208 protein-coding genes, 2 tRNA genes and 1 pseudogene (1 of these 211 cut by a window edge) are annotated in these 226,616 nt (G+C 66.3%); 93 read left to right on the forward strand and 118 right to left on the reverse strand.

The genetic code is table 11. The features are described from left to right. The 4 genes from D6T63_RS06885 to D6T63_RS20000 all read right to left on the reverse strand — a co-directional run. Positions 1–429, reverse strand: the 5' portion of a protein-coding gene (locus D6T63_RS06885; RefSeq protein WP_120148266.1) for a ribose-phosphate diphosphokinase. The gene continues 552 nt to the left of window position 1, outside the view; only the first 429 of its 981 coding nucleotides appear in the window; it begins with the start codon at positions 427–429; its stop codon lies beyond the left edge, outside the window. Beyond that, complete coding sequence (gene glmU / locus D6T63_RS06890; RefSeq protein ID WP_268878008.1) at positions 426–1,949, reverse strand: bifunctional UDP-N-acetylglucosamine diphosphorylase/glucosamine-1-phosphate N-acetyltransferase GlmU; 1,524 nt, start codon at positions 1,947–1,949, stop codon at positions 426–428. Before glmU ends, D6T63_RS06885 begins: the two co-directional genes overlap by 4 nt. A gap of 70 nt (positions 1,950–2,019) precedes the next feature. Further along, positions 2,020–2,091 (reverse strand) — tRNA-Gln (locus tag D6T63_RS06895). A gap of 105 nt (positions 2,092–2,196) precedes the next feature. Next, complete coding sequence (locus tag D6T63_RS20000; RefSeq protein ID WP_268878009.1) at positions 2,197–2,328, reverse strand: hypothetical protein; 132 nt, start codon at positions 2,326–2,328, stop codon at positions 2,197–2,199. A gap of 156 nt (positions 2,329–2,484) precedes the next feature. Here D6T63_RS20000 and D6T63_RS06900 point away from each other — a divergent pair, with 156 nt between their 5' ends. Then, the gene (locus D6T63_RS06900; protein ID WP_147394311.1) at positions 2,485–3,030 is read left to right on the forward strand and encodes a hypothetical protein; all 546 of its coding nucleotides are present in this window, start codon (positions 2,485–2,487) and stop codon (positions 3,028–3,030) included. A 9-nt stretch (positions 3,031–3,039) separates the two neighbouring features. Here D6T63_RS06900 and D6T63_RS06905 read toward each other — a convergent pair whose 3' ends face one another. From D6T63_RS06905 to D6T63_RS06925, 5 genes are all read right to left on the reverse strand, one after another. Next, positions 3,040–4,533: a dynamin family protein gene (locus D6T63_RS06905; RefSeq protein WP_120148268.1), complete on the reverse strand. Its 1,494-nt coding sequence runs from the start codon at positions 4,531–4,533 to the stop codon at positions 3,040–3,042. Then, a complete protein-coding gene (locus tag D6T63_RS06910; RefSeq protein ID WP_120148269.1) occupies positions 4,530–6,395 on the reverse strand; it encodes a dynamin family protein in 1,866 nt (621 codons plus the stop codon). The genes D6T63_RS06905 and D6T63_RS06910 overlap by 4 nt, the downstream gene beginning before the upstream one ends. An 89-nt stretch (positions 6,396–6,484) precedes the next feature. Beyond that, positions 6,485–7,777: an IniB N-terminal domain-containing protein gene (locus D6T63_RS19165; protein ID WP_182976911.1), complete on the reverse strand. Its 1,293-nt coding sequence runs from the start codon at positions 7,775–7,777 to the stop codon at positions 6,485–6,487. Between the two features lie 113 nt (positions 7,778–7,890). Then, on the reverse strand, positions 7,891–9,981 hold the full coding sequence (locus tag D6T63_RS06920) for a helix-turn-helix transcriptional regulator (protein ID WP_147394312.1): 2,091 nt from the start codon (positions 9,979–9,981) through the stop codon (positions 7,891–7,893). Positions 9,982–10,016: 35 nt separating this feature from the next. Further along, on the reverse strand, positions 10,017–12,143 hold the full coding sequence (locus D6T63_RS06925) for an Hsp70 family protein (protein WP_120148272.1): 2,127 nt from the start codon (positions 12,141–12,143) through the stop codon (positions 10,017–10,019). Between the two features lie 276 nt (positions 12,144–12,419). Between D6T63_RS06925 and D6T63_RS06930 the strand changes: the two genes are divergently transcribed. Then, on the forward strand, positions 12,420–13,724 hold the full coding sequence (locus tag D6T63_RS06930) for a right-handed parallel beta-helix repeat-containing protein (protein ID WP_120148273.1): 1,305 nt from the start codon (positions 12,420–12,422) through the stop codon (positions 13,722–13,724). 67 nt (positions 13,725–13,791) lie between these two features. Here D6T63_RS06930 and D6T63_RS06935 read toward each other — a convergent pair whose 3' ends face one another. The 8 genes from D6T63_RS06935 to D6T63_RS06970 all read right to left on the reverse strand — a co-directional run bounded on the left by D6T63_RS06935 (position 13,792) and on the right by D6T63_RS06970 (position 25,267). Beyond that, the gene (locus tag D6T63_RS06935) at positions 13,792–15,201 is read right to left on the reverse strand and encodes a UDP-glucose dehydrogenase family protein (protein WP_120148274.1); all 1,410 of its coding nucleotides are present in this window, start codon (positions 15,199–15,201) and stop codon (positions 13,792–13,794) included. A 76-nt stretch (positions 15,202–15,277) separates the two neighbouring features. After that, positions 15,278–16,351 (reverse strand): right-handed parallel beta-helix repeat-containing protein, encoded by a 1,074-nt coding sequence (locus D6T63_RS06940; protein ID WP_120148275.1) that lies wholly within the window; start codon positions 16,349–16,351, stop codon positions 15,278–15,280. After that, positions 16,348–18,192, reverse strand: coding sequence for a right-handed parallel beta-helix repeat-containing protein (locus D6T63_RS06945; RefSeq protein WP_120148276.1), 1,845 nt, complete (start codon positions 18,190–18,192; stop codon positions 16,348–16,350). Before D6T63_RS06945 ends, D6T63_RS06940 begins: the two co-directional genes overlap by 4 nt. Next, positions 18,189–19,559, reverse strand: a complete 1,371-nt coding sequence (locus tag D6T63_RS06950; RefSeq protein WP_120148277.1) for a glycosyltransferase — start codon at positions 19,557–19,559, stop codon at positions 18,189–18,191. The genes D6T63_RS06945 and D6T63_RS06950 overlap by 4 nt, the downstream gene beginning before the upstream one ends. A 522-nt stretch (positions 19,560–20,081) precedes the next feature. Beyond that, complete coding sequence (locus D6T63_RS06955) at positions 20,082–21,902, reverse strand: ABC-F family ATP-binding cassette domain-containing protein (RefSeq protein WP_120148278.1); 1,821 nt, start codon at positions 21,900–21,902, stop codon at positions 20,082–20,084. Between the two features lie 36 nt (positions 21,903–21,938). Beyond that, positions 21,939–22,910 carry a 4-(cytidine 5'-diphospho)-2-C-methyl-D-erythritol kinase gene (locus D6T63_RS06960; protein WP_120148279.1) on the reverse strand — a complete coding sequence of 324 codons (972 nt, stop codon included), beginning with the start codon at positions 22,908–22,910 and terminating at the stop codon, positions 21,939–21,941. Positions 22,911–22,933: 23 nt separating this feature from the next. Beyond that, a complete protein-coding gene (rsmA, locus tag D6T63_RS06965; protein WP_235830594.1) occupies positions 22,934–23,863 on the reverse strand; it encodes a 16S rRNA (adenine(1518)-N(6)/adenine(1519)-N(6))-dimethyltransferase RsmA in 930 nt (309 codons plus the stop codon). A 420-nt stretch (positions 23,864–24,283) separates the two neighbouring features. Further along, positions 24,284–25,267 carry a TatD family hydrolase gene (locus tag D6T63_RS06970; RefSeq protein WP_120148280.1) on the reverse strand — a complete coding sequence of 328 codons (984 nt, stop codon included), beginning with the start codon at positions 25,265–25,267 and terminating at the stop codon, positions 24,284–24,286. A 184-nt stretch (positions 25,268–25,451) separates the two neighbouring features. On the opposite strand from D6T63_RS06970, the gene D6T63_RS06975 reads away from it, so the two are divergent. From D6T63_RS06975 to D6T63_RS06985, 3 genes are read left to right on the forward strand one after another with little or no spacing between them, the layout of a single operon-like run. Further along, positions 25,452–26,477: an AAA family ATPase gene (locus tag D6T63_RS06975; protein ID WP_120148281.1), complete on the forward strand. Its 1,026-nt coding sequence runs from the start codon at positions 25,452–25,454 to the stop codon at positions 26,475–26,477. 42 nt (positions 26,478–26,519) lie between these two features. Next, entirely contained in the window at positions 26,520–28,049 is a 1,530-nt protein-coding gene (locus tag D6T63_RS06980) for a DUF58 domain-containing protein (protein ID WP_120148282.1), read from the forward strand. Then, the gene (locus D6T63_RS06985) at positions 28,046–30,526 is read left to right on the forward strand and encodes a transglutaminase TgpA family protein (RefSeq protein ID WP_120148283.1); all 2,481 of its coding nucleotides are present in this window, start codon (positions 28,046–28,048) and stop codon (positions 30,524–30,526) included. Before D6T63_RS06980 ends, D6T63_RS06985 begins: the two co-directional genes overlap by 4 nt. Positions 30,527–30,627: 101 nt before the next feature. Here the strand turns inward: D6T63_RS06985 and D6T63_RS06990 are convergent, their stop codons facing one another. Together D6T63_RS06990 and rsmI are read right to left on the reverse strand one after the other, a co-directional pair. Beyond that, entirely contained in the window at positions 30,628–32,109 is a 1,482-nt protein-coding gene (locus tag D6T63_RS06990; protein WP_120148284.1) for an NAD-dependent succinate-semialdehyde dehydrogenase, read from the reverse strand. A 135-nt stretch (positions 32,110–32,244) separates the two neighbouring features. Continuing rightward, entirely contained in the window at positions 32,245–33,114 is an 870-nt protein-coding gene (gene rsmI / locus D6T63_RS06995; RefSeq protein WP_268878014.1) for a 16S rRNA (cytidine(1402)-2'-O)-methyltransferase, read from the reverse strand. Between the two features lie 162 nt (positions 33,115–33,276). On the opposite strand from rsmI, the gene D6T63_RS07000 reads away from it, so the two are divergent. Beyond that, complete coding sequence (locus D6T63_RS07000) at positions 33,277–34,908, forward strand: dolichyl-phosphate-mannose--protein mannosyltransferase (protein ID WP_120148286.1); 1,632 nt, start codon at positions 33,277–33,279, stop codon at positions 34,906–34,908. Positions 34,909–34,941: 33 nt separating this feature from the next. On the opposite strand, the gene D6T63_RS07005 is transcribed toward D6T63_RS07000, so the two are convergent. After that, positions 34,942–36,309: a TIGR01906 family membrane protein gene (locus D6T63_RS07005; protein WP_235830595.1), complete on the reverse strand. Its 1,368-nt coding sequence runs from the start codon at positions 36,307–36,309 to the stop codon at positions 34,942–34,944. 111 nt (positions 36,310–36,420) lie between these two features. Further along, positions 36,421–37,413 carry a stage II sporulation protein M gene (locus tag D6T63_RS07010; protein ID WP_120148287.1) on the reverse strand — a complete coding sequence of 331 codons (993 nt, stop codon included), beginning with the start codon at positions 37,411–37,413 and terminating at the stop codon, positions 36,421–36,423. A 173-nt stretch (positions 37,414–37,586) separates the two neighbouring features. Between D6T63_RS07010 and D6T63_RS07015 the strand changes: the two genes are divergently transcribed. After that, positions 37,587–38,387: an RDD family protein gene (locus tag D6T63_RS07015; RefSeq protein ID WP_120148288.1), complete on the forward strand. Its 801-nt coding sequence runs from the start codon at positions 37,587–37,589 to the stop codon at positions 38,385–38,387. Between the two features lie 36 nt (positions 38,388–38,423). Here the strand turns inward: D6T63_RS07015 and D6T63_RS07020 are convergent, their stop codons facing one another. The 4 genes from D6T63_RS07020 to D6T63_RS07035 form a co-directional block, all read right to left on the reverse strand. Next, positions 38,424–39,704, reverse strand: coding sequence for a L,D-transpeptidase (locus D6T63_RS07020; RefSeq protein WP_120148289.1), 1,281 nt, complete (start codon positions 39,702–39,704; stop codon positions 38,424–38,426). Positions 39,705–39,883: 179 nt separating this feature from the next. After that, the gene (gene ahcY, locus D6T63_RS07025; RefSeq protein ID WP_120148290.1) at positions 39,884–41,383 is read right to left on the reverse strand and encodes an adenosylhomocysteinase; all 1,500 of its coding nucleotides are present in this window, start codon (positions 41,381–41,383) and stop codon (positions 39,884–39,886) included. Between the two features lie 86 nt (positions 41,384–41,469). Then, positions 41,470–41,661, reverse strand: a complete 192-nt coding sequence (locus tag D6T63_RS07030; protein ID WP_120148291.1) for a hypothetical protein — start codon at positions 41,659–41,661, stop codon at positions 41,470–41,472. A 107-nt stretch (positions 41,662–41,768) separates the two neighbouring features. Next, complete coding sequence (locus D6T63_RS07035) at positions 41,769–42,155, reverse strand: DUF3499 domain-containing protein (protein WP_120148468.1); 387 nt, start codon at positions 42,153–42,155, stop codon at positions 41,769–41,771. Between the two features lie 183 nt (positions 42,156–42,338). Between D6T63_RS07035 and D6T63_RS07040 the strand changes: the two genes are divergently transcribed. Then, the gene (locus D6T63_RS07040; RefSeq protein WP_120148292.1) at positions 42,339–42,833 is read left to right on the forward strand and encodes a metallopeptidase family protein; all 495 of its coding nucleotides are present in this window, start codon (positions 42,339–42,341) and stop codon (positions 42,831–42,833) included. Positions 42,834–42,933: 100 nt separating this feature from the next. Here D6T63_RS07040 and D6T63_RS07045 read toward each other — a convergent pair whose 3' ends face one another. From D6T63_RS07045 to D6T63_RS07055, 3 genes are read right to left on the reverse strand one after another with little or no spacing between them, the layout of a single operon-like run. Continuing rightward, entirely contained in the window at positions 42,934–44,730 is a 1,797-nt protein-coding gene (locus tag D6T63_RS07045; RefSeq protein WP_120148293.1) for a DUF5719 family protein, read from the reverse strand. Further along, positions 44,727–48,227, reverse strand: a complete 3,501-nt coding sequence (locus tag D6T63_RS07050) for a glycosyltransferase (RefSeq protein WP_328588663.1) — start codon at positions 48,225–48,227, stop codon at positions 44,727–44,729. Before D6T63_RS07050 ends, D6T63_RS07045 begins: the two co-directional genes overlap by 4 nt. Then, positions 48,173–48,766, reverse strand: a complete 594-nt coding sequence (locus tag D6T63_RS07055; protein WP_120148295.1) for a WhiB family transcriptional regulator — start codon at positions 48,764–48,766, stop codon at positions 48,173–48,175. The genes D6T63_RS07050 and D6T63_RS07055 overlap by 55 nt, the downstream gene beginning before the upstream one ends. Positions 48,767–48,993: 227 nt before the next feature. On the opposite strand from D6T63_RS07055, the gene D6T63_RS07060 reads away from it, so the two are divergent. Beyond that, positions 48,994–49,785, forward strand: coding sequence for a TIGR03089 family protein (locus D6T63_RS07060; protein WP_147394313.1), 792 nt, complete (start codon positions 48,994–48,996; stop codon positions 49,783–49,785). Here the strand turns inward: D6T63_RS07060 and D6T63_RS07065 are convergent. Beyond that, on the reverse strand, positions 49,760–50,314 hold the full coding sequence (locus D6T63_RS07065) for a GtrA family protein (protein WP_120148297.1): 555 nt from the start codon (positions 50,312–50,314) through the stop codon (positions 49,760–49,762). The two genes, D6T63_RS07060 and D6T63_RS07065, sit on opposite strands and share 26 nt — an antisense overlap. A gap of 386 nt (positions 50,315–50,700) precedes the next feature. Here D6T63_RS07065 and D6T63_RS07070 point away from each other — a divergent pair, with 386 nt between their 5' ends. The 4 genes from D6T63_RS07070 to manA are packed head-to-tail and all read left to right on the forward strand — an operon-like array spanning position 50,701 to position 55,350. Then, positions 50,701–51,828, forward strand: a complete 1,128-nt coding sequence (locus tag D6T63_RS07070) for a 5-(carboxyamino)imidazole ribonucleotide synthase (protein WP_235830596.1) — start codon at positions 50,701–50,703, stop codon at positions 51,826–51,828. Then, on the forward strand, positions 51,825–52,373 hold the full coding sequence (gene purE / locus D6T63_RS07075; protein ID WP_120148299.1) for a 5-(carboxyamino)imidazole ribonucleotide mutase: 549 nt from the start codon (positions 51,825–51,827) through the stop codon (positions 52,371–52,373). Before D6T63_RS07070 ends, purE begins: the two co-directional genes overlap by 4 nt. Beyond that, positions 52,370–53,944, forward strand: coding sequence for an LCP family protein (locus tag D6T63_RS07080; protein ID WP_235830597.1), 1,575 nt, complete (start codon positions 52,370–52,372; stop codon positions 53,942–53,944). The genes purE and D6T63_RS07080 overlap by 4 nt, the downstream gene beginning before the upstream one ends. Before the next feature lie 41 nt (positions 53,945–53,985). Then, positions 53,986–55,350, forward strand: coding sequence for a mannose-6-phosphate isomerase, class I (manA, locus tag D6T63_RS07085; protein ID WP_120148301.1), 1,365 nt, complete (start codon positions 53,986–53,988; stop codon positions 55,348–55,350). On the opposite strand, the gene D6T63_RS07090 is transcribed toward manA, so the two are convergent. Further along, positions 55,347–56,390, reverse strand: a complete 1,044-nt coding sequence (locus tag D6T63_RS07090; RefSeq protein WP_120148302.1) for a lipid II:glycine glycyltransferase FemX — start codon at positions 56,388–56,390, stop codon at positions 55,347–55,349. The genes manA and D6T63_RS07090 overlap by 4 nt on opposite strands. A gap of 63 nt (positions 56,391–56,453) precedes the next feature. Further along, positions 56,454–57,503, reverse strand: coding sequence for a class II fructose-bisphosphatase (gene glpX, locus D6T63_RS07095; RefSeq protein WP_120148303.1), 1,050 nt, complete (start codon positions 57,501–57,503; stop codon positions 56,454–56,456). A gap of 154 nt (positions 57,504–57,657) precedes the next feature. Here glpX and D6T63_RS07100 point away from each other — a divergent pair, with 154 nt between their 5' ends. The 5 genes from D6T63_RS07100 to D6T63_RS07120 all read left to right on the forward strand — a co-directional run bounded on the left by D6T63_RS07100 (position 57,658) and on the right by D6T63_RS07120 (position 63,048). Next, positions 57,658–58,422 (forward strand): DUF4245 domain-containing protein, encoded by a 765-nt coding sequence (locus tag D6T63_RS07100; protein WP_235830598.1) that lies wholly within the window; start codon positions 57,658–57,660, stop codon positions 58,420–58,422. 38 nt (positions 58,423–58,460) lie between these two features. Then, positions 58,461–59,075 (forward strand): carbonic anhydrase, encoded by a 615-nt coding sequence (locus tag D6T63_RS07105; RefSeq protein ID WP_120148470.1) that lies wholly within the window; start codon positions 58,461–58,463, stop codon positions 59,073–59,075. A gap of 22 nt (positions 59,076–59,097) precedes the next feature. Then, positions 59,098–60,570 carry a class II fumarate hydratase gene (locus tag D6T63_RS07110; protein WP_120148304.1) on the forward strand — a complete coding sequence of 491 codons (1,473 nt, stop codon included), beginning with the start codon at positions 59,098–59,100 and terminating at the stop codon, positions 60,568–60,570. A gap of 100 nt (positions 60,571–60,670) precedes the next feature. Next, positions 60,671–61,354 (forward strand): TetR/AcrR family transcriptional regulator, encoded by a 684-nt coding sequence (locus tag D6T63_RS07115; RefSeq protein ID WP_182976912.1) that lies wholly within the window; start codon positions 60,671–60,673, stop codon positions 61,352–61,354. Next, a complete protein-coding gene (locus D6T63_RS07120; RefSeq protein ID WP_120148306.1) occupies positions 61,351–63,048 on the forward strand; it encodes an MDR family MFS transporter in 1,698 nt (565 codons plus the stop codon). The genes D6T63_RS07115 and D6T63_RS07120 overlap by 4 nt, the downstream gene beginning before the upstream one ends. A 117-nt stretch (positions 63,049–63,165) precedes the next feature. On the opposite strand, the gene D6T63_RS07125 is transcribed toward D6T63_RS07120, so the two are convergent. The 4 genes from D6T63_RS07125 to D6T63_RS07140 form a co-directional block, all read right to left on the reverse strand. Next, positions 63,166–63,636 carry an NUDIX hydrolase gene (locus D6T63_RS07125; RefSeq protein ID WP_120148307.1) on the reverse strand — a complete coding sequence of 157 codons (471 nt, stop codon included), beginning with the start codon at positions 63,634–63,636 and terminating at the stop codon, positions 63,166–63,168. Between the two features lie 5 nt (positions 63,637–63,641). Beyond that, on the reverse strand, positions 63,642–64,148 hold the full coding sequence (locus tag D6T63_RS07130; protein WP_120148308.1) for a prepilin peptidase: 507 nt from the start codon (positions 64,146–64,148) through the stop codon (positions 63,642–63,644). Between the two features lie 105 nt (positions 64,149–64,253). After that, positions 64,254–65,591: a PhoH family protein gene (locus D6T63_RS07135; protein ID WP_235830628.1), complete on the reverse strand. Its 1,338-nt coding sequence runs from the start codon at positions 65,589–65,591 to the stop codon at positions 64,254–64,256. A 295-nt stretch (positions 65,592–65,886) separates the two neighbouring features. Further along, positions 65,887–66,654: an isoprenyl transferase gene (locus D6T63_RS07140; protein ID WP_120148310.1), complete on the reverse strand. Its 768-nt coding sequence runs from the start codon at positions 66,652–66,654 to the stop codon at positions 65,887–65,889. Between the two features lie 279 nt (positions 66,655–66,933). Between D6T63_RS07140 and trhA the strand changes: the two genes are divergently transcribed. Further along, complete coding sequence (trhA, locus tag D6T63_RS07145; protein WP_120148311.1) at positions 66,934–67,599, forward strand: PAQR family membrane homeostasis protein TrhA; 666 nt, start codon at positions 66,934–66,936, stop codon at positions 67,597–67,599. A 44-nt stretch (positions 67,600–67,643) separates the two neighbouring features. Here the strand turns inward: trhA and D6T63_RS07150 are convergent, their stop codons facing one another. Next, complete coding sequence (locus D6T63_RS07150) at positions 67,644–68,072, reverse strand: hypothetical protein (RefSeq protein WP_120148312.1); 429 nt, start codon at positions 68,070–68,072, stop codon at positions 67,644–67,646. An 83-nt stretch (positions 68,073–68,155) separates the two neighbouring features. Beyond that, on the reverse strand, positions 68,156–69,079 hold the full coding sequence (mca, locus tag D6T63_RS07155; protein ID WP_235830599.1) for a mycothiol conjugate amidase Mca: 924 nt from the start codon (positions 69,077–69,079) through the stop codon (positions 68,156–68,158). A 71-nt stretch (positions 69,080–69,150) separates the two neighbouring features. Between mca and D6T63_RS07160 the strand changes: the two genes are divergently transcribed. Together D6T63_RS07160 and greA are read left to right on the forward strand one after the other, a co-directional pair. Next, the gene (locus D6T63_RS07160; RefSeq protein ID WP_235830600.1) at positions 69,151–69,585 is read left to right on the forward strand and encodes a DUF4307 domain-containing protein; all 435 of its coding nucleotides are present in this window, start codon (positions 69,151–69,153) and stop codon (positions 69,583–69,585) included. A gap of 205 nt (positions 69,586–69,790) precedes the next feature. Then, complete coding sequence (gene greA / locus D6T63_RS07165) at positions 69,791–70,282, forward strand: transcription elongation factor GreA (protein ID WP_235830601.1); 492 nt, start codon at positions 69,791–69,793, stop codon at positions 70,280–70,282. Positions 70,283–70,345: 63 nt separating this feature from the next. Here the strand turns inward: greA and D6T63_RS07170 are convergent, their stop codons facing one another. The 4 genes from D6T63_RS07170 to D6T63_RS07185 all read right to left on the reverse strand — a co-directional run bounded on the left by D6T63_RS07170 (position 70,346) and on the right by D6T63_RS07185 (position 74,532). After that, complete coding sequence (locus D6T63_RS07170; protein WP_235830602.1) at positions 70,346–70,945, reverse strand: rhomboid family intramembrane serine protease; 600 nt, start codon at positions 70,943–70,945, stop codon at positions 70,346–70,348. Positions 70,946–70,948: 3 nt separating this feature from the next. Next, entirely contained in the window at positions 70,949–72,226 is a 1,278-nt protein-coding gene (ilvA, locus tag D6T63_RS07175; RefSeq protein ID WP_120148472.1) for a threonine ammonia-lyase, read from the reverse strand. A 32-nt stretch (positions 72,227–72,258) separates the two neighbouring features. Continuing rightward, on the reverse strand, positions 72,259–73,512 hold the full coding sequence (locus D6T63_RS07180; protein ID WP_120148473.1) for an AI-2E family transporter: 1,254 nt from the start codon (positions 73,510–73,512) through the stop codon (positions 72,259–72,261). 102 nt (positions 73,513–73,614) lie between these two features. Then, positions 73,615–74,532, reverse strand: a complete 918-nt coding sequence (locus D6T63_RS07185) for an aldose 1-epimerase family protein (protein WP_120148316.1) — start codon at positions 74,530–74,532, stop codon at positions 73,615–73,617. Positions 74,533–74,666: 134 nt separating this feature from the next. Between D6T63_RS07185 and D6T63_RS07190 the strand changes: the two genes are divergently transcribed. From D6T63_RS07190 to galK, 3 genes are read left to right on the forward strand one after another with little or no spacing between them, the layout of a single operon-like run. Further along, positions 74,667–75,467 (forward strand): DeoR/GlpR family DNA-binding transcription regulator, encoded by an 801-nt coding sequence (locus D6T63_RS07190; RefSeq protein ID WP_120148317.1) that lies wholly within the window; start codon positions 74,667–74,669, stop codon positions 75,465–75,467. Then, positions 75,464–76,603: a galactose-1-phosphate uridylyltransferase gene (galT, locus tag D6T63_RS07195; protein WP_120148318.1), complete on the forward strand. Its 1,140-nt coding sequence runs from the start codon at positions 75,464–75,466 to the stop codon at positions 76,601–76,603. Before D6T63_RS07190 ends, galT begins: the two co-directional genes overlap by 4 nt. Further along, positions 76,600–77,757: a galactokinase gene (gene galK, locus D6T63_RS07200; RefSeq protein ID WP_120148319.1), complete on the forward strand. Its 1,158-nt coding sequence runs from the start codon at positions 76,600–76,602 to the stop codon at positions 77,755–77,757. The genes galT and galK overlap by 4 nt, the downstream gene beginning before the upstream one ends. A 106-nt stretch (positions 77,758–77,863) precedes the next feature. Here galK and D6T63_RS07205 read toward each other — a convergent pair whose 3' ends face one another. After that, positions 77,864–78,742, reverse strand: a complete 879-nt coding sequence (locus tag D6T63_RS07205) for a Bax inhibitor-1/YccA family protein (RefSeq protein WP_120148320.1) — start codon at positions 78,740–78,742, stop codon at positions 77,864–77,866. Positions 78,743–79,040: 298 nt separating this feature from the next. Here D6T63_RS07205 and D6T63_RS07210 point away from each other — a divergent pair, with 298 nt between their 5' ends. The 5 genes from D6T63_RS07210 (at position 79,041) to D6T63_RS07230 (ending at position 84,158) form a co-directional block, all read left to right on the forward strand. Further along, positions 79,041–80,381, forward strand: a complete 1,341-nt coding sequence (locus D6T63_RS07210) for a branched-chain amino acid ABC transporter permease (RefSeq protein ID WP_120148321.1) — start codon at positions 79,041–79,043, stop codon at positions 80,379–80,381. Positions 80,382–80,390: 9 nt separating this feature from the next. Then, a complete protein-coding gene (locus tag D6T63_RS07215) occupies positions 80,391–81,371 on the forward strand; it encodes a branched-chain amino acid ABC transporter permease (RefSeq protein WP_120148322.1) in 981 nt (326 codons plus the stop codon). 200 nt (positions 81,372–81,571) lie between these two features. Next, the gene (locus D6T63_RS07220; protein ID WP_120148474.1) at positions 81,572–82,555 is read left to right on the forward strand and encodes an ABC transporter ATP-binding protein; all 984 of its coding nucleotides are present in this window, start codon (positions 81,572–81,574) and stop codon (positions 82,553–82,555) included. Then, positions 82,555–83,295, forward strand: a complete 741-nt coding sequence (locus tag D6T63_RS07225) for an ABC transporter ATP-binding protein (protein WP_120148323.1) — start codon at positions 82,555–82,557, stop codon at positions 83,293–83,295. Before D6T63_RS07220 ends, D6T63_RS07225 begins: the two co-directional genes overlap by 1 nt. Positions 83,296–83,447: 152 nt before the next feature. Beyond that, positions 83,448–84,158, forward strand: a complete 711-nt coding sequence (locus D6T63_RS07230; protein WP_120148324.1) for a hypothetical protein — start codon at positions 83,448–83,450, stop codon at positions 84,156–84,158. A 177-nt stretch (positions 84,159–84,335) separates the two neighbouring features. On the opposite strand, the gene D6T63_RS07235 is transcribed toward D6T63_RS07230, so the two are convergent. The 19 genes from D6T63_RS07235 to D6T63_RS07325 all read right to left on the reverse strand — a co-directional run bounded on the left by D6T63_RS07235 (position 84,336) and on the right by D6T63_RS07325 (position 106,413). Beyond that, positions 84,336–85,733: an ABC transporter substrate-binding protein gene (locus D6T63_RS07235; RefSeq protein WP_120148325.1), complete on the reverse strand. Its 1,398-nt coding sequence runs from the start codon at positions 85,731–85,733 to the stop codon at positions 84,336–84,338. A gap of 227 nt (positions 85,734–85,960) precedes the next feature. Beyond that, a tRNA-Leu gene (locus tag D6T63_RS07240) sits at positions 85,961–86,033 on the reverse strand. 170 nt (positions 86,034–86,203) lie between these two features. Continuing rightward, the gene (locus D6T63_RS07245) at positions 86,204–87,643 is read right to left on the reverse strand and encodes an NAD(P)/FAD-dependent oxidoreductase (protein WP_120148326.1); all 1,440 of its coding nucleotides are present in this window, start codon (positions 87,641–87,643) and stop codon (positions 86,204–86,206) included. A gap of 34 nt (positions 87,644–87,677) precedes the next feature. After that, entirely contained in the window at positions 87,678–89,156 is a 1,479-nt protein-coding gene (locus tag D6T63_RS07250) for a S8 family serine peptidase (protein ID WP_120148327.1), read from the reverse strand. 4 nt (positions 89,157–89,160) lie between these two features. Continuing rightward, on the reverse strand, positions 89,161–90,108 hold the full coding sequence (locus tag D6T63_RS07255; protein WP_120148328.1) for a Ppx/GppA phosphatase family protein: 948 nt from the start codon (positions 90,106–90,108) through the stop codon (positions 89,161–89,163). Further along, positions 90,105–90,866, reverse strand: a complete 762-nt coding sequence (locus D6T63_RS07260; protein WP_182976914.1) for a DUF501 domain-containing protein — start codon at positions 90,864–90,866, stop codon at positions 90,105–90,107. Before D6T63_RS07260 ends, D6T63_RS07255 begins: the two co-directional genes overlap by 4 nt. Positions 90,867–90,951: 85 nt before the next feature. After that, complete coding sequence (locus tag D6T63_RS07265; RefSeq protein ID WP_120148330.1) at positions 90,952–91,818, reverse strand: FtsB family cell division protein; 867 nt, start codon at positions 91,816–91,818, stop codon at positions 90,952–90,954. Between the two features lie 97 nt (positions 91,819–91,915). Next, on the reverse strand, positions 91,916–93,196 hold the full coding sequence (eno, locus tag D6T63_RS07270) for a phosphopyruvate hydratase (protein WP_120148331.1): 1,281 nt from the start codon (positions 93,194–93,196) through the stop codon (positions 91,916–91,918). A gap of 172 nt (positions 93,197–93,368) precedes the next feature. After that, complete coding sequence (locus D6T63_RS07275; protein ID WP_235830604.1) at positions 93,369–94,190, reverse strand: MazG nucleotide pyrophosphohydrolase domain-containing protein; 822 nt, start codon at positions 94,188–94,190, stop codon at positions 93,369–93,371. Positions 94,191–94,210: 20 nt separating this feature from the next. Then, a complete protein-coding gene (locus D6T63_RS07280) occupies positions 94,211–95,368 on the reverse strand; it encodes an adenosine deaminase (RefSeq protein WP_120148332.1) in 1,158 nt (385 codons plus the stop codon). Between the two features lie 24 nt (positions 95,369–95,392). Beyond that, positions 95,393–96,091 (reverse strand): DedA family protein, encoded by a 699-nt coding sequence (locus D6T63_RS07285; protein ID WP_120148333.1) that lies wholly within the window; start codon positions 96,089–96,091, stop codon positions 95,393–95,395. A 271-nt stretch (positions 96,092–96,362) separates the two neighbouring features. After that, entirely contained in the window at positions 96,363–97,649 is a 1,287-nt protein-coding gene (locus D6T63_RS07290) for a thymidine phosphorylase (protein WP_120148334.1), read from the reverse strand. Between the two features lie 154 nt (positions 97,650–97,803). Continuing rightward, positions 97,804–98,199: a cytidine deaminase gene (locus tag D6T63_RS07295; protein ID WP_120148335.1), complete on the reverse strand. Its 396-nt coding sequence runs from the start codon at positions 98,197–98,199 to the stop codon at positions 97,804–97,806. 11 nt (positions 98,200–98,210) lie between these two features. After that, positions 98,211–99,503, reverse strand: coding sequence for an ABC transporter permease (locus tag D6T63_RS07300; protein WP_120148336.1), 1,293 nt, complete (start codon positions 99,501–99,503; stop codon positions 98,211–98,213). Then, positions 99,500–100,897 (reverse strand): ABC transporter permease, encoded by a 1,398-nt coding sequence (locus tag D6T63_RS07305; protein ID WP_120148337.1) that lies wholly within the window; start codon positions 100,895–100,897, stop codon positions 99,500–99,502. The genes D6T63_RS07300 and D6T63_RS07305 overlap by 4 nt, the downstream gene beginning before the upstream one ends. Beyond that, positions 100,894–102,438, reverse strand: a complete 1,545-nt coding sequence (locus D6T63_RS07310) for an ABC transporter ATP-binding protein (RefSeq protein WP_120148338.1) — start codon at positions 102,436–102,438, stop codon at positions 100,894–100,896. Before D6T63_RS07310 ends, D6T63_RS07305 begins: the two co-directional genes overlap by 4 nt. Before the next feature lie 176 nt (positions 102,439–102,614). Then, positions 102,615–103,727 carry a BMP family lipoprotein gene (locus tag D6T63_RS07315; protein WP_120148339.1) on the reverse strand — a complete coding sequence of 371 codons (1,113 nt, stop codon included), beginning with the start codon at positions 103,725–103,727 and terminating at the stop codon, positions 102,615–102,617. Between the two features lie 228 nt (positions 103,728–103,955). After that, complete coding sequence (locus D6T63_RS07320; protein WP_120148340.1) at positions 103,956–105,161, reverse strand: amidohydrolase; 1,206 nt, start codon at positions 105,159–105,161, stop codon at positions 103,956–103,958. A 112-nt stretch (positions 105,162–105,273) separates the two neighbouring features. Continuing rightward, complete coding sequence (locus D6T63_RS07325) at positions 105,274–106,413, reverse strand: mannose-1-phosphate guanylyltransferase (RefSeq protein WP_120148341.1); 1,140 nt, start codon at positions 106,411–106,413, stop codon at positions 105,274–105,276. 236 nt (positions 106,414–106,649) lie between these two features. Between D6T63_RS07325 and sdhC the strand changes: the two genes are divergently transcribed. From sdhC to D6T63_RS07345, 4 genes are all read left to right on the forward strand, one after another. After that, positions 106,650–107,045, forward strand: coding sequence for a succinate dehydrogenase, cytochrome b556 subunit (sdhC, locus tag D6T63_RS07330; protein ID WP_120148342.1), 396 nt, complete (start codon positions 106,650–106,652; stop codon positions 107,043–107,045). A gap of 5 nt (positions 107,046–107,050) precedes the next feature. Beyond that, the gene (locus D6T63_RS07335) at positions 107,051–107,518 is read left to right on the forward strand and encodes a succinate dehydrogenase hydrophobic membrane anchor subunit (protein WP_120148343.1); all 468 of its coding nucleotides are present in this window, start codon (positions 107,051–107,053) and stop codon (positions 107,516–107,518) included. An 88-nt stretch (positions 107,519–107,606) separates the two neighbouring features. Next, positions 107,607–109,385, forward strand: coding sequence for a succinate dehydrogenase flavoprotein subunit (gene sdhA, locus D6T63_RS07340; RefSeq protein WP_120148344.1), 1,779 nt, complete (start codon positions 107,607–107,609; stop codon positions 109,383–109,385). After that, positions 109,385–110,170, forward strand: coding sequence for a succinate dehydrogenase iron-sulfur subunit (locus tag D6T63_RS07345; protein WP_120148345.1), 786 nt, complete (start codon positions 109,385–109,387; stop codon positions 110,168–110,170). The genes sdhA and D6T63_RS07345 overlap by 1 nt, the downstream gene beginning before the upstream one ends. 100 nt (positions 110,171–110,270) lie before the next feature. On the opposite strand, the gene D6T63_RS07350 is transcribed toward D6T63_RS07345, so the two are convergent. From D6T63_RS07350 to D6T63_RS07370, 5 genes are read right to left on the reverse strand one after another with little or no spacing between them, the layout of a single operon-like run. Then, entirely contained in the window at positions 110,271–111,359 is a 1,089-nt protein-coding gene (locus tag D6T63_RS07350; protein WP_182976915.1) for a YihY/virulence factor BrkB family protein, read from the reverse strand. Further along, on the reverse strand, positions 111,319–111,918 hold the full coding sequence (locus D6T63_RS07355) for a 2'-5' RNA ligase family protein (RefSeq protein WP_120148347.1): 600 nt from the start codon (positions 111,916–111,918) through the stop codon (positions 111,319–111,321). The genes D6T63_RS07350 and D6T63_RS07355 overlap by 41 nt, the downstream gene beginning before the upstream one ends. A gap of 3 nt (positions 111,919–111,921) precedes the next feature. After that, a complete protein-coding gene (trpS, locus tag D6T63_RS07360; RefSeq protein WP_120148348.1) occupies positions 111,922–112,965 on the reverse strand; it encodes a tryptophan--tRNA ligase in 1,044 nt (347 codons plus the stop codon). A 19-nt stretch (positions 112,966–112,984) separates the two neighbouring features. Further along, positions 112,985–113,818: an exodeoxyribonuclease III gene (locus D6T63_RS07365; RefSeq protein ID WP_407923716.1), complete on the reverse strand. Its 834-nt coding sequence runs from the start codon at positions 113,816–113,818 to the stop codon at positions 112,985–112,987. A 41-nt stretch (positions 113,819–113,859) separates the two neighbouring features. Continuing rightward, entirely contained in the window at positions 113,860–114,348 is a 489-nt protein-coding gene (locus D6T63_RS07370; protein ID WP_120148476.1) for a hypothetical protein, read from the reverse strand. A gap of 172 nt (positions 114,349–114,520) precedes the next feature. On the opposite strand from D6T63_RS07370, the gene D6T63_RS07375 reads away from it, so the two are divergent. Both D6T63_RS07375 and D6T63_RS07380 read left to right on the forward strand, forming a co-directional pair. Beyond that, positions 114,521–115,303, forward strand: a complete 783-nt coding sequence (locus D6T63_RS07375; RefSeq protein ID WP_120148350.1) for a CHRD domain-containing protein — start codon at positions 114,521–114,523, stop codon at positions 115,301–115,303. Positions 115,304–115,318: 15 nt separating this feature from the next. Further along, a complete protein-coding gene (locus D6T63_RS07380) occupies positions 115,319–116,008 on the forward strand; it encodes a sortase domain-containing protein (protein WP_235830605.1) in 690 nt (229 codons plus the stop codon). A 106-nt stretch (positions 116,009–116,114) separates the two neighbouring features. Here D6T63_RS07380 and D6T63_RS07385 read toward each other — a convergent pair whose 3' ends face one another. Genes D6T63_RS07385 through glyA form a run of 6 tightly spaced genes read right to left on the reverse strand, consistent with a single transcriptional unit; the run spans position 116,115 to position 121,167 of the window. Further along, positions 116,115–116,948, reverse strand: a complete 834-nt coding sequence (locus D6T63_RS07385; RefSeq protein ID WP_120148352.1) for an ABC transporter permease — start codon at positions 116,946–116,948, stop codon at positions 116,115–116,117. Further along, on the reverse strand, positions 116,945–117,823 hold the full coding sequence (locus tag D6T63_RS07390; protein ID WP_235830606.1) for an ABC transporter permease: 879 nt from the start codon (positions 117,821–117,823) through the stop codon (positions 116,945–116,947). The genes D6T63_RS07385 and D6T63_RS07390 overlap by 4 nt, the downstream gene beginning before the upstream one ends. Continuing rightward, positions 117,816–118,757: an ABC transporter ATP-binding protein gene (locus D6T63_RS07395; protein WP_120148353.1), complete on the reverse strand. Its 942-nt coding sequence runs from the start codon at positions 118,755–118,757 to the stop codon at positions 117,816–117,818. Before D6T63_RS07395 ends, D6T63_RS07390 begins: the two co-directional genes overlap by 8 nt. Before the next feature lie 55 nt (positions 118,758–118,812). Then, the gene (locus tag D6T63_RS07400; RefSeq protein WP_120148354.1) at positions 118,813–119,706 is read right to left on the reverse strand and encodes a bifunctional methylenetetrahydrofolate dehydrogenase/methenyltetrahydrofolate cyclohydrolase; all 894 of its coding nucleotides are present in this window, start codon (positions 119,704–119,706) and stop codon (positions 118,813–118,815) included. A 1-nt stretch (position 119,707) separates the two neighbouring features. Further along, the gene (locus D6T63_RS19170) at positions 119,708–119,866 is read right to left on the reverse strand and encodes a hypothetical protein (RefSeq protein ID WP_182976916.1); all 159 of its coding nucleotides are present in this window, start codon (positions 119,864–119,866) and stop codon (positions 119,708–119,710) included. Beyond that, entirely contained in the window at positions 119,860–121,167 is a 1,308-nt protein-coding gene (glyA, locus tag D6T63_RS07405) for a serine hydroxymethyltransferase (RefSeq protein WP_328588660.1), read from the reverse strand. Before glyA ends, D6T63_RS19170 begins: the two co-directional genes overlap by 7 nt. Before the next feature lie 349 nt (positions 121,168–121,516). Here glyA and D6T63_RS07410 point away from each other — a divergent pair, with 349 nt between their 5' ends. From D6T63_RS07410 to D6T63_RS07445, 8 genes are all read left to right on the forward strand, one after another. Continuing rightward, positions 121,517–122,701, forward strand: a complete 1,185-nt coding sequence (locus tag D6T63_RS07410; protein ID WP_120148355.1) for an FAD-dependent oxidoreductase — start codon at positions 121,517–121,519, stop codon at positions 122,699–122,701. Continuing rightward, entirely contained in the window at positions 122,702–123,562 is an 861-nt protein-coding gene (gene purU / locus D6T63_RS07415) for a formyltetrahydrofolate deformylase (protein ID WP_120148356.1), read from the forward strand. 60 nt (positions 123,563–123,622) lie between these two features. Next, positions 123,623–124,141 carry a gamma carbonic anhydrase family protein gene (locus tag D6T63_RS07420; protein WP_120148357.1) on the forward strand — a complete coding sequence of 173 codons (519 nt, stop codon included), beginning with the start codon at positions 123,623–123,625 and terminating at the stop codon, positions 124,139–124,141. A 32-nt stretch (positions 124,142–124,173) separates the two neighbouring features. After that, positions 124,174–125,397, forward strand: a complete 1,224-nt coding sequence (locus D6T63_RS07425) for an ROK family transcriptional regulator (protein WP_120148358.1) — start codon at positions 124,174–124,176, stop codon at positions 125,395–125,397. Between the two features lie 126 nt (positions 125,398–125,523). Further along, entirely contained in the window at positions 125,524–127,062 is a 1,539-nt protein-coding gene (mmsA, locus tag D6T63_RS07430; protein ID WP_120148359.1) for a multiple monosaccharide ABC transporter ATP-binding protein, read from the forward strand. Positions 127,063–127,085: 23 nt separating this feature from the next. After that, a complete protein-coding gene (gene mmsB / locus D6T63_RS07435) occupies positions 127,086–128,387 on the forward strand; it encodes a multiple monosaccharide ABC transporter permease (protein WP_120148360.1) in 1,302 nt (433 codons plus the stop codon). Positions 128,388–128,464: 77 nt separating this feature from the next. Next, positions 128,465–129,562, forward strand: a complete 1,098-nt coding sequence (locus D6T63_RS07440; RefSeq protein WP_120148361.1) for a substrate-binding domain-containing protein — start codon at positions 128,465–128,467, stop codon at positions 129,560–129,562. A 268-nt stretch (positions 129,563–129,830) separates the two neighbouring features. Then, positions 129,831–130,910, forward strand: coding sequence for a Gfo/Idh/MocA family protein (locus D6T63_RS07445; RefSeq protein WP_120148362.1), 1,080 nt, complete (start codon positions 129,831–129,833; stop codon positions 130,908–130,910). 85 nt (positions 130,911–130,995) lie between these two features. Here the strand turns inward: D6T63_RS07445 and D6T63_RS19500 are convergent, their stop codons facing one another. The 4 genes from D6T63_RS19500 to purH all read right to left on the reverse strand — a co-directional run bounded on the left by D6T63_RS19500 (position 130,996) and on the right by purH (position 139,362). After that, the gene (locus tag D6T63_RS19500; protein ID WP_220725890.1) at positions 130,996–134,073 is read right to left on the reverse strand and encodes a chaplin family protein; all 3,078 of its coding nucleotides are present in this window, start codon (positions 134,071–134,073) and stop codon (positions 130,996–130,998) included. Positions 134,074–134,160: 87 nt separating this feature from the next. Next, the gene (locus D6T63_RS07465) at positions 134,161–135,141 is read right to left on the reverse strand and encodes a hypothetical protein (protein ID WP_120148363.1); all 981 of its coding nucleotides are present in this window, start codon (positions 135,139–135,141) and stop codon (positions 134,161–134,163) included. A 215-nt stretch (positions 135,142–135,356) separates the two neighbouring features. Then, positions 135,357–137,579 (reverse strand): NADP-dependent isocitrate dehydrogenase, encoded by a 2,223-nt coding sequence (locus D6T63_RS07470; protein WP_120148364.1) that lies wholly within the window; start codon positions 137,577–137,579, stop codon positions 135,357–135,359. A 178-nt stretch (positions 137,580–137,757) separates the two neighbouring features. Continuing rightward, positions 137,758–139,362: a bifunctional phosphoribosylaminoimidazolecarboxamide formyltransferase/IMP cyclohydrolase gene (purH, locus tag D6T63_RS07475; protein WP_120148365.1), complete on the reverse strand. Its 1,605-nt coding sequence runs from the start codon at positions 139,360–139,362 to the stop codon at positions 137,758–137,760. A gap of 154 nt (positions 139,363–139,516) precedes the next feature. Here purH and D6T63_RS07480 point away from each other — a divergent pair, with 154 nt between their 5' ends. Then, on the forward strand, positions 139,517–140,869 hold the full coding sequence (locus D6T63_RS07480) for an MFS transporter (protein WP_120148366.1): 1,353 nt from the start codon (positions 139,517–139,519) through the stop codon (positions 140,867–140,869). Between the two features lie 81 nt (positions 140,870–140,950). Here D6T63_RS07480 and D6T63_RS07485 read toward each other — a convergent pair whose 3' ends face one another. Further along, the gene (locus tag D6T63_RS07485) at positions 140,951–141,550 is read right to left on the reverse strand and encodes a DUF6318 family protein (protein WP_120148367.1); all 600 of its coding nucleotides are present in this window, start codon (positions 141,548–141,550) and stop codon (positions 140,951–140,953) included. Between the two features lie 138 nt (positions 141,551–141,688). Here D6T63_RS07485 and D6T63_RS20005 point away from each other — a divergent pair, with 138 nt between their 5' ends. Further along, positions 141,689–141,823, forward strand: a complete 135-nt coding sequence (locus D6T63_RS20005) for a hypothetical protein (RefSeq protein ID WP_268878010.1) — start codon at positions 141,689–141,691, stop codon at positions 141,821–141,823. A gap of 3 nt (positions 141,824–141,826) precedes the next feature. Here D6T63_RS20005 and corA read toward each other — a convergent pair whose 3' ends face one another. Together corA and purN are read right to left on the reverse strand one after the other, a co-directional pair. Further along, complete coding sequence (gene corA, locus D6T63_RS07490; protein ID WP_120148368.1) at positions 141,827–142,843, reverse strand: magnesium/cobalt transporter CorA; 1,017 nt, start codon at positions 142,841–142,843, stop codon at positions 141,827–141,829. Between the two features lies 1 nt (position 142,844). Beyond that, positions 142,845–143,456: a phosphoribosylglycinamide formyltransferase gene (gene purN / locus D6T63_RS07495; protein WP_120148369.1), complete on the reverse strand. Its 612-nt coding sequence runs from the start codon at positions 143,454–143,456 to the stop codon at positions 142,845–142,847. A gap of 56 nt (positions 143,457–143,512) precedes the next feature. On the opposite strand from purN, the gene D6T63_RS07500 reads away from it, so the two are divergent. Then, complete coding sequence (locus tag D6T63_RS07500; RefSeq protein WP_120148370.1) at positions 143,513–143,953, forward strand: hypothetical protein; 441 nt, start codon at positions 143,513–143,515, stop codon at positions 143,951–143,953. Positions 143,954–144,061: 108 nt separating this feature from the next. Here D6T63_RS07500 and D6T63_RS07505 read toward each other — a convergent pair whose 3' ends face one another. Then, positions 144,062–145,342 (reverse strand): cell division protein PerM, encoded by a 1,281-nt coding sequence (locus D6T63_RS07505; protein WP_407923718.1) that lies wholly within the window; start codon positions 145,340–145,342, stop codon positions 144,062–144,064. A 110-nt stretch (positions 145,343–145,452) separates the two neighbouring features. Then, positions 145,453–146,205 carry a sulfite exporter TauE/SafE family protein gene (locus D6T63_RS07510; protein ID WP_235830607.1) on the reverse strand — a complete coding sequence of 251 codons (753 nt, stop codon included), beginning with the start codon at positions 146,203–146,205 and terminating at the stop codon, positions 145,453–145,455. 73 nt (positions 146,206–146,278) lie between these two features. Here D6T63_RS07510 and D6T63_RS07515 point away from each other — a divergent pair, with 73 nt between their 5' ends. The 4 genes from D6T63_RS07515 (at position 146,279) to D6T63_RS19505 (ending at position 150,438) form a co-directional block, all read left to right on the forward strand. After that, positions 146,279–146,914 carry a DUF1684 domain-containing protein gene (locus tag D6T63_RS07515; protein WP_120148373.1) on the forward strand — a complete coding sequence of 212 codons (636 nt, stop codon included), beginning with the start codon at positions 146,279–146,281 and terminating at the stop codon, positions 146,912–146,914. A gap of 102 nt (positions 146,915–147,016) precedes the next feature. After that, complete coding sequence (locus tag D6T63_RS07520) at positions 147,017–147,823, forward strand: potassium channel family protein (RefSeq protein ID WP_235830608.1); 807 nt, start codon at positions 147,017–147,019, stop codon at positions 147,821–147,823. 99 nt (positions 147,824–147,922) lie between these two features. Further along, positions 147,923–149,596 carry a stealth family protein gene (locus D6T63_RS07525; RefSeq protein ID WP_182976917.1) on the forward strand — a complete coding sequence of 558 codons (1,674 nt, stop codon included), beginning with the start codon at positions 147,923–147,925 and terminating at the stop codon, positions 149,594–149,596. Between the two features lie 41 nt (positions 149,597–149,637). After that, the gene (locus tag D6T63_RS19505) at positions 149,638–150,438 is read left to right on the forward strand and encodes an MSMEG_6728 family protein (protein WP_220725891.1); all 801 of its coding nucleotides are present in this window, start codon (positions 149,638–149,640) and stop codon (positions 150,436–150,438) included. Between the two features lie 49 nt (positions 150,439–150,487). Here the strand turns inward: D6T63_RS19505 and D6T63_RS07535 are convergent, their stop codons facing one another. Further along, positions 150,488–151,360, reverse strand: coding sequence for a phosphodiesterase (locus D6T63_RS07535; protein ID WP_407923719.1), 873 nt, complete (start codon positions 151,358–151,360; stop codon positions 150,488–150,490). A gap of 257 nt (positions 151,361–151,617) precedes the next feature. Between D6T63_RS07535 and D6T63_RS07540 the strand changes: the two genes are divergently transcribed. Then, the gene (locus tag D6T63_RS07540) at positions 151,618–152,028 is read left to right on the forward strand and encodes a hypothetical protein (protein ID WP_120148375.1); all 411 of its coding nucleotides are present in this window, start codon (positions 151,618–151,620) and stop codon (positions 152,026–152,028) included. A 108-nt stretch (positions 152,029–152,136) separates the two neighbouring features. After that, a complete protein-coding gene (locus D6T63_RS07545; RefSeq protein WP_120148376.1) occupies positions 152,137–152,892 on the forward strand; it encodes an SOS response-associated peptidase in 756 nt (251 codons plus the stop codon). Here the strand turns inward: D6T63_RS07545 and D6T63_RS07550 are convergent. Then, on the reverse strand, positions 152,889–153,161 hold the full coding sequence (locus tag D6T63_RS07550) for a hypothetical protein (RefSeq protein WP_147394316.1): 273 nt from the start codon (positions 153,159–153,161) through the stop codon (positions 152,889–152,891). The two genes, D6T63_RS07545 and D6T63_RS07550, sit on opposite strands and share 4 nt — an antisense overlap. A 202-nt stretch (positions 153,162–153,363) precedes the next feature. Here D6T63_RS07550 and D6T63_RS07555 point away from each other — a divergent pair, with 202 nt between their 5' ends. Continuing rightward, a complete protein-coding gene (locus tag D6T63_RS07555; RefSeq protein ID WP_120148378.1) occupies positions 153,364–154,107 on the forward strand; it encodes an MBL fold metallo-hydrolase in 744 nt (247 codons plus the stop codon). Positions 154,108–154,154: 47 nt separating this feature from the next. Next, positions 154,155–155,411 carry a phospholipase D-like domain-containing protein gene (locus D6T63_RS07560; protein WP_120148379.1) on the forward strand — a complete coding sequence of 419 codons (1,257 nt, stop codon included), beginning with the start codon at positions 154,155–154,157 and terminating at the stop codon, positions 155,409–155,411. Here D6T63_RS07560 and D6T63_RS07565 read toward each other — a convergent pair. Next, positions 155,383–156,114 carry a GntR family transcriptional regulator gene (locus D6T63_RS07565; protein WP_120148380.1) on the reverse strand — a complete coding sequence of 244 codons (732 nt, stop codon included), beginning with the start codon at positions 156,112–156,114 and terminating at the stop codon, positions 155,383–155,385. The genes D6T63_RS07560 and D6T63_RS07565 overlap by 29 nt on opposite strands. A gap of 59 nt (positions 156,115–156,173) precedes the next feature. Continuing rightward, positions 156,174–157,982 (reverse strand): gamma-glutamyltransferase family protein, encoded by a 1,809-nt coding sequence (locus D6T63_RS07570; protein ID WP_120148381.1) that lies wholly within the window; start codon positions 157,980–157,982, stop codon positions 156,174–156,176. Between the two features lie 195 nt (positions 157,983–158,177). Here D6T63_RS07570 and D6T63_RS07580 point away from each other — a divergent pair, with 195 nt between their 5' ends. Further along, positions 158,178–158,900, forward strand: coding sequence for a YoaK family protein (locus D6T63_RS07580; RefSeq protein ID WP_120148383.1), 723 nt, complete (start codon positions 158,178–158,180; stop codon positions 158,898–158,900). 4 nt (positions 158,901–158,904) lie between these two features. Beyond that, a complete protein-coding gene (locus D6T63_RS07585) occupies positions 158,905–160,398 on the forward strand; it encodes a CPBP family glutamic-type intramembrane protease (RefSeq protein WP_120148384.1) in 1,494 nt (497 codons plus the stop codon). 39 nt (positions 160,399–160,437) lie between these two features. Here the strand turns inward: D6T63_RS07585 and D6T63_RS07590 are convergent, their stop codons facing one another. Next, positions 160,438–161,109: a pentapeptide repeat-containing protein gene (locus D6T63_RS07590; RefSeq protein ID WP_120148385.1), complete on the reverse strand. Its 672-nt coding sequence runs from the start codon at positions 161,107–161,109 to the stop codon at positions 160,438–160,440. Between the two features lie 117 nt (positions 161,110–161,226). Between D6T63_RS07590 and D6T63_RS07595 the strand changes: the two genes are divergently transcribed. The 3 genes from D6T63_RS07595 to D6T63_RS07605 all read left to right on the forward strand — a co-directional run bounded on the left by D6T63_RS07595 (position 161,227) and on the right by D6T63_RS07605 (position 163,960). Next, positions 161,227–161,697, forward strand: coding sequence for a hypothetical protein (locus tag D6T63_RS07595; RefSeq protein WP_120148386.1), 471 nt, complete (start codon positions 161,227–161,229; stop codon positions 161,695–161,697). A 118-nt stretch (positions 161,698–161,815) separates the two neighbouring features. Next, entirely contained in the window at positions 161,816–163,630 is a 1,815-nt protein-coding gene (gene glsA, locus D6T63_RS07600) for a glutaminase A (RefSeq protein ID WP_120148387.1), read from the forward strand. A gap of 114 nt (positions 163,631–163,744) precedes the next feature. Next, on the forward strand, positions 163,745–163,960 hold the full coding sequence (locus D6T63_RS07605) for an AsnC family protein (RefSeq protein ID WP_120148388.1): 216 nt from the start codon (positions 163,745–163,747) through the stop codon (positions 163,958–163,960). 77 nt (positions 163,961–164,037) lie between these two features. Here the strand turns inward: D6T63_RS07605 and D6T63_RS07610 are convergent, their stop codons facing one another. Both D6T63_RS07610 and D6T63_RS07615 read right to left on the reverse strand, forming a co-directional pair. Beyond that, the gene (locus tag D6T63_RS07610; protein ID WP_235830609.1) at positions 164,038–165,732 is read right to left on the reverse strand and encodes an ABC transporter permease; all 1,695 of its coding nucleotides are present in this window, start codon (positions 165,730–165,732) and stop codon (positions 164,038–164,040) included. Next, a complete protein-coding gene (locus tag D6T63_RS07615; RefSeq protein WP_182976918.1) occupies positions 165,662–166,654 on the reverse strand; it encodes an ABC transporter ATP-binding protein in 993 nt (330 codons plus the stop codon). The genes D6T63_RS07610 and D6T63_RS07615 overlap by 71 nt, the downstream gene beginning before the upstream one ends. A gap of 40 nt (positions 166,655–166,694) precedes the next feature. Here D6T63_RS07615 and D6T63_RS07620 point away from each other — a divergent pair, with 40 nt between their 5' ends. After that, positions 166,695–166,934, forward strand: a complete 240-nt coding sequence (locus D6T63_RS07620) for a hypothetical protein (protein WP_120148390.1) — start codon at positions 166,695–166,697, stop codon at positions 166,932–166,934. A gap of 342 nt (positions 166,935–167,276) precedes the next feature. Further along, complete coding sequence (locus D6T63_RS07625) at positions 167,277–169,535, forward strand: DNRLRE domain-containing protein (protein ID WP_120148391.1); 2,259 nt, start codon at positions 167,277–167,279, stop codon at positions 169,533–169,535. Positions 169,536–169,789: 254 nt separating this feature from the next. Here the strand turns inward: D6T63_RS07625 and D6T63_RS07630 are convergent, their stop codons facing one another. The 4 genes from D6T63_RS07630 to D6T63_RS07635 form a co-directional block, all read right to left on the reverse strand. Beyond that, positions 169,790–170,053 (reverse strand): hypothetical protein, encoded by a 264-nt coding sequence (locus tag D6T63_RS07630; RefSeq protein ID WP_120148392.1) that lies wholly within the window; start codon positions 170,051–170,053, stop codon positions 169,790–169,792. 173 nt (positions 170,054–170,226) lie between these two features. Next, positions 170,227–170,376 carry a hypothetical protein gene (locus D6T63_RS19180; protein WP_182976919.1) on the reverse strand — a complete coding sequence of 50 codons (150 nt, stop codon included), beginning with the start codon at positions 170,374–170,376 and terminating at the stop codon, positions 170,227–170,229. A 10-nt stretch (positions 170,377–170,386) separates the two neighbouring features. Continuing rightward, entirely contained in the window at positions 170,387–170,599 is a 213-nt protein-coding gene (locus D6T63_RS20205) for a hypothetical protein (protein WP_220725892.1), read from the reverse strand. Next, positions 170,600–171,052, reverse strand: a complete 453-nt coding sequence (locus D6T63_RS07635) for a recombinase family protein (protein ID WP_220725902.1) — start codon at positions 171,050–171,052, stop codon at positions 170,600–170,602. Positions 171,053–172,427: 1,375 nt separating this feature from the next. Here D6T63_RS07635 and D6T63_RS07645 point away from each other — a divergent pair. Further along, on the forward strand, positions 172,428–173,684 hold the full coding sequence (locus D6T63_RS07645) for a hypothetical protein (protein WP_120148393.1): 1,257 nt from the start codon (positions 172,428–172,430) through the stop codon (positions 173,682–173,684). 255 nt (positions 173,685–173,939) lie between these two features. Next, complete coding sequence (locus D6T63_RS20210) at positions 173,940–174,152, forward strand: ArsB/NhaD family transporter (RefSeq protein ID WP_220725903.1); 213 nt, start codon at positions 173,940–173,942, stop codon at positions 174,150–174,152. A gap of 318 nt (positions 174,153–174,470) precedes the next feature. Here the strand turns inward: D6T63_RS20210 and D6T63_RS07655 are convergent, their stop codons facing one another. The 4 genes from D6T63_RS07655 to D6T63_RS07670 are packed head-to-tail and all read right to left on the reverse strand — an operon-like array spanning position 174,471 to position 178,688. Further along, positions 174,471–175,574: a zinc-dependent alcohol dehydrogenase gene (locus D6T63_RS07655; RefSeq protein WP_120148394.1), complete on the reverse strand. Its 1,104-nt coding sequence runs from the start codon at positions 175,572–175,574 to the stop codon at positions 174,471–174,473. Further along, positions 175,571–176,590 (reverse strand): Gfo/Idh/MocA family protein, encoded by a 1,020-nt coding sequence (locus D6T63_RS07660; RefSeq protein WP_220725893.1) that lies wholly within the window; start codon positions 176,588–176,590, stop codon positions 175,571–175,573. Before D6T63_RS07660 ends, D6T63_RS07655 begins: the two co-directional genes overlap by 4 nt. Beyond that, positions 176,587–177,702: a glycosyltransferase gene (locus D6T63_RS07665; protein ID WP_235830611.1), complete on the reverse strand. Its 1,116-nt coding sequence runs from the start codon at positions 177,700–177,702 to the stop codon at positions 176,587–176,589. The genes D6T63_RS07660 and D6T63_RS07665 overlap by 4 nt, the downstream gene beginning before the upstream one ends. Before the next feature lie 14 nt (positions 177,703–177,716). Continuing rightward, positions 177,717–178,688, reverse strand: coding sequence for a glucosyl-3-phosphoglycerate synthase (locus D6T63_RS07670; protein ID WP_120148395.1), 972 nt, complete (start codon positions 178,686–178,688; stop codon positions 177,717–177,719). Between the two features lie 227 nt (positions 178,689–178,915). Between D6T63_RS07670 and D6T63_RS07675 the strand changes: the two genes are divergently transcribed. The 4 genes and pseudogenes from D6T63_RS07675 to D6T63_RS07690 all read left to right on the forward strand — a co-directional run bounded on the left by D6T63_RS07675 (position 178,916) and on the right by D6T63_RS07690 (position 181,658). Beyond that, a complete protein-coding gene (locus D6T63_RS07675; protein ID WP_120148396.1) occupies positions 178,916–179,599 on the forward strand; it encodes a histidine phosphatase family protein in 684 nt (227 codons plus the stop codon). A 248-nt stretch (positions 179,600–179,847) separates the two neighbouring features. Continuing rightward, on the forward strand, positions 179,848–180,363 hold the full coding sequence (locus tag D6T63_RS07680) for a MarR family winged helix-turn-helix transcriptional regulator (protein ID WP_120148397.1): 516 nt from the start codon (positions 179,848–179,850) through the stop codon (positions 180,361–180,363). A 214-nt stretch (positions 180,364–180,577) separates the two neighbouring features. Further along, a pseudogene (locus D6T63_RS07685) lies at positions 180,578–181,251 on the forward strand (IS256 family transposase); the annotation flags it as partial. A gap of 185 nt (positions 181,252–181,436) precedes the next feature. Next, positions 181,437–181,658 (forward strand): hypothetical protein, encoded by a 222-nt coding sequence (locus tag D6T63_RS07690; RefSeq protein WP_120148398.1) that lies wholly within the window; start codon positions 181,437–181,439, stop codon positions 181,656–181,658. A gap of 123 nt (positions 181,659–181,781) precedes the next feature. Here D6T63_RS07690 and D6T63_RS20085 read toward each other — a convergent pair whose 3' ends face one another. Together D6T63_RS20085 and D6T63_RS20010 are read right to left on the reverse strand one after the other, a co-directional pair. Next, positions 181,782–181,853 carry a hypothetical protein gene (locus D6T63_RS20085; RefSeq protein ID WP_328588664.1) on the reverse strand — a complete coding sequence of 24 codons (72 nt, stop codon included), beginning with the start codon at positions 181,851–181,853 and terminating at the stop codon, positions 181,782–181,784. A 413-nt stretch (positions 181,854–182,266) separates the two neighbouring features. Beyond that, positions 182,267–182,395 (reverse strand): hypothetical protein, encoded by a 129-nt coding sequence (locus D6T63_RS20010; protein WP_268878011.1) that lies wholly within the window; start codon positions 182,393–182,395, stop codon positions 182,267–182,269. A gap of 1,347 nt (positions 182,396–183,742) precedes the next feature. Between D6T63_RS20010 and D6T63_RS07695 the strand changes: the two genes are divergently transcribed. The 3 genes from D6T63_RS07695 to D6T63_RS18890 all read left to right on the forward strand — a co-directional run bounded on the left by D6T63_RS07695 (position 183,743) and on the right by D6T63_RS18890 (position 186,396). After that, on the forward strand, positions 183,743–184,372 hold the full coding sequence (locus D6T63_RS07695) for a polysaccharide deacetylase family protein (protein ID WP_220725894.1): 630 nt from the start codon (positions 183,743–183,745) through the stop codon (positions 184,370–184,372). 384 nt (positions 184,373–184,756) lie between these two features. Beyond that, on the forward strand, positions 184,757–185,218 hold the full coding sequence (locus D6T63_RS07700) for a DUF4383 domain-containing protein (protein ID WP_120148484.1): 462 nt from the start codon (positions 184,757–184,759) through the stop codon (positions 185,216–185,218). Positions 185,219–185,643: 425 nt separating this feature from the next. After that, positions 185,644–186,396 (forward strand): hypothetical protein, encoded by a 753-nt coding sequence (locus D6T63_RS18890; RefSeq protein WP_147394317.1) that lies wholly within the window; start codon positions 185,644–185,646, stop codon positions 186,394–186,396. Between the two features lie 87 nt (positions 186,397–186,483). Here D6T63_RS18890 and D6T63_RS07710 read toward each other — a convergent pair whose 3' ends face one another. The 3 genes from D6T63_RS07710 to D6T63_RS19515 form a co-directional block, all read right to left on the reverse strand. Then, on the reverse strand, positions 186,484–186,897 hold the full coding sequence (locus tag D6T63_RS07710; protein ID WP_120148401.1) for a hypothetical protein: 414 nt from the start codon (positions 186,895–186,897) through the stop codon (positions 186,484–186,486). A 149-nt stretch (positions 186,898–187,046) separates the two neighbouring features. Next, a complete protein-coding gene (locus D6T63_RS20090; protein WP_120148402.1) occupies positions 187,047–187,622 on the reverse strand; it encodes a cupredoxin domain-containing protein in 576 nt (191 codons plus the stop codon). An 83-nt stretch (positions 187,623–187,705) separates the two neighbouring features. After that, entirely contained in the window at positions 187,706–188,356 is a 651-nt protein-coding gene (locus D6T63_RS19515; protein ID WP_220725896.1) for a cupredoxin domain-containing protein, read from the reverse strand. Between the two features lie 760 nt (positions 188,357–189,116). On the opposite strand from D6T63_RS19515, the gene D6T63_RS07725 reads away from it, so the two are divergent. Both D6T63_RS07725 and D6T63_RS19750 read left to right on the forward strand, forming a co-directional pair. Then, positions 189,117–189,893, forward strand: coding sequence for a CHRD domain-containing protein (locus D6T63_RS07725; protein WP_120148403.1), 777 nt, complete (start codon positions 189,117–189,119; stop codon positions 189,891–189,893). A 328-nt stretch (positions 189,894–190,221) separates the two neighbouring features. Beyond that, a complete protein-coding gene (locus D6T63_RS19750; RefSeq protein ID WP_268878015.1) occupies positions 190,222–190,677 on the forward strand; it encodes a class F sortase in 456 nt (151 codons plus the stop codon). Between the two features lie 272 nt (positions 190,678–190,949). On the opposite strand, the gene D6T63_RS19190 is transcribed toward D6T63_RS19750, so the two are convergent. From D6T63_RS19190 to D6T63_RS07775, 10 genes are all read right to left on the reverse strand, one after another. Further along, on the reverse strand, positions 190,950–191,096 hold the full coding sequence (locus tag D6T63_RS19190) for a hypothetical protein (protein ID WP_182976922.1): 147 nt from the start codon (positions 191,094–191,096) through the stop codon (positions 190,950–190,952). Between the two features lie 779 nt (positions 191,097–191,875). Continuing rightward, positions 191,876–192,271: a hypothetical protein gene (locus D6T63_RS07735; protein ID WP_120148405.1), complete on the reverse strand. Its 396-nt coding sequence runs from the start codon at positions 192,269–192,271 to the stop codon at positions 191,876–191,878. Positions 192,272–192,642: 371 nt separating this feature from the next. Beyond that, positions 192,643–192,969, reverse strand: coding sequence for a hypothetical protein (locus D6T63_RS07740; protein ID WP_120148406.1), 327 nt, complete (start codon positions 192,967–192,969; stop codon positions 192,643–192,645). After that, the gene (locus D6T63_RS07745) at positions 192,969–193,448 is read right to left on the reverse strand and encodes a GAF and ANTAR domain-containing protein (RefSeq protein ID WP_235830631.1); all 480 of its coding nucleotides are present in this window, start codon (positions 193,446–193,448) and stop codon (positions 192,969–192,971) included. Before D6T63_RS07745 ends, D6T63_RS07740 begins: the two co-directional genes overlap by 1 nt. Further along, entirely contained in the window at positions 193,337–193,720 is a 384-nt protein-coding gene (locus D6T63_RS07750; RefSeq protein ID WP_120148408.1) for a hypothetical protein, read from the reverse strand. The genes D6T63_RS07745 and D6T63_RS07750 overlap by 112 nt, the downstream gene beginning before the upstream one ends. A gap of 552 nt (positions 193,721–194,272) precedes the next feature. Continuing rightward, entirely contained in the window at positions 194,273–194,881 is a 609-nt protein-coding gene (locus D6T63_RS07755) for a flavodoxin family protein (protein WP_120148409.1), read from the reverse strand. A gap of 256 nt (positions 194,882–195,137) precedes the next feature. Next, positions 195,138–195,974 (reverse strand): alpha/beta fold hydrolase, encoded by an 837-nt coding sequence (locus D6T63_RS07760; RefSeq protein WP_120148410.1) that lies wholly within the window; start codon positions 195,972–195,974, stop codon positions 195,138–195,140. A 719-nt stretch (positions 195,975–196,693) separates the two neighbouring features. Continuing rightward, entirely contained in the window at positions 196,694–197,017 is a 324-nt protein-coding gene (locus tag D6T63_RS07765) for a recombinase family protein (RefSeq protein ID WP_235830632.1), read from the reverse strand. A 97-nt stretch (positions 197,018–197,114) separates the two neighbouring features. Then, on the reverse strand, positions 197,115–197,882 hold the full coding sequence (locus D6T63_RS07770) for an IclR family transcriptional regulator (RefSeq protein WP_120148411.1): 768 nt from the start codon (positions 197,880–197,882) through the stop codon (positions 197,115–197,117). 95 nt (positions 197,883–197,977) lie between these two features. Further along, complete coding sequence (locus D6T63_RS07775) at positions 197,978–198,916, reverse strand: carbon-nitrogen hydrolase family protein (RefSeq protein WP_120148412.1); 939 nt, start codon at positions 198,914–198,916, stop codon at positions 197,978–197,980. A 237-nt stretch (positions 198,917–199,153) separates the two neighbouring features. On the opposite strand from D6T63_RS07775, the gene D6T63_RS07780 reads away from it, so the two are divergent. The 6 genes from D6T63_RS07780 to D6T63_RS07805 are packed head-to-tail and all read left to right on the forward strand — an operon-like array spanning position 199,154 to position 204,624. Continuing rightward, a complete protein-coding gene (locus D6T63_RS07780; protein ID WP_120148485.1) occupies positions 199,154–199,987 on the forward strand; it encodes a DUF6282 family protein in 834 nt (277 codons plus the stop codon). A gap of 48 nt (positions 199,988–200,035) precedes the next feature. After that, a complete protein-coding gene (locus D6T63_RS07785; RefSeq protein WP_120148413.1) occupies positions 200,036–200,680 on the forward strand; it encodes an ABC transporter permease in 645 nt (214 codons plus the stop codon). Beyond that, positions 200,677–201,900, forward strand: a complete 1,224-nt coding sequence (locus D6T63_RS07790; RefSeq protein ID WP_120148414.1) for an ABC transporter ATP-binding protein — start codon at positions 200,677–200,679, stop codon at positions 201,898–201,900. The genes D6T63_RS07785 and D6T63_RS07790 overlap by 4 nt, the downstream gene beginning before the upstream one ends. Then, positions 201,897–202,679, forward strand: coding sequence for an ABC transporter permease (locus D6T63_RS07795; RefSeq protein WP_120148415.1), 783 nt, complete (start codon positions 201,897–201,899; stop codon positions 202,677–202,679). The genes D6T63_RS07790 and D6T63_RS07795 overlap by 4 nt, the downstream gene beginning before the upstream one ends. Continuing rightward, entirely contained in the window at positions 202,627–203,649 is a 1,023-nt protein-coding gene (locus tag D6T63_RS07800; RefSeq protein WP_235830613.1) for a glycine betaine ABC transporter substrate-binding protein, read from the forward strand. The genes D6T63_RS07795 and D6T63_RS07800 overlap by 53 nt, the downstream gene beginning before the upstream one ends. 54 nt (positions 203,650–203,703) lie before the next feature. After that, on the forward strand, positions 203,704–204,624 hold the full coding sequence (locus D6T63_RS07805) for an alpha/beta hydrolase (protein WP_120148417.1): 921 nt from the start codon (positions 203,704–203,706) through the stop codon (positions 204,622–204,624). 95 nt (positions 204,625–204,719) lie between these two features. Here D6T63_RS07805 and D6T63_RS07810 read toward each other — a convergent pair whose 3' ends face one another. After that, positions 204,720–207,578 carry an FAD-binding and (Fe-S)-binding domain-containing protein gene (locus tag D6T63_RS07810; protein WP_120148418.1) on the reverse strand — a complete coding sequence of 953 codons (2,859 nt, stop codon included), beginning with the start codon at positions 207,576–207,578 and terminating at the stop codon, positions 204,720–204,722. A gap of 53 nt (positions 207,579–207,631) precedes the next feature. On the opposite strand from D6T63_RS07810, the gene D6T63_RS07815 reads away from it, so the two are divergent. Both D6T63_RS07815 and D6T63_RS20215 read left to right on the forward strand, forming a co-directional pair. Continuing rightward, a complete protein-coding gene (locus tag D6T63_RS07815; RefSeq protein ID WP_120148419.1) occupies positions 207,632–208,378 on the forward strand; it encodes a GntR family transcriptional regulator in 747 nt (248 codons plus the stop codon). A gap of 280 nt (positions 208,379–208,658) precedes the next feature. Next, positions 208,659–209,012 carry an antibiotic biosynthesis monooxygenase family protein gene (locus tag D6T63_RS20215; protein ID WP_120148420.1) on the forward strand — a complete coding sequence of 118 codons (354 nt, stop codon included), beginning with the start codon at positions 208,659–208,661 and terminating at the stop codon, positions 209,010–209,012. On the opposite strand, the gene D6T63_RS07825 is transcribed toward D6T63_RS20215, so the two are convergent. Continuing rightward, positions 209,004–209,726, reverse strand: a complete 723-nt coding sequence (locus D6T63_RS07825) for a class I SAM-dependent methyltransferase (protein WP_220725897.1) — start codon at positions 209,724–209,726, stop codon at positions 209,004–209,006. The two genes, D6T63_RS20215 and D6T63_RS07825, sit on opposite strands and share 9 nt — an antisense overlap. 51 nt (positions 209,727–209,777) lie before the next feature. On the opposite strand from D6T63_RS07825, the gene D6T63_RS07830 reads away from it, so the two are divergent. Next, the gene (locus tag D6T63_RS07830; RefSeq protein ID WP_120148421.1) at positions 209,778–211,313 is read left to right on the forward strand and encodes a dihydrolipoyl dehydrogenase family protein; all 1,536 of its coding nucleotides are present in this window, start codon (positions 209,778–209,780) and stop codon (positions 211,311–211,313) included. Positions 211,314–211,392: 79 nt separating this feature from the next. Here the strand turns inward: D6T63_RS07830 and D6T63_RS07835 are convergent, their stop codons facing one another. Further along, a complete protein-coding gene (locus D6T63_RS07835) occupies positions 211,393–212,070 on the reverse strand; it encodes a CDP-alcohol phosphatidyltransferase family protein (protein WP_120148422.1) in 678 nt (225 codons plus the stop codon). After that, positions 212,063–212,740: a TVP38/TMEM64 family protein gene (locus D6T63_RS07840; protein ID WP_120148423.1), complete on the reverse strand. Its 678-nt coding sequence runs from the start codon at positions 212,738–212,740 to the stop codon at positions 212,063–212,065. Before D6T63_RS07840 ends, D6T63_RS07835 begins: the two co-directional genes overlap by 8 nt. Before the next feature lie 95 nt (positions 212,741–212,835). Here D6T63_RS07840 and D6T63_RS07845 point away from each other — a divergent pair, with 95 nt between their 5' ends. The 8 genes from D6T63_RS07845 (at position 212,836) to D6T63_RS19520 (ending at position 219,151) form a co-directional block, all read left to right on the forward strand. Beyond that, positions 212,836–214,101, forward strand: a complete 1,266-nt coding sequence (locus D6T63_RS07845; protein ID WP_220725898.1) for an ABC transporter substrate-binding protein — start codon at positions 212,836–212,838, stop codon at positions 214,099–214,101. A 215-nt stretch (positions 214,102–214,316) separates the two neighbouring features. Continuing rightward, entirely contained in the window at positions 214,317–215,045 is a 729-nt protein-coding gene (locus D6T63_RS07850) for an ABC transporter (RefSeq protein ID WP_235830614.1), read from the forward strand. A 53-nt stretch (positions 215,046–215,098) separates the two neighbouring features. Continuing rightward, a complete protein-coding gene (locus tag D6T63_RS07855) occupies positions 215,099–215,884 on the forward strand; it encodes an ABC transporter permease (RefSeq protein ID WP_220725899.1) in 786 nt (261 codons plus the stop codon). Then, positions 215,881–217,026 (forward strand): ABC transporter ATP-binding protein, encoded by a 1,146-nt coding sequence (locus D6T63_RS07860; RefSeq protein WP_120148426.1) that lies wholly within the window; start codon positions 215,881–215,883, stop codon positions 217,024–217,026. Before D6T63_RS07855 ends, D6T63_RS07860 begins: the two co-directional genes overlap by 4 nt. Positions 217,027–217,186: 160 nt before the next feature. Continuing rightward, positions 217,187–217,666, forward strand: a complete 480-nt coding sequence (locus D6T63_RS07865) for a hypothetical protein (protein ID WP_235830615.1) — start codon at positions 217,187–217,189, stop codon at positions 217,664–217,666. Positions 217,667–217,800: 134 nt separating this feature from the next. After that, a complete protein-coding gene (locus tag D6T63_RS07870) occupies positions 217,801–218,499 on the forward strand; it encodes a Crp/Fnr family transcriptional regulator (RefSeq protein WP_235830616.1) in 699 nt (232 codons plus the stop codon). 110 nt (positions 218,500–218,609) lie between these two features. Next, the gene (locus tag D6T63_RS07875) at positions 218,610–218,999 is read left to right on the forward strand and encodes a carboxymuconolactone decarboxylase family protein (RefSeq protein WP_220725900.1); all 390 of its coding nucleotides are present in this window, start codon (positions 218,610–218,612) and stop codon (positions 218,997–218,999) included. After that, on the forward strand, positions 218,996–219,151 hold the full coding sequence (locus tag D6T63_RS19520; RefSeq protein ID WP_220725901.1) for a carboxymuconolactone decarboxylase family protein: 156 nt from the start codon (positions 218,996–218,998) through the stop codon (positions 219,149–219,151). Before D6T63_RS07875 ends, D6T63_RS19520 begins: the two co-directional genes overlap by 4 nt. 252 nt (positions 219,152–219,403) lie before the next feature. Here the strand turns inward: D6T63_RS19520 and D6T63_RS20220 are convergent, their stop codons facing one another. Together D6T63_RS20220 and D6T63_RS07885 are read right to left on the reverse strand one after the other, a co-directional pair. Then, on the reverse strand, positions 219,404–219,655 hold the full coding sequence (locus tag D6T63_RS20220; RefSeq protein WP_120148428.1) for a MerR family DNA-binding protein: 252 nt from the start codon (positions 219,653–219,655) through the stop codon (positions 219,404–219,406). 146 nt (positions 219,656–219,801) lie between these two features. Then, positions 219,802–219,981, reverse strand: coding sequence for a transposase (locus tag D6T63_RS07885; RefSeq protein WP_120148429.1), 180 nt, complete (start codon positions 219,979–219,981; stop codon positions 219,802–219,804). Positions 219,982–220,106: 125 nt separating this feature from the next. Here D6T63_RS07885 and D6T63_RS18895 point away from each other — a divergent pair, with 125 nt between their 5' ends. Next, positions 220,107–220,652: a hypothetical protein gene (locus D6T63_RS18895; RefSeq protein ID WP_147394319.1), complete on the forward strand. Its 546-nt coding sequence runs from the start codon at positions 220,107–220,109 to the stop codon at positions 220,650–220,652. Positions 220,653–220,723: 71 nt separating this feature from the next. On the opposite strand, the gene D6T63_RS07890 is transcribed toward D6T63_RS18895, so the two are convergent. Then, the gene (locus D6T63_RS07890) at positions 220,724–221,299 is read right to left on the reverse strand and encodes a recombinase family protein (RefSeq protein WP_328588661.1); all 576 of its coding nucleotides are present in this window, start codon (positions 221,297–221,299) and stop codon (positions 220,724–220,726) included. Positions 221,300–222,107: 808 nt separating this feature from the next. Between D6T63_RS07890 and D6T63_RS07895 the strand changes: the two genes are divergently transcribed. The 3 genes from D6T63_RS07895 to D6T63_RS07900 all read left to right on the forward strand — a co-directional run bounded on the left by D6T63_RS07895 (position 222,108) and on the right by D6T63_RS07900 (position 225,952). After that, the gene (locus D6T63_RS07895) at positions 222,108–222,548 is read left to right on the forward strand and encodes a hypothetical protein (RefSeq protein ID WP_147394320.1); all 441 of its coding nucleotides are present in this window, start codon (positions 222,108–222,110) and stop codon (positions 222,546–222,548) included. A gap of 549 nt (positions 222,549–223,097) precedes the next feature. After that, positions 223,098–224,876: a hypothetical protein gene (locus tag D6T63_RS18900; RefSeq protein WP_147394321.1), complete on the forward strand. Its 1,779-nt coding sequence runs from the start codon at positions 223,098–223,100 to the stop codon at positions 224,874–224,876. Between the two features lie 386 nt (positions 224,877–225,262). Continuing rightward, positions 225,263–225,952: an 8-oxoguanine DNA glycosylase OGG fold protein gene (locus D6T63_RS07900; RefSeq protein WP_328588662.1), complete on the forward strand. Its 690-nt coding sequence runs from the start codon at positions 225,263–225,265 to the stop codon at positions 225,950–225,952. Positions 225,953–226,616 lie beyond the last annotated feature (664 nt).

The following is a 226,616-nucleotide window of genomic DNA, read 5'->3' on the forward strand; positions in this document are numbered from 1 at the left end:
CTGGATCTGGGAGGTGTGGAGATCCACCGACATGAGCCGGTTCGCGCCGGCGGTCTTGTAGAGGTCGGCGATGAGGCGCGCCGAGATGGGCTCGCGGCCGCGCCCCTTCTTGTCCTGACGGGCGTAGGGGTAGAACGGCGACACCACCGTGATGCGCTTGGCCGATGCCCTCTTGAGCGAATCCACCATGATGAGCTGTTCCATCAGCCAGTTGTTCAGGGGGGCGGGATGCGCCTGGATCACGAAGACGTCCGTGCCGCGGACGCTCTCACCCGACCGCACATAGATCTCGCCGTTGGCGAAGTCGTAGGCCGAGACCGGCAGCAGTTCCGTCCCCAGCCACGAGGCGATCTCCTCCGCCAGTTCGGGGTGGGCACGTCCTGATGCCAGGACCAACTTCTTCTCGCCGCGTGCCGTGATCTCGCTCATGCCTGGGTGCTCTCTTCCGTGGGGTTGCCCGAGGGCGTGTCGTTCGTGGAGGCTGCGCCTGCCGCCGTGGCGGACGCGGTGCCTGGTCGCTTTCCTGCCACCCAGTCGGCGATGTTCCGCTGGGGTGCCACATTCACCGCAAGCGCCCCGGCCGGGACATCCTGGCGCACCACGGCGCCCGCGCCGGTGTAGGCGCCGTCGCCGACCGTCACCGGCGCCACGAAGACCGTGTTCGAGCTGGTGCGGACGTGGGATCCGATGACGGTGCGGTGCTTGTTGACGCCGTCGTAGTTCGCGGTGATGTTGCCACACCCGATGTTGGTGAATTCACCGATCTCGGCGTCACCGGCGTAGCCGAGGTGGGACAGCTTCGAGCCGCGCCCGATGGTGACGTTCTTGGTCTCGTAGAACGCGCCGATCTTGCCGTCCTCGCCCAGGACCGTTCCGGGACGGAGGTAGGTGAAGGGTCCCACGCTGGCACCGGCGCCGATGCGCGAGCCGCTTCCGTGCGTGCGGACCACGTGGGCGCCTTCGCCGATGACGACGTCCGTGAGGGTGGTATCCGGACCGACCACCGCTCCCCGGGCCACGAACGTCTCCCCATGGAGTTGCGTGCCCGGCAGCAGTGTCGTGTCCTCCTCGAGGACCACCGTCGCGTCGATCCAGGTGGTGGCCGGATCGATGATGCTGACTCCCGCCAGCATCCACTTCTCGATCAGGCGTCGGTTGAGTTCGACGCCGAGCGACGCGAGCTGGACGCGGTCGTTGGCGCCCTCGACCTGCCAGCGGTCCTCCTGCACGACGGCGGCCACACGGCCCCCTGCGGCCCGCGCGATGGCGACGACGTCGGTGAGGTACATCTCGCCCTGGGCGTTGGCCGAGCCGACCTGTGTCAGGGCGCTTCTCAGGACCGCGGCGTCGAAGGCGTAGATGCCCGAATTGATCTCGCGGATCGCGCGCTGTTCCGCTGACGCGTCCTTGTGCTCCACGATCGCGACCACCGTCCCGTCCTCATGGCGCTGGATACGTCCGTACCCCGTGGGGTCCTCGAGCACTGCGGTGAGGACGGAGACGGCATTCCCTTCGCCCTGGTGCACCGCCACCAGTTCCTGCAGGGTCTCCGGCGTGAGGAGGGGTACATCACCGTACGTGACGACGACCGTTCCGCTGACCGCGCTCCCGAGACGCTCGTCGAGGCCTGCGAGTGCCACCTGGACGGCCCTCCCCGTACCCGGGACGTCGTCCTGGTCGAAGAGGACCGCAGCCGGATCGACGCTGGTCACGTGCTCGGCAACGCGATCGCGCTCGTGGCGGACGACGACGGCGAGTTCCCGCGGCTGCACCGCCCGTGCTGCCTGCAGGGAGTGGCCGATCATGGAGATACCACCGATGCGGTGCAGGATCTTCGGCGTACGCGACTTCATGCGCGTGCCCGCCCCGGCGGCGAGGACGATGACCGCGGCCGGCGCTTCGGTGTCGCTCAGGTGTGTGGTGGCAGTGGTTCCGACCTGGTTGCTCACGAAGAAGCGCTCCTACCTATAGGTGACCGGCGTGTGCGGCGGACGGGCCTGTCCGGCCGGCAATTCGCCGTTCCGCCCATAGGATTCGAACCTATACTCCACAGCTCCAAAGGCTGGGGTGCTGCCATTACACCAGGGCGGACCGCGACGACGCTCCGCTGGGTGGTGGAGCATGTGCGCACGGTTCTCTAGTTTGCCATGCTCGCGGAGGGTGGGCGACATCAGGCGCCCGCGATCCGGGTAGGGGCTAGATCAGAACCAGCACGACGGCTATGGCCATGACCAGCAGAACCGCAGACATGACCATCGCCCGACCACTGGTCCTCGTGAGGGGTGCGGCTCGACGGCGGCCGTGCGGGGAGGACGATGTGTTGGTCATGCAGCCACGGTACGAGCGACCGTGAATGGGCAACACCGTGTCCGGTACCCGAGTGCGGACCCGCATCACTCGCTTCCGGCTCCGGCGTCGGTGCCACGGCCGAGGCAGATCCGGCTGGTCATTGAAGCACACAGGCAGCCGGGCTAGATTACGAGCATGCGTCCTCCCCGGCCAGCGATGTCCAACGCCGTTCCGCCTCCCGTGCTCAAGGAGGAGTCCCCTCCCCCTTCGGTCCGGAGGTCCGGCGGCCTCTGGCTCCTGGCAGTGGGCGTCGGGGTCGTGGCGCTCGTCCTCGCCTTCCTCGACCGTGAAGCGCTTCTCGACACTCTGGCGGAGACCGCCGCGACCATCGACAGCGGGGCGGATGCCGCCAGGCTGGATCAGGTAGCCCTGATCGCCCTGTGGGGAACCACGGGAGTCTTTGCCCTCGTGCTGCTGATCGAGGCGCTCCTGGTGCGGCCGCTCCTCCGTGGCCGGGGCTGGGCACGCTGGGCGCTCCTCGCGATGGTGGTCGCCGATGCAGGTGCCGTGCTGCTGGTCCTGGCGTTCCTCGGGGACGGTTCTGCTGGGTTCCAGCCCGCGCCCCACCTGGCAGTCGTCCACCTGGTTCTCGCCGTCGTGGCCCTTGTCCTCAGCCTGTTCCCGTCCGCTTCACGGTGGTTCAAGGAGCATGGGCGTCAGGCGCGAGCAGTCACGAAATAGCGGGAAGCGTCAACCCCGTGCCAACTCCCTGTCCTGTGTGCCCGAGCCGGCACGGACCACCAGTTCCTCGCAGGTGCGCACGACGACCTGGCACGCTTCCAGGGCTCCCCTGTCCGTCAGCGGATTCTCCGACAGCACCCTCCACCGGTGAAGTTTCCCGAGCGACGCGGCGCGAATGTCCTCGGGACCGGCAGCCGGCTCGAGGCCCAGGCGCTCCGGGGCACCTGTACCCGAGCCTCCGACGAGCCGCTCCGCCTCGCCCACGGCCGGCACCGGCAGCGGCACCTGGCCCGAGCGCAGCGCCGACAGTAGCCTCAACTCGCTGATCTCGTGCGCATTGGCCTTGATTTTTTCGATGCCTGCCAGAACCGCACCACCGGAGTCCCTCGGATTGCTGTGGACCAACGCCTCGAGGCCCGTCAGCGCCGTCCGGACCCGCAGCGTGGAGGCGCGGGCGTCGAACTGCCGCGTCACGAGTGACATCAGGTTGTCGAGCCCACTGCGCCGGGCGAGCTCGTGTGCCAGCACCGTGGAATCCCTGATACCGCCGCGGACCAGCGCGGCTCCGAGGCGGAGTCCGAACATGCCGAAACGGTCGAGGAGGCGTGCCGCTTCATCCATGGGAATGCCGACGGCGCTGCTTCCCGCCACGAAGCGGTCGGCGGAGAGCAGCAGGCGTTCACGCTCCGTGTTGCCGAGCGCCGCCAGGGCCACGAAGGCTTCATACTCCGCCTGCCGCAGCGTCCGCGAGCTCTGGGCGACCAGGCCTGCGATGGGCAGCACGTCCAGGACCAGTGACTTCAGCGAGGGATCAGTGCGGTAGCGGTCAGCGATCCGGGAGGCAGAGATGAGGGAGTCGATGCGCCCTGCACCGACCTCGTCCGCCCGTGACAGGACCGCGAGCGCGTTCACGGTCCCGGCGTGGGCGGCGCTGGTATCCCGGAAGGCCTCGAGGAACTTCAGGTCGGAACTGTGGAGATGCCGCATCAGGTAGATGACCGCGTCCGCTTCGGACGGGGAGTCCTCCGGGGTGAGGAACCGGGTGCTGCGCGCGGACACATCAGCGGAGAGGGAGGCGATGCCCGGGGTGTCGATCAGGGTCATGGTGCGCAGGTTCTCGGCCGGCCACTCCACGACGAGCCGGGCTACGTCCTCGGCCCGCAGCCCACCGAGGTCGAAGACGAGCCGCCCGTCCACCCTCGTCAGGGGAAGCAGCCGCTCCTCACCCTCCAGGGGATACAGCGTGATCCGGGGCGTCGCGGCGTGACGGTACCAGGTGATGATGCGGGTGCACTCCCCCGTATCGGTGGGAGCGATCTCCTCGCCGATGATCGCGTTGAGGAGCGTGGACTTGCCGGCCTTGACCATGCCCGCGACGGCGACGCGCAGCGGTTCCCGGAGGCGCTGGGCGTAGTCCTCGAGCTGCGCCCGCAGCGCCGGTTCGTCGTCGTACACCTGGATCGCGTCCTGGAGCAGGGCTTCGACGGCGCCGCTGTCCCTCATGTCCGTGCTGCAATCTCGTCCGGAGAACGCTGTGCGACCAGCACGGCCCCGGGGACGGGAAGGAGCGCCTTCGCCTGCGCGTGCACCTGGTCGATCCGGGCAAGTTCGGCTTTCAGCTGGACAACGCGCTCGTCGCGCTGCTGGCGGTAGGTGGAGGCCGTCCGCTGGGCGGCAGCGACAGAATCGGCCAGCGACCGATGATGCTCCTCGGCGATATCACCGAAGTGGTCGCGGATCTCGCGCTGCACCAGGCGCAGCCGGTCCTTCAGTTGCTTCCCGACCTGGAAGACGACGTCGTCCATCTGTCGCCGGACAAGCGCCTTCGCCTCCGACTGACGGCGCTTCAGCCGGGCATCCTTGTCCTCCCGGTACGCCTTACGGCCCAGTAACAGTCCGGCGCCCACCGACAGTGGATTGATGAGGGACATGCCGATGATGCCGGTCAGCAACCCGAACATCAGCACACCTCCGTAGGAACCTCGCATGCCGATCAACACCTTTCCTGCTGCGCTGACGTGTCCGGGGTCGAGGAAAGGTACCTCCTCGACCGGGGCGAGGACACCGTCCGTGCCGGACACCTCCAGGAGCGGCAGGGGCACGTTGTCCACCGCGAACAGTTCAGCCACCTGCTCGGCGAGCCAGTGCGAGCGTTCATTCGTCCACACGAACGTGTCCGACACCGCGGAAGCGACCCGCTGCTCGAGCCACTCCGCGAACTGGTCCCAAACGGGCCCGGGGTCCCCTTCGTCGATAGCGGCCTCCGCCTCCCGCTGGATGGTCCGGAGCCGGTCACGGAGATCGTGCTCCATGTCCGAGATCAGGTCGGAAGCACCATCGTTCAGCGTGGTCTGCCAGCGTGAGGAACGCTTTCGCTGCTGGTCCGCCTTCTCCTTGGCCTCCTCCAACTCGGCCAGGAGCACAGGCACTCCCTCGGGGTGCTGCAGCGCCTGGAGTTCGGACTGCACCGACAGGCGCAGGTGCTCTGTCGTGGACAGCAGGTCCTGGGCCACGGAATTCCTGCGCAGCGCCTGGGCCTTGCCGACGACGTCGTTCCTGAGGTACGCGATGAGTTCCGGGAAACCGGACTCGCGGTTCAGCTCCGCATCACCGGTCTGGGCAGCGAACAGGCGGAGGTCCGAAGAAACCGGGATCAGCGGCGTGCTGTCCATGCCCGCAGTCGAGAGGTGGCCCTTGTCGAGGTCGGCGACGGCCCTCCACTGTGGGTAGAGATCGGTCTTGGAGAGCAGGCACGCCACATTCGGGACGATGCGCTGGGCCTGATTCAGGAACCGCAGCTCCGGTTCGGTGTACTCCTGTGAGGCGTCCGACACCAGGAGCATGGCATCGGCCGTGGGCAGGGCGGTGAGGGTGGTCAGCGCGTGGGCCGATTCGAGGCCGCCGACGCCCGGGGAGTCGATGATCGAGAGGCCGTCGGCCAGGACCCGTCGGGGAAGGCGCACCTCCGCAGAGGCCAGGCCCTGCCGGTTCGAGGGGTTGCCCCGTTCCGACACGAAGCCGGCGATGTCCTCGAGCGCGATGGGCCGGCGCTCGACCGAGGAGGCGTCCTGATCCGGACCCCCGTCCTTGTGGGGTATGAGCACCGAGGCGCTTGCCGGATCACCGAAGCTGACCAGGGTAGGCACGGAGGTCGCGATGTCATCATCCACAGGGCAGACCGGGGCATTGACAAGGGCATTGATCAGCTTGCTCTTGCCCTGCTTGAACTCCCCCACCACGATCACGCGCACATCCGGATTCGCCAGGCGTGCGAGCGTCTGCTCCAGCCTCTGGCGCAGGTCTGCCCGATCGCCGTTGGCAACCAGGCTGAGACCGCGGTTCACGAGCGTGATGAGATCGTTCATGTAGGACTCCCCGGTGAGTTGTTCTATGAGACCACAGGCAAGCCCAACGGGGAATCATCCCCGTTGGGCTTGCCTTCGTTGTGCTGCGATCAGAGCGACGAGTCGTCCACCGAGACATCGGTATCGACGACGACATCCAACTCGTTGTCGACGAAGATCGCCGATTCGTCGATGGAGGTGTATTCCACCGTCGTGTTGTCGGTCAAGACCTCGTTGAACGAGTTCTCCAGCTCGACCTCGGCAACGATGGAGTTGTCGACCTCGTTGAACGAGTTGTCCAGCGCGACGTCGGTGTCGATGACGGTCGAGGTCTCGTTGAACGCGTCCTCGATCACTACGTCGGTGTTGAGCGAGTTGTCGGAGTTGAACGAGTCCTCGAGCTCCACGTCGATCTCGGTCGAGTTGTCGGTGTTGAACGAGTCCTCGAGCTCCACGTCGATCTCGGTCGAGTTGTCGGTGTTGTCGGTGTTGAGCGAGTTCTCCAGTTCGACATCGATCTCAGTTTCGACCGAGTTGTCCGTGTTGTCCGTGTTGAAGGAATCGTCGACGTCCACGTCCACGTCCGTGTTGTCGGAGTTGTCGTTGAACGAGTCCTCGAGCTCCACGTCGATCTCAGTTTCGACCGAGTTGTCGGAATTGTCGTTGTTCGAGTCTGTGGTGTTGCCGATCTCGACCTCCGCAGAGCCGCTCGCGTTGACCTTGGTGGAGCTGTCCTGCGAGTGGTCATCGGAGTTGTCGACGGAGTTGTCGACCTCGGCGTCGCCGTTCGCGGCAACCGCGTTGTTACCCGAAGCGACGTAGGCCTCGTTGTCGAACATCTGGCTGACGTCACCGTCGGCCCAGATGTTCTGGTTCACCGACTGGTCGGTGATCGTGTCCCGGTCATCCACGGACGAGGTGTAGGAGTAGTTGTTGACGACGTGCAGGAGCTGCTGGACAGCATTGCCGTGGTCGTTGTCGTCCCCACCGGTGGCTGGATTGCCCGGATTCGTCGTTCCGCCCCCGCCGCCCGGATTCGTCGTGTTGCCGCCGCCGCCCCCGCCGCCCGGATTCGTCGTGCTGCCGCCGCCGCCCCCGCCGCCCGGATTCGTCGTGCTGCCGCCGCCGGTTCCTGGCGTGTAGGCGCCGGGGGTGACATCACCCGAGGAGTTTCCGCCGGTGTCGTACCTGCGGTCGAACGAGCTGTCGTTGTCGCCGCCGAAGCTCACCGGGGCGTAATCCAGGACCACGGGCATGACGGCGTCGACGTCGTCCATGCAGACGTTGCTGAGGCCTGCCTGTGCGAGGGCCGCCTCCGGGTCGCTGATGAACTCGTTGGCCGCATCCGCGTCATGGAAGAGGTTCATGAGGAAGTCGAGGAGATCTGAGGCAAGAGTAGTCATGACATATTCCTTCGGTATCTGTTACGCCGGCTGCTCTGCCTGGCTTGTTCCAAACCTAGGAGCCCGGGGGCACCCGGTGCATCGGTAGGTCCACCCCTACCCCGGGCCACTGATTAGGGGTTTCGCGCGCTCCGATTAGGGGCACTCACGGGTGAACCGCCGCCGGCGGTAGTACCCGGGGTGGTTGTCTGCTCGAGTGAAAGACGAAGCCGTGCCAGCAGTTCCGAGCGCGACGACGCACCGTAGCGGCGCCTGATACGCGCCACATGGTGCTCCACCGTCCGGGGCGAGATGAAGATCTCCTCGCTGATCTCGCGGTACGTCTTGCCCTGCAGGACCAGGTGGGCGATCTCGCGTTCGCGGCCACTGAGCATGGGGGTGTCACCCCTCGGCGCACTGTCGCGGGGAACGCCGCGCTCGCCGGCTCCCGCGCTCGGAGGTCGCGCGATGCCCACCTGCGTGCCGGGCCGCTCCTGGGGTGGCCTCGTCACCTCCGGCCGTATCAGCCGCTCCCGGACCGGTCGCAGGTCGCGTGCACACGAAAGCAACCTGGTCATGTCTTTTCGCTCTGCGGCACGCGCCGAAGCATGACCGGCCAGGCGCGCACCCTCCCAGGGAAAACCTGCTGCCGCAAGGTTCCTCGCCGCAAGCTCGACGAAGTCGGTGTCGAAACGTTCGGCAAGTACCGTCACCCATGCCTTGCCTGCACCGGCGAACGTGGCTGCCAGGGGGTAGCTCATGGCCTGGTTCACCAACGCCGCCGCATGCGGTCCGAGGTCATCCGGGCGCTCCTGCAGAAGGGCGGCCTGGACGGCGGACCAGTGCAGGGGCACGGACCACAGGGGAGGATTGCCCAGCCGTGAGAGAAGCAGCCATGCTTCTTCCAGATGCGGCTTGAGCCTCTCGACGTCGCGCAGCCGGGCCGCGGCGATGACGAGTTCGTTGAGCGGAAGGACTGCCATCAGGTCCACGGAGACGTGAAGAAGTGCCTCCCGTGCGCGTTGCCAGGCCTGAACGAGCGCGGAGGTGTCCCCCGCGCGCCGTGCCAGCCCCACCTCGAGTGCCTGCAGCAGCAGTTCATCGCGTGGAACGAGTTGCTGCTCGAGCCTCCCCGCGTCGACGATGAACGTCCGTGCAAGGGCCGGCTGGTCGAGGAGCATGGCCGCCCATCCGCCGAGGAGGCACAGGCGCGGACGCAGGACCGGACCCCCCTGGCCGCTTGCGAGAGCTGCCTGGATGACGGAGAGCGCGGTCTGCGGGCTGCCGGCCAGGAGCCCGACGATCGCGGCGAAACACGCGGGCAACTCCGGCGCGGGCGAGCCCTGCCCCGTCGCGTTCAGGGTGTCGGAGGCACGGATCAGCATCGGTAGCGCGCCGTACGGTTCCGACTCGAGGGACAGCAGGGCTCCCTCGGCCAACAGCATGTACGCGACGTCCTTCAGGGATGGGGAAGGAGCCGCGGCTCCACCGCCGACCATGGAACGGGCGCCCGTTGCATCACCGGCAGCGAGCAGTGCCAGGGCGCCGAGAGGCTCGACCCCTGGTGATTGGAGCGCTGCTGCCCACTGTTGTACGTCCGCCGCACGGGACATCATGCCCCGGTGCGACCAGACTGCGCAGGACACCTGGACCGCCCGCGCGAAATCGGGGAGCACCAGCTGGGAATCGGGTGGCTGCTGCCCGAAATAGATATCTAGGATGCGGGAGGCGGTGTCGAGGTCACCGACGCCAAGGGCTGCCTCAGCCCGGCGCGGTGCAGTGGACAGGGAATCCGCGCCGGCGGCGACCGCGAGGTCCAGCAGTTCCAGCGCACCGGCGGGATCAGTGCCGAGGAGGGCTGTGCCCTGGTGCCCGAGCACGTCCGCAAGACGCTCGTCCACGTACCCTTCGGCAGCGAGCCCACGGGCGAGTGCACCAAGGGGCAAGGATTCGGAACAGTAGAGGTCGACGAGGGCGCGCTGCAGCCGACGTACCTGGTACACGTCGGCGTCCCTCAGCATGACGGTGCGAAGCTCGAGCGATGGCCGCCCGTCGGCCTGGAGGAAGCCGGCACTCGTCGCGCGGGCCGCCAGTTGCTCGGCAGGAACACCTCCGCTGTACAGCAGTGGCGGAACGAGACCGGGGACACTGAATCCGATGCACAGGGCGAGGACGACCTCGTAGGTTGCTGTGTCCAGGTCCTGCGGATCGATGCCTGTTGTCATGCGCACGTGTGTTTCAAGGTAGTTGGCCCCCATGATCAAGCCACCGTTACAGAGGACGAGGCGACGGACGATTCACCAGGAGACGGCGGATCGGCGGGTGTCGGATCGGCTGATGAGAAGGTGGGCTCAGGTTCAGGGCCCACGGTCGGCGGTTCGGCGGCCGGCGGGGGCGTGGTCGGGTCCGTGACCGGGTCGGGCGAAACGGGGGTTGTGGGGTCCACGACAGGAGGTTCCAGAGTGGGATCGACCGGCGTCGGGGGCGGCTCCACCGGAGTCGTAGGGGGATCCACCGGAGTCGTCGGGGTCGGATCCGAGGGTGCTGGACCCGGTTCGACAGGCGTCGTCGGGGCTGGGGTCGTCGGGGCTGGGGTCGACGGGAAAGGGACGGGCGGCGTGGGGTCTCCCGGGCTTGTGCCGGGCTTCGAACCGGACGCGGACGAGCCGGCGGCAGAAGGTGAAGGAGCGGGCGCTGCTCCTACCCCTGAGGGCGTCCCGTCGGCTGCTTTGTCGGATGTCGCTTTCCCTCCCTCCGTCTGTTCCGTAGTCTTGGCGGCGTTTCGGCCCGGAAGGTCCGACGAACCGGAGGGTTCGGCCTCCGCACCCTTGTCCCCGTCCTTCGGCGCTGGCGCCGCTCCCTCGATCCCGGCTCGTTCCAGGAAGTTCTGACCGAGATCGGGGCCGGCCAGGGGACCGACGTTCTCCCCATCCCGAGCCTCGTCGAGCGGGGTGGGTGACAGCTCCGTCGGCGTGATGGGCTGGGGCTCCTCGGCGGCCTCCGCCCGTTCGTTGGCCACGAACCCCGACAGGGCAGCAAGGCCACCGGGAGCATTGACGGCTGTCGCGGTCGCAACTCCCAGCAAGGCAACTGCCGCCGCAATGGCGCCGACGCGCACTCCGATGAGCCTGTTCGGCGTCATGGCTGCCGGACCGTGGCGCGGAACCGCTTCCGGCTTCCTGGCATGCAGTGAGAAGCCTGCTCGATTGACGCGATGTGGCAGCGCATCGCCGTCCTGCATTTCGCCTGCGATGGAAGCCGGCGTCCCTGCGGCGGGAACCAGCCCCTCGTCCTGGTCCGGAATCTCTTCCAGCACCGCTGTTGCGAAGGCCGCGCCAAGGGCAACCGATGCCTTCGGGTCCAGGTCTACTGCCAGCGGGCGGTTGAATTCGGCGGACAGGAGCTGCGCGACCAACGGTATGCGTGATGATCCACCGATGAGCAGGATCGCGGTCAGGTCCTCGGCATCGACCTGCGCACTCGTCAGCGCACAGCGCAGGGTGTCCACCGTCTCGCCCAAGGCGGGTTCGATCATGGCCTCGAGTTCCGACCGAACCAGGCGTACCTGTGAGTGCGCCCCGGGAAGCATGACCGAGATGGTCGCCTCCGAGTCCGACGAGAGTGCCTCCTTGGCTTCGGCGCACTCCCTGCGAAGCCTGCTCAGTGCGGCAAGAACCTCGGGCGCGGAGGTGTCCAGGTCCGTGAGATGGACTCCGGGCTCGTTGATGACGTGACTGAAAACCTCCTGGTCGAAGTCGGCTCCGCCCAGCCGCTCGAGGCCCTGGGGTACTCCGAGGACCGTGAACGCGTTGGAGCCGGTCTTGCGGACCACGGTCGCGTCGAAGGTTCCCCCGCCGAGGTCATACACAGCCAGGGTGGTTCCGCCTTCGATGTGCTCCCGAGAGGCGTACAACAGCGCTGCGGCTTCGGGTTCGGTCATCAGGACGACGTCCTGCAGGCCTGCCTCGGCCAGCGCCGATCTCAGGAGTGACTGCCTGTGCTCACCCCACCCGACCGGATGCGTCAGCGTGACGGACTCCGGGGAACAGCCCTGCCTCTCGGCGGCTACGTCCACCACCCACAGAACGACGGTGGCGAAAAGCTCCTGCGGCAGGACGGCGATGTCACCCACCATCAGGGGCACTTCGTCGCCTATCCGGCGCTTGAACTCCCGTGCCAGGCGCTCCGGCTGGGAACTTCCCCTGCGTTCGGCGACCTCGCCGACCAGTCGGGTGCCGTCCTGGCCGATGAAGACGACCGTCGGTATTACCGAGGCCCTGCTGCCCAGCGCCAGGACCTGTGGCTCGCGAAGCCCCTGCGGTCCTGTCTCGATGACAGCTGCTGCCGTGAAACTTGTTCCTACATCAATGCTGAGACCGTAGCTCATAGCTTCCCCGTGTCATGCTCGTCCTTGACCACTCGGCCCCAGCTAACAGGACGGTAACGAGCGAAACGAGAGTAATGCCCCGCTTCGTGTACTCGTCTTCGATGCAGCACTACTTGTCCCCTTCCGGCACCGTTGGCGCAAGGAATAACAAGCATTCGCGGACTTTCCCCTGTTTCTTGTGAGGTTGGGACGAAGGGCGTAGGGGTCCTCGGTGAGCTTCGCTAGCCTCTGACGAACTGGCCCGCATCTGCGGGATGGTCTCTCAGAAAGAAGCCCATGATTCCTTCCCTCAGCCTGCGCTCGGCACAACGAGCAGCGGTGGGCGTCGTCGTTACCGCCATCGCCCTGTCCTGTCTGGCATCTCCCGCATCCGCCGCAGTCATCACCATCCTCGGAGATGGGAAGAGCCTTGCCGACACGGTGCAGCAGAACGGCAGTTTCACGGCATCCGTCCAGGCGCCGACGGGATCGACGGTGAAGTTCAAGCTGGACGGCACCTATCTGGGCCAGGACACCGAGGCTCCCTACACCTGGCCCGTGACGGCGGGCACCGGACTGCATAAGCTCAATGTCCGGTGGGACACGTCTACCGGACGACAGGAGGCGACCGTGAACTTCTCCATAGGAACCACGACGCCGGCACCGGTTCAACCGGCACCGCCGGCTCCCGCTCCCGCACCCACGCCACCTACGACGTCGCCCGCCCCCTCGCCCGCTGGTGTTGTCCAGGTGTCCACTGCGGCCGGACTGAAGTCCGCCCTTGCCTCCGCGCAGCCCGGACAGGTGATCGAACTGCGGGACGGCCGTTACATCGGCGCGTTCACGGCGTCGGCCTCCGGTACGGCATCCGCGCCGATCACCCTCCGCGGCTCCCGCAACGCCGTCCTCTCCACAGGATCCACGTCGTCGGGCTACGGCCTCCACGTCACGGGGTCGAACTGGCGCATCACCGGCATCTCCGTCGCCTCGTCGGCCAAGGGCATTGTGCTCGACGGCTCGAAGAACACGGTCATCAACGGTGTCGACGTCGGCACCATCGGCGCGGAAGCGGTGCATTTCCGCTCCGGCAGCTCCGACGGCGCAGTCCTCGACTCCTTCATCCACGACACCGGACTGACCCATCCCGAGTACGGCGAGGGCATCTATATCGGTAGCGCCAAGAGCAACTGGGTCAGCGGGGCACCGGACCGGTCGGACCGGATCACGGTGCGTGGCAATCGGGTCACCAATACTTCCGCCGAGGGCATCGACATCAAGGAGGGGACCACGGGCGGCGTGATAACGGGGAACGTGTTCACCAACTCGGGTTTCTCCGGCGCGAACTACGCGGACTCCTGGGTCGACGTGAAGGGCAACGGCTACCGCATCGAAGGCAATTCCGGCCTCGGGACGAAGCTCGATGCCTTCCAGGTCCACTCCGTCCTGGCAGGGTGGGGCATGGGCAACAGCTTCACGAGCAACACCGTGCAGGGCGGCGTGCCGGGCTATGAGGTCTGGGTCCAGTCGGCATCGCTCGCGACCACCATCGCCTGCAAGGCCAGCGGGGCGGCCCGCGGGCTCAGCAACATCGCCTGCCGCTGATCCACCGTCGACGCCGATAGCGCCGGGTGGAAATTCCCACCCGGCGCTATCGGCGATCAAACTACAGCTACACCACGAGGCTTGGCGTCTCGTCGCGCACGTCGAACGCCAGTTCCACGGTGGCGGCCTGGGCCGGCCGACCGAGGGCCCGGTACTGCCAGCCCTTCGAGGTGTAGTCATTGGCGTTCAGCGCGTGGCGTCCGTCGAGGATCCGACGATGACTGACCAGGGCACCGAGGGCGTCCGGATCCGCGTTACGGAACTCGGACCACTCCGTGAGCAGGGCGACGACGTCGGCCTTGTCCACCGCCTCGGCCATGGAATCCACGTAGTTGAGGTCCGGGTAGGCGCGGTGGGCGTTCTCGTTGGCCTGGGGGTCGTACACCGAGACGATGGCCCCCTCGAGGTACAGCAGGCGGGCGACGTCGAGCGCCGGCGCATCCCGGACGTCGTCGGAGTTCGGCTTGAACGCGGCCCCCAGGGCCGCCACCCGTACCCCGGCGAGGCTGCCGCCCGCCAGTTCACGGATGAGGTCGACTGTACGGACGCGGCGTCGGTTGTTGATGGAGTCCACCTCGCCGAGGAAACTGACGGCCTGTCCGACCCCGAGCTCCTCCGCGCGGTGCTTGAACGCCCTGATGTCCTTCGGGAGGCAGCCGCCGCCGAAGCCGAGGCCGGGCTTCAGGAAGCGACCGCCGATGCGGTCGTCCAGGCTGAGTGCCTTGGCGAGCTGGTTGACGTCGGCGCCGGTCGCCTCGCAGATTTCCGCCATCGCATTGATGAACGAGATCTTCGTGGCGAGGAAGGAGTTCGCTGCGACCTTCACCAGCTCGGACGTCGCAAGGTCGGCGACGATCACCGGTGTCTCGAGGTCGAGGATGGGCTTGAAGACCCTGCGGAGCTGCTGCTCGGCCCAGCTGGAGCTCACACCGAAGACGAGGCGATCGGGGAAGAGCGTGTCCTGGACGGCGAAGCCCTCGCGGAGGAATTCGGGATTCCAGGCGAGTTCGAGTTCCGTGCCGAGCGGGGACAGCGACTGCACCATGGAGGTGATGCGAGCTGCTGTTCCGATCGGGACGGTCGATTTCCCGACGAGCAGGACCTTCCGGTCGATCCGCGTCGCCAGCGCCGTGAAGGCGGCGTCGACGTACTTCAGATCCGCCGCCGACGAATTCGGAGCCTGTGGCGTCCCGACACAGACGAAGTGCACGTCGCCGAAAGCTGCGGCCTCGTCGAAATCGGTACTGAAGCGCAGGCGGCCTGTCGCGAGGGCCTCCTGGAGCTTCTCGGGGAGGCCTGGCTCGAAGAAGGGCACACCACCGGCTGACAGCAGGTCGATCTTGCGCTGGTCCACGTCCACGCCGAGGACCTCGAAGCCCATGATCGCCATGCAGACGGCGTGGGTCGCTCCGAGATAACCGGTGCCGATCACCGTCACGCGGGGTGCGGGCTGGTCGTTGTGCTGGGAAGTGCTCATCGTTCGTCCTCTTTTGGGTAGGGGGTATCGCGGATTGTTGAAAGGTGGTCTGGTGAGGGGTAGTGGGAGAAAGTGGTCAGCCGGAGGTACAGGGTTCGTTCGACAGGCCTTCTCCGGCAGCGGAGGCCGTGTTGCTGCATTCGACGACGTTGTCGCGCACGGGCTTCAGTGAGTACCCGAGACCTGGTCCGTTGACCTGGGCGACGTTGTCACGGAAGACGTTCTCGGTGCCCCAGCCGTCCACGATCTCGTGCGTCTGGAATCCGTCCTGCGGGGAATCGGCCCCGGCATTGTCTGCAATGACCCAGCCCCTGCCTTTCACGTCGACCCAGGAGTCGGCCTCGACGATGCCCGACCCGTCGAAGCTGTTGTCGCGCAGGATTCCGTCCGAGGTGCCCTCCTTGATGTCGACATTCTCGGAGGTGGTTCCCGAGATGGTGTTGCCGGCAATCTCGTTACGGTCACTTCGGTCGGGCTCGCAGTTGCTGATGTCGCACCAGTTGCTCTCGGCCGTGCCGATGTAGATGCCCTCACCGAACTTGGGCTTCCGCAGGCCCGTGTTGCTGATCGTGTTGCCGATGACCCGGTTGTCGGTACTGAACTTCCGGAGGTGTATCGCCTCGTCGCCGGTGGTGGTGACCGTCAGCCCCTGGATCAGCAGGTTGGTGCCCTGGTCCACCATGACGCCCTTCTGGCCGTTGCGGACCGTGAAGCCCTGGAGTACCCAGTACGCGGAGTCCTCGAGGTGCAGCACATAGCCGTCGTCGGTCGTACCGCCGTCGAGGATGCTCTCCGCGTCGCCGCAGACCGTGATGGGCTGCTCCGCAGTTCCAGATGCGGACGCTGCGAAATTACCCGTATATACGCCCGGTCCGAGGCCGATGACGTCTCCCGGCCGGGCGGCGTCCAGGGCGTTCGACAGATCGGCCGAATTCCCCACCTGCACGGTCGACGCAGGGCATTCGACCGGAGATGCCACAGGTCCGGGTTCAGGGCTTGCGTCCTGCGTGGAAGATTGCCCGGGGTCCGGCTGGTCACCGGCCGTGTCCTGGTTGTCGGCCCTGTTCAGGCCCACCACGACGACGACGGCTGCAACGACCAGGGCCAGCGCTGCGAGGAGCAGGGCCAGGATCCCTCCGCGGCGGGTCACTGGGCCCGCCGGATGTCATCGATGCGCACAATGCCGCGGCTGAGGGTCGTCAAGGGGACACGCTCCTTGTAGGGATCGCGGATGGTCCGCACGCGGAGGTGCCGCTTGCGGGTGAAAGCCGTCGCCACGAGTAGCGCCCCGAGCAACAGCCAGATGAAGGTCAGGGGCTGGAAGACGGAATTCATGACGCTATGGACGGTGGGAGCGGGATGCCAGCTCAGCAGGTCGTTCTCCTCCACCACGGCTCCGGTGGAGGTCTCGTCCCAGATCGCCACGGTTCCATAACCGCCCACGTCGTTGCCGGCGACCCTGGTATCGGGCACGTTGCCGAGGAGGGAGACGCCGTGCCCGGAGAGCGAGCTCATGGTGTTGCCGGTGATGGACGCAGTAGCGTCCCGGACGTACACGCCGGTGTCGCCGCCGGAGATCGTGTTCCTGCGGATATCGGCCTGCGCCCCGGCCTCCCGCACCGCGATGCCCTGCTTGTGCTGGTCCCGGATCTCGTTGTCGATGATGCTCACGCCCTCTGCACCGTAGTTGACGACGACTCCGACCTCGTTGCCCTGGATGGTGTTGCCCGTGAGGCGCAGCTTGTTGCCGCCGCTGAGCTCGACCCCGTAACGCCCGTTGTCGGCGACGGTGCTTCCCAGGATGCGGTTCCCGCCATAGGTGACGACCGCCGTGCCGACGGCGTTGGGGCCGTCCGCGAGGGGCTGGCCGTCGAGAGAGATTCCGTTCCTGCCGTTGCCGCTCGCCGTCACGTCCTGCAGCTCGACCCGCGTGCTGGACCGGCCGACGGTGATGCCGTCGACCGCATTGTCCATCGACGTGGTCCCGGTGATGGTCGCGTCGGTCACGGAACGGTGCAGCACCAGTCCGTCGACCAGGCTCCCGCTGATGGCGGAGTCACGGATGGCGATGTCCCGGGCGTTGGTGATGAACAGGCCGAACGCGTTGTCCTTGACCGTGAGGTTGTCGATGCCGGCGGTGACCACGCTGTAGTCGAGGTCCGTCTGGTCGGCCAGGGACTTGAGGTCCGCCTCCGGCAGCAGCCGCGCCCCCGCCGGAGCTGCTGGTTCGGCCGCCGTCGCGCCCGATTCCAGGAAGGTACCGGCGGTGTCGGTACCGGTCAGTGCGAGGCCACCGGTGTTGCCGCTCCAGAACCCGAGTGATGACACCGTGGCGTGGGAGAACGATGCGTGACCGCCGATCACCCGGACGTACGCTCGCCCGTCCGAGGTGTCGGTATCCGCGCCGGAACCGTCCCAGCTGGTGATCTCGACGTCGGACTCCTCGGTGCCCGCAACCGTCAGCGAGCCGCCCAGGGCGACGATCGACACGAAGGCATCCTCGTTGCTCTGCAGGCGGACGGTGATGCCCTCTCCGCCGGTGAACGCGAGCGTTGCTCCGGGAAGGACCACGATGCTCTCGGTCAGCATGAACGTCGACGACGCGAGTTGCTTGAAGGTGTCCGGGGCGAGCAGGAGCAGGTCCGCGGCGGTGTACGGTTCCGTGCGGGCAGGCAGCACGAGGGTGTTCGTCACCCCGGTGTGGAGGCGGTAGGGACCCTCGAGCCCGTCGACGCGCCAGCGGGCCGCGGAGGCGATGGTGCGCACGTACACCAGCCGCTCCTCCTCGCTCTGGACGACTCGGGCTTCACTGCGGGGGTCCCCGGTGTACAACTCGCCCTGCACGTTGCCGTTCGCGGCGATCTCGTTGCGTCCGAGGGCGTCGACCTCGGACTTCTTCCAGAGGTTGCCGGCCGCGAGGAAGCCGGCTGCGACAAGCGCGATGAAGGCGACCGCGAGCGCGCCCAGGAGGATGGGTTTCCGGCTGGTCATGCGACGGCCTCCCGGGTGTCCTGTGCGGGAGTAGCTGCCTCGGTCTTGGTCTCCAGGCTCACGGCATCCTGGCCGTCACCACCGATCTGGTCGGCGTGCCGGGTCAGCCAGCCCTGCTTGTTCATGGTGAAGAAGGCATAGAGCTTGATCGGCAGTGCCACGAGGATCACGGCGAAGGCGAGGACGGGCAGGATCAGGATGTCCTGCGGGTGGCGGCGGAGATGCGAGATACCGCGGATCCCGCGGCCGAGCAGCAGCCAGCAGAGCGCGGCGCTGACACCGAGCACCGTGAGGTCGAGGCGGTTGAAGATGAGATAGAACATGGTCAGCCCCATGGTCAGCGGCGTCAGCAGGATCTGCAGGACGGTGACCTTGGTGATGAACGGGGTCCGCCACAGCCACCCGGTGCCGATGGCGGTGAGGTAGCAGCGGTAGGAGTTGCGGCTCCAGCGGATGCGCTGCTTCACGAAGGCCCGGAAGCTGGCGGGGAACATCGAGAGGGCACGTGCCGTCGACTGGTGGACGGTCTTGTACCCGGAAGCCAGGACGAGCCAGGTGAGGCGCCCGTCGTCGCCCGAGATGCACCGCTTGCCCAGGAAGTACTCGTTCTCCAGGTGCTCGAGGACGGGCAGGACGGCGGATCGACGGTAGACAGCCGTCCGGCCCGAGATGCACGGGACGGCCCCCGCGGCACCCATGGCCGGGACGTAGTCCAGGTACCTGAGGTTCACGAGCCAGTCGGCAACCCGCCGCCAGACGCTGGTTTCCCGCTTGTAGACGGTCTGATGGGTTCCCACGGCCCCCACGAGCGGGTCGATGAACGGCATCTGCACGTTCTGCAGGAGATCGGGCTGCCACCAGGTATCCGAGTCCGTGAGCACCAGGATCTCGTGCTGCGCAAGGCGGATGCCGGCACCGAGGGCGGATCGCTTGCCCACGTGGTGGAACAGGATCGGCTTGATCACGGGATCCTGGAGTGCCTCGATCCGTGCGTAGGCGTCGAGGTCCTCGACGTCGAGGACGATGATGATCTCGTCCGGGTGCTGGGCGCGCCACGACTCGAGGGCGCTCATCAGGATGTCCGGATCCTCGTGGAAGGACGGCACCACCACGGAGGTCGTCGTCCGATAGTTGGTCACGATCGGTTGCGCCCGGTGGGACAGGATGAAGCGGTAGAGCCACAGTCCCCAGACGATCGCGCCGGCAACGGCGATCGGGAAGTAGGGCGAGACCTCGACCCAGAAGGCGCTGACGTCCGTCCAGTCGAAACCGGAGGTCCAGGCGGACCACCGGGCACCCAGTGCCGCGACGACGAAGTCGACGGCGGGGGTCGGTGTGGATGGTGCTGCAGGCGCAAAGGGGTGCATCGGATTCCTCGGGCAGGACGGAATGGCGGGAGGTGCACGACGGTGGGCGTCAGACCGCTCCCCTGCCTGCAGCAGCTCAGCTGCTTCCAGGCGGGGCGCATGGTCCGGAAAGATCATCAGGGACCTTATGGTCTGAGGCTATGGGAAGGATCCGATCCCGAGCACTACCTGAAAAACCGGCGCTCCTACGTGGTTCCATCCGCATACCTACACGTGCTCCGGCTCTCCCCCATGCCCCGACCGCATCTCCATCCGCGAGGTCCCGGAAGGCCTGGTCGGAAGGCTGCTCCAAGCCCGTCCTACCCCTCTGACCTGCGCATTCATCGTCCGCGCGGAAAGGCAGGACCACCCGGTGCCCGCCCATCGCAGCCGTTTCCACATACTGGTTCCGGGGTCCTGCCGCGTGCCGCGATGGCCACCTGCCCGGTCGAATCCCCCGACTCGGGTGCACCAAGTGTTAACACAACGCCTACTCGCAGGAAACCTTGCGGACAGGCGGACGAAACCGCCCGGCTTCTGGGCCTACTCCCCCAGGACCTCCGCGGCCTCCATCCACTGCACCTCGAGGTCCTCGATCTCCACCTGCAGCTCCTGCAAGCGTGTGTTCAGTCCTGCGATCTGCTCGAAATCCGCGTCGGACCTGGCGCCGGCGTCGTTCATCTGCTGCTGGAGCTTGCCCTTCTGGGCATCGACCTTCGTGATCTGGCGCTCGATCCGCGCAAGGTCCTTGCGAGCCTGTCGCAACTCCGCCTTGGAGGAGCTACCCGCGGAGCCACCGCTGATCGCGGGAGAAGCGGCGCTTCCGGTCGCCGTCATGGGCCCGGCGGCCTTGCGGAGCTCGAGGTACTGGTCGACACCGCCCGGCAGGTCGCGCAGGCGTCCGTCCCCGAGCAGGGCCATCTGTGAGTCGGTGACGCGCTCGAGCAGGTAGCGGTCGTGGGAGACCACCACGAGGGTTCCGGGCCAGCCGTCGAGGACGTCCTCGATGGCCGAGAGCGTGTCGGTGTCGAGATCGTTCGTCGGCTCATCGAGCATCAGGACGTTCGGTTCCCCGACGAGGAGCCGCAGCAGCTGCAGCCGGCGCCGCTCACCACCGGAGAGTTCACTGACCCTGGTCCACTGCTTCTCGTTCGTGAAGCCGAGCTGCTCCACGAGTTGGCTGGCCGAGACCTCCTTGCCGCCGACGGCGAAGACACGCTTCTCCGACTCGATGACCTCGATGACCCTGCTGTTGCTGACGTCGTCGAGTTCGCGTACCTCCTGCGACAGCACCGCCGTCTGCACCGTCTTGCCCTTCTTGACCTTGCCCGTCGTCGGCTGGAGTTCGCCGTTGAGCAGCCGCAGCAGGGTGGTCTTCCCTGAGCCGTTGACCCCGACGAGCCCGAGTCGCTGGCCCGGCGCAAGGCGAAGGGTGATCTTGTCGAACAGCTGGCGGTCCTGGCCCTCGCCGTCGGTGATGGCCAGGCTGATGTCCTCGAGATCGAGCACATCCTTGCCGAGCCGGGACATGGCCATCTTGCTCAGGGCCAGCGAGTCACGCGGCTCGGGGACGTCGGCGATCAGCTCGTTCGCGGCCTCGATGCGGAACTTGGGCTTGGCGGTCCGCGCCGGCGCCCCGCGACGCAGCCAGGCCAGTTCCTTCTTCACGAGCTGCACGCGCTTGGACTCGATCACGGAGTTCATGCGGTCGCGCTCGGCCCGCGCGAGGACATAGGCCGCGTACCCGCCGTCGAAGTCGTCGACGACGGCGTCGTGCACCTCCCACGTGTGGTTGCAGATCTCGTCGAGGAACCACCGATCGTGGGTCACGACGAGCAGGCCACCCTCGGTGGGACGCCAGCGCTGCTGCAGGTGGCGCGCCAGCCAGGCGACGCCCTCGACGTCGAGGTGGTTGGTGGGCTCGTCGAGCATGATGACGTCGTCGTCGCCGATGAGGAGCTTGGCGAGGGCCACGCGGCGTTTCTGGCCGCCCGAGAGCGACGACACCCGGGCGTGCCAGTCGACCTCGGACACGAGGCCGCCCATGACATCGCGGATCTTCGGGTTGGACGCCCACTCGTGGTCCGCCTGGTCCCCGACGATCGCGGTCCCGACCTCGAGGTCGCCGTCGAGCACGTCCGACTGGTCGAGGTAGCCGACCGAGACATCGCGCCGCTTCGTGACGCGGCCGGAATCGGGGGTGCTGCGCTGGGCGAGGAGGCGCATGAGGGTGGATTTACCGTCACCGTTGCGCCCCACCATGCCGATGCGGTCGCCGTCCTCGAGTCCCAGGGACACGTTGTCGAGGATGGAGCGGGTGACATAGGCGACGCTGACGCTTTCCGCGCCGAGGAGGTGTGCCAAGGAGATACTGCTTTCGTTTGAAACGGTGGTGCGCGGTCAGCCCGCGAAGTCTGTGGCGATGCGTGCCCCGTGCGCCGGACCATGGACGGACGCTGCCTGGAGCCCCTCGGTGTCGAGGAGCGCCTCCAGTTCGGCCGCATGGCCGGAGCTTCGGGCGAGGAAGGCGATGGTGGGCCCCGAACCGGACACGATGCCGGCCAGTGCCCCGAAGGCCTTCCCGGTATCAAGGATATCGCCCAGCGCGGGTGCGAGTTCGAGCGAGGCCTGCTGGAGGTCGTTGTGCAGCAGCGGCGCCAGCCCCAGCGCGTCCCCCGCGCGCATGGCCCCGAGGATCGCCGGGTCGATCTCCGGCTGGGCGTCCGGCTCCACGCCGTCCCGCAACCGGATGGCGTCGAGCGTCCGGTAGACCTCCGGCGTGGACAAGCCGTAGGCGGAGGTCACGAGCACCCAGTGCAGGGGTGTCTTGGAGATGGCCGGGGTGAGCTGGTCCCCCACCCCGAGCCCGACGGCGGTCCCGCCGACGAGCGCGAACGGGACGTCCGCGCCGAGGTCGATGGCGATCTTCGCCAGCTCGTCCCGGGAGAAGCCGCTGCCCCACAGGGCATCGCACGCGAGCAGGGCTGCGGCCGCGTCGGCCGAGCCACCGCCCATCCCACCGGAGATCGGCACGCGCTTGGTGATGTCGAGGTGCACGCCGGTGCGGCCCGGGCTGACCTCGGCGAGGAGTTCCGCGGCGCGCACGGCGAGATTGGTCCGGTCCAGCGGGATGGTGTCGGCGGGGAGGTTGAGCATGCCCTTGCCGTTGACCGTCACGCTGATCCCGTCACCCGGGGTCTCCGTGGCCGTGACCTCCTCATAGAGGGACACGGCAAGGAAGACGCTGGCGATCCCGTGGTAGCCGTCCTCGCGCGGCGGGCCCACCTGCAGCGAGACGTTGATCTTGCCGGGCGCCCTGACGCGCACGGACCGTGCTCCGGAGCGCATGACGACCGTTCTGCCCGAGACCATACCCACCAACCTAGCCCACCGCGTCAGGCCGCGCCGGGTGCGTCCGGTGCCGTGGGGGACGCAGGTGCGGACGCGTTGGAGGGCGTCTCCACGCGCGCTTCGGCGATACGCGCGAACGCAGTGATGTCGAGCACCTCACCGCGCGCGGTCGGGTCCACGCCGGCGGCGCGCAGGGCCTGCTCCGCGAGGACGGGCGAGCCCGCCCAGCCCGCCAGCGCGGCACGGAGCGTCTTCCTGCGCTGCGCGAACGCGGCGTCGATGACGGCGAAGACCTGCTCGCGCGTGGCCGTGGTGACGGGAGGATCCCGGCGCGTGAACCGGACCAGGCCCGAGGCGATCTTCGGTGCCGGCCAGAAGACGTTCATCCCGATCACGCCGGCCTTGGCCATGTTCGAGTACCAGGCGGCCTTGACCGACGGCACGCCGTACACCTTGGAACCGGGAGGAGCCGCAAGGCGGTCCGCCACCTCGTCCTGCACCATCACCAGGCCGTGGCGGAGCGACGGGAAGCGTGCAAGGAGGTTGAGCACCACGGGCACGGCGACGTTGTACGGGAGGTTGGCCACGAGCGCCGTCGGCTCGTGGGGCAGCGAGGTGACGCGCAGCGCGTCCTCGAGGACGACGTCGAGCGCCGCTGCGCGCTCCGGCCGCCACTGGGCGATGGTGCCGGGCAGCTTGCCGGCCAGGACCGGATCGATCTCGACGGCGATGACGCGCTCGGCGGCGTCGAGCAGTCCGAGGGTCAGGGAACCGAGCCCCGGCCCTACTTCGAGGACCGTCTCGTCGGGGGCCAGGTTGGCCGACGCGACGATCCGGCGGATGGTGTTGCCGTCGATCACGAAGTTCTGCCCGAGCGACTTGGTCGGACGGATATCCACCTCGGCTGCCAGGCGTCGTACGTCTGCGGCACCGAAGAGGGGTGCGGGCTGGCCGGCGGCCTGGTGCGTGGTCACCGTGTCATCGTATCGGCACCATCGAGCGGTTCCCGGCGCGAGGGGCAGCATCTCGTGGTCTTGCCACATACAGGGAGCCGGCAGCGCCGCTGGGGGGGCGCCCTGGTCTTGAGAGGGCGCTCGACGCTGCCGACCCCTGATATGCCTTCTGGGAAGGCAGACAGCCCACTCCCCGCCTCCGGTCTCAGAGAAGCGGATGGGCCGTCCCGGAAGTGAACCCCCTACGCGAACCTCGAGCCGAGGCAACGAGCGGTCCTTCCTCTGAAGACATTACGGATCCGGGACCTGACCTACCCGAGTGGATCGCACCCGATCCCTGAGGCAAGGTACGTGAACCGGTACGGGGCACTACTTGCTCCATACGGTGCCGGCCACGCCTCACCGCCGGGAAGGCTGCAGCCGGCGCACGCTTCAGCCGCCTCAGGCGTTGTTCCAGCTGCCGTAGACGGCCTCGGTATTGCTCGTCAGGCGGGCGCACAGGGTATCGACGTCCGTCCCCAGGATGCCGGCCATGGCCCGGACCGTGTTCGGCAGGACATAGCTGGCGTTGGGCCGGCCGCGGTGGGGGTGCGGGGTGAGGAACGGCGCATCGGTCTCGGTCAGGACGAGCCCGGGATCGGCGGCGAGCAGTGCCTCACGGAGGTTCGTGGCGTTCTTGAAGGTGACCGTCCCGGCGAAGGACATGAACCAGCCGTGCTCGTTGCAGATGCGGGCGAGGGCTGCGTCACCCGAGAAGCAGTGCAGCACCACGCGCTCGGGAGGTCCGTCGGCGAGCAGGGTGTCCACGACGTCGTCGTGCGCCTCGCGGTCGTGGATCTGCAGCGCCTTCCCCAGTCGCTTGGCGATGTCGATGTGGCTGCGGAAGGACGCCAACTGGCCTCCCCGTCCGGCCTCGCCGGTCCGGAAGTAGTCCAGGCCGGTCTCTCCGAGGGCGCGGATGCGCGGCCCGGCGGCGAGCTGCTCGATCTCCGACAGGGCGTCGTCGAGCGTGCCGGCGTCGGCGAGCAGGGGTGCATCGTTCGGGTGCAGGGCGACCGCACCGAGGAGGCGGGCGTCCTGCTCGACGACGGCGGCCGTGAAGCGTGAGGATGCCAGGTCGGTGCCGACCTGCACCGCTCCCCTGACGCCGGCCGCCTCCGCCGCGTCGAGGGCCTCATGGATCGAGACTTCGACCGGACCGTCCCGGAAGTCGAAGTGGGTGTGGTTGTCGATCACGGTCACCGCGAGCGGTTCCGGCAGCGGCGGATACCCGCCCTTCCTGCGTCGTCGTGCCACCGTCGCGTCGTCATCCCCTGCCGTCGTCGGCGGCTGTTCTCCCGTCTCCGTGTCCTCCGGCTCCCGATAGGCGGGCGGAGTCTCGCCCGGCGTATAGGGGTGGCGGGGGGCGGCAGCGCTGGTACACATGCCGCAAGCCTAGCCAGCGCACGGAACTTATCTCCCGGAGAGCAAGTTGACCTAGTAACCTGTTGAATCATTCAGCCCGGTCTTTCCTGCCCAGCGCCGGACCGGTCGCGGCCGTTCACTGTGTCGATGATCCCGGCCGCCCGGCCGATGCTCGCCGCCCCAGCCGCTTGCATGGAAGGTGCCCATGAACGTCCAGCACAACATCGCCGAGATCGCAGCCGATCCGCGCCTGGTGGCACCGGCGGACCCGGATCTTCCCGGAGCGCCGTTCCACGACATCAGCACCCGCATCCTCGATTCGATCGAGACGGTCATCGACGGCAAGCCCGAGGCCGCACGCCTCGCACTCACCGTCCTGCTGGCGCAGGGACACCTGCTGCTGGAGGACGTGCCCGGTGTCGGCAAGACCATGCTCGCGAAGACCCTCGCCCGGACGATCGACTGCACCGTCAACCGCATCCAGTTCACCCCCGATCTGCTGCCGTCCGACGTCACGGGCGTCTCGATCTTCAACCAGGACTCCCGGCGCTTCGAGTTCAGGCGGGGCCCGGTGTTCGCGAACATCGTCATCGGCGACGAGATCAACCGCGCCTCCGCCAAGACGCAGTCCTCCCTGCTCGAATGCATGGAGGAACACCAGGTGACGGTGGACGGGCACACCCACGTGCTCGGTCAGCCGTTCATGGTGGTCGCCACACAGAACCCGATCGAGATGGAGGGCACCTATCCCCTTCCCGAGGCCCAGCGGGACCGCTTCATGGCCCGCATCTCCATGGGCTACCCGGACGCCCGTGCCGAGGCGGACATGCTCGAGACCCACCAGTCCGTGTCACCGCTCGAGGCGATCCGTCCTGTGGCGAGCGTCGCCGACATCGCCGGCATGATGCGGCAGGTGCGCAGCGTGTACGTCTCGCCCGCCGTCAAGGACTACACCGTCGCGATCGGCCGGGCCACGCGTGAGCACCCGCGGCTGAGGCTCGGCGCGAGCCCCCGCTCGCTGCTGCAGCTCCTCCGGGCCGCGAAGGCCGGGGCCGCCCTCGAGGGCCGCGACTTCGTGTTGCCCGACGACATCGCGGCCATCGCTGACGCCGTCCTCGCCCATCGCCTCCTGCTGGACCGCAAGGCGACCAGCGCCGGGGACACGGCGTCGACGATCGTCGCGGACGTCCTCGCCCGCGTGCCGGTGGCCCGCGATTCGCAGCGTCGCTGACCTGCCCCGGCATGTTCCCCTCCTAGCTCCGGCGGATACCTGATGGCCCTTCTCGACAAACTCCCCTCGCGGATCCTGACCGTGCGCGGCTGGGCGTTCGTCCTCACCGCCGTCGTCGCCCTGCTGGCTGCCCAGGTCCTCGGGCGGCGCGACCTCCTCTACGTGGGCGTGCTGCTGCTCGCCCTGCCGTTGGCCTCGATCATCGTCCTTCGGATCGTCAAGCCCCGCTTCACGGTGAGCCGCCGCTTCCAGCCGCAGTCCATGGAGATCGGCTCTACGACGACGGTCACCCTCTCGCTCACGGCCGCCGTGGCGGGAGGGGCGACCATCTCCATGGAGGAGCAGCTCCCCGCCCGATTCGGCCAGGCACCGCAGTTCACCTACCCGTCACGCAACCCGACCCGCGAAGGCGTCTCCGTCTATGAGTACCGGCTCCGCTCGGTCTCGCGGGGGGTCTACGACATCGGTCCCGTGACGGCCGAGTTCACCGACCCCTTCGGCCTGGGGAAGTCGCGGCACGTCCTCGGCGCGACCGACGCCCTCGTCGTCACGCCCGCTCCCGTCGAGCTGCTGGCGTCGGGTTTGTCCGGCTCGCGCGGTAATGACGGTCTCGCGGCCACACGTCGCCAGGCCAACCCCAGCGACGACGACGTCATGACGCGCGAGTACCGGCACGGCGACTCGATGCGGCGGGTCCACTGGGCCGCGACTGCCCGTCACAGCGAACTGATGGTGCGGCAGGAGGAGTCGGTGACGACACCCCAGGCGACGCTGCTCATGGACCAGCGGCACCACAGTTTCAGCACGGGTTTCAGCGCGGCCTTCGGCGTCGACGGCACGGGAGGGAATGGCCTGTCCACGTCGCCGACCTTCGAATGGGCGGTCACCGCCGTGATGTCGATCAGCGCGCACCTCCTCGAGCGCAACTACGCCCTGCGGTTGCTCGACCACGTGGGCGCGCCGGCGCTGCTGCGCTCCCCCTCAGCCCCCTTCCCCGAGGACGAGGAGCACCAGGGCTCGGGGGCGGTCGCAGGTATCGCGGAGGGGCTCGCGGCCCTCGAGCTCGCACCCGAGACCGGGAGGCGCACCCAGGGGGAGGACCACGCGGGCAGCACGGTGGTGCGGGCGGGAGAGGCCGCGCGCACCGCGGCCCGGCGCATCCGACGCTCGACGGCGGACGCGGCCCTGCACGCACCGCACGCCGCCTTCGGTGACGACCTGCTGGACAAGCTTGCCGCGACACGGCACAGGGGTTCGCTCATCGCCGTACTCGGCGTGATCACCATCGAGGAGGCCAGGGCCCTCGCCTCGGCCTCGGACTACGGCTCGGCGTCCTACGCCATCCTCACGTCCGAACGGCCCGCCGACTCCCAGCGACAGCTCGATATCCTCCGTGATGCCGGCTGGCACGCCACGGCTGCCTCACCCTCGGCCTCCTTGCCCATCGTCTGGGCAGGACTCGAACACGCGGTCGGCCGGGCTTCCGCCCCGAACGCCGCCCCCGCAGCGGCCGTCCGCCCGTCGGACCAGAACCGAGCATCCCGCGCCACCACCTACAGGGGACCAGCATGACCTCGACTCTCTCCCGACCGGCGCCGGCCCCCGCGTCCGCCCCCCAGGCCCCACGGCGAGCGCCCTCCGCCGATCCCTGGCACTGGGCCGTCACGGGCGCGTCCCTCCTCGCGGTCCTCGCTGCTGCCTCGAGCCTGAACGGGGTCGTGGAACCCTGGACGTGGCTGATGCCGGTCCTCCGCACCCTCGTTCCCGTCCTCCTGGCGGCGGCGCTCACGCGGGCCCTCGGCCTGGGCAGCATGATCACGGCACTGGCCGGCGTCCTGGCCCTCGTCGGGGCGCTGACGGCGCAGTTCTTCCCGCGGCAGGCCCTCATCGGCGTCATCCCGGGGCCGGGGACCTCCCTCGAACTCCAGCGCCTCCTGGCACAGGCCGAGGAGACCGTCGTCTCGCAGGTGGCACCTGTCCTGCCGGGCGCCGGAATCTTCCTACTCGTCTGCGCCGCGCTGGGACTCATCGCGATCGTCGTCGACCTCCTCGCCACGACCATGCGCATGCCCGCGCCCTGCGGACTGGCGCTCATCCTGGTGATGGTCTCCCCCGCCATCGTCAAGCCCACCGGTGTCGGCATGTTCGCCTTCATCGTCACGGTCCTGGCATTCCTGTTCCTCCTCGCCACCGCCCAGTGGCGTGAGAACCGGCTCGCTTCGGGAGGCGCGCGTGCGTCGTCGGGCTTCGCGGGCCGCAGCGCGATCATCGGCGCGGCGGCACTCGCCGTGACCGTGATCCTGCCGATGTTCGTCCCCGGCTTCAATTCGGGGGCCTTCCCGCAGGGCGCCCGGCTCAACGTGTGGGGCAACGCCACCGGACTGAACCCGGCCGTGACGCTCGGGAACGACCTCCGGAACCCGACCGGCTTCGGGCGCATCCTCTACTCCACCAACTCGGACAACCCGGTGTACCTTCGCGCCGTCACCCTCGAGGACTTCAGCGGCCGGCGCTGGGAGCCGGATGAGAGGAACGGCGACCGCGAGTCCGACGTCGCCGAGATCGGCGCGGAGGACGGCGTGCCGGGCGCCCCCGCCGACAGCAGCCCCGTCTTCACGCGCGTCTCCACGCAGAGCTACGCGAGCCCCTGGCTCCTCACCCCCTACGCGCCCGTGGGCATCAGCAACCTGACCGGCAACTGGGCCTGGGATCCGGCGAACCTGTCCATCCTCGCCACCGACGGAGGGTCGACGGCGAGGCAGCAGTACCTCGTGCAGAGCCGTTCGTCAGCACTCACCAGGGAGGGGCTCGGCAACATCGGGCCATCCGACACCGAAGCCGTCCCGGACGTCTTCGCCGCGCTGCCGGATGACACCCCGGAGATCGTGCGCACCCGGACCGAGGAGATCACCGGCGAGTTCGTGAACCCCTATGACAAGGCCATGGCGATCCAGAGCTACCTTCGCGGGCCCGAGTTCGAGTACTCGGTGGAAGCCCCGGTGGAAGGTGGCTACGACGGCAGCGGGATGGACGTCATGGCACGTTTCCTCGAGTCGAAGTCCGGCTACTGCGTCCACTACGCCGGCACCATGGCCGTCATGGCCCGTGCCGCCGGCATCCCCAGCAGGGTGGCCATCGGCTACACACCCGGCAGTCCCACGGGGGACACCGAGGAGGGTCCGGACGGGGTCGAGCTGAGCGAATTCGTCGTCGACTCCCGCAACGCGCACGCCTGGCCCGAGCTCTATTTCGAGGGCGTCGGCTGGGTCCAGTTCGAACCGACTCCGTCACGTGGCGTCGTTCCCACGTACGCCCAGCAGGCCTTCTCGCCGGTGGGTCCCCGAGCGGACGACGGCAACGCGCTGAACCCCAGCGGACTCCCCGGCGCAACGGGTCGAACGGATCCCGCGACGGACCCGACGAACGCCGCCACCGGGTCCCAGGGCGCCGGCTCCGAGGGCGAGGCGACCCCCGCAACGGGTCTGCTCGCCATCGGGGGCGTTGCACTCCTGGCCCTCCTGCCGCTCCTGCTGCGGACGGTGCGGACGCGGTCCCGCCGCAAGTCGGTGGCCATCACGGATGTCTCGGCGGGTTCCGCCGGAGCGGCGACCGCCGCCTGGGCGGAGACGACGGAGATCGCCGGAGATTACGGCTACCCCCTCGAGCCGACCGACACTCCCCGCACCTTCGCCGGCCGGCTCGCCCACGAGGCCGATCTGGCGGGCGAACCCGCCTCGTCGCTGGCGAGGCTCAGGAACGCCTACGAGCGCGAAGAATACGCCGAGCGTGGAGCGGCGATCGGATCCCCAGGAGCGGTGACTCCCCCGGTTCCGTTCCACGGGTCCGGCCGTCCGGGCCCATCGGGCACCCCCGCTGTCGGGACCCCCGCTGTCGGGACCCTGGCACGGGCCGTCTCCCCGCCGCGGTGGGACGACGTCGACACCGTCACGCGCGCGCTGCGACGCGGCAGCTCCTGGTCCACGAGGATCAGGGCCCGCCTGTTCCCGCAGTCGCTCCTCAACCGTTTCAGGAGCGACCCGCGCGACTGACCCTCGTAGGGACGGCGCCTCGTAGGGACGGCGCCTCGCGCGGGCGGACCCTCGTGCGGGCGGACCCTCGCGCGGGCGGACCCTCGCGCGGACGGAGCCCGCTAGGACGCGTAGGGGTCCGCGATACCCACGTACTGCGTGTACAGGTATTCCTCGATGCCCTCGGCGCCGCCCTCACGGCCCAGGCCTGACTGCTTCACCCCGCCGAAGGGAGCGGCGGCGTTCGACACGACTCCGGCATTGAGGCCCATCATGCCGGTGTCGAGCCGCTCGCCGAGGCGGAGACCGCGGTTGAGGTCCCGCGTGAAGACGTAGGCGACAAGACCGTATTCGGTGTCGTTGGCCAGTTCCACCGCCTCGTCCTCCGTGCTGAAGGTGATGATGGGCGCCACCGGGCCGAAGATCTCCTCCTGCATGATCCGCGCTGACCGCGGGACGTTCGTCAGCACCGTGGCCTCGTAGAAGTAGCCGTCACCGGTGACGGGGGCGCCGCCGGTGACGGTCGTCGCACCATCGCCCACGGCTGCGGTGACGAGCTCGTGCACCTTGTCGCGGCTCTTCCGGTCGATGAGCGGGCCGAGCTTGGACTCGTCCTCCGTGCCACGGGCCGTGGTCATGCCCTGCATCCGCTCGGCGAGCGCCGACGCGAAGCGGTCCGCCACGGACTCGTGCACGATGAAGCGGTTGGCTGCGGTGCAGGCCTCGCCCATGTTGCGGAGCTTCGCCAGCATGGCGCCCTGCACCGCGGCGTCGAGGTCCGCGTCCTCGAAGACGAGGAACGGCGCGTTCCCGCCGAGCTCCATGGACGTCCGCAGCACGTTCTTCGAGGCAGCCGCAAGAAGGGTGCGACCGACAGGGGTCGAGCCCGTGAAGGAGAGCTTGCGCAGCCGGGGATCGTCGATGAGGGGGCCGGTGACGTCGCCTGCGGTGGTCGTGTTGACGATGTTCAGCACCCCTGCAGGCAGCCCCGCTTCCTGCAGCACGGTCGCGAACAGGGAGGACGTGAGCGGTGTGAGGTTGGCGGGCTTGAGCACCATGGTGCAGCCGGCGGCGATGGCCGGGGCCACCTTCCGGGTGGCCATTGCCAGGGGGAAGTTCCAGGGCGTGATGAGCAGGCACGGTCCAACCGGCTTCTTGCTCACGAGCAGCCGTGACTTGCCATCCGGCGCCATCGAGTAGCGGCCCGTCGCGCGGACGGCCTCCTCCGAGAACCAGCGGAGGAACTCGGCACCGTAGGTGACCTCGCCCCGCGCCTCGGCCAGCGGCTTGCCCATCTCGAGCGTCATCAGGAGGGCGAACTCGTCAGCCCGGGCGGTTACCAGATCGAAGGCCCGGCGCAGGATCTCCCCGCGCTCACGGGGAGCTGTGCGAGCCCAGCTTGCCTGTGCGGCAACCGCGGCATCGAGTGCGGCCATGCCGTCCTCGGGCGAGCCGTCCGCGAGGGTCAGCAGGGTGCGGCCGGTGGCCGGGTCCTCGACGTCGAAGGTGGCCCCGGAGGAGGAAGCTCGCCACTCCCCGCCGATCAGGAGCCCCGTGGGCACCTTGTCGAGTACTGCCTTTTCCTGGTCGGCGGTGACGGCCATGCTGAGCTCCTTCGCGAGAATTCTGGGGCGCGCCCCGAAGGGCATTCCCGCTCACGCTAAGCCCGGCGGCGAAGGAGTGTCCAGTGAACCCTGCACGGGGTTGCACCACTTCCTTTGGGCGACTGCACAGGAAGGTCAGCGCGCAGCGATCACCGCTGCATACAGCTCCCGCTTGCTCACCCGGCTGTCCGAGGCCACGGCGGCCACGGCGTCCTTGAGCCTCATCCCGCCGGAGATCAGGGCATTGACGTCGGCGACATGGTCCTCGGGCCGGGAGGGCGGCGCCTCGGGTGCACCGGCGACGACGACGGCGATCTCCCCCCGTACCTCGCCGGCCTGGGCCCACTGCAGCAGTTCCAGGAGCGAGCCCCGGACCACCTGCTCGTGCACCTTGGTCAGCTCACGGGCGACGGCGGCCTGACGATCCGATCCGAAGGCCTGCTGCAGCGATCGCAGCATCGGCTCGAGGCGATGGGGTGCCTCGAAGAAGATCATCGTGCGGCGCTCGGCGGCGAGGTCGGCCAGCCGGCCTGCCCGCACGCCGGGCTTGCGCGGCAGGAAGCCCTCGAAGCAGAACCTGTCCGTGGGAAGTCCGGAGAGGGCGAGGGCGGCGAGCACTGCCGACGCCCCGGGTACGGCCGTGAGGTCCAGGCCCTCGGCCACGGCCGCCTCGACCAGGCGGTAGCCGGGATCGGAGACGGAGGGCATGCCGGCGTCGGTCACCATCAGGAGGGTGGCGCCGTCGCGGACGAGGTCGAGCAGTTCCGCCGTGCGCTCGCCCTCGTTGTGCTCGTGGTAGCTGATGACCCTGCCCGTCACGGTCACCCCGAGCGACTGCACCAGCCGGTGGAGACGGCGGGTGTCCTCGGCAGCGACGACGTCGGCGGTCTGCAGCAGGCCGACCAGCCGCTCGGTGGCGTCGCCCATGTTGCCGATCGGCGTCGCGGCGAGCACGATGCGACCCCGGCCACTGCCATCGCCGGCGGTGCCGCGGTAGGCGGTGATGGGCGCACGGGTCTCCTCCTGCTCCGGGGACTGCGGATCCTCGGAGGGGCCTTCGCCGGGCTGGTCGGGGGAAGCATCGTCATATGGCTGATTCACCGCACCAGCCTAGCCGCCCCAACCCGCCTGCCGGGGCTGCACGGGCACCGCCGGTAGCATGACGGGGTGAGCCATACCGCCGTCCGACCCCGAGGGGAATCTCCGCGTCAGGGCGCAGCATGGATCATCCCTCCGGCACTCGCCTACACGCGTGACGCCCTGGCCCTTCGCCTCCTCGGCCCTGCAGCTCCAGGCGGTGCACTCCGCTGGTTCCTCCCCCTCGCCATGGCGTTGCTCGGCGGCATCCTGCGCTTCGTACGCCTGGACGAGCCCGGATCGCTGGTGTTCGACGAGACGTACTACGTCAAGGACGCCTACTCGATGCTGCAGTCCGGGTACGAGCGCGCGTGGCCGGAGAACGCGAACGATTCCTTCAATGCCGGTGACCCCGACGTACTGCTCGACTCCCCCAACTACGTGGTGCACCCTCCCGTCGGCAAGTGGATGATCGCCTTCGGGATGCTGCTGTTCGGCTCGGACAACGCCTTCGGCTGGCGCTTCTCCGCGGCCCTCATCGGAACCGTCTCGGTCCTCCTGCTCGCGTTCGTCGCACAGCGGATGTTCGGCTCGGCACTTCTGGGCGCCGCAGCGGGGCTCCTCCTCGCCGTCGACGGCCACCACATCGTCGAGTCGCGCACCTCGCTGCTGGACATCTTCCTCAGCTTCTGGCTCCTCGCCGCTTTCTCGGCACTGCTGCTGGATCGCGACGACGGCCGACGGCGGCTCGGCCGGCGCCTCTCCGCGCCGGCAGGACGGGACGGTGGGAGCGTACCCTCCCGCGCCCAGCTGGCGTACGGACCGTTCCTCGGCCTCCGGCCCTGGCGTCTGGCCGCCGGAGTCTGCCTGGGGCTCGCCCTCGGCACCAAGTGGTCCGCCATCCCGTTCATCGCCGCCTTCGGTCTCCTGACGGTCGCGTGGGACATGAGCGCCCGGCGGATCGCAGGCGTCCATCACTGGTTCCTAGCCGGCGCCGTCAAGGACGGCCTGCTCGCCTTCGTCTCCCTCGTCCCCCTGGCGCTCCTGACCTACCTCGCAACCTGGACCGGCTGGTTCCGCTCGACGGATGCTTATGATCGCACCTGGGCGGCGAGGAACCCCTCGGACCAGTGGGGCTGGGTGCCGGCAGGGCTACGGTCCCTGGCGGAGTACCACCGCAGCGCCTACACCTTCCACCAGGGCCTCGGCTCGGACCACCCCTACGAGGCGAGCGCCTGGTCCTGGCTCGTGGTGGGACGTCCGACGTCGTTCTTCTACGAGACGCCGGCCGGTTGTGGCACCGACGCCTGCTCCCAGGCGGTCACGGTGCTCGGGAATCCGCTCATCTGGTGGAGCGCGTCGCTGTCCCTCGTCGTGCTGCTGTTCCTCTGGCTGGGTCGCCGGGACTGGCGTGCCGCGGCCATCCTGACCGGTGTCGCCGCGGGGTACCTGCCATGGTTCCTGTACCCGGAGCGCACCACCTTCTACTTCTACGCCGTGGCCTTCGAGCCCTTCCTCGTGCTGTCGCTGGTCTATTGCCTGGGCCTCGTCCTGGGCGGACCGGGCGCCGACAGGGCCCGGCGCCGGCGGGGCCTCGTGCTGGTGGGAGTCTTCCTGGCCGCCGCCGTGGCACTGTCGGCGTTCTTCATGCCCATCTGGACAGCCGAGATCATCACCTACGGGCAGTGGCGCATGCGCATGTGGCTGCCGAGCTGGGTCTAGGGCCGGCGGAGGGCTGAGGACCGACTGAGTGCCCTACGAGGCTTCGAGTGCCTCGCGGTACCGGGCCTGCGCAGCGTCCTGCGCCAGCATCGAGCGTTCCCGACGCGCCCTGGTGGGCCACGTGGCGAGGATCGTGACGATGGTCGCCCCGAGGACCAGCAGCGCGATGATCACGGCCGAATCGGTCCAGAACTGCTCGGGGAACAGCCGGATGAGTGTGTCGTCGACCCGGAAGGTCCACGTGCCGTCCGCGAAGAACAGTGCGTGTACCTGCGTGAAGAACGTCTCCCACCCGATGACGGCGAGCACCGTCAGCACCACGATACCGACCAGCGTCAGGACTGCTCCCGAGAACAGCGCACGCCTGATGCCGCCCTTGTAGCGCCTCGCGAGGTAGGCACACGCGATCACGGCCAGCACGAACATAACGAGGGCGATGAAGAAGGACAGCCCGAGGACGCTTTTCACGTCCGCCATGTGCCCGACCTCCGACTCGAGGAACAGCGGCGCGCCCTCCGGCGTCACCAACCCGCCGAGGTACCGGGGCGGGGCGAAGTTCAGCACGTAGTCCAGGGCGTAGGACCCATAGGTCATGCGGTCGTCCAACGAGAAACCGTACTGGTCCGCCGGGAAGCCCGGCCGGTTGTACTCGAGCCACAGGAACGACGACGTCGCCACGGCACGGACTGCGGCCGCAACGACGATGACGGGGAAGAACAGGGCGACGACCACCTGCAGGAAGCGTGCAAGGGCGGGCTTCGCCGACACGGCCTGGTCGCGGACCGCGGCCCGGCGAGCCACGTCCTTGTCGGGCGGACGCACCGAGAGTGCTCCGGTGTCGGTGGTCGGCTCGTCATAAGTGTCAGCGGAAGCAGGATGCGCTCCCCCGCCGGCCCTGGAGTCGTCGTCGGCCCGTTCCGGCGAGGTTCCGCCGTCGTCGGCTGCAGGGGTCCTGGGCAGCGCCTGGGTCGAGGGGGCTGCATCCGCCGCTCGTCCGCCCGCCACGGCAGGGACGTCGCCATCGTCGGCACGGTCTTCGGACTCGTCGTCGTCCACGCGGGAGACGTCGGGCAGGGTCGAGGCCTTCCGCCTGGGAAGGTTGTGGCGCTGCGCGATGCCCGACGATGAGCCGGCCCGCTGCACTGCTCCACGGGAAGGGGCAGGGAGAGCGTCGGGCTCGTCGCCGACGGCGTCGGGCTCCTGGAATGGTGCGTGGGGTTTGTCGGCAGCAGAGTGCTCCTGGAGAGGTGCGTCGGGCTCGTCGACGGCGGCGCCAGAGTGCTCCGGGAGAGGTGCGTCGCTCCTGTCCGCCGAGGCGTCGGGCTCGTGGCCCTGACGCGCGTCGTCGGCCAGGCGCGGTCCGCCGGAATCCGTTGGACGGGTGCTGTCGATCTCTGCCACTGCGCTGTCTCCTCGTTCGGTGCCCGCCGGCGCTCGGTCCGGCGTCTTTCGACCATACCGGCCTCGCCCGCACCCGGCCGGAAGACTCCCCGCAGCCCTGCGCCGGCAGGATCAGGCGGTGATGATGGCGTCCCCCCGGTCAACGACGCCCAGGTCCCCCCGGTGCCCGGCTTCGGCTGCACGCCGTCCGAGGATCAGCGTGTACGCCCAGTACGCCGCGAAGACCAGGAAGCCGATCGCCAGCCGGAGCCACGCTGGAAGGCCACTCGGCGTCACGAAACCCTCCACGAGTCCCGAGACGAGCAGGACGAGCACCAGCCCCAGTGCCACCGTGATCAGTGCGCGCCCTTCCTCGGCGAGCGCCACGGAGCGGGGCCTGCGTCCGGGCGCCACCCACGCCCAGAAGATGCGGAGACCTGCGGCAGTGGCGATGAAGATCGCGGTCAGTTCCATGAAGCCGTGCGGCAGGATGTAGACGAAGAAGACGTCGAGCCGGTCGTAGGACGCCATCATGCCCGCGGCCATCCCGATACCCTGCGCATTCTGGTAGAGGATGAACGCTGGCCAGATGCCTGTGACGCCGAAGGCGACCGCCTGCAGCGCGATCCACGCGTTGTTGGTCCACACCAGCCCGGCGAACGATGCAGCGGGATTCTCCGAGTAGTAGTTGACGAAGTCCTCGTCCACGAAGCGTCGGAGTTGCTCGTCGGTTCCGAGTGCCGGGATGACGCCCGGGGTGTCGACCACCCAGGCGGCGTAGAGCCACGTCACGGCGATGAACAGCACCCCGACCACCGCGGTGAGCCGACGGATGCGGTAGAAGGCCGCCGGCAGGGACAGGACGAAGAACTGGGCCACATCCTCCGCGACGTTCGACCGCGCACCGGTGAAACGCGTCCGGGCACGGGACAGACGGGTGGACAAGGCACCCGAGAGGGCGCTCTCGGGATCGACCGATCGGATGATGGAAAGGTGCGTCGACACGCGCTGGTAGAGCACCAGCAGTTCATCGGACTCCGCTCCGTCGAGTCTCCGTCGGCGCACGAGGTCATCCAGCCGTTGCCAGTCGCTGCGGTGCACCGCGATGAAAGCGTCGACGTCCATGAGCCAACCCTATAGTCAGCTGCACCGGCAAAGTCAGCTGCACCGACGCCGCCCTGCTCGCGGGCAGGAGTGTGCCGGCCACTCGGCACACGAGCAGGGCCCCGACGGCGTGCCGGCCCACGGCGCTAGGCTGAGGGAGCGCCGCACGCGCATCACCTGATCAGGGGGAAACCATGAGCTCGGTCGTCACCGGCGAGGCAGTCGTCCTCGAACTCAAACCCGCGGGTTTCGCGGCGCGTGGACTGAGCATCATCATCGACATCATCGCCCAGCTCGTCCTCGCGATCCTCCTGGTGCTGCTGGTCGGGAACGTATTCGGCGGTGTCCTCGACGAAGCACTGACCAACGCCCTCCTGCTCGTCCTCGTCGTCCTCGTCCTGGTCGTCGTACCGGTGACAGTGGAGACCCTCACCCGCGGGAAGTCGCTCGGTCGCCTCGTGATGGGACTGCGGATCGTGCGCGACGACGGCGGCGCCATCCGCTTCCGCCACGCCTTCATCCGCGGCATGCTCGCGATCCTCGAGATCTACATGCTCGGTGGGTCGCTCGCGTTCCTGGTGTCGCTGTTCAATGAACGCTCGAAGCGGCTGGGCGACCTCCTCGCCGGCACCTACGCGATGCGCGAACGCGTCGTCGCGAGGCCGCGTGCACTCGCCGCCATGCCGTCCGGGCTGCTGGATTGGTCGGCGACCGCCGACATCGGGCGTCTCCCCGACCCGCTGGCACGCCGGATGTCCCAGTTCCTCTCCCAGGCTCCCCGGCTGACGCCCCAGGCACGCCACACACTCGCCCTCGACCTCGCCGCAGAGGCAAGCCACCATGTGTCTCCCGCGCCTCCGTCGGGTACCCACCCGGAGGAATTCGTGCACGCCGTTCTCGCGGCGCGCAGGGACCGCGACTACGCCGCGATGATGCGCCAGCGCGAGCGCACGGAGTCGACAGCGAAGAGGCTCCACACGCTGCCTTTCAGCTGATGCGAAAATGCCTTCGCAGCCGTCCCGACAGGTGCCCTAGGGCTGGTTGACCCACTCGTTCCAGGGCACGTTCCAGTCGCCGAACCCGTCCCACACGTACATGGGCCCGTAGTCCGTGTTCAGGATCTGCACCACGTCGCCCGGGCCGAAGGTGTTGTAGAAGTACTCGGCTCCCTCCGGGGACATCCCGACACAGCCGTGCGAGACATTGAAGTTACCAAGCGCCACCTGTGCGGCCGGGAGGGCTTCGTGGACGAATGCTCCACCGTTGCTCAGCCTGCTGGCATGGTTCACGACCGTCGGTGGGTAGTAGGCGGTATCGCCGGGCTCGAGCCCGATGGACTCGGCCTTGAACTCCGTGGACTCGTAGTGCTCCATGACCACCATGTACCCCTCGGTGGAGGGCCATTCCTCGGTGCCGAGGGTGATGGGGAAGGTCCGGTCCAGCTTCCCGTCGAGGTACACCTTCATGGTCTTGGTGGCGTTGTCGACGACGGCGAGGCGCGTGTTGTGCGTCTTCACCGTCATGGTCCGGTCGGCGTTGCCGATCATGCCGTTGCCGAGGTCGACGCCGAAGAGATCGGCGTTCACGGTGATGGTGCTGTTCGGAGCCCAGAAGGTCTCGGGACGGTACCGCACCTTCGTGTCGGACAGCCAGTAGAAGGCGCCCGGCTGGCCGCTGGTACTGGTGACGGTGATGGACTTCTCCACCTCGGTCCGATTGACGACCGGTTCGCTGAAGCTGAACTCCAGCGGCTGCCCGGTGCCGACCGTACTGCCGTCGAGCGGGAACATCGCCGCGTCGGCCTCGTTGGCCGGTTCGACCGTCAGGAACGTCGATGTTCCGCGCAACCGCTCTCCGGCCGCGTCGAGCACGGTGTAGGAGAACAGGTATTCGGTGTCGAAGGCGAGCCGCCCGGTCGATGTCCAGGTGGTGCCGTCGGGGGAGATCTTTCCTGCGACGGGCGTGCCGCCCGCGCGCGGCGCCAGTTCGACGGCGTCGAGCCTTGTGCCTTCGACCGCGATGGTAGCGACCGTGGCTGGATTGACGGCATAGGCTCCGTCGGTGGGCGTGATGCCCACCGTGTATTCCCCAGCGGGGTCAAGCGGGCCGGCCGGCTCGGTCGCAGTCCCCGAGGCTTCCGGTTGCGGTGCCGCGGCTGGCGGGGTTGAGGACGACGAGGGCGCGCCGTCATTCCAGGGCGCTGCGGTGGCAATGCCTACGCCACCACCGACGACAACGACCGCCGCCGCACCGATGGCCGCGATCTTCCAGCCCCTCCGGTGTGCCGCGGCCTTGCTCGACTCCTGCTTCATGCGCATACCTTTGCCCCTTGACGTAGCTAGCCCAGTGCGATTTTACGCGAACGGGTGGACCGCATCGCGGAGGCGGCGTGCGGTTTCGACAACGATTCGGCCGCTGCCGGCACCCGATGGGCACCGGCAGCGGCCGGACGGGAGTGATTGCGCGGGCCTGCTGCAGCCCGGGCGGAGGCCTAGTAGCGGTAGTGCTCGGGCTTGTAGGGCCCGGCAACATCGATGTCCAGGTACTCGGCCTGTCCCTTGGTCAGCTCCGTGAGCTCGACGCCGAGCGCGTCGAGGTGCAGGCGCGCCACCTTCTCGTCGAGGATCTTCGGGAGGACATAGACCTCGTTCTCGTACTCGCGGTTCCCCTCGGCGTCGTCCTGCTCGAACTTCGTGTACAGCTCGATCTGGGCGATGGTCTGGTTGGCGAAGGAGTTGCTCATCACGAACGAGGGATGGCCCGTCGCGTTGCCGAGGTTCAGCAGGCGGCCCTCGGACAGCATGATGATCGAGTGCTGTTCGACACCCTCCGCCTCGTTGGCAGGAATGACCCATTCGTGGACCTGCGGCTTGATCTCGATCTTCTCGACGCCCGGGATGCGTGCAAGGCCTGCGATGTCGATCTCGTTGTCGAAGTGGCCGATGTTGCCGACGATGGCCTGGTGCTTCATGCCCGCCATGTGGCGCGCCATGATGATGTCCTTGTTGCCGGTGGTGGTGATGAAAATGTCGCCCTGGGCCAGCACCGTCTCCAGCGTGGCGACCTGGTAGCCGTCCATGGCCGCCTGCAGTGCGCAGATCGGATCGATCTCGGTGACGATGACGCGCGCGCCCTGGCCGCGCAGCGCCTCGGCAGCGCCCTTGCCGACGTCGCCATAGCCGCACACGACCGCCACCTTGCCGCCGATCAGCACGTCGGTGGCCCGGTTCAGGCCGTCGGGCAGCGAGTGGCGGATACCGTACTTGTTGTCGAACTTCGACTTGGTGACCGAGTCATTGACGTTGATCGCGGGAAACAGGAGCTTGCCCTGCGCTGCGAGCTGGTAGAGACGGTGCACGCCCGTGGTGGTCTCCTCGGTGACACCCTTGATGCCCGCGGCGATGGCGGTCCACTTCTGCGGTTCCGTCTCGATCGTGGAGCGGACGGTGTCGAGGAAGACCGTGTACTCGTGGGAGTAGTCGGCGTCGCCCTCCTGCGGGTTCGCCGGCACGGCGCCCAGAGCCTCGAACTCCGCACCCTTGTGCACCAGCATCGTGGCGTCTCCACCGTCATCGAGGATCATATTCGGGCCGAGCCCCTCGGCCTGGCCCGGCCAGGTGAGGATCTGCGTGGCGGTCCACCAGTAGTCCTCGAGGGTCTCGTTCTTCCATGCGAACACGGGGACGCCCGCGGGCTCCTCGACGGTGCCCCTGCCGACGACGACGGCCGCCGCGGCCTCGTCCTGCGTGGAGAAGATGTTGCAGGAGGCCCAGCGGACCTCGGCGCCGAGAGCGGTCAGCGTCTCGATCAGGACGGCCGTCTGCACGGTCATGTGAAGGGATCCCGCGATCCGCGCGCCCGCGAGCGGCTGCGCCTCCCCGTATTCACGGCGAAGGGCCATCAGCCCCGGCATCTCGTGCTCCGCGAGGCGGATCTGGTGGCGCCCCGCCTCGGCGAGGGAGAGGTCTGCAACTTTGTAGTCGAGCGTCATGATCTGCTGTTCCTAGCTGTGGTTCGGCGATTGCGGAGCGGTGCTGCACGGGCGCTGGGGGTCCTGCCCGGCCCTGGGGGCCGACGTCAGGTGCGGGCGGCACCGTCGAGCAGTTCGGCACGGAGGAGCACGGGGATGCCTTCGTTGAGCCCGTAGGTGAGCGTCTCGCCGTCGGGCCCGGGCGACGACGACGTCAGCACGGCGCCGTCCTGGGTGAGCTCGGCTCCGGTCACGGGGCAGCGGAGGACATCGAGCAGCCGTGCTGGGAGATTCGCCATGGGAAAACTTTCGGTCGGGAAGATGAAAATTCTCCTGCCCATTCTACCGCGAACGCGTCCGGAGGCCCCAACCAACCCTTCGTCGACAGACCGCTCGATCCCGCCCCTCAGGGCTCCCGGAGGATCCTGAGGTGTCCGCGGCGAGCCCCAGGCACCCCGGCAGGAGGCTCCATCGGCGCCCTGCTTCCGCGCTGAGCAGGGGGTAGGTTCTCCGTCACCGGTTCGGCTGCAGCCTCACGGACGGCATCGGCGAGGGCCAGGAGATCATCCGTGTTGTGCTCGGGTACGGCGTCGGGAAGCGTGAGGCGAACCACCTCCCACCCACGCGGAACGGTCAGCCGTTCGGCGTGCACGGCGCAGAGATCATAGGTGTGCGGCTCGGCGTACGTCGCGAGGGGCCCGAGTACCGCCGTCGAGTCTCCATAGACGAAGGTGAGTGTCGCTATCGCCCGCCGTTGGCAGGCAGATCTGGAGCATTGACGGAGTGATCCCACGATCGGCAAGCCTACCGGGCATCAGCCCGGATCACCGCCATCGGCGCTCCGGGTCCGCAAGGATCCACTGAATCCGGGGACGGAGAATCCCGCACTTCGTCGCGGTCGCGGGCAGCCACGCACTGATGGCGCGCAGGGCAAGGCGGGAGTGCGTGCAGGAGATAGAAGGCTTACAGTCTTTACATGCAGGATGCATCCACTTTTTCGGTCAACCTGACCGATCCGTCGTCCCCTGCGGGACGTCCGGCGAGGTCGTTCTACGAACGCCGACGCAACCGTCGGGGACGCGGCATGCGCGGAGAACTGCTTCCCCCGCACCTGCCCGGCTCCCGCTCACGGTCGGAGCAGTTCGACGACTGGGTGATGGAATCGGCGCAACGGCTCGAACGCCTGTGGGGCGAGCGCATCCAGGACCTGCAGATCGTGGTGCAGGAGATCCCCGACGGACTCGAGGAGATGACGCCGGACGAGCTCAAGGACCTGCTCGGCTCCTGCTCCCCAGCCACGCCGGGCCGGCCGGCGGTCATCACCATCTACCGCCACCCCGTCCTGATGGCCGCCAAGGCACTCCTGCCGGTCAACGAGTTGGTGCACGACGTCGTCGTCGAGCAGACCGCCGAACTGATGGGCCTCTCGCCCGAAGCCGTCGATCCCGCCTACGGGCGTTCCCAGGCCTGACGCCGGCCCCCCCCGAGTCCGCCACAGGGTTGTCCGCGCCGGACACGAGATCGTCCCCTCCGGGTACGGGATCCTCCGCTCCGGGCGGGGTGTCGCTGCGCTAGTAGCCGAGTTCCACCGGAATGCTCTGCGGACCTGTTGCTCCGGCTGCAACGCTCGCGACGGAGATTCCCGCTCCTGCTCCGGGCAGGGTCATGGTCTGGGCGCCGTAGACCGGGTCGCCGGTCGCGTTGATCACGACGGCCGCCGCCGATCGACCGAGCGACGTCGACGGCACCGTGACGGACGTGCCCCCGGCGATGCCGATGACAACGGGCTCTCCAAGGACGCCGTCAGCTGCCACCGGAGTAAGCGTGACCTCGCCCCTACCGGTCGGCGCGCCCAGGACGAGGGCCGAGTCGACACCCTCCGCCAGGGCCATCGCGTGGTCGCTACCCAGCCGCACGGCCGAGGGGGCGCCTGCGAGATCCACGGGCTCGCCGTCGTCGACGCCCCGGGTCACCCGTGCTGCTGCCACGACCGACACGTCCGAGGTCACGGCGACGGTGTAGTTCCCCTCCGGAAGGAAGGCGAGCGGAACGGCCGTCACGGACCCTGCTGGGGCAGTTGCGACTCCCCCGTCGGGCAGGTCCACTTCCCCGTCCGGTCCATACACTTTGATATCGAGCACGGCGTCGCTGGAACCCGGGACGAGCACCTGGAGCTCGGGAGCGGCGGTGCCGTAGCCCTCCTGCTCCCGGACACGGCGCGCCGTCGCCGGATCCTGGATGACGACGCCGGGCACCACCTGCGTCACACCCGCAGGGGCACTGGGCGACAGCAGCTCCACGCCGCCGGGCGTCAGTCCGCGCAGGACGCTCTGCTGGACGACGCCCGTGATCCGGCCTCCGTCGCTGCGGACCCGGACGGCAACGTGGTCCTGGTTGCCCGCCAGCCCGGCGAGGACGATCCGCCGGGTCTCTCCGGCAGCGACCAGCTGGCCGCGCAGCCCGGCTGCCTCGATGGGGCCGTCCTGTCCCTGCAGCTCGAGGGTCACCGTCGCGGGGGTCCCGGTGGGATTGGTCAGGATCAGGATCGACGACTGCCCCACCGTGGTGGACGCGCCGAGGAGCCAGAAGTCGTTCGACGGTACCTGGCAACCCGTGGCCGCTAGCCCACGGAGATCGCCGTCAGTGGCGGTGTAGGTGGTCATCGCAGCTGCTACGGGTGTAACTCCGCCCTGGGGCTGCGCACGGAACATCGAGGGAGCATCGACGCGCACTCCCCGGGAGACTCCGGCGATCCGGTTGGTCAGGCCGTCCTCCCCGCTGCTTGCCGGGGCGTCGGCTGCGAGGGAGGACTCGGGCGCGAAGGGCTGGGTGACCGACAGCGGCTCGCCCCCGCCGACGGGCAGCAGGCCGCTCCCGGTCAGCGTGGCGCTGAGGTCGCTGAGCACCACGCTGGACACCGTGGTCCTCGCCGTGGACGAGGCAGGGCTGAACTGGGGATCTGCACCCTCGACAGCGGCCTCGATTAGGCGCGGCGTCGACGGGCAGACGGCCGAATAGTCCCCTGCAGGCACGGCCGCCGCCGGTACCGTGAGGGCTGCGGCAGGCGGTCCCGCCAGGGCGTCGGTGACGGCGCCGGATGCTATCGCGGCAGTGGCGGCGAGGAGGACGATACCGGTCGCCGCACCGGCGGCAGCGCCGAGTCCCGTCCGAGGACGGGCGCCTGCACCTGTTCCGGCGGCCTTGTCACGGGCGACCGCGCGGGCTGCGATGGCGGCGTCCGCGGGGGAATCCAGCGCAGGAGCATCCTGAACATCGGGAGCCGGAGCACCCGGCGCAGGAGCATCCGGAGCAACGGCGACGTCCTGTTCTTTTCGATCCCGCCGGTTGTTCTTACGTCCCCACGTCACATCGGACTTCTTCCACTGGCTACGGTCTGCTTGCGATCCTCGGAGGACCCGGCGCCGTCGTCGGACGCCGGATCCCGGAGCGCAGGCTCGGACGGACGAGGGCCTCCGGTCCGTCCGGGACGCCGACCACCCCCCGGGCGCACGACCTGGGGCTTGGACGGAATGGGAATCGCCAGGAGAACGGTCAGGGCGATGATGACGGCCTGCACGGCCTCGGACCACGGCTGGTAGGGGCTCACGAAGGTGAGCTTCACGGTTCCACCCTCGGCCGGCAGGGCGAACGCCTGCCGCCACCCGTCCGACGACGGCTCGAGGCGTCGGCCGTCGAGGCTCGCCTGCCAGCCCGCGTCGGCTTCCTCGGCGAGCACGAGGGTCCGGCCGTCGGTACCGGCCGGGATCGTGCCCTCGGCATCGATCCGCTCGGAGGGGACGGTGGCCTGGGTGCGACCGTCGGCGTCGAGCACCCGCACACGGCCTGTGCTGCCGCCGGCGTCCTCGGTACCGTCATCGAGCGTGACCGGGGCAACGCGCCAGAGGCGCCCGGCCTCCGTGTCTCCCACCGCGGTGAGGCCCGGTACGGAGTCGATGCGCCCGCTGAGGAAGTCACCGGCCGTCTCCGACTGCTGCAGGACGACGAATCCGACGCCGAGGTCCCGAAGATCGCCACGGGGATCGGCGCCGGTCGCGCCGACGATGACCGCGGCGCTGGTGCGGAGGATCCTGGTGGACTCGTTGTCGGCCTGCACGGTCACCTGGTCGCCGCCCTGCAGCACGCGGGCGGCGAACAACGGGTTCAGCGCATCCAGCGTGGTTCCGGCCCCGCGCATCAGCGCTGCCGCGACGTTGTCGTCGTCATCGACCGTGATCACCAGGGTCCGGGTCTGGTCGGGCCCGTTCCCCCGATCAGCAGCCGTGGCGGGCAGGGACCGCTCAGCCACAGGCAGCAGGTCGACACCCGTCGCGAAGGTGGTGGTGCCGGATCCGGGCGCCGGCTCGGCCTCCGTGGGGCTTCCCGGGATGACCACGGGCTCAGCCACCGCCGCGGGCGGGGACGCCATTTCGGGCGCCAGCCACAAACCGAGACTCAGGAGTGGGCCGACGGCGAGGGCGAGCCCTCCGGCGACCGTCAGCAGACGACGTCGGGGGGTAGGTGCAGGGGTAGGGGCACCCTGGTCCCGGCGTCCGGGAAGTCCCGAGAGGGCCGCGGCCAGCAGGCACAGGGACAGGGCGGAGACCAGCGGACCGGGGAACACGCCGATCAGCGACGTCGTCCCGACCGCCACCGGCAGGAGGGGAGAAGCAGCGGCCAGCACGAGGGCCAGCACGGCGAGGAGCCAGAAGGACCGGACAGCAGTACCGCGCACGCGCCGGACGAAGAGCGCCACCGCGGCCAGGACCACCACGGGAGCCCCGATGACGACGGCGGCCACCAACGACCACGGACCCTGCCCGAGGAGGTCTGCGGCAGCTGGAGGAAGCATCGGATCGAAGGACACCGGAAAGCCGAGGAGCTGCTGCCAGGGGGCCGCCGGGTCGAAGGACGTCGGGATGCCCGGATCCCCGAGGATGCCGCGCGGATTCCCCATGGCCGAGAGCGCATAGGGAAGGTGGATCGCGACGACGGGCAACAGCGCCCACCAGAGTGTCCTGGCCCGTCGGCGCCCTCCGATGAGCATGATGACCAGTCCCCCGACCACGAAGGGGAGCAGCGAGGGTGCAGAGGCCGTCGCCAGAGCGAGGACCAGGCCCGTCGCAGCCCCCGCGGTCCAACTGCGGGAACCGTTGATCCCCGGCTTGGTGATCCCGTCCGGCAGAGCGGCGGACGGAAGCGCTCCGCCGACCGCGCGAACAGCGCCTAGGAGGGCCAGCGGAAGCAGGATGTGCGCGATCAGCGCTCCGAGGCGCCCGGTGCCGAGCGCCACCTGCAGGGCCGGTGCGGCACCCCACAGGAGAGCAGCCCACAGCCGGAGCCCCCGGGACCTCGTCAGGGCGCCGGACGCGAACCATGCGGCCAGCCCCGCAAGGGGCAGGGCGCAGATGATCGTGACCACGACGGCCGTGTTGCCGGACCCGAATCCGAGCAGGGACAGCAGCCATAGGACGTAGGAGAACGGCGACCCGTGCGCTGCGGAACCGAGGCCGAGGGAGGTCCACCATGCCGTCGCATCAGCCCAGATCGCGCCGGGTGTCGCTGCGACGGGCAGCAAGGCACCACCCGCCAGCGCGGGCGCGCCGACGAGACGGTGGAGGCCCACGAGGGCCGCGGCCAGCAGGAGGGCGACGGCCAGCAGGGCTCCGGATCCCACCCACAGCCGGGTCGGCGTCGTCAGGGCGACGAAATCGTCGGTGCTGTCACCGGAGGGTATGTACTCCTCCGTCTGCGGGCTGTGCCGGCCGCTGTAGGACCCGCGGGAGGTGAAGGCGTCGACGACGGATTTCCGATGCGACCAGACCTCCCGCCTGGAGGTGATGAGCGGCCGGACGATCGAGCGCGGGCGCTGACGGGTCAGCGCCGCCGAACGCCTGGACCGGAGAAGCTGGAAAGGCCGCGCGACGGTGGCGAGGCTCCCGAGGAACTGGCCCATGCCGTGTCCGGGGTCCTTCGCCAGGAGGCTGAGCAGGAGCCTGCCGATACCGCCGAGCACTGCGCCGACGGCGAGGAAGGGGACATTCCACAGCGGCGCATGTTTGAGCCTGAGGTACACCTCGGCGGCACGCGCGCTTCGCGGAGTGGAGACGGGGTGAGCCCTCGACACGGCGTGGCGCACAACGGCGCCCGGTACGACGACGACACGGTTTCCTGCGAGGCGGTTGCGCCAGCACAGGTCGACGTCGTCGCCGACTCCGTGCAGCGCCGGGTCGAAACCCCCTAGGGCGTCCCACACGTCCCTGCGGACCAGCATGCCCGCGGAGTTGACTGCAAAGACATCGCTCCGGGCGTCGTACTGCCCCTGGTCGTGCTCATCCACGTCGATGAGTGTCAGGCGTTCGGCCCACCTGCTGATGGAGAGGCCTACATCGATCAGTTCGCGGCGATCGTTCCAGGCCACCTGTTTCGCGCCTGCCACCGTGACCGATGGTGCGCGCTCGACGGCGAGGAGCATCTCCGCGAGAGCGCCGGGCTCGGGCGCCGAATCGTCGTGGAGCAACCACAGCCAGTCTCCGTCGCCTGTCCCGTCCGCCGTCCCACGGACGGGGATCTCTCCGACTCCGGTACGTACGGCAGTGCCGAAACCGGCGCGCGCGGGCGCTCCGACAACAGGGCTCCCGACAGGGAGGTGGAGCTGGAGGATGGAGGCCGATGTGTCGGTCGACCCGGCGTCGACGCCGACGCAGAAGTCGGCCGGGCGCGTCTGGCGTTCGAGGGATTCCAGGGTTTCAGGAAGGTACTCGGCACCGTTGTGGGCTACGACAACGGCGGTGACGCGGAGTTGGTGCTGGATCAGACCGCTCGCTTCCGCAATCTGCGCCGCTCGCGCTCGGAAAGGCCGCCCCAGATCCCGAAGCGCTCGTCATTCTCCAGCGCATACTCGAGGCACTCGGACCTCACCATGCATGCCCCGCACACTTTCTTGGCGTCCCGTGTGGAGCCGCCCTTCTCGGGGAAGAACGCCTCGGGGTCCGTCTGTGCGCACAGGGAGTCCGCCTGCCAGGACAGCTCACCGTCGTCGTCGATATTGCCTGGAGCAATCGGCAGACCGATCCATACGGGTTGTCCCGACGGCATGGACCGGGGCCTTGCGTCCTCCTGCACGTCGGGCAGGATCGTGAACGACCCGGGGTCCATGGTCGGCAGTGCCAGAAGGCTGCTCGGCCCCTCTTCGACGTCGGGAAGCCCCACGAGCGCTTCGTGTGCGCCGAGGAAGGCCGTGGCCTGGTCCTCGAGAGCGGAGCGGCTGCCCTCGCGGTAACGCTCTGCTGCCAGGGGATCTGCCGGGTCCAGGAACCAGTCCGCGGGAACGCCCCTCGAGCCATAGCGGGCAGATGCCTGCCCTGCGATGTCTGGTCGTTCCTGAATGCGTTCTGCCTGCCCCATGGTCAGCCCTCCCGGTGTTGCCGTTCCAACATCAGCATGGGTCGACCCTCGCGCCCCGCTGCTGGAACAAATCCGATACCTAATTACACGGGTGTAAGTCGATTTTCGCAAGCCGGGGAGGAAGCTTATAGAGTCGGCTCGAGACAATCACGGGCGCCACGCCGGTGTGACTACCTGTCTTCATCGGCGCGTCGGCAAGTACCCATCATCGAACGGAAGAGGCCGCCATGCCACGAACGCCCGCAGGAATCCTCGCCCACATGAGGTCGGTCAGTGCGTCCTCACCCCGGCTCGTCTGGCACGGCGCGGACGGGCGCATCGAGCTGTCAGGGCGGGTGTTCGACAACTGGGTCGCTAAGGGCGCCAACCTCCTCGTCGACGAGCTCGACGCTTCCGATGAAACCGCGGTGGCCTTCGACCTGCCGGTGCACTGGAAGACCCTCGCACTCGCCTTCGCCTGCTGGCAGGTGGGTGCCGTCGTCGTCCTCGACAGCGACAGCGATCGCGACACCGACGACCGCGACCCAGACGACCGCGGCGGTCGGGGCGGAGCAGCGGACGTGATCGGCGGTGGCGACATCATCCTGTCCTCCCGCGCCGTACCCGGGATCGAGCCTCCACGCCAGCTCGTATGCGTGGCTCTCGGCTCCCTGGCGATGCGCTGGGACGGCCCCTTGCCGCCGGGCGCCATCGACTTCGCTGCCGAGGTGCGCTCCCACGGTGATGTCTTCTTCGGCTCTGCTGCCGATTCCGGCGACGCACCCCTCGTGTCCGTCGGGGGCCGCCTGGTGACGGGGGCCGAACTTCTGGACTCGGTGACGTTGCCTGCAGCCGGCGGTGTCTCGGCGCACCCTGCGACGGTCCTCCTCGAACCGGGCTCCGGTCCGCTGCGGGCCCTCGCCGTCGCGATTGCTGTCTGGCAGGACGAGGGCACGCTCGTGATCGTGGACGAGGGAGTTCCGGTCACGGAGAGCATGATGGCCGGAGAGCGCATCACTTGCCGCCTGGGGCCTGCCTGACGGGCTCGTGGCCGGCTGCCTGCGCTGATTGCGCCGACCCGGGCCGGCGCACGCCGTGCGGATGGATGATCTCCTGGTCGTGGCTGAACTCGGGTTCGGCATCCAGTTCTACGTTGAAGACCCAGAATCGATACGCCACGAAGCGGACCAGGGTGGCGAGGAGAGTGCCGAAGATGCCGACGAGGAACAGGGAGCTCGGCTCGGTCACATCGAACGGGTACTTCGCGATCCAGACACACCCGGCCGCGATTCCCATGCCGATGATGTTGATGAAGACGAACATGACGAGCTCGCGCGCTGCATTGGGCTGACGGCGGTGCCGGAAGGTCCAGTAGCGGTTGGCCACCCAGGCGAAGATGGTCGCGATTCCGGCGGAGACGAAGCGAGCCTTGACCTCGCTCCCGCTCATGGGACCGTGGATGAGGTACCAGTACAGGCCGTTGTCTATGACGAAGGCCATGCCGCCGACAGCACCGAACTTCGCCACCTCGCGCCAAAAGAGGGACGCGAGGCCCCTGATCCTGTCCATGAGTCCTGCCACTGCTTACCTCCGCGGTCTGGGTACGAACACCATGTACCGCGGGGCGTCGACCCGGCGATCACTGGACGAGCCACGATGGAGGTCACCCGAGCGGACCACCCGGCTGACCTTTGCATGGCGTGATTTCCTCCATTTTACGGGCAGGCACAGCCTGTTGTGTCGTCGAATCCCTGGGGACGGGCTGAGAGCTCACCGTGAATCTGTCCGCGTCCCCGTGCGCAGCCGGCCCTTCCGGCACCCGGAAACAGCCCCCGGACACGGCCCCTGGATAGCCCGGTCCGGCACCCGATGACACTCCCGGCGAGCTCCGTGGGTACCCTGTGATGGTGACTTTTCCCGTGATAGGCGTAGTGGGCGGCGGCCAACTCGCGCGCATGATGTCTGGCCCCGCCGTCGAACTCGGCCTCGAACTCCACGTGCTTGCAGAAGGCCCGGACGTCTCGGCCGTAGCCGCCGTGGCCCACGCGCAGGTCGGCGACTACCGGGACCGTGAGACGCTGCGCGCGTTCGCCGCCGGCGTCGACGTCGTGACCTTCGATCATGAGCATGTCCCGGGTGGGCTCCTCGAGGAGCTCGAGCGCGAGGGTGTCGTCATCCACCCTTCGCCGGCGGCCCTGATCCATGCACAGGACAAACTGGTGATGCGCCGAGCCGTGGATGACCTCGGCCTGCCGAACCCCCAGTGGCGGGCGGTGACGGAAACGGCCGGCGTCGAGGCCTTCGCCGACGAGACGGGCTGGCCCGTCGTCCTGAAGACCCCGCGCGGCGGATACGACGGCAAGGGCGTATTGGTGCTCCGGGACGCCGCCGCCCTGCCTGCGGCAGAGTCCTGGTTCACGGGCGGCGAACTGCTCGTCGAGCAGTTCGTGCCGTTCAGCCGCGAGCTCTCCGTGCTCGTGGCCCGGCGTCCGTCGGGTGAGGCCATCACGTGGCCGGTCGTCGAGTCGATCCAGGTCGACAGTGTCTGCGACGAGGTGCTCGCGCCGGCGCCCGGCCTGCCCGACGATCTCGCCGCGTCCCTCACCGCCGCCGCACTGCGACTCGCCGAGAGCCTGGGTGTGACGGGGGTCATGGCCGTCGAACTCTTCGAGACTCCCGGGGTCGGCGTGGGGTACCTGGTCAACGAGCTCGCCATGCGCCCCCACAACTCCGGCCACTGGACCATGGACGGCTCCGTGACGGGGCAGTTCGAGCAGCACCTGCGTGCCGTCCTCGATCTCCCGCTCGGATCGACGGAGCCCGTGGCACAGCACGCCGTGATGAAGAACGTCCTCGGAGGTTCGAACACAGACCTCTATGGGGCTTACCGATCGGCGTTCTCCTCAGGGCCGTCGGCTAAAGTGCACATCTACGGCAAGGACGTGCGTCCGGGTCGCAAGATCGGCCATGTGAACGCGTTGGCGGGCCCGGGGGAACCACTCGCCGCCGTTCGCGCAAGGGCCGCGAGGGTTGCCGCGATACTCCGCGACGGCATGGAAGCGCCCTCCACCAATCAGGAATGACCGAAGGGAATGCAGTGACGAACGCCCAGGTAGGACTCGTGATGGGCTCGGACTCGGACTGGCCGGTCATGGAGGCCGCAGCGGCTGCGCTGGCAGAGTTCTGCATCCCTTTCGAGGCCGACGTCGTGTCCGCGCACCGTATGCCGACGGCGATGATCGAGTACGGCCGCACCGCCCATGAGCGGGGCCTGCGCGTCATCATCGCCGGAGCCGGAGGGGCAGCCCACCTTCCCGGGATGCTCGCCTCGGTGACACCGCTGCCCGTGATCGGGGTGCCGGTCCCCCTGCGCTACCTCGACGGCATGGACTCGCTGCTGTCGATCGTGCAGATGCCGGCCGGAGTGCCCGTCGCCACCGTGTCGATCGGGGGCGCACGCAACGCGGGGCTCCTCGCGGTCCGCATGCTCGCCGCGGGTACCGATGACCAGGCGCAGGTGCTGCGCGGGCAGCTTGTGGAGTTCGCCGGTGCCCTCCGGCGGACGGCCGAGGAGAAGGGTGCAGCCCTGCGGTCACGGATCTCGACGCCGACGGCGGACGGCTCATGATCTCCGGAATGCGTGTCCAGGGCGCCGACGCCGGGAACAGCTCGGGCCTGATCGACCCGGTCAGGTACCCCGAGTCCGCGCCACCCCCCGTCCGCACCAAGCGGGCCTTCGTCCTCCTGGCCATGACCCTCGTCCTGCCGGGATCCGCGCAGATCGTCGCAGGTGATCGACGCCTGGGCCGGCGGGCGCTGCGGATCACCTTCGCGTGCTGGGCGCTGGTCCTGCTCGGGATCGTGCTCGCACTGACCGAGCGATCCCTCGTGGTGGGTATCGTGACGAACCGCTGGTGGTCGCTGGTCCTGATCGTGGTGATGCTCGGTATCGCCCTGGGCTGGGCTCTTCTCTTCATCAACACCCTGCGGTTGATCCGCATGCCCCTGCTGGACCGCGGGGTGCGCCCGCTCGTGGCAGGAGCGCTTGCGCTCCTGATGCTGCTGACCAGCGGCTCCGTCCTCTACGGCGCGTACGTCCTCAATGTCGGACGGGCAACCGTGGGGTCCATCTTCCAGTCCGGACCCGCCTTCGATCCCGTGGACGGTCGCTACAACTTCCTGCTGATGGGTGGCGACGCCGGCGAGGACCGCACCGGCCGCAGGCCCGACAGCATCTCGGTCGTCAGTGTCGACGCCGAGACCGGCTCCACCGTGACCTTCAGCATCCCCCGGAACTTCCAGAATGCGCAGTTCTCCGAGGACTCCCCCCTGTGGGGCATCTATCCCGACGGCTACAACTGCGGGGATCCCTGCATCATCAACAGCCTCTATACCGACGTGACGCAGAACTACGCAGACCTCTATCCCGACGCGACGGACCCGGGCGCCGAGGCCATGATGGACGCCGCGAGCGGAGTCCTCGGTATCGAGGTGCAGGCCTATCTGATGGTCGACATGGGTGGCTTCGAGCAGCTCGTGGACGCCATGGGAGGTATCCGGATCGACGCCGGGGGGTGGGTCCCCATCACGGCCGCCGAGATCCCGGGCACCGATCCGATCCGCCACTACCCGCCGGACGGCTGGATCAGACCCGGCGTCCAGACCCTCGACGGCTACCACGCCCTCTGGTACGCGAGGTCGCGCGAGTTCGTCACGGACTACGATCGGATCTCCCGGCAGCAGTGCGTGCAGCAGGCGATGATCGCGCAGCTCGATCCTGCTACTCTGCTCACGAGGTTCCAGTCCATCGCCGCTGCCGGTACGCAGATCGTCGAGACCGACCTACCGCAGGACCAGCTCGCGAGCTTCGTGGACCTCGCCATCAAGGCCAAGGGACAGGAGACCCGGCGCCTGACGATCGGGCCTCCAGATTTCGGCACCCCCGCGGAGAACTTCGTGACCTACCCCGAGTTCGACCTCATCCACAGCCGCGTGCAGGAGATGTTCGTCCAGGCAGATGCCGACCCGGGCGCTGCAGGCGTCCTGCAGCTCGATCGCGCCGGCGTCGTCGCGCAGGTGCCATCGCAGACCACCGACGACGGCATCACCGAGGAGTACCTGCAGGAGCTCGCCACGATCGGCGACGACGCCACGCTCGGCGACCTGCTGGCCGACAACGGTCAGTGCTCCCCCGCTTGACGAGCTACGAGCAGGACTACCACCAGCGAAGGATTCCGACGATGCACCTCCTCGACAACCCCCTCCGCCCGTACGCCTGGGGGTCGAGGCATGCGATCGCCGACCTGCTGGGCAGGGAGCCCTCAGGCGGACCGGAGGCGGAACTGTGGGTCGGAGCCCACCCCGACTCGCCCTCGCAGGTCGTGCGGCCGGACGGCACCCGGCACAGCCTGCACGACCTCATCGAGCAGGATCCTCGATCACTCCTCGGTGACGACGTCGCGGATCGTTACGAGGGCCGGCTCCCCTTCCTCCTGAAGGTGCTCGCGGCGGGCTCGGCCCTGTCGCTCCAGGTGCACCCGAGCCTCGAGCAGGCCGTGGCCGGCTTCGACGCCGAGGAGGCCGCCGGCATCCCGCAGAATGCGCCGAACCGCAACTACCGGGACCGGAACCACAAGCCCGAGCTGCTCTACGCGTTGGCGCCGTTCGAAACCCTGTGCGGATTCCGGCCCCTCCCCGAGTCCGTGGGGATCTTCAGCGTCCTCGCCTCCGCCGTCGAGCCCGGCTCGGCGTCGCACGAGCTGCTCGACGCCGTGTCTGCGCTCCTGGCATCCGGAGGGGAGGACGCCCTGCGCCCGGCCTTCACGATGCTGCTCGGGGCACCGCAGGAGATCGTGCAGGACGTCGAGCACGCAGCGGCGCGCCGGGCGGTCGACACCGTTTCTCCTGCCGAAGCTGCCGGCCCCGTCGGCCGTGACCTCGGGACCATCGCAGAGCTGTCCGGCCAATACCCCGGGGATCCCGGTGTCCTCGTGGCACTTCTGCTGAACCGCGTCTCCCTGCGCCCCGGTGAAGCCCTCTACCTTCCGGCAGGAAAGATCCACGCCTACCTGAGCGGGTTGGGCATCGAAGTCATGGCGTCCTCGGACAACGTGCTGCGGGGCGGCCTGACCCCCAAGCACGTGGATACCGAGGAGCTGCTCTCCACCGTCGCCTTCGAGCCCCACGCCCCACGGTCGCTGGCTGCCGAGTACACCCTCCTCGACCAGGAGCTCTACCGCCCCCCGTTCGACGAGTTCCAGCTGCAGCGGATCGTTCTGGGGGATCCTGCTGCGGGCCCCTCCGGGACATCGGCCGACGGCTCCGACGACGGCCGGCCGGACAGCGCCCTGCCTGCCGCCGAGAGCATGACTCCTGCCCATGTCCCCGTGGTGCAGAACGGTCCGGTGGTGGTCCTCGCGGTCAGCGGGCCGATCCTGCTGGACACCCCGAACTCGACCCTCTTGGTGCCACGCGGCGGCAGCGCCTTCGTCGCGGCGTCGGAGGCGCCCCTCGTCGTCCGCCCGGCAGCGGACGCCCACGGCGGGACCGACGGTCCGGTCCTGGCCTTCGCCGTCACCGTCGGCGGGAAGACGCCCGCCCTCTAGGCGCGGCTTCCGCGGACCTTCCGCACCAGCCCGAGCGCTCGTCCAGCCTGCCGGCGGGCCAGCTGCATGCCCCGTTTGGCGAGGGGCAGCGCGCGGCTGAACAGGGGATAGAACGGCGAGAGCGGCAGGTCCCAGGTACCGGCGAGCTGGTCCTCGTGCTGCGCCCAGCCCATCTTGAAGCGGGAGACGCCGTCGTTGAGCAGTCCGTTGAAGTCGTAGCGCGTGACTCCGCGGGCCTTCATCTCCTGGATCGCGAACCACTTCAGCGCGTAGTTGGCACGCAGCCGCTCGCCCTCGTCGGTCATGCCGCCGTAGAGCTCGAAGCTCGTGGTGTCCGTCGTGGAGATCCAGAGGAAGGCGACGACGTCGTCCCCCCGGAACGCCGCATATACGGGTGAGGCCTCACCCAGGTTGTCGAAGATGTCCAGGTAGTAGGAGTCCTCGTGGATCCCGAAGCCGGCCCGCTCCGCCGTCAGCCGGTAGACGTCGAGGCACGCGCTAATCTCGCTACGCACAACACGACGGATGTCCAGCCCCTCACGACCGGACTTGCGGATGTACTGCCGGTGCTTCTTCGACATCCCCGCCAGGAGGTCGTCCTCGGAGCGGGCCAGGTCTAGGATGAGCGTCCGGCCGATCAGGATGGTGTTCCGGCTCTGGGTCCAGCCGGCGGCGGGAAGGGCGCGCACGGCGTCGCTGTCCGCGTTCCAGTCCGGTTCGATGGACAGCGCGACCGAACGGTGGGCTGCGCGGACGTAGCCCGCGATGGCTTCGAGGACCTCGACACCGCGGCCCTCGGCCGTCTGGGGTCCGCGCGGGATATAGGCGAGATTCCGCAGCGGGACCGGCAGGGCCTTCAGGACCAACTGCGCCGCTCCGATGACCACGCCGTCCTCGGCGACGAGGACGCGGTCGGCGCTCCAGCCGTGTGCGGCCTTCGTCTGACCCCAGCCCCACAGCTGCTGGGGGTGGCCTCCCAGCTGGTTGACGGTGGTGTCCCAGAGGGCGCGATCGAGGCAGGGCGACACGGAAAGACTCATCCGACCAGCCTATAGGGGCGCGCCGGTACCGCCTTCCGGCGGAGGGTGCGCGCCCCGGCGCGGCTACCTGATGCGTGCGTAGGTCTCCCACTTGTGGGCCTGGTGCTCGCCGTCGACGACACGGATGGTGCCGGACTTCGAACGCATGACCATGGACTGGGTGAGGACCTTGTCCTTGCTGTAGCGGACGCCACGCAGCAGGTCACCGTCGGTGATGCCCGTCGCCGCGAAGTAGCAGTTGTCGCTCGTGACGAGGTCGTTGGTGGACAGCACGCGGTCGAGGTCGTGGCCGGCGTCGATCGCCTTCTGCTTCTCCTCGTCGCTCGTGGGCCAGAGCCGTCCCTGGATGACACCGCCGAGGGACTTGATGGCGCACGCCGCGACGATGCCCTCGGGTGTTCCGCCGATGCCCATGAGGGCGTCGACGTCGGTGCCCTCGCGGGCTGCGGCGATGGCGCCTGCGACGTCGCCGTCCATGAGGAACTTCGTGCGGGCACCCGCGGCGCGGATCTCCTCCACGAGCGGCTTGTGCCGGTCGCGGTCGAGGATCATGACGTTGAGCTGGCTGACCTTCTTGTTGGTCGCCTTGGCGATGAGGTGGAGGTTCTGCTTCACGGGCAGGCGCAGGTCCACCATGTCGGCGGCCTCGGGGCCCGTGACGAGCTTCTCCATGTAGAACACGGCGGACGGGTCGAACATCGAACCGCGCTCCGCTACAGCGAGCACCGCAAGGGCATTGTTGATGCCGAGGGCGGCCAGGCGGGTCCCGTCGATCGGGTCGACGGCGACGTCGCACTCGGGTCCGCTTCCGTCACCGACGTGCTCTCCGTTGAAGAGCATGGGCGCCTCGTCCTTCTCGCCCTCGCCGATGACCACGATGCCGTTGAAATGGACCGTCTGGAGCAGCGAGCGCATCGCGTCCACGGCAGCGCCGTCGGCGAGGTTCTTGTCACCGAAGCCCACCCAGTGGCCGCCGGCGATCGCCGCGGCCTCCGTGACGCGGACGAGTTCCAGGGCGAGGTTCCGGTCCGGCTCGTCATCCCCGACGGCCAGGGCCGGTGACAGTGTCGAATACTGGGCATTGGTGGCTTTTTGGGACACGTCTATCCTCATCGTCGAAGGTTGCTCGGCAGGACGCGGGCGTCCCTGTTCCGTGCTGTCATCATAGGCGAGCCGAGTACACCGCACCCCGTGACGCTCGGCACGCACACACCCGACGGCGCCCCTCCGGTTAGGCAGGGCGCCGAGCGTCAGCGAAAATGGAGGGGTGAGCAACCAAGGCGAAGAGCGGGACACCCGAGCGACCGAAGCGGGCTCCGGACACGACGGCGCCGGCCACGACGGCGCCGGTCATGACGACGCCGGCCGGCGGACGCAGCAGGCGGCAGCGGACGCGCGGCTCGAGGCGGAACTGAACGACGACGCGCCGCCCATCACCCTCACACCGAACCAGGCGAAGCGCGCCAGTTCCACCGCCCGCGGCATGCTGATCGCCACCGGCGCGACCATCGCCGTCGTCCTGCCCGTCTACTTCCTCAACCCGACCTATACGGCCGAGACCTACCGGCGCGACATCGACGTCGCAACCGTCGCGCGACAGGCAGCGGGCGATGCCGGCTACCTCCCGGCCGCACCCGGGCTGCCGGAGGACTGGTCCTCGAACTACGCCCGCTGGGTGACCGGCCGCAGTGATGGTGTCGACTACTGGGAGGTCGGGTTCCTCACCGCGGACACCGGCTTCATCCAGCTCACGCAGACCGACGACTCCAATCCCACGTGGGTGGCCCAGCGCGTCGGCGACGCGCAGGTTTCGGGTACACGGACCATCGGCGGGATCGAATGGCAACTGCTGGACGCACCGGATGGCGACACGGTCCTGACGTCCGAGGTCGACGGCTCGACCGTCATCCTGAATGGTGAGGCCTCGCTGACCGAATTCGACACGATGGGTGGGGCCGTCATCGAGGACGTCCGGCAGAACGCCGTCGAGGAGGCCGAGCGCCTGTCATCTTCGGACACGGACGGCTCCTGAGGACAGGTCCAAAGACACCGGACAGTACAGTGGGCGGCGTGACCCAGCAACTGACGCCCGCCGCCGCATGGCTCCGCCTCCAGGAAGGCAATGACCGCTTCGTCGCCTCGGACGTTTCCCATCCGAACCAGGACGCCTCGCGCCGCACGGCCCTCGTCAACGACCAGAACCCCTTCGCCGTCATCTTCGGCTGCTCCGATTCGCGCCTGGCCGCGGAGATCATCTTCGATCTCGGGCTGGGGGACGTCTTCGTGGTGCGGACGGCCGGCCAGGTGATCGACGATGCCGTCCTCGGCTCGCTGGAGTACAGCGTCAGCGTGCTGGGCGTGCCCCTGATCGTGGTCCTCGGGCATGACAACTGCGGAGCCGTGACCGCGACCATGAACGCGATCGACACCGGCGTGATGCCGATCGGGTTCCTCCGGGACCTCGTCGAGCGGATCACGCCGTCGGTGCTGACCGCCCGCCGCTCCGGCGTCACAGAGGTCAACGCCACGGTCATCGAACACACAAGGCAGACCTCCCGCCGCCTCGTCGACAGCTCACGGGTCATCGCGGACGCCGTCGAGCGCGGGAACGTGGCCGTCATCGGTGTCTCCTACCGCCTGGATGAAGGCAAGGCCGTGCTCGTGACGGGATTTGGCGCAGTGTAGAGCGAACGGCGAGAATTGCCGCATGACTCCAACGCCTGCAGCCAGCCCCGATTCCAGCTCCCCTACCGGCGGTACCAGCCTGGAGGGTGCGGAGTACCGCATCGAACACGACACCATGGGTGAGGTCCGCGTCCCGGTCAACGCCCTGTACCGCGCGCAGACGCAGCGCGCCGTGGAGAACTTCCCGATTTCCGGGACCACCCTCGAGCGGGCCCATATCGAGGCCCTTGCCCGGATCAAGAAGGCCGCGGCCACCGCGAACGCCGAACTCGGCGTGCTCGACGACGAGCGCGCGCGGGCCATCGAGGCCGCAGCGGAGGATGTGGCCTCCGGCCGGTACGACGGCGACTTCCCGGTCGATATCTACCAGACCGGCTCCGGCACGTCGTCGAACATGAACGCCAACGAGGTCATCGCGACCCTCGCCAGCCGCGCGCTCGAAGCCGCCGGAAGTACGGCGTCCGTCCACCCGAACGACCACGTCAACGCGTCGCAGTCCTCCAACGACGTCTTTCCGACGTCCGTCCACGTCGCGGCGACCTCCGCCCTCGTGAAGGACCTCATCCCCGCCCTGGCGCATCTCGCCGAGGCGCTGGAGCGCAAGGCCGACGAATTCAAGACCGTCGTGAAGTCCGGCCGGACGCACCTCATGGATGCCACGCCGGTCACCCTGGGCCAGGAGTTCGGCGGTTACGCCGCGCAGGTCCGTTACGGGATCGAGCGCATCGAGGCGTCCCTCCCCCGCGTCGCCGAGGTGCCGCTGGGCGGGACCGCCGTCGGAACCGGCATCAACACCCCGGCAGGTTTCTCGGCGCGCGTGATCGAACTCCTCGCCGCGGACACGGGCCTCCCCCTCACCGAGGCCCGGGACCACTTCGAGGCGCAGGCGAACCGCGACTCGCTCGTGGAGATCTCGGGCATGCTGCGCACCATCGCCGTCTCCCTCACCAAGATCCACAACGACCTGCGCTGGCTCGGCTCCGGACCCAACACGGGACTGGGTGAGATCTCGTTGCCCGACCTCCAGCCCGGCTCCTCGATCATGCCCGGAAAGGTGAACCCGGTCATCGCCGAGGCGGTCATCATGGTGTGCGCGCAGGTCGTAGGCAATGACGCCACGGTCGCGTGGTCCGGCACCAACGGTGCGTTCGAGCTCAACGTCGGCATCCCCGTGATCGCGCGCAACGTCCTCGAGTCGATCCGCCTGCTCAGCAACTCGACCCGGGTCTCGGCCGACCGCATGATCGACGGCATCACCGCGAACGTCGAGCGGGCTCGTTTCCTCGCCGAGGCATCGCCTTCGATCGTGACCCCGCTGAACAAGTACATCGGCTACGAGAATGCCGCCAAGATCGCGAAGAAGGCCGTCGCGGAAGGGCTCACGGTCCGCGAGTCCGTTCTCGCCCTCGGATTCGTGGAGCGGGGCGAGCTCACGGTGGAGCAGCTGGACTCGGCCCTCGACGTGCTGTCGATGACGCGGCCGCCCCAGGGCTGACCTCCCCAGGATCCACCGAAGGGGTGTGCCGTTGCTTGCGGTGCACCCCTTCTGCATGTGCCGTGACGGCAATTTGCACTCTCTGAGAGAGAGTGCAAATATGTACTTCGTGACTTTCAGTGCAACGAACCAGAATCTCGGGCTGCGGGAACGGAAACGCCTCCAGACAAGGTCCTCCCTCGTCGCGGCGGCGCGACGACTGACGCTGGAGCACGGCCTGACGGGCTTCACCGTCGAGCAGCTCTGCGACGAGGTGGGTATCTCCCGCCGCACGTTCTTCAACTACTTCCCCTCCAAGGAGGACGCCGTCCTGGGCCACTCGGACGAGGCCCGCCCGGAGGAGCTGCTCGACGCCTTCGTGGAATCGGGAAGGGCCGACCCACCCGTACCCCTCCTCGAGGCCCTCACCGTGCTGTTCGCCGAGTTCGGCAGCAGGATGGCTATGTCCCGCGAGGAGTACCGGACCATGTCCGCGGTCCTGCAGCGGGAGCCGCAGCTCATGGCGCGCATCTTCGCCCGGGCCGAATCGAAGTCCCAGCTCCTGACGGAACTCATCCTGGCGAGGGAGGGCCTGCCGTCGGATGACCCGGCTGCCCGTGTCGCCACCTTCGTCCTCGGCGGACTCGCCCGCCGGTCGCTCGACGAGTTCTTCGCCGAGGGCAACGCCCTGACCTACGCCGAGGTGTTCCGCCGGAACGTCGAGGCGCTGCGCTACCTCTTCCCATCCGCAGCACCCGGGCTGTCCTCCGACGTCCCCGCCTCCCAGAACCAGGACCCAGCATGAGTACCACGACGGCGCCCGACGGCCCGCTCCTCCTGACGCAGAAACGCATCTGGATCATCTTCTCGGCACTCATCGCCGGGATGCTGCTCTCCAGCCTCGACCAGACCATCGTCTCGACCGCCATGCCCACCATCGTGGGCCAGCTCGGCGGCGTCGAGCACCAGGTCTGGATCACGACGGCGTACCTCCTCGCGACCACGATCGTGATGCCGATCTACGGGAAGTTCGGCGATGTCCTCGGACGCCGCAACCTGTTCCTCTTCGCCATCGCCCTGTTCACCATCGCCTCCATCGGCTGCGCGTGCGCCACCGACTTCTGGGCCTTCGTCATCTTCCGGGCCATCCAGGGCCTCGGCGGTGGCGGGCTCATGATCCTGTCGCAGGCGATCATCGCCGACATCGTCCCCGCGAACGAGCGCGGCAAGTACATGGGCCCCCTGGGCGGCATCTTCGGCCTCAGCGCCGTTGCCGGACCACTCCTCGGCGGCTACTTCGTGGACCACCTGACGTGGAACTGGGCCTTCTACATCAACATCCCCGTGGGTATCGCCGCGTTCGCCATCGCCTGGTTCACCCTTCGCCTCCCGTCCAAGAAGGCCACCAAGCGCATCGACATCCCGGGCGTGGTCCTGCTGTCCCTCGCGACGACCTGCCTCATCTTCTTCACCGACTTCGGCGGTGACGCCGAGGAGGGCTGGACCTCGCCCCTGACCTGGGCCTTCGGTGGCGCCATGGTCCTGGCGGTACTGGCCTTCGTCATGGTGGAGCGTCGCGCCGAGGATCCCATCATCCCGCTTGAGCTCTTCCGCAACCGCACCTTCGTGACCAGCACGGGGATCGGCCTGACGCTCGGCCTCGGGATGTTCGCGGCGCTCGCCTTCATGCCGACCTTCCTGCAGATGGCCTCCGGCACGTCAGCGGCCGTATCCGGCCTGCTGCTCGTCCCGATGATCGTGGGCCTCATGGGTACGTCGATCTACTCGGGCATCGCCATCTCACGCTCGGGCCATTACCGGAAGTACCCGATCACCGGCGTCTCGCTGACCCTCGCCACACTGCTCTGGATGTCCACCCTCACGGCGACTACGCCCATCTGGGTCATCTGCAGCATGCTGTTCTTCTTCGGCGCCGGTCTGGGACTCATCATGCAGGTCATCGTCCTCGTGGTGCAGAACTCGGTGGCCCCGACCATGATCGGTGTCGCGACGAGCACGAACAACTATTTCCGCGAGGTCGGCGCCTCACTCGGTGTCGCCGTCTTCGGTGCGATCTTCACGAGCCGCCTGTCCGAGCGGCTGAACGGGACCTTCTCCGCCTTCGGGGCCACCCCGGAGGCCGCCGGACAGGCGACCTCCACCCTCGATCCGGCCGCGCTGAATGCCCTCCCCGATCAGGTGCGCGACGCCGTCGTGAGCGACTACGCCGAGTCCCTGGCGCCCGTGTTCCTCTACCTCGTCCCGTTCCTGGTGATCGCCCTGGTGCTCGCCCTCCTGCTGCGCGAGATCCCGCTGTCCGACACCTCGGGCATGGTGGCGCGCGGCGAGGCCATCGGCGGAGAGGAAGCGGTCCGCCTCGAGCGTGAACGCGCGACGGCGGCGGCCACCACCGGACCCCGCATGTCAGCCGACGTCGGTGCGTCCGGCTCCCGGCCGACAGTCCCACCAGCAGGGGCCGCAGCCCGCTCCGACTCCTGACACCGAGGTAGGGCGTAGCCCTGCCGCCGCATCACTCGCCGGCCCGGCAGTTTCCCGACTGCCGGGCCGGCGGCGTTCCACGGGGCCCGGCGAGCGCAGTGAGGGACAACCGCCGCGTCAGGAGATGAAACGGGTCCTGCCGTCGAAGCTACCCGCCTCCTGCACGAGCGCGAGATGCCGCGCGTTGAGGGCGGGCAGGGCGTCCAGGGGGAACCAGCGCACATCCAGTGACTCGTCGTCGTTCACGCGCGCGGTCCCGCCGACCCATCGGCACCGGAAGTCGAGGGTCAGGAACGTGCACACGTCCCCGTTGGGGAACGTGACCGGCCCGACGACGCCGACATCGAGCAGGGATTCGACCTCGACGACGACGCCGGTCTCCTCCTCGATCTCCCGCCGCAGCGCGACGGCGGGTTCCTCGCCCGGGTCGACCATCCCCGTGATGATGGTCCAGGCGCCGGTGTCCGCCCGTTGCCCGAGAAGTACCCGTCCCTCGTCGTCGAACACCACGCCCCCGACGCCGGGCAGCCACAGGGGATCGTGCCCGATCTTGCGGCGGAGGGCTAGGACGAAATCCGGGGTAGGCACGGTTGTCAGGGTAGTACAGCGAGCGCGAGCGCAGCACCGGCGATCAGGAACGGCCCGAAGGCCACCGATGAGCGCAGTGTCGCCCTGCGCGCGGTGACGAGGACCGAACTCCAGAGGCCACCGAGCACGATGCCGAAGACGGGCCCCCACCACAGCTCCGCCCAGCCGGCGAATCCCAGGTAGAGGCCGAGCAGCCCGGCGAGCTTGACGTCGCCGAATCCGAGCCCGCTCGGACGAAGCAGGTGCAGCGCCGCGAAGGCGGCCCAGAGGATCACCCCGCCGCCGAGCATGCCCAGCACGCGGTGCCACTCGCCGGCGGCCACCGCCGCTGCACCGAGGACGAGGATGGACGCGGGGTAGGACGGCAGGACGATCCGATCGGGCAGCCGGTGCGTGCGCCAGTCGGTCAGACCCAGACGCAGGCCGAACACCACGAAGGCCGCGAGCGCCACCACGAGGAGCACGAAGGCGGCGGGCTCCTGTTCCAGGTATCCAGCGAGCACTGCGGTCACGCCCCCACGCTACGCGACTGCCCGGCCCCTGACCGGGGCGCCGGCCGAACGGTGGATACACAGGACGTCGGCGCCCCGGTCATCACACCCTGCCGGGCCGGTGGCCTAGTTATCCGCTCCTTCCAGGAGTTCCGTCACCAGTGCGGCGATCGGTGAGCGCTCGGACCGGGTGAGCGTGACGTGGCCGAACAGCGGATGGCCCTTCAGCGTCTCGACGACGGCCGCGATGCCGTCGTACCGTCCGACGCGCAGGTTGTCACGCTGCGCGACATCGTGCGTCAGGACGATCTTCGAGTTCTGTCCGATGCGGCTCATGACGGTGAGGAGCACGTTCTTCTCGAGGGACTGCGCCTCGTCGACGATCACGAAGGAGTCGTGCAGGCTCCGCCCACGGATATGGGTGAGGGGCAGTACCTCGAGCATCCCGCGGTCCATGACTTCCTCCACGACCTCCTGCGACACCAGTGCACCGAGCGTGTCGAAGACGGCCTGCGCCCACGGGTTCATCTTCTCGTTCTCGCTCCCGGGCAGGTACCCGAGCTCCTGGCCACCGACGGCGTAGAGGGGACGGAAGACCACCACCTTCCGGTGGTCCCTGCGCTCGAGCACCGCCTCGAGACCGGCGCACAGCGCCAGGGCCGACTTTCCCGTTCCGGCACGCCCGCCCAGGGATACGATCCCGACCTGCGGATCCATCAGCAGGTCGAGCGCGAGGCGCTGCTCCGCTGAGCGCCCGTGCAGCCCGAAGACGTCGCGATCGCCGCGCACGAGACGGATCTGCTTGTCCGCACCGACCCGCCCCAGCGCCGATCCTCGCTGCGAAAGCATGATGACGCCCGTATTGACGGGTTGTTCCGCCCCCGCCGGGATGAAGACGGCCTCGTGGTCGTAGAGCGCGTTGACCTCCTCCACCGTGGCGTCGAGCTCGGCCACACCGGTCCAGCCGGAGTCCTTCACGAATTCGTTGCGGTACTCGTCCGCCTGCAGACCCATGGCTGAGGCTTTGACACGCATCGGAACATCCTTGGAGACGACGGTGACGTCGTGCCCCGCGACCGAGAGGTTCTTCGCCACCGCCAGGATCCGTGAGTCGTTATCACCACTCCTGAAGCCGACGGGCAGCACCTCGGGCGAGACGTGATTGAGTTCGACGCGCAGCGTTCCGCCCTCTTCCCCGAGGGGGACGTCCCTGTCGAGTCCACCGTTCGTCACCCTCAGGTCATCGAGCAACCTGAGGGCCTTCCGCGCAAAGTACCCCAGCTCCGGATCGTGGCGCTTGCCTTCCAGCTCGGTGATGACGATGATCGGCAGGATCACCTCGTGCTCAGCGAATCTGAGGATCGCGCGGGGATCGGACAGCAGCACGGAGGTGTCGATGACGTAGCTGCGCCGGGCGGGCGCTTCCACGCCGGTGCGGTCAGCCGACCCGGCCGCAGCTCGAATGTCCGCTCGGGTTCCCACAGTGGTTCCGGCGTCCTGCTGGGAGGTATTGGTTGTAGCCACGTGAACTCCGCTCCGGGGGTGAGCACACCCCGAATTCGTAGGGTTGGGTGAGGCTGTCCGGCCTGGAGGCCGGGCGCGGCCTCCCCGACTCGTACGAGATGCCTGTCAGCACCGTCGGCGTCATCAGCGGCCTTCCGTCGACGGGTATGGAGCCCATCGATGGCTCGACAGTACGCTGTTCGGCGAAATGGCGCAGTCTGTTCGCGCGTGTCGATGGTTAAGGGCCGGTGAAGTCTCAGGAGCCGAAGCGGCGCTGCCTGCGGCCGAAGTCGCGTAGGGCCCGCAGGAAGTCGACGCGGCGGAAATCGGGCCACAGGGCCTCGCAGAAATAGAACTCGCTGTAGGCGCTCTGCCACATGAGGAACCCGGAGAGCCGCTGCTCCCCCGAGGTCCGGATCACCAGGTCCGGATCCTGTTGCCCCCGCGTGTAGAGGAAGGAGGAGATGTGCTGGTCCGTCAGCTCCTCGGCCAGGGTCTCGAGCGTTTCACCCTTGCCGGCGGCGTCACGCATGAGCTCCTTGACAGCGTCGACGATCTCGCGCCGTCCCCCGTATCCGACGGCGACGTTGACGTGGAGACCGTCGATCTTCTCGGTCGATGCTGCCAGGCTGACAAGCTTGTTGCTGAGGTCGTCGGGAAGGAGGTCGAGTGCCCCCACCGGCTGGACCCGGACGCGGTTGCTCTCGCCCAGCCGGTCGAGCGTGTTGGCGATGATGTCGAGGAGCTGGTCGATCTCCTCCTGGGGCCGTCCCATGTTGTCGGTGGAGAGCATGTAGAGGGTCACGACGTCGACGCCGAGTTCTTCGCACCACCCGAGGAACTCGTGGATCTTGTCGGCCCCGGCCTGGTGCCCATGGCTCGTCGGAGCTCCCGCGAGCTTCGCCCACCGCCGGTTGCCGTCCACCATGACGCCGATGTGGTGCGGGATGCGCTCGGGAGCCAGGTTCCGCTGGAGCCTGCGCTCGTAGAAGCTGTAGCCGACTTCGGGAAAGGCCCACGTCACGCCCGGCTACCCTCCCCTGGTCCTGCTCCGGCGCGTCCGGAGGCTTATTCCTCGGCGGGACGCCTGCTCCCCGCTCACCATTCCTACCGTACCGGCAGTTGCCGTGCAAAGGGCTGCATTCATGCTGCCGGCAGCCCGCGAAGACCCCGCTCCCGACGGGAGACGTCGAGCGCCGTGGGCTAGAATCCCGGCATGACCCCGCGCCCTTCGGCCCCCGTTCCAGGCCCTTCGGATTCAGCCCGCGCACCCGGGACGAGGTTCGAGGAAGCGGTAGGGGCGATGGCCGGGCCGCTCGCCGACGCGATGGTGACCAAGCCGCTCTGGCGTGGGTGGATCCATGCCGTCGCTACTCCGCTGGCCGTCGCCGCGGGCATCGTGCTGATCATCCTGGCGCCGACCGCGGGCCTGAGAACAGCATCTGCCATCTACGCCTTCACGGGCGTGCTGCTCTTCGGCGTGAGTGCGGTGTACCACCGCGGGAACTGGAGTCCGAGGGTCAAGGTCGTCCTGAAGCGTCTTGACCACACGAACATCATGCTCGTCATCGCCGGGTCCTACACGCCGCTCGCCTGGGCCCTGCTGGAACGAGGGAAGGCGGAGACGCTGCTCTGGGTCATCTGGGGCGGGGCCATCGCCGGGGTCCTCTTCCGCAATCTGTGGGTCGACGCACCGCGCTGGCTGTACGTTCCGATCTATGTGGCACTGGGCCTCGGCTCGGTGTTCTACATGCCGGACTTCTTCGCCGCCAACCTGGCCGCCGGGGTGCTGATCTGCGTGGGAGGTGCCCTCTACATCGCAGGGGCCGTGTTCTACGGGATCAAGCGCCCCAACTTCTCCGTGCGCGTGTTCGGGTTCCACGAACTCTTCCACGCCTTCACCGTGGCTGCCTTCGCAGCGCACTTCATCGCGATCATGCTTGCCGTGCTACAGCCGGTCCAGTCCTAGCACGCCGTCCTCGGTCCACCCCATCTGGACGCCGAACCAGCCGTTCAGCGGTTATCGGGGCCGCGCTTGCCGCCGGGCGCGGGACGGCCGGAGCTGCCGGGTCCGTCTGGTCCATCGCTTGCGCCGGTGCTGCCGGGTCCGTTTCCAGTGCCGTGAGATCCGTCAGATCCGGCAGTGCCGTGCGATCCGTCAGATCCGGCGGGCTCGTCGCCAGTGCCGCCTGCGGCCGGAGGCACCCCGCGCGTCCGGGAATCGCCCCGCTGCGCCCGGGACTGCGCTACCTCCGCGGCGTACCGCACACGCCGGATGCGCTTGACCATGTCGCGGATCAGGAAGATGACCACCACCACCATGAACAGGGTCGCCAGGAAACCCAGTGTTCCCGGGGTCACGGAGGCCGGATCGAGGTCCGGACGCAGGGTCGGATCCCCTGACGGCGTCGTCGTTGCTGCCAGGCTGAGGTCAAGGAACACGCATGCACCACTTTCGAAGCTCGCAGCGGATCACGGTGGCCCGCCGCGTGCAATTCTACGCGGCATAGAACTGACGGACAGACCTACGATCCGGCCGAGATGCCGGCGAAGAAATCGTTCTCAGGAATCTGGTGGTCGACCCTCGATGTGATGAGTGAGTAGTCCTCCCACGGCCAGACCTTCTGCTGCAGGTCTGTCGATACGGCGAAGAAGAACCCCTCTGGGTCGACCTGCGTCCGGTGGGCCAGCAGCGCCCGCTCGCGGTGCCCGAAGAAGTCGCCGCAGTCGATCTGCGTCGTGGTCGGATGGGTGGGCGCGGGAGGCTGGTGACCTTCTGCGTCTGCTTCCAGCCACTGGGCCAGACGCTCCGCGTAGGGCGACTGGAGCCCTGCTTCCTCGAGGGCGAAGTGCAGTGCACGGAACCGCTCCGGATTGAAGGCGCGGTCGTAGTAGAGCTTAGAAACGCTCCACGCCTCGCCCGTCCCCGGATAGCGGGCCGGGACCGCCGCAGCCTCGAACGCCTCGACGGCGACGCGGTGGGCCATGATGTGGTCGGGGTGCGGGTAACCCCCGTTCTCGTCGTAGCTGACGATCACGTGCGGTCGGAACTCGCGGACCAGCTTCACGAGCGGTGCGGCCGCACGCTCGAGGGGCTGCAGGGCGAAGCAGCCGGCGGGGAGGTCCGGGAGCGGGTCTCCTTCGGGTAGGCCCGAATCGGTGAAGCCGAGCCACCGCTGCTGCACACCGAGCTCCGCGATGGCGTTGGCCATCTCGACGCGACGCAGACCCGTGAGGTCACGCTTGCCGTGCGGATCGCCCTCCATGGCAGCATTCAGAATGTCGCCCCGCTCGCCGCCGGTGCAGGTCGCGACCATGACCTCCGCCCCTGCCGCAGCGTAGCCGGCCATGGTGGCCGCGCCCTTGCTCGACTCGTCGTCCGGGTGGGCATGGACCGCGAGAAGGCGGAAGCCCTCGCGGGACACACGGGATTGATCATGGCTTGGCACACGTGCTCCTGGCTCTGCGGGTGGGACGGCGGCCGGAGTCGAACACCATCGGTGAGCGGTAAAATGGGAGAGTGAGCTCCTCCTACACGCCAACATCAAGAGTAGCCAATCGCTACGGCACCCCCAAGCCGAAAAAGCCGTTGAGCCGCGCGCGGATGCTGGTCATCGCGGTGATCCTCGCAGCCGTGGCGGCCGTTGCCGCCGTCGCCCTCACGACCGGGAGCCCCGATGTGTCCGCCAAGGACGTCGGATTCTCGCTGGCCTCCGACGGACGGGCGAGCGTCGACTTCGAGGTGTCGAAGGATCGCGCAGCCACCGCGCAGTGCGCCGTACAGGTCCTCAGCGAGAACTATGCCTTCGTGGGCTGGAAGGTCGTCACGATCGGGCCGAACAGCGCCGAGGACGGTGCCAACAGCGGTGGAACGACGGCTCACAGGACCGACGTCCGCACGGACGCACCCGGCGTCACCGGCGGCGTCAATGCCTGCTGGATCGTCGAGGAGTGAGCAGACTTCCCGGGGCTTGTTGGGATATGACCCGCACGCCTCTAGAATGATCGGATACGTATCGCCCCGCTTCACCGGCGTACCGGGCAACCGGTCCCACGAGGCGGGGTGTTTGCTTGCCGTGCTGAGAAGTATCGTCATTGCCCGGACGAGCGACCATGAGCCACGCCTGAGCAGGCGGAGGCCGTACCTAAGGAGTTATCCCGTGTCCACGAACAGCGCCCCCGCCGCCTGGCTCACGCAGGAGTCCTATGACCGACTCAAGGCCGAGCTGGAACACCTCTCCGGTCCCGGCCGCACCGAGATCGTGGCTCGCATCGAGCAGGCACGCTCCGAGGGTGACCTGAAAGAGAACGGCGGCTACCACGCCGCCAAGGAGGAGCAGGGCAAGGCCGAGGCCCGGATCCGCCAGCTCACCCAGCTCCTCAACGACGCCCACGTGGGTGAGGCTCCGGCGGACAACGGGATCGTCGAGCCCGGCATGATGGTCTCCGCGAGGATCGCCGGGAATGTCGAGAACTTCCTCCTCGGCAGCCGCGAGGTCGCCGGTGACACCAAGGTCGATGTCTACAGCGAGAGGTCCCCGCTGGGCGCAGCCATCCAGGGCACGAAGGCCGGCGACACCGTCACCTACACCGCTCCGAACGGCAGGAAGATCACGGTCGACATCATCTCGGCGACACCGTACGTCGGTTGACACCCAGGCTGCCGATCGGCGACCCCGGCCACTGATCACTATCGGGTGGTCAGGCAGCGTCGGTCAGGCAGCTGTTCCGAAGCGGTCCGTTCCCAAGGGAACGGACCGCTTCCGTTTGAGGAGGAACGCCGCCAGGACACCGCCGAGGGCCCCGAAAAGGTGCGCCTGCCAGGAGATGTTCGAGCCGACCGTCGGCAGTACGCCCCAGAGGATGGACCCGTAGGCGGCGAAGAGGATCACGGCGAGGAGGATCTGCTTCCAGTCGCGGTTGTAGAAGCCGCGCGTGACCAGGTAGGTGAAGAGGCCGAAGACGACCCCCGACGCGCCGATGGTCAGTCCCCCTCCGAAGACCCAGGTGCCGACGCCGGACGCGAGCCAGCTGGACCCGAGCGCCACCGCGAAGCGCCGCGCTCCCTCGAGGAACGCGAGGAAGCCCAGGACCAGGAGGGGGAAGGAGTTGCTCGCGAGGTGCTCCACTCCCCCGTGCAGGAGCGGGGCGAAGACCACGCCGTCGAGCCCGTCCACGCGGCGGGGTGCGATGCCCAGCGTCGTGACCAGCTGGTTGTCGAGCAGCGCGTTGAGCAGGAAGGCGGCCCACATCACGGCGACGAGGGCGACGACGGTGATCAGGCCGGTCTGGGCCCTTCGCACGAGCGGAATCACGGCTCAGCCCCGGATGACCACCGGCTGGAAGCCCTCTGCGCGCAGGTTGCTGAGGACCTGCTCGCAGTGCTCATCGCCCTTGGTCTCCATGTTGATGGTGATCGCGACGTCACCCATGCTGATCGATCCGCCCACCCGGGTATGGTCCACACCGGTCACGTTCGCGTCCGATTCGGCGATGATCCTCGAAATGGTGGCGAGGGAGCCCGGCCGGTCGTCGAGCAGCATGCGCACCACGAGGAAGCGCCCTGCTGCCGCGAGGCCGCGCTGGATGACCTTCAGCATCAGCATCGGGTCGATATTGCCGCCGGAGAGAACCACGACGGTGTTCCCGGGCTTGGCTCCGTCCTCCGTCAGTTTGCCGTCGAGCAGTGCGGCGACGCCCACGGCGCCGGCCGGCTCGACGACCATCTTCGCTCGCTCCAGGAGGAAGATGAGGGCACGAGCGAGGGAGTCCTCGCTGACCGTGACGACGTCGTCCACCAACTCCCGGATGATCGAGAAGGGCAGCTGCCCCGGACGTCCGACGGCGATACCGTCGGCGATGGTCGACACCTTGGTGAGGGGCACGAGCGCATCGGCGGCGAGCGACGGCGGGTAAGCTGCGGCGTTCTCGGCCTGCACCCCGATGATGCGGATCTCCCTTCCGAGCTCCTTCGCCCTCGCCTTGACGGCCACGGCGACGCCGGCCAGAAGGCCTCCCCCGCCCACGCCCATGAGGATCGTGTCGACGTCGGGCACCTGCTCGAGGATCTCCAGGCCGATAGTCCCCTGGCCGGCCACCACGTCGACGTTGTCGAAGGGGTGCACGAAGACGGCGCCTGTTTCATCGGCGTATCTCTTCGCCTCGGCCAGCGCCTCGTCCACGTTGTGCCCGTGCAGCACCACTTCGGCACCGTGGCCCCGCGTCGCGGCGAGCTTCGGGAGTGCGACGCCGAGCGGCATGTAGATCCGCGCGGAGATGCCGAGACGGGCGGCTGCCACCGCAACCCCCTGCGCATGATTGCCGGCGGAAGCTGCGACCACGCCGCGCTCGCGCTCGGCCTCGGTCAGCTTCGCCATGCGGTTGTACGCACCACGGACCTTGAAGGACCCGGCGCGCTGCAGGTTCTCGCATTTGAAGGACACCGTGGAGCCGGTCAGGCGGCCGAGGGCGCGTGACTGCTCAATGGGCGTGCGTGCGATGACGCCGTCGAGCGTCCGTTGTGCGGCCTGGACATCGGCCAGGGTCACCGGGAGGGCCGCATCCGAGGCGAGGTCGAGGACTGTTGTGCCGTACATGGAGCCGGACGGGGTTGCTACGGTCTGATCGGTCATGGGGAAAGCTCTTCCTGAAGGGCTGGCGCCGCGGGTGCGTGAAGTTCCGGGGTGTTGGCCGGCGAGGGAGACTCCTGCTCCGCCGTCGCCGGCCCGCTAATGCCGTGCCCTCCCCCGATCGGCCAGCCTTCCTGCGCCACCACCGGATCGTATTCCCAGGCGCGGTGCGCGATGTAGCGGACGGACGTGTTGAGCACCGCCAGGATCGGGACGGAGAACAGGGCCCCCGGGATCCCCGCCAGGAGCGTTCCACCTGCCACAGCAAGGACGACGGCCAGCGGGTGCAGGGCGACGGCCGGCCCCATGATGAGGGGCTGGAGGATATGGCCCTCGACCTGCTGCACGAGCAGCACGATCGCGAGCATGACGAGCGCATTGACCCATCCGTTGGTGACCAAGGCCAGCATGACGGCGACGGAGCCGGTGGCCAGCGCACCGACGATGGGGATGAAGGATCCGAGGAAGACGAGCACCCCGAGTGGGAGCGCCAGCGGAACGCCGATGATCGCCGCGCCGACACCGATGCCTATCGCGTCGACCGCCGCCACGAGCATCTGCACGCGCACGTAGCTGGCCATCGACGTCCAGCCCCGCCGGCCGGCTCCGTCCACGGCAGCTCGTGCCGGGACCGGCGCGAGTCCGACGACGAATCGCCAGATCCGTCCGCCGTCGAGCAGGAAGAAGATCAGGGTGAACACCGTCAGGAGTGTTCCCGCTCCGACGTGTCCCGCAGTCGTGCCGAAGGAGAGGGCACCGCTGAGGATCGAGGCGCTGTTGTTCTGGGCTGCGTCGCCGATGTCCTGGAGGAACTGGTCGATCTCCGACGTCGTGAGCCGCAACGGGCCCTGTGACAACCAGTCCAGCGTTTGCTGGATCCCGGCGCGGGCTTCACTCCACAGACTGGTGAATCCGAGTGCGAGTTGCTGCCCCACCAGCAGGAGCGCCGCTGCGATCACGCTGAAGAAACCGACCAGTGTCACGGCGACCGCCAGCCCGTTGGGCATGCGGCGGCGCAGCGCGTTCTTGACGGGCATGAGCAGGGCAGCGACGAGGCCCGCGATCATGAGCGGTATGACGAGGAGCGAGACCATGCCGAGCAGGTAGACGAGGACGCCCCCGACGACGACGACGAGCCCGATGCGCCAGGACCAGGAGGCTGCAACGCGAAGCGCGAAGGGAACGTCCGTGCGGTCATCGGTCCGGGGGGCCTGCCGGTCTGTCGCTGGTGGCACCGGCAGCGGCCCGGGCATTGCGGCGGCTCCGCGGCTCACCGCACGCTGGAGGACGCGCTGAGGTTTCGCTCCGGGGAGACGCTGCATGGGCCAATCTTTCCATAGAAGGCCCGGGCGTCCCTATCCGAGACCTGGCAGTATGCCCCATTCTGCGGAGAATGACGCGCCGGCGTCGAGCCAGCGCAGTCCCTCGCCCGAGTTGAGGGCATTCGCCGGCGCGGTCATCGGCTCGATCGCGACCGCTTTGTCCACGCCGGGATAGATAGTGCTCACGTAGACGTGCGCATAGGCGAACGACGCATCCGCCCAGAGGGTGACCTTGCGGCCGTCCGGGGCGGACAGCACGTGCTCATGGCGGTCCCCGACCATCGCCAGGCCGGTGAAGGCGGTGTCGAACTGGACGTCGCCGATCCGCTGCCCCTTCCGCAGGTCGCGTTGTCCGGTGACGGGTACTTTCCCTGTCGGGATGGACCGGTCATCGGACTCGAACATCTCGGCCGCCAGCAGCGTCAGGGTGAGGTCCTCCGTGGGAACGTCGGAGATCTTGAGATAGGGGTGCGCGCCGAGGGCGAAGGGGGCGGCGTCGTCGGACAGGTTGCTGAGCTCCTGCGTGACCGTCAGCTGCTGTTCCGTCAGTTGGTAGGTGGCCCGGTGCACCAGGTGGAACGGGTAGCCGTGCTGCGGGAAGATCTCGGCTTCGAGGACTATCCGGGCCGGCGCGACGTCGATGGCCTGGTAGCCGGTGTTGCGGAGGAGTCCGTGGCTGGCATTGCCCTTGGAGGGCTCCGTGATATCGAGCCTCTGCTCCTTGCCGTGCAGGGACCAGCGGCCGTCGGCCACGCGGTTCGGCCACGGAGCCAGGAGGATGCCGCCACCACCCGCGGGGATATCGGCGTCGCCCCATGTCTCCGTCAGGGCCGTGCCACCGACCTCGTAGGAGCGCAGTGCTGCTGCGAGGCTCGCTACGACCACGGTCGAGGCGCCTGCCTGCAGCGTGTAGTTGATGCCGCTTGCCAGGCGTGGAGTAGCTGAGGTCATGCAGCGATGCTACCGCCGGGTGCGCCGCACCCTGGCTGCTGCACGTGGGTGGCGCGAACGCCTATGATACGTTTTGTTCGTTTCAGTGCGGACTAGTTCGATTGCCCGCCTGTCCACGAGATGCAAGGAAGATCATGCTCGCAGCAGAGCGCCACGGAGCGATCCTCGAACGCCTGGCCCACCAGCCCGCGGTGCGTGTCAGCGGACTCGCACTGGCCCTCGGCGTCTCCGAGATGACGGTCCGACGTGACATCGACATCCTCGAAGCCCGGGGCGCCCTGGTCCGGGTCCACGGAGGAGCAGTCCGTCCCGGCAGCCTCAGTTCGGTGGAGGCCGCCTTTGACGTCAACCGGACGCGTGGCGGTGAGGCGAAGCGGCGGATCGCAGCCGCAGCCGTATCGCTCCTGGCTCCCGGCATGACCGTATCCATCACGGGTGGCACCACGACCTATGCGCTGGCCCCCCTCCTCTCGCGTGTGCCGGGACTGACCGTCATCACCAACTCCCTACCCCTGGCCGACGAGCTCCATCGGCTGCACACCGCCAACCAGGGCGACGGCGCTGCCCAGGTCCTGCTCTCGGGCGGGCAACTCACGCCATCGAAGGCCCTGGTCGGCCCGCTCGCCACCCGTGCCATCGAATCCCTCCATGCGGATCTCTGCTTCATGGGTGCCCACGGCGTCGATGCGTCCGCCGGCATCACCACCCCCAACCTCGCCGAGGCGGACACCAACCAGGCCTTCGTCCGCAGCTGCGGACAGCTCGTCGTCCTCGCGGACTCGAGCAAGATCGGCGTCGTCAGCCTCGCCCGCGTATCCACCCTCGACGCCGCCGCGGCCCTCGTCACCGACCGCCGGCCCGGCAGCGACTACGCCGCACTCACCCGGATCCTTTGTGACCCCGTTCCCGACCCCCACCTGGAAGAGCGCCCATGACCCACGTCACCCCTACCCGCCTGTCCGACGGGCGCGAACTGATCTACTTCGATGCGCGCGAGGAGAGCGCTGCCCGGCACCGGAATGCCGATGCCACCCGCGACGAGCGGGGACTGCCGGCACGCGGCCCGGCCGGTACGGCTCGGTACGACGCCCTGTCCGGGGAGTGGATCGCCGTCGCAGCCCACCGTCAGTCGCGGACGCACCTCCCACCCACCGACCAGTGCCCCCTTTGCCCGACGACGGCGGCGAACCTCTCGGAGATCCCCGCCTCCGACTACGAGGTCGTGGTGTTCGAGAACCGCTTCTCGTCCTTCGGCCCGGATCTCGGCGACCTCCCGGCCGTCCCGGGATGGGGTACGACGACGACGGCCTACGGTCGGTGCGAGGTCGTCGCGTTCGATTCCGCGCACGAGGGCTCCTTCGGCTCGCTCGGCCCGGAGCGCGCACGGACCGTCATCGACGCGTGGGCCCAGCGCACCGAGGCCCTGTCGGCGATGCCGGGCATCAAGCAGGTCTTCTGCTTCGAGAACCGCGGTGCGGACATCGGCGTGACCCTGCTGCACCCGCACGGGCAGATCTACGCCTACCCATTCATCCCACCGCGCGCCGCCACGCTCGCCGCCCGGGCACACGAGTTCTTCGAGGCGTCCGGCGGCACCCGGACGCTGATGGGTCACGCGCTCGCTGCGGAACGAGAGTCCGGAGAACGCATGGTCATCGAGGGAGAGCACTTCAGCGCCTTCGTCCCCTTCGCCGCCCGCTGGCCGCTCGAGGTCCATCTGGTCCCCCACCGTCACGTCGCCGACATCGCGGGCCTGACGGGCGAGGAGCGCGACGAGCTCACCACCGTCTACCTCGACCTCCTCGGCAGGCTCGACGCGCTCTATCCGACCCCCACCCCGTACATCGCGGCGTGGCAGCAGGCCCCGATCGACGACGTGCTCCGCCCGGCGAGTTACCTGCACCTGCAACTCACGTCGCCCCGCCGAGCCGCCGATAAGCTGAAGTTCCTCGCCGGTTCGGAAGCCGCGATGGGTGCCTTCATCAACGACACCACCCCGGAGAAGGTCGCGGACGCACTCCGCGCCGCCACTCCGGCCCCCGCAGCTCCAGCACGGAAGGACCAGGCATGACCTCCAGCCCCCTCGACCTCGCGGCGGCGTTCACCGACCGCTTCGGCACCGAACCGGACGGACTCTGGTCGGCACCGGGACGCGTCAACGTGATCGGTGAGCACACCGACTACAACGACGGCTTCGTGCTTCCCTTCGCCATCAAGCATTCGACGACGGTGGCGGCCGCCATCAGGCCCGATCGGATCGTCCGGGTCGCCTCCACCTTCGCGCCCGACGAGGCACCCGTGACCGCGGATCTCGACGCCCTCGAGGAAGGGAGCGTGAAGGGCTGGGCCGCCTATCCCCTGGGCGTCCTCTGGGCCATGGAGCAGTCGGGGTACCGATGCCCCGGCATGGATCTGCTCGTGGACTCGTCCGTGCCGGTAGGCGCGGGCCTCTCCTCTTCCGCGGCCCTCGAGTGCTCGGTCGCCGTCGCGGTCAACGACCTGTCCCAGGCCGACGTCTCCCGACGGGAGCTCGCAGTCATCGGACAGCTCGCCGAGAACAGCATGGTCGGGGCGCCGACGGGCATCATGGACCAGTCCGCGTCCCTCCTCGGCGAGGTGGGGCACGCGGTCTTCCTCGACTGCAGATCCGGCGACTCCCGCCTGGTTCCGCTCGACCTGGAGGGAGCCGGGCTCGAGCTCATGGTGATCGACACCCGCGTCAGCCACTCGCATTCCACCGGCGGCTATGCCGCACGCCGTCGCTCCTGCGAACTCGGCGCGGAACTCATGGGAGTGCCCGCCCTTCGCGACCTCTCGGTCAAGGATCTGGCGGAGGCGGCCGGCGTCCTCGACGAGGAGACATTCCGGCGCGTGCGGCACATAGTGACCGAGAATGCCCGGGTCGAGGACGCCGTCCAGGTCCTCACGAGCAAGGGACCGGCCCAGCTCGGGCCACTGCTCGTGGCCAGCCACGCCTCCATGCGAGACGACTTCGAAATCTCCTGCGCAGAGCTGGACACCGCCGTGGATGCGGCGCTCGACGCCGGCGCCCTGGGCGCCCGCATGACGGGCGGCGGCTTCGGCGGTGCCGCGATCGCGCTGGCGCGGGCCGACGACGTCGCCGCCATCGGTTCGGCGGTCGAGAAAGCCTTCTCCGCCGCTGGATTCCGCGCGCCCATGATCTTCAGCGTCCTTCCCGGCGCCGGCGCCGCCCGGATCGCCTAGGGACTGCCGAGACAGCAGAGGACCCGCAACCGAAAGGTCGCGGGTCCTCTTCTTCGATCGAAGCCGTCGGTCGCTGCCGGCAGCTGCTGTGCTAATCGCTTCTGTACTAGTCGCTGCCGCGGATGATAGCGATAAGGCGGAGGATCTCGACGTACAGCCACACGAGCGTGACGGTGAGGCCGAAGGCAGCCGTCCACGAGTACTTCTGGGGAGCGCCATGCCGCACACCCTCGCTGATCGAGGTGAAGTCGATGATCAGGGAGAACGCCGCCAGTCCGATGGCGAAGATGCCGATGACGAGACCGAACGGAATGCCGTTCTCGAAACCGAACATCCCCTGCGTGCCCGGGATGCCACTACTGCGCAGACCGAACATGCCCTCCGTCGCGCCGAAGAGCATCAGGCCCAGGTTCAGCAGCGAGAACGCTGCGTAGCTGATGAGCGCGATCATGAAGAACTTCATCGCCTTTGGGGTCGCGCGCACCCTGCCGCTCTTGAAGAGCGCGAGTGTCACGCCGAAGACCACGAGCGTGCCGAGCACGGCCTGCATGGCGATGCCGGGGAACTGGGCCTCGAGGAACATCGTGAGTCCACCGAGGAACAGACCCTCGAGACCCGCGTAGGCGAGGATCAGCGCGGGCGACGGCTCGCGCTTGAATGCGTTGACGAGTCCGAGCACGAAGCCGCCGAGCGCCCCGATCACCATCAGGGGAAGGGCGAGACCCGGAAGGACGAACGCCGGGATGGCAGCGCCGACGAGCACGACGCCGATGCACAGCAGTGTCTTGACGATGACGTCGTCGAACGTCATGCGCCCCGTCTGGGCGGGACCCGCCGATGGCTGGTTGTACATGTGCTCCAGCTGCTGCTGGTTCGCGATGGTCTGGCCTGCATACGTCGCAGTACCGACGCCCGCCGCCTGGTTGCCTCGGGTCGCGGATCGGAAGTTCTTTCCGTTGAATACCGGATTGCCGCCAAGTGCCATTTCTGTTAGTCCTCCATTAGGGGGCTGAGTGTTCCTGCAAACCCTATCAATGCCAACGGTTCAGCGGCGTTTTCGTTCCCTCCAAGGGTCCTACTGTCCGGCGGCGTTCCGTGGAAAATTACAACACCGAGAAGCTTCGGTTAAACATTCGTTACCGAATCGCTACCTTGCCGGGATGCTTTTGCGGAATGCCGAAACATGCCGCTAGTAACATGATCCCCACGCCCGTGACACTCGTCACAACAGTTGATCCCGACGCCTGGCCGCCGGGCCTGCCCCCACCGTGGAGGTTCCCATTTTGATCACCCTATCGACGCCTGCACGGATCAGGAGGTCGCTGCTCCTTGTGCTCGGCTTCCTGGCCATCGTGCTGCTCGGCGCCCCCGCGGCGCAGGCGTCTCCCCAGTTGCCCGTACCGGCGACACACCAGGTGCAGCCAGCGACCGCTGTGCAGGCACAGGAGTTCGACAACAACATCCGCGGTGTCCTGCGAGGTGTCGATGGCCCCATCGCCGACGTGACGGTCACCGCGACCGGCAACGGCTTCGAGGGAAAAGCCACCTCCGGCCCGAACGGCGCCTGGAGGATCGGCGTCCCCGCGCAGGGCACCTACGAGGTGGCCATCGACGAGGACACCCTTCCCGACGGGATCACACTCGCCGAGGGCCAGGAGAACCCCCGTGAGGTGACGTTCGCCAATACCTCCAGCGCGACGACCCTGTTCCTGTTCGGTGAGGGCATCGTCTCCCAGCAGGCTAATTTCCTGGATACCCTCGCCGAGCGCGCATTGGCGGGCTTCAGCTTCGGTCTCCTCCTCGCGCTGAGCGCCGTCGGCCTCTCCCTGATCTTCGGCACCACCGGGCTCACCAACTTCGCCCACGGCGAGATGGTGACAGTGGGAGCCGTCCTCGCCTTCGCCTTCGCGTCCGCCGGACTGCCCATCGCCGTGGCGATCGTGCTCGCCGTCATCGGCGGCGGGCTGCTCGGTTACGTCCAGGACGCCGCGCTGTGGAAGCCGCTGCGGCACCGCGGCACCGGCCTGGTCCCCATGATGATCGTGAGCATCGGCTTCGCCCTGGCGCTCCGCTACATCATCCAGTTCAACTTCGGCGGGGCGACGCAGCAGCTGCCCGGCTCGCAGGGCGAGATCATCAACCTGGGTTCTATATCGATCTCCCGCAACAACCTGACCTCGCTCATCGTGAGCCTCGTGATCATCCTGGTGGTCGCGTTCCTCCTCCTCCGCACCCGGATCGGCAAGGCCACGCGCGCCGTGGCCGACAACCCCGCGCTGGCTGCAGCGTCCGGCATCGACGTGGACCGCGTGATCCGGATCGTCTGGGTCATCGGCGGGATGCTCGCAGCGCTCGGCGGTATCCTCTGGGCCTACTACCGCCCGGGCGTCTCCTACAACATGGGCCAGCAGATCCTGCTGCTCATCTTCGCCGGCGTCACTCTCGGCGGTCTGGGCACCGTCTTCGGCGCCCTCGTCGGTTCCATCATCGTCGGGCTGTTCGTGGAGATCTCCACGATCTGGCTCGAGGCAGACCTCAAGTACGTAGGGGCGCTGCTGATCATGATTCTCGTGCTCCTGTTCCGGCCGCAGGGTATCCTCGGCCGCCGAGAGCGCATAGGTTAGGGGCTCCCCATGGACTTCGGAAACATCCTCGTCAACGCCTTCGGCGAACTGATCAGCCCGACGACGGCGGCCTACGCGCTCGCCGCCCTCGGCCTGGCCGTGCACTTCGGCTACTCGGGCCTCCTGAACTTCGGACAGGCCGGATTCATGGCCGTCGGCGCGTACGGGTACGCCATCTCGACCCTCTCCTTCAACGCGCCGCTGCCCGTCGCGGTCCTCGTGGCGCTGCTGTCGTCGGTGGTCTTCGCGATCGTGCTCGGCATACCGACCCTCCGGCTCCGGGCGGACTATCTCGCGATCGTCACCATCGCGGCAGCTGAGATCATCCGCTATATCGTGACCACGAACGGCCTCACGGATGTCACGGGTTCCGCCAACGGGCTCGCGGCCTTCGAGGGCGGCTTCTACGGCCTCAACCCGTTCCCTCCCGGCAGATACAACATCGGTCCGCTCGGAATGAACGAGCGGGACTTCTGGATCCGCATCGTCGGCTGGAGCGTCGTCATCATCGCCTGCCTCGTGGTCTGGCTCCTGATGCGTAGCCCTTGGGGGCGCGTCCTGAAGGGCATCCGCGAGGACGAGAACGCCGTGCGCTCGCTCGGCAAGAACGTCTACGCCTACAAGATGCAGGCCCTCGTGATCGGCGGAGTCCTCGGATCCCTGGCGGGCATCATCTTCACGCTCCCCCGCGGCGCCGTGCAGCCTGCCAACTACGCGACGGAACTGACGTTCTTCCTCTATACGTGCCTCCTCCTCGGCGGCATGGCCACCGTCCTCGGGCCGGTCATCGGCGCGATGATCTTCTGGGTGGTGCTCTCCCTCACGCAGGGACTGCTCTACGGCGCGATCGAGGTCGGCGCCATTACGTTCCTGACCAACTCACAGGCCGGCCAGCTCCGCTACATCCTTGTCGGTGTGGCGCTGATGCTGCTCATGGTCTTCAGGCCGCAGGGCGTCCTGGGCAACAAGAAGGAGTTGGCGTTCGCATGACCGGCAACCACGACGACAGCAATCGACACGACACCACGGGAACTCCCGACGACGACGCCCGGTCCACCGGTGGCGCACATGCGGCGAACACCCCCCAGGACGCCGTCGGCGGGGACGCCGTCAACGTCGGCTCCCCTGCGTCCCCCTCGGAACACCCGGCCGGATCCCCGCCGTCGCCGTCGCCGGGAGAGCGCGACCACATGACGGACTCCGAACCGATCACCACCGACGAGGCGGGTCCGGGGTGCCGCAAGCGGGATCCCATCGTCGTCGCGAGGAACGTGACGCGCAGCTTCGGCGGCATCAACGCCGTCGACGTCGAGTACCTGGAGATCCCCCGGCACAAGATCACGGCCCTGATCGGACCCAACGGAGCCGGCAAGACCACCCTGTTCAACCTGCTCACCGGATTCGACATCCCCAACAGCGGTGACTGGGAGTTCGACGGCACGCCGCTGGCGAAGGTGGCCTCGCACAAGGTCGCCCGCATGGGCATGGTGCGCACCTTCCAGCTCACCAAGGTCATGGGCAAGCTCACGGTCATGGAGAACATGAGGCTCGGGGCCACGGACCAACCGGGCGAAAGCCTGGCCCGCGCGCTCTTCAAGGGCATCTGGGGTAAGCGCGAGCGCGAGATCACCGCGCAGGCGGAGGTGCTGCTGGCCAAGTTCAAACTCGACACCAAGCGCGACGACTACGCGGCGTCGCTCTCGGGCGGACAGCGGAAGCTCCTCGAGATGGCGCGGGCACTCATGGTGCGCCCGCGGCTCGTGATGCTCGACGAACCCATGGCGGGCGTCAACCCTGCGCTGACGCAGTCCCTCCTCGATCACATCAAGAACCTCAAGGCCGAGGGCATGACCGTCCTCTTCGTCGAGCACGACATGCACATGGTCCGCCACATCGCGGACTGGGTGGTCGTCATGGCCGAAGGCAAGGTCGTGGCGGAGGGTCCTCCGAACATCGTGATGAAGGACCAGGCCGTCATCGACGCCTACCTCGGCGCACACCACGATGTCGACCTCGGCGATTCCACGGGCATCGAGCGGCTCGAGGAGGAGCTGGCCCACGACGAGAACTCGGTCGTCGGAACCGAGGACGAGGGCATCCTCGGCCAGGGCGTCACGGAGGTCGGCGGCGCACGCGCCGCGGGCTCCACCCACAAGGATGAGGAGACGAAGTAATGGAGGAATTCGAGGGCGACTCCGTCGTCAAGGTCACCGATCTCGTCGCGGGGTACATCCCCGGCGTCAACATCCTCAACGGCTGCAGCATCGAAGCCCGGCGCGGTGAGCTGATCGGCATCATCGGCCCCAACGGTGCGGGCAAGTCGACGCTCCTGAAGGCGATGTTCGGGCTGGTGAAGGTCCACTCGGGCACCGTCGTCGTGCGCGGCCAGGACCTGACCGGGCTGAAGGCCAATCGGCTCGTCAGCCGCGGTGTGGGATTCGTCCCGCAGAACAACAACGTCTTCGGGACGCTGACCATCGAGGAGAACCTGCAGATGGGTATGTACCAGCGACCCAAGGACTTCAAGGAGCGCTTCGATTTCGTCACCGGGCTGTTCCCCGAACTGGGGAAGAGGAAGGCTCAGCGCGCCGGGTCACTTTCCGGTGGAGAGCGGCAGATGGTCGCCATGGGTCGTGCCCTGATGATGAATCCCGCGGTACTGCTGCTGGACGAGCCGTCTGCGGGCCTCTCCCCCGTGAAGCAGGACGAGACGTTCCTCCGCGTCCATGAGATCAACCGGGCAGGCGTCTCCGTGATCATGGTGGAGCAGAACGCTCGTCGATGCCTGCAGATCTGCGACCGCGCCTATGTGCTGGACCAGGGCAAGGACGCGTACACGGGCACCGGCCGCGATCTCATGAAGGACCCCAAGGTCATCCAGCTCTACCTCGGCACGCTCGCGGATACCGCCTGAGCCGGGACCGGTGATTCACCGGGTGCGAGAGTAACCCGGGCGCAAAGCGCAAGGGGTGGGCGGAACCGGCAGCGGTTCTGCCCACCGCCGTTTAACGACCGCTACGTTGGGGGAAGAGAGACGGGGCAGGACGACGGAAGGACGCCGGACACATGGCAGGACTGGCCAGCACCACGATCGGTAAGGGGTTCGAGGTCCTGTTCCGCGGCATCAAGCACGTACGCCGGCACCGCCCCATCCATGCGCGGGGACTGAGGCTCGACGGCGACGTCGAGGTCCACGACCATGGCCTCCGCAGCGGGATCTCATGGATCGACCAGCCGAGCGCGGGCCCGGCCACGGCACGGGTCTCACGATCGGCGGGGACTCCGGACGGGCTGCCGGACATCGTCGGCCTCGCGGTGCGGATCCATCATCCGGAAGCCGCCCCGGCACCGTCGACGTTCTCGGACATCCTGCTGTCCTCGACCGGGTGGTCCTTCCCGGCGCGTTTCGCCCTGGTCCCCCGGCTCCGCACCTCACGGGCTCCCCTGACCACGATGATGCCGTACCGCGGCGAGCACGGCCCCGTGCTGCTCGGGGCCCGGACGCTCACCCCCTCGGGCCTGCCCTCCTCGCTGCGGGCGTTCGAGCGCGTCCTGGGGGCCGTTCCGTGGCAGCTCGGCCTGTACTTCGCGACACCGCGCGGCCCCTGGCAGCACTTCGGTACCCTGACGCTCCGCCTGGACCCGCAGGGTGAGGAGAAGGACCTGCGCTTCGACGCCGTCCTGCACCCCCTGGCCGGTGCCGGAACGTACGACTGGTCCCGAACGGTCCGCGAGCCCTCCTACGCCCTCTCCAGGCGTGAACCAGGGGACGCCTGACCCACTGGCTGCAGGGCTGGCAACGGGTAGACGCCCAACAGGCGTTCTCCAGGCCGGCCAGGGTCGGTGTGCTATGCGCACAGCACGAAGGCCCCAGCTGCTCCTTCCGAGGGGAAGGGCGACTGGGGCCTCCGTGTGCTTGTGCTTGTGCTACCTACCGGGGCGGCCCGACGTGTGCTAGAGCTTTCCGAACTCGGAGCGGCTCGGCTGGTAAGCGTTGTCGGCGCCGAACTCGTAGATGCCGACCGAAGCCTCGGTGGGATCGCCGTTCTCGTCGAAGGAGACAGGACCGGAGATGCCGTCGTAGTCGATGTCCCCGCCCTCGCGCAGGAGCGTCACGCAGCCTGCGAAGTCGAAGCACTTGGTGCCGTCCTTCGAGACCGCTTCGAGCTCCGCGGCGATCGCGGTGCCCTCGACGCTGCCCGCCGCCTCGGAGGCGAGCGCGATGAGGTTCACGGCGTCGTAGCTCTCGCCCGCATAGGAGAAGCTGTCCAGCTCTGGATCGGTGGCGAGCAGCGCCTCCTGGAAGCCTTTGCCCGAGAAAGCGCCGGGAATGGTCCCCTGAGCCCCTTCGAGCGTGCCCGGATCAAAGTCCTTGCTGTAGTCGGCCATGTTGCCGTCGACCATGAAAATCGAGCCGGCGTCGATGCCCTTCGCGACGAGCAGCGGGACGATGCTCTTGACCTCGTCGAAGGTGATCAGGACGATCGCGTCGGGCTTAGCCGCAACGATCGCGTCGACCTGGCTGGAGAACTGCGAGTCGCCGGTGTTGAACATCTCGTTGCCGACGACCTGCCCGCCCGCGCCCTCGACGACTTCCTGGATGTTGGTCTGCAGGCCGGTTCCGTAGGAGTCGTTCAGGGTGATCATGCCGACGGTCTGGGCGCCGCACTCCATGATGTAGTTGCCGAGGATGCGCCCCTGGAGCACGTCCGAGGGAGCGGTGCGGAAGTACAGGCCCTTGTCGTCCCACGTGGTGAACTCCGGGGAGGTGTTGGCGGGCGAGAAATGCACGACGCCGGCGCCGGTGATCTGGTTGATGACGGTCTTCGAGACACCCGAGGACGCGGCACCGACGATGGCGCTGACATTCTGTGACAGCAGGTCTCCGACGGACTGGGTCGCGATGTCGGTGGTCGTATCGCCGGAGTCACGGTGGGTGATCGTGATGTCCTGTCCGAGGACGCCGCCGGCCTCGTTGATTTCCTGGACAGCGAGGTTGACGCCTGCGATTTCTGGCGGGCCGAGGAATGCGAGGGTGCCGGTGGTCGGCAAGATGGAGCCGATCTTGAGGGGTTCCGGGCTGGTTGTCGTGGCGGCCGGGACGGCGGCAGGATCACCCTTCTCGCCCTGCTCCTCGCCGGTGCCGCCTTCGCTCTCGGGGCACGCCAGCGCCGACGTAGCAGCAGCAGCGCTGGTCTCGGTGTCGGCACCGTCGCCTTCGGAACCCGTGGTTCCGCCGCCGCCGCAGCCTGAGGCAAAGAGCGCGATACCCAGGCTCAGGGCAGCGACCTTCGCCGTGCGCGGGGCATTCTCCCCGATGCCGAACCGCGCGGAGTTGCGTGTTGCAATCATCAATTAGTCTCCTCGACCGAAAGGCTCTTGCTGCCTTTGATGCGATTGCCAGGTGTTCCTGGCTTGTAGAAAAGCTAATCGAAATTTGTGTCTGAGATAAGGGAATAGGGTTACATCCTTGTAACGCTCATCACAGGCGGCCAAAAGCACTCTTGACAGTGGATGCAGTTCGGGGCATCTTTTCGATCCGTGGATGCGGGATGCAAGCGCGCTCCTGCCGATGAGGGTGCCCCAGCAGGGACTCGAACCCTGACTGAACAGATTTTAAGTCTGGTGCCTCTGCCATTGGGCTACTGGGGCCGGCCGCGGCATCAGCCTACCCCGGACAGGAAGGCGACTCGACGACGTGAACGTGGAGGGATGCCGGAGGATCTCCCGGGAAACACGAATCCTCGAACCGGCAGACGCAGAACGACGGCGACCCCCGAAGGTGGCCGCCGTCGTTCATGCGCTCGAGTGGAACTGGTGCGTCAGGCGGAAGCCTTCGCCGCTGAAGCCTGTCCCGCAGGTGTCGGCGGCTGGCTCTGCAGCGCCGTGTCCTTCCTCGCCGGAGGGGTGGCCGCCTCGCGGAACTGGCGCCTCGGCTCCTGGAGATCGGAGATCGGCGCGAGGTCGCGACCGAACAGGAAGCTCATGCTCCAGTTGATGATGACGCGCGCCTTCCGCTCGTACATGGGCATCGCGAAGCCGTGGTATCCACGATGCGCGAGCCAGGCCGGGAAGCCCTTCATGCCGAAGCCCATGATGTTCGCGACACCCTTGAACTGGCCGAAGCCGGCGACGGCGCCCAGGTTGGTATGGCGGTATTCCTTGACCTCACCGATGCCGTGGTTGGAGGCGAGGATATTGGCTGCGAGCAGCTTCGCCTGGCGCACGGCGTGCTGGGCGTTGGGCACGCAGAAGCCGCCCACTCCCCCACCGGTCAGGTCGGGAACTGCAGCCACGTCACCAGCGGTCCAGGCATGGTCGATGGGTCCGTCATCGCCCGTGATGCGCAGTTCGGACGAGGCGCGGACGCGGCCGCGCTCATCGACCGGGAAATCCGTGGAACGGACCACGGGGTTGGCCTGGACGCCGGCGGTCCAGATGAGGGTGTCAGTGGTGAACTCGTCGGCCGGCGTCTTGTCCGGCATGTTGATGAGCTTGAGCGTGCCGTCGACGGCGCTGGCCAGCGAGGTGTTGAGCAGGACCTCGATCTGGCGTGACCGGAGGTGTCCGACGACCCACTCGGCCTGCTTGGCCGTGACCTCCGGCATGATGCGTCCCATGGCCTCGACGAGGACGAAGCGCAGGTCGGAGCGGCTGAGACGGCCGTTCGCCTTGACGGCTTCGCGGGCAGCGTCCTCCATCTCGGTGATGGTCTCGATACCTGCGAAACCGCCGCCGACGACGACGAAGGTCAGGGCGCGCTCGCGCTCGGGACCCTCGGGCATGACGGACGCGGTCTCGATGCGCTCGAACATCCGGTTGCGTAGCGCCACCGCTTCCTCGATGGTCTTCAGCCCGATGCCCTGGTCCTTGAGACCCTCGATCGGGAACGTGCGCGTGATGGATCCTGCTGCGACGACGACATCGGTGTACGCGAGCTCGAAGGGCTCACCCTCGCCTGTCGGAGCGATGGTTGCGGTGCGGCCGGCGTGGTCGATCGACGTGACCTTGCCCGAAATCAGCTCGGTCTTCCGCAGGTGCTTGCGGTGGGACACGATCGCGTGGCGCGCCTCGATGCTTCCGGCGGCGACCTCGGGGAGGAAGGGCTGGTACGTCATGTAGGGCAGGGGATCGACCAGGGTGACGATGCCACCGTGGTCCTTGATCTGCTTCTGAAGCCTGTGCGCGACGTAGAGGCCGACGTAACCGCCGCCGACGACGAGGACGCGCGGGCGGTCGGAGAAATGTGGATTCGATGCCATTCCTCGATGTTACCGGAGTTTGTGAAAATCTTCACTAACTCGGGGGCGCTCCGGGAACACCTCGTGACGCCTGCTCGCCCGCCGCGTCCGGAACGCGTTCGATGGTGCCGGTATCGTCCTCCGGAACCACTGCCGGACGTCCCCGGACCCGCGCAACGTGCAGGGCTCCACCTGCGATGACGGCGAGCATCAGGCCGCCGAATCCGAGCACCACCAGAGCCGGGACGTCATGCACCGACCGGAGCGGATCCTCGGCCTCGGGTGCCGGCGGCGGAGGAAGGACCTCCACCGGTACCTCGCTCGGAGGGGCGGGCTGCGGCGCCGGGACCTGCCCGCCACGCCGGTAGACCTGGATCCACTCCTCCATGCTGCCGAGGCGGTTCTCCTGCGGCACCGTGATGTCCTTACCGACGGCGGCAGCCACGTCCAGGACGCCGAAGCCGTACAGGGTGTCGAATCCCGGCTCGCCGGCGTCCTTCGCCGTGTCGACGATGCGGTTGACGACCTCCGCCGCCGACAGGTCCGGATACCGGGACCTGATGAGGGCGGCGACGCCGGACACGAGGGGAGCAGCGCCCGAGGTCCCGGACCAGTCGGCGTAGAAGCCGCCGGGAAGTCCTCCGACGAGGTTCTCCGACGGCGCGGCGACAGCGATGCTGATGCCCTCGGAGGACGCTTCGGTACTCGCGCGGCCCGCCCTGTCGAGTCCGGCGACGGCGAGGACGCCGGGAATGGTGGCGGGCGCTCCGACCTGCGTCAGGCCACCGGCACGGTTGCCCGCGGCGGCGATGATGACGACGTCGTTCTGCTCGGCATACAGGAAGGCCTCGTCCCAGCTCTCGGGCCATGCGGTGCTGGTGCTGCCGAGCGACATGTTGATGACGTCGGCTCCGTTGTCCACGGCCCAGCGGACGGCGTTCGGCACCTGCTGATCGACCGGGATACCGGCGGGATTCGGGCCACTGCTCTGTCCCTCGATCCATACGGAGACCGCGAGGAGATCGGCCTTCGGCGCCACGCCGACGATCCCGTCCGGACCGTCGCCGTACTGGCTGAACGGTTCCGGCTTCGGCGTCGGCTTTGCCGGCGGCGTCGCCTTGCCGGTGCCGGCACGGCTGGGTTCGGACGTGGATCCGGGGCCGGCTCCGGGGGCCTCGGGCTCGTCGCTGTGCCCTCGCCCGGCGAGCAGGGTGCTGACCAGGGTCCCGTGGCCCGGCACCTCGCCGATACCACGCTGCCCGTCGGGATCGCCCGCGCCCGAGGCATCGGTGCCCCCGACGACGGCGCCCGCGAGGTCGGGATGCGTGCCGTCGACCCCACTGTCGATCACGGCCACGGTGACGCCCTCGCCCTGCGTGCTCTTCCATGCTTCGGCAATGCCGTAATCCTCGAGCCAGTACTCCTTGGCCCGCATGTCGTCGGCGGAGGCCGGAACTGCGCCAGGAAACAGCACGGCCGGGACCACGACGCCGGCCGCTGCCGCCCGGATGGCCAGCCGCGTTCGGGTGCGCATCAGCTCACCCGTCCCGCTCCGCGAGGCTCAGCGCTATGCCGTCGAGGATGTCGTGCTCGCTCGCGATGGCGGTGGCGACGCGTCCGGAGGTCACGGCGGTGACGCGCTCGACGATGGACATCCAGATCAGGGCGCCCGCACCGATCACATCGACGCGTCCGGGGTGCATGTAGGGCAGCGCCGCCCGCGCGTCGCGTGACAGGTGCAGGAGGTCCGACGCCGCTGCGGAGATGGCGTCGGTGGTCAGCTCGGCCCCGTGGATCCTGTCGGGGTCGTAGCCGGGCAGGTGGAGGGCGTGCGCCGTCACGGTCGTCACACTTCCCGCGACACCGACAATCTTCGTGATCCGCTCCAGTGGGACCTCGGCTGCGGCCTCGTCCATGAGCCGCCCCACCTCGGCGGTCATGGCCTCGATCTGCGCCGGGCTCGGCGGGTCGTCCTGAAGGAACCGCTCCGTGTAGCGGACGCAGCCCATGTCGGTGCTCCGGGCGGCGATCAGGCCCTCGGTGGTGCCCGCCACGAACTCCGTGCTGCCACCACCGAGGTCGATCACCAGGACGGTCTCGTCATCGGCCGTTGCGAGGACGCTGACCGCTCCATCGAAGGAGAGACGCGCCTCCTCGTCACCGGAGACCACCTCGGGCTCGACTCCAAGGCGCGCCCGGATACCGTCGACGAAGACCTTGCGGTTCTCGGCGTCGCGCGATGCCGACGTTGCTACGAAACGGACGGGCGGGGCACCGTGCTGCTCGATGAGCGCTGCGTATTCCTCCGCTGCCGCGAAGGTACGTCCGAGTGCCGCCTCCGACAGGCGCCCGGTCGCGTCGACGCCTTCGCCGAGGCGCACCACGCGCATGAGTCGCACGACGTCGGTGAGGACACCGTCCTCGATGTCCGCGATCAGGAGGCGGATGGAATTGGTGCCGCAGTCGATGGCAGCTGTGCGCATCAGATCTCCTCGCTTGGTGCGGTGTGAAGGGGTTTCGGAGGGTTCGCAGGCCCGGCATCGGCTGCCGGATCACCCGCTGCTGCGCCGCGCCTCCTGGCTTCGCGCTTCGCCGCGAGGTCTTCGGAGCTCAGGCCCTGGGTCAGGGTATGCCTGCTGAGGTCGGCATCGGGTGCCTGGCCCGTGGTGTCCCAGGCGCCGTCGCAATAGCAGCGCTCGAGCGTCCACCACGGCGCTATCCGATCGATTGCCTCGTCGCCCAGCGGGTTGACGCCCGGTCCGGCTGCCAGGGCATGTCCCACCAGCACGTGGAGGCACTTGACCCGCGTCGGCATGCCGCCGGCGGAGACACCGTCGATTTCCGGAACGTGTCCCGTCCCTGCCCGTTCTCCGACGGCGTCCCGAGCGGCGAGGTACGCCTCGTGGGCGGCACGGTACGCGGCGGAGAGGTCGGCGTCGGAGGTGAGGCGGTCGCTCATTTCGGTCATGACGCCGTCGGCTTCGAGGCGGGACACCGCGGACGTGATGACCGGGTGGCTGAGGTAATACGTGGTCGGGAAGGGAATGCCGTTCGACAGTCGGGGGGCCGTCGTGGCGACCAGCGGATTTCCGCACACGCATCGCGCGCCGATCTCGACGACGTCGCGGACAGGACGTCCGAGCTGTCTGCTGAGGACGTCGAGGTCATGTTCGCTCGGGATCCTGGAAACCTGGGCCTGGCGAAGCCGCCTGCCCCCTTCATCCTGCTGGTCCTGCTCGGTCACACTGTTCCTTCCTGGGATGCCCTGGGAGGGCGTCCGTTTCTCGACAGGCCGTCAGCTCGCTCCGGGAGGGACAGCCGCCTGACGCTCAGTCCGTCGCTGCGCGCGCCACCGAGCTCCACAGGGAGTCCACCCACGGCAAGTCCGCCGGCTCGGCTGCCGATCCCTCGCCGGTGCTCTCCTCGATGCCTGCTCCGCCCTTTACGAGGTAGCGGGTCTCGCCCGGCATCACCAGGAAGATCCGCTCGCGCGCCTGCTGCTTGACGAACGCGGGGTCATCCCACCGTGCGAGCTCGGACTGGTTGTCCGCCTGCTCCTGCTGCTGCCGAGCGATATCAGCGCGCAGGGCGTCCAACTCGGACTGCTGTTGCACATAGCGGCTCACAGACGGCGCCAGGAGCACGATCACGGCGATGAGGACGACGGCGAGGGCGAGCAGGCGTCCGGAGAAGGATTTCGCTGGGATGGGCGTCGCTTCCTCGGCAGGCTGGATCGGTGACTCGGCTCGCCGTGACCCGAGCCGCCCGCGGCGAATGCTGCCGGCCAGCTGCGACCTCTCGGCCGCCCGTATCTCCGACGCCGAACCCGACGTGGCAGCGGCCCTGGGAGCGCCGGCGCCGGCCCGCGCCGATGCCGGTGCTCCCGCTGCTCCGGCCTGGCGCGGCCTGGAGGGAGTGCTCCTTCCGGCGTCACGGGGATCCTTCGTCGCAGAGGGACCTGCGGCGCGGGGCGTCGCCGGCTTGCGCGCGGTGGATCCGGGGTCGCGCGGCTGGACAGATCGGGAGCCCTGCCCGCGGGCACCTGCCCGTGATGCTGCTCCGGCATGGGCCGTGGTTCCCGCTCCGAGGGAACCACGGCCAGGGTTCTGGCCCTTGGCCGTCCCCGCGTCCGACCGTTCCTCCGCCGCCGGCGTCGGACGGCCGGCTCGCGGCACGTTGGGGCGGCGGGCAGTCATGAAGCTCCTCGTTCATTCTTTCGCGTAGATTCGCGTCGGACTTCTTGCGAAGTCCGTACAACGAGGGTAACTGCCCTCCTGATCAACTGCGGATCAACTACGCCGTGAAACGCGGGAAGGCAGCACGGCCGGCGTAGCGTGCGGCGTCGTCGAGCTCCTCCTCGATGCGCAGCAGCTGGTTGTACTTGGCGACGCGCTCGCTACGGGCGGGCGCACCGGTCTTGATCTGGCCCGCATTGGTGGCGACGCAGATGTCGGCGATCGTGGTGTCCTCGGTCTCGCCGGAGCGGTGCGAGGTGATCGTCGTGTAGCCGGCGCGCTGCGCCATCGAGATCGCGTCGAGCGTCTCGGTCAGGGTGCCGATCTGGTTGACCTTCACGAGCAGCGAGTTCGCGGTGTTGTTCTGGATGCCCCGGGCGAGGCGCACCGGGTTCGTGACGAACAGGTCGTCGCCGACCAGCTGCACCTTGTCGCCGATCGAGTCGGTGAGGTGCTTCCAGCCTTCCCAGTCCTCCTCGTCGAGGGGATCCTCGATGGAGACCAGCGGGTAGTCGCGGACGAGCTCCACGTAGTAGGCGCTCATCTCCTCGGTGCTGAGGGACTTGCCCTCGAACTGGTACGCACCGTCCTTGTAGAACTCGGAGGCGGCGACGTCCAGTGCGAACGCGATGTCCGTTCCCGGCGTGTATCCGGCGCGCTCGACGGCGGTGGTGATGAGGTCCAGTGCGTCGCGGTTGGACGGCAGGTTCGGGGCGAAGCCGCCTTCGTCGCCGAGGCCCGTCGCCAGGCCCTTCTCCTTCAGCACGGACTTGAGTTCGTGGTAGACCTCGACGCCCCACCGGAGGCCCTCCGAGTAGGTCTGCGCGCCGAGCGGGACGATCATGAATTCCTGGATGTCGACGTCGGAGTCCGCGTGCGATCCACCGTTGAGGATGTTCATGAGGGGGACCGGCAGGACGTGCGCGTTCGGTCCCCCGAGGTAGCGGTAGAGCGGGAGGGCCGAGGACTCGGCTGCTGCGCGGGCGATGGCGAGGGAGACACCGAGCATGGCGTTTGCGCCCAGGTTCGACTTGTTCTCGGTGCCGTCCAGGTCGATCATCGCCTGGTCGATGGCGCGCTGGTCCGCGGCGTCGAAGCCGAGGAGCGCGGGCTGGATCTGCTCGATGACGGCTTCGACGGCCTGGAGGACGCCCTTACCGAGGTAGCGGTCCTTCTCGCCGTCACGGCGCTCGTTGGCCTCGAAGGCGCCAGTGGATGCACCGGAGGGGACGGCGGCGCGGCCGAAGGTGTCGTCGTCGAGCAGGACCTCGACCTCGACCGTGGGATTGCCGCGGGAATCAAGGATTTCCCTCGCGTGGATGGCATCGATGATGGCCATGGAATTGCTCCTCTTCGTTGGAGTGTAGGGGTTCACATCGTGTTGGGACGTCTTTGTCAGAGCAACGGAGGTGTTGCTCCCAGCGTAGTTCACACCGGTGCTGCGCGTCGGGTGCGGACACTTCGTGTGACGCGCACCGGCGTCGCCCTGGCCTGGACGCCGTGGCACCGCATCATGTATTCCCGGCTGCACGGTCCTGGTAGTCGGTCACGGCCCGGCGCAGGGCCCTCTCCGGATCGATCCCGAGATGGACGGCCCGGCGGGTGAGGTCCAGCAGGGCTTCTCCGAGCGCCGCCTCGTCGTCGGCCGGACGGAAATGGTGCGCCGGGCCGGCGTCGTCGATGCGTCCGGCACTGTTCATGGGTCCGGCATTGTTCATAGGTCCGGCATTGTTGATCGGTCCGGTGAGGCCGGTGCTCTCGATGGCTCCGTCAGCAGCCCCCTCCCCCGCCCGCTTGAGCGTCTTCGCGGCGAGCGCCAGCGCGGGGAGGTGACGCGGGATGCCGTCGAAGGGTGAAGAGCGCGAGGGCTTCTCCCGGCGCTTGACGGCGTGCCACGTCTCGACGATCTCGTCCGTCGACGCCGCGGAGCCCGAGGAGATCGGCAGCAGGTTCCCGTCCGGGGAGAAGACGTGCGGATTGCGGCGCACCAGCTTCTCCGTCAGCCCCGCCGCGACATCGGCCAGGTCGAACACCTTCTTCTCTGCCTGCAGTTGCGCATGGAGCACTACCTGGAAGAGTACGTCTCCCAGCTCGCCGCGCAACTCATCGAGCAGCTCGGGCGAGGGCCGCTCCGCGCGCGTGACGTCGTCGACGGCTTCGTAGAGTTCGTAGGTCTCCTCCACCAGGTACTCGAGCAGCGACGCGTGGCCGAGTGCCGCCGTCCAGGGGCAGTGCCTGCGGAGGAGGGCCACCACCTCGACGAGACGATCCACCGCCGCACCCGGGGACGCCCCGGGTGCGGCGTCGGACGGTGGAACCCCTGCACCCGTCACTGCGCACCTCCGTGCATCCGCTACTCGGACGCCTGGCGCACGGCCCTGTCGAAACTCGACGTGATGTGCTCGGCGAGCGCCTCGCGATCCTCGAGCGGCAGGAAAGCGGCGTCGACGGCGTTGAGCGTGAGTTCCAGGACGTCCCCGAGGTCGTAGCCGAAGGTGTCCACGAGCAGCTCGAACTCACCGGTCAGCGTCACGCCGCTCATCAGCCGGTTGTCGGTGTTCACGGTGACCTTGAAGCCCAGCTGGTACAGCAGGTCGAAGGGGTGCGCGTCGATGGTGGTACCGAAAGCCTCGATGGCCCCGGTCTGCAGGTTCGACGACGGGCACAGCTCGAGCGGTATCCCGCGGTCGCGGACCCACGAGGCGATGCGCCCGAGGTTCGCGATGCCGACCTCCTCGCCGTCCGCCGCCTCCTCGTCCTCGGACTCCTCGATCTCGATGTCCTCGGCGATGCGGACACCGTGACCGAGGCGCAGGGCACGGCCCGCGACGAGCGCATCCTGGATGCTGTCGAGGCCCGCCGCCTCTCCCGCGTGGATGGTCACGGGGAACTGCTCGGAGGCGAGGTAGGTGAAGGCGTCGGCGAAGCGCGAGGGCAGGAAGCCGTTCTCGGCGCCGGCGATGTCGAAGCCGACCGCACCCGTGTCGCGGTGGCGGACGGCGAGTTCCGCGATCTCCTGGCCGCGGTCGGCGTGGCGCATCGCGGTGATCAGTTGCCCCACCTGGATGACGCGGCCGGCGGCTATCGCCGCAGCGGCTCCTGCCTCGAGCCCCTCCTGCACAGCCTCCACGGCCTCGTCCAGGGTCAGGCCCTTCTGGGTGTGCTGCTCCGGAGCCCAGCGGACCTCCCCGTACACGACGCCGTCGAGCGCGAGGTCCTCGACGAACTCGCGGGCGACACGGATCAGTCCGTCGCGCGTCTGCATGACGGCGATCGTGTGGTCGAAGGTCTCGAGGTACCGCACGAGCGATCCCGAGTCCGCCGATTCGCGGAACCAGGCCCCCAGGGACTCAGCGTCCGACGCGGGCAGTTCGTGGCCGATCTCCGCGGCGAGCTCGAGGATCGTGGCCGGCCGCAGCCCGCCGTCGAGATGGTCGTGCAGGGAGATCTTCGGAAGGGTCTGGATGTCGATGGCAGCGTCGGAGACGGCGTCGTTCTGGGTCTGGGTCACGCCTTCCAGCCTACGCGATGCGCCTCAGCGCGGGCTTGACTCGAGGACCGCTTCGGGCTCGTCCCGGGCGTCCGCGAGGAGCTCATCCCGGGACGAGGCCCGCAGAGGGGCGGCCCCCCTGACGAGGACGATCACGCGGTCCACACCCACACCGATGACGACGGCTACCGCGATGGCAACCGCGACACCGAGCAGGTGGTTGTGCTGGAACCAGGTGCCCGCGACTGCGCCGATACCGACGGAGTAGCCGGCCCACACCGTTCCGGACAGTGCGGTGAGTGCGACGAAGCGCCGCTGCGAATATCCGGTCGCTCCCGCGGTGAGGTTGACGGCCACCCGGCCGATCGGGATGAACCGCGCCACCAGGATCAACGAGGCCGCCCGCCTCGCGAGCTCCCTGCCAGCCCAGGTGAAGGACCGCTGCATGCGAGGGCGGCGCATCCACCGGAAGCGGGTGGTGCCGATGCCCCGACCGAGACGGAAGGCGATGTTGTCGCCGAGAAATGCTCCGAGTGCTGCGACAAGGATCAGTAGCCAGGGGTTCGGCACGCCCTGTGTGATGACGAGGGAGGCGAGACCTACGACGACGGATTCGCTGGGGACCGGTGGGAAGAACCCGTCCAGGACGCAGCAGGCGAGGACGAGCAGGTACACCCAGGGCTGCTCGGCTGCAGCGAGAACGACGTCGCTGATGCCGTTGGCTGCACTGATGATCGCGTCCATCCGGAGCTCCTCCGCTCGTCCGCCCCCACCGGGGGCGCTCCGGCGGACGGTGCACGGGGCCCTCGGGATGGGACATGACGCCGGTCTCCGCTGTTCCGGTCGAACCGCGATTCGCTGCCGTGCGTCTGCCTTCGACGCTACCGGCGGGCCTGCCCGCGAGTCATCGGCCTTGCGGGCGACACATGCGACAGCCGGACTCACCCCTGGGGATGAGACCGGCCGCGCATCCCCTAGGGGTTCCCCCTACCCGAGGTGCTTCAGGCGACGCGGCCTAGGCGATGCGGTCGATGATGAGCTGCTGCGCCGGCCGGGAGCCCTCGGGGGCGATGACAACGGCGTCGGCCAGGGCCTCGCGCGCGCGGTCGAACTTGTCCGGAGTATCCGTGAGCAGCGTCATGAGCGGCTCTCCCGCCCGGACCTGCGCACCGGGCTTCGCATGCAGGCGGACGCCGGCTCCCGCCTGCACCTGGTCCTCCTTGCGGGCACGGCCGGCGCCGAGACGCCAGGCTGCTACTCCTACGGCAAGGGCATCCAGGCCCACCAGGACGCCGTCGGCCGGCGCGAGGATGACCTCGGACTCCTTTGCGACCGGCAGGGTGGCCCGAGGATCGCCACCCTGCGCCTCGATCATCCGGTTCCAGACGTCCATCGCGCGTCCGTCCTTCAATGCGGCCGCGGGATCGGCACCGTGCACGCCCGCGCAGGCGAGCATCTCCTCGGCGAGGCGCACAGTGAGCTCGACGACGTCGGACGGTCCCCCACCGGCGAGGACCTCCACCGACTCCTCGACCTCGATGGCGTTGCCTGCGGTGAGGCCGAGCGGGGTGCTCATGTCGGTCAGCAGTGCCACGGTGTTGACGCCGGCGTCCTTGCCGAGCGCCACCATCGTCTCGGCGAGCTCGCGCGCCTGGGCGATGTCCTTCATGAACGCTCCACTGCCCACCTTGACGTCGAGGACGAGGGAGCCGGTTCCCTCGGCGATCTTCTTGCTCATGATGGAGGACGCAATGAGTGGGATCGCCTCGACCGTGCCGGTGACGTCGCGCAGGGCGTACAGCTTCTTGTCGGCGGGAGCGAGCCCGGCGCCGGCTGCGCAGATGACCGCGCCGACCTCGGCGAGCTGCCGCATCATGTCCTCGTTGCTGAGCTGGGCCCGCCAGCCCGGGATGGACTCGAGCTTGTCGAGCGTGCCGCCGGTGTGGCCGAGGCCGCGGCCGGAGAGCTGCGGTACGGCGACGCCGAAGACGGCGACGAGCGGGGCCAGCGGCAGCGTGATCTTGTCGCCGACTCCGCCGGTCGAGTGCTTGTCGCTCGTCGGGCGGCCCAGCGAGGAGAAGTCCATGCGCTCCCCCGAGGCGATCATCGCCGCCGTCCAGCGGAAGATCTCGGTGCGATCCATGCCGTTGAGGAGGATCGCCATATTGAGGGCCGACATCTGCTCGTCGGCGATCGCACCGCGCGTGTAGGCGTCGATGGTCCAGTCGATCTGTTCGAGCGTGAGCGTCCCGCGGTCGCGTTTGATGCGGATGATGTCGACGGCGTCGAAGGCTTCGGTCATGGAGGATCCTCGGGTTGTTCGGACGATCGGGCTGCTCGTCGGCGCCGTCACGTGGAGGGAAGGGTCAGGACAGGGTCAGGACCGTGTCAGGACAGTGGGAAGGGGCGAAGGGCCGATACGAGGGGCACGCAGCAAGCACGCCGGCGTCCCGAGGTCATGCGAGGTGCTGTGGACCGAAGGCATCCGGCAGGACCTCGTCCATCGTGCGGATCCCCCCGACGGTCATCAGCACCATGTCGGGAGCGCGGAACTCGTACAGCAGTTGCCGGCAGCGGCCGCAGGGCATGAGCGTGTTGCCCTCCCCGTCGACGCAGCTGAAGGCCCGGATGCGTCCGCCACCGCTCATCGCGAGGGCACTGACGAGGGCGCACTCGGCGCACAGGGTCAACCCGTAGGATGCGTTCTCCACGTTGCAGCCGGAGATGATCCGACCGTCGTCGAGCAGTGCGGCTGCTCCGACGGGAAACTTCGAATAAGGGACGTAGGCGCGTTCCATGGCATCCCTCGCCGTGGCGGCGAGGTCGTCCCAGGGGATCTGCTGATCGGTCATAGTGAAGACTCCTAGCCCTTGATGTAGGGGATGCCGCTGGCTCCCGGCGCCCGTGAACGGCCCACGAGGCCGGCGACGGCGAAGACCGTCACCACGTAGGGCAGCATGCGCAGGAACTGGTCCGGGACCGGGGTTCCGAGCAGGCTGAGGACATTGGACAGGTTGGTGGCGAAGCCGAACAGCAGGGCCGCGAAGAAGGCCCCGATCGGATTCCACCGGCCGAAGATGAGTGCTGCCAGGGCGATGTAGCCCTGGCCCGCCGTCATGTCCCGGCCGAAGCCGGAGACCGCCACGAGGGTGAAGAAGGAGCCTCCGACACCCGCTACGACGCCGGCGAGAAGCACGTTCAGGAAGCGCATGCGGTTGACGTTGACGCCCAGGGTGTCAGCCGCCTTCGGGTGCTCGCCCACAGCACGTGTGCGCAGGCCCCAGCGGGAGTGGTAGAGCGCCACGTAGACCGCCGCGACGGCGATGTACATCAGGTAGCCCACGATGGTCTGCTGGAAGAGGATCGGTCCGATCACCGGGATGTCCGCGAGGAGCGGGATCTCGATCACGGGCAGGCGGGGCGGCGAGTTCCAGCGCTCGGAGTCCTCACTGAGGACGGCCGAGAACAGGAAACCGGTGAGCCCCGAGACGAGGACGTTGAGGACGACGCCGACGATGACCTGGTTGACCACGTACCGGATGCTGAAGACAGCCAGGACGAGGGACACGAGGACTCCTGCGACGGCCGCCGCGAGGAGCCCGACGAGGGCGCTACCCGAGAGGGATGCCGCCACTGCTGCTGCGAAGGCGCCGAACAGGAGCTGTCCCTCGATGGCGATGTTGACGACGCCGGACCGCTCACAGAGGACGCCCGAGAGCGAACCGAAGATGAGCGGGACGGCAAGGGTCACCGACCCCGCGAGGAGCCCGTAGAGGGCGACGTTCGGTGTGCGGGCGCTGCCCACCACCCAGGTCAGGAATGCGACGAGGAACAGGACGGCGAAGACCGCCAGGACCCACGTCGGGATCTTCCGCTCGGATCTGGTGCGCAGGATCGCGAGGACCGCCAGTGCCGCCATCGCGAGGGCGGCGATCCACCCGATCACGGGAGCGGAGACGACGATCGACGGCAGGACTATCGGATCGTTCTCCTCGGAGAGCCTGAAGGTGACCTCGTTGCCCGGCGCTCCGAGGGCGAACACGAGGAGGGCGAACAGGGCGACGACCGAGAGGATGACGGGAGTCTTCCAGCTCCGCACGGTCGCATCGCCTGCTCCGTTCTTGCGCTCGTCGCGAGCGGTGGTTGCTGTACTCATGCTGCTGCTCCGGTCGAGGCTGGCGTGGGGGTCGTGGAGCCGCCCTTCCGGGCGCGCCTGGCGCCGGGAGACGGGAGGCGGAACAACGCGCGGACGAGCGGCGGCGCTGCGATGAAGAGCACGATCAGCGATTGCACCACGAGGACGATGTCGATGCTGGTACCCGTGGATGCCTGCATCGCCACTCCACCGGCTCGGAAGGCTCCGAAGAGTATGCCGGCGGCGAAGGTCCCCCAGGGTGAGGACCTGCCGAGGAGTGCCACGGTGATCGCGTCGAAACCGAAACTCGCGGCGACACCCGAGGTCAGCACCTTCTCGGTACCCGAGACCTGGGCGACGCCGGCAAGGCCCGCGAGCGCCCCTGCAATCGCCATCGCGAGGATGTAGCCCTTGCTGACGTTGACGCCGGCGGTCCGGGCGGCGCTCGCGTTGGCGCCCACGGCGCGGAGTTCGAAACCGATCGTGGACCGTTCGAGCAGCCACCAGACGAAGATCGTGGCCAGCACGGCGACGACGAAGCCCCAGTGCAGGCGGAAGGCCGGCCCGAGCAGCGGCGGGTACAGCGCCGTCGCGTCCAGCTGCGGGCTGATCGGATTGGTGGAGCCCGGACGCTGGAACGCGGGGGTGCTGAGGAAGTAGAGCACCAGGTTCGTCGCGATGTAGTTGAACATGATGGTGAGGATGACCTCGTGGGCCCCGGTGCGGGCCTTGAGGAGCCCCACCAGGCCCGCCCAGACAGCGCCGCCCACCATACCCGCGAGGATCACCAGCAGCAGGTGGATACCCGCCGGCAGGTGCAGGGTGAAGCCGATCCAGCCCGCGAAGGTCGCACCGATGAGGATCTGCCCCTGCGCGCCGATGTTGAACAGGCCTGCCCGGAAGGCGAGTGCCACACCGAGGCCGGCGCAGATGAGCGGTGTGGCAACGGTCAGCGTCTGCGTCAGCGGGTAGATCATCCGGACGAACGAGTCACCCTCGAAGTTGAACACGGAGCCCTGGAAGAGCGCGAGGTAGGCGCTCGAGGCCGCGGTCCAGGCCGCACCGATCATGTCCTGCGGGCGGCTGAAGAAGTACGACGACGTCCGCGCCACGTTTTGGTCGGTCACCGCGATGAGCAACCCGCCCAGGATCAGGGACAGGACCACGGACAGGAAGGCAACCAGCGCGTTACCGGTCATGATGCGCTGCATCAGCGTCGATTCCGGAGCCGGACCTGCTCCGAGGGCGGCCGCCGTAGCCGGGACGGCGGGCGGCGGTACCGCCCCGCCTGCCGTCTCGACCGCGTTCTCGAGGCGCGCCTCGTCCTTGCGTGCCGTGTCCTTCGCATCCCGCCGGGTGAGGGGTGCTTCCCCGTCAGTGGGCGATGGGACCGGCTTGTCATCCTGCGGTGTCACAGGTTCCCTCCTTGAACGTCGTGTGCCTGCGCCAGCGCCTCGTCGGCGGGCATACCGGCCATCATGAGGCCCAGGACATCGCGGGAGACAGTTCCCGGCACGATGCCCATCAGGCGCCCGCGGTACAGCACCGCGATACGGTCCGCGAGCTCCAGGACCTCGTCGAGCTCCGTGGAGACGATCATGACCGGAGTGCCGGCGTCGCGCTCTGCCACGATGCGGCGGTGCAGGAACTCGATCGACCCGACGTCGACGCCGCGGGTGGGCTGGGAGGCTATGAACAATTTGAGTGGCCGTGAGAACTCGCGGGCCATGACGACCTTCTGCTGGTTACCGCCGGACAGCGTGCCGGCCGCAGAGGACGCGGACTGGGTGCGCACGTCGAATTCGGCGATCTTCTCCTCGGCGTTCTTGTCGATCGCAGCCCGTGACATGGACAGGCCCTTTGCGAAGGGGGCGCCGTCGTACCGGTTGAGGATCAGGTTCTCGGCGACCGAGAACGTTCCTACGAGGCCCTCGACGCTCCGGTCCTCTGGGACGAAGCCGACGCCCGCGCGGATGACCTCCTTGACCGAGCGGCCCACGAGCTCGTTGCCGCCGAGGGTGATGGATCCTGTGACGTGGTCCTGGAGTCCCATGATGGCCTCGGTGAGTTCCGTCTGGCCGTTGCCCTGCACGCCGGCGATCGCGAGGATCTCCCCCTCGGCCACGTCGAAGCTGAGTCCGTCGACGACATGCTGGCCGTTGGCGGCCTGGACCGTCAGGTCCCGCACCCTGAAGGTCACCTCGCCGGGTGTCGACGGCTTCTTGTCCAGCGTCAGGCTGACGGACCGGCCGACCATGAGGGAGGCGAGCTCCGTGGTCGGCGCGCTCGGGTCGGCGGTGCCGACGACCCTGCCGCGTCGCACGACGGTGATCACGTCCGAGACGGCCTTGACCTCGCGCAGCTTGTGGGAGATGAAGACGATGGACTTCCCGTCCGCCTTGAGCTGGGCGATGATGCCGAGCAGCTCGTCCGTCTCCCGGGGTGTCAGCACGGCGGTCGGCTCATCGAGGATCAGCACCTCGGCATCGCGCACGAGGGCCTTGATGATCTCGACGCGCTGCTGGACGCCCACCGGCAGGTCCTCGACGACGGCATCGGGATCGACGTCGAACCCGTACTGGTCGGAGATCCGCCGGATGCGCGTCCGTGTCTCCTGCAGGTTGAGCATGCCGCCCGCTTTCGTGGACTCGTTACCCAGAGCGACGTTCTCCGCGACCGTGAAGACCGGCACGAGCATGAAGTGCTGGTGCACCATGCCGATACCGGCGGCCATGGCATCCCCGGGACCCTTGAAGGTGACGGGCTTGTCATTGACGAGGATCTCGCCCTCGGTGGGGTCGTACAGTCCGTAGAGCACGTTCATGAGCGTGGACTTACCGGCCCCGTTCTCGCCGAGCAGGCTGTGGACCTGTCCCGGCAGCACGACGAGATCGATGTGATCATTGGCGACGAGCGATCCGAAGCGCTTCGTGATACCGATCAGTTCGAGTTTCACAACTCAACCAGCCTGTTCTGTTCTGTTGTCTTCGTGTCGGGATCGAGCGGAAGTCAGGTGAAGGATACCGGGTCCCGCTCCGGGGTACCCACCCGGGCAAACGCGAACCGCCTTCCTCCCGGCGTGGATCCGCGGGGAGGGAGGCGGTTCAGTGGCGTTGCTGTCCTGCGTCGGGACTACTTGGGGCTTGCAGCCGATTCGACGCTGATGTCGCCCGCGATGATCTGTTCCTTCAGGCCGTCGAGCGTGGTCTGGAGGTCGGCGGGGACGTTTGCTTCCTGGTCGTGGAACGGAGCGAGCGCTACGCCACCGTTCTCCAGGGTGCCGACGTACGGGGCGTTGTCGAAGTTACCCTCGACGTCGGTGCTGATGACGTCCTCGACGGCGTCACCCATGAGCTTCATGACCGAGGTGAGGATGAACTCCTCGCCCTTGCCCGCGGTCTCGTAGCCGTCGGAGTCGACCCAGATCGCCTTCACGTCCTTGCCGCCCGCGTTGGCCTCGATGACGGCGTCCAGCGTGCCGGAACCGACAGGACCGGCGACCGGCATGATGATGTCCGCGCCCTCGTTGATGAAGTTCTGGGTGTTGGTCTTGCCCGCGGCCGCGTCCTCGAAGTTGCCGACGAACGTGCCGTTCTGGCTCTCCTTGTCCCAGCCGAGGAGCTGCACGTCGCCGCCGGTCTCCTCGTTGAAGTAGGTGACGCCCTCTGCGAAGCCGTCCATGAAGATGGTGACGGTCGGGATGTTGACGCCGCCGAAGGTCGCCACCTTGCCGGTCTCGCTCGTCGCCGCTGCGGCGTAGCCGGCGAGGAACGCGGCCTGCGCCGTGTCGTAGATGATCGGCTTGACGTTCGGCAGGTCGATCGAGTTGTCGTCCACGATCGCGAAGTTGGAATCGACGTTCGCCTCGGCCGCGGCCTTGGTGGTGTCGGCGAGCAGGAAGCCCACGGTGACGGTGAGGTTGCAGCCGGCCTGGACCATCTGGTCGACGTTCGGGCCGAAGTCGGTCTCGGCCTGCGACTCCGCCTGGTTGATCTGGATGCCGAGGTCCGTCTCGGCCTTCTTCAGGCCCTCATAGCTCGACTGGTTGAACGAACGGTCGTCGAACCCGCCGGAGTCGGAGACGATGCAACCGAGGTAGTCGGTGCCGGCCTCGGCGCTTGCGCCACCTCCGGACGAGTCCTCCGCCGGCGGCGCACCGCAGCCGGAGAGGACGAGGGCCGAGACGCCGAGGACGGCGGCGGACAGGCCTGTGCCGCGCGAAATTTTGCGCAGTGAATTCTTCAAAATGCCTCCAGGAAAGAAATGCGCCACGGGGACGAATACCAGTGAGTGTCCATCACGGTTCACGATTGATCCGAGGCTCTGTTTTCACTGAAAGACCGTGGCGCCGCGACACCGTCGGTGCAGCACGTATGCGAATATCCTAAGGGCCAAGTGATGGGGAACACTACACGGGCCGTAGGCGGGCATCGATCGTTCGGATTTCGTTATGCACAGGCGGCTGCCGAAGCCTCAGTGGTCCCTGCCGAGGACAGCCTGCAGCGCCGCGGCCGCCATCACGCGCACACCGTATTCGATGGCGCGTTCGTCCGGCACGTAGTCACCGCGGTGGAGATCGTACGTCTCGCCCCCGGGAGTCCGCGTGCCGAGGCGCATCATGGCGCCGGGAACCTCCTGCGTCATCCATGCGAAGTCCTCTCCGCCCATGGACTGCGGGGTGAGCACGACGGCGCTCGACCCGAGTTCGGCGCGTGCCGCCGCCTCCAGGAGTCCGGTTTCGTGCTCCTGGTTCACCACGGGTGGTACGCCACGGATATGCTCCAGCTTCACGTCCACGCCGAACGGCGCGGCCACCTCGCGCACGGCACGGTCCAGCAGTTCGCCGGACGATTCCCAGGCCTCGCCGTCGAGGCAGCGAAGCGTGCCGGACATGAAGCCGTGGGCGGGGATCGCGTTCGGGGCCGACCCGGCATGGATCTGTCCCCACACCACGGACACGGCGCTGCGCACATCGATGCGGCGGGACAGGACGGCCGGGACATTGACGGCTATGGCGGCGAGCGCGAACACGAGGTCCTCGGTGAGGTGCGGGCGCGAGGTGTGGCCTCCTCGTCCGCTCAGCTCGACACGGATGGTGTCCGACGCCGAGGTGATGGCGCCGATGCGCGTGCCCACCAGACCGACGTCGATCCTCGGATCGCAGTGCAGTGCCAGGATGCGCGGGAGTCCGACGAGAACGCCCTGGGCGATGACATCGATCGCGCCGCCCGGCATCATCTCCTCGGCGGGCTGGAAAATGATGCGCACAGTTCCGGGGAGCGGCGTCGAGGCGTCGAGGTCGGCGAGGACGAGCGCGACGCCGAGCATCACGGTGGTGTGGATGTCGTGTCCGCACGCATGGGTGATGCCCGTGGCTGCCGACTCATACGGGAGGCCCGTCTCCTCGATGATCGGCAGGGCGTCGATGTCCGCGCGCAGGCCGAGCCGTAGTGGCCCGCTTCCGATGTCCACATACGCTCCGGTGCCCTCGAGCCGTCGGGGAACGAGCCCTGCCCGCTCGAGCCTCGCGACGATCAGGTCCGTGGTGCGGTGTTCCTTGTAGGACAGCTCCGGGTGACGGTGGATGTCACGGCGGATTCCCGTCAACTCTGTGAGCAGCGGCTCGAGGGAGGCACCGACCCGGGAGGTCGGCGGGCTCTGGGTGCTGGACGTTTCCACTCCCTCAGCCTACCGACCGGGGCCGCGGCGTCCGGACGCCCCGGTCGTGGACGCGCCGTAGGGTTCTGTGCAAGCCGCCGGGCAGCCGTTGGCGAGTTGTCGGCTGGGCGTCCTAGAGAACGTCGGTGTCGCCGCTGGCGCGTAGCCGCTCCACGGCTTTCTTGACTTCCTGGGCGTGCTCCTTCGTCGTCACCAGCAGTGCGTCGGGGGTGTCGACGATGACGACGTTCTCGATACCGATCAGGGCGATGACCCTCTTGGTGTCGGAGACGACGATCCCGGAAGCGTTCTCGGAGAAGACTCTCGCTCCCTCCCCCATGACCCTCAGCTCGCTGTTCTCCTCGGCGGGGTTGAGGCGACCGATGGCAGCGAAATCCCCGACGTCGTCCCAATTGAACTCACCCGGGATCATGGCGACGTCACCGGCGACAGCGGCCGGTTCGGCGACCGCGTAGTCGATGGCGATCTTCGGGAGGGTCGGCCAGACCTTGCGGGCCACCTCGACGCGGCGGGGGGTGTCCCAGGCGTCGGCGATCTCGATCAAGCCCGCGTAGAGCTCGGGCTCGTTGGCGGAGAGGTGCTTGAGCATGAGGTCCACCGGCGCCACGAACATGCCGGCGTTCCAGGAGTAGTTCCCGCTCTGGATGTAGCCGTCCGCAACCTCCTGGGAGGGCTTCTCGACGAACTCGATGACCGCGTGTGCGCTGGGCGCACCCTCGATGGACAGGGGCTCGCCCGCCCTGATGTACCCGAATCCTGTGGAGGCGTGCGTCGGCTTGATGCCGATGGTGACGATGTATCCGCGGGCAGCGGTGTGGATGGCCTCCCGAACGGCATCCTGGAAGACCTCGACCGGCGAGATCACCTGGTCGGCCGCGAAGGACCCCATGATGATGCTCGGGTCGCGCCGGTGCAGGATGGCGGCGGCGAGACCGATGGCTGCGCCCGAATCCTTCGGCTCGGATTCGAGCACCAGGTTCACGTCATCGATCTCGGGAAGCTGCGCGAGGACCGCGCGCCGGTGGACGATCCCGGTCACGACCATGGTGCGGCCATCACACAGCGGGCGCAGGCGGTCGTAGGTCGCGCGGATCAGCGTACTGCCGGAACCGGTGAGGTCATGCAGGAACTTCGGCGCCGCGGCGCGCGAGAGCGGCCACAAGCGTGTCCCGGTGCCTCCCGCGGGGATGACGCCGTAGAAGCGCTCCAGCACATTGTCAGGGGTATGGGCAGACGCCCTCTCGGTACTCATCCGTTCCACGGTAACCCGAAGCGCGCCGGGCGTGAGCATAACGTCCACTATCGGATGCCATCCCGGGGGAACGCGGGAACCGCGGCGGGTGTTAACAAGGTCACAGGTGAGGAACCCCTAAATTGAACCAGGAGTGTCACCGCCCTAGATTATTCTTATCTGAAGAGTGCTGTCGCACCGGCGTAATCCCTGCGTATAACGCGCTAACGCCCAGGCGATGCAGGGAGGTCATTTCAATGCCGAAGACACTGACGAAGACACTGACGCCAGCTGGCACCCTCTACCGTGGCCGCGAAGGCCAATGGTCCTGGGTGGCCCACCGCATCACCGGGGTCGTGATTTTCTTCTTCCTCCTGGTCCACGTGCTGGATACGTCCCTCGTGCGCGTGTCGCCCGAGGCGTACGACGCCGTGATCGCCTCGTACAAGAACCCGATCATGGGTCTGGGTGAGCTCGGCCTGGTCGCAGCGATAGTGTTCCACGCCTTCAACGGCATCCGCGTGATCCTCGTGGATTTCTGGAAGAAGGGCCCCAAATACCATCGCCAGATGCTCTGGGGCGTCGTAGGCCTCTGGGCAGTCGTCATGATCGCCTTCTCGATCCGCCATCTCACGCACGTCTTCGGAGGTTAGTACCCATGGCCACCCCAATCATCGAAACGCCCCGCTCCGGTCGTGTCGCCCCGGGATACTCCCGATCCAGCACCTCACGCGGAAACTTCGAGATGATCGCATGGCTCTTCATGCGCCTCTCGGGCGCCATCCTGGTGGTGCTGATCTTCGTCCACCTCTACGTCAACCTCGTCGCCGGTGACGGCATCAGCGGGATCGACTTCGGCTTCGTCGCCGGCAAGTGGGCTGACCCGGTGTGGCAGATCTGGGACCTGACCCTGCTCTGGCTGTCCATGCTGCATGGCACCAACGGCATCCGTGTGATCATCAACGACTACGCCGAGAAGAACAGCACCCGCATGATCCTCAAGGGCGTCCTGTACACGGCCACGGTCGTCATCGTGGTGCTCGGCACACTCGTCATCTTCACCTTCGATCCCTGCCCCGTCATCGACGGAGTGGCCCACGTAGCGGATTACTGCCCCGCCCCGTAACCCCTACCGCACGTCTGCAGTTCCCGCATGACAGGCCCACTGGGGGACCTCATGCACCCACACCGTTTCAACAGAAAGAGCGACCAGCATGCAGGTCCACAAGTACGACGTCGTCATCGTCGGCGCGGGCGGCGCCGGAATGCGCGCAGCCATCGAATCAGGGCAGCGCGCCCGCACCGCCGTCCTGACGAAGCTCTACCCCACCCGCTCGCACACGGGCGCAGCGCAGGGTGGGATGTGCGCAGCACTCGCCAACGTCGAGGAAGACAACTGGGAGTGGCACACGTTCGACACCGTCAAGGGTGGCGACTACCTGGTGGACCAGGACGCGGCCGAGGTCATGGCGAAGGAAGCCATCGAGGCGGTCCTCGATCTCGAGAAGATGGGCCTCCCGTTCAACCGCACCCCCGAGGGTCGCATCGACCAGAGGCGCTTCGGTGGTCACACGCGCGACCACGGCAAGGCACCCGTCCGGCGCTCCTGCTACGCGGCTGACCGCACGGGCCACATGATCCTGCAGACGCTCTACCAGAACTGCGTCAAGCACAACGTCGAGTTCTACAACGAGTACTACGTGCTCGACCTGCTCATGGTGGACCAGGAAGTCACCGTCGACGGCGTGACCCGCATCGAGAAGCGCGTCGCCGGGGTCGTCTCCTACGACCTTGCGTCCGGCGAACTGCACATCTTCCAGGCGAAATCGATCGTCTTCGCGTCCGGTGGTGTCGGCAAGGTCTACAAGACGACGTCGAACGCCCACACGCTGACCGGTGACGGGATGGGCATCGCCTTCCGCCGTGGCATCCCCCTCGAGGACATGGAGTTCTTCCAGTTCCACCCGACCGGCCTGGCCGGCCTCGGGATCCTCCTGTCCGAAGCAGCACGCGGTGAGGGTGCGATCCTTCGCAACTCGGAGGGTGAGCGCTTCATGGAGCGCTACGCCCCGACCATCAAGGACCTCGCCCCCCGTGACATCGTCGCCCGCTCCATGGCGAACGAGGTCCGCGAGGGACGCGGCGCCGGACCGAACAAGGACTACGTCCTCCTCGACCTGACGCACCTCGAGCCTGCCCACATCGACGCGAAGCTCCCCGATATCACCGAGTTCGCCCGCACCTACCTCGGCGTCGAGCCCTACACCGAGCCGGTTCCCGTTTTCCCGACAGCGCACTACGCGATGGGCGGCATTCCGACCAACATCAAGGCCGAGGTGCTCGCGGACAATGACACCGTGGTCCCCGGGCTGTACGCGGCCGGCGAAGTCGCCTGCGTCTCCGTCCACGGCTCCAACCGCCTGGGCACCAACTCGCTCCTGGACATCAACGTCTTCGGCAAGCGCGCCGGCATCGCCGCCGCGGAGTACGCCCTGACGGCTGATTTCGTGGAGATCCCCGAGAACCCGACCACCGAGACCGAGGAACTCCTCAACCGGGCACGCAGCTCGGAGGGTGGGGAGCGCGTCGCTCTCATCCGGAAGGAACTGCAGGACATCATGGACGCCAATGTCCAGGTGTTCCGCACGGAGCAGACGCTCCTCGAGGCCCTGCGGGTCATCGATACCCTTGAAGAGCGGTACACACGCATCACGGTGCAGGACAAGGGCAAGCGGTTCAACCTCGACCTGCTCGAAGCCGTGGAGCTCGGGTTCCTCCTGGACATGGCGAAGGTCATGACGGCGGCGGCCCTGCACCGCAAGGAGTCCCGCGGCGGTCACTTCCGCGAGGACTACCCGGAGCGCGACGACGAGAATTTCATGACCCATTCCATGGCCTACAAGGACCCCAGCGCCACCGAGACCAGCGGCGTACGCCTTGAGACCAAACCGGTAATCTTCACCCGATACCAGCCCATGGAGCGAAAGTACTGATGAGCACCGAAACCGTACAGAAAGAGCCGGCCTCGAAGATCGAGATCAGCCCGGACGTCGCCGGCGGCGAGATCCCCACGTTCGACATCACCCTCAAGGTCCGCCGCTACAACCCGGAGGTCTCGGACGAGGCCCACTGGGACGAGTGGCAACTGACCATGTACGGCACGGACCGCGTGCTGGACGCCCTGCACAAGGTGAAGTGGGAGCATGACGGTTCCGTCTCCTTCCGCCGATCCTGCGCCCACGGCGTCTGCGGCTCCGATGCCATGCGCATCAACGGCCGGAACAGGCTCGCCTGCAAGACCCTGCTGAAGGATCTCGACACGTCCAAGCCCATCCTCGTGGAGCCCATCAAGGGCCTGCCGGTGGAGAAGGACCTCATCGTGGACATGGAACCGTTCTTCCAGTCCTACCGGGAGATCATGCCGTTCCTGGTCAGCAAGGGCCACGAGCCGACCAAGGAGCGCCTCCAGTCCGCGGAGGAGCGCGACCGCTACGACGACACGACCAAGTGCATCCTGTGCGCCGCCTGCACCTCGTCGTGTCCGGTGTTCTGGACCGACGGCCAGTACTTCGGACCGGCCGCCATCGTGAACGCGCACCGTTTCATCTTCGATTCGCGTGACGACGCCGGCGACATGCGGCTCGAGATCCTCAATGACAAGGAAGGCGTCTGGCGCTGCCGGACCACCTTCAACTGCTCCGAGGCCTGCCCGCGTGGCATCCAGGTGACGAAAGCCATCTCCGAGGTCAAGCAGGCCATCCTGACGCGCAGGGTCTGATTCGACAGGGTCTCGGCTCCAACAGCTGTTCCGCAGTCCAGGTCGACGGCAAAGGGCGGCCCCTCTCAGGAGGGGCCGCCCTTGTTCGTGGGCGGGCCGATCAGCCGCGGTTCTTGCGGCGGCTGCGTTGCCTGAGCGTCCCCGCCTTCGCGTGGTGCTGGCGCTCGGCATCGACCTCCGCATCGGCCGAGCCCACCGCGCACCAGGCAATCGCCAGCAGGTACACCTGACTGAGCAGGAAGAACCAGATGAAGAGCGCAAGAATCACGGCGAAGGACAACAGGAGCGGATTGTTGCCGAAGCTGCCGAGGATCTGTGTCGAGAAGGTACGAAGCAGGGTGGTACCGAGCCCTGCGATGAATGCTCCCTGCAGCAGGATCGGCTTGGGCATGTCGATGGCGGACGCCGATCGGAACAGCACCACGGCGACGAGGATGTCCAGCAGGACCATCACCAGGAAGCCCGCTCCCTGCGTCAGGACCTGACTCACGGCGTTCAGCTTCAGGATCGTGAGGAGCGTGCCGAGTGTGTTCGTGGCAACCACCCCCAGTGCCGTGGTCACGACCATGATGACACCCAGCAGCGCGAGGGTTCCGAGGTCCTTCAGCCACAGGAGTACCGGATGGACGGCAACCGGTTGGAGGTCGAAGATGCCGCGCATGGCCTGCCGCATCCCGCCGATCCACCCGAGGGCCGTGGCCAGCATCACCGCCGCGGAGACGACGATCGTCCAGCCCAGTCCACTCGTCGCCTCGAAGAGCCGCTCAGGAGTGATGATGCCTCCTGCGCCGTCCTCCTCGGCGATCAGTCCGGGTACCGCCCGACTAAGGGCATCCACGGAGAGGGCACGGAGGGCATCATCACCGGCGATGACTATCCCGAGGGCGGCGAACACGACGACCAGCAGTGCCGCGATCGCGAAGAACAGTCGATAAGCCAGTCCGGCCGCCATCAGCGGGCCGCGCCGCTCGTTGTAGAGCAGGACCACCCGAACGGGTCGCAGCGTGAAGAAACGGCAGAGAGCGAGGTCCACCCGCGCGAGCAATACCTCAGGGCCGCCCCTGCCGGAACGCGTCAGGCGACCGAGCCTGACCTGTGCGTCGATGACCCTGCGACGGAGCTCGGGCAGGCTCGCCGGTGACGGCTGGTCAATAGGAGGTGGTTTGGGGGCGGTCAGCGTCCTCGCCAAAGTGCAGCTCCTCCCGCAGTTTCCACAGTCCCGAGGGCACATGCTCGTACAGTCCCATCGACCCCACGTCGAACGCGGCTTCGAAGCCGTTCAACTCCTCGACGGCGGCGTCCATGCCTGCGTCGGACACGTCGTGCGCAACCGTCACATGAGGGTGGAAGGGAAATTCGAGATCGCGTTCGAGAGGGCCCTTCTGGAGCCTGGAGTGGAGCTCGACGCACTCGTCGAATCCCTGGACCAGCTTCAGGAATACCACGGGCGATGCGGGCCTGAAGGATCCGGTGCTGCGAAGGCGGACCTCGAAAGGCCGTTGTTCCTGGGCCACTGCGCGGACATGCTCGATGGTCGCAGCCCAGTCGTGGGCCGGCGTCGTCGTGATGAGGGTGATGTGCGGTGGGACGACAGCCGCCATGGGATCACCGAACGACGCCCTCCACGCCTTCAGGCTGCTCGCGAGCGGTTCCGGGATGGAAATGGTGATCCCGACGCAGCTGCCGCTCAGTCCCGGCTGCGACAGGGCTGTCGCCAACCGGCTGGGATGACCCGTGGAGACGCACATGGATCAGCGGGCTCCCGCCGCTGGAAGGAACCCCACACGCGCATAGACTTCGGCCAGGGTGGGAGCAGCCAGCTCGCGAGCCTTGGCCGCGCCCTTGGCGAGCAGCCGATCGAGCTCCGCCGGGTCCGACAGGAGCTCCTCGGCCCGGGCACGCACGGGGGTGAGCGTCTCGACGACGAGCTCGGCGAGATCGACCTTCAGGTGTCCGTACATCCGCCCCTCGTACTCGGTCTCGAGCTCACTCACGCTCTTGCCCGACATGGACGAGAAGATGGCGAGGAGATTCGAGACGCCGGGCTTCCCATCCCGGTCGAAGCGGATCTCCGTCCCGGCATCCGTGACGGCGGACTTGATGCGTTTGGTCGTGACCTTGGGGTCGTCGAGGAGGTTCACCAGACCGGCGGCGGACGAGGCCGACTTCGACATCTTCGCCGTCGGATTCTGCAGGTCGTAGATCTTGGAAGTCTCCTTCTGGATGAAGGGCTTCGGTAGGACGAAGGTCTCCCCGAAGCGGGCGTTGAAGCGCTGGGCGAGATCGCGGCTCAGCTCCACATGCTGCCGCTGGTCCTCGCCGACGGGAACACCGTCAGGCTGGTACAGGAGAATGTCGGCGGCCTGGAGGATCGGATAGGTGAAGAGTCCGACGGTGGCGGAGTCGGTTCCTTGCTTCGATGCCTTGTCCTTGAACTGCGTCATCCGGGAGGCCTCGCCGAAACCCGTCAGGCAGTTGAGCACCCAGGCGAGCTGCGCGTGCTCCGGCACCTGGGACTGGACGAACAGCGTAGCCCGGTCGGGATCGACCCCACCCGCTATGTACTGGGCAGCCGTGGTGCGCGTCCGGCGTGCCAGTTCCGCAGGGTCCTGCGGCACCGTGATGGCATGCAGGTCAGGGATGAAGAATACGGCGTCGTAGGTCTCCTGGAGCCGCACCCAGTGGACGAGCGCGCCCAGGTAGTTGCCGAGGTGGAGCGAGCCGGCGGACGGCTGCATCCCGGAGAGGATACGCTGCCGCCGCGCGATGGCCGGGTCATGCTGTGGTTCTGTCATGAAATGGGTTTCCTGGGGTTCAGATCCGGTAGTCGACGACGAGCGGCGCGTGGTCCGAGAACCTCGTGTCCCAGCTCGGCGCCCTGTCGACGGATGCGCTCAGCGCGCTTTTCGCGAGGGCTTGCGTGGCCAGCTGGTAGTCGAGGCGCCAGCCGGTGTCATTGTCGAACGCCTTACCGCGCCAGGACCACCAGGTGTAGGGGCCGTCGACCTCGCCCGCGAGCAACCGTGCCACGTCCATGAAACCGCACTCGTCCGAGAAGAACCGGTCGAAGTACGCTCGCTCCTCCGGCAGGAAGCCGGCGTTCTTCACGTTGCCCTTCCAGTTCTTGATGTCGAGCTGCGTGTGACCGACGTTGAGGTCGCCCGTGACCACTGCATGATCCGTGCCATCCCTCAGCTGCGGCAGCCGCGTGACCATCGCCTCGAGGAAGGCGTACTTGTCATCCTGCTTCTGCGTGCCGACCTCACCCGAATGGACGTAGGCGCTGACCACCGTGAGGGTCTCCCCGTCTATCTCGAAGTCCGCCTCGACCCATCGGCCGGCCGTATCGAAGTAGCTGTCGCCGATGGTGGTGCGCGTGGCCGAAGGCTCCTGACGCGAGGCTATGGCCACTCCTGCACGGCCCTTCGCCTCTGCCTCGGTGTGCAGGATGGACCAGCCGTCACCGAGGAGGCTGCGCACGACGGCGTCGGGCGCCCGAACCTCCTGCAGGCAGAGGATGTCGATGTCGCGTCCGTCGAGCCATTCCTGCATTCCGCGCTTATAGGCGGCCCGTATTCCGTTGACGTTCACGGACGCGATACGCAAGGGTTTTCGCGATGGATTCGATGCCGGACTCACTCGATCCACCTTACCCCGCAGGGTCTATCGATTCGTTCCGGCGGGGCCGTTCAGTCAACGACGGTGCCCTCGACCGGACCCTCGCTGGAACCCTTCATCATGGACCGCGCGTTGTGGGAGGTGATCTCGATCGTCTCGAGCGCCCGCTCCACCATCTCCGCGTCCTTGCCGAGGTACTCCCTGACCACGCCGACCTGCACCTGGACGATCTTGAAGCTGTGATCGAGCTTCAGGTCGCGAGCCCGGTCGACGGCGGCGGTGCCTGCCTGGGGTGCACCGGCACTGCCGAACCCGCCGTGCGCCTGGATCCGGTCTGCGGCCTTCCTCGCCGCGGACCGGAGACTGAGGACCACGTAACTGAAGATCAGGAGCCAGCCGAGCGAGATGATCGCGACCAGCCAGCCGATGACGTCGTTCTGGTTGGCCGCGAAGACCACTGCTACGAGGAACACGACCAGCATGACTGCCATCCCGGCACTGCCCATGCGCATGCTCACACCCCGGCCCGAAGGCCGCCCATTACTCCCTAGTGTCTGCATCATGCCATTCTCGCGCATGGACAACGGCACCCCTGCTGCTTCCACCGCGGGCGAACTCCCAGGCGTTTCAAAGTTCTTGCACATCCACACCAATCCGTGATGGGTATCACCCCGAAGTACAGTCATGCGCGCCCCCACGGAGCGCTTCATTCGCACACTGGAGGAATTTCCGATGAACAAGAAGATGCGTTTTCTCGCAGTACCGGCACTCGCCATCAGCGCCGTCGCCCTCGCCGGCTCCCCCGCCATGGCCGCACACGACGGCTCCTACTCGTCCACCCTGGGCCAGCTGAACGGCACCACCGGTACCGGAACCATCACCCTCGACGTCGCGGGCGACCAGGCAACGGTCAACCTTCAGGTGTCAGGTCTCGCCGAGACCTTCATGGACGCGCCGTTCCCCCACGTCCAGCACATCCACGGTGGAGCAAAGGGTGTCTGCCCCACGCCTGCCGATGATGCTAACAGTGACGGGATCATCAACGTCGCCGAAGGCGTCCCGGGCTACGGTGACATCCTCACCACCCTGACCACGTCCGGTGCCTCCACGCCTGCTGAGGGCCTGAACCTGGCACTCGGCGGCCAGGGTGGAACCTACTCGGTCGAGCGCACCATCACCATCGATGAGGCCACCCAGAAGTCGCTCGCCGCCGGCACCGCCGTCGTCGTCGTCCACGGTCTTGATGCCACGACCGCCGGTGTTCCCGCAGAGGTCTTCGGCAGCCCCTCCGAGATCGCTCCCGAGCTTCCCCTCGGTGCAACCTCGCCTGCTCTGTGCGGCACGCTCGTGAAGACCCAGATGGGCGAAATGCCCTACGGCGGAGCTGACACCGGTGTTGCCACCGAGTCCTCCTCCAACACTGCCGGCATGATCGCCCTCGGTGGCGGCCTTGTCCTCGCAGCAGCAGCCGGTGGCACCTACGCCGTTCGTCGTCGCGCAGCAGACAACGCCTAATACTGATCCCTCACCGTGATCAGTAGAGTAAATGGCCACCGCTGGGGCTTCACGGCCCCGGCGGTGGCCGCCCTCTTCCTCCTTGCCGGATGCGGGTCCGCAGACGGGCCCGCAGCTACACCCGCGACCTCGTCCGCGAGCGCCTCGCTCGAAGCAGCACCATCGGCTCCCCCGCCCTCCTCAGCCGCACCAGCCCCCTCCTCCCCCGCCGCCGCTCCAGCACCGGCTCCGACGGCCCTGCCCCCCGTGCTCCCCGCCTCTCCGCCGGTCACGCTCGACATCCCCTCCATCGGGATTCGCACGGACCTGCTCAGCCTGGGTCTTCGTGACAACCAGAGCCTCGAGGTTCCACCGGACGGACCAGGCGCTCCGGCCAGCTGGTACAACCAGTCCCCGACGCCGGGCGATCGCGGCCCGGCCGTGATGCTCGGCCATGTGAATGCCACCGACGGCGGCAAGGGTGTCTTCGCCGACCTGCGCACATTGAAGGCCGGGGACCGCATGAATGTCATCCGCGAGGACGGCTCGACGGCGGTCTTCGAGTACCAGCGCGGCGAGGCCTACCAGAAGAACGATTTCCCCACCCTGACGGTGTACGGCAACACCCCGGGTTCGGAACTGCGGCTCATCACCTGTGACGGCTACAACCCCGACACCGGCGAGTTCGACGACAACTACGTCGTCTACGCGACCCTGGTGCTCTGACAGACCCGTCCCGAGCCCGCGTAGTCCTGGGCAGCACCACAAAAAAGCGACGGTCGGGCCCTCCAGCCCGGCCGTCGCTTTTCCCTGTGGAACACGGGTTGCCGGCCTACCGTAGGAACAGCTTCCGCAACCGAAGGGTTGTGAGCAGCATCCCCACGGCAATCATCACCAGGAAGTAGCTCAGGTGGATGACCGTGGCCGGGGTGAAGGACGCGATGCTGATCTGCCGCAGCAACTCGACCCCGTGCCATAGCGGCAGTGCCTGGATGAACCACTGGATACCCTGCGGGTACACGCTGAGGGGGTAGAAGGTGGCCGAGAACAGGAACATCGGCAGCATGACGAAGTTGACCCATTCCATCTGCTGGAACGTCTTCATGAAGCTCGTGATGCCCATCCCGAAGGACGCGAAGCCGAAGGCGATCACCACGGACGCAGGGATCATGAGGAGCGCCACCGGGCTGGTGATCAGCCCCATGAGAGCCATGACGGCGGTGAAGCCTGTCGCGTACATGGCCCCGCGGAGGAGGGCGAGGAAGATCTCCCCGATCGCGACGTCGAGCGGTCCGAGCGAGGTGTAGAGCATCCCCTGGTACAGCTTGGCGAAGTTCATCTTGAAGAAGACGTTCCACGTGCTGTCGTAGACCGCGCCGTTCATGGCGGAGACCGCCAGGAGTGCGGGCGCGATGTAGGCGGCGTAGCTGATAGCCCGCCCGTCCGGACCCTCGACGGTACCCACGAGCGCGCCGAGGCCGACGCCCATGGACACGAGGTAGAGCACTGGCTCGAAGAACCCCGAGACCATCACGAGCCAGTTGCTGCTGCGGGTTGCCAGCAGGCCGCGTGCGATGACGGCACGGGCATTGCGGGAGTAGAGCGCCGCCAGGGGTCGCTTCGAGCCGTCGAGGGAGTAGTCCTGTGCCGTCAACTGTGCGCTCACTTCCCCAGCCTCCTCGCGTAGACGGACCGGGCAAGTCGCAGACCGATGGCGGCCAGGACGACGAGGAACAGGACGTGCACGACGGCGAGCCAGACCGGGAGGTCGTACCCGTAGGTCAGCGCGCGGCCGAGTTCGGTGCCGTGCCACAGGGGCGAGATCCATCCGATCCAGCGGAGGAACACTGGGAGCGTATCCAGCGGGAAGAACGTGCCCGAGAAGAGGAAGAGCGGCGTGACGATGAACCGCATCACCAGGGCGAACTGCCCTTTGTCCTCCTCGACGCTCGCCGAATACGCCATCAGGGGGAGGCCGAAGGCGAGCCCGCTGAGCACAGCGACCGGGATCACTGCAGCGCCGGTCAGGGACGGCGAAGCCCCGAAAGCTGCGACGATGAGGAAGTAGATGATGGTGCTGGCCGTCAGACGGGCCGTGACCGCGATGACGTGGCCGTTGACGATCTGGTCCGTGTTCAGCGGGGACGCGTGCGGGCCGTAGTACACCCGCCTCCACTTGAACCCGTCCATGACGGGATAGGTGAACTCGGTGGCCGCAATCATGATCGTCGCCGAGGCCAGCAGCGCCGGGGCGATGAAGGCGAGGTAGCTGACTCCGCCGAAGGCACCGGCCGCGTTCTGGTCGACGAGGGTGGCCAGGCCGATCCCCATAGCGAAGAGGTACATGACCGGCGTGCCGACGCTGGAGGCGAGCAGCGTCCATTTGTAGCTGTTCATGGAGCGGAGGACATGCTCCGCGTAGTACCAGGAACCGAAGGCCCGGGCTCGCCTGGCCGACACCTCCGGCTTGTGGGCGTGAAGCCGGTACGGCTGGTTCACGGCGGCGTCCTGGACGGACGCTGCGGGATCGCGGTCAGTCAACGAGGCTCCTTCCCGTCAGGCGCAGGAACACGTCCTCCAGGGAGGAGCGGCGGACCAGCGAGGTGATGGGCCGGAGCCCCCGCGCGGTCACCTCCTCCAACGCGGCCTCGCCGTCGTGCGTGTAGATGAGCACGCGGTCGGGTAGCGGCTCGAGCCGGTCGCCGATGCCCTGCAGGTCCGCCGCGACGGTGGTATTGCGCTCGGACCCGAAGCGGAGTTCGAGCACTTCCCGCGTGGAGTGGTCCCGGATGAGCTGGGCCGGCGATCCCTCGGCCATGATCTGGCCCTTGTCGACGACGACGAGGCGATCGCAGAGCTGCTCGGCCTCGTCCATGTAGTGCGTCGTCAGGATGAGCGTCACGCCGGACTCCTTGAGCCGGAAGAGGCGGTCCCACAGGATGTGGCGTGCCTGCGGATCGAGGCCGGTGGTGGGCTCGTCGAGCAGGAGGATCTTCGGTTCGTTGATGAGCGACCGGGCGATGGTGAGGCGCCGCTTCATCCCGCCGGAGAGGGCGTCCACCTTCGCGGACGCCTTGTCGGTGAGTTGCGCGAATTCGAGGAGCTCGTCGGCCTTCGGCTTCAGGTAGCTCATCGGGAGTCCGAAGTAGCGACCGTAGACAAGGAGGTTGTCGCGCACCTTCAGTTCCTCGTCGAGGTTGTCCTGCTGTGGCACGACACCGAGGTGGGCCCGCACCTCCGGCCCGTGCTCCTCGGGGTCGAGGCCCATGATGGTCAGCTGCCCGGATGTCCGCTGGGATACCCCGCCGATCATGCGCATGGTCGTCGACTTGCCGGCACCATTGGGCCCGAGCAGGCCGAACGACTCCCCCGCGGGAACCTCGAAGGAGATGCCGTCGACGGCCTTGAAGTCGCCGTAGTGCTTGCTGAGCTGCTGGGCAGAGATGACCGGAGGTCCGGCAGGGAGAGTGGGCACCCGCCCAGCCTAGGCGAGAACTCCATTGGGACAAGCCAATGGGAGTCCGATTGTTCTACGCCAGGTCGGCCCGGCGCTCGGCGGCCTCGACCACGTTCGTCAGGAGCATGGCCCTGGTCATGGGACCCACTCCTCCGGGGTTGGGCGACAACCAGGCGGCTACGGATGCCGCGGCGGGGTCGACGTCGCCGGTCAGCTTCGCCTTGCCCGTCTCAGGATCCTCGACGCGGCTCACGCCGACATCGAGCACTATCGCCCCCGGCTTCAACTGCTCCGCACCGATCATGTGCGGGATACCGGCAGCAGCGACGACGACGTCGGCGCGGCCGAGGTGGTCCGCGAGGTCGACGGTGCCGGTGTGTGCCAGTGTCACGGTCGCGTTGATCTGCTTGCGGGTCAGGAGCAGCCCGAGCGGTCGCCCGACGGTCACGCCCCGCCCGACGACGAGCACGTTGAGTCCCTTGAGCGCGATGTCGTGCCGGAGCAGGAGTTCGACGATCCCGTGAGGTGTGCAGGGCAGGGGCGAATCCATCGGAGCATTGACGTTCAGGACCAGCTTGCCCAGGTTCGTCGGGTGCAGCCCGTCGGCGTCCTTTGCCGGATCGATGCGCCCGAGGATCGCGTTCGTATCGATGTGCGAGGGAAGCGGAAGCTGCACGATGTAGCCCGTGGTGGCGTCGTCGTCGTTCAGCTCGTCGAGGACCGCCTCGAGTTCCTCCTGCGTGATGGTGTCCGGCAGGTCCCTCCGGACCGAGGTGATGCCGATCTGCGCGCAATCCCTGTGCTTACCGGCGACGTACGAGTGACTCCCGGGGTCCTCCCCGACGAGGACCGTGCCGAGGCCGGGCGTGATGCCGCGCTCACGCAGGGCGCTGACGCGCTCGGTCAGTTCCGACTTGATCCGGGCGGCGGTCGCCTTCCCGTCGAGGATGCGGGCTGTCGTACTCATGCTAGGAGTCCTTTTCGACGTGCTGGTCCAGTTGCTCGAGCAGGAATGCCTTGCCGCGGTCGCAGCAGCCGGTGAAGCAGCATTCCTCGGTGCGGATGTCGAAGTCCGTCGACGCTGCAGCCTTCGAGCTGAGGGCGCCGGGCGGAAAGGGACCTACCACTCCTCCTGGCCCGGGTAGAGCGGGAAGTCCGCGGTGAGGGCCGTGACCCGGGCGCGGAGTGCCTCGACGTCGGGCGAGGGCTTGAGCGCGGCAGCGATGATCTCGCCGACCTCGGCGAATTCGCGTGAGCCGAACCCGCGGGTCGCAAGGGCCGGCGTTCCGATGCGGAGGCCGGAGGTGACCATCGGCGGACGGGGGTCGAACGGGACGGCGTTACGGTTCACGGTGATGCCCACCGAGTGGAGCACGTCCTCCGCCTGCTGGCCGTCGAGCGACGAATGGCGCAGGTCCACCAGGACGAGGTGGACGTCCGTGCCGCCCGTCAGGACCGAGACGCCGTGCTCGGCGACATCGCTCGCGGTGAGCCGTTCGGCGATGAGGCGTGCTCCCTCGAGGACGCGCTGCTGGCGTTCCTTGAACTCCGGCGATCCGGCGATCTTGAACGCCGTGGCCTTGCCTGCGATCACGTGCATGAGGGGCCCGCCCTGCTGTCCGGGGAAGACGTTGGAGTTGATCTTCTTCGCCCACTCCTGCTTCGCGAGGATGACGCCGGAACGGGGACCGGCGAGCGTCTTGTGCACGGTGGAAGTGACGACGTCGGAGTACGGGACAGGGCTCGGGTGCACACCCGCTGCGACGAGGCCGGCGAAGTGCGCCATGTCCGTCCAGAGGAGTGCGCCGACCTCGTCGGCGATGGAGCGGAAGGCAGCGAAGTCGAGCTGGCGGGGGTAGGCGGACCAGCCCGCGATGATAACCTGGGGCTTCTCGGCGACGGCCTGCTTGCGCACGCGGTCCATGTCGAGGCGGTGCGTGTTCTCCTCGACACCGTAGGCCGCGACCTCGTAGAGCTTGCCGGAGAAGTTGAGCTTCATGCCATGGGTCAGGTGCCCTCCGTGCGCGAGCGACAGGCCCATGATCTTGTCGCCGGGCTTGATCATCGCCGACAGGGCCGCGGCGTTCGCCTGTGCACCGGAATGCGGCTGCACGTTCGCGAACTCAGCGCCGAACAGTGCCTTCACGCGCTCGATCGCGAGGTTCTCGGCGACGTCGACGTGCTCGCAGCCGCCATAGTACCGACGTCCCGGGTAGCCCTCCGCGTACTTGTTGGTGAGCACGCTCCCCTGGGCCTCGAGGACGGCGCGCGGAGCGAAGTTCTCCGAGGCGATCATCTCGAGGGTGTCCCGCTGTCGTGCGAGCTCGTTCCGCAGAACGGCGGCGATCTCCGGGTCCACCTCGGACAGCGGCGCGTTGGTCACGGAATCTGCGGCGGTTTGGGACGGAGCCATGGGCGACGTGGTCATCGTTTGATCCTTCTCTGGGTCTCGCAAGAGGTCAGCTTGAGTCGCGGGTGGGTGGCGGATCGATCTCCGCGCCCCGGCCGCTCGTGAAAGGTGACCCGCGGCCCAGGCGTGCGATCCGTGGTCTGCACTAGAACGTCAGGGCCTCCCGGAGGATGAGCCTGGTTCCACGCCGCTCCCTGGTGGTTGCCCACCCTACGCCAGTCGCGACGCTCCCATGCTAGCCGTTCGGGAGCCCACCCCGCCACCGGGACCGGCGCCCTCCCGTTGCAGGAATAGGCGTCCTGCCCCGGCCGTTTCGCATCAGGAACGGTTCTCCGGCGGACGGCGCCGCTTCGGAAAGGTCTGGCACATGGGCGGGACAGCACGGGAAGAAACGGGCGGTGGTCCGCCGGAACGGGTACGGGTGGTCATCATCGGCGCGGGCCAGGCGGGCCTGAGCAGTGCGTACCACCTGCTCCGCCGGGGCCTGCAGGCGTATCGCGACGTCGTCGTGCTGGATGCGAATCGAGCGCCGGGCGGAGCCTGGCTCCATCGCTGGCCGGCCCTGACCTTCGACGCCGCGCACGCCCTGCACGATCTTCCCGGCTTCCCCCTGGGCGCGCCGGATCCCGAGGAGCCCGCGTCCGACGTCGTCTCCCGTTACTACGGCGCCTACGAGCGCGAGTTCGACCTCCCTGTCGTCCGCCCGGTCTCGGTGGTGCGGGTGGAGCCGGAGCACGCACGCGGGCCGGAGGACGGACAGCAGGGTGACGACGGCGGACCTGACGAGAGCGACGACGGTTCCCTGCGGGTCACCACCACCGCCGGGACCTGGATCGCCGACGTCGTGATCAGCGCGACCGGCACCTGGGACCGCCCGTACTGGCCCTACTACCGGGGACGGGACGTCTTCGCCGGCCGACAGTTGCACACGCACGATTACCGCTCGGCAACCGAGTTCGAGGGGCAACGGGTGCTCGTCGTGGGCGGGGGGACGTCCGCCGTGCAGTTCATGCTCCAGCTCCACGAGGCCGGCGCCCTTCCCCTCTGGTCCACGCGTCGTCCGCCGTCGTTCACGCGCCGCCCGTTCGACCCGGAGTGGGGCCGGGAAGTAGAGGCCGCGGTGAACGCGCGGACCAGTGCCGGCCTTCCGCCCGCGAGCGTCGTGTCGGCGACGGGCCTGTCGCTGACCGCGCAGTACCAGGCAGGGATCGACGCCGGCATCCTCGTCTCGCGCGGCGCCCTGGCCGAACTCCGGAAGCACTCGGCGGTCTTCACCGACGGGTCGGAGGAGCCTGTCGACGCCGTCCTCTGGGCCACCGGATTCCGTGCCGCGCTGGATCACCTCGCGCCCCTGCACCTGCGTGAACCGGGCGGCGGAATCCTCATGGACGGCGTGCACGTGGTGAAGGAGAGCCGGCTCCTGCTGGTCGGCTACGGTGCCTCCGCCTCGACCCTCGGCGCCTCGAGGGCCGGCCGCGCCGCGGCGGGTGCAGCAGTCCGCACGCTCCGGGGCATCGCGTCACATGACGGGGTGGCCGGTAATCTGGCGTAGGTGACCTCCCACGACGCAACCCGCTCCTACTCGCTGACGCTGTCCTGCCCCGACAGGCCCGGAATAGTCCACGGCGTGTCCGGTGCCCTCGTGGGCCTCGGCGCCAACATCACCGAGTCCCAGCAGTACGGCAGCCCCGAGACCGGCACATTCTTCATGCGCGTGGCCCTCACCACGGATGCCTCCGCGGAGGACCTTCGCGCAGCACTGCGCCCCGTGGCCGCCGAATTCGGGATGGACTGGTCGCTCGACGAAGCCGAGCGGCGCACCCGCACGCTGATCATGGTGTCCAAGGCAGCGCACTGCCTCAATGACCTGCTCTTCCAGCACCGCTCGGGCACACTCGCCATCGACATTCCCGTGATCGTGTCGAACCATCGCGACCTCGAAGATCTCGCCGCCTTCTATGGCATCGAGTTCCACCACATTCCGGTGACTCCGGAGACCAAGGACGAGGCCGAGGATGCGCTGCGCGCGCTGATGGAGCAGCACGGCATCGAACTCGTGGTGCTCGCGCGCTACATGCAGATCCTCAGCGACCGCCTCTGTGAGGACCTCCTGGGCCGGGCGATCAACATCCACCACTCGTTCCTGCCGTCCTTCAAGGGGGCCCGCCCGTACCATCAGGCCCACGCGCGGGGCGTGAAGCTCATCGGCGCCACGGCCCACTACGTCACCGGTGCTCTCGACGAGGGTCCCATCATCGAGCAGGAGGTCATCCGCGTGGACCATGCGCGAACAGCCGAGCAGCTGACGTCGATCGGGAGGGAGCTCGAGGGCCGTGCCCTCGTCCAGGCCGTGCAGTGGCACGCCGAACGCCGCGTCCTTCTCGACGGACGCAGGACTATCGTCTTCAACTGATCCGTCGCCGCCCGGATTGCACACCTGCCCGCGCGCGACGACGTCGCCTAGGCTGGCGCCATGGCTAACCACACCTTCCGCGGCAGGACTCCGAGGATCGGCGATTCCGCTTTCATCGCCCCCACCGCCTCGCTCATCGGCGACGTGACCGTCGGCGAACATGCAAGTGTCTTCTTCGGAGCCAGCGTCCGCGCCGACACGTCCTCCATCACCATCGGCGAGGGCACCAACCTGCAGGACAACGTGGTGGTGCATGCCGACCCCGGCTTCCCTGCGCACATCGGCGATCGGGTCAGTGTGGGACACAGCGCGGTGGTCCATGGGTGCACCATCGAGGACGACTGCCTCATCGGCATGAGCGCCACCGTCATGAACGGGGCTGTCATCGGTTCCGGCTCCCTCGTTGCCGCCGGCGCCGTCGTGCTGGAAGCCACCGTCATTCCGCCGCGATCCCTCGTTGCCGGTGTGCCGGCGAAGGTACGCAGGGAGTTGAACGATGACGAGGTCGAGGGCGTCAAGGACAACGCGGCCCAGTACCGGTTGCTCGCCGAGGAGTATCGTCACGCGTTAACTTCTTGACTACAAGAGGAGGCTGCGGCACCCTAGAGATCATGCCCGCAGAATCCCCCTCGACGGCGAGGACCACCTTGAGCGCCGCACCCTCCAGGCCGGGCTCCCAATCCGCGCTCCGCGAACAGAACCAGCAGCGCGTGATCGCCGCGCTGATGAGCGGCGGGCCGCAGACGCAGGCAGAACTCTCACGACAGACCGGTCTCTCGACGGCCACGGTCTCGAATCTCGTGAAGGTCATGGCCGCTACCGGGATCGTCAGCACGGCGCCGACCACGAGCTCCGGCCGGCGTGCCCTCTCCGTGATACTGAACGGCAACGGTCAGGTAGCCGCCGGCATCGATATCGGTCGCCGCCACCTGCGCGTGGTCCTTGCCAGCCCCGACTACCGCGTCCTCCAGGAAGCCTCCGTCGCCCTGCCGCTCGGGCACAGCGCCGTCGACGGCCTGGCCGCGGCGTCGGACCTCCTTGATGAACTGCTCGAGAACGGCGGCATCCACCGCCGTGCGCTCCTGGGAGCAGGCATAGGGATACCCGGGCCCATCGACCGGCGTACCGGCACCGTGGTGCAGGGCGCCATTCTGCCCGAGTGGGTCGGAATCAACATCCACGAGACGTTCAGCGAACGGCTGCAGGTCCCGGTGTTCATAGACAACGACGCCAATCTCGGTGCGTTGGCGCAGGTGACCTGGGGTCCGCACAGCGCCGTCGACAATCTCATGTTCATGAAGGTGGGCTCCGGCATCGGCTCCGGGCTGGTCCTCAACGGCTCGCTGTACTACGGCAATGTCGGCGTCACCGGGGAACTGGGCCACACCACCATCAACGAGCAGGGCGTCATCTGCCGGTGCGGCAACCGAGGCTGCCTCGAGACGGTCGCCTCGACGTCCACGATGATCGAACTGCTGAGCCGCGGGAGTAGTGAGACGGTGGATACCCAGCGCATCATCGACTGGGTCCTGGCCGGGGACACGGCGGCGCTGCGCGTGATCGACGACGCCGGTGCCGCCATCGGCCGGGCACTGGCCCACATGGCCAACCTCATCAACCCCGAGACGATCGTCATCGGCGGCCCCCTGACGAGTCTCGGGGAGATCCTGCTGGAGCCCGTCCGCCGCAGCCTGGCCCGTCACGCGGTACCGATCATCGGGGACACGACGAGTGTCTGCATGTCCTCCCTCGGCGACCGGGCGGAGGCCCTCGGAGGGGCCGCAGTCGTCCTCGCACAGCCGGGAATCTCCCTCGCACTGGCAAGCTCTGCATAAAGATTTGCTCTGTTTTCCCGGTGCTTTGCGTTCAACACTTGACGCCAAGGCACCAGAGCGTGTTCAATTCTTTTCGGGCCGAGGTTGGGCCTGCACCACGACAACGCCGTCACCGCGGGAGGCCCCATGAACAACCACACCATCCTTGAGATGCGTTCGATCACCAAGGAATTTCCGGGAGTCAAGGCCCTGTCCGAGGTTTCGCTCGAGGTCCAGGCCGGCGAGATCCACGCCATCTGCGGTGAGAACGGCGCCGGGAAGTCCACCCTCATGAAGGTGCTCTCCGGTCTCTATCCCTACGGCGACTACTCCGGTCAGATCTTCTTCCAGGGCGAGGAAGTCCAGTTCAAGGACATCCGGTCGAGCGAGGCCGCGGGCATCGTGATCATCCATCAGGAACTCGCGTTGATCCCCGAGCTGTCGATCGCGGAGAACATCTTCCTCGGTAACGAGCCCACCCGCTTCGGCGTGATCGACTGGGACTACGTCAACCGGACGACCCTGGAACTCATGGCTCGGGTAGGCCTCAGCGAGGACCCGATCACGAAGGTGAAGGACATCGGCGTCGGCAAGCAGCAGCTCGTCGAGATCGCCAAGGCGCTCAACAAATCGGTGAAGCTGCTCATCCTCGACGAGCCCACCGCGGCCCTCAACGAATCGGACTCGCAGCACCTCCTGGACCTGATGGCGGGCCTACGCTCCAAGGGCATCTCGTGCATCATGATCTCGCACAAGCTCAACGAGATCGAGCAGATCGCCGACTCGATCACCATCATCCGCGACGGCAAGGCGATCGAGACACTGCACATCAAGAACGACGGCGTCGACGAGGACCGCATCATCCGCGGCATGGTCGGCCGCTCACTGGAATCCCGCTTCCCCGACCACACGCCGAAGATCGGGGAGACCTTCTTCGAGGTTCGCAACTGGACCGTCGCGCACCCCACGGTCTCCGACCGCCTGGTCTGCAAGAATTCCAGTTTCCACGTCCGTCGCGGCGAGATCGTCGGCTTCGCGGGGCTCATGGGAGCCGGGCGGACGGAGCTCGCGCGCTCCGTGTTCGGCCGGTCCTACGGCACCTTCAAGTCGGGCCAAATCCTCATCAACGGCAAGGAAGTCACGCTGCGCTCGGTACCGCAGGCGATCAAGGCCGGTCTCGCCTACGTGACCGAGGACCGCAAGTCACTCGGCCTGAACTTGCTCGATGACATCAAGTCCACCACGGTGTCCGCGGACCTCAAGCGCATCACGCACGGGCTCGTCGTCGACCGGGACGAAGAGTTCCGTATCGCGGAGGAATATCGGAAGTCCCTGCGCACCAAGACGCCCAGTGTCAACGAGGGCGTCGCGAAGCTCTCCGGTGGGAACCAGCAGAAAGTCGTCCTCGCGAAGTGGATGTTCACGGACCCCGATCTGCTGATCCTCGACGAGCCCACCCGGGGCATCGACGTCGGGGCGAAGTACGAGATCTACGGCATCATCCAGAAACTCGCCGACCAGGGCAAGGGCGTCATCGTCATCTCCTCGGAGCTGCCCGAACTGCTCGGCCTCTCGGACCGCGTCTACACCATCTTCGAAGGCGCGATCACCGGAGAAGTAGCCCGCGAGGACGCGAACCAGGAATCCCTGATGAAACTCATGACCGCCAGCAGGAAATCTGCCTGACCGAAGCCCCTAGGAAAGACACCATGAATTCCCTCAAACAAATCTTCGGCGGAGACACCCGCCAGTTCGGGATGATCTTCGCCCTGGTCGCGCTCGTCGTGTTCTTCCAGTGGCGCACGGGCGGCAAGACGCTCACGTCCGTGAACATGATGAACCTCTTCAACGGCAACTCGTACATCCTGATCCTGGCCATCGGCATGGTGCTGGTGATCATCGCCGGACACATCGACCTCTCGGTCGGTTCGGTCGCGGCGTTCGTCGGCATCGTCGTCGCGATCGCCATGAGGGACTGGGGCATCCCCTGGTACATGGGCGCGCTGCTGGGCCTCGTCCTCGGTGCGCTCATCGGGGCCTGGCACGGCTTCTGGGTCGCCTATGTCGGCATACCGGCGTTCATCGTGACGTTGGCCGGCATGCTCCTGTTCCGCGGTGCCAACCAGTCGGTCGGCAACTCCCTCACCGTCCCGGTGCCCGAGGGCTTCCGCTACCTCGGCGCCGGGTACCTCCCCGAGGTCGGCCCGAACACGGGCTACAACAATCTCACGCTGCTGATCGGCTTCGCCCTGGTGGCGTTCGTGATCTACAACGAGATCCGCGGCCGCCGCAGGCTGGCGAAGATCCACGCCGACCTGCCCCCCACGTGGGTGCCGGTCACCAAGGTCGTCCTGCTCTCCGCCGTCATCCTCTACGCGACGTACCTGTTCGCGACGGGCCGTCCCGGCACCTCCTTCCCGGTTCCCGGGCTGATCCTCGGCGTCCTCGTCATCATCTATGCGTTCATCTCGAACAAGACGATCCTCGGACGCCACGTCTACGCGGTCGGTGGCAACCGCCACGCAGCGGAGCTCTCCGGCGTGCAGAGCAAGCGCGTGAACTTCATGGTCATGATGAACATGTCCATCCTCGCCGCCCTCGCCGGCATGATCTTCGTCGGCCGATCCACGGCCTCAGGCCCGTCCGACGGCGTCGGCTGGGAACTCGACGCCATCGCAGCCGTCTTCATCGGTGGCGCAGCCGTCACCGGTGGCGTCGGCACCGTGGTCGGCTCGATCATCGGAGGCCTCGTCATGGCCGTCCTCAACAACGGCCTCCAGCTGCTCGGCGCCGGTGCTGACGACACCCAGATCATCAAGGGCATCGTCCTGCTCGTCGCTGTTGCCTTCGATGTCTACAACAAGAGCCAGGGCAAGCCGTCGATCATCGGCCTGCTCACCAGGAACTTCGGCGGAGGCAGTGGCGGCGGCAAGTCGTCCGCCCCCACCCCGCAGCCCGCTCCCACGGAGCAGGCCGTCGGAACGAAGGAAGTCATCACCCACGATGTCTAGGCATCCGTTACTTCCGGACACCCGGACACCATGCTCCAACCCGTCCACCACAGCAAGAGCAAGAGAAAGAGAATGCAATGCGTAAGTTCGCAAAGTCCTTCGCAGCGATCGCTGCGATATCAGCACTGGCGCTGACCGGTTGCGGTCGTGAAGAAGCGGCCCCGGCCACCGAGGGCGGCGACGCCGCAGCCTCCGGCTTCGAAGCAGGATCGGCCATCGGCGTGGCACTGCCGCAGAAGACCTCGGAGAACTGGGTTCTTGCCGAGACCCTGTTCAACGACGGTCTGACCGAAGCCGGTTATGAGCCGGATGTCCAGTTCGCCAACGGCGGCGTGTCTGAGCAGCAGAACCAGATCAGCTCCATGATCACCAACGGCGTGAAGGTGCTCGTCGTCGGAGCCATCGACAGCGCTCAGCTCGGCACCCAGCTGCAGCAGGCGAAGGACGCCGGCATCACGATCCTCGCCTACGACCGCCTCCTGACCAACACGGAGAACGTCGACTACTACGTGGCATACGACAACTTCCAGGTCGGCGAGCTCCAGGGCCAGGCCCTCCTCGACGGAATGAAAGCTGCCAAGCCTGAAGGCCCGTACAACATCGAGCTCTTCGCCGGATCACCCGATGACGCCAACGCGAAGGTCTTCTTCGACGGCGCCATGAGCATCCTCCAGCCCGAGATCGACAACGGGAACCTGGTCGTGGTTTCCGGCCAGGAGACCTTCGACCAGGCCGTCACCCAGGGATGGAAGGCCGAGAACGCCCAGAAGCGCATGGACACGCTGCTGTCCGGCAACTACAGCTCCACCGAACTCGACGGCGTCCTCTCCCCCAACGACACGCTCGCCCGCGCCATCCTGACCTCGGTCGAGGGTGCAGGCAAGGCACTGCCCGTCGTCACCGGTCAGGATTCCGAGGTCGAGTCCGTCAAGCTCATCATGGAAGGCAAGCAGTACTCGACCATCAACAAGGACACGACTGCCCTCGTCGAGCACGTCATCGAGATGGTTGACAACCTGCAGGCCGGCGAAGAGGTCGAGATCAATGATCCCGATTCCTACGAGAACGGCGTCAAGACCGTTCCCGCCTACCTCCTCGAGCCACAGATCGTGACCAAGGAGAACGCTGCGGAGGCGTATGCCAACAATCCCACGCTCTCAGCACTCACGAAGTAGCACCCATTTACCCGGACTCGTCCGGCAGTAGTACCAGGAAGTGCCCCGGCTACGGTCGGGGCACTTCTTTCTTTCTCGGCTTCGTGATGTCGGTTCCTGTCCAACGTCAGGATCCCGTCCTCCTGGCAGCCCTCGTCGGCGCCCTGAAACGACCGCGGCTTGTCCGGGACCGTGCTCAACTGTCCGTGGAATGCCATCCCGCTGGCCCGAGCCGTGAACGCGAGCGTGACCGATGGACGCGGAACCAGCCAGCGGCAAGGATGGGTCCATGAACCCTCAGACCAGAATCGCCGTTCCTCCCTGCGCGGAAGCAGGAGCTCCTAGCCCCCTCGCCCCGACAGGCCGTCCCCTGAAGTGGGGTGTTATCGCGACCGGAGGTATCGCCTCGAAGGTCACCGCGGACATCGCCCTGCTCGAGGACGCTGTGCTCCACGCGGTCAGCTCCCGCAGCGCGGACAGCGCCGCGGCCTTCGCGGAGCGCTTCGGTTTCGCTACCAGCTACGGGAATGACGACGGGGTGACGGGCTACCAGCGGCTCGTGAACGACCCCGAGGTCGACGTCGTCTACATCACCACTCCGCACGGCCAGCACTACGACGTGGGGAAGGCCGCGCTCACAGGCGGCAAGCACGTCCTGTGCGAGAAGCCGTTCACCATCAACGCAGCAGAAGCGGAGGAGTTGGCTGCACTTGCTGCAGATCGCGGACTGTTCCTCATGGAAGCCGTCTGGACCCGCTTCCTGCCGAGCGTCAACCGTGCCTGGGAAATCATCCACTCCGGGGAGCTCGGCGACATCCGTTGGGTCCAGGGCGACCTCGGCTTCACCGCCCCCGATGACCCTACGAGTCGCCTGTGGGATCCGAAGGCAGGCGGTGGCGCCCTGCTCGACCTCACGGTCTACCCGCTGACCTGGGCCCTGGGGTCACTCGGATTCCCTGACTCCGTATCTGCTGTCGGAACGCTGAACAACGACGGCGTCGACCTGCAGAACGCGGTGACGCTGAGCTATGAGGGTGGAGCGTATGCCCAGCTGTCGTCGTCGTTCATCGCCTCCTGTCCAGGACAGGCAACGGTCTGCGGGTCGAAGGGCTGGCTCAAGACCGGCGGTGGCAATCTCCACAATCCCAAGGAGCTCACCGTAAAGGTTGGCCAGGGCGAAGCCCGCGTAGAGCAGTTCGAGCAGGTCGGCGCCGGGTATACCTACGAGCTACGCGAGGTGACTCGCTGCATCCAGGAAGGCCTCACCCAGAGCCCCACGATGCCCGTCAGTGACACGGTGAAAACCATGCGCCTGCTGGACGGCATCCGTGCGCAGATCGGTCTGAGCTACGCGAACGACGCAGCCTGATCGTCGATCCCACGCCGAAGGACGGGCCCCCGCAGCACTCGCTGCAGGGGACCCGTCCTTTCCTGTAGTCAGGGGCTGGTTTCGCCTAGACGCCTGACTTCGAGCGGCGTGCGGCTATCAGGCCGCCTACGCCGCTGAGCAGGAGGAGCGAACCGAACAGCAGGATCTGCTGCTCGTCGAAGCCCGTCGTAGCGAGGGTCTTCGGCGTACCGGGTGTCGACGCTGCCGGAGCCGCCGCGGGGGTGGAAACCCTCACCGAGCTGCTCGCTACGGAGACCGTACCTGTCGAAACGCCGGTGGTACTGAGGGGAACCGAACGTGGGACCGTAATTCCTGCAGGAAGCCCAGAACCCGATGTGCTGCTGTCATCCGTGTCCCCGTTACCGCCCGTTGTGGGATCGGCCGGAGTGGGCGTTGCCGGGGTTACCGGCGTCGTAGGCGTCGTCGGGGTTACCGGCGTCGTCGGGGTTACCGGCGTTACCGGGGTTACCGGCGTCGTCGGCGTCGTCGGGGTTACCGGGGTTACCGGCGTCGTCGGCGTTACCGGCGTAGTCGGCGTTACCGGCGTAGTCGGCGTTACCGGCGTAGTCGGCGTTACTGGGGTTGTCGGGCCACCGGCATCCGCACCGCACTCCGAAGCGCTGTCACCGATCAGGGTGACACCGTTGCAACTCACATTGACCGGCGCCGTGACGACGGGCGAGATGACATTCCCGTCCGCGATGCCGCCCTCGACAAGACCACCATCGGCCGAGCCACCGGTGCTGCCGCCGGTCGAGCCACCGGTGCTGCCGCCGGTCGAACCGGGCGTGCACTCCGAAGCGCTGTCACCGATCAGGGTGACACCGTTGCAACTCACATTGACCGGCGCCGTGACGACGGGCGAGATGACATTCCCGTCCGCGATGCCGCCCTCGACAAGACCACCATCGGCCGAGCCACCGGTGCTGCCGCCGGTCGAGCCACCGGTGCTGCCGCCGGTCGAACCGGGCGTGCACTCCGAAGCGCTGTCACCGATCAGGGTGACACCGTTGCAACTCACATTGACCGGCGCCGTGACGACGGGCGAGATGACATTCCCGTCCGCGATGCCGCCCTCGACAAGACCACCATCGGCCGAGCCACCGGTGCTGCCGCCGGTCGAGCCACCGGTGCTGCCGCCGGTCGAACCGGGCGTGCACTCCGAAGCGCTGTCACCGATCAGGGTGACACCGTTGCAACTCACATTGACCGGCGCCGTGACGACGGGCGAGATGACATTCCCGTCCGCGATGCCGCCCTCGACAAGACCACCATCGGCCGAGCCACCGGTGCTGCCACCAGCCGAACCGCCGGTGCTGCCGCCGGTCGAACCGCCGGTGCTGCCGCCGGTCGAACCGCCGGTGCAATCCGAAGCGCTGTCACCGATCAGGGTGACACCGTTGCAGCTCACATTGACCGGCGCTGTGACCACGGGCGAGATGACGTTCCCGTTCGCGATGCCGCCCTCGACAAGACCACCATCGGTCGAACCACCGGCGTTCTCACCAGCCGAACCACCAGCCGAACCGCCGGTGCTGCCGCCGGTTGAACCGGGCGTGCACTCCGAAGCCCTGTCACTGATCAGGGTGACACCGTTGCAGCTCACATTGACCGGCGCCGTGACCACGGGCGAGATGACGTTCCCGTTCGCGATGCCGCCCTCGACAAGACCACCATCGGTCGAACCACCAGTGTTCCCACCAGCCGAACCACCGGTGCTGCCGCCGGTCGAACCGCCGGTGCAATCCGAAGCGCTGTCACCGATCAGGGTGACACCGTTGCAGCTCACATTGATCGGCGCCGTGACGACGGGCGAGATGACATTTCCGTCCGCGATGCCGCCATCAACAAGACCGCCATCGGCCGAACCGCCAGTGTTCCCACCAGCCGAACCGCCGGTGTTCCCTCCGGTCGAGCCACCGGTGCTGCCGCCGGTTGAACCGGGCGTGCAATCCGAAGCGCTGTCACCGATCAGGGTGACATCGTTGCAGCTCACATTGACGGGCGCCGTGATGACGGGCGAGATGACGTTCCCGTTCGCGATGCCGCCCTCGACAAGACCACCATCGGCCGAGCCACCGGTGCTGCCACCAGCCGAACCGCCGGTGCTGCCGCCGGTCGAACCGGTGGACCCTGAAGTGCCCGTCGACGACGAGTCGCCGATCACGGACACCAAATTACCGGACACGTTCACCGGAGCCACGACCTCCGGAGAAACCACGTTCCCATTCAGCAGGCCCCCGTCGAGCAGGGCGCCGTCACCAGGAACCGAGACGGGAACCGGAGCAGTACCACCGGTCGAACCGGTGGACCCCGGGGTGCCCGTCGACGAGGAGTCGCCGATCACGGACACCGAATTACCGGACACATTCACCGGAGCCACGACCTCCGGAGAAACCACGTTCCCACTCAGCAGGCCCCCGTCGAGCAGGGCGCCGTCACCAGGAACCGAGACAGGAACCGGAGCAGTACCACCGGTCAGACCGGTGGACCCCGGAGTGCCCGTCGACGAGGAGTCGCCGATCACGGACACCGAATTACCGGACACATTCACCGGAGCCACGACCTCCGGAGAGACCACATTCCCATTCAGCAGACCCCCATCGAGCAGGGCGCCGTCACCAGGAACCGAGACAGGAACCGGAGCAGGAACCGAGACAGGAACCGGAGCAGGAACCGAGACAGGAACCGGAGCAGGAACCGGAGCAGTACCACCGGTCGAACCGGTGGACCCTGAAGTGCCCGTCGACGAGGAGTCGCCGATCACGGACACCGAATTACCGGACACATTCACCGGAGCCACGACCTCCGGAGAAACCACAGTCCCATTCAGTAGGCCCCCTTCGAGCAATGAACCGGCCGCCGATCCCCCGAGCAGACCACCGTCGCCGTTGCCTGGATCGACGTCCAGGCCTGCACCGAGATTGATGGAGACGTTGAGGGAACCAGCTGTTGCTTCGATGATCGAACCGCTGGTCGTGCCCAACTGAAGCGGTGTTGTGATGATGACGCCGAGGTCGGTTTCGGCCCCCGCAGTGGAGGGTGTAGGCAGGTCCGCAGCTGTCGCCGCTCCTGCTCCGAGGACGACGACGCCTCCGGCTAGAAGGACTCCGAAGAGCCCTCGCTGCACGCATGTACGCATGGTGTTCTCCTGTAGATCAAAGTGGTGTGGAGGTGCATTCAGCACCGATAGCCGTCAGCCGCGCACGAAGGCGCGGCGAGGCCACCACTAATCAGGAGATGAGCCCGGATCGAAGCTGGGGCTGGTGGGAAGGCCTGCCGTCGCAGCGCGACGGCCACGATCCGCGAACAGAACAACGACGAGAAGAGCCGATGCGCCAATAGCCGCGATCGGTGCTGAAGAACCGCCGCCGGTCATCGATGCGGCGACACCGGCGAATGAGGCGAGTGCTCCGGACAGGGGCGCTGGCCCAGTATCCGACGACGCTACGAGGTGCGTCAGGACGGGAAGATTCGCGTCGTCGAAAGACCTGAGCACCAACGACGTCTGAACTCCGAACGCCACCGCCCCGGTTACGGAGTCATCGGCGACGGCTCGGGCACTCATGAAGGCGGGGGCAATCACGGCACCGCTCAGCCGGACATCATCCATGGCGGGCGAGGTAGCCGAGTCAGGAGTCGACACGACGATCGGCGCGGCGGGCTCGACTGCTGGCTGAGGAGCCTCCGGCACAGCAACGGCGTCGGCCACCGAGCCTACGACCTCCGGTACCACGACGTCCGTGACGGGAACGACCTCAACGACCTCCGTGATGGGGGCGGTGATGGGAGCGAGGACATCGAGCACCGGCTCGGTGACGCCACCCACAACTCCGTCCACGGCCTCCATCACTGGAGCGGTTACCTCGGTAACCGTTCCGGCCGGGACGTGCTGCTGCACGATCGGCACGTGCGCGACCAATTGATCGACCGCCGTCGTCACAGGAGACAGGACCGTCGCGGCGGGCTGGGAAAGAAGCTGAGGCACCTGAACAGTGACATCGGGGATGGCTGGGATATCGGCCAGGACAGATGGGACGGCGGAGGGAGACGGCGCAACGGGGGTGGCTTCGGCAAGCGATGCTGTGATGGCCGACAGATGAGAACCGGTGGGGGCGATCGTTGCGACCACGACGCTCGTTGTCGACTCGACGAGACCGGCTCCGGCGGGATCCTGTGCGGCGGATGCGCCTGAGGTGCCGAATGCCATCCAGCCGAGTGCACCTGCTCCTGCAAGGAGTGACAGGCGCACAGTGGAAGGGAGAGACCGACGCTTTTGCATCTTCACTGCACCTTCACCCCCAGGCTGAGACCGTGGAGCAACCATAGACCGGAACCACAGGCACTGTAAATGAAAACGTCCAAACAAAATCAGCCGCTGCACCGCGCAAGCGGTACAGCGGCTGTTCGTGGTGCGTGTGGAATCTACCGGGCGAGGATCGCGAGAACCTCGGACAGCTTCGCAGAGGGACGCATGACCTGGGTGACCTTCGCGACGTCGGGGTGAAAGTATCCTCCGATGTCGGCAGGCTGACCCTGCACGGCGAGCAACTCGGACACGATGGTCTCCTCGTTACCCGTCAAGGCCTCCGCTACGCGCGCGAAACTCTCGGCCAGGTCGGCGTCCTGATCCTGCCTGGCCAACTCCTCGGCCCAGTATCGGGCGAGGAAGTAGTGGCTGCCGCGGTTGTCGAGCTCACCGACACGGCGACTGGGCGACTTGTTCTCCAGGAGGAAGGTCCCGGTTGCACGATCCAGGGTATCGGCGAGGATCTGCGCGCGGGCGTTGCCCGTCGTCGTCGCCAGGTGCTCGAAGCTGACGGCCAGGGCGAGGAATTCGCCGAGGCTGTCCCAACGAAGGTGGTTCTCCCTCACGAGCTGCTGCACGTGCTTCGGAGCAGATCCGCCGGCACCGGTCTCGAAGAGCCCGCCGCCGTTCATGAGCGGCACGACCGAGAGCATCTTGGCGCTGGTGCCGAGTTCGAGGATCGGGAAGAGATCGGTCAGGTAGTCGCGGAGGACGTTGCCGGTCACCGAGATGGTGTCGGCGCCCCGCCGAATGCGCTCGAGGGTGAAGGCCGTCGCATCGACGGGCGTCATGATCTCGAGGGTGACGTCGTCGGTGTCGTGTGCGGTCAGGTACTCGTTGACCTTCGAAATCAGGTTCGCGTCGTGCGCGCGTCCCTCGTCGAGCCAGAAGACGGCCGGCGTCGCGGAGGCGCGGGCACGGGTGACGGCGAGCTTCACCCAGTCGAGGATGGCCGCATCCTTCGTCTGGCACGCGCGCCAGATGTCGCCCGGTGCGACGTCGTGCTCGATGAGGACGGCGCCCTCGGCGTCGAGGACCTGCACTTTGCCCGGTGCCGTGATCTCGAACGTCTTGTCGTGGCTGCCGTACTCCTCGGCGGCCTGCGCCATGAGGCCCACGTTCGGAACGGTGCCCATGGTGGTCGGGTCAAAAGCGCCGTTGGCGCGGCAGTCGTCGAGCACGACCTGGTAGATCCCGGCGTAGCTGCTGTCGGGAATGACGGCGAGCGTGTCCGCTTCCTGGCCGTCGGGGCCCCACATGTGCCCGGAGCTGCGGATCATCGCCGGCATGGACGCGTCGACGATCACATCACTCGGGACGTGCAGGTTGGTGATGCCCTTGTCGGAATCGACCATCGCGATTGCCGGGCCGTCCTCCATACCCTTCGCGATGGCCTGCTGGACGCCCTCGCGGACCTCCTCGGGGAGCTTGTCGAGTCCACTGAGGATGGAGGCCAGACCGTTGTTCGGGCTGAGGCCTGCCTTGCTGAGCTGCTCGCCGTAGCTCGCGAAGAGCTCGGGCAGGAAGGCGCGGACCACGTGGCCGAAGATGATCGGGTCCGAGACCTTCATCATCGTGGCCTTCAGGTGGGCCGAGAACAACACGCCCTCGTCCTTCGCCCTGGCAACCTGCGCCTCGAGGAAACTGTTCAGCGCAGCGGCCCGCATGACCGTTCCGTCGACGACCTCGCCCGCGAGAACGGGGAAGGAGCCCTTGAGCGTGGTGACAGTTCCGTCCGCGCCGACGTGCTGGATGCTCACGGTGCCGTCGGCCGGTATGACGACGGACTGCTCGTTCGAGCGGAAGTCGTCGCTCGTCATGTGCGCGACGTTCGTCTTCGACTCGGGCGTCCACGCTCCCATGCTGTGCGGATTCTGGCGTGCGTAGTTCTTCACGGACGCAGGAGCACGGCGATCGGAATTGCCCTCACGGAGGACGGGGTTCACGGCACTGCCCTTGACCTTGTCGTAACGGGCTCGGACGTCCTTCTCCTCGTCGGTGGAGGGGTGGTCGGGATAGTCCGGCAGCGCGTAGCCCTGGCTCTGCAGCTCAGCGATGGCCGCCTTCAACTGCGGGATCGAGGCACTGATGTTCGGCAGCTTGATGATGTTGGCGTCCGGCGTCTTCGCCAGTGCGCCGAGTTCGGCGAGCGCATCCGCCATCTGCTGGTCCTCGGTGAGGCGATCGTTGAACAGCGAGATGATGCGTCCCGACAGGGAGATGTCCCTGGTCTCCACCTCGACGCCCGCCGTGGAGGCGAACGCCTCGATGATCGGGAGGAACGAGTAGGTAGCCAGCATCGGCGCTTCGTCGGTGTGGGTGTAGATGATCTTGGCCATGGGTGGCGTCTCCCTGGTGCTCGTGCGTTGTGCGGTTGGTTGGGGGTTGCCCATCGGCTCTAACCTACCGAGATCCTTCAGGCTTCGCCTAACGGCGCGGGCCCCGGAACCACGGCGTTGACGGGCGGTGTGGGCAGGTAGCCGGGCCGCATGGCCGCCCGGCTACCTGCTCGATACATCAGTGGAAGAAGTGGCGCGCGCCTGTCAGGTACAGCGTGACTCCGGCGGCGTTCGCCGCGTCGATGACCTCCTGGTCCCGGACGGAGCCACCGGGCTGGACGACGGCGCGGACACCGGCATCGAGCAGGATCTGGAGTCCGTCCGCGAACGGGAAGAAGGCGTCGGACGCCGCGACGGAGCCACGTGCCCTCTCGGTGTCGGCGAGCGAGTTGGCCCGCTCGACGGCGAGGCGGCACGAGTCCACGCGGTTGACCTGGCCCATACCCACCCCGACCGAGGCACCGTCTGCGGCGAGCAGGATGGCGTTCGACTTGGCGGCCCGACAGGCCTTCCAGGCGAAGCTGAGGTCGGCAAGGGTCTTGTCGTCCGCGGCATCACCGGCGGCGAGGGTCCAGCCCGCGGGGTCGTCCCCGTCGGCGTCGAGCGTATCCGCGACCTGCATCAGGACTCCCCCTGATACCTGGCGGAACTCGACCGGATTCCGGCCGTAGCCCTCCGGCAGCGTCAGGAGCCGGATGTTCTTCTTCTGCGAGAGGATCTCCACCGCTTCCTCCGCGAACGACGGCGCGATCACCACCTCCGTGAAGATGTCCTTCACTGCGCGGGCCATGCCTGCCGTGACCTCGCGGTTCGCGGCGATCACGCCGCCGAATGCCGACACCGGATCGCACGCGTGGGCTTTGGCGTGTGCATCGGCGATCGGGTCCTCGGAGTCCGCCGAGCCGACGGCGACGCCGCACGGGTTGGCGTGCTTGATGATCGCGACGGCGGGCTCGTCGAAGTCGAAGGCGGCGCGGAGTGCAGCATCGGCGTCGACGAAATTGTTGTAGCTCATGGCCTTGCCGTGGAGCTGGTCCGCCTGGGCAATACCCGGCGTGGCGCCCTTCTCGACGTAGAGCGCGGCCTGCTGGTGCGGGTTCTCGCCGTACCGCAGCACCTCGGACCGCTCGAGGGCGAGGCCCGCGTAGCCGGGCCAGGTGAAGCCGTCGTCGTCGGTGTCGAACTGCTCGGCGGTCCAGGAGGCGACGGCCGTGTCGTACGCCGCCGTGTGCGCGAAGGCGAGGGCCGCGAGCCGGCGTCGTGCCTGGAGGTCGAAGCCGCCCTCCTCTGCAGCGGCGACGACGTCACCGTACAGGGCGGGATCGACGACGACCGCGACCGAGGGGTGGTTCTTCGCTGCGGACCGGACCATGGCCGGCCCGCCGATATCGATCTGCTCGACGACGGCATCGGGTTCAGCACCCGAGCGCACCGTCTGCACGAAGGGGTACAGGTTCACCACCACGAGGTCGAACGCCTCGATATCGAGCTCGGCCAACTGGTCGATGTGCTCCTGGCGACGCCGGTCGGCGAGGATGCCTGCGTGCACCTTGGGATGCAGCGTCTTCACGCGCCCGTCGAGGGTCTCCTGGAATCCGGTCAGCTCGGACACCTCGGTCACCGGGACGCCCGCGGCCGCGATGCGCTGCGCCGTCGAACCGGTGGACACGATGGAGACACCCGCGCGGTGCAGGCCCTCCGCCAATTCCTCCAGACCGGTCTTGTCGAACACCGAGATCAATGCTCGGCGGATAGGGACACGGTCAAGGTGGATCAGGCTCACGCAGATCTCCGTCAGTAGAGCGTCGCTGGGGGTCGCCCACAAGTCTATAGGCCGGCTCCCGATGATCCGCGTGGTGGCGGGTGGACGGGCAGCGGGTGCCCCGATGCTTGGCGGTACAGTTCTCGCAGTACCCGGCCCCCTCCACGAAGGCATCATGAGCATCAATACGCAGCTCCCCACCGGCGACCAGGTGGTCCAGGACCTCCCCTGGCGCTGGAAGGTCCAGGGGAAGATCTTCCTCATCGGCGGCCTCGGCTTCATGTTCGATGCCTGGGACGTCACCCTCAACGCCTACCTCATCCCGCTCCTGATCGGCGACTGGGGCCTGACCTCGGGCCAGTCCGCGTGGATCGCCACGTCGAACCTGATCGGCATGGCGGTCGGCGCCTTCGCCTGGGGGTCCGTGGCAGACCTCATCGGACGCAAGCGCGCCTTCACCCTGACGCTGCTCGTCTTCTCGGTCTTCACCGTGCTCGGCGCTTTCTCGCCCGACATCGTCTGGTTCTGCATCTTCCGGTTCCTGGCAGGTTTCGGCCTCGGCGGATGCATCCCGGTGGACTACGCGCTCGTCGGCGAGTTCACCCCGCGGCGCCAGCGCGGCCGCGTCCTTACCGCGATGGACGCATGGTGGCCCGTGGGCGCGTTCCTCTGCGGAGCCGTCACGACGGCGATCGTGGCACAGACCGGCGAGTGGCGCTACGCGATGCTCGTCATGGTGCTCCCCGCCCTGCTCGTCTTCTGGGTGCGGCGCGGAGTCCCCGAGTCCCCGCTCTACCTGGTGCAGCGCGGGCGGCGCGAGGAAGCCCGGGCGGTCATCGACGACCTCGTGGCACGGACCGGCGGCGAACAGCGTGAGTGGCGCCTCCCCGATCCCGAAGAAACGCCGAAGCTGTCCATCGGCAGCATCTCCGGGCAGCTCACCGGGCTCTGGCGCTACAACTGGCGCATCACGTTGACGGCGTGGAGCCTCTTCCTGACGATCCTGCTCGTGTACTACGGCGCGCTGACCTGGATGCCGCGCATCCTCATCGCCTCGGGTTACGCGCAGTCCGTCGCGTTCATCACAACCACGTTCATGACGGGCGTCGGATTCCTCGGCGTCATCGCCGCAGCCCTGCTCGTGGAGCGCGTAGGCCGCAAGTGGCTCCTTGCGATCACGGGGCCGGGATCGGCGGCGCTCCTCGTGGTCTTCGCCCTGACGCTCGACCTTCCCGCGGTCGCGACGGCCTGGCTGCTGGCCTTCGGCTTCGTGGTGCAGGTAGCGATTCCCGTCCTCTACACCTACGTCTCCGAGCTGTACCCGACGGAACTGCGCGGCAGCGGATTCGGGTGGGCATCGACCATCTCACGCATCGGGGCGGGCCTCGTGCCGCTGATCTTCGGCAGCCTCCTCTGGCCCTACCTCGGCCTTCCGCTCACGTTCGCGCTGACGGGTGGACTCGTACTCCTTGCCGTCGTGTTCATGGCCTTCAACGCCCCCGAGACGCGGAGCGCCAAGCTGCGCTGAAGCTCGTCAGGGACCTGCAGGACGCGAAGGAGGGGTGCCGCCGTGACGGCGGCACCCCTCCTCTTCCTTTTCCGGGTGTCGCTACTCGGGCAGTTCCGCGTCCGGCGTCTCCTCTAGCGATGTGACCTTCCAGGCGCCATCGGTGTAGCGGATGCCGGCGGTGTAGATGGTTCCCTCCGGCGAGAACGGGCGCTGCTCGCTGACGGAGCCGTCCTCGGCGAACTCGGTATAGGCATCGGGGTTCACGGGGATCAGCGCGGTGACATCTGCACCTTCAACGACCTCCTCCTCCGGCGTGGTCAGGAGCACGTTCTCCACCTTCGGCTGACCGCCGAGCACCCAACCGCCGTCGTCGTACACGCCCTGGAGTCTCTCCGCCTCGGCCTGCTCGCTCGCGGCGCCGTCCACGAGCTCGACCATCGCGGCGGCATCACCGGTCTGGAGCACGTAGGCCTTCAAATCGAAGTAGTAGTAGAGGAAGGCGCGGGCACCCTCGGGGGTCGCCTCGCCGACGAGGTCATTGGTGGCGGGCCGCTGGATATTCGCAGCAGCCGCCGTCGAACTGGCGGGTGCGAATTTCGTCTCGGCCGAGGTCGCCGGCGTGGACTCGGAGGCGCCGGCACAACCGGTCAGTGCCAGCAGGGTGACGGCGGCTGTTGCAGCGATACGGGAGAGGTTCATGGTGGTCCCAACAATGCTCGGAGAACGGACGTGGCCTAGGGCCTTCCTCACCTTACCGGTGCCCAAGGCAACTTCCCTCCCTCCGGGCCGTCGTCCGATCGACTCTTCCTGTGACATGCGACACTGTGCTGGCAGTCGGTGCTCGACTTCCCGTTCCAGGCCGCAGCCCGGGGCTACGCCTCACAGCGCATCGGCGTCCGGCCGGGCCTGGTGGTCCCGGCCGTCGTCGCGTGGTCCCGGCCGTCGTCGCGCGCCAAGGCCCGGGAGGGCTGAGTCCTAGAGCCAGTCCCTGCGCTTGAACGCCCAGTACAGGCCGGCCCCCATGCCCACCATGAGCAGGAGCGCGAACGGATAGCCGAGAGTCCAGTGCAGCTCGGGCATGAGGTCGAAGTTCATACCGTAGATCGACGCGATCAGGGTGGGTGCGAAGAGGATGGCGGCCCAGGAGGAGATGCGCTTGACCTCCTCACCCTGCGTCAGCGATGTCTCCGTGAGCCGCGTCATCTCCTCGTTCTGACGCTGCGCCACCAGCGTGGAGTGGACCGTCAGCGCGTTCTGGAGCAGGGTGCGGAACGTATTGACACGCTCGACGACGCGGATCACGTGGTCCTGTACGTCGCGGAGGTTGCGGCTGAGCTCGGGATCCATCTGGTACTTCTCGGATCCGCGCAGCAGTGCTTCCATCATGGACTGCAACGGCTGGGTGGCGCGCTGGAAGAGGATGACCTCGCGGTGCAGCTCGTAGATCCTGCGCGACACGTCGGGCGCGCCCCCGAACAGTTCGTTCTCTATCTCGTCGATGTCGTTCTCGAGGCCCAGCACCACGGGCTCGTACTCGTCGACGACCTGGTCGAGCAGCGCGTAGAGCACGGCCTGAGGTCCGGTACCGAGGAGGACGGGATCCGCCTCCAGCCTCCGCCGCACGATGCCGAGATCCGGTGACTCCGCGTGCCGGATGGTCACCACGAAATCGGGGCCGATGAAGATATGCAGCTCGCCGAACTCGACCTTCTCCTCGGCGTCGAGATAGCGTGCGGGCCGCAGGACCACGAAGAGGGTGTCCTCGTAGCGTTCGAGCTTGGCGCGCTGGTGCCCGTTGGTCGCGTCCTCGACGGCGAGGGTGTGCAGCCCGAACTCCTGCGCCACTGCGCTGATCTCCTCGCGCTCGGGCCGGTACAGTCCGATCCAGCCCATGCCCCGGCTGTCGCGCATCAGTTCGAACGTCTGGTCGAGTGTCTCCGGATTGATGCGCTTCTTTCCGTCGACATAGACGGCGTTGGCGACCAGGGGCATCTCAGGCACCCCTCACGTCGTCGGTCCGGGAGGCCCGCACGAAGAGATCATCCCCGCCGGCAAGATTCCGGAGCGTCTCGATCAGGAGCCGGCGCTCCTCGACCTTGATGCGCTGGTGCAGGGTGTCCTCCGTGTCATCGGGCAGCACGGCGACGGCTGTCTGGGCGAGGATGGGGCCGGTGTCGACCCCGGCGTCGGCGATCATCACAGTGCAGCCTGTCACCTTGACGCCGTAGGCGAGGGCGTCGCGGACGCCATGTGCGCCCGGGAAACTCGGCAGCAGCGCCGGATGCGTGTTGAGGTAGCGGCTCGGGAACCGGTCGAGGAAGTGCTGGTCGACGATCCGCATGAAGCCCGAAGAGACGACGTAGTCCGGCTCGTGGGCGGCGACGGCCTCCGTGAGGGCCTGGTTCCAGTCCGTCCGCTCCGGATACTCACGGAAGTCCACCTCGAAGGTGGGAATGCCGGCGTCAGCAGCCCGCTGCACGCCCCCCGTGCCGGGGCGGTCCGCGCCGACCGCCGCGATGGTCACGGGAAGGGTGCCATCAGCGACGGCGTCGATCACGGCCTGGAGGTTCGATCCGGTTCCGGAGACGAGGACTACGATGCGCATGGCTCAACCTTATGGTCTCTCCTCGCCTAGGGTTGAACCATGCAGAGGGAGCAACGATGACGCGGCAGGGCAACGGACAGGGCCGGCATAGTTCGGTAGGAAGCGGACGTGCAGGGCACGACGACGACGCGGAAGTCCGCGCCACGGCGTCCGCGCGGACGTGGCTCCGACTGTTCCTGCTGGCGCTGCTCTGCGGGGTGCTGACGAGCAGTCTCATGCTGCCGTGGAAGGTGCTCGCCCTCGTCTTCTCCCTCTTCGCCCTGGCGTCCGGCGTGGTCGCGCTCGTCAAGGCGATCAGGCTCAAACTGCCGCGGCTCGTAGTGCTCTCGACCTCGCTCGGCCTCGCAGCCGCCCTCTTCCTCGCGGCGGGTACGGCGGCGTCGGTGCTCCTGTGGCCCGTGACACAGACCTACGAGGACTGCATGTCGCGCGCCCTGACCCTGCAGGCTGAGAGTGAGTGCCAGGACGGCCTGCAGCGACTCGACGGCCTGGGCTAGTCGCCGGCACGCTCGTTGCACGCAGCCGGCGGTAATCTCACGTCTACCGTGCGGCAGGCACGCCGACCCGGCTCCCGATGCGCCGGCGTGAGCGGCGGCTCGCCACCGTCAGCGGCGGCGCGGCTCACGCTCCAGCAAGGGCCCGACGGCGTGACCGAGGAGGGCGCCCACGGCCACTTCGAGGCCGAGCCACAGACCGACGGCCAGCGGATCGGGGCCGAGCTCGGTGAAGCGCCCGAGTCCGAGCGAGGCACGGGACACCAGTGCCACGAAGGCGCCGCCCAGGCCGGCGGCGATCCCGATGAGGACGGCGAGCGCCAGGGTGGACGCCGTCGAGGTCAGCCACCGCTGGGGACTGCGCAGGACGAGCCATTCGTCGAAGTGGTTCTCCCCTTCGCGGAAGAACCACCATCCGGCCAGGAGTCCTGCGAGGACGGGGATGGCGAGGGCGGCATAGCCGTAGTCGAGGGCGCCTGCCGGCAGCGCGCCGAGGATGGGCAGGGCGGGCAGGGGCCCGACTGTGCTGCCCAGAGGGGTGAGCGAACTGCCCGTACCGAGCGCGAACCCGGCGCCCGTGGACCAGGACATGGTCCAGACCGCGAGATTGGGCAGGAGCCCGAGCTGGAAGAGGGTCACCACGGAGGCGCCGGCGCTACCGCCGTCGAGCCGTTCGTAGATTGCCGCGATCCCTGCCCAGCTCAGACCGATAGCCACAGCGAGCAGGGCCGCGGAGAGGGACAGCGCGACCATCACGGCGAGGAAACCCGAGCGGAGGATGGACCACACGTAGGAGCCTGCCCAGCGTGAATGCTGGCTGGTGCGGCCGACCCAGGCTGCGGCATCCACCCCGACGAGACGGCTCCAGGCGCCTGCCTCGCGGTAGGCGCCGGTGATGAGCCCGATGCCGGCGGCGACCGGCGGAACGAGGGCGCCCGCGATGAGCGGTGCGGAAGCATCGGGGGTGATGGACAGGTAGGCGACGCCGGCGCCGATCAGGGCGTAGGTGACGAGGGCTCCAAGCACGGCCTGCCACAGCTGGTCCGTGTACGAGGCCCGCGCGAGGCGCCGTCCTGCGCGCCAGGCGAGCATCAGCGGCACGAGTACCAGGCCGAGCGGGACCACGTGCATCAGGCCGGTCGCGGCCTCGTTCCCCGCGATGCCCGCCGGGAACTGCAGCACCAGCGGCACCCCATGCATCACGAGCCACCCCTGGCCCGCGAGCCGCGCCGCGGACTCCGGCCCACGGTCCGCGAAACCCCCGGTGAGCCAGACTGCGGCGACCGGGAGCGCGACGAGCAGGGCCGAGATCACGGCGGCCTGCCCGAGTTCGAACGCTCCCTGCAGCCACAGGGGCATGGGAAGGGCACGGGGTTTGGTGGGGAGTTTCATCACCTCCATGGTGCCACCGGCACCCGCCGCGGTGGACGAACGACTCGGGCACCATCCACTCGCGGTCGCTGCCTGCGGGATTTACGGGTGCGTCGTCCTCACGCCCCGGTTCAGCCGAACAGGTCGATCAGACCCTTGATGACGGCGAGCCCTGCGCCGACGAAGGCGACGACGATGACGAACAGCCGCGCCTGGTCATCCCGGACGAAGCGCCCGAGTTTTTCGCCCGCGAAGATCCCCGCGACGATGGCCGCTCCGATCGCGCCCCACATCCACGGCGCCAGGACCGGCGCCTGCGACGGATCGATGAGCAGCTTGGTGATCAGCGTCACGAGTCCGATGCACACGAAGAAGGGTTGGAGCGTCGCGGCGAACGGCCGCTGTGGCCATCGGGAGAGGAGCGCGTAGGCGCTCACAGCGGGACCGCCGACGCCTGCCATCGAGTTCGTCACTCCCGCCGTGAACCCTGCAACGGCCTTCGGCAGATTCCCGCGCACCACGACGTCGGAGCGCTGCAGCACGAGGGAGATCGTGAGCGCCACGAGCACCACTGCTCCGACGGTGACGGACAACGGCGCCGAAGGCACGGCGACCGCGAGGATGGAGCCGGGGACGGAGCCGAAGATCGAGGGCACGACGAGCCAGCGGAACATGCTCCAGTCGATCTCCTTCCACACCCGGCCGACGATGATGGCCGAGGAGACGACCCCACAGATGTTGACGAGGAGGACGCCGGCGTGCGGTCCGAGGATGATCACGAGGAACGGCGCGATCAGCAGGGCGAACCCGAGGCCGGCGATGCGCTGCGCCACCGCCCCCACAAGGATGGAGAAGAGCACGATGCAGAAGATCCCGAGAGTCACCCGAGCTACAGTACGCCGGGGCAACCAACCCACGTGCGGCCAAGGACCGCACCACCGGCGGTAGCCTGACACCATGACGGCTCTTACCAGCGCACTGGCGACGGCGGATTGGCGCCGGCGCGTCTTCGGCCTCTACGACGACGTCCGCGAGCGCGCTGCGTCCGACTCCCCCGAGTCGGCTCACGCCCTGTGGCGGTCGGGGCGCGACGAGCTGTTCCGCGCACATCCGGCGTCGGCGCTGCAGGCCAGTGCGAAGGCGGCCTTCGCCGGGCTGGAGATCGCGCCCTACGATCCGGCGTTCCGCTTCGAGGCGCTCGTGGACAGTGACGGCGCGGGTGAGGTGATGGACGTGGCGACCGGGACGGACGGCGTCGTGCCCTTCCACCGACTCGGGACCCTGGTGCTGCCGGGGCTCGGGAAGCTGGCCCTGTGGAAGCTGGCCTCCTACGGCGGCGGACTCTTCCTCCCCCTACGCGACGCGACGGCCGGCAAGCCCGGGGGCACTTACGGCGGTGGGCGCTACGTCCTCGACACGATCAAGGGGGCGCACCTCGGCGAGGGACGAGTTCCCGGCAGTCTGGTCGTCGACCTCAACTTCGCGTACAACCCCTCCTGCGCCTACGACGAGGAGTGGGCCTGCCCACTGCCGGGCCCGGACAACCGCCTCGCGGACGACGTTCCGGTCGGAGAGCTGTACCGGTCCTACTGACCAAAAGCGGCTCCACGCCCCGTCGATAGTACGTAGGCTTACCATGCCGGCACCGAGGCTGGCGGCAGCCCACCGAGGAGTGCGAACGATGAGCAGAACCACATGAAGCAGAAGCCGGTGGATCAGCAACGAAAAAAGCAGATGCGGTTGCATCGCACCTCCATCGACCCGACGCTCTGGCGTCGCCGCTTCGAGGTTCCGCTCATCATCGGGGCGGTCCTCTACCTCGTGGCCTACTCGATCCAGGTCACGAGCCATCCCGGCCCAGCAGCGAGCCGGTTCCTCGAGGGCATCGTCTGGGGAGTCTGGTGCCTCTTCCTCGTGGACTACCTGGTGAGTCTCCTCTCGGCGCCGTCGCGGGGTCGCTGGTTCATCCGGCACCTGCACGAACTCGTCATCCTCCTGCTTCCCATGCTGAGGCCACTCCGGCTGCTCCGGCTCATCCCCCTGCTGCGCGTCCTCAACCGATCGGGCGGGGACGCCCTGCGCGGGCATATCGTGCTCTACGTCATCTCCGCCATGACGGTGCTCGGATACGCGGGTGCTCTGGCGGTGCTCGACGTCGAACAGGACGCTCCGGGCGCGACCATCGTCACCCTCCCCGACGCCCTCTGGTGGGCGCTGACCACCGTGACGTCCGTCGGTTACGGCGACTACTACCCCGTGACAGGTGCCGGCCGCCTCGTGGCGGCCGGCCTCATGATCGGGGGAATCGGGGTGCTGAGCGCGGTCACCGCGGCGTTCGCCTCCTGGCTCGTGGAGAACGTCGGAACGGCACGGGCCGAGGCGGAGGCCACCGCCTCCGACACCCGAATGCAGGACCAGCTGACGAGCGTGAGCCTGCAGATCGACACCCTCACACGTCAGCTCGCCCACGGCTCCCACCCACGGCACGACTCGGAAGACTGACCGGGCGCAGTGGTCGGAAGTCGACGGCCCGACTACCCCTCTTCGACGCAACCCTGAACCCGATGGCCGGGACGCTGGACTGCATCATCCCGACGGGGTATGGTGCCCGTTCGCATCGTCCCGGCCGCCGTAGGCCCTATCATTAGGAGCGTCACCCACCCACTTCCGGAGGTTCCGATTACAGACACGGCCGCGCAACACGACGTTTATTTCGGTGCACCCGAACCGGAGAATGAAGCCGAAATCCTCGAATCGGCGTCGCGCGCGGCGGTGGCCCGGTTCGAGGGCCGCTCGGACATCACGACCATCAAGCGGCGCTTCACGCTGATCAACCAGGACCGCACGCCGCACCAGGCCATGGTCGAGGACCTGCTGCTCATCCGCGCGGCCCTCGACAAGGCCGGTATCGGCTTCCTCCTGGTGCGCGGCAACGACCAGCGCCCCGTCATCGCCGTCGACCTGGCCGATCGGGAGAGGCTCCGCGCCGCGCTGGTGGAGGCGTGCCGCGATGAACCGTTCTACTCACGCACGGTCGACACCAAACGCCGGACCACCCTGCTCGTGAGCGACGGCGAACTCTCCAAGAGCGGGAAGGCGCGGATCTTCCGCCTGTTCCGCCCCCGCATAGAACCCCTCGGCGGACTGGCCTACGGGCCCTCCGCCGGCGTGCAGATCGAGCTGTGGACGCTCGACGCCACGTCGATCGAGCTACCCGTCGAGAACTCCTTGACGCGCCGCACCCTTCCCGCCGCCGAAGTGGTGCGCGGCGAGGTGGAACGCCACGGCCTTACGTGGCCCACGATCGACAACATGTTCGCCGACCATGCCACGGACATAGATTTCGACATTGATCTGGTGTTCTCCTGGGTGGACGGCAGCAGCCCCGAGTACCTGGCGGCGCGGGCGGCGCGCATGCAGGGCGTGGTGGTGGGAGAGGGCGACGACCACGAGGCCCGCTACCGCCAGATCGACGAGCTCAAGTACGCGCTCCGATCCGTCTACATGTTCGCGCCGTGGGTTCGCCGCGTCTTCATCGCCACCGATTCCGACCGGCCGGCCTGGCTGGCGGAGCACCCGTCCGTCACGTTCGTGCGCTCCGAGGAGCACTTCAAGGACCCGTCCGTCCTTCCCACGCACAACTCCCAGGCCGTGGAGGCGCAGCTCCAGCACATCCCCGGTCTGTCGGAGTACTTCCTCTACTCGAACGACGACATGTTCTTCGGGCGGCCCGTGGCACCGGACATGTTCTTCTCCCCCGGCGGGGTGACGAAGTTCATCGAGGCGGACACCCGTATTGGACTCGGCGAGAACGACGCCGAGCGCAGCGGCTTCGAGAACGCGGCGCGCGTCAATCGCCGCCTCCTGCACGAACGCTTCGGCCGCATCACCACGCGGCACCTGGAGCACACGGCCGCTCCCCTGCGAAAGAGCGTCCTGCTCGAGATGGAAGCGGAATTCGCCACGGAGTTCGCGGAGACGGCGGCATCCCGCTTCCGCGCCAAGGACAACATCTCGGTGACCAATTCCCTGTACCACTACTACGCACTGCTGACCGGCCGTGCCGTCACGCAGGAACTGGCGCGCGTCGGATATGTCGACACCACGCAGCGCTCGGGCCTGAAGAGCCTCAACAAGATGCTCGACAAGAGGAACCACGATTTCTTCTGCCTCAACGACGGCAGCTTCCCCGAAGTGGGGGCCGAGGAGCGGGCCCGCCTCGTCACGGACTTCCTCGAGAAGTACTTCCCGGTCAAGGCTCCCTGGGAGATCTAGGAGCCCTGCAGGGTGTCGGCACGACGTGCAAAACTGGCGCCATGCAGACCTTCCTGCCGTATCCGGACTTCGCGGCGAGTGCACGGGTGCTGGACCAGGCCAGGCTCGGCAAGCAGCGCGTCGAGACCCTGCAGGCCCTGCGGGCCCTGGTGATCCCCGACTACGGATGGCGGCAGCATCCAGCCATCCGGATGTGGATGGGGTATGTTCCGGCCCTCACGGTGTACGGCCTCGCGATGGTGTCGGAGTGGGTCTCGCGGGGTCATGCCGACTCGACCCATCGCCAGATCCTCGAATTCGCCCCGCACGTGCTCGACGATCCCGACGTGCCGATGCCGCCGTGGCTCGGCGAACCAGCACTCCATGTGAGCCACCAGTCCAACCTGATCCAGAAGGCGCCGGAGATCTACCGGAGCAGGTTTCCCGGCATCCCCGAGGACCTGCCCTACTTCTGGCCCCCACCCGAGGAGGAGCGCATCCCCTCCGAGCCGGAGGGCCGCCGCCTCTGGGTGTGGCGCGCGGCCTCGCATCCGCCCGAGGGCGACGCGACGCTGCTCATGCCGCCCGAACCGCCGGGAGGGCGTGCCGCACCGAAGTGGGAACGCCAGCTCCATACCTTCGAGGAGGCGGTGGAGGACGGCGACTCCGTGGCCATCGCCGATCCCGACGGCGAACACTTCCGGACCGGGCACGTCGGTCCGGTGCTGATGCATGAGGACGGGCTGATCCGGGCAGCCCGCCTGCATGGCTGGCTGCGGCGTTCGGACTTCGACCCGCCGGCCCTGCTGCAGGATCCGCGGACTCTTTTCAGCGTCGGCCTCCCCGAGTCCCTCAGGACCTGATCCGGGAGGCTCCTTCGGCCGAAGGGTCAAAGGAGCCTCCCGGGAACTGCTACGCCGAGGCGAACTCCCGTGCCCGGCTTCCTTCCGCGATGACCACGCCATGGGCCTCGAGCCGCCGTCGGGTCTCCTCGCGCGGGACGATCTCGCCCACCGTCGCATGCCGCCCCGCCGGAACCACCGAGTGGACGATCGTCTCCTCGTACACGTGCACCAGGTTGTAGGACTGCGCCCCGTCGCGCCCCCGGGAGCCGCCGCCGTCGAACATGAGGTCCTGGGTGTAGCAGGTGGCACTGGCGACCGAGACGGGAACGCCTGCGAACATCGCCGTCGTCGAGTAGTGGAGGTGCCCGGCGAGGATCGTGCGCACATCCGAGCCACGGACGACGTCGGCCAGTGATCGCTGATCCCGGAGCTCCACGAGGACGGCGAGGTCCTGGACGCTGGGGACCGGCGGGTGGTGCAGGGCGAGGATGGTGCCGTGCGGAGCGGGCACCACGAGCTCGTGGGCCAGCCAGCGGAGCTGCTGCTGCGTGAACTCGCCGTGGTGGTGACCGGGGACGGTCGAGTCCATGGTGATGATGCGGAGCCCGTCGATGAAGTGGACGGCGTCCACCGGAGCGTCCGGAGGGGAGACCGGAGGCCGCTCGTCGAGGAGTCCCGCCCGGAAGGCGGCGCGGTCGTCGTGGTTGCCCATGGCCCAGATGACGGTTGCGCCGAGCCGGGAGGCTGCCGGATCGACGATGGCGCGGAGCTTCGCGTAGGCGCGTGGCTCCCCCTTGTCCGCGAGGTCACCGGTGAAGACGATCGCCTGGGGCCGTGCTCCCGATGCCTCGAGGTCGTCGAACACCTCACGGAGCCGCTGCTCGCTGTCCACGGCGCCGTAGAGCGGAACATTCCCCCCGAGCAGGTGCGTGTCGCTCATGTGCAGGATGAAGTGCTGAGGCCGGGGGTGTTCTGCTGTCCGGGAGACCATGAAACCTACTCCGATAGCCGATGGGTCACGCTTAGCTGCTTGCCATCAAAGCAGAGGAGCACCGGAACTTCGTGAACTCACTACGGCAGGTCGAGAAACATTGTGGAAACACACGCAGCCGGCCGGCGACGGAATGAGTGGCGGGCCGGCACCACCCGCCGTAGGCTCACAAGCGGACCAACCACCCTGCATCGAAAGGCACCACCATGGGATTCCGCCCCAGCCACGTTCCGCTCCGCCTGACCACGGGCGCCTTCATCCTCAACTCCGGCCTCGGTAAGACGAACCTCGACGAAGGATCGGCCGGCTACATGCAGGCCATGGCGTCCAAGGCCTTCCCCCAGATCGGCCAGCTCGAGGCCCAGCAGTTCGGCAAGATCCTCGCCGCGTCGGAAATCGCCGTCGGCTCGGCGCTGCTGGCCCCCTTCGTGTCTAGCAAGCTGGCCGGCCTCGGGCTCCTCGCCTTCTCGGCGGGCATGATGACGATGTACTTCCGCACGCCCGAGCTGACGCAGGAGGACGGTGTCCGCCCCACCCAGGACGGCACCTCCGTGGCGAAGGACATCTGGTTGGTCGGCGTCGCCCTGTCGCTCCTGCTGGATCGCAAGAAGAAGTAGGCACCCGACGCACCGTGGCTCCGCCGGCCGACGGAGCCACGGTGCACCTAGGGGCGGGGCCGGAGAGCCCGGTCCACCACGAGACGGCGCGGAAGGGGACCCAGGACCATGTGCGGACGATTCGTCATCGCAGGCAACAAGGCTGACTTGATCGACGCTTTCGAGGTGGACGAGTCGGTGGAGGACGAGGTCGAACCGTCCTGGAACGTGGCCCCGACCGACACCGTGCAGCTCGTCGTCGAGAGGCTGGACCCGGAGACCGGCGAGCTGACGCGGTGGCTCGAACCCGCGCGCTGGGGCCTCATCCCGTCCTGGGCGAAGTCCGCGTCCGTCGGATCCCGCATGATCAATGCGCGCAGCGAGACCCTCCTGGAGAAACCGTCCTTCCGCACCGCGGCCCTGAAGCGGCGCGGGATCGTTCCCGCGGACGGCTACTACGAGTGGCGGAAGAACGGCGACGGTTCGAAGACCCCCATCTACCTGCACGGCCCGGACGGCACGCACCTCGGATTCGCCGGGCTGTACGAGTTCTGGCGCGACCCGGCGACCGCGTCCGAGGAGCATCCGAAAGGCTCCTGGGTGGTGAGCTGCAGCATCATCACCCGGCCCGCGAGCGACGCCCTCGGCGAGATCCACGACCGTACCCCGGTGATCGTTCCCGCCGAACTGCGAGGCGACTGGCTCGACCCCCGGAACGACTCCCGGCCGGCGGTGCAGGAACTCCTCGACGCCATCCCTGATCCGCACCTGGTGCCGCGGCTGGTGGGACCGAGTGTCGGCTCCGTCCGGAACAATGGCCCTGCCCTCATCGAGCCCCTTCCCGGTGACGTCACGGCCGACGCCGAGCAGCAGACGCTGCTCTAGACGGCCGGCGGCCCCTTCCTGCCGCTGTAGGGCGCGCGCGGGGGCGGCGGCTGGTCGGCGATGTACTCGTTCACGGCGAGCGCGAGCATGTCACGCTCGAACGCGGGAAGCAGCAGTGAGCTGTAGAGGTAGGCGTCGACCTCCTCCTCCCCCGCGTTGCCGCCGAGGCTGAAGTACCGGAGCCAGAGTTCGTAGGTGGAGAGCGCCGTCGAACGGAACGCATCGCACGTGCGGCGCTGCTGCTCCTGCTGGCTCATGCGCGTCGTCATTTCCATGCCTTCCGCAGGCCCGCCCGACACCGGTACGGCACCCGTCCGTGTCCACGGCCGCGCCGTCGTCGTGCGTGTCCTGTCGTTCACAAGGTAGCGAGGCAGGCCCGAAAAGGGAACCCCGTGGCCTGGGTGCCGGGTTCCTTGTCGCCGCAGGCCGCTGTGCCTAGGGTCGGGACCAGGTGACGAGCGAAGGAGACGCATGATCAGGACGGACATCGCACCGGGGATCCACTACCTGGAGCACGCGCGGACGAACGTCTACCTGATCGAGGACGACGACGGCGTGCTCCTGGTGGACACGGGTCTGCCCCGGTCCACGGGCCTCCTGCTGGAGGGCCTCAGCCGCATACACCGGTCCATCGGGGACGTCAGGGCGATCATGCTGACCCACGGGCACTTCGACCACGTGGGCACGGCCCGATACCTGCGGTCGCGCTACGGCATCCCCGTCTACTGCCACCCCGACGACGCCTACATAGCCGCCCACCCCTACAGCTACGAGCGGGAGCGCTCGCCGTTCCTCTATCCGCTGAGGTATCCCCGCGCCATCCCCGGGCTCCTGCGTATGACGGCTGCCGGTGCTATCGCGGTCAAGGGCGTGGAGGACACCCTTCCGCTCACCCCCGAAGCAGCGGCCGCCCTTCCGGGTGCCCCGCTGCTGGTTCCGACCCCTGGCCATACGAAGGGCCACTGCGGCCTCCACTTTCCCGACCGCGACGCCGTCGTCAGTGGTGACGCCCTCGTGACACGGGACCCCTACACGGGACGCCCCGGCCCGCAGGTCGTGGCGAGGGCCGCAACGGCGGACACCGCGACGGCGCTGAGGTCACTGGATGCACTGCGCTCGACGTCGGCGAGAACGGTGCTGCCCGGTCATGGCTTCCCCTGGCGGGCGGGCGTCGAATCAGCGGTCGCGCAGGCCCTCGATGTCGGCGGGCACTAGGCGCGGAGGTCCTCCGGGCGGCTGGGAGGAGGCGATACGCTGAGCCCATGGGCTGGTACAAGCGGAGGACGATACTGGGGTTCGCCCGTGTCACGGTGAAGCGCGCGGCGATAGCACTCTTCTCGGCGCAGGCCGTGGTGATCGGCGGGCTCGTGGGCGTGGACACCTACCAGAAGCGGCAACGCACCAAGCGCCCGGGGTTCCCCCAGCCGGGCACTTTCCACACGAGGATCGCCGAGACGGAGACCACGGTCTACACGTACGGCGAGGACCTCTTCGACGCGATGATCGAGGCGATCGACAGGGCCGAGCACCAGGTGCTGCTCGAGACCTACATCTGGAAGGGCGACGAGGTTGGAGCGCGCTTCCGCGACGCCGTGAACCGGGCTGCCGAGCGCGGCGTGAAGGTCTTCGTCATCTATGACGGCTTCGCCAACCTCGTGGTCAACCCGTTCTTCTATCGCTTCCACCCGCTGGTCAACACGTACCGCTTCCCCGTCCTCCGGCCGTCGATCGTCTTCACGAACATCCGCGGCACCGGCTTCGACCACCGCAAGGTGCTAGTGGTCGACGACGAGGTGGGGTTCGTGGGCGGCTACAACATCGGCTCCCTCTACGCGACGAAGTGGCGGGACACCCACCTCGAGCTTCGCGGTCCGTCCGTATGGGAGCTCCGTGAGGCCTTCGCCAGCTTCTGGAACCACCGTGCCATCCCGCGGCGGCCGGTCCTGCCGGACCTCAGCGCGTCGTTCTGGGAACCGCGCATCCGGGCCGTCAACAACATCCCGGCCCAGCTCGTGTTCCCCATCCGTGGCATCTACCTGGACGCTATCAATCGGGCACACAGGCACATCTTCATCACCACGGCCTATTTCATCCCGGACCGGCAGATCCTCGATGCCCTGCTGCGCGCCAGCAGGCGGGGAGTCGATGTCCGCGTGATCCTTCCCGAGGACTCCAACCATGTGGTGTCCGACTGGCTGTCGCGTGGCTTCTACTCGTCCCTGATCAGCGCCGGGGTGCAGATCCTGCTCTATCAGAACTCCATGATCCATGCGAAGACCGCGACGATCGACGGTGAGTGGAGCACGGTGGGCACCGCGAACATCGACCGGCTCAGCCTCACGGGCAACTACGAGATCAACCTCGAGATCTTCGACCGCGAACTCGCCGCCACCATGGAGCAGATCTACGAGGTGGATTCCTCCAACAGCCGGGTGCTGACCAAGGAGGAGTGGGAGAGCCGCCACGTGGTGGCGCGGGCGAGCGAACTCATCATCGCTCCACTCCGTCCCTTCCTGTAGCCCCTGTGGCACGCACCCCGCGGGGCGCCGCGAAACGCTCCATGTAGCCCTGGTGCGACGAGCCCACGTGGCCAGCCATCAGTCGTTCCGCCTCCGCCTCGCTGCCGGCGTCGATCGCTGCCATGATCAGCCGGTGCTCGCCCCACGACTGCTTGCCGCGGTTGTCGACATCGGCCGCGTAGAGCCACTCGATCTTGCCGGAGATCTGGCGGAGGAGGGCTGCGAGCGAGGAGCTCCCGGCCAGCTCCGCGACGCCGAGGTGGAAGCGGATGTTCAGCTCGGGGAGGTCCGCGAGAGCGTCAGCCGCGACGGCGCGGTCGCCGTCGTCGAGGATGTCCGCCAGCGCCCGCCGGGCAGCCCACCAGCCGGAGCTCGGGGCGTCGGCCGCGAACTGCTCCGCCGCCCGCCGGGCGGCGCGCCGTGCGATCGTCGACTCGATGACGCCGCGGACGGCGAAGAGGTCCGCGGCGTCGTCGAGCGGGATCTCGGCCACGGTGGAGCCGGCATAGGGCTTCGAATCGACGTAACCCTCGGCCTCGAGGGCTCGCAGTGCCTCGCGCACCGGAACCCGCGAGACGCCGTACTTGGCGGCCAGCGCAGCCTCGGTCACGCGGACGCCGGGACGGAGTGCACCGAGGATGATGTCGCGGCGGATGGCGTCGAGGACGCGCTGCGGAGCCGCCGCATCCTGTTCAGGCCGCAAATGCCGCCCCCAGGTTAGCGGCCTGCCGCATGCCGGAGCGGCTGGGCGCGCCGATGCTCTCAGCGGCCTGCAGCATAGCCCTGTGCTCCTCGCGGATTGGCGGCGGCGGACAGCACCCCGGTCTCATGGTCCTTGGCGACGGAGGACAGCCGGCCGAGCGACCAGTCCCCCGCGCGCGTGATGACGTGGCCCCGGCGTTCGAGGTCCGCGATGACGTCCTCGCCCAGGCGGTCCTCGACGACGGCGCCGCCCGGCTCCCAGGTACGGGGCCAGAAGGATCCGGGGATGGAGGTGGTATGGAGGGACGGTGCGTCGATGGCCTGCTGCGGCGTGTAGCCCCCGACGATGGTGCGGAGGATGTAGAGCAGCTGCCACTGGTCCTGCTGGTCCCCGCCGGGCGAACCGAGGGCGACGACGGGCTTCCCGTCCTTCAGGATCAGCGTCGGCGTGAGCGTGGTGCGGGGGCGCTTGCCGGGCTCGAGCGTCGACGGCCCGCCCTCCTCCAGCCACGTCATCTGCAGCCTGGAACCGAGGCAGAAGCCGAGTTCCGGGATGGTCGGCGAGGACTGCAGCCAGCCACCGCTCGGGGTCGCGGAGACCATGTTGCCCGCGGAGTCGACGACGTCGATGTGGCACGTGTCGCCGCGCGTCTCCCCACTGCGGGAGACCGTCGGCTCGCCGACCCCGGCGAAGCCGCCGCCGCCGACGAGGGCCGGCGGCGTGTACTCGGTGCGCAGTGGCGGCGTGAAGGGTGGAACCCCCGGGACGGTACCGGGCCGGAACTCGAGGGAGGCCTCGTCGGTGATGAGCGTCCGGCGCTCCGCGGCGTACTCCGGGGAGAGGAGGTAGTCCATCGGGACGTCGGCGTCACCGTAGTAGGCCTCGCGGTCCGCGATGGCGAGCTTCTGCGCCTCGAGGATGGTGTGCGCGCCGATTGCAGTGGAGGGGTCGAGCCGCTCGTCGTCGAACCCGTCGAGGATGGCGAGGGTCTGCAGCAGCGCCGGGCCCTGTCCCCATGGACCGGTCTTGGCGATGGTGTGCCCGCGGAAGTCGAACGTCGTCGCCTCCTCGTAGCCCGCCTCGAAGCCGGCGAAGTCCTCGACGGTGAGGACGCCGGCGTGGTCGAGCCCGGACGAATGCCGGTGGGGTGTCCTCACGAAGTCGGCGGCCGCCTGCGCCACGAGCCCGGTACGCCATTCGAGCCGCGCGGCATCGATGCGCTCGGTCCGCGTGGCGCCGTCCGCCGCCGCACTGACGAGGGATCCGAGGACGCGGGCGTAGGCCTCGTTCCGGATGACCTCACCCTCGCGCGGTGCCCTGCCCTCCGGCATCCAGAGGGCGGCCGACGTCGGCCAGTGCTCGATGAAGAGGTCCGCGACGGCCGCGATGGTCGCTCCGACGCGGCCGACGATCGGGTGCCCGTCGCGGGCGTACCCGAGAGCGAAGGCCAGCACGTCCTCGAGCTCCCACGTGCCGTGGTCACGCAGGAGGAGGAACCAGGCGTCGACGGCGGCGGGAACGGCTGCGGCAAGGGCACCCGCACCCGGCACGAGTTCGAGGCCCTCGGCGAGGTAGTGCTCACGCGTGGCTGCGGCCGGGGCCGGACCCTGGCCCATGACGACGACGGGCCTGTCCGGCTCCCCGGCCGTGGCGAAGACGCCGGTCATGTCTCCACCCGGTCCGTTCAGGTGGGGCTCGACGACGTGCAGGACGAAGGCCCCGGCGACGGCGGCGTCGAATGCGTTGCCACCCCGTTCGAGCACTGCCTGTGCGGACGCGGTAGCCAGCCAGTGCGTCGAGGCACTCATGCCGAACGTGCCCTGGAGCGTGGGCCGCGTGGTGAAGGAAGGAGGGGGTGTGTACGTCATCGTTGTCCCTTTCGGGTGGGGTCGAAGGCGTCGCGCAGGGCGTTGCCGAAGAGGTCGAAGGCCAGGCAGACCACGGCGATCACCATGCCCGGGAGTACCGCCCCCGCTGGGCGGAAGGCCGATTGAATACAATCGCCGATACGAGGATAGGCTTCGTATACATTCGTTTCAAGGCTGTCGACGAAGGAAACCATCGTGAAGAAGAACCGGGTGGCGACGGACCGCCTCCATCTCTGGCTCATGCTCGTACTCACCTTCTCCACGGGAGTGATCGACGCCGTCGGCTACCTCGGGCTGGATCGCGTCTTCACAGGGAACATGACGGGCAACGTCGTGCTCCTCGGAATGGCCTTCGCGGGAGGCGCCGACCTCCCGATCCTGAGGCCCGCCCTCGCACTCGTCTTCTTCATGGTCGGCGCCGCGCTCGCCGGACGGGTGCTGAGGAAAGGACCGGAGGGATGGTCCGGCCGCACCTCGAGCACCCTCCTGGCGGTCACCGTCGGCCTGACCGGCCTCGCGGTATACGTGGCCCTGGTCGACGTGCACGCGGAGGAGATCCTGGGCAGCATCACGACGTCGATCCTCGCAACCGTGATGGGCATCCAGGCCGCGACGGCGAAGCGGCTGAAGGTCGCGGAGATCACCACCGTCGTCGTGACGTCCACCATCACCGGTCTCGCCTCCGATTCCCGCCTTGCCGGCGGCAAGAGCCCGTTCTGGGCCCGGCGGTTCTCCGCCATCGCGCTGATCATGGCCGGCGCCGTCGTCGGGGCCCTGGCCCTGAAGGTGGATCTCTGGCTCGGCATCGCGGTCTCGGCGCTGCTCTCCGCCGTCGTCACCCTCCTGGGACACGTGCGCCACCGGCAGGATCGACGGGAAGCGGCGGCAGGGAACGCCAAGGAATCCGCACTACGGTAGGTGCATGGAACAGGTTGACCGGCAGTACGAATTCCACCGCCTAGCACGCTCGTGGCCCCGGTACAGGTGGTGGAGGCCGCTCCTGACCGCACTGCTCGGCATCGCCTTCTATCTGGTCCTCACCATCCTCCTCCTGCTCGTCGGGGCGGTCGCGGCCCTGGCGACGTCAGCCGACGTCGAGCAGTACCTTGCGGCGGCGGAAGCGATCGACCTCAGTGACCCGGTGATCTTCGCCCTCACCCTCGTCTCGCTGATCCTCATGATCCCGGCCCTCGGGCTCGCTGCGCTGATTCTGGGGCCGCGGCCCATCGGACTGCTCTCCTCGGTGGCCGGCCGCATCCGCTGGCGCTGGCTCGCCACGTGCTTCCTCGTGGCCATCGCCGTCTTCCTTGCGAGCTTCCTGCTCTCGGCCCTCATCGGATTCTTCTTCCCGGGGGACGCCGTCGCCTCTCCCACCCAGCAGGACACCTCGCTCCTGGTGATTATGCTGGCGCTCTCCATTTTCGCGGTGCCGTTCCAGGCGGCCGCCGAGGAGTACGTGTTCCGCGGGTTCCTGATGCAGGCGATCGGCAGCTGGTTGCGGCACCCCGCCTTCGCGATCCTGCTGCCGGTCCCGCTCTTCGTCGTCGCCCACGGCTACGATCCCCTCGGACAGACAAGCGTCGCCGTCTTCGCCATCTTCGCGGGCTGGATCAGCTGGCGGACGGGCGGACTGGAGGCGGCGATCGCCGTCCACGCCATCAACAACATGACGATCTTCGTCCTCGGTGCCTTCGGACTGGCGGACGTCAACTCGACCGAAGGATCGGTCGGCGACCTCATCGGGTCGGTGTTGGCCATGGCCGTGACCGCAGGGGTCATCGTCCGTCTGGCGAAGCGGCGCGGGATCGCCCGGACCCGTTCGGTGACGATCATCGAGGAGCCCGCCCATGCCATGGCTGCTCCGGACGGCCGCCCGATGCCACCCGCCCACCAGCCATGGATCCAATCCGGCCACGCCCCCGGGGGCCAACGTCCGGCCCAGATGCCGGCACACGGCACCTGGGACCAGACGCAGTATGACACCGCGCGGTATGACGCCGCGCACGTTCCGCCGACCCTGGAGGACCGCCCGGCTGCCCTCGGCGCAGGGGTGGCACCACCAGTTCCCCCGACGCGACCGACATGGCCGGACTCCTCCGGACGTCCGGCTCCTGGCCGTGCGTCGACCCCCACGCAGCCCCCCACGCCGACCTCTACTCCGACCCCGACGGCGACCTCTACTCCGACCCCCACTCCGACCCCCACGCCGCCCGCGGACGCTGACGCTGACGCTGCTCGTGCTACCTCCGAGCGGGACTACTCTGCTGACCGACACCCTTCCGGCCCCGCCCATCCGCCGGGACCGGGCTATCCCTCCGGCACACCGCACCCGGCGGGGCCGGGCTACCCGGGGACAGGACCGTCGGTCGCCGACAAGGACCGCGGGCACGCTGACACCGTGCACGGGGCCTCCTAGAAGGGGCGCCGTTCCCGCTGCATGACGGCCGCGGAAACGTCAGCCCTCAATCCGCAGGCCCATGCTCTCCGCGAGGAAGGGGGCGAGAAGCTGCAGCTGGTACTCGTCGATCGTCGCGCCGCGCAGGCCGTCCAGCCCGTTGATGCTCCGGAAACTGCTGGTCCGGAGGTCGACGTCCTTGAGCCGGGCGCCGTCGAGCGTCAGGGTTCCGACGGTGCAGTCCTGCAGGGCCACACGGGTTGCTTTCACACCGGTGAGGTCCAGTTCGCCGATGATGCACCCGCTGATAAGTACATCCGACAGCTGCGAGCTGCGCAGGTTCACGTAGTCGAGCTTCCCACCGTCGAGATGGACGCCGTCGAGCCTGCTGTCGTACAGCTCCGCCGAACCCCACCGCGTGCTCCTCAGCGATGTCTCGCGCCAACTGCTACGGGAAGCGCGGAAGACGGGCGCGTAGAGGTCCTCGAAGGAGCACTCGATGAAGCGTGCGCCCCGCAGCTCGGCGTCGTTGAGGCCCACGCCTTCGAGGATGCACTCCTGCAGGGTGATGCCGGCCAGATCCTCGCCGTCGAGCGTGAGCCGCTCATAGTGTTCACCCTCGCGGTGGTCGCCGTCGAGCAGCCGTGGCTCCTCGACGCGCGAGACGGCCCGCGGAGGGCGCAGGGACAGGCGTGGGGCGGTTGTCGTGCTGCGCGTCGACCGCGGGGGCATGGCTTCATCCGATCGTCATCCGGGCCGCACACATCACGGCGATCGTCCCATCCAATCACCCACCACGGCTCCGTGCTTTACTGGGGAGCATCCGTCAGTCCAGGGGGAGGAAGACCGATGAGTAATGACCGCTTGCAGGGTGGGTACGACGCACGCTACGACGACATCTACCAGCGTGGCGGTACGACCGAGGCGGTGCCCAGGGTGACGTCTCCGGCGGCTCCAGCACCCGCGCTGCCCCTTCCGACGGACCGCGGCGATGAATCGTCCTCCGGGATCAGCGAAGTAGGACCGGCGACCGCCACGCGGGAGGAGTACGAGCCCGCACCCCGCAATCCCTTCGACGTGTGGATCTGGCTGGTGGCGGCGGCCCTCACCGGACTCGGCAGCTACTTCCTCTCGGCCCCGATGCTCTTCGAGCGCCAGTACATGGAGCAGCTCGCCGTCGAGGCCTCCCCGGTGGGGTACAGCGCTCCCTGGTTCAGCTACGCGTCGACGGCGGGACCGCCGCTGATCCTGCTCGGCGTCGCCACCGCCGTCACCCAGCTGTTCATCCTCTCGATCCGGCACACGTTCCGCGCGCGCTGATGCCCCGCTGACCCCCGGTCCCCGCTGGTCCGCGGTGGTCCGCGGTGGTCCCGACGTTCCCCCGGGCTGGATTGCCCGCTGCGGGCTCGGGCGACTCCCCCGCCGTAGGGTGGAAGACATGGAATCGCCGATCGAGACGTACTTCAGGACCATCCACCGGGAGATCTCAGATCTGCGGGACGGCAAGCCCTACAGCACCATCCCCGCCATGGCGAACGTCAATCCCGACAACTTCGGGATCTGCCTGACCACGGTGGATGGCTACATGTACGAGGTCGGTGACACGCGCGAGGAATTCACCATCCAGTCCATCTCCAAGCCCTTCACCTACGGCCTCGCGCTCTCCGACCTCGGGATGGACGCGGTGGACGCCAAGGTCGACGTCGAGCCCTCGGGGGATTCGTTCAACGAGGTCTCCCTGGCCCCCGGCAGCGGCCGCCCCTCGAACGCCATGATCAATGCCGGCGCCCTGACGGCGACCTCCCTGGTCCGGTCCAGGGGCGGTAACTCGCGGTTCAAGCGGATCGTGAACACCTACTCCCAGTTCGCCGGCCGACAGCTCGGCGTCAACCAGGAGATCTTCCGCTCCGAACTGGAGCACGGCCACCGCAACCGGGCCCTGGCCTACCTGCTGCGCTCTTTCGACATCATCGAGGACGATCCGAACCCCGTCATCGAGGACTACTTCCGCCAGTGTTCGGTGATGGTCAACTGCATCGACCTCTCCGTCATGGCGGCCACGCTCGCCAACTCCGGGCGGAACCCGCTGACGGGTGTGGAGGCCATGGACCTGCTCGCCGTCGAGCGGGTCCTCTCGGTCATGACGACCTGCGGGATGTACGACGACGCCGGCTCGTGGATCAGCACCGTCGGCATGCCGGCGAAGAGCGGCGTGGGCGGCGGCACCATCGCCGTCCTGCCCGGCCAGGTGGGGCTGGCCGTCTACTCGCCGCCGCTGGACGAGCACGGCAGCAGTGTCCGTGGGATGGCCACGAGCCAGCGGCTGTCACGCGACATGGAGCTGCACTTCGTGCGGGCGGCTCGGGCCGGACGCTCGGCCATCCGTGCCACCTACGACATCACGGCGGCGCCCTCGGGCATCCGGCGGACGGACGAGGCGATGGACGTCCTCCGCGAGCACGGCCACCGCGCGATGGTCATCGAGCTCAACGGCGACCTCCTCTTCGCGGGTACCGAGTCCATGGTGCGCGAGCTCAGCGGCCTGGACGACGACGTCGACTTCGTGATCCTCGACCTCCGCCGCGTCGACGAGGTGGCGGACGTCTCCCTCCGCCTGCTGGGTGAGGTACGCCAGAACCTCGCGAAGGTGGACCGTGACCTGGTCCTGATCGACAGCGAGGGCACCCTCGCGGAGACCTTTAAGGACGTCGACCGAGCAGTACCGACCTTCGACACCCGCACGGCGGCCGTCGAGTGGTGCGAGAACGAGCTCATCACGCGCTACGGCAGTGACCTCGTCCTCCCGTCCGAGGTGGAGGTGTCCCAGTGCCCAGCGCTGAGTCCCCTCACGGATGAGGACGTCGCAGCACTGGCGCAACGCATGGAGGACCGCACCTACGACAAGGGCCACGTGGTGCGGCGCGTGGGCCAGCCGTTCGGCGGGGTCTACTTCATCCTCTCCGGCAAGATCGTGACCTCGGCCCCCGGACCCTCCGGCGAACGCCTCAAACTGACCACCCTCAGCGCCGGCATGACGTTCGGCGAACTTGCCCTCGGCAGCGACGACCGGCAGGAGACCACCGTCAAGGCGCTGGAGGACGTGCACGTGAAGGTGCTCACCGCGCAGGCCATCCGAACCATCGAGAAGGACGACCCGCGCCTCGCCGTCGAGCTCTGGAAAGCCCTGACCCGGGACGCCTATTCGCGTGTGGACCTGTACCTGCGCGAGACGGCCGTACGGATCCGCGACTAGCGCGGACGACGCCGGTCCCGCACGCGGCGAAGGAGTCCCGTCGGCACAGAAGCGCCGGTCCGGACCACAGGCGAGCCCTTGCCTCCACTACCGAGTGTCAACTAGTGTTGACGAATGGAGGTGAAGGGATTGAAGACACTCGTTGGATCGATGGACGGTAAGGGACCCGCTGAATCCCTGCAGATCGTTGCTGAGCTGCACCGGGAGGTAGGTCGTGCAGAGGCCGGCCTCGTCCGGAGCGCCCGTCAGGCCGGATTGTCATGGGAGGCCATCGCCCAGTGCCTCGGGGTGACCAAGCAGGCAGTCCACCGGAAGTACGGCAAGCAGTAGCGCGAGGCTAGGGCCACTCGGTCCGCAGGAGAGCTGCGGTCCTGGGCCCCCTTGGCGACCTCCGCTTCCTGCCGCCCTCAGGCCGTCGTGATCTCCCGCCGTCGCATGCCGAGAAGGGCCACCAGGGCGGCAAGGACAGCGATGGCGAGCATCCACCAGGCACCGGTCCAGTCCGTCGTCGTACCGTTCGGCACCGGGGTGTGGGAGAACGGGGAGATGTTCCGCACGTCCTGGTCCAGGCCCACCATGCCGCCGAAGATGCCGAGGACGACGCCGGCTCCCAGGAGTGCCCAGCCCATCGGGATGGTGGCCGAGGGCCGGAGGACGAACACCAGCGCGGGGACCGCGAGGTAGATGAGTGCTGCGGGAAGCTGGGCCGCGGCGGTCTCCCACACGGTCCACCCGTCCACGGAGGTGTCGCGCGAGACGGTCAGGGAGAACCAGGCGCCGAATGCCGTCAGGACCATGACCAGCACCACCGAGGCCGCTCCCAGCACCAGGTAGCCCGCCAGCCATCGCGTCCGGCTGACGGGGGCGGCAAGCAGGATTTCCGCGGTGCCGCCCGCCTCCTCCTGGCGAAGCCGGATGATCGCCTGCAGCGCGCAGGTTGCTGCCAGGACACCGGCGATGGAGAACAGGGCGGAGATGAAAAGTTGGGTCAGGGATACACCCTGGGCCTGGAGCATGGCACGCAGGGACCCGGTGATGTTGCTGTCGGCTGTGTCCGCGGCGGCAATCGCGCCCCCCAGTGAGCCCGCCAGGAGCCCCGTGGCCAGTCCGCCGAGGCTCCAGCCGATGATCGAACCGGCCTGCAACCGAAGGGCCAGCGCGGTGGCGCTACCCAATCCCGGCCGTGCGGCCACCCTGCCGGGTAGCGCTCCCCAGACGCTGGTGCCGCTGTCCCGCCGTTGCAGGATCACCCAGGCTGCGCCCCCGCAGGCGACGGCGAGAGTCAGGGGCAGGAGGAGCGGCGACCACCGGTCCCCCGTGTAGGCGAACGTCTGCTGGCCCCATCCGATCGGCGAGAACCAGCTTGCGGCTCCTGCTGTCATCACCGTCCCGTCCGCGTTCGGGGTGCCCGTGGCGTCGCCGATGCCACGCAGGAAGTAGGCCAGAACGACCAGCGCCGCGGAGAGTCCGTTCGCTCCGCGAGCCGTTCCCATCAGCTGCGCCACGAGGAGGCCTGCGCCGAGGAACGCCATCCCGACGGCGCCGGTGGCGGCTCCCGCCAGGAGGGAACCGGCAGGGTCGAGTCCCTGGGCGGCGAAAGCGGCGAACACCGCCAGCCCCACGAGGACGTTGGTGGCCGTGCCGTGCAGGAACGTGGCCGCCGCCGGGATCAGGCGGCCGGCGGGAGTGGCCGAGATCAGCTCCGCACTCCCGCTCTCCTCTTCGGCCCGCGAGTGGCGCACGGCCAGGAAGGTGCTCATCAGACCGGCCAGGAGTGCAAGGAAGGAGTAGATCTGGAAGAACGTGAAGGCACCCTGGTCCGCTCCGCGAGCCAGGCCGCGGAGCATCAGGATGGCAGGAGTGGCGACGGCCACCTGCAGGATCTCCGCGCGGCTGGACTGTTCGCCGAAGGTCTGCTGGATGGCGGCCGCAGCGAACAGGGCAAGGGCGCCGATGCCGAGGACCCAGACCATCACCTGCCAGCGGTCACGCCGCAGCCGTTGGCCCCACAGGATCCGGAGTGCCTTCACCTCAGCCGTGTCCTCTCGCGCGGAGCCGATGGCGGCGCCGCCCTGTCGCCGTCCCGGGGGCATCGTGTTCATCCGCCACGGACGTGTCGCCGTAGTGCCGCAGGAACAGCTCCTCCAAGGACGGTGGCGTGATGATCAGTCCCTGGACACCGAGGGCTCCGAGCACCGGAAGCACCTCCGCGATACGGTCCGAGTCGGCACCGAACCTCACCCGTCCGCCGTCGGCTCTCAGGTCATGGACGGTGCCCAACCCTCCGAGGGTGCGGGTGTCCACGCCGTCGTCCGCGAAGGAGACCTCCGTGCGGCTGAGGTGCCGCAACGAGTCCAGTGTCCCGCCGTCCACGATCCTGCCTCCGCGGATGATGCTGACACGCCGGCACAGCACTTCCACCTCGGAGAGGATGTGGCTGGAGAGAAGCACGGTGGCTCCGCGTTCGACGGCGGCGAGTGTCTCCCGGCGGAAGACCATCTCCATGAGCGGGTCGAGGCCGCTGGTGGGCTCGTCGAACAGGTAGAGCTCGGCGTCCGTGGCCAGGGCCGCGATCAGTGCAACCTTCTGCCGGTTGCCCTTCGAATAGGCGCGGCCCTTCTTGCCCGGGTCGAAGTCGAACGCATCGCAGAGGTATGCCTTGCGCTGCCGATAGGCCGCGCCCTCCGAGGCGCGGCCGGAGGTGCCCTCCCGCAGACGGCAGAGCAGGTCGATGGTCTCGCCGCCGGAGAGATTGGGCCACAGCCTCACGTCACCGGGGACGTAGGCCAGGCGGCGGTGCACCTGCACCGACTGCGCCCATGGGTCGAGGCCGAAGACGCGGGCCGTGCCGGCCGTGGCCCTGGCCAGGCCCAGCAGGATCCGGAGGGTGGTCGACTTGCCCGCGCCGTTGGGCCCGAGGAATCCGTGGATCTCGCCGCGGCGGACCTCCAGGTCGAGTCCGTCGAGCGCTCGGACCCTGCCGAAGTGCTTGTGCAGGCCGACGGTCTGGATGATGGTGCCCATAGCCCGAACACTACTCAGATCTCCTCGCTGGAGAAGGGCGATGTTCGTTGTGGACTGCCCTCTCCGTCCGGGTCCGGCGGACGGCATCTGTTCGTGGAATAGCCAGGAGCCCGCCTCCGCGCGGCACCCCTCATTCGGTTCGGGCTCGACCAACCTGTATGCCGAGATAGCGGCGGGTGAGGAGCAGGTAAACAACCTCGAGGCGGATTGGGGTGCGCTGACCGACCTCTTGCGGGTCGTCACCGATAACAGCGAGGACAGCGTGGGCGGAAGCCCGTAGCCCCTCGGCTCGTGATGTACAGCAGGGCGGCCACGCGGACGGGTGGCCGCCCTTTCGTTTGTCAAAGGCAGACGCAGTATCTGCACAATATTGGCTCTCCTGGCCGTCGGAGTATCTCTTCACTCCAGTACCACGGGTAACACTGGTCACGTCTCAATCACCTAGTTCTGAAAGCCCGGCGCTGCGGTCTCATCCACTCGTGGAACAACGCTCCGGGGCCCTTCATGGTGCTGTGTCGTCTGGGGAGGCGTCAGCTTGTTCGCGTGGTCTTCTCAACCATGCCCATCAGAAAGTGAACATCATCAAAAAATCAACAAGCGCTCTACTTGGTCGGTCCTCTCCATGAGGAAGTTATTGACCGTGGTCGCCCTGTCGGCATTGGTTGCCACAGGGTGCTCAGCACCAACATTTGAAGGGACTCGTGCAGCGGTAAGCGCACCAGTCTCCATCGCTCCGGTAGCGGACACGTACGTTCAGGCTGATTTCCCGACCACGAACTACGGCAACAGCGTCCGTTGGAGCACAGAGGGCCGCAACTCCATGCGGCGCAACGCCCTCCTCAAGTTCGATGTGGTCGTACCGGCAGGAGAGCGGATCGTATCCGCCAAGCTCCGGGCCTACTCGGAGGCGAGCGCAACAGCCACTGAGTTCGTTGACGTGTACAAGACGACCGGCGACTGGACCGAGACGGGTGTTACGTGGAACAACGCACCCGCCCGTGGGACGTGGCTGGGCAAAACGGGTGGCTTCGCAGGTAGCTCCTGGGTGGAGTGGGACGTGACAGCCGCTACGGTGGCTGGGGCGAACAACTTCAAGCTCGAATCGGGTGCCCAGAAGTGGATCGGGTTCAAGTCCGACGAGTCCGCTGACCCCGCTCGCCGCCCGAAGCTCGTCATCACCACAGAGCCGACCGGGACCACCCCGACAACGCCTCCTCCTCCCGTAACGGGTGATGGTACGACAGCTGCTTCCACCCAGAACTGGGGTCCTGTGGTAGCTGGGGACGAGTTCAACTACACAGGAGCGCCTGACGCCGCTAAGTGGAGTGTCTACAACTCGGCTGGTCACGCAGGTAACGGGCTCCGCCGCCCAGCGCAGGTCACCGTTGACAGGACGAAGGCAGTCCTGACTGGCACCCCGGATGGTACGACAGCCGGGATGAGCGCGAAGTTCGCCAACCAGATGTACGGGCGTTGGGAAGTCAGGGCCGCAGGCTCAGGCGACGACGAGTATCACATGGTCAGCATCCTCTGGCCTGACAGTGGGAACTGGCCGTGCGACGGTGAGGTTGATTTCGCTGAGACAACCGGCGACTGGAACGTCATCAAGTTCTTCCACCACTACTCGTGCGACAACCGGCAGACCTCAGGGTCGAAGGCCCTGGATGTGAGCCAGTTCCACAACTACGCGGTCGATTGGTCCCCAGCCGGGATCGTCGGATACGTGGATGGTGTGAAGTGGTTCGAGGACAACACGCCCGGCCATCAGCCTCCCGGCCCGATGCACCAGACTCTGCAGCTTGACTGGTTCCCGAACAGCACCGCTAACGGTGCAGGTGAAATGCGGGTCGATTGGGTCCGCGTCCACCACCCCGCAACCATCACGCAGCCGGCTCCGACTCCGACTCCGACGCCGACTCCGACGCCTACCCCGACGCCGCCTCCTTCGACAGGAGGGTCGTTCGACTTCGCCGCCGTGGGTGACATGAATCCGTCAGGCAACACATCGACGACCTCAGCTTCGGGCAAGAACGCCAGCAGCATCAAGGCGGGACTGGCCGATGGGACGCTCGACAACTTCATCGGTATCGGTGACTTCCAGTACAGCGTCGGCAACTGCACGAACAGCAGCTACACGGGTGACACGTTCGCCAAGTGGGAAGCCGCAGGATGGGGTCCCGTAAAGGCGAAGACCCTGTGGACGGCCGGACCGAACCACGACCACGAGCCCGGACGTAACGCCGAGTTCGACAAGTGGATGGACGGTGCGTGTGGAAGCACCGCCAAGTCGGCCACCAGCACTGACCCGACCCGCACGAACGCTAAGGGCTCAGGCACGGCGGCAGGTTTTCAGGCCGCTCACGAGTGGTATTCCGTAGACAAGGGCAACTGGCACATTCTGTTCGCCCCCACCGGAGCGTGGCGCTACAACGCCACACGTGCTCAGGCGATGACAGCCGAGATTGACGCCAACCTTGCAGCCGCCAAGGCTCAGGGGAAGCATCTGGCAGTCGTTTACCACGACCCGTACTTCACGTCGAACACGTCCTCACACAGCCGCTCCACTGAGGCCAAGCCTTGGATCGACGTGTTCCACAAGAACAGGGTGAAGGTCCTGCTCTCGGGTAGCCAGCACAACTACGAGCGCACGTGCCCGGTCAACAACGCTGACCAGTGCACCACCGATGGGATGCAGCAGTTTCAGGTATCCACGGGCGGTATCGGCCTGAGGGCGTTCACGTCCAGCCCGGCGTACGTCCAGAAGCGTTTCAGCGATACGTGGGGTCACCTGCGTATGAGCCTGAACGATAACGGCTCGTACACATGGCAGTTCGTAGGCGTACATGGTGGCACAGGAACCGATAGCGGTTCCCGCCAGTAGTCCAACTAACTGTGGGGGCTGCCGAAAGGTGGCCCCCACAATCCCATATCTGAAAGGAGGCAAATCGTGAGCGTCACCATGTTTGCGGGTGGTATCACCGAATCGACCGCCTCCGTAACCACCCTGTCCGTACCACTGCCCACGGGCATGACGGAAGGCGACTACACGCTCATCTCACATGGGCGTCGTCGGCGGCACCCTGAGCGGCGCTTCCACGCTCACCACTTACCGCTACGCCACCACCGGTACAAGCGTCACCGCAGCTCACTGGCGTGGACACACAAGGGCACGTCGCAGACGTGCATGAGAGGGTTGCCGGGGTGCAGGGTCTCTCCGGTGAGGTGTTCGTAGGCGTGGCGTTGCGGCCGCAGGGTGCGTTGCTCGCCGTCCCTGGTAACCCAGAACCGCCCGTACCCGTCGTCGGCGATGGCGCCGGTCCAGATCCAGCAGTCATGCGGCCGCGGGCCCTTGACGACTTTCTCCCAGAACCGGTCAGCCTCTCCCCTGCGCTGTCTCATCGCTGATTACCTCCACCAGGACGTCATCGGGCCCGCGCTGGCCGACGGACGATCGGCCGGCGACCCTCCATCCGCACCACGCCGACAATGACCAGAGCGGCCGCGCCAATGACTAGCTACTCGGCCCACCACGGGCTGTCAGAGACGGCGACCGGAACGAGCAGCAGGAAGAACTAGAGCGCGATCACTAGGGCGCCGGCGATCTGGTTCCGGACCCTCGGCGGGATGGGCAGCAGCAGCAGCGGCAGCCGGAGGATGGCGCGGACGAACCGGTAGCTGTACCGGATGCTCGAGGTGAGCAACCAGCGGATGAGTCTGATCATCGAGGCCTCCTTAGAGCCGTGCGTCGAGCGATGGATCAATGAGCGGTGAGGCTGCTTCCTGTGGCGTAAGAGCAGCGACTTCGCCCACTGGTGGTTGCACTTTCGGCCTGCGCCCTTTCGTCGGGGTCGCCTGTTCACGCCGCAGTGTCCGGTAGATGATGGTTCTGCTGACGCCGAGGACCTGTCCGATCTGTTCGACGGTCATGTCCTGCTGCTCGTACATTCACCTAGCCGCGGTGGCCTGCTGAGAACTGAGTCGCGGCGGCCGTCCACCGGTGCGACCTCGAGCCCGGGCAGCCGCGAGGCCGGCGTTAGTTCGTTCCCTCACAAGGTCCCGTTCGAACTCGGCGAGAGCGGCGAAGACGTGGAAGACCAAGCGCCCACCAGGCGAGGTCGTATCGATGGTTTCCTGCAAGGACTTGAACCCGATGCCCTTGTCCTGCAGCCCTGCGAGCTGGTCGATGAGATGCCGAATGGAGCGGCCAAGCCGATCGAGCCGCCACACGACGAGGGTGTCCCCCGGTCGCAGCTGATCCAGCAGCTTGGTGAGCTCCGGCCTCTGATCAAGCGACCCTGAGATCGTGTCAACGAACACCCGATAACAGCCGGCAGTGTTCAGCGCGTCGACCTGCAGCGCGGCGTCTTGATCGGTCGTTGACACTCGCGCGTAACCCAGAAGGTGTCCACGCCCTTAAATGTAGCGGAACTCGTCGCTCGAGCGCAGAAGGGATACATAGATTCTGGCACTGAGTATCGCTACTAATTTCGAACCCCTCGCGCTGGTTGGACGGCAGCAAACGAAGATGTAGCAAATACGTTCGTATGTGCCACTCCGGTTCGGGGCAACCAAGATGTCCGAGACCGTCGAAGCCTGTCCTAGTTAGTGCACCATCATCGGGTTTTTGGACGGGTCTTACGGGAATCAATCTCGACAGCATCCATATGGACGGTCCTCCTCGCTCATGCCGGCGAAAGGCGTTCCAGCGGACAACCGGCTTAGGTGCGCCGGTTCTCGGGCGTGGCCGGCGGCGTAAGTGCAAATTTGATGGCGGCCTCGACTGCATCGCGACGCGCGTCGGTTAATTGAACAAAAAGTGACTCGAAAGCTTGAATCAGCGCCACAAACCTAGGGTGTCCAAATTATTGGTAGGGCGTGCTCTCGAAGTGGCAAGCAATTCCGTAATGAGGGCGCCTACATCGTTTCCGCGGGCGCCCGAGCGAGACCCGCTGGCAGCCAAGTAGCTCCCGATCGAGATGTCGCCCACGTTCTCCAAAAGGGCGGAGGGGCTCTTATCTAGGTAGGCGCATGAGTGAAACGAGTATCTCTTACTCATGCTTTGCCCGGCCCTGCCACTTACTGTTCGGGTACGACAAAAGTTGGGTTGCTGAATTACTGGCCAAGGATTTAACCATCAGTATAGGAGCGCCGGTGAGCGCTCGGGTGGGTGTCTCGGGCTGACGTTCTGTTCATGCAATAAAGCAAGTTGGTGAGTCATTTTTTCATGGCCATTCAGTCGCCGAATTCGATGAAGTACGGAACATCCCGTGGGTCCTCCGCCGCATGCCTCTCTATTTTGATGAGGTAGTCCTTGTGGACGGTCGATCTACAGATAATACAGTCGGCGTTGCCGGAACTCTGTGGAGCGACATCGTGGTCGTGGATGAGCAGCGTAAGGACAAGACATGGGACTTTGGATAGGGCTCCAGCAGACCGGACGCCGGCTGAGTGTTTGCCCCACAACTCTTGTCCGGCACCGTTTCGGAGACGATTTTGCCTTCACCAAGAACCAATGGCACCACGACGGTGCTGACCCGGGCTTGATCGTCCGACGGCATCCGCGCCGTATTGGGTGGCTGGTTGCTTCCCCGTTGCTGGCGGCGGTACGGGGCGCAGGTTTGTCCCTGGTGAGTGTTCCACGCTACGGCCGTACTGGGCCGGGTTTCTGCTCTATACCTACGCAACCATGCTCCGGGATCTAGTAGGCCCGTCCGGTAAGGGTCTTTCTCTTGGCGGAAATACTGTGTGGTTGTCGGCAGCCAGGATTGCGCCCATGACATTGGGCTTTTCATTCTGGCTTCTAGCAGCCCTGCTTCTGGATTCGGAGCAGCTCGGGCTTGGTGCCGCCGTAGTGGCGGCGGCTTTGCTGGCGGTTCAGGTCGGGATGCTGGGCATCGGCCCGGCTACGCTCACCCTGTTGCCGGCTCACGAGGACCGGCACCGGGTGCTGATAGGAGCAGGCCTGCTAATCGTAGGACCCGCATCAATCGTCACCGCTTGCGCACTGCTCGTCGTTACCCGCGCTCTTGGGCGCGGGGTTGGGCAAGCCTGGGACAGGCCCGTGGTCGTGGTGGCGTTCCTGGTGGCAGTCTTCTTCGCCAGCTCCGCGTATCAGCTTGACCACATCAATGTCGCAATCTCCCGCGCGGACCTGGTTTTGATGCGCAGCCTGCTGCAGGGTCTTACCCAACTAGCTGTTCTATGTGTCTGCCTTGCCGGTGGATATCGGAGTGTGATCGCAGTTATCGGTGCCGTCGCAGCCGGAGCTGCGGCAAGTGTCGTGCTGGGTATGCGTCAGCTGTCCCAGGGTGGCCTCAGTCCCCAATGGAAGGAGGGCGTGAGGCTCCAGGGAGTCCTGGAGCTGTTGCGCTTGGGACTAAGAAATTACCCCCTAATAGTCGCCGACCGGGCACCGGGCTACCTCTTGCCCCTGATTGTCGCCGCGAGCCTGAGCGTCTCCTCTGCCGCAGCTTGGTACGTCGTATGGATGCTCGCAACGGCCGTGTTTTTCGTACCACAATCAGCGGGCTACTCGCTCCAGACAAAACTGGTTACTTCGGGCCCTGATCAGTTAACTTCGGGCCCTGATCAGTTATTGGTGAAACAGGCGCTGAGGTTCAGTCTGATGCTGACCTTCACTGCCGGGACCGTGCTGTTGGTAGTGGGCCCCGTTGTCTTGCAGGTGCTCGGAGCGCAGTACGTCAGCCACTGGATCCTGCTGCCGATACTGATTCCGGGCCTGATCCTGGCCTGCGTTACGCAAATCTATTATGGGGTTTGCCGCGCGTCCGGGCTGCTGGCCGAAGCGACAACGATTGCAGGTTTAGGGGCTCTTATTGCAGTAGTGCCAGCCTCTTTCCTGGCTCAAAGCTATGCGCTCCCCGGAGTATCAGCGCTGTGGCTGGTGGCTCAGCTATCGGCCTCACTTGCCGCCGCATGGCGCCTGCGGAAGCTGGCGAGAGCGGGAAAACAGGACGCCCTCCTTTTCCGAAGGTACAAAGGTACGAACGCTGCGGACGGGGCAAGCTGAACGCGCCATGATGTCTAAGCGGCAGCTGGCGCCGGACATCAAGCAACGAACCGCCGACTACTGCCCCACCCCCAGCCAACCAACCTCGGAGAAGCCCGCCGTCTTCACGCAGGCTCATACACGACCGGTGGGTACTAGAACATAGGTGCACAATCGGTGGTGATTTCAACCGGTCAACGCACCGCTGCTACTTCTCCTGCCAGGTTCCTCACCATTGCGCCTCCTGCCCACGGTAATGATGGAAACTGATCGCGGATCCGGTACGCCGACGTCATCGGCTCCGACCTCGGCCCCAAGATCACGCCCGTCGGAGGCCTCGCGACCCTCCTCTGGCTGTACTTCCTGGATCGCAAAGGCATACACATCGGCTGGGGCCAGTACTTCCGCGTGGGCATCGTCCTGACGATCCCCGTGCTGATCATCACCCTCCTCGCCCTGGCGGGCTGGCTCAGCATCGTCGGAGTCTAAGACTAAGTCGGAGTGCGACTCCACAGCTCGATTACTCGCGAGCTCGGCTAACGCATGTCCTCCTAACGGTTAGACGGGCACTGGCTGCAGTATGTCGTTGATCCTGAGTCCGGCGGATTCAGAGACATCTGGCCTCCCAAGGGTGACCGCCCATAAACACGTTGATCAGTAAGTGAGTACGTGCGTTTCCGTCGAAATGGCGGGCCTTCTGAAGGTTAGTTGGCGGGGTCAGCAGTCACTACCGCGAGCGTTGCGTCGCGCTGAGGGAGTTCCATGCGGAATCACGCAAGCTGAACGTGCTTACAGGCTGATACGTGCTTAGAGGTATGCGGGGGCTACAGCGAAAACAGCGGTCAGGACATGCCGTTGGCGTTGGGAAACTTCGCGCATCAGCCGCGGTGCGTCGTCGTAGGGTACGACGTCGGTGACCAGGTGTTTGCGGATCACATCGCCGTGGGAGCGCAGTAGCTTGATGGTTTCTGCGGAGAGCCGGGCACGGTCCCACTGCCCCGCCAAACCGCGGGGAACCCGTCCGATCTGTGCGCAACGCAGGCTCAGCCCGTTGTGATGAAACTCTTCACCGAGGCGCACGGCGTCCGCTCCGCTGGTGTAGAAGGCCAGATCGATGATGCTTCCCTGAGGGCGGGCGGCACGGAGTGCGGCGTGGAGTGCTTCGGGGCGTCCACGGCATTGGAAGACGACGTCCGCGCCCCGGTCTGCCGGGCCATGGCGCCACCGTGTTTTCAGGAGTCTGCCGGGATCAGCTTCCAGGTCCAGGGCGAGGAAGCCCAGTTCTTCCGCTAATCGGCGGCGTTGCGGGTCGGAGTCTGCGACGGCGACCTCGCGTGCGCCGAGGGACCGGGCGAAGAGGGCGGTGAGAAGCCCGATGGGACCGGCTCCGGTGACCAGCACCTGTCGTCCGTCCACGCCGTCGGCAAGACTGCGGACCATGCCTCCTGTTGCCTCCGCTGCTGCGTGCAGTAGACCGTTGGCGCAGATCGGCCCGAGATGGGCGACGAAGACGCCCAGCAGCGGATCGAGGTCCTGGCTCAGTAGCACCAAGTGCTCGTTGAGCGGATCCGCTATGTGCATGGTGGCATGCCCGTAGGCGCAGGCGAGGACATCTCCTTCTGAGAAGGCGGCAGTTCGCGATTGTGCTACCCGGGCGACTTCCATGTAGCCGAGCCGCCGGATCGGGTAAGCCGTGCTGGCGGAGTGCGGTACGAAGAGGCCTAGGTCCGGATCCAGGTTCGACCGCAGCCCCGGGTGGTCTCCTTTGACGAAGGCAAGTTCCGTGCCCGCGGACAGGCCTGTGACGAGGGTTTCGAGCAGCAGTCCGCCCTCGGGGACGTCGGGCAACTGCTCCTCGACGATTTCCAGGGCTCCAGCTGTTGGGATGATGATGTTGCGGCGGCGCCTCACGTTATTGCTCCATGGGGTGCGGATTGCTCTTGGGGCAGTTTCACCGGCAGTCCGGTGCGGGCCGATTCGGCGATGGCGCAGCCGAGACGGTGACTGCGCAGCGCCTCGGCATAGGGGGTGCGTGTGGCTTCCCGCTCACCTTGGACGGCTTGGATGAATTCCCGGTCCACCGTTATCCGTGGATCCTCCGCGTTTTCCAGATCGGTTCGGGACGTGCCGTCGAAGCTGCTGAGGCCGGCTTCGGATATCTCGAGGTATAGGCCACGGCTCACGGTATGGAGAGCGGCCCGGTGCTTGGCGGCCAGCACGGATGTCGCAGCCAGCGTGGCTACTGCCCCGGAGGCGAAGCGCATCGTGGCGGCCGTGGCGTCGTCGACGTCATCGGGCTCCTGGCCGGCCCTGCCTGCTGTCTGCGTGTCGGTGTCCGGCGCGCTCCGGACGCCGGCGGCGTATACCTCGACGACTTCGCCGAGGAGGAACCGGGCAGCGTCCAGAACATGGGTCAGCTGTTCCACCACCTGGCCCCCGGAGCGGTCTACCCGGCCCCACCATGGGACCGGGGGGCGTTTGTCGAGCCAGTAGCCGTTTGCCAACAGGGCAGGGGCTTCCGCCAGCAGGTCGCGCGCGTGTTCCATGGTGTCCATGCAGCGCCAGTGGTAACCGGTGCCGGTGACTACACCGGCACCCTCGACGAGCACTCCGATTTCTTCTGCGACTTCCCGGCCGAGGCCGACCGGCTTCTCCACGAACAGGGGCAGCCCCCGGGAGAGCGCGGCGCGTTCACCCGAGCCGTGCGCGAAGGGAGGTACGCAGATATAGGCGGCATCGGCATCCGCGAGGTCCAGCGCTGTCTCGGGGTCCGGAAAGGCTCGTGCGTCCAGTTCGCGGGCCAGTTTTTCCGCCGCCCCCGGATGGGCGTCGGTGACACTGGTGATCCGGACGCCGAGTTGCTGCAGGGTGCGCGCATGGCGCTGCCCTACGGAACCGGCACCAATAAGAGCTATTTTCACGGTCACGGATTCTCCTGAAGGATCTGGTCGTATAAACGCAGGTAGCTGGCGGCCATCGCCTCCGGCGTCCACTCGGATGCCGCCTCGACGCAGTCCTCGGCACGGATACTGTCCAGTTTCTGCAGGAACCCTGCCAGCTCCGGTTCACCGGCGGCAAGAAACCCGGTACGGCAGTGCTGCACCAACGAGGGCAACACTCCCAACGGTGTCCCAACGACGGGAACGCCCCGTGACAGGGCTTCCACCACACCTGTCGCCCCGGGCTCGGCCCACCGATTGGGCGCCAGTAGTACCCGGGCGGAACGCAGAACGCGTTCTTTCGTTTCGCCGCCGACACCCCCAATCCACCGGTACAGGTTCCCGTCAAGCAGTGGACGAACCTCGTCCTGGAAGTAGATGACACCGGGGTGGGACGTCAGCTGGGCGTCGCTGGCCGCAAGACGGCGGTCCAGCTCAGCAGGATCATCAATGCCGGCGACCGGCCCGGCGAGCACCAGCGGCATGCCCGCCTGCCGGCAGATCCGCACGGCCGCGTCCTGCCCCTTGTCCCTGGTGATGCGGGCCAGCACCAGGGCGTGGTCTGCTTTGTCCGCCTGGACCTGCAGTGCCGGCGGGGCCGCAAGCGGAACGACCCCGATAACCTGGTTCCGCAGTGCCTGTGGCGCGCGGTCCAGTTGGGACTGCGATACCGCGGCGAACCGGACACGGCCACGACCGTCGAAGGATTCATAGAACGTCGCATGCTTGGCCAGGTCCCAATGCAGGGTCTGCAGCACCGGCGGGGCGGCCGTACCCATGGCGGCGAAGATTGCAGGTCCCACGACTTCAAGGTGATCGTGGACAAGATCCCAGCTGCCGCCGTCGTAGATGGCCTGAACGATCCCCTGCATGTGGGCGTGCGCGATACCTGAAACCTGGTTGTAGGGCCGGGCGATCGAGGTGAACTGCGGCTCGGCCAGCGGATGCAGGTAGTCGTCGGCTTCGATCGTGCTGGTGCCGACGGTGGCCAGCGTTATATGAACACCGGCGCGGCGCAGTTCGGGAATCAACGTGGCGATGACCGTTTCGATGCCACCGTAACCGGAGGGTGGGACGGGCAGCCACGGGCCGGCATTCACCAGAACCCGCATCCTCAGACCCACTCCCCCGTGGTCGACCAGTGGTGTCCGACTTCCAGCATGGGTGGGCGTTCGGACACCCCGATGGCGGTAGTGTCACCGATGTAGTTTTCGCCGTCGCGTAGGAACTGGGTCAGTTCCACGGTGTGGGGGGCAGCCGGGGCAAGCCCGCGCCGGTGAAGTCTTGCCTGCACGGTGAGCTGGATCTGCAGCGCCATCCTGGCCAGCTCGCCATCGGTCGAGTTGCGGTGGCGGCGCTCTCCAAGGTCCACCTGGGCCATACCGTCCAGACCCACCGTTTCCAGCACATCGATCAGCATGCCGATCTCCACGCCGTAGCCGGAGACGAACGGTATGCATTCGAGCAGGCTGCGGCGGCCGGCGTATTCTCCGGCCAGCGGTTGGACGACCCCGGCCAGCTCAGGCCAGAACAAATTCAGCAGGGGACGCGCCACGAGTTCGGTCACACGGCCACCCCCGGCCGGCATGACCTTGACCCCGTCATCGAGAGGGCGGTCGTAGTAGCTCTTGACGAAGTGAACCTGCGGGTCGGTCAGCAACGGGCCGAGCAGACCGACCGCGAACTGCGCATTGAAGCCCTGCAGGTCCGCGTCAATGAACACGATGATGTCCCCCGACGCGACCGCCAGGGACTTCCACAACGCTTCGCCCTTGCCAGGGATGCATCCGGTGTCCGGCAGGATCTGGTCCTGGTGCGCGATCGTGGCTCCGGCGGCCGCCGCCACCGTCGAGGTGTCGTCCGTGGAGTTCGAATCGATCACGATGATCTCATCCAGCAACGGCACCTCTTCCATCAACTCGGTGCGCAACGCGGTGACAATTGCTCCAATGGTTGCTGCTTCGTTCTTCGCCGGAAGCACCACGCTGACCCGTTGACCTTGCTTGCGCGCCGTGAGGTCCTGCCGGTCGAACACGCTCCCCTGAAAGCTTCGGGACGAATACCAATCCTGAACCTCTGCCCGCATGCCGGTTTCTCCTCGCCAAGCGTGCCGGTAGACCCCGGTCCGGCTATCGATAGGATCAGGTCGAAGCCTACGGTTCCAGCAGCCCCTTGGGAATAGATCAAAAAACCGGTTGCTCCGGGACCGGAGACTGCCCCGACAAAGGACAGCACAGGGACAGCACGGGCCTGGATCAGAGCCCTGATCGGAGTCGGGAATCTTCGGGGAGCCAGCGGTGATGAGGAGAATTGATGGACCAGTTACAGGCCGGCGGGTCACGTCCCCGTCTGGTGTTGTGGAGGCATGGCCAGACTGAATGGAACGTGCTGGAGAAAGCACAGGGCCACGCGGATATTCCCCTCGATGCAACGGGCCGCTACCAGGCACAGCAGGCCGCGAAGCTGTTGGCTACCTTCAGCCCCCGATTCATCTGGTCCAGCGATCTGGAACGCGCCCGGCATACCGCCGCCGAGCTGGCCCGCCTGACTGGTCTGGAACCTGTGTTGGACAAGCGGCTGCGGGAATACCACGTGGGTATCCGGGAAGGCACCACCTTCGCCGAGTTCCGGCAGCAGCACCCGGACGTTTACGAGAAGTTCTTTACCGAGGAGAACTACCGGGTTCCTGGCGCCGAATTGCCCTCGGAAGTGAACCAGCGGATGAAGACCGTGATGATGGAGGCAGCCCTTACCCTGCGCGGCGGTGGCACCGGCGTGCTCGTCGGGCACGGGGCCGCCCTGCGCAACGGGTTGATGGCCTTCTTCGACGCCCCGGCCCATATGCGCGAGATGTTCGCCGGCATGGCCAACTGCGCCTGGACCGTCCTGGAAGAACACCCCGACCGCGGCTGGCAGATCATCGACTTCAACGCTCAAACCCTGCCCAATACGTCCGTGCCGCTAGCCGACGACATGCCCGCCGAACACGACACCTAGGACCAAACCGGAGCAGCCTCCTCAAGACTGCACACACCTCATGCGAGGGCTTCGGTCCGCGCTTTCACCTGGGGCGACAACCCACCGTCGATGTGCGACACCGCGGCCCTTGCCGCCCCGAGTGCCTCACCCTTCCTGAAGTCATTCAATCGATTGGGCCTCTGGCAGGCTTCAAAGGGTTGACTAGAACTGCCTGTGTCGGTGCAAAAATAGGAGGCTAGTCAGGCACGCGAGCAAGAGGACGCAGGATGGAACTCGGTGACTGGTCGACCAGTAGATTACTGACCACGGCGAGCCGCCTGTGGGAACACGAGCTCAATCAGAACCTCAGCCAGCTCGGCATCACTCATGCAAACCTCAGCACCCTGAGGGTCCTTCAAACTCATGGCCCTTTGACGCAAAACAAGATAGCTGCGGCCCTTCACCTGCGAGCCCAGACCGTAAGCAGAATCCTCGACAAACTCGAAGGACAGGACCTGATCAAACGAGTCCGCGGACACCCCGATCGGCGCGCCCTCACCGTGCACCTCACCACCAAAGGGCTCGACACCCTCACGTCAGCGCTGAACCTCGAACGCTTACCGCAGACAGTGCCAACAGAACATTCCTTCGTTCCGTCCCGTGGCCCATCGGGCTCCTTCATCAAGGCCTACGAAGCCGATCTCCGCGCGGCCCTGATTCGCGTCATCACCGAAGTAGACAGCACCTGGAAGGGCGACGACACCGGCCTACCCCCGGTCAGCCCGAATGCCGACCAACAATAACCGGCCACCCCCATCGGCTCCGCACCCCCTTACGCAAGTTGAAAGTAGGTCTGCTTACAATCTCAAATCAGTCCCGCCTAGCATGGATGAGCTTCGCGGCGAACGAGTTCCAGCTGCGCTTGCGCAGCTGGTGACCGCGCCATGCCGGGTCAGGGTCTCTTCGGGCGACATTCGTACCAGGTTCACCGGGAGTTCATCGTTTGACCGGTTTTAGTTCGTCGTCCTGGGCGTCACCACGAACGGAGAGCGGGAGATTCTGGGCATCTGGGCCGGCGACGGAGGCGAGGGCACCAGGTTCTGGCTACAGGTCTTAGCGAGCTGAAGAACCGAGGTGTCCAGGACATGCTCATCGCCGTGTGTGATGACCTGAAAGGGCTACCCGAGGCGATCAACACGACCTGGGAGCGCACGGTCGTTCAGCAGTGCATCGTGCATTTGATCCGCAACAGCTTCCGTTACGCCGGCCGCCAGCACCGCGACGGCATCGTGCGGGCACTCAAGCCCGTCTATACGGCTCCGAGTGAGGCCGCGGCGAAGGACCGGTTCACGGAGTTCGCCGCGGAGTGGGGTGAACGGTACCCGGCGATCGTGAAGCTCTGGGCGAGCTCCTGGGCAGAATTCGTACCCTTCCTCGAATACGACGTGGAGATCCGACGGGTGATCTGCACGACGAATGCGATTGAGTCGATCAACGCCCGCTACCGCCGGGCCGTCAGAGCCCGCGGCCACTTTCCCAACGAAGCCGCCGCCCTGAAGTGCCTTTACCTCGTGACCCGATCTCTTGACCCGACCGGCGGCGGCAGAGCACGCTGGGTGATCAGGTGGAAACCCGCCCTCAACGCGTTCGCGATCACCTTCGCCGGACGATTCGAGAAAACCATTCACTGATGAAACGCCGGACCCCACACACCGTTTATCGGACAGTCCCGGCCCCGATTAGAGATTGATGACTTCTCATCTCGTAAGGGCTGCTGTGGGCAAGGGCATCTTTATCCTGCGAAGTGCTGGAGGGCCTGCTTAGGCTTGTGGTGTCACCCAGCTACTTCCCGAGGAGGACAAGTTGGTGTACATCGATGAGTCACGACGACTCAGATGAGGCCTTGCGGGCCCTGATCACCGATGTGATGAGGCAGGGGCACATCAGCACCCATGGGTTGTGGGTGTACTACTTCACTATCGGCGGCGACATCGACGAGGTGGAGGTCGACGCGTACCTGCACGGGCTGATGCCCTTGCCGGTACTGGATGAGGATCTGCTCGCTCTCGCCGTGGCGGAGATGTACGCGGACACCTGAGGATAGTTATCTCACGCACCTGGAGTCGCTTAAATCATGTGGTGATGGATTGTTAGTCGAAGTGCGTGGTTGGGGGTTCGTCGCTGACGGTTGATACGACGTTTGCTGCGATATCGCGGAGTTTCATGTCCGGCTATTCGAGGCGGCCCTGAGGATACTCATGGCCGTTGTCTGGCTGCACCGGCTCTGCCCCATGACGATGCCCGCGGCAAGATTGATGATGGTTCGATCGTGTCAAGTTGATTTGGCCCCGTCACACCGGGCCACTCCAACCTGTCACAGCCAATGGTCCTTGATTCCAGGACCGAGGTGAGGTGCGCCGCCTGATCTGACAGACGAGTGATGCGCACTGCCAGGCGCAACGACTTGGATGCATCGCGGGCGAAAGCTTCTGCAGCATGGTTGGGAACCGCGGAAGCGGCGAAGGGTCCCCTCCGGTTGGCGGTAAGCAGCCTTCGTGACCGCCGCGAACTAGCGACGGGTGCGCGGCTGCGAGTATCGGCTCACAAGATCGTTGACCGCAAGCGTGGCGACGATGATCGACACGGCGACGCCGGCGAGCATGACGTAGAGTCCGACCAGCATCGCCATGGGCGAACTCGCGTCGGTCAGGAACCGATACCGCCTACTGCTCCAACAACCCACAACGCTGTCACGGCGAGGAGCACCGCCATCGACGGCAGGGCCGACTTATTGTCCCTCAGCCACTGCACTTTTCGTCCTGCTTCAATCCCCATGAGCGCCATGCCTTAAGTGTCCGACCCGTCGATTACAGAGCGGCCGAGGACACGTTCCTACTGGGTCACAATGCAGCACCGATACACCAGCTCAGCACGGAGTCCCCACTACTAAACCCGGCTGTCAGACAGTGAGAGGAACAAAGTTCAGCACAACGAATCATTCGTGCCATCCCTGTCGGACAGCACGAAGACCCTGAGCTAATCCAGGAGGGTTTAAGCTGCGGCCGCTTGAGTTGGTTGGGTTGGTTGGGTTGGTGCACCTCCTGACCACTGATGCACGGCACAAGCTCCCCCACGCTTCGCTGCTTGTCCCGCACACAAATGGACAGCAGGAATCACGTGCCCGGCAGCGCACCCCCCCCCCACCGTCACCGACACGGGGAAGCTCACCTCGAGCGAGCGGTAGGCGTCCACAGCCTCCTGACGCTGCGGTACTGAATACAACACGTTTGAGGCCACCAGGGCTAATAGTTGGTGATAGGTGCAGGAATCGGCAGTAGCAGCACCGAGGGTGCCCGCCCTATCTATCAGCGGGTCATCCATCTGTGGGCGGGTGGAGCCCGAAGGGTGGAGCTCAAAGCCGTCCACCTGTGGGTCAGCCGCCACAACAGACCAGCTTCTTCTATGGTCGGAATCCGAGTCGGTTGACGCGTTGACGGGGGAAGTGTTGGGAGGAGTGTGGGGCGTAGTGGCTGATAGCCGCAGTGATGATGATGATTGATAGTGCGAACATGACGTAGAGATCGTCGAGCAGGGCCATCGGTGACGACGCGTTTTGCAGACAACCGATCCCACCAGCAAGCCCGACAACCCAGATCCTGCCAGCGCGAGTGAAGCGACCAGCGACCAGGGAGATACCTCAGTGCTTACCTCCACAGCGCTTGATCGGTGGATGACAGGTTGTAGTGCGGTTCGTGAAACGGCCCTTTACCGGCCTCTGGTCAGGCAGCGCCAATAGTTGATCGAGACACAAGACCGCGCTATGGGCGCGGCGTTGTAGGCTGCGAATGCCGGTCCTGGTGATCGGGGTCTCATCCTTGCCTGCATCGCACCGCGGCGCTTCGTCACTCTCATTGGCGTGCCGCGGGTTTGGCGTGTGCCGGCGGGGCGTCATCTTGGGGGGAGGGTCTTGGTTTGGAGCGCCGAACATTCATTAGTGCGATAGTCGCCGGCGGCATGGGCATTGCTTTGGCAGGTTGCGCCCAGCCCGCCCGCATATCCGCCGAGGCTTTACGGACGGCAGCACCCACAGGTTCACCGGTTCCGACATCCGTTTCCTCCTCACCATCACCGTCACCGCTTGCAACGACACCAGCAGCAACTCCATTGCCTGTGGCGCCTGCTGTGACCAAAGTGCCGCTACCGGCTGGTGTCATCACGGGTCTACCCACCTCCGAACAGCTTCTTGCGTGGACGGTCGACGACGGATCGGACAGCGAAGTCATCCGGCTCTACAGCGAATTCGCTCGCACAACAGGTACCCGGCTGACCTTCTTTCTCAACGGCTCCTACCCTGGGTGGTTCGAGCACGCTGAGCTGCTCAGACCGCTGGTAGCTTCCGGTCAGGTCCAGCTCGGCAACCACACCTGGTCCCATGCCGACCTCACCAGCCTCAGCGATGCGGGAATCATCGGCGAGCTGCAACGAAATCATGACTTCATCGTCTCCGCGTTCGGCATTGACCCTCGGCCCTATTACCGGCCCCCGTACGGATACCGGGATCAACGAACCGACGCGGCGGCCGCTTCGATCGGCTACACCTCCCCCATCATGTGGTACGGATCGCTGGCCGACTCAGGTCTCCGCACCGACCAGGAAATCCTCGACCTCGCACAACAATGGTTCCTACCCGCCCACATCGTGATCGGACACCTCAACTACCTCCCTGTCACACGGGTCTTCCCCCAACTTCAACAACTCATCACCGACCGCGCACTGACCACGGTCACCCTCAACGACATCTTCGGCACCTAATCCGATTCGACGCAGGTAACCCTTCGATGCCTACCTCGAGTTGCACCACTCCCAGGCGAAGCACCGCCCCTGACCTGTCCCAAGAGGTGGTGCTGATCTGTGACATTTTCAGACATCAATACTGATTCGAAGACTATGAGTGAGGAATGTGTAACGCGTTTGGCTTTAACTGAACAACCTGGACAAGTTGAGAATGGCGACACGAGTCATCTGCATCTTGCGGGAAAGCCTGCTTACTAAGCTGTGCTCGGCCGCCGAATGGTTTCTTAGCAGGATCATTTGATGGTCGGATCGGTCTCACCTCACTACGAGGTCGCCCTGCAGATGGCCTCAGTATCGGTCGATGCAGGGAAATCATTTGCACATCTCACTGGGAGAACAATCATGACTACCGCTAATACGCCCCGCGCGGGCACCCGCACGAACGTCCAGAAAGCAGCCCTCGCCGTGGGAGCCGTGTTCCTTCTCGTGGGCCTGCTCGGCTTCATCCCCGGCATCACCAGCCAGTACGACCAGCTCAGCTTCGCCGGCCACGAATCCGGAGCACTGCTTCTTGGCCTGTTCCAGGTGTCCGTCCTGCACAACATCGTGCACCTGCTCTTCGGGGCGGCCGGGATTGCCATGTCGCGCACCATCAGCGGCGCCCGCTCATACCTGCTGTACGGGGGAATCATCTACCTGGTCCTGTGGATCTACGGCCTGGTCATCGACCAGAACTCGGCCGGCAACTTCGTCCCCCTCAACGACGCCGACAACTGGCTGCACCTGCTCCTGGGAATCGGCATGATCGCCCTGGCACTACTCCTCACACGCCACCGCGACCGCACCGCCACGAAGCACGCATAACTGAGCTGGATCGACCGGAAGTATACCGCCGGTAGCAGTGCGGCCCCAGAACACCTCGGGGCCGCACTACTCGTCTAAGTAGCTAGCAGCATCGGCAAACGGGATGCGTTCGCTTAGGCGAAGGCACTCTTGGGCCCAAGAGAACAGGTCGGTTTGCCGCTACCGGGAACCACAGACACTGCCATCACTCGTTACAACGTCCCGCGGTATATAGGCGGGGACATCGTTTGTAGCGCGTAGCTAGGTGCGCCTCGATGCACGGCGCATATGTGGCCAAGAAGGTGAACAGGGCCAAGTTCCATCCGTCGGAGCGATTGTCTTTTGATTGGGTCGCTCCAGGTGAGCTTGTATCTGGCGCAATGAGTGCACCAAGCTGATGGACCGTTGGTAACGAACGAATAACATCCGAGGCGGGACCGAATCTGGTGAGCCCGGGTCGCCATGCGCAACTTATTGGAGGCTTTGTGAGCTTGATACAGCGACGTAGGACCGGTTTTGCTCTGTCGGTGATCGCGGTTGCGTTGGTGAGCGCTGGGTGTGGTGCGGTTGATGAGAACCCACTGAACGTGAACGGCGACCGACCGTCCACAGCATCCGCGCCTGGATCCGCTGCTGCTGGGTCCGGGACAGGCGCCCCTGAAGAAGAGAGCACGGCTGGTGCTGCGCCGGCAGGGGATGAGTGGGGCGATGATCCGTTGGGTATCGCCAAAGACGGGGCAACGCTGTGCGGGGTGCAGCCGGAGAAAAGTCTTCAGCAGTACACACTGCTCCTGCATAACCCGACACTGGAAACCTTCACCTTTTCCGAGATCGGGTTGGGATCCCCTGAGGGCCTGAGTGTCGTGTCGGTGGAGGTCACACCGGCCAATAAGGAAGGCCACGGCAATCGCGGTGCGGCACCGGGATCAACACCTCACGCCGAGCACGAAGCGGTCCCCTCCCCCACCGAGACGGAGACTGATGAGGAGCCCAGCACGTTCGAGGTGGAACCAGTGCCGGCCGAAGGATTTGTTTTTGAACCCGATGCACACATCGACATCGTCGTGAAGGTCGCCCTGGATGAAGCAGTGGACCGGGGCACCGCCGAGAACGTGGTGGTTGATTTCAGCTCCCCGACCCGTGAGTACTCCGTCGCACACCCGCTGAACATCACCGTGGACCGAACGTCCTGCTCCTAGCTGAGCACACCACAGTCACTCCGTCGGTCCCCCTGAGCCGCTCTCGTCCGCTTAGTTTGGTGCCTGGTTCGGTGAGAAGCTTTTGCCTCAGCGTTCGACATGCGATTGAGGTCCGGTGTGCGATTTCCGGCGGAGGGTGTACCCAATGAGGGCCAGGACGAGGGCAAGTGCTTCGGCGACGGCTGTGATGGTTTTGGTGGTGTACCAGACAGGCTCATACATGGACGGTATGGGCCCGAGGGTCGGGATCTGGACATACCGGTAGGCGATGACGGCTGCCAGGGAGGCCAAAGCCACCAATGCGGCGAGCAGGTAGGACCGGCGTGTTCCTCTCACCAGGACATACAGGGCAGCCAGGACAGCGACGGCGCCCTGTATCCGGAAGATGTTGCCGCCGCCTATACCGGTTGGTGCTGCCTGCTGGAACCCTGCAGCCAACTGGAAATGGATGACAGCACTCACAATCAGTGCGACCGCGATAAGGATCCGCAGGACTAACATCACCGGGCGCCTAGCCGCGGTGTTAGCGGTATTTGCGTGACGGCCCACCCGCGCATCGGCATGTGAGCGATCATGCCCGCCCACCAAATCTGCTCCGCGGCCACCCTTGCTACCCGTGTTACCGGGGTTTGAAGGCCTTCCGCGCGTGGTCATCCGATGACCAGCATCCCGGACATTTGGGGGTGGTAGGTGCAGATGACTTCGTACTCCCCGGCTTTTTCAGGGGCTGTGAAGGTTACGGTTTCGCCTGGGCCTGCCTCGACGTTGAACTCTCCCTCACCCTTAGCGGTGACCGTATGAGGAGCGTCGTCCTCATTGATGACCGTCACCTCGGCACCCGGGGCGATGCTTTCAGGCATCTGGTACTCGAAGTCCGCGATCGTAATCACTGCCTCCTCGGCAGGCGCGGCCGCAGCGGACTCCGACATACCAGCACCAGCTGATGTCTGCGCAGTCGGGGCCGCACTCGGGGCTGTAGTTGGGGCTGCAGCGGCGGAACTAGCAGTGTCATCCGCCGGCGTCTCAGCCGTTGATGTCTCAACTGCAGGCGCCTCAGTCGTCGGTGAGCAGGCAACAGATCCCATTACAACAGCAGCAAGGACCAGTGCGGGCAGAGCGTGTGTGGTGGTCTTCATTAGTTCCTCCAAAGGATTCATGGTTGTGATGCAAAACAAGCTGATTGCAGTGTCACGACGCGTCCTGGAATAGCGTCCGGGGACAATCATGTCCGACGCTGGGACTCGACTGCATTCAACCCCGTAAGAACAGGAGACTCACGCGCCGCAGGCGTAGAACCGGCACCGTGGTCCTACCAGCTGGTAGTGCGCCTGCGTACGACGTATGTTCCGCCGGCTAAGGCGACGAGAACCAGTCCACCGCTAAGGAGCAAAGCATTCGAGTCGTTGGTGGCCTGCTCGGCTCCGGTATCGGCGCCTCCCCGGGGAACTGCTCCCATCTGATCCATCCCTTTCATTCCGCTTGTACCGGGTGAGGCAGGTGCAGGTGCAGGCGCCGGTGTTACGGGTGTCATGGGTGCCGCGGGTGCCGCGGGTGTTGGTGCTGCGGCTCCTGCGGTGACGGTCAGGGAGCCTTTCATGTTGCCGTGGAACTTGCAGAAGAAGCTGTAGGTGCCGCCTTCGGTCGGCGCAGCGAAAGTCACGGTCTCACCGCCTGGAACAGTAACGTCGAACGCCCCGTTATTAGCCGTAACTGTGTGAACTTCGCTGTCGGTGTTGGTGACGCTGATCTGTGTGCCCGGGGAGATGGTGCCGGTCCCGGAGTACTGAAAACCGGTGATGGTGATCGTCATCGACCCCATCGTCATCGTGGGAACCGACACAGAAGATGCCGTCACGGCAGTCATGGGAGCTGCCATTGCTGGTCCTGCCGCTACGAGTCCAACCCCGCTGATGAGAGCACTGGCCATGGCGCTACTGAGGAGTTTTTCTCGGGTGATCATGATCGAGCCCTCCGCCGGAGCGACTAGGGAAGCACCAACACTGGCGGCCAATCAAAGTGTGAGCCACCGATACCAGAACTCCGACATATGAAATTCGTCACACCGGCGTCTCGGGATTGGTTTGGCAGCTCATTTTCTAGGAGTTAATGGTGAAAATGAAGGAGCGCCGGCAAACATCTGGGGTGAAGGTCCCTGTGATGCTCGTCGACGCTCGGACCCGGCGGACCGGATTAATCCTCATTCGCACGTGAAGATGAGCATGACTGTACAGCCCACACCTGTAAACCACTCGCACGAACACAACTGCTTGTAACTGCCGTGTTCGAACCCGATCACTACATGGACCGCGGGGCTTGAAGCACGGGTTCGACACCATCACCTCCGACAGTCTCTAGCGTTTCCGCCGACCCCCGAGGTGTCTTCCACGTCAGCTAGCTCACGCAACCGGGATCGAGTTAGTCGAGTCAGCCACACGATCTGAGCGACCCTTAGAGGCACCTTAGGAAAATGCCATAAGCCCTACGCTTTATGGTCTTCTTCGTTCTGCCGGGCGTTCATAACTTGGTACGAAGGCTTTCTATTGTGGCCTGTACATGCTTATGGTGGGCAGGCAGGAGGAAGGCACAACGACGCGCCAGGTCATTCTGGTAGGTATTGGTTCCTGGGGGCAGCCATCCGTGCGACGTAGTGCTCCGAAACACAGTTAGTGCGACTCCGGATCCGGACTCGTTCTCATCGCACAGTGAAGGATATTAATTCCATGAACAAGAAGATGCGTCTTCTCGCCGTCCCGGCCCTCGCCATCAGCGCCGTCGCTATGGCAGGCTCCCCAGCAATGGCAGCAGATGCCACGTACTCCTCGACCCTGGGTCAGCTCAGTGGCACCACCGGTTCCGGCACGATCACCGTTGATGTCAAGGGTGACAAGGCTCAGGTCAACCTGCAGGTCTCCGGTCTTGCCCAGACCTTCATGGACGCCCCGTACCCCCACGTCCAGCACATCCACGGCGGAGCCAAGGGCCAGTGCCCCACGGTGGCCGATGACGCCAACGGCGACGGGATCCTCAGCACCACCGACGGAGCCGCGTCCTACGGCGGAATCCAGACCACGCTCACCACCTCCGGTGCGACCACACCCGCCGAGGGCCTGAACCTCGAGCTCGGCGGCCAGGGTGGCAGCTACACCATCGAGCGCGAGATCACCCTCGACGCCGCCACGAAGGCATCCCTCGAAGCCGGCACCGCCGTCGTCGTCGTCCACGGCCTGGACCCCGCCACGGTCACCGGTACCGCCGAGGCCTTCAACGCGCCCAGCGACCTGGAGCCCTCACTTCCCCTCGGCGCGACATCGCCTGCACTGTGTGGAACACTCGTCGCTTCCCAGATGGGTGCCATGCCTAACGGTGGCGCCGACACCGGTGTAGCCACCGAAACCGGGTCCAACACCGGCATGATCGCCCTCGGTGGCGGCCTGGTCCTGGCAGCAGCAGCCGGCGGAACCTACATGGTCCGCCGCCGCGTAGCAAATAACGCATAACCAGCCAGCACCAACCCATCCGCCCCGTGACGGATAACAGCAACACCTAGTAATCCCAGCAGTAGGAACTGATCGGACCACGGAAAGAAATTTGATGATCAGCTCACCCAGCGACCGCCGCAAACACCACCTGGTGTCTGCGGCGGTCGCTCTGTTACTCCTCACCGGCTGTTCAACCCCAGCCGCCCCCACCACTGGTACTGGTACTTCGGTTGCACCAACGACAACACAGTCATCAGCAGCTGACCCCTCAACTGCGGCAACACCGCCACCAGCGACTACCGCACCGGTTCCGGAAACATCGTCCGCACCGGCGCAGCTGGCAGTCCTGCCGGCGTCAGCGCCCGTGTCCTTTTCCATCCCCTCGATTGGCGCCCAATCGGAGCTTCTGAGTACGGGGTTGCGGGACAACGGCTCCCTGGAGGTTCCCCCGGACGGGCCCGGGGCACCCGCGAGCTGGTACGACCAGTCACCTACCCCCGGGGAACGCGGACCCGCTGTCCTCCTCGGACACGTCAACGCCACCGATGGCGGGCCCGGTATCTTCGCCGGCCTCCGTGACCTCACCACCGGCGACACGATCGAGGTGCTGCGCGAAGACGGCAGCACCGCGACGTTCACCTTTGACCGCGGCGAGCAATACCCCAAAAACGAGTTCCCCACCCAAACCGTGTACGGCAACACTGCAGGATCCGAACTACGCCTTATCACCTGCGACGGGTACGACCCCGATACCGGCGAATTCGACGACAACTACGTCGTCTACGCCACACTCGTCAGCTAACTAAAGAGTAGATAGCACCCACTAGCAGGCGAGCTGCAGCCGCAGCTCACACATTCGATACAGCCGACACAGCGGAAGGTATTCAGCCATGCGTGGTCACTCTGCATGGTCCACACCGCTCCTAGTCCTGGCCGTGGCACAAAGCCTCCTCCTCGGATCAGCATCAGCCCTTGCAGGAACCGCCAGCACCAGGCCCGCTGCGATGACTGCGACGACTACGTTGGTCATCGTCGGTCAGCAGGTTCCCGGTGAACCCGCACCTCCTGCACGCGTCACAGCGGAGGAACCTGCACCACTAGCACCCGTGGAACCACCGGCACCACCAGCCGACCCGCGACCGACGGAACAACCACCAGTTCCGGGCGATCCTTTACCAGCACCAGCACCAGCACCGGCACCGACACCGTCCACACCTGCACCGCTGCCAGCCCCTGCCCCGGACCCTACGGGTGGAATGCCACCTGGTGAGCCCACCCCGGTAAGCCCAGTCCCCGATGCCGACGGAATCCCCACCCCTTCCGCGACGCCCACAGACCCTGCATCAACGGATCAGGCCACTACCGCCCCTGATGCGGAAGTGTCTTCGGAATCTGTTTCACCGGCGCCCGCGCCACCAGAGAGCGGGGATGTCGTCGAGTCTGCAGATTTCCGGGCAATACCGCCAGGTGTGGCCCGACGCGACTCAAGCCTCGGACAAGGGCCGATCCTCGATAATCCGTTCCCGTTCACTGTGTCGCACTCGCAACAGGTTCCTTCTCCCACCAGCAGCGCCGACCCAGCTCAGCAGCCCCTCAATGCAACAGCGGCCAGGCAATACCCCAGCACGCGTGATGTGGCCATAGCCGCTCTGAGCATCTTCGCCATCACCCTCGCGATCGCCATAGCCGTCGTCAGCAGGGGACGCCGCAAGCCCAGCTTCCCGTGACAGGAGAAATAGGAGGACGAGCCAGACCGGCAAGCTGTCCCCATGGTGATGTGAAAATGGTCCGTTAGTGCTTTCTGACCCGAAGTACGTCGGCATCACCACCACTTGATGTCTATCTGCAGCGGCGAAAGATGTCATGGAGGGCACCGCCATATCCCCTCAACGGCAGTAGCCACCGGATGGGGATTGACATCGGATACGGGTGTGGCACCCACCCCGGGCCCGGGGTGGATGCCACACTGTCATGCCGTCATGCTGTGGTGCGGGGTTTGGCTAGAGCAGTCCGCCTAGCAGACCCTCGTTGTTCTCGCCGTTGTCCGTGGAGCCGTCAACCGAGGTATCAACATCGGGGGTCACATCCACGTCAGGGTTCGCGTCTAGGTCAGCGTCGTTACCGCTGAGGTTGCTGTCGAGGTTGTCCGACACATCAGTGTCGATCCCGTTCAGCACGTTGTTGCCGCTGGCGACATCACCAATGTCCAGCGTGTCACCCAGGATGTTCTCCAGCGACAGGTTGCCACTGTCGGTGACCTGGTTGTCGGCCACCTGCGTGGTGACCTCGTCGACACTGGTGTCAGTGGTGTCGGCGCTGGCCATGCCGGCGCCTCCAAGGATCATTCCACCGCTGATAGCGGTCGCGGCCAGGGACTTCGTGAAAAACTTCTGCATATCGTGCCTCCATATATCTGTTGGGGTTGAAGGACACCACCCATTCGGGACCCACACCGTGACCGGATTGGTATGCATCCGAGATTCTTTCGTGACCGACTGCCACACTCCCTCTACAAACGCGTCCAGCACAGGTGCATCGCGCCGCCCTCTCCGGGAAGCACGGGTCACCCACGGGCTGATGACCCGCAAAACACCGACCAGGCATCAATCCTTACTACGCACACTTCGCGGGTATGCAGGCACTGCGTTTTGACCCGGACGTACATCGTTACCCCCCCCCCCATCGAGCACCACTGCCGTGCCCCTAGCCGCCGGTGTCCGGTGTCCGGTGTCCGGTACCCAGTATTTGGTGCCCGCTAATTGGTAGGTCAGTCAAACGCTGTAGCGGACCGTGTCTGTTCAGATGCCTCTTCAGATGCTTGTTGGGATGTTTGTTGAGGTGCCGGGTCGTCCCGGTAAGGGGCACGTGGCAGGGGCGGGATCTCATCGATGAGCTCGTTGACGGCGTGAGCGATGAGGTCGCACTCGAGCGGTGGCAGGACGATTATGCCGCTGAGGTAGGCGTCCACCTCGTACTCATCGACGTCCCCGGCCAGACTGAAGTAGCGCAACCACACCTCCTGCATCGTGAAGGGTGAGGCATGAAGTGCCGCAGCGGTGCCCTGCCGCTGATGATCTTCTTTCGACCCTTCCACTAGGACGCCTCGCTGGGGTCGATGCCACTCTTGCGCTCTGCGATGGTGGCAGCCAGGTCGCTGACCGGGGTGCGGGTACGGCTTGAGAGGGCAGTGATGCGAGCCAATGCTTCATCGCGGCCCAGGTCGTGGCGTTCCATGAGGATGCCGCGGGCAATACCGACGGTGTCCCGGGTCCGCAGGGAGTGCCTGACTTCGTCGCTGATGCGTTGAGGGGTGTCACTGGCCTGCACGTGCCCCAGCAAGGCTGCCGCCGACTTCGCCAAATTCACCAAAAGCCGCTGATCGTCGACACTGAAAGCATCCGATGAGCTCGCATACACCTTCATCGCACCGATGGTGTCAGCACCCCGAATAAGAGGAACGCTCAGGCAGGAGCGCACTCCTGCGGCCGCTGCAGCAGCAGCCCACTGCTTCCAGCGGGGGTCCGTTCTCGTGTCAGCAATGATGTGGGACTGGTTGGTCGCCCAGGAGTGCAGGCACGGACCCCCCCCAGGGTGTACTGCAGATTGTCGGCCTCCAGCACTTTCGCATCCGTGGCCCCGACACTGGTACGGTCCCCGTCGCGGATCAGGCTCACACCTGCCCCTTCAGCGCCGGTGATAACGTCTCGCGCTACTTCTGCCAAGGCGTTTACAGCTTCCTGGGCGGTCTGCTCAGTCAGGAGGAAGCCTCTGGTTCGGCCGATGATGACACCGAGCTCGTTGATTTGGGGGTTGCTCTGGGGATTGATCTGGGGTGCGTCGCTCATGGGGATCCTCACGTGGCCCTACAGGGGCGTTCGCCCCTGGCGTGATGGCTGTCTGCTCAACCCCGAACAAGCCATATAGCCCGGCCCCATCCGATAGGTAAACACTAGCCCCAACCGGCTATGTCTCAGCGGTGCAAACTGGACTCCTGACCGCCTGTCCACACCTACCAGCTCGTAAATCTCGACCGGTGAGTGCGTTCTCATAGATTGAGGGGTTGTTCAGGGTGATGTGCGGATGAGGTGGAGGTACTCATCCGCTCGTTGCAGGTCGGCGACGGCCGCGCACAAGAGTGTTTGCTGAGCCTCGCCTAGTGCCGGAGCGCTGTGCTTCCCGTCGCCAGAATGGGCGGCGGTCGAAGGTAACAGGGATAGGACGTCGGCGGCAAGGGAAACGCGGACGGCTTCGAGTCCTAAGCGAGCCTTCGAGGAAGCAAGAGTCTGTAAGAGTATCGCTGAGTCGACAGTCATCCTTCGAGGATTCCACAAACGCCCTCCTCGAGCCCGGATCTGAACTCGAGGCAGCTAGGTGTTCGGCTTTCGCCTTCGGTGGTGTTAGTCGGCAGGGTATTGGTGCGCGCGGAGGAAACGGGCGAGGTGCGCTGCGTTCCGGGCCAGGCCTGCGTTGGTGGAGGCAACGGGGTCAGGGACCTGGGCGAGGTCTTTGAAGTCGATGGTGTGCATGGCTTCACCAACCCAGTAGGTGCCTCCTTGGGCGGGGAGGGTGAAGCCGACATCGTTGAGTCCTTGCATCATGTCGGCGATGGTCTTGTGGGCTCCGTCCTCATTGCCGACGACGGCGACGGTGGCAACTTTCCCGTACATGACGGGCCGGCCCTGGTCATCGGTTTCGGACAGTTCCGCGTCGAGGCGTTCCAGGACCTGTTGCGCGACGCTGCAGGGGTGCCCCATCCAGATGGGGGTCGATAGTACGAGGATGTCAGCGGCGAGGATTTGCTCTCTGATGAGGGGCCATTGGTCTCCGTCGCCCATGTCGGTGAGGACACCGCGTTTGACGTTGTAGTCGACAACCCGGACCGAGGAGGTATCGACGTTCTGTCCCTTGAGTTCGTCGAGGATGTGCTGGGCCATCAATTCGCTGCTGGAGGGTTCCGGGGAGGGGGTAAGGGTGCAAATGAGGGCGAGAGCGGTCAGGTCGGCCACGGGATTCCTTTTCGGGATGCTGGTCAGTGCGGGTCCTGCTCATCGTGCGCCTCATACCCGGTCCTAGGCCAGCCACCTTCAGCAGACCGGTTGTCTCCCTTCACCTCGCGGGTCAGGTCGCCGTCGTTGATCGCTGTCAGGGAAAGTCTGTGGACGCCAGAGCATATTCAGCCAGTGCATGTTCAGTCGTGGCAGCGGTCCCCCACCGGTTCATAGTGAGGGACCGCTGCCAGGTTTAAGGGGTTAGTCGTGGAGATTATTTAGCGAGGAACGTGATGAGGGCGGAGTTCCATTCGTCGGGGTGGCTGACGTTGCAGCCATGGGGGGCGCCGGTGATGACGTGAAGTTCACTATCAAGCAGTGCGGCGTGGGTGCGTTGCCCGGATCCTTCGAACGGGACCGTCGCGTCACCGTCGCCGTGGAGGACCAGGGTGGGGACAGTGACTTTGAGCAGATCATCACGGAAATCCGTCGTTCCGAAGGCTTCCAGGCACGCCAGCGCGGCCTTCTTATCGGCTTGCTTGCACAGGGCGAGGGCTTCCTGACGCTGGGCTTCGGTGACTTTCAGTTCACCGTTGACGGAGAAGAACTCGCGGGTGAACCCGTCGTAGAACGAGTCCTCGTCCTTGGTCAGATCAGCCGTCATGGACGCTGCAGCTTCCTTGGTGAGAGGGCCGTCGGGGTTGTCCTCGGTCTGCATCAGATACGGCGGGACCGCGGAAGCGAACACGACACTACGGAGACGTTCGTTGCCGTACTTGGTGAAATAGCGGGCCACTTCGCCGCCGCCCATTGAGAACCCGACCAGGGTGACATCGTTCAGGTCGAGCTGTTCGAGCAGGGCGTGCAGATCCTCGGTCAGAGTGTCGTACGTGTAGCCCTTGGCTGGCTTGTCGCTGCGCCCGAATCCGCGCCGGTCATAGGTGATGACCCGGTAGCCGGCGGAGTGCAGTGCCGGGACCTGCGCGCTAAACGCTTCACCGGAGAGGGGCCATCCGTGAATCAGGACCACGGGACGGCCGGTGCCTCCTGTGTCGTCCACGTGCAGGTTGGTGTCCTTGAATAGTCCGTGATGTGCGGTGATCTCCGTCATGGGTGATACCTCCAACTCTTCGAGGGTGCTGCGACACCAACAGTCTGAACACCCGAGAAGTTGTCTCAGGCGCACGGTGGCTTCGCAGTTCCGGCGGCACTGGGCCACTCGGAAGCCGGCAACGACACCACACTTCGTGGCGTGGTTGAGTCCGGCACTTCCCTCACCCTAACCAAATACTAAGTAAGCTGTCATTGTTTGGTTGGGGGTTTGGTTGGGTCCGAGAGGCCGCGAGCGATCTACGAAGTAGGTGGTGATCCGCGCATCAACCACACCAACGCTCCCTGCAGTAGCTCCGCGAAACGGCCCATATCGCCATGAGTCAAAGCCAGACGAAGTTGCCGCATCGTTTGGCGCACCAAGAGAACAGAAAACACAGGTTTTGGAAACGTCAACGAGGACATATTTTTGAAGAAGACTCATGTACCCACCGCAAACCCGACACTGAAAAGCCATGCCCGTGCGAGGCCGAACCCCTTGCCAGATGGAACCATAGAACTAGAGGCACTTCTCTTCGGCACCCTTGGTATAGGTCCAGCATGCCGTTCAATCTTTTCAGCTACTGCGCCGCTGCCACCTACGGTGACCCCCACCTCTGAGTTGTTTCATGACCCGCTCACCGCCACAAGCCCCGCCATTACGGAGCGACGGCCCACGCAACAGGAACCAGACCATTCATCAACGACGAAGGCAATGCACTCTGACGAAAGCAATGCACTCTAGGGAAGGAGGGGTAAGAAAGACCAGTGCCCTTCGATGTGGGTCCGCACCTGCTCAGGACGGGTTGGCAGGCTCCAAGTTGAGGTAGCGGTACACGGTGGCGCGGCTGGCCCCGATGATCTTCCCGATGTCCGCCGGCGCGAGCCCCTGGGCTTGAGGTCCCGGGCGCGCTGGACCTTTGCGTGATTGGTGGTGACTTCCCGCCGGCAGGCCTTCCGCCCATGTTCCGCAGCCGCAGCCATACCCGCCCTGGTGCGCTCGGCAACCTGGTCACGCTCGAGCTGAGCAAAAGCGGGCATCGCGGTGAGCATGGCCCTACCCATCGACCCGGTGGTGCTGATTCCCTCGGTGACGCTGCGGAAGTGAACACCCCGGTGTTCCAAGGGCCGGCCCGGCCTTTTCTGCGATCAAGTGGGCTGATTAGTTTGAAGCGGCCGTCGGCAGCGGCTGTCGCAGGCTTCCTGCAGCAGCGATTAAGTGTGAACCGAACAGGTTGATATGGTCTTCAATTCGTGGTGCTGGACCGGAAATGTTGAGCGCGGCGATGATTCTGCCTGAAAAGTCCCGCACCGGAGTGCCAATGCCAATAATTTCCGGGTCAAAAATTCGGTTTGCCACGGAATACTGCCGCTGTCGGGATCGCTTGATCTCTTCGAGGAATGCCCTCGCCTGGCTCTTTGACCCGTTGGGATCTGATGCCTGTGCGATCTCAAGAATCTGGTCGTCGTCGTGATCCATCAACAGCGCCATGCCACTTGAGCTGCGGCAGACGGGGACGGTCCGTCCAACCCAGCCTTGGGTCTCAATGGAGCGGCGTGAGCTCTCAGACCGCACGGTCAGTACCTCGCCGTCGCTGATGACTGTGAGATGGGTGCGTTCCCGGACGTAATCGGTGAGCTTGCGCATCACCGGGCCAGCCTTTTTGGCTAGGTGCTGGTCACCGGCGCGGGATGCCAGCGCGTACAGCCTCCAGCTCAGCTCGAAACAACCAGTGGGGTCGCGTGACACGAGTCCTGACTCCAGCAGGTTCTTCAACTGGCGGGACACGATCGATTTGTCGCGGCCCAATGCCCGGGAAACCTCGGAAACTTTCATTCCGTGGGGGTACGACACTGCATCAGCCGTGCCGAGCACCTCCAATACGGCCATAATCTTGGCTGCCCCAGTTTGCTTTTGCCCCGTACTCATGACGCAGACTCTAGAATCAAGATGTGATCGATGCAACCCTAGGTGTGCAATTCACAACTTCTGGAGTAAGGCTCCATCACCACCTGGAGACAATCTCACAGTTCGTCCGCAGCTAGCCTGCCGGCCTCGCGGGCGATGAGGTCCGCCCGGGACTCCTGGAGAAGGGGCCACTTACGCCGCAGCAGCCGCAGTTCCCCCAGATCGAGTTCAACATCGAGCTGACCTGGGTCGGATCCTAGTTGGCCGAGGACTTCACCGGAGGGGTGGATAACCCGCGAGCCGCCCCAAAAGTCGCGCTGATTTTCCTCACCGCACCGATTGACGAAGACCACGAAGGACTGCAGTACCACTGCAGCGTGTAGCAGAAGAATTTCCCAGGCACGCGACGTGGCTACGCCCACATGGCTCGTTGCACTGTTAACGGGCACCACCAGAACCTCGGCGCCTGCATGAGCGGCGAGCCAGGGAATGGCGGGCTGCCAGGCATCGTTACAGATCAGCACTGATAGTCGGGTGTTCAAAAGGTCCTCGCAGTGCAGCTGTCCGCCGGGGCGGAAATGCTTGCGCTCTTCCCATCCGCGGTACGTGGGTAGGAACATTTTGCGCTGGATCCGGGCCTCGCCGTTGCTCAGCAGGGCCGCACTGTTGAAGGTGTGGTGGCGAAAGGCTTCCGCGAAGCCCACCACAGCGGCCGGGCCATGCCTACCCAGACCCAGCAAACGCTCATCCGTGGGCTGCAGCGGCATTGCATCAGGTACTTCGCTCAGATGGTAACCGTGGGTTGCCAGTTCGGGGAGCACCACCAGGTCGCTGTCGGTGGCCGCTGCGATCAGCGAGTCAATCTTTTCAAGGTTGCCGGCGACGTCGCCTAGCGTGGGATCGGTTTGTAGCAGCCTGACCTTCAGCTTGTCGCTTTTGATGGCCCAATCGTCAGCAGCTCTGCTCACTGGCAAAATCCCTTCTGGGGCGGGAAAACCCACCTTGTTTGCGGAGTAAGCCTCACTCCGGTAGTCAGTCAGTGCCTCACTATTCATGCCGACTACTGCAATCGCAATTACGTGTGCATAAATTGCACCAGTTGGCCTGCTCGACCCCGTAAATTTTTTTGAGCCGTACCGCTGCAAGAGGATAGACCTCTGGTTGCATATCCTGCACCACTATGTTGCGCAGATCACACGCTGCTCTTAGAGTCGTGCCCATGAACGCGGGAAGAAATCAAGGTGGATTGGCCCCGGATGCGGCGATGCCGGCCGGCGAAAGGCTTCCAAGGGATGTTTGACGTTCACGTCCATGCCGCGCCGGACGTCATTGACCGCATCGGCTATGACGACCAGATTTGCGCCCAGTATGCCGCCGAAGGTTTCAGCGGCTTCGTGCTCAAGGGGCATCAGGAATCAACTGTCGGACGGGCGAAGGCACTGGCCCGGGCAACGGGGCTCGACGTCGTCGGTGGCATCGCGCTCAACCGGCCGGCTGGTGGCATCAACCCGGCGGCAGTTGCAGCGACGCTCTATAGTGGCGGCCGTGTCATCTGGTTTCCTACCGCTGACGCGCATACCCAGGAAAGCGCGGGGCTGCCCCGGCTGGCCGACCTTCAGCCCCGCCTCAACCGCTCCACTCTTTCCACCCCTCCAGTGTTGGCGGCCGACGACGAGCAGCTGGGAAGTATCTATCTGGTTCTGGATCTGATTGCGGAGTTCGACGCGGTTCTGTGCACGGGACATTTGAGCGCTGCAGAATGCCGATGGCTTTTCGATCAGGCCGGGAAACGGGGAATCAAACGGTTCCTGCTCACACACCCGTCTTATACGGTCCCGGCCATGAGTATTGCGGAGATCGCCGATCTGGCTGCCCGGGGTGCTTATGTCGAAATCACTGCTTACCAGCTCTGGCATCAGCCCGGGATGACCCAGGCGCTCCTGGCCGAGGTGGCTCGCGCAGCCGGAGACCGCCTGATCCTCTCTTCCGACGCCGGTCAGCCGAACAGTCCTCAACCCCCACAGGCGCTAAAGGAACTCATTGAACGGCTGGCCTCCCAAGGCCTCGACTCCAGCTGGCTGCAGGCCAGTGCCTCCGACAATCCCAGGAAGCTCGTGCTGTCATGACATTCCCCCAATGGTTATCCCGAACAGCAATCGGAGCGGTGAAGTGACATGAATTTCTTCGAATTCCTGGTAAATCGCAGTGACGACATGCTTGAACTCGGATTGGGGCACGCCGCCGTCGTCGGCGTCTCGGTCCTGCTGGCCACCGTGATCGGGGTCAGCCTTGGCATCGCCACCTACCGTAAACCACGACCACGCGAGGCCGTCCTCGCCGTTACCGGTGCATTCCTGACCATCCCGTCCTTTGCGCTGTTCATCCTACTCATCGGGCCGCTCGGCCTGGGAACCATGCCGGTGGTGGTGGCCCTGACCATGTACGGGCTCCTGCCGATCGTCCGGAACACGATCACCGGACTGCGCGAAGTGGATCCAGCCATCGTCGAATCCGCCAGCGGCATGGGAATGAGCCGCAGTCAGCAGTTGCTGCGTATCGAACTGCCGCTGGCCTGGCCGGTGATCATCACCGGGGTGCGCGTGACCTCCCTGGTCCTGCTCGGCATCGCGGCAATCGGCTCGATCGTCCTTGGCCCCGGATACGGCGAAATGATTTTCACCGGACTCGCCCGGGTGGGCACTCCGGTGGCAGTCAACCTCGTGCTCGCCGGCACCCTCGGCATCATCATCCTCGCCATCCTGTCCGATGTCCTGTTCTACGTCATCCGCAGGCTCACAACCTCCCAAGGAATCCGATGACCAGTTCACCCAACGTCAGCCAGCCAAACCGCAAGGTCATGATCCGACTGGAGAACCTCACCAAGCGCTTCCCCGGCCAGAAGCAGAACGCCGTCGACAATCTCACGCTGGATATCTACGAGGGCGAGATCGTTGTGCTGGTCGGCCCCTCCGGCTGCGGCAAGACCACCACCATGAAGACGATCAACCGGATCATCGAACCAACCTCCGGCCGGATCATCCTCGACGGCGAAGATGTCACCACCGCGAATCCGGACACGCTGCGGCGGCGGATCGGTTACGTCATCCAGCAGGTGGGCCTCTTTCCCCATCAGACCATCGGCGAGAACATCGCGACGGTCCCGAAACTGCTCGGCTGGGACAGCAAACGAGTGACTGCCCGAGTCGACGAGCTGCTGGACATGGTCAACATGTCTCCGGCGGACTACCGCGACCGCTACCCGAAACAACTCTCAGGCGGCCAGCGCCAACGGGTCGGCGTCGCCAGGGCGCTCGGCGCGGATCCCGACGTGATGCTGATGGATGAGCCTTTCGGCGCGATCGACCCCATCACCCGCGACCGCCTGCAAAACGAATTCCTGCGTCTGCAGTCCGAAGTCCGCAAGACCATCGTCTTCGTTACGCACGACATCGATGAGGCCATCAAGATGGGCGACCGCATCGTCATCCTTCAGGAAGCGTCCCGCATTGCCCAATACGACACCCCCGAGAGGATCCTCACCGCGCCCGCAAACCAGTTCGTCGCCGATTTCATCGGTAAGGGAGCCTCACTGAAGCGGCTGAATCTTAGCCGGGTATCCGATATCGAGCTGTCCTCCTGGCCCACCGTCAGGGTGGGCGCCGACTCCGCGCAGGTGCTTGATCAGCTAAGGAGCAGCGGGCGTGACTCCGTGCTGGTCCTTGACGACGCCGGGCGGCCGCGCCGCTGGGTCGGCGCCGGGGACCTGCAATCCTCCCCGAGCGGTGCACTAGAGGAGATCGGAGTGCCGGTCGAAGGCATGGTCGAACCCACCGCCACCCTCAGCGATGCGCTCAACGAACTGATCGCCGCCCGAAACAGTGTCACCATCGTGGTCGACCCCGCGGGCGTCTACCGCGGCGTGGTGGACATCAACCAGATCAACGAGACAATCCGCGCCATGCGCAGCACCTCCGCCGCTCAGAATGCAGCCGATCTCGCCGAACGTTCGACAGCGGGATCGGCCAGTGAACGACCATGACCACCCACGCACGTGATCAGGACGTCGTCGTCCAGACCCCGCCGCGGGTCCGCCGCCGGTCACTGGCCGGCTACATGGTCATGCCGGTGATCCTGGCACTGGTATGTCTTGCCCTGTACCTGTATGTGGGATCCCGGGAACTGGACAGCATCGAGGCACGCTCACTCAACGCCGCATCGCTGGCCAAAGCGACCTGGGAACATATCCAACTGACCGCGGTATCGACTCTGCTGACCCTCATCGTCGCCGTTCCGTTGGGAATCCTGCTCACCCGTCCCCTCACACGCCGGATCCGGCCTTATATTCTCACCGTCCTCACGCTGGGCCAAGCCGTCCCGACGATCGCGGTCCTGGTGCTTCTGGCCGTCGCATTCCTGTTTCTCGGTTTCCAGGCAGCGGTGGTCGGCTTGGTGCTGTACGCCATCATCCCGGTGCTTTTGAACACCATGGTTGGTTTGGAGCAGGTGGATGAGTCCGTGCTGGAGGCTGGCCGGGGCATGGGCATCTCGAAATTCGGGGTGCTGCGGCGGCTGGAACTCCCACTGTCCGTGCCGATCATCCTGGCTGGAGTGCGCACCGCCCTGGTGATCAATGTCGGCACCGCCACCCTGACCACCTACATCAACGCGGGCGGTCTGGGCGACATCATCGTCGCCGGGCTGTCCACCAACCGCGTCCTGATTCAACTCGTCGGGGCCGCACTCACCGCCGTCCTGGCCCTACTCATTGACTACCTCGCCGGTATCGCCGAAGACTTCCTTCGCCCCAAAGGGCTGTAGAACCATTCCAACCACTAGAAGAGGAACCATGAACACATCATCCGCACAGGCAAAAACCCTCACAGTCCTTAGCGTCGGCCTTACCCTCATGCTGACCGCCTGTGGAGGCGGAGACACCGGCGGCGGTGCAGCCGCCGACAGCGAAGTCGCCGGTGCAGAACTGTCCGTCGGATCCAAGGAATTCACCGAATCCATCCTGCTGGCCCAGATCACCGCAGCAGCCTTGGAAAACGCCGGCGCAACGGTCGAGGACAAAACAGGCATCTCCGGCAGCGCCACGGTCCGCGAAGCCCTGGAAACCGGGGAAGTCGACATGTACTGGGACTACACCGGGACCGGCTGGGTCAACATCCTCGGCAACACCACAGAGAACGTTCCCGAAGACCTGTACGCAGCCGTCGTCGAAGGCGATGCCGCGAACAACATCGCGTGGCTGGAGCCAGCGCCTTTCGAAAACACCTACCGTATTGCTGTTCCCACCAGCTTCGCTGAGGAAAACAGCCTCACCACCATGAGCGACGCCGCTTCCTACATTCAGGAAAACCCGAACGATGGTGTGGTCTGCGCCGCCAGCGAATTCATCAACCGCGACGACGGATTGCCCGGCCTGGAAGCAGCCTACGGGTTCGAATTCAGCAGCGTTGTTGAACTTGACCTGAACCTGATTTACACCCAGATCGGCGAGGAATGCAGCTTCGGTGAGGTGTTCTCCACGGACGCCCGCATCGTTTCCAACGAGCTGACGGTCCTCGAGGATGACCAGGCGTTCTTCGTGGAATACCAGGGCGCGATGACCCTCCGCCAGGAAACCCTCGACGAATACCCCGCCATCGCCGACATCATGGCGCCCATCAGTGAAGCCCTCACCAACGAGACCATCACCGAACTCAACGGCAAGATCGACAACGACGGCGAAGAGCCGCGCGACGTCGCCGACGAGTGGCTCGAGAGCGAGGGCCTGATCGGCTGATCAGGTTCACCCCGGCTCCACCAGACTCTGCACACGAGAACAGAAGGAAACACAGTGATTGAGAAGGAAACCACGTTCTTTAGCGAGGGAAGCCGTCTGAAGGCCACCCTGTACTATCCGGACGATCTGCCCGCCAATGGTCCGCATCCGGCGTTGATCGTCAACTCCGGTTACCAGGGCTTCAACGAGTTCTACCCAAAAATGTTCGCCAGGAACATGACCAAACGCGGCTACATCTGCCTCGGTTTCGATTACCGCGGGATGGCGGACAGCGAGGGCGAAAAGGGCACCGTCCTCATCGAGCAGCAGGTCGAGGATATCCGTAATGCGATCACGTTCATGCAGTCCCAGGAGGATGTGGATGATCACCGGATAGGTCTCATCGGCTGGGGAATGGGCGCGGCGAACGTAGTCCTTGCCGGCGGTAAAGCGCGGAACGTGGCCGGAGTGGCCGCACTGAACGGCTTCTACGACGGCGAGAGGTGGCTCAAATCGATCCACACCTTTGACGAGTACACCAGAATCCTCGACGAGGTGCAGGTGGACCGTACGCGGCGGGTCCTCGAAGGGGAATCACAGCTGGCCGACACATTCGCCCACTATCCGTTGGATCCCGCCACTGAGGACTACGTGGGGAAGGAACTTTCCCAGGTGTATGGTTTCGGGCATCCCACGCGGCTGCAGTTCACCGAGTCCATCATCGACGTCAAGGTGGAGAAGGTGGTCAGGGACCTGGCGCCGGCACCCCTGTTCATCGGTCACGGGTCGCGTAACACCCTGCACCCCTACGATGAGGCGACGTCCCTCTACGAGGCAGCGTCTTCCCCCAAAACGCTGTATACCATTGACGGACGCCACAACGACTTCATGTACGGTGACCACCCGGAATTCCTGATTCTCTGCGACCGCCTGCAGGAGTTCTTTGATTCCGCATTCGCGGCAAGCGCGTCGCCGATTCGGAGCGTTTCGGCTTAGCGTCATCCAAACGAAAGGGAGGGGTCTACCAGTGGTAGACCCCTCCCTTTCGTTTCGGGGCGCACCGCAAGAAATATTCGCGGCGGCCTTAGCGATTAGTCTCTGGGTGCCGCAGGGTCCAGCAGTTGGGCCAGGTGGATACCGCGGCGGTCGCTGAGGTCCTCCAGCTGGGTGCGGCAGGAGTAGCCGTCTGCGAGCACGACGGCGTCGTCCTTCGCCGTGCGCACCGCCGGCAGGAGCTGCTGCTCGGCCACCGCTACGGAGATCTCGTAGTGGCCGCGTTCCACCCCGAAGTTTCCGGCGAGGCCGCAGCATCCGCCGAGTTTCTGCAGGCTGGCGCCGGCTTCTTCGAGTAGGGCGGCGTCAGGGCTCCAACCCATCACGGCATGGTGGTGGCAGTGTGGTTGCGCCACGACGGTTGTTCCCTCCAGCGACGGCGGGGTGTAGCCCGGCGCCTTCGTCAGGAACTCGGCCAGCGTGTGGGTGGCCGCTGCCACGGGTCCTGCTGTGGCGCGGCCGAGCAGTTCGACAGCGTCTGAACGCAGCACGCCCGTGCAGGACGGTTCAAGCCCCACGATCGGAATCCCCTCGTCAACGGACTTTCCCAGCACGTTGATACTGGAGCGCAGGATTTTCCGGGCCGAATCGAGCTGACCGGTGGAGATCCAGGTCAGGCCGCAGCACACCGGCGCATCGGGGATCCTTACCTCGTACCCGGCCGACTCGAGCACACGTACTGCGGCCTGGCCCACCTTTGGCGAGAAGTTGTTCGTGAACGAGTCAGCCCAGAGGAGCACCGGCGGGCGTTCCTCCGACGGAGCTGCGGTGGCCCCTCGCGCTCGGAACCAGGCGTGGAAGGTCTGCGGCGCGAACGCGGGAATGTTCCGGCGCTGGTCCACGCCCGCCATCCGGAGACCCACCTGCCGGATGCCGGGAAGCCGCACCAGGGCGTTGACAAGCCGCGGTGCGATTGCGGCGAAGCCGGCCCACCGGGGCAGCCAGCCCAGCGAGTAGTGGGACGCGGGACGGATCCGGCCCCTATAGCTTTGATGCAGCACTTCGGCCTTATAGGCGGCCATGTCGATTCCGGTAGGGCAGTCGGACGCGCAGCCCTTGCAGGACAGACACAGGTCCAGGGCGTCGTGCACCTCGGGCGCGCGCCAGTTCGGCGTGCCGCCTTTCACTCCCCCGGTGACGCTGCCGTTGATCATTTCCTGCAGTGCCCGGGCCCGGCCGCGGGTGGAATCCTTCTCCTCCAGTGTCGCGATATAGGACGGGCACATCACCGTCGAATTATCGTTGTGGGCGGCGCGGCACTGTCCCACTCCGGTGCAGCGGTGGACTGCCTGGCTGAAGTCACCCTCGTCGTGCAGGTAACCGAAGCCCAGCCCCGAGCGCAGCGGACCGGCTTCGGCAACACGGACATTCGCGTCCAGCGGCTCGGGATCCACCAGCACACCGGGGTTCAGGATGTTGTCCGGGTCCAGGATGCCCTTGACCTTCCCGAAGAGAGATATTGCCGCAGGTGTGTACATGAACGGCAGGAGCTCGCTGCGGGCGCGGCCGTCGCCGTGTTCGCCCGATAGTGAGCCACCGTAGCGCGCGACCAGTTCTGCTGCGTCGGTGAGGAAGGCACGGAAAGCGGCGGTGCCGTCCTCCCGGTGGAATGGGAAGTCGAGACGGACGTGCACGCAGCCGTCACCAAAGTGGCCGAACGGAAAGCCGGTGAGGTGGTGCGTGAGCAGGAGATCATCAAAGTCGCGGAGATAGTTACCCAGGGTCTCCGGCGGCACTGCGGCGTCCTCCCAGCCGGCGTGTGCCGGCACGCCGGCTGGCGATCGGCCCGCCAGTCCCCCGCCGTCCTCGCGAATTCGCCACAACGCAGCGGCCTGCGGAAGGTCTTCGATGATGCGGGAGTGTCGAGCGGCGTCGAGGCGGCTGAGCCGTGTGGCACGATCGGCGACCTCGAGGGCATCATCACCAGAGATCTCGACGAAAAGCCAAGCGGCACCACCGGGAAGTTCGGGCACGGCCTGGGGACCTTTACGGGCTCGGACCACCTCGACGATGCGCGAATCCAGGCCCTCGCAGGCGGTGGGCCGGAAGGGCAGCACGGCAGGCACGGCGTCACCGGCGGCTCCTATGTTCTCAAAGCCCAGCACCACCAGGGTCTTGTACGGCAGGTCAGCCACCAGGCGCACTCCGGCCTCCAACACGACAGCGAGCGTGCCTTCGCTGCCGACGAGCATGCGGCGTAGGTCGAACCCGCGCTCGGGCAGCAGGTGTTCCAGCGAATAGCCCGACACCTGCCGGCCGAACCGGCCGAGTTCGGTACGGATTGTTCCCAGCTCGGCACTGACCAACGAGCGCAGCGCGTCAGTTTCCGCAGACGAGGGCGTGCCGCCCGCGCCGAGATGCAACCGTGTGCCCGAGCCGGTGACGACGTCGAGGTGCGTCACATTATCCGCGGTGCGTCCGTAGGCGAGTGCGCGTGAACCGCAGGCGTTGTTGCCGATCATTCCACCGACCGTGCAGCGGCTGTGGGTAGAGGGATCGGGACCAAACCGCAAACCGTTGGACAGCGCCACCTTCTGCAGGGTCGCGTGGACCGCGCCGGGTTCGACGACGGCGGTGCGGGCCTCAACGTCGAACTCCAGGACCTTGTTCAGATGGCGACTGAAGTCGAGAACGACGCCCGGCCCGATGGCGTTGCCGGCGATCGAGGTTCCGGCACCGCGCGGCGTGAAGGGGACGCCACGTTCACGGCAGACCTCAAGCGTGGTGAGGACCTCGTCGAGGTGCCGAGGAAAAACGACCGCCGCGGGCTGCACCCGGTACAGGGAAGCATCGCTGGAGTAGACCGCGCGTGAAGTTGCATCCGCGCGAGCATCCGTGACACCGCGGGATTGCAGTTCCGAAACAAGAGAAGTAGGTGCTGTGAGCGTCATCGCCATGAGTAACATGTTACTCCAAGTATGCAGCACCGCTGCAGACTAGTCTTAGAGCCATGTCAGAACCGTCCGCCGAAGCCGCCGACCGCTCCGGACGCCCACCTACGCTCACCGAGCGTACGATCGAGGCGGTCCGCGAGGGCATCCGAAACGGAACACTGGTGCCGGGTGAGTTGTATTCGGTATACCGATTGGCTGATGAGCTGGGCGTTTCCCGTAGCCCCGTTCGCGACGCCCTGCTGCGGTTGGCGGAAACCGGGATGGTAGCGTTCGAGCGCAATCGAGGCTTCCGCGTCGTCCTGCCCGGGGCCCGTGAATTGACCGAGATCATCGCCGTCCGCCTCGCATTGGAGGTGCCCGCTGCCCAGCGGGCGGCGGTCCGTGCCACCGCCGCGGACCGCGCGGCCCTGCAGAACGAATATGAGGCGATGCAGGTATCGGTCACGGCCGGGGATGAGACCGCTTTCATGATGCACGACCAGCGGTTCCACGGGCTGCTGCTGGAGCTTGCGGGCAACGCGCATGTCACCCGAATCATCGAGAATCTGCGGGATGCCACCCGGCTGGTCGGCACTTCCACTATCCGGACGTCCCGGTCCTTAGAGGACGTGTACCAGGAACACCTGCCAATCCTCGACGCCATCCAACAAGGGAGCCCCTCCACAGCGGGTGCAGCCATGCGGCGTCACCTAGAGTCGACAGGGCGGCTGCTACTGCAAGAAGCTGCGCGGAAATCCGACACGAATCTGAAATCCAACGCGCTCTGGAACGATTTAGTGGGTCATCCACCTGTGGGCGAGTGAAGCCCGAAGCGGTCCACCTGTGCTTGAGCCGCTCAAGCAACTCTGGAGCGGCGGTGATGCGCCTTCCGCGCCAGACCGGCGAACTTATTCAGTTGAATCCATACGAAGGGACTCCTCTGGAAGGTAATAACTGGATGGGAGCCCGTGATGTCGATTGGGTTCAAACAGGGCCCCAGGGTGGAAAGTGTTCTAGATTACAGAACGTCTACTGGCAGGCTCATAATCTCGGCAGTTAACCGTGCGTAGAACCCGCGGTGTGAACCGCAGGCGAAGGATCTGCATGCGGTCCTCGTGCTGGTCCGACGTGCCCTTACCTAGGAAGAAGCCCAAATTGATTCTTGAACATGCAACGCTGACGATTCGACCCGATGGCCACGAGGCTTTCCTTGCGGCTTTCCCACAGATCCGGGCTCATCTTGTGGCATCACGTGGTTGCCGCTCCGTGGACCTTTACCCGAGTGTGGACCGGGAGGATGTGTACCTGTTACGCGTGGCATGGGACACGCTCGAGGACCATACCGAGGTGTTCCCCGGCAGCGAGCATGGCCGTGCTGTGTTGGCGGAACTGCAGGACCACGTCCAGTCACTCGACATAGTTCATTTCGGTGGGGTGCCTGTCAGTACGTCAGCGTGATCGGCGGCGGCCGGTCCGGATTTGCAGGTGCCCGCTACGAGCGGAGGCTTTGGTTACGTCGGTGCAGTCGCGCTCGACCCCTTTCCAGGGGTGGGCTGTAATGTCGGCCCCGCCCAGCCGGCACGCCGACTGAGCCAGGGCTGTCATGCCGGGAAATAAGCTGGTGGGTTCCTGCATGTCGACGATGCAGAGGGAACCTCTAGGACGAGTGAGCTGCTTCATCGCATCCCAGGCTGCCTCCCAGGGCTTCATCAGTGATAGCGCGTAGGTCGCCAAGGTTGCATCGGAGAGAGCCTTTCCTCCGTGGGAGGTGATGGACGCGCTGAGGAACGCTGGGGAGGCGGTCGTGGCATCGGCTTGGATGAGGATGATGTTGGTCCATCCGTGGCGGTCGGCTTTTCGTCGGGCCTGGGCGAGCATCTTGGTGCTGCGGTCGATGCCGATGATGGTTCCGGTGGGCCCGATGCGTTCCTTGAGGAGGCCGAAGTTCAGTCCGGTGCCACATCCAAGGTCCACAACCTGATCGCCCGGGTTGAGGTTCAGGGAGCCTATTCCTAGTTGCCGGCCCGCCCGGTACACGGGGAATTCCGCGGACATCAGGTCGTAGAAGGGCGCGAAGCTGCTGTATTTTTCGGCGATCGGAATCACTCCAGAAGGCGGTAGGCACCATGGCTGGCGCTGGAACGACCAGCTTAGGCTCAGGGCGTACCCCACTGATCTCGCCAGCACTGATCACCACAGCAAACGAAGGGTTGAGCCAGCACCATGGAAACCAGCAATGATGTGATCGATCTTTTGGTCGTCGGCGGCGGTACTGCGGGAATCGTGGGCGCCAAGACGGCCTCGCGCCTGGGTGCCCGCGTTGTCCTCGTGGAGCGGGCACGTACGGGCGGTGACTGCCTGTGGACCGGGTGTGTACCATCCAAGACGCTCCTTTCCGCCGCTGCGGCAGCGGTTGGACCAAGAGCGGGCGTGAACCCAGCCCTGGCACCCGACGGTGCTACGGGGCGCATGGACTTTTCAGCTGTCAGGGCGAGGATCGCTGCCGCGATCACCACGATCGAGCCCGACGATTCCCCTGCCTCCCTGAAAGCGGTTGGTGTGACGGTCCGTCATGGTGCTGCCCGTTTCACCGGCCCGGGCCGCGCCGAGATCGACGGGGAGGAAATCCGTTTCCATCAGGCACTGGTGGCTACCGGTAGTGATCCTGTACTTCCACCGATACCGGGCCTGGACAGGGCGCACGTGGTCACGTCCGAAACCGTGTGGGACCTGGAAGAGTTGCCCCAGCACCTGGTGATCATTGGTGGAGGGCCGATTGCCTGCGAGCTCGGGCAGGCTTTCGCCCGCCTAGGTGCACGCGTGGTGATGCTGGTCCGCTCCCGGATCCTTCCCAAGGAAGACCCCGATGCCGCAGCAATCATCCGTTCCAGCCTCACACAAGACGGCGTGCACATCATCGAGGACATCGCGGTGGAGGATGTCACCTCAGCAGCTAGTCAGGACAGTTCAGATGCTACGGCCGGTACGGCTGGCAGGGACGGTAGAGGCGAGGCAGTGAATCTTGTCCGTACCGGTGATGGCCGGTCTTTTCCCGCTGACACGATCCTTGTCGCGGCGGGTAGACGTGCTCGCACCAAGGGTTTGGGGCTGGAGCTGGTCGGCGTGGACCTTGATGAGAAGGGGCACGTCCTGGTTGACGCTGCGATGCGGACGTCGAGCCCGACGATCTGGGCGGCAGGGGATGTCACACCGAACCCGGACTTCACGCATCTGGCGGGCGTGTACGCGAGCACAGCAGCGTCGAACGCCGTCCTGGGCGTACGCCGAGCCGTCAGCAGGACGGTGCCCCGGGTCACCTACACATCTCCTGAAGTCGCAGCCGTCGGGATCACGAGTCCTGAGGGTGCCAACCAGCGCGTGTCCACCATCGAACATGCTGACGCGGACCGGGCGATCACCGAGAATCAGGTGGCCGGATTCACCCGGCTGGTCATGGACCGGCGCGGCCGGATTCTCGGTGGGACCATCGTCGGACCGCGGGCCGGGGAAACCCTGGGTGAGCTGACCCTTGCAGTGCATCAGAAACTCAGTACCCGTGATCTGGCCGGGGTGACTCACCCCTACCCGACCTATAACGATGGCCTGTGGAACGCGGCCATCGCCGATGCCCGCACAGCCCTGGAAATACCGTTGGTCCGTGCGGCGATGTCGGCACTGGTTTATTTCACCCGGTGGCGCCTGACTCACAAGTCCACTCACCACTCCGGCGAGGCTTCCGACACCAAGCAGCTGGAGTGACTCCGGTCGGATGACGTGCACCCGGTCTTCGATCCTGCGGCACTTCCGCCCTTCTCCCTATCGGTTTGGTGCTGGGTGGTCAGCGGAGTCTGCGGTATCCGCTGATGATGCGCTCGGTGGCACTGATGGATACCAACAGAGCCCAGATAAGGGCGATCTGCCAGGACACGAAGGGCAGCAGCAGCCACAGGCTGTGCACCACGACGGTCTCGGTTCCTTCGGCAAGCCCGCCCAGGAATGACAGGGACCGGCCGTCCTCGATGGTCCGGCCGGTTTTCTCCGCGATGGAGGAGAAAGCGAGGAAGACGCTGCCGTTGATGTAGTAGGCGAACAGGACGAGGAGGAAGGGTAACCATGGGGCACCGAACCCGGCAGTGGCGCCGACGGCGACCCCTATTACTGTCGCCCCGTAGACAACGAAGTCAGCGCAGATGTCCCAGAACCCGCCTTGACCGTTGTCTGGCACATGCGCCCGTGCGTGAGCTTGGGCTTGGGCTTGGGCGTGTGTCTGTGTGGATTGTGCTGGGTGGGCGCGGCGGCGGGCCAGGGGCCCGTCCAGCCCGTCTGCTAGCCGGCACAGGAGCCACGCGATGAGCGATGGTACCCATAGTTGGGCGGCTGCCAGTCCTGCACTGGCCATGCCGAGGACGAGGTTCGCGCCGGTGAGCTTGTTGGGGCTGATCCATGACACGTCCAGCAGGGCCGCGGCCCGGTCCAATGCCGGGGCGAGGATGGGGCGCAGTTTCGTGTCAAACATTCTGTCGACGGCTCCCGCGCCGGGATCGCAGTGCGTAGATGAGGCCTGCGAGGGTGAGGACGCCGAGGGCGGCGGCCGCCAGTGTCGCAGGCCAGCCGAAGTCCAGTCCGAAGGCGCCCAGGGCGAGGAAGCTCACCGTGCCGGGCAGGATGCCGACCATGGTGCCCAGGATGTAGGGCCACCAGCCCAGTGCTGTGAGGCCGGCGGAGTAGTTGATGGCGGTGAAGGGCAGGACCGGGACCAGGCGCACTCCGACCACCGCGAGGAAGCCGCGCTTGCTGAGGATTTCGTCGACTTTCTCCACGCGTGTGCCGGTGAACTTCTCGACGGCGTCCCTGCCAAGGAAACGTCCGAGCCAGAACGCTGCGGTAGCGCCGAGCAGGGCCGCTCCGTATACGAGCATCAGCCCGGGCCCGAATCCGAACAGGACCCCTGCAGCAATCGAGAGCACATTCTTTGGAACCGGCGCCAGGGTCAGTGCCGCGTATCCGAGGACGAATCCGACCGGACCCCACCACCCGGCCCGTTCGACCAGGGCGCGCAGTTCTTGGACGTCGGGAATGGGCACCATCAAGACGATGACGGTCGCCGCGACGATGATGACGCCCAGCAGCAGCGCCCGCCGGAGCGGGGTCAGCCACGGCTGGTGGGGGCTGGCGTCGTGCTGCATGGTCTCCCGCCATAGTTTGCCCGGTATGGCCCGTCAGTGGCTGGACCAGCTTCGAAGAATACTGGAACCTGCTTTATCTCATCCAAGAAGGACCTATGAACCACCCACTCGCTCCCTTGTCCCGTTCCCGGAGGGTTGCGGTGCCCGTCATGGCCGCCGCCGCTGTCCTCGTGCTGAGCTCCTGCGCCGGGGAACCCGGTGAACCAGGTGAAATCCCGACCACCTACGAGTCGTTCGAGGATGTCCTTGCCGATGCCGATGGCCAGACCGTGGATCTGTGGATGTACGGCGGGGATGAGCAGGGCAACGCCTATGTCGACGACGTCCTCGCTCCTGCCGCCGCGGAGGAGGGAGTCACCCTGCGACGGGTGCCTATTACCGACACGGCGGATGCGGTGAACCGTGTCCTGAGTGAACGACAGGCCGGACGCACGGACGGATCCGTGGACCTCGTCTGGGTCAACGGGGCGAACTTCAGCACCGGGCGGCAGGCTGAAGCATGGCGGTGCGGGTGGACCGATCTTTTGCCCAACATGGCACTGACCGATCAGGACGACCCGCTGTTGCAGAACGACTTCGGGACACCGGTGGACGGATGCGAGGCGCCCTGGCACAAAGCGCAGTTCACGTTTTTCTACAACTCCGCGGCCATCACCGACCCGCCGACCACCCTCGAGGGCATCCTTGAATGGGCCCGGGACAATCCGGGCCGCTTCACCTACCCCGCCCCGCCGGACTTCACCGGCAGTGTCTTCCTGCGCGAAGTGATGCTCAGCACCGCCGGCGGAGCGGAGGAGGTTCCCTTGGACTACAGCGAGGAAACTTTCGATGAGCACGCCCCGGCCGCCCTGGACGCACTGCGCGAGGTGGCGCCGTCGCTGTGGCGTGGAGGTGCCACTTACCCGCGCGATGAACAGGCACTGAACACCCTCTTCGCTGATGGCGAGGTGGATATCGCCATGACCTACGGTCCTGCGACCCTGACAGATCTGGTGGCCTCCGAGGCGCTGCCGGACACCACGAAGGTCCTCACCCTCGAGGAAGGCACCGTCGGCAACGCCAGTTTCCTCGCGATCCCCGCCAACGCCTCCGACCCTGCAGGGGCTATGGTCGTCGCAAACCTGGCCCTGTCCCCGGAGCAGCAGGCAGCCAAAGCCGATCCGGGCACATGGGGTCAGTTCCCGGTCCTCGACACAGCACGGCTCGACGCCGACCAGCAATCCCTGTTCGATGACCTGCCCGCGTCCCCGGTCGTGCCCTCCTACGACGAGCTCTCCCGCAACGCCCACGGCGAACTCGCCGCCGATTGGGTGCCGGCCTTGGATGAGGCATGGCGTCAGGAGGTTGCAACCACACGATGAACCACCCCCTGCCCGGACCGGGAACCGGCCCCGAGGACCACCAGGGTGACACGGGCGAATCCCGTAGCCAGCGTCCTGGTGTCGATCGTGATGCTGGCCGTGAGCGGGGTTTGGTATACCGGCGGAGCGTGCTGCTCGCCTTGCCGGCGGTGGTGCCTGTTGTGCTGGTCCTTGGTGTCTCACTCGTAGGCGCGTCAGCCCAGAGCCTGGGGTTGATGCCCTTCATCGGCCCACCGGTGCTCAGTACGCGTGGGTGGGCCGGATCAGCTGGTGAGCTGGCAAAGTCCGCAACGGTTTCTGCCTACATTGCGGCCGCGTCCACTGTGCTGTCCCTGGTCGTGGGATTCGCGGTCGCCGTGTACATCCTTGCCGCACCCCGGATGGGGCGGCTTGTGGCGGGCTTGAGCGCAGCGACCATCCCCATACCTCACCTCATCGGTGCCGGTGCGATGGGTCTGTTGTTGTCCGATAGCGGGTTCCTACACCGGCTGCTGGGCATGCCGGCAGCCTTTCCCGCCCTGGTCGGTGGTCCCTGGTGGATTGCTGTAATCAGCGAGTATGTGTGGAAGGAATCGGCATTCGTCGCTCTGGTGGTGATCGGCAGCATGTCCCGATCGATGACGGGCCTGTGCGATTCCGCAGCAACGCTCGGGGCGACGGCCTGGCAGCGGATCATCCATGTCGTCCTGCCCCTGTCAGTACCGGCACTGGCCGTATCGGCGCTGATTGTCTTCGTCTACACGTTCGGAGCCTACGAGAGTCCCTGGCTGCTGGGTCCGACGTCTCCGGAGCCACTGCCGGTGCGCGCGGTGAGGCTCTTCGGGTCCGTGGATCTGGACGCCCGACCGGAAGCCATGGCCACAGCACTGGTGTCCGTCGCCGCCAGCGCGGCGGCGATCCTCGCCGGGGTCGGTATTTTGCGGGCCCGTCGGAACGTGCGATGACAGCGGTCCTGCCCGCCAAGCGGCCCGTTCGCCCTGGAACCAGGGATGTGAGCGTGCAGATCCGCCCCGTGGTGCGCGCTGGTCTGGGGGTCCTGTTGGTGCTCTGGATCCTCGCACCGCTGCTCCCGGTCGTGCTGTGGTCGGTAGCCGGGGTGTGGCGGGCCCCGGCCGTCACCCCGGACACGTACTCAGTGAATGCCTTCGCGTCGCTGGGGGAACGGGCTACTCTCCGGGCGGGGCTCGCGTCGTTAGGGCTCGGGGTTGCTGTCGCCGTCGTAGCGACGCCGCTGGGCTTCCTGGGTGCCCTCGCCGCCCAGAGCCTTCCGGGCAGACGCGGCAGGGCGGTGGATCTGATCCTGCTCGCACCCCTAGCCATCCCCCCGTTCGCCCTTGTCTTGGGGGCCAACACCACGCTGCTGCGTCTGCATGTGCCGGCGTTCGCGGGCGTCGTCCTGATCCTGGTGGTAACCGCGCTGCCCTACACGGCGTTCATGTACCGCAGCGCTCTGGCCGCCTACGAGAACCAGTTCGAAGATGTCGCCCGCACCCTCGGCGCACACCCCCGTCAGGTTATCCGGCACGTCCGGGTGCCGTTGCTCGCGACCGCAACAGCGCGGGGATTCTTCCTCGCCTTCCTCGTAGGGTGGGGAGACTATGTAGCGACCCTGCTCGTAGGAGGAGGGCAACTCACGACGCTTCCGATGCTGCTTGGGGCCGCAGCATCATCGACCGGCAACGAGCAACTCACCGCTGTCCTATCCCTGTCCGTCATCATCCCGCCGGTCATCATCCTGGCCGCCTTCGGGATACCGGCCCTGACCCGAAAGGCGGTCGCATGAGTTCCGGGCTCGAGCTCCGCAGCGTCTCGCACTCCTTCGGGGGGACGGATGTCCTTCACGACGTGTCCCTGACCGTGCCACCGTCAGGCTGTGTTGCCCTGCTCGGAGCATCCGGTAGCGGCAAGTCCACGGTTCTGCGCATCATCGCAGGACTCGACCGGCCCAGCGCCGGGCAGGTACTGGTCGACGGGGACGACATGGGAGCAGTGCATGTCGAGCAGCGCGGTATGGCCCTGGTGTTCCAAAACGCGTTGCTCTTTCCTCACCTGAATGTCATCGACAATGTAGCCTTCCCTGCGCGCATGGCCGGGCAGCGCCGTGCAGAGGCCCGCCGGCACGCCATGGAGTACCTCGAGCTTGTGCAACTGGCCGACTACGCCCACAGGCCCGTCGGGAAACTTTCCGGAGGACAGGAACAAAGGGTCGCCCTGGCACGGGCACTTGCCCGCAACCCCCGCATCCTTCTCCTCGATGAGCCGTTCGCGTCCCTCGATGTGCAGCTGCGCGAGGACATGTATGACCTGATCCAGAACATACGGGCGCAGCTGGCGCCAACGATCGTCGTGGTGACACATGACCGGCAGGAAGCATCGATCCTCGCCGACTCGATCGCGGTGCTGGACGAAGGGCGCATCCTTCAGCACGGCACCGTGCACCAACTCCACTACGAACCAGCGACACAAATGGTGAACCGGCTCCTCGGAGGCCTCAACGCAGTCCCGGGCCATGTGAGCGGCGGCAAACACCACTCAGTCCTCGGTCAGCTTCCCGTCCAGGACACCGCCACTGACGGGCCTGCATTTCTGATCGTGCGCCAGGAAGCACTCAGACTCATCCCACCAAGGGAGGCAGGATCTCCCACGCTCAAAGGATCAGTTTCCGGGATCACGTCCCTCGGCGCGCGGACCCTCGTGCGGGTCAGTTTCACTTCCGGTGACCCCAACCCAGAACCCAATCCTTTGGCTGGCAAGGATCCGCGCGTGGCTGATCTATCAAGCCCTGATTTGTCGGGCCCTGATGGATACGGCAACGGTTTGACGGCCACCCTCACAGTCGATGTCGCAGGGAACCCGCACCTGCTGCTTGGGCAAGTCGTCGGTGTGGGCTTGCAGGAAGGCCGGGCATGGGCGGTGCAGGCCTAGCCCGTGAGACTTAGGGCCCCCGGCCACAACGGTACGAATCGGGCGCGGCGGCGGTGGCCGGGCTGCCTGTATGTCGGTGTTGTGTGTCCCAGATTGCAGAACGGGGCGGTTATACGGCCGTAGCGTCGGGAGGACACCAGCGACGAGGAAGGCACGCATCATGACTGCTTCACATCACGCGGCATCGGCCAACGGTCCCGGCACCGCCCCCGCAGCATCGACAGCGCCACCAATTAGGCAGCGTGTCCTCGCCGGCTTCATCGGAGGGCTCAGCGGCGGAGTTGTCTTCGGCGCGCTGATGGCCGTGATGGGCATGCTTCCGATGATCGCTTCCCTCGTCGGCTCGTCCTCGGTTGCCGTCGGGTTCATCGTCCACCTGGTCATCTCGGTGCTGATAGGGCTCACGTTGACCATTCCCGGTGCCGGACTGTTGACCGGCAGTCTCATCAAGAGCGCCCTGGTCGGTCTCGTGTACGGGGCGCTGTGGTGGGTGCTCGGACCCCTGCTGATCATGCCGACAATGATGAGCATGCCGGTCCTCACCCTCGACGGGTCGTCCCTGATGTCCCTGATGGGCCACATGATCTACGGGCTTATTCTGGGACTGGTTGCAACCCTCGTCCTTCGACGTCGCCGATGACACCAGAAACACCGGAGACGCCGGTAACGCCTGTAACCGGGCAGCGTCTGAACGATGCATGCTCGAAAACTGTCCTGTCCGCCGCTGGCACTCCGGCGAAGGGCTGGGCGCCCCACGAACGGGAGGTTGACCCTTTGGCTGAGACCGGGGAACCTTTCAGCTGCCTCAATGCCGTAGAGATTTTTGCTGACCTCACCGCGCAGGACATGGCCGCCCTGGACCGGATGTCACCCCCGAAACTGTTCAGCAGTGGCGAGTTGGTGTTCAGCCAGAGCCAACCGGTCACGGCCCTGTTCATCCTCAAAGAAGGCAGGATCAGGATCTTCCGGGTAGCCGAGGACGGCAAAACCCTCACGATCGCGATCCTGGAACCCGGTGCGGTGTTCGGCGAGATGCTCCTCGTGGGCCAGCAGATGTACGACAACTACGCCGAAGCCATCGAGGACTCCATTGTCTGTCAGCTCACCGCTGCAGACGTCGAAGAACACTTTCTTTCCAACCCGAAGATCGCGGTGAAAATCTCCCGGCTCCTCGGTCAGCAGGTCGCACGCCTCGAGGACCGCCTGACGGACATGGCGCTGCGTCCTCTCGCCGCGAGAACCGCCTCGACCCTGCTCACCCTGGATGATGCTGCCCCCCGCGGCAGATTCACCTATACCCGTTCGGTGAAACTCACCCACGAACAGCTCGCCGGGCTCCTTGGTGCCACGCGCGAAGCCACGAGCAAGACGATGGCTGACTTCGCGGCCCGCGGCCTCATCCGCCAGGGCCGGGGGCGTATCACTATCAACGACATCGACGGGCTTCGTCGGATCTCCCGCAGCACCTTCTAACCCCGAACACCGCGAACCCGTGGGCTTTCCGGCACGTTCGGCTGCCCAAGACTGCCCGGTTTCTTCCCAGTTTCCCAAACGTACAAACCCCAACAGAAAGAGGAACACCCATGACACGCGTCACCGTGCACACCCCCGACACCGCACCCGAGGCCGCCCGACCCGAACTCGGTGCCCTCGCTAAGCAGTTCGGGAAAGTCCTCAACATTCATGGGGCGATGGCCCATTCGCCCGTCGTCCTCCAGGCGTACGTCGCTTTCCAGCAGGTCATTGGCGACTACGGGACCTTCGATGCGCGCACCAGGGAAGCCATCGTCCTCGTCGTCGGCAATGTCGACGAATGCAGCTACTGCCAGTCCGCACACACCATGGGTGCGAAAGCCGCAGGGCTCAGCCAAGGCCAGACCATCGCCATCCGGAAGGGCACCGTCGATTTCGACCCAAAGCTCGCGGCCCTGCTGGAACTGGCACGCAAAGCACAGCCAACAAGGGCTCCGTGAAGGACGATGCCTGGCAGGCCGGTCTCGACGCAGGATGGACCGACGTCGAACTCACCGAACTCTCCGCCCACATCGCCCTGAACCTGTTCACCAACTACTTCAACCACTTGGTCGAAACCGACCTCGACGTTCCGGCTGCCCCGGAACTCTAAAGAGCCGCGCGTACCCGTGCCGCCCCGTTCCGGCACGGGTACGCGCCCACTGCTTTCATTCCTCCCATCCCGGGCCGCCGGCAAATCCATGGTCTGACCGGTAGCTGGCACGAATCACCCCGGGGTGCTCTTCACCCGTAACGGCAGCCAGTGCAGCTCGACATTGGCGGCTGGATGCAACACCGAGTGCTGGGCACACGCAGGGACCAGGTGGCCCATTTCAGGCTCATCACTGATGCTTCGTTCCGATTCTCACTCAACAGTGATGATGTGGCAGATACCCGCGGGCCCGCAGTTCGCGGGATCCAGAGTTCGTGCGGTCTCCACAAGCTGCTCGAGCTCGCCTGCCAAGTCAGCAAGCTCTCGTTGGCGTGAACGGACTCCGGTGAGTTTTTGCTCGAGGACAAGCATTAAGTGACTGCAGGGCGTCTGGCCGGCATCGCGAAGGCCCAAGACCGGAGCAACCTCAGCAAGGGTGAGGTCCGCGCTTTGTGCCGCGCGGATAAAGCGGCGAGCTCAGTCACGAGCGGGTAGAACCTTTTCCCGGGAGGTTCGCCTGCGGCAGATACGCTGCAGCGCGCCGCAGCACTTCATTCTCGTGCTCGAACAGTCGAACCCGCTTGCGCAGCTCACGATTCTCCACCGTTTCGCTACGCGCCTGACCAGGCCTTGACGCTCTCATCGGTCTCGGCGTGACGCAGCCATTTCGTGAGCGTCATCGGATGAACGCCGCAGTCCTTCGCGATCTGCTCGATCGCCACTCCGGGCTCGCGGTTCCTGGCAACGGATACCACATCGTCGCGGAATTCCTCGGGGTAAGGCTTAGACACAGCAACATCCTTCCAGGCCAGCCTTCCGGCAAGCCAGATGAGATGTCACCTATCCGTGCAGCAGACCCCGCAGTAAGGATCGACCGCACCTAACAAACATCGAAAACCCTGAGGATACTCATCACATGAGCTTCGATCCGAACGACCTACCCGAGGACACCCGACAGGAAATGATTGCCCAAGTACAGGTGACCTCCGTGGCTTGGAAGTTTCTACGTCACTTTTACAACGGTGATCTAGCGGCAGCCTGGAAAGTCATGCATCCAACACTGCGACTGTGTCTGAGCCAGTGGTGGGTGGATGCAAATCGAGACGCAATTCGTGGGGAAGGGCTTGATATTGAAGTGACCGCTGAGCAGCTCAGCAGTCAGGCTGGGCCCCAGCACAAGCTCTGGCAACACTTCGAACGGGTCCTCTTACGCGATTTTTCACGAGCCTACCCACTCGACCCAGACCGAGCGGGTATCGGATCGCTGCTCAGAGTGATCGAAATGGATACCGAACTGTTGTACGTTCACCCGGATAGTCCTGAGGGACGACTATGGGCACCGGGCGAGAGCCTTCCTGTTTACCCGTTGGTCATAGGGCTGACGAACGGAGAGTGGAAGGTTCTGAACTGGGCTTCGGACGTCGTCCCGGAACCCGGATTCCCACCAACTCTCTCCCGCTAGTTGCGTGCCCTGCCTCTAGTTGACGGAGGCGATGAGCTGTCAGGATCGGCCGAACTCCGGTGAGATGTTCGCTAGACGGCCTCGACCGCTCCGATGCTGAGGTAGCGGTACACGGTGGCGCGGCTGGCGCCGATGATTTTCCCGATATCAGCCGGCGCGAGCCCCTGGGCCTTCAGCTCCCATGCATACTTGACGTTGTCATGATCGGTGGTGACTTCCCGCCGGCCCGCCTTGCGCCCGTGTTCTGCGGCGACAGCCATACCCGCCCTGGTTCGCTCGGCAAGCTGGTCACGATCAAGCTGTGCAAAAGCGGACATCACGGTCAACATGGCCCTACCCATCGGTCCGGTAGTACTGATGCCTTCTGTGACGCTGCGGAAGTGAACGCCGCGGTGTTCCAGATCATCGATAAGGGCCAGCAGGCTCCGGGTGTTGCGCCCCAATCGATCCAGCTTCCACACCACAACCTCGTCCCCCTTCCGGAGGTGATCGAGCAACTTGTCGAGCTCCGGCCGGCTGGCCGTCGTTCCACTCACCCCATGGTCAGTGAAGATCCGATTACAGCCAGCCGCTGTCAGAGCAGCATGCTGCAGATCCGCGTTCTGCTCCAGAGTGCTGACTCTGGCATACCCGATGCTTCCCAACACCGTTCTCCTAACGCTTATCAAAGGCTTAGTTCTGCTTTGATGAGAATACTCGACCTGCGACACATTGCTGAGACAGATTGCGACCGTCGAACTTCCCGTCAATCCTGAGCTCACCGGTCCGCGGCTGAACCTGCTCGAACGTCTAATCAAGGGATCCCTTGCTGAGATACCAGAAAACGGACCGTGGTCCGATCAGCGCCCATATATGGCACCCTCATGAGGCATCATGCCCACCTCACCGAACTCGACCTCACATGACTCCGCGCCGTGGACGGTATACCCACTGCCATGGAGCTCCCAACTACCCGGACCACCTCGACCTAGCGTGAACTCACTAGTCCCGAATGCCTCGATCTGAACTTGACCTCAGGAACTAGGGGCCCGGCCTAGGGCACGTGTTCGCCCGACGCAGGAAGAGAATCGAAGAACGACTCGGCGTCGCGCGCGATCAGCTCTGGGCATTCCAAAGCACCAGGTACCCTACGGCGGCATCGATTGTGCACACACACCAGCTGTTCGACCGGGGTCACCTGTCACCAAGAACCAATATTGCCCGGTGGGCTTCTGATCATGTCACTATCCTCTGGTCTAAAGACATCACCTGGGGCGAAGCCGTGCAAAGCTGCATTCCTCCGCAGGCCATTCCGCAGCAATAGGTATACGGAGAAGCCGGGGACTCATGGGCGGAGCAACCGGATTCCCTTCCCCGGCGTATGGGTCGGGAGCACACTGGTGTCTAAGCGAGTGTCGAACCTGCGGTCGGTGCTGACAGGGAGAGAGGGATCTTGTGACTATTACGCTGCAGAGAATGAGGGACTTCGAACCACAGAGGCCTCTTCCCGGGCAGTTTTCCTTGGCCGTGGCTCGGCATACGGCGCAGACTTGGCCGTCCAAAGAGGTCGACGACTATGCCGCAGAGCGTTCGAGCATGTTGCACAGGCTAGTCGACGACCTGGAGCTTCCCGTCCAGTCATGGGGCGGCACGGACGACGAATACTCGCACGAGGTCGTCGAGATCATTGTGGGCCTGGCATCGGCCGTAATCGCGGCTTTCGCACCGGCCCTAATTAGCCTTATCAGCAGGAGGTCAAAAGGCAAGGAGGAGCCGTCAGTTCCAGGTTTCAAGCTTACGAACTCCCGGGGAGAGACACTGACGCTCACCTTCGAGGACCGGAGAGGAGACGTCGACAGGCAGATGCTGGATCAGTTAACAGCGTTTTTGTCACGATCCGCGGCGGATGCCAGCTAGCAGTACTGCCAGAGAGGTTGGCTCTCCGGTGATGGGGAATTTGCCTTCGAAGGCGGCGTGGGTCCGTAGTAATTGTATTTGTGGAACCATCTTGGCCGGGCAGCCTGCCTGGTTGACTCGCTGGCCCAAGGGCGACTGAAGGCCTCAGTCGTCCGAGAGAGCACGGTGGAAGCACTCGAACTCCCCGCCACTCTGCGGCAGGTACGCCCAGGTTTTTCGACCTTGATGTCCAGGTTGGTACAGGTATCGCACTAGAGGCGGGACTTATAGGCCGACCCGTTGTCAGGCTGGCCTCTGTGGATCGTCATGCCGCAAGTTTCCACAGTCCTCAATAGGCGGGCGCAGGCACTTCCTTCCATACCCCAGGCAACCTACCCTTGGCCCGTGGCTACGTTGGCGCCAGCACCACGTTGGACTGTAAAGCCGTCAGCGGCGTGATCAAAACGAACCAATCAAGGTTATTGCCAAAGATCATTGTCAAGGTCGCGGCACGGGGCCACAATGGTGACACCGCCTGCTTCGGCGGGCATCCGACATGAGGTGAGAGTCATGGGCTGGAGAGACGACAAAATCATCCCTGACCAAAAGGCCAGGACCACACCGTCGATCGCCGCCCACGACGGCCTTTTGCATATGGTTCACCTCGGGGATTCATCCAACGATATCTGGTACGCCACATTCAACGGAGAGAATTGGTCGGCGGATGTCCGAATTCCAGATGAGAAGAGCTGGGTAGGACCCACCCTCGCTGGATTTTCTGGTGGTCGCCTGCATATGGTTCACCTCGGTGACACCTCCCACGATATTTGGCACAACAGGCATGATCGGGACGGGTGGGCGGAAGACGTCAAAGTCCCCAACCAGCAGTCCAGTGCTGCGCCGTCGATAGCGGAGTTCGACGGAAAGATGCACATGGTGCACCTTGGCAGCAACACTCACGACATTTGGCACGCCACATTCGACGGCAATGCCTGGTCCGACGACGTTCGAATTCCCAACCAGAAGAGCTGGGTAGCGCCGTCATTAGCTGCCATCGACGGTAAACTCCATATGGTGCACTTGGGCGACACCTCGCATGACATTTGGCAGGCCACATTCGACGGCAATGCTTGGTCCGACGACGTTCGAATTCCCAACCAGAAAAGCAGGGGAGCCCCGGCATTGGCGGAGCACGACGGCCGTCTACACATGGTCCACATGGGCGATTCTTCCAACGACATCTGGCACTCCATTCTTGGCGTAGACGGATGGTCCAACAATACGCGAATACCCAATCAAGAGACGGGGTCAGCGCCTTCCCTGGCATCGTTCGGGAACTTTCTTTATATAGTACATCTCGGCACAACTTCGCATACGATTTGGTTTTCCCAGTGGGATCCTTCGTACGTATATCCCACGTCCGAGATTTGGGCTACTAAGCCACGGGTGGACGGATCACCAGAAACAAAACAGGTGATTTCGGCTACCGGCCACCGAAGAGTGGAGGGCACTGATCCGCAACCTACTAATCTGACCGTTCGACTTCGCCACCACCAGCGCTTCTTTTGGGACCAAACTCTGGCGACGAAGACCGTGACAGGACTGAATATAGATACCACTATTAGTTATGAATGCCCAGGTGAAAGTTCTGGCATCAGCGTGAACCACTGGAATGTTTTCGCAGAGGTTGAAACCCGGGAGGACGGCAAAGCGCAGTCGCAAAGAACCGGTGTCAAAGGGTGCCGTCAGCCAAACGGAGGGTCGGGAGGTGGGCCAACCCCAGAACAGATTGCGATGGAGAATGTCGCTCCTCCGCCTCCCCCTCAGCCAACTGCGCAGGACCCGAAGCACGCGGCTCATCACCTGAGACTTGATGATCCGAGCATCCCCTCCTTTACTGCGGCGACGCCACGGACCAGGGGAGAACTATGGCTCGAAGCTGGTGAAGGATCCGCAGTATTGCCGAAACGGACAGGTGCGGCTGTCAAGGCTGCGTGGACTGCAGCTTGTGCAGGTGGAGACCGCTATCCGAACAATTGTGCTCATTTTCTCTCGAATGCGTTCATTGTAGCTGGCTACAGTGAGCTGCTCACACGCGGGGCGCGTTGCCCTACTGGCCGCCCCATACGCGCCCGCGAGATGCGGCAGTGGTTCATCGAAATGGCCGCCACCCCGAATGTAGGCAGGACGTCGAATGTTCCCACGAGAAACACTGGGCCGTGGGCAGTCTTTCAGTTAGACGAAGATGCATACTGGGGCGGCCACGTTGCTCTTCTTGACACGGACGCATGGGAATATGTTGGCACAGGTTGGTACAGCAATTGGACCCAATATTTGTATCAGTGGTGAGCATCTTTTGCCTTCCCGCATGAAAGGCTAAGCTAACAACAGTAGCGGATGAAAAAACCTGATCACCGACGAGTCCGCAAAAAATATACGGAATAACGCCAGCAGACAGCGGGCATTATCAGAACTCATCAACAAATCGATCGAGAATCATATTAAACAATAGGTGACTTCTGCTCAGGTCATCACTGATCTGGTCAAACTGTCCTGTGAGGTCGCAGCTAAAGAAAACGGGGGTACAGTTACACACCAGCGCAGACGGTAAAAACGCTGAGCAATTCGGTATCAAATTTTTGGACGAACAAGCCATAGCCCTCTCCCCTCAAATACGCTGATCGACCACTGCCCGTTGAAGGCAGAATGTCGGCTTCGTAAGCGATGATGAGGCTATGTTCCATACTGTGCCTGTTCCCTCCCGTGTCGGTGATCTGCTTTTGGCAGATTCCAAGCCCCAGCCTTCCTTTCCCTGGCGGCCTATGCCGTGGAAGGAGCACATGCACGACCTGCCCGAAGTCATCGATGTACTCAATCGAATGCCAGAGCGGGTCGATCGAGACTCCACGCGAGAACTAGTTCTTGCCGAGCTGGAGGCCGGTCATACCCTCGCCGCTTTCATAGGAGCAATGGTGTGGGGGTACGGCACCACTGGATACGGGCCAGTAAGGACTCGATGGATACTCACCGGCATCAAGACGAGCCCCATCACCACGCCTGTCCTACCGTCTGTAAGCGACAGATTGTCAGCCGGCGTCGAGTACGTACGGAAGAACGGGGCCGTCGAAGGCTTCCGTTTCATGAACATCGACAACAGGATCAAGCACCTCGGTGCTGCCTACTTCACAAAGTGGTTGTACTTTTCCTCATCCCTCACCAGTGCTGATGACGCCCAGGCAGCTCCAATTCTCGACGCACAGGTCGCTAAGTGGTTGTTGGTAGAAGCTGCTCTTCGACTCGACACCGATGAAACAGCTTCCTATGAGAAATACGTGCAGGTCCTCAATGACTGGGGCCACGAGTACGGCCGTACTGCAGTTCAGGTCGAAAAAATCATCTTCGGATTGGCGACTGGGCGCGGTTGATACCATCCTTGACCTAGTTCGATGACCCCGGAGCAAGGTCTTACACCGGCTGGGCTGTGGTCGGTTTCGGGCAGCTCCGGCAGGACCAGTCGCTTGTCGGCGGTCTAAGCACCCTGCTGAGAAACGTTCAGAGCAAGTTGTTACCGACAACTGATCGCAGCGGCCTTTCTAAGCACCGTCATCGGCAGTAGATCGAGGGTTCCTTGCATCATCGCTGCTCGTATAGCTGTAGGCACAAACCGGTCGTTTTTTGGCGTTACACTGCACGCCCATCTACTGGTGTAGGACCTGGGCTGCGTTAAATATTAACCGAGCGTCGGCAGATTTGTCGATTCTGGTTACATATGACTGTGACAGGTTTGAGTGGCTGGCTCTTTTACATGATCGGCTCTGCAAAGACCCCGTCGAACACACCCTGAGCCTGACCATTGATCTCGATCCGTTCAGGAATCATCCCCGCAGCAACAAGCCCCTTCCACTGACGTAACAGTCTTCGGGACAACGGGCAGCCACCCTCCCCTGACCCTGACGATCAAACCCGAATTGCACTCTTCCGTCCTCGCTCCCCAGAGCAGATCGGCGGAAGAATGGGAATTCGGATCGAGTACCGCAAGTGAGTAGTCCGATGACGAGGCGCGTAGTCACCACTCTTGTTCGCTTCTTC

It is taken from the genome of Arthrobacter cheniae, assembly GCF_003602275.1.
GTDB classification, from domain to species: Bacteria; Actinomycetota; Actinomycetes; order Actinomycetales; family Micrococcaceae; genus Arthrobacter_D; species Arthrobacter_D cheniae.

Coding starts and splice junctions, on each gene's coding strand:
- D6T63_RS07590 (WP_120148385.1), bottom strand. CDS start 161,109: ATGCCCCCGCGGTCGACGCGCAGCACGACAACCGCCCCACGCCTGTCC.
- D6T63_RS06990 (WP_120148284.1), bottom strand. CDS start 32,109: ATGGCCGTCACCGCCGACCAGGAAAAGGCAGTACTCGACAAGGTGCCC.
- D6T63_RS07295 (WP_120148335.1), bottom strand. CDS start 98,199: ATGACCGATCAGCAGATCCCCTGGGACGACCTCGCCGCCACGGCGAGG.
- D6T63_RS07505 (WP_407923718.1), bottom strand. CDS start 145,342: ATGAAACTCCCCACCAAACCCCGTGCCCTTCCCATGCCCCTGTGGCTG.
- D6T63_RS07845 (WP_220725898.1), top strand. CDS start 212,836: ATGAACCACCCACTCGCTCCCTTGTCCCGTTCCCGGAGGGTTGCGGTG.
- D6T63_RS07180 (WP_120148473.1), bottom strand. CDS start 73,512: ATGCCCGGGCCGCTGCCGGTGCCACCAGCGACAGACCGGCAGGCCCCC.
- D6T63_RS07540 (WP_120148375.1), top strand. CDS start 151,618: ATGGGATTCCGCCCCAGCCACGTTCCGCTCCGCCTGACCACGGGCGCC.
- D6T63_RS06960 (WP_120148279.1), bottom strand. CDS start 22,910: ATGGTCTCGGGCAGAACGGTCGTCATGCGCTCCGGAGCACGGTCCGTG.
- D6T63_RS07770 (WP_120148411.1), bottom strand. CDS start 197,882: ATGAGTACGGGGCAAAAGCAAACTGGGGCAGCCAAGATTATGGCCGTA.
- D6T63_RS07610 (WP_235830609.1), bottom strand. CDS start 165,732: ATGAACACGATGCCCCCGGGACGGCGACAGGGCGGCGCCGCCATCGGC.
- D6T63_RS07645 (WP_120148393.1), top strand. CDS start 172,428: ATGACATTGGGCTTTTCATTCTGGCTTCTAGCAGCCCTGCTTCTGGAT.
- D6T63_RS06970 (WP_120148280.1), bottom strand. CDS start 25,267: ATGTGTACCAGCGCTGCCGCCCCCCGCCACCCCTATACGCCGGGCGAG.
- D6T63_RS07840 (WP_120148423.1), bottom strand. CDS start 212,740: ATGCAGCACGACGCCAGCCCCCACCAGCCGTGGCTGACCCCGCTCCGG.
- D6T63_RS07030 (WP_120148291.1), bottom strand. CDS start 41,661: ATGGCGAATCTCCCAGCACGGCTGCTCGATGTCCTCCGCTGCCCCGTG.
- D6T63_RS07370 (WP_120148476.1), bottom strand. CDS start 114,348: ATGCAGACACTAGGGAGTAATGGGCGGCCTTCGGGCCGGGGTGTGAGC.
- D6T63_RS07835 (WP_120148422.1), bottom strand. CDS start 212,070: ATGTTTGACACGAAACTGCGCCCCATCCTCGCCCCGGCATTGGACCGG.
- D6T63_RS07545 (WP_120148376.1), top strand. CDS start 152,137: ATGTGCGGACGATTCGTCATCGCAGGCAACAAGGCTGACTTGATCGAC.
- mmsA (WP_120148359.1), top strand. CDS start 125,524: ATGAACAACCACACCATCCTTGAGATGCGTTCGATCACCAAGGAATTT.
- D6T63_RS07775 (WP_120148412.1), bottom strand. CDS start 198,916: ATGAATAGTGAGGCACTGACTGACTACCGGAGTGAGGCTTACTCCGCA.
- D6T63_RS07190 (WP_120148317.1), top strand. CDS start 74,667: ATGCTCGCAGCAGAGCGCCACGGAGCGATCCTCGAACGCCTGGCCCAC.
- D6T63_RS18895 (WP_147394319.1), top strand. CDS start 220,107: ATGAGCTTCGATCCGAACGACCTACCCGAGGACACCCGACAGGAAATG.
- D6T63_RS07555 (WP_120148378.1), top strand. CDS start 153,364: ATGATCAGGACGGACATCGCACCGGGGATCCACTACCTGGAGCACGCG.
- D6T63_RS07525 (WP_182976917.1), top strand. CDS start 147,923: ATGGTGCCCGTTCGCATCGTCCCGGCCGCCGTAGGCCCTATCATTAGG.
- D6T63_RS06925 (WP_120148272.1), bottom strand. CDS start 12,143: ATGAGCTACGGTCTCAGCATTGATGTAGGAACAAGTTTCACGGCAGCA.
- D6T63_RS20010 (WP_268878011.1), bottom strand. CDS start 182,395: ATGGGGATTGAAGCAGGACGAAAAGTGCAGTGGCTGAGGGACAATAAG.
- D6T63_RS07020 (WP_120148289.1), bottom strand. CDS start 39,704: ATGAAGCAGGAGTCGAGCAAGGCCGCGGCACACCGGAGGGGCTGGAAG.
- D6T63_RS20215 (WP_120148420.1), top strand. CDS start 208,659: ATGCGGTCCTCGTGCTGGTCCGACGTGCCCTTACCTAGGAAGAAGCCC.
- D6T63_RS06975 (WP_120148281.1), top strand. CDS start 25,452: ATGAACGTCCAGCACAACATCGCCGAGATCGCAGCCGATCCGCGCCTG.
- D6T63_RS07070 (WP_235830596.1), top strand. CDS start 50,701: ATGATGTCTGGCCCCGCCGTCGAACTCGGCCTCGAACTCCACGTGCTT.
- D6T63_RS07355 (WP_120148347.1), bottom strand. CDS start 111,918: ATGTGCGTCTCCACGGGTCATCCCAGCCGGTTGGCGACAGCCCTGTCG.
- D6T63_RS07080 (WP_235830597.1), top strand. CDS start 52,370: ATGATCTCCGGAATGCGTGTCCAGGGCGCCGACGCCGGGAACAGCTCG.
- D6T63_RS07680 (WP_120148397.1), top strand. CDS start 179,848: ATGGAACTCGGTGACTGGTCGACCAGTAGATTACTGACCACGGCGAGC.
- D6T63_RS07620 (WP_120148390.1), top strand. CDS start 166,695: ATGTTCGTTGTGGACTGCCCTCTCCGTCCGGGTCCGGCGGACGGCATC.
- D6T63_RS07215 (WP_120148322.1), top strand. CDS start 80,391: ATGGACTTCGGAAACATCCTCGTCAACGCCTTCGGCGAACTGATCAGC.
- D6T63_RS19515 (WP_220725896.1), bottom strand. CDS start 188,356: ATGATCACCCGAGAAAAACTCCTCAGTAGCGCCATGGCCAGTGCTCTC.
- D6T63_RS07725 (WP_120148403.1), top strand. CDS start 189,117: ATGAACAAGAAGATGCGTCTTCTCGCCGTCCCGGCCCTCGCCATCAGC.
- D6T63_RS07900 (WP_328588662.1), top strand. CDS start 225,263: ATGTTCCATACTGTGCCTGTTCCCTCCCGTGTCGGTGATCTGCTTTTG.
- D6T63_RS07830 (WP_120148421.1), top strand. CDS start 209,778: ATGGAAACCAGCAATGATGTGATCGATCTTTTGGTCGTCGGCGGCGGT.
- D6T63_RS07120 (WP_120148306.1), top strand. CDS start 61,351: ATGAGTACCACGACGGCGCCCGACGGCCCGCTCCTCCTGACGCAGAAA.
- galK (WP_120148319.1), top strand. CDS start 76,600: ATGACCTCCAGCCCCCTCGACCTCGCGGCGGCGTTCACCGACCGCTTC.
- D6T63_RS07345 (WP_120148345.1), top strand. CDS start 109,385: ATGAGCACCGAAACCGTACAGAAAGAGCCGGCCTCGAAGATCGAGATC.
- D6T63_RS07860 (WP_120148426.1), top strand. CDS start 215,881: ATGAGTTCCGGGCTCGAGCTCCGCAGCGTCTCGCACTCCTTCGGGGGG.
- D6T63_RS07375 (WP_120148350.1), top strand. CDS start 114,521: ATGAACAAGAAGATGCGTTTTCTCGCAGTACCGGCACTCGCCATCAGC.
- D6T63_RS07500 (WP_120148370.1), top strand. CDS start 143,513: ATGACGCGGCAGGGCAACGGACAGGGCCGGCATAGTTCGGTAGGAAGC.
- D6T63_RS20000 (WP_268878009.1), bottom strand. CDS start 2,328: ATGACCAACACATCGTCCTCCCCGCACGGCCGCCGTCGAGCCGCACCC.
- D6T63_RS07625 (WP_120148391.1), top strand. CDS start 167,277: ATGAGGAAGTTATTGACCGTGGTCGCCCTGTCGGCATTGGTTGCCACA.
- D6T63_RS07700 (WP_120148484.1), top strand. CDS start 184,757: ATGACTACCGCTAATACGCCCCGCGCGGGCACCCGCACGAACGTCCAG.
- D6T63_RS07325 (WP_120148341.1), bottom strand. CDS start 106,413: ATGAGTACCGAGAGGGCGTCTGCCCATACCCCTGACAATGTGCTGGAG.
- glpX (WP_120148303.1), bottom strand. CDS start 57,503: ATGAGGATAGACGTGTCCCAAAAAGCCACCAATGCCCAGTATTCGACA.
- D6T63_RS20205 (WP_220725892.1), bottom strand. CDS start 170,599: ATGTACGAGCAGCAGGACATGACCGTCGAACAGATCGGACAGGTCCTC.
- D6T63_RS07010 (WP_120148287.1), bottom strand. CDS start 37,413: ATGGACGTCGACGCTTTCATCGCGGTGCACCGCAGCGACTGGCAACGG.
- D6T63_RS07440 (WP_120148361.1), top strand. CDS start 128,465: ATGCGTAAGTTCGCAAAGTCCTTCGCAGCGATCGCTGCGATATCAGCA.
- D6T63_RS07065 (WP_120148297.1), bottom strand. CDS start 50,314: ATGGACAGGATCAGGGGCCTCGCGTCCCTCTTTTGGCGCGAGGTGGCG.
- D6T63_RS07690 (WP_120148398.1), top strand. CDS start 181,437: ATGAGTCACGACGACTCAGATGAGGCCTTGCGGGCCCTGATCACCGAT.
- purE (WP_120148299.1), top strand. CDS start 51,825: ATGACCGAAGGGAATGCAGTGACGAACGCCCAGGTAGGACTCGTGATG.
- sdhC (WP_120148342.1), top strand. CDS start 106,650: ATGCCGAAGACACTGACGAAGACACTGACGCCAGCTGGCACCCTCTAC.
- manA (WP_120148301.1), top strand. CDS start 53,986: ATGCACCTCCTCGACAACCCCCTCCGCCCGTACGCCTGGGGGTCGAGG.
- D6T63_RS07480 (WP_120148366.1), top strand. CDS start 139,517: ATGAGCATCAATACGCAGCTCCCCACCGGCGACCAGGTGGTCCAGGAC.
- D6T63_RS07795 (WP_120148415.1), top strand. CDS start 201,897: ATGACCACCCACGCACGTGATCAGGACGTCGTCGTCCAGACCCCGCCG.
- D6T63_RS07850 (WP_235830614.1), top strand. CDS start 214,317: ATGCCCTTCATCGGCCCACCGGTGCTCAGTACGCGTGGGTGGGCCGGA.
- glsA (WP_120148387.1), top strand. CDS start 161,816: ATGGAATCGCCGATCGAGACGTACTTCAGGACCATCCACCGGGAGATC.
- D6T63_RS07550 (WP_147394316.1), bottom strand. CDS start 153,161: ATGACGACGCGCATGAGCCAGCAGGAGCAGCAGCGCCGCACGTGCGAT.
- D6T63_RS07675 (WP_120148396.1), top strand. CDS start 178,916: ATGGACCAGTTACAGGCCGGCGGGTCACGTCCCCGTCTGGTGTTGTGG.
- D6T63_RS19505 (WP_220725891.1), top strand. CDS start 149,638: ATGCAGACCTTCCTGCCGTATCCGGACTTCGCGGCGAGTGCACGGGTG.
- D6T63_RS07710 (WP_120148401.1), bottom strand. CDS start 186,897: ATGTTAGTCCTGCGGATCCTTATCGCGGTCGCACTGATTGTGAGTGCT.
- D6T63_RS07205 (WP_120148320.1), bottom strand. CDS start 78,742: ATGGCACTTGGCGGCAATCCGGTATTCAACGGAAAGAACTTCCGATCC.
- D6T63_RS07750 (WP_120148408.1), bottom strand. CDS start 193,720: ATGAGCGACGCACCCCAGATCAATCCCCAGAGCAACCCCCAAATCAAC.
- D6T63_RS07735 (WP_120148405.1), bottom strand. CDS start 192,271: ATGCAGAAGTTTTTCACGAAGTCCCTGGCCGCGACCGCTATCAGCGGT.
- D6T63_RS06905 (WP_120148268.1), bottom strand. CDS start 4,533: ATGAGGGACAGCGGCGCCGTCGAAGCCCTGCTCCAGGACGCGATCCAG.
- D6T63_RS07585 (WP_120148384.1), top strand. CDS start 158,905: ATGGAACAGGTTGACCGGCAGTACGAATTCCACCGCCTAGCACGCTCG.
- D6T63_RS07400 (WP_120148354.1), bottom strand. CDS start 119,706: ATGAGTACGACAGCCCGCATCCTCGACGGGAAGGCGACCGCCGCCCGG.
- D6T63_RS06985 (WP_120148283.1), top strand. CDS start 28,046: ATGACCTCGACTCTCTCCCGACCGGCGCCGGCCCCCGCGTCCGCCCCC.
- D6T63_RS07115 (WP_182976912.1), top strand. CDS start 60,671: ATGTACTTCGTGACTTTCAGTGCAACGAACCAGAATCTCGGGCTGCGG.
- D6T63_RS06900 (WP_147394311.1), top strand. CDS start 2,485: ATGCGTCCTCCCCGGCCAGCGATGTCCAACGCCGTTCCGCCTCCCGTG.
- D6T63_RS07465 (WP_120148363.1), bottom strand. CDS start 135,141: ATGGCATTCGGCACCTCAGGCGCATCCGCCGCACAGGATCCCGCCGGA.
- D6T63_RS06980 (WP_120148282.1), top strand. CDS start 26,520: ATGGCCCTTCTCGACAAACTCCCCTCGCGGATCCTGACCGTGCGCGGC.
- D6T63_RS07425 (WP_120148358.1), top strand. CDS start 124,174: ATGCCCGCAGAATCCCCCTCGACGGCGAGGACCACCTTGAGCGCCGCA.
- D6T63_RS07760 (WP_120148410.1), bottom strand. CDS start 195,974: ATGACGGAGATCACCGCACATCACGGACTATTCAAGGACACCAACCTG.
- D6T63_RS07785 (WP_120148413.1), top strand. CDS start 200,036: ATGAATTTCTTCGAATTCCTGGTAAATCGCAGTGACGACATGCTTGAA.
- D6T63_RS06935 (WP_120148274.1), bottom strand. CDS start 15,201: ATGAGCACTTCCCAGCACAACGACCAGCCCGCACCCCGCGTGACGGTG.
- D6T63_RS07615 (WP_182976918.1), bottom strand. CDS start 166,654: ATGGGCACCATCATCCAGACCGTCGGCCTGCACAAGCACTTCGGCAGG.
- D6T63_RS07485 (WP_120148367.1), bottom strand. CDS start 141,550: ATGAACCTCTCCCGTATCGCTGCAACAGCCGCCGTCACCCTGCTGGCA.
- glyA (WP_328588660.1), bottom strand. CDS start 121,167: ATGACCACGTCGCCCATGGCTCCGTCCCAAACCGCCGCAGATTCCGTG.
- D6T63_RS07285 (WP_120148333.1), bottom strand. CDS start 96,091: ATGGACGCGATCATCAGTGCAGCCAACGGCATCAGCGACGTCGTTCTC.
- D6T63_RS07265 (WP_120148330.1), bottom strand. CDS start 91,818: ATGACTGCCCGCCGCCCCAACGTGCCGCGAGCCGGCCGTCCGACGCCG.
- D6T63_RS07765 (WP_235830632.1), bottom strand. CDS start 197,017: ATGGGTAGGGCCATGCTCACCGCGATGCCCGCTTTTGCTCAGCTCGAG.
- trpS (WP_120148348.1), bottom strand. CDS start 112,965: ATGACAGAACCACAGCATGACCCGGCCATCGCGCGGCGGCAGCGTATC.
- D6T63_RS07055 (WP_120148295.1), bottom strand. CDS start 48,766: ATGGGGCAGGCAGAACGCATTCAGGAACGACCAGACATCGCAGGGCAG.
- D6T63_RS07225 (WP_120148323.1), top strand. CDS start 82,555: ATGGAGGAATTCGAGGGCGACTCCGTCGTCAAGGTCACCGATCTCGTC.
- D6T63_RS07815 (WP_120148419.1), top strand. CDS start 207,632: ATGTCAGAACCGTCCGCCGAAGCCGCCGACCGCTCCGGACGCCCACCT.
- sdhA (WP_120148344.1), top strand. CDS start 107,607: ATGCAGGTCCACAAGTACGACGTCGTCATCGTCGGCGCGGGCGGCGCC.
- D6T63_RS07090 (WP_120148302.1), bottom strand. CDS start 56,390: ATGAGTCTTTCCGTGTCGCCCTGCCTCGATCGCGCCCTCTGGGACACC.
- eno (WP_120148331.1), bottom strand. CDS start 93,196: ATGGCCATCATCGATGCCATCCACGCGAGGGAAATCCTTGATTCCCGC.
- D6T63_RS19500 (WP_220725890.1), bottom strand. CDS start 134,073: ATGCGTACATGCGTGCAGCGAGGGCTCTTCGGAGTCCTTCTAGCCGGA.
- D6T63_RS07185 (WP_120148316.1), bottom strand. CDS start 74,532: ATGACCTCAGCTACTCCACGCCTGGCAAGCGGCATCAACTACACGCTG.
- D6T63_RS07300 (WP_120148336.1), bottom strand. CDS start 99,503: ATGAGTACAGCAACCACCGCTCGCGACGAGCGCAAGAACGGAGCAGGC.
- D6T63_RS07245 (WP_120148326.1), bottom strand. CDS start 87,643: ATGGCATCGAATCCACATTTCTCCGACCGCCCGCGCGTCCTCGTCGTC.
- D6T63_RS18900 (WP_147394321.1), top strand. CDS start 223,098: ATGGGCTGGAGAGACGACAAAATCATCCCTGACCAAAAGGCCAGGACC.
- D6T63_RS07630 (WP_120148392.1), bottom strand. CDS start 170,053: ATGAGACAGCGCAGGGGAGAGGCTGACCGGTTCTGGGAGAAAGTCGTC.
- mmsB (WP_120148360.1), top strand. CDS start 127,086: ATGAATTCCCTCAAACAAATCTTCGGCGGAGACACCCGCCAGTTCGGG.
- ilvA (WP_120148472.1), bottom strand. CDS start 72,226: ATGTACGGCACAACAGTCCTCGACCTCGCCTCGGATGCGGCCCTCCCG.
- D6T63_RS07410 (WP_120148355.1), top strand. CDS start 121,517: ATGGGCGGGACAGCACGGGAAGAAACGGGCGGTGGTCCGCCGGAACGG.
- purN (WP_120148369.1), bottom strand. CDS start 143,456: ATGCGCATCGTAGTCCTCGTCTCCGGAACCGGATCGAACCTCCAGGCC.
- D6T63_RS19165 (WP_182976911.1), bottom strand. CDS start 7,777: ATGACTACTCTTGCCTCAGATCTCCTCGACTTCCTCATGAACCTCTTC.
- D6T63_RS20090 (WP_120148402.1), bottom strand. CDS start 187,622: ATGATTGTCCCCGGACGCTATTCCAGGACGCGTCGTGACACTGCAATC.
- D6T63_RS06920 (WP_147394312.1), bottom strand. CDS start 9,981: ATGACAACAGGCATCGATCCGCAGGACCTGGACACAGCAACCTACGAG.
- D6T63_RS07865 (WP_235830615.1), top strand. CDS start 217,187: ATGACTGCTTCACATCACGCGGCATCGGCCAACGGTCCCGGCACCGCC.
- D6T63_RS07470 (WP_120148364.1), bottom strand. CDS start 137,579: ATGGCCAAGATCATCTACACCCACACCGACGAAGCGCCGATGCTGGCT.
- D6T63_RS07335 (WP_120148343.1), top strand. CDS start 107,051: ATGGCCACCCCAATCATCGAAACGCCCCGCTCCGGTCGTGTCGCCCCG.
- D6T63_RS07810 (WP_120148418.1), bottom strand. CDS start 207,578: ATGGCGATGACGCTCACAGCACCTACTTCTCTTGTTTCGGAACTGCAA.
- D6T63_RS07110 (WP_120148304.1), top strand. CDS start 59,098: ATGACTCCAACGCCTGCAGCCAGCCCCGATTCCAGCTCCCCTACCGGC.
- D6T63_RS07520 (WP_235830608.1), top strand. CDS start 147,017: ATGAAGCAGAAGCCGGTGGATCAGCAACGAAAAAAGCAGATGCGGTTG.
- D6T63_RS07235 (WP_120148325.1), bottom strand. CDS start 85,733: ATGATTGCAACACGCAACTCCGCGCGGTTCGGCATCGGGGAGAATGCC.
- D6T63_RS07015 (WP_120148288.1), top strand. CDS start 37,587: ATGAGCTCGGTCGTCACCGGCGAGGCAGTCGTCCTCGAACTCAAACCC.
- D6T63_RS07605 (WP_120148388.1), top strand. CDS start 163,745: ATGGAGGTGAAGGGATTGAAGACACTCGTTGGATCGATGGACGGTAAG.
- D6T63_RS07595 (WP_120148386.1), top strand. CDS start 161,227: ATGAGTAATGACCGCTTGCAGGGTGGGTACGACGCACGCTACGACGAC.
- trhA (WP_120148311.1), top strand. CDS start 66,934: ATGGCCGGGCCGCTCGCCGACGCGATGGTGACCAAGCCGCTCTGGCGT.
- galT (WP_120148318.1), top strand. CDS start 75,464: ATGACCCACGTCACCCCTACCCGCCTGTCCGACGGGCGCGAACTGATC.
- D6T63_RS07895 (WP_147394320.1), top strand. CDS start 222,108: ATGAGGGACTTCGAACCACAGAGGCCTCTTCCCGGGCAGTTTTCCTTG.
- D6T63_RS07790 (WP_120148414.1), top strand. CDS start 200,677: ATGACCAGTTCACCCAACGTCAGCCAGCCAAACCGCAAGGTCATGATC.
- D6T63_RS07060 (WP_147394313.1), top strand. CDS start 48,994: ATGCCACGAACGCCCGCAGGAATCCTCGCCCACATGAGGTCGGTCAGT.
- D6T63_RS07040 (WP_120148292.1), top strand. CDS start 42,339: ATGCAGGATGCATCCACTTTTTCGGTCAACCTGACCGATCCGTCGTCC.
- D6T63_RS07290 (WP_120148334.1), bottom strand. CDS start 97,649: ATGACCGAAGCCTTCGACGCCGTCGACATCATCCGCATCAAACGCGAC.
- D6T63_RS06945 (WP_120148276.1), bottom strand. CDS start 18,192: ATGACCAGCCGGAAACCCATCCTCCTGGGCGCGCTCGCGGTCGCCTTC.
- corA (WP_120148368.1), bottom strand. CDS start 142,843: ATGCCCCTGGTCGCCAACGCCGTCTATGTCGACGGAAAGAAGCGCATC.
- D6T63_RS07230 (WP_120148324.1), top strand. CDS start 83,448: ATGGCAGGACTGGCCAGCACCACGATCGGTAAGGGGTTCGAGGTCCTG.
- D6T63_RS07515 (WP_120148373.1), top strand. CDS start 146,279: ATGACGGCTCTTACCAGCGCACTGGCGACGGCGGATTGGCGCCGGCGC.
- D6T63_RS06910 (WP_120148269.1), bottom strand. CDS start 6,395: ATGAACGATCTCATCACGCTCGTGAACCGCGGTCTCAGCCTGGTTGCC.
- D6T63_RS06930 (WP_120148273.1), top strand. CDS start 12,420: ATGATTCCTTCCCTCAGCCTGCGCTCGGCACAACGAGCAGCGGTGGGC.
- D6T63_RS07220 (WP_120148474.1), top strand. CDS start 81,572: ATGACGGACTCCGAACCGATCACCACCGACGAGGCGGGTCCGGGGTGC.
- ahcY (WP_120148290.1), bottom strand. CDS start 41,383: ATGACGCTCGACTACAAAGTTGCAGACCTCTCCCTCGCCGAGGCGGGG.
- D6T63_RS07570 (WP_120148381.1), bottom strand. CDS start 157,982: ATGACGTACACACCCCCTCCTTCCTTCACCACGCGGCCCACGCTCCAG.
- D6T63_RS07560 (WP_120148379.1), top strand. CDS start 154,155: ATGGGCTGGTACAAGCGGAGGACGATACTGGGGTTCGCCCGTGTCACG.
- D6T63_RS07420 (WP_120148357.1), top strand. CDS start 123,623: ATGGCTAACCACACCTTCCGCGGCAGGACTCCGAGGATCGGCGATTCC.
- D6T63_RS07445 (WP_120148362.1), top strand. CDS start 129,831: ATGAACCCTCAGACCAGAATCGCCGTTCCTCCCTGCGCGGAAGCAGGA.
- D6T63_RS19180 (WP_182976919.1), bottom strand. CDS start 170,376: ATGATCAGACTCATCCGCTGGTTGCTCACCTCGAGCATCCGGTACAGC.
- D6T63_RS07875 (WP_220725900.1), top strand. CDS start 218,610: ATGACACGCGTCACCGTGCACACCCCCGACACCGCACCCGAGGCCGCC.
- D6T63_RS07670 (WP_120148395.1), bottom strand. CDS start 178,688: ATGCGGGCAGAGGTTCAGGATTGGTATTCGTCCCGAAGCTTTCAGGGG.
- D6T63_RS07535 (WP_407923719.1), bottom strand. CDS start 151,360: ATGAGCGACACGCACCTGCTCGGGGGGAATGTTCCGCTCTACGGCGCC.
- D6T63_RS06950 (WP_120148277.1), bottom strand. CDS start 19,559: ATGCACCCCTTTGCGCCTGCAGCACCATCCACACCGACCCCCGCCGTC.
- D6T63_RS07250 (WP_120148327.1), bottom strand. CDS start 89,156: ATGCGCACCCGAACGCGGCTGGCCATCCGGGCGGCAGCGGCCGGCGTC.
- D6T63_RS07780 (WP_120148485.1), top strand. CDS start 199,154: ATGTTTGACGTTCACGTCCATGCCGCGCCGGACGTCATTGACCGCATC.